Source organism: Bartonella rattimassiliensis 15908 (genome assembly GCF_000278215.1).
Classification (GTDB): Bacteria; Pseudomonadota; Alphaproteobacteria; order Rhizobiales; family Rhizobiaceae; genus Bartonella; species Bartonella rattimassiliensis.
Window position 1 is genome coordinate 1 of record NZ_JH725066.1, and the last position, 230,686, is coordinate 230,686.

The 230,686-nt window shown below is 36.4% G+C and carries 161 protein-coding genes, 4 tRNA genes and 8 pseudogenes (1 of these 173 cut by a window edge); 85 read left to right on the top strand and 88 right to left on the bottom strand.

Translation table 11 applies throughout. The annotated features are described in order from the left end of the window. The 3 genes and pseudogenes from MCY_RS04755 to MCY_RS04765 form a co-directional block, all read left to right on the top strand. Positions 1–243: pseudogene (locus tag MCY_RS04755) on the top strand (hypothetical protein); the annotation flags it as partial. Then, a pseudogene (locus MCY_RS04760) lies at positions 240–2,283 on the top strand (transposase domain-containing protein). The pseudogenes MCY_RS04755 and MCY_RS04760, both read left to right, overlap by 4 nt. Before the next feature lie 68 nt (positions 2,284–2,351). After that, on the top strand, positions 2,352–2,804 hold the full coding sequence (locus MCY_RS04765; protein WP_007347242.1) for a TniB family NTP-binding protein: 453 nt from the start codon (positions 2,352–2,354) through the stop codon (positions 2,802–2,804). Between the two features lie 720 nt (positions 2,805–3,524). Here MCY_RS04765 and lpdA read toward each other — a convergent pair. From lpdA to MCY_RS04805, 8 genes are all read right to left on the bottom strand, one after another. Next, positions 3,525–4,931 carry a dihydrolipoyl dehydrogenase gene (gene lpdA / locus MCY_RS04770; RefSeq protein ID WP_007347243.1) on the bottom strand — a complete coding sequence of 469 codons (1,407 nt, stop codon included), beginning with the start codon at positions 4,929–4,931 and terminating at the stop codon, positions 3,525–3,527. A gap of 31 nt (positions 4,932–4,962) precedes the next feature. Continuing rightward, positions 4,963–6,174 (bottom strand): 2-oxoglutarate dehydrogenase complex dihydrolipoyllysine-residue succinyltransferase, encoded by a 1,212-nt coding sequence (odhB, locus tag MCY_RS04775; protein ID WP_007347244.1) that lies wholly within the window; start codon positions 6,172–6,174, stop codon positions 4,963–4,965. A 32-nt stretch (positions 6,175–6,206) separates the two neighbouring features. Then, positions 6,207–9,206 carry a 2-oxoglutarate dehydrogenase E1 component gene (locus MCY_RS04780; protein WP_007347245.1) on the bottom strand — a complete coding sequence of 1,000 codons (3,000 nt, stop codon included), beginning with the start codon at positions 9,204–9,206 and terminating at the stop codon, positions 6,207–6,209. A gap of 163 nt (positions 9,207–9,369) precedes the next feature. Beyond that, complete coding sequence (gene sucD / locus MCY_RS04785; protein WP_007347246.1) at positions 9,370–10,272, bottom strand: succinate--CoA ligase subunit alpha; 903 nt, start codon at positions 10,270–10,272, stop codon at positions 9,370–9,372. Between the two features lie 3 nt (positions 10,273–10,275). Then, positions 10,276–11,472 (bottom strand): ADP-forming succinate--CoA ligase subunit beta, encoded by a 1,197-nt coding sequence (sucC, locus tag MCY_RS04790; RefSeq protein WP_007347247.1) that lies wholly within the window; start codon positions 11,470–11,472, stop codon positions 10,276–10,278. 89 nt (positions 11,473–11,561) lie between these two features. Continuing rightward, on the bottom strand, positions 11,562–12,524 hold the full coding sequence (gene mdh, locus MCY_RS04795; protein ID WP_007347248.1) for a malate dehydrogenase: 963 nt from the start codon (positions 12,522–12,524) through the stop codon (positions 11,562–11,564). Positions 12,525–12,803: 279 nt separating this feature from the next. Further along, the gene (gene zapE, locus MCY_RS04800; protein WP_007347249.1) at positions 12,804–14,000 is read right to left on the bottom strand and encodes a cell division protein ZapE; all 1,197 of its coding nucleotides are present in this window, start codon (positions 13,998–14,000) and stop codon (positions 12,804–12,806) included. 99 nt (positions 14,001–14,099) lie between these two features. Continuing rightward, entirely contained in the window at positions 14,100–14,633 is a 534-nt protein-coding gene (locus tag MCY_RS04805; RefSeq protein WP_007347250.1) for an AprI/Inh family metalloprotease inhibitor, read from the bottom strand. Between the two features lie 234 nt (positions 14,634–14,867). On the opposite strand from MCY_RS04805, the gene dapF reads away from it, so the two are divergent. The 6 genes from dapF to MCY_RS04835 all read left to right on the top strand — a co-directional run bounded on the left by dapF (position 14,868) and on the right by MCY_RS04835 (position 20,262). Then, complete coding sequence (gene dapF / locus MCY_RS04810; protein ID WP_007347251.1) at positions 14,868–15,719, top strand: diaminopimelate epimerase; 852 nt, start codon at positions 14,868–14,870, stop codon at positions 15,717–15,719. Next, positions 15,719–17,002: a tRNA (N(6)-L-threonylcarbamoyladenosine(37)-C(2))-methylthiotransferase MtaB gene (mtaB, locus tag MCY_RS04815; protein WP_007347252.1), complete on the top strand. Its 1,284-nt coding sequence runs from the start codon at positions 15,719–15,721 to the stop codon at positions 17,000–17,002. The genes dapF and mtaB overlap by 1 nt, the downstream gene beginning before the upstream one ends. A 14-nt stretch (positions 17,003–17,016) precedes the next feature. Beyond that, positions 17,017–18,267: a signal recognition particle-docking protein FtsY gene (ftsY, locus tag MCY_RS04820; RefSeq protein ID WP_007347253.1), complete on the top strand. Its 1,251-nt coding sequence runs from the start codon at positions 17,017–17,019 to the stop codon at positions 18,265–18,267. Then, on the top strand, positions 18,264–18,950 hold the full coding sequence (locus tag MCY_RS04825; protein WP_007347254.1) for a septation protein A: 687 nt from the start codon (positions 18,264–18,266) through the stop codon (positions 18,948–18,950). Before ftsY ends, MCY_RS04825 begins: the two co-directional genes overlap by 4 nt. 62 nt (positions 18,951–19,012) lie before the next feature. Next, positions 19,013–19,774, top strand: coding sequence for a hydroxyacylglutathione hydrolase (gene gloB / locus MCY_RS04830; protein ID WP_007347255.1), 762 nt, complete (start codon positions 19,013–19,015; stop codon positions 19,772–19,774). Beyond that, on the top strand, positions 19,774–20,262 hold the full coding sequence (locus MCY_RS04835) for a hypothetical protein (RefSeq protein WP_007347256.1): 489 nt from the start codon (positions 19,774–19,776) through the stop codon (positions 20,260–20,262). The genes gloB and MCY_RS04835 overlap by 1 nt, the downstream gene beginning before the upstream one ends. Before the next feature lie 1,024 nt (positions 20,263–21,286). Here the strand turns inward: MCY_RS04835 and MCY_RS04845 are convergent. The 6 genes from MCY_RS04845 to rho form a co-directional block, all read right to left on the bottom strand. Next, positions 21,287–22,183, bottom strand: a complete 897-nt coding sequence (locus MCY_RS04845; protein ID WP_007347257.1) for a ParB/RepB/Spo0J family partition protein — start codon at positions 22,181–22,183, stop codon at positions 21,287–21,289. A gap of 30 nt (positions 22,184–22,213) precedes the next feature. After that, positions 22,214–23,011, bottom strand: a complete 798-nt coding sequence (locus MCY_RS04850) for a ParA family protein (RefSeq protein WP_007347258.1) — start codon at positions 23,009–23,011, stop codon at positions 22,214–22,216. Between the two features lie 6 nt (positions 23,012–23,017). Further along, a complete protein-coding gene (gene rsmG, locus MCY_RS04855; RefSeq protein WP_007347259.1) occupies positions 23,018–23,665 on the bottom strand; it encodes a 16S rRNA (guanine(527)-N(7))-methyltransferase RsmG in 648 nt (215 codons plus the stop codon). Beyond that, complete coding sequence (gene mnmG, locus MCY_RS04860; protein WP_007347260.1) at positions 23,665–25,533, bottom strand: tRNA uridine-5-carboxymethylaminomethyl(34) synthesis enzyme MnmG; 1,869 nt, start codon at positions 25,531–25,533, stop codon at positions 23,665–23,667. Before mnmG ends, rsmG begins: the two co-directional genes overlap by 1 nt. Positions 25,534–25,639: 106 nt before the next feature. Beyond that, the gene (gene mnmE / locus MCY_RS04865; RefSeq protein ID WP_007347261.1) at positions 25,640–26,950 is read right to left on the bottom strand and encodes a tRNA uridine-5-carboxymethylaminomethyl(34) synthesis GTPase MnmE; all 1,311 of its coding nucleotides are present in this window, start codon (positions 26,948–26,950) and stop codon (positions 25,640–25,642) included. A gap of 32 nt (positions 26,951–26,982) precedes the next feature. Then, positions 26,983–28,248 (bottom strand): transcription termination factor Rho, encoded by a 1,266-nt coding sequence (gene rho / locus MCY_RS04870; protein WP_007347262.1) that lies wholly within the window; start codon positions 28,246–28,248, stop codon positions 26,983–26,985. A gap of 568 nt (positions 28,249–28,816) precedes the next feature. Between rho and MCY_RS04875 the strand changes: the two genes are divergently transcribed. From MCY_RS04875 to polA, 6 genes are all read left to right on the top strand, one after another. Further along, positions 28,817–29,641 carry a pyruvate, water dikinase regulatory protein gene (locus tag MCY_RS04875; RefSeq protein WP_007347263.1) on the top strand — a complete coding sequence of 275 codons (825 nt, stop codon included), beginning with the start codon at positions 28,817–28,819 and terminating at the stop codon, positions 29,639–29,641. 12 nt (positions 29,642–29,653) lie between these two features. Then, complete coding sequence (locus MCY_RS04880) at positions 29,654–30,250, top strand: Maf family nucleotide pyrophosphatase (protein ID WP_007347264.1); 597 nt, start codon at positions 29,654–29,656, stop codon at positions 30,248–30,250. Next, positions 30,243–31,121 carry a shikimate dehydrogenase gene (locus tag MCY_RS04885; RefSeq protein ID WP_007347265.1) on the top strand — a complete coding sequence of 293 codons (879 nt, stop codon included), beginning with the start codon at positions 30,243–30,245 and terminating at the stop codon, positions 31,119–31,121. Before MCY_RS04880 ends, MCY_RS04885 begins: the two co-directional genes overlap by 8 nt. After that, positions 31,118–31,705: a dephospho-CoA kinase gene (gene coaE, locus MCY_RS04890; protein ID WP_007347266.1), complete on the top strand. Its 588-nt coding sequence runs from the start codon at positions 31,118–31,120 to the stop codon at positions 31,703–31,705. Before MCY_RS04885 ends, coaE begins: the two co-directional genes overlap by 4 nt. 4 nt (positions 31,706–31,709) lie before the next feature. Next, positions 31,710–32,417 carry a DNA polymerase III subunit epsilon gene (gene dnaQ / locus MCY_RS04895; RefSeq protein WP_007347267.1) on the top strand — a complete coding sequence of 236 codons (708 nt, stop codon included), beginning with the start codon at positions 31,710–31,712 and terminating at the stop codon, positions 32,415–32,417. Between the two features lie 322 nt (positions 32,418–32,739). Further along, positions 32,740–35,643 (top strand): DNA polymerase I, encoded by a 2,904-nt coding sequence (polA, locus tag MCY_RS04900; RefSeq protein ID WP_007347268.1) that lies wholly within the window; start codon positions 32,740–32,742, stop codon positions 35,641–35,643. Here the strand turns inward: polA and MCY_RS04905 are convergent. From MCY_RS04905 to ihfB, 7 genes and pseudogenes are all read right to left on the bottom strand, one after another. Continuing rightward, entirely contained in the window at positions 35,640–36,518 is an 879-nt protein-coding gene (locus MCY_RS04905; RefSeq protein WP_007347269.1) for an endonuclease/exonuclease/phosphatase family protein, read from the bottom strand. The two genes, polA and MCY_RS04905, sit on opposite strands and share 4 nt — an antisense overlap. Positions 36,519–36,639: 121 nt before the next feature. Then, on the bottom strand, positions 36,640–37,413 hold the full coding sequence (locus MCY_RS04910; RefSeq protein WP_026087982.1) for a Bax inhibitor-1/YccA family protein: 774 nt from the start codon (positions 37,411–37,413) through the stop codon (positions 36,640–36,642). A 1,296-nt stretch (positions 37,414–38,709) separates the two neighbouring features. Further along, positions 38,710–39,213, bottom strand: coding sequence for a signal peptidase II (gene lspA, locus MCY_RS04920; protein ID WP_007347271.1), 504 nt, complete (start codon positions 39,211–39,213; stop codon positions 38,710–38,712). Further along, positions 39,210–40,058 carry a TrmH family RNA methyltransferase gene (locus MCY_RS04925; RefSeq protein WP_007347272.1) on the bottom strand — a complete coding sequence of 283 codons (849 nt, stop codon included), beginning with the start codon at positions 40,056–40,058 and terminating at the stop codon, positions 39,210–39,212. The genes lspA and MCY_RS04925 overlap by 4 nt, the downstream gene beginning before the upstream one ends. 2 nt (positions 40,059–40,060) lie before the next feature. Next, positions 40,061–40,990 (bottom strand): class I SAM-dependent methyltransferase, encoded by a 930-nt coding sequence (locus MCY_RS04930; protein ID WP_007347273.1) that lies wholly within the window; start codon positions 40,988–40,990, stop codon positions 40,061–40,063. 174 nt (positions 40,991–41,164) lie between these two features. Then, positions 41,165–41,458 (bottom strand): annotated as a pseudogene (locus MCY_RS10015) (DUF1049 domain-containing protein). A 10-nt stretch (positions 41,459–41,468) separates the two neighbouring features. Then, positions 41,469–41,924, bottom strand: a complete 456-nt coding sequence (gene ihfB / locus MCY_RS04940; RefSeq protein ID WP_483294748.1) for an integration host factor subunit beta — start codon at positions 41,922–41,924, stop codon at positions 41,469–41,471. Between the two features lie 19 nt (positions 41,925–41,943). Here ihfB and lptC point away from each other — a divergent pair, with 19 nt between their 5' ends. The 6 genes from lptC (at position 41,944) to rlmN (ending at position 48,289) form a co-directional block, all read left to right on the top strand. Beyond that, the gene (lptC, locus tag MCY_RS04945) at positions 41,944–42,588 is read left to right on the top strand and encodes an LPS export ABC transporter periplasmic protein LptC (protein WP_007347275.1); all 645 of its coding nucleotides are present in this window, start codon (positions 41,944–41,946) and stop codon (positions 42,586–42,588) included. Positions 42,589–42,664: 76 nt separating this feature from the next. Then, on the top strand, positions 42,665–43,249 hold the full coding sequence (locus MCY_RS04950) for an LptA/OstA family protein (RefSeq protein ID WP_007347276.1): 585 nt from the start codon (positions 42,665–42,667) through the stop codon (positions 43,247–43,249). A gap of 21 nt (positions 43,250–43,270) precedes the next feature. Beyond that, positions 43,271–44,065 (top strand): LPS export ABC transporter ATP-binding protein, encoded by a 795-nt coding sequence (lptB, locus tag MCY_RS04955; RefSeq protein WP_007347277.1) that lies wholly within the window; start codon positions 43,271–43,273, stop codon positions 44,063–44,065. A gap of 823 nt (positions 44,066–44,888) precedes the next feature. Then, positions 44,889–45,353, top strand: coding sequence for a PTS IIA-like nitrogen regulatory protein PtsN (ptsN, locus tag MCY_RS04960; protein WP_007347278.1), 465 nt, complete (start codon positions 44,889–44,891; stop codon positions 45,351–45,353). 1,164 nt (positions 45,354–46,517) lie between these two features. Next, complete coding sequence (locus MCY_RS04965; protein ID WP_007347279.1) at positions 46,518–47,021, top strand: invasion associated locus B family protein; 504 nt, start codon at positions 46,518–46,520, stop codon at positions 47,019–47,021. Between the two features lie 41 nt (positions 47,022–47,062). After that, complete coding sequence (gene rlmN / locus MCY_RS04970; protein WP_007347280.1) at positions 47,063–48,289, top strand: dual-specificity RNA methyltransferase RlmN; 1,227 nt, start codon at positions 47,063–47,065, stop codon at positions 48,287–48,289. 769 nt (positions 48,290–49,058) lie between these two features. Here rlmN and MCY_RS04975 read toward each other — a convergent pair. After that, on the bottom strand, positions 49,059–49,700 hold the full coding sequence (locus MCY_RS04975) for a LysE family translocator (RefSeq protein WP_007347281.1): 642 nt from the start codon (positions 49,698–49,700) through the stop codon (positions 49,059–49,061). A gap of 516 nt (positions 49,701–50,216) precedes the next feature. Between MCY_RS04975 and MCY_RS10240 the strand changes: the two genes are divergently transcribed. From MCY_RS10240 to trxA, 6 genes are all read left to right on the top strand, one after another. Continuing rightward, positions 50,217–50,315: an argininosuccinate synthase domain-containing protein gene (locus tag MCY_RS10240; RefSeq protein WP_342341421.1), complete on the top strand. Its 99-nt coding sequence runs from the start codon at positions 50,217–50,219 to the stop codon at positions 50,313–50,315. A 525-nt stretch (positions 50,316–50,840) separates the two neighbouring features. After that, a complete protein-coding gene (locus MCY_RS04980) occupies positions 50,841–52,499 on the top strand; it encodes a lysine--tRNA ligase (RefSeq protein ID WP_007347282.1) in 1,659 nt (552 codons plus the stop codon). Beyond that, complete coding sequence (locus MCY_RS04985) at positions 52,499–54,073, top strand: peptide chain release factor 3 (protein ID WP_007347283.1); 1,575 nt, start codon at positions 52,499–52,501, stop codon at positions 54,071–54,073. The genes MCY_RS04980 and MCY_RS04985 overlap by 1 nt, the downstream gene beginning before the upstream one ends. A 925-nt stretch (positions 54,074–54,998) precedes the next feature. Continuing rightward, on the top strand, positions 54,999–58,124 hold the full coding sequence (addB, locus tag MCY_RS04995) for a double-strand break repair protein AddB (protein ID WP_007347284.1): 3,126 nt from the start codon (positions 54,999–55,001) through the stop codon (positions 58,122–58,124). After that, positions 58,121–61,597, top strand: coding sequence for a double-strand break repair helicase AddA (addA, locus tag MCY_RS05000; protein ID WP_007347285.1), 3,477 nt, complete (start codon positions 58,121–58,123; stop codon positions 61,595–61,597). Before addB ends, addA begins: the two co-directional genes overlap by 4 nt. A 173-nt stretch (positions 61,598–61,770) precedes the next feature. Continuing rightward, a complete protein-coding gene (gene trxA / locus MCY_RS05005) occupies positions 61,771–62,094 on the top strand; it encodes a thioredoxin (protein ID WP_007347286.1) in 324 nt (107 codons plus the stop codon). 1,712 nt (positions 62,095–63,806) lie between these two features. On the opposite strand, the gene MCY_RS05010 is transcribed toward trxA, so the two are convergent. From MCY_RS05010 to MCY_RS05045, 7 genes are all read right to left on the bottom strand, one after another. Further along, positions 63,807–64,316 (bottom strand): bifunctional alanine racemase/tRNA (adenosine(37)-N6)-threonylcarbamoyltransferase complex ATPase subunit type 1 TsaE, encoded by a 510-nt coding sequence (locus tag MCY_RS05010; RefSeq protein WP_007347288.1) that lies wholly within the window; start codon positions 64,314–64,316, stop codon positions 63,807–63,809. Between the two features lie 51 nt (positions 64,317–64,367). Next, a complete protein-coding gene (locus MCY_RS05015; protein WP_007347289.1) occupies positions 64,368–66,833 on the bottom strand; it encodes a sensor histidine kinase in 2,466 nt (821 codons plus the stop codon). Positions 66,834–66,867: 34 nt separating this feature from the next. Beyond that, entirely contained in the window at positions 66,868–68,265 is a 1,398-nt protein-coding gene (gene ahcY / locus MCY_RS05020) for an adenosylhomocysteinase (protein ID WP_007347290.1), read from the bottom strand. 2,199 nt (positions 68,266–70,464) lie between these two features. After that, positions 70,465–71,463: a complex I NDUFA9 subunit family protein gene (locus MCY_RS05030; RefSeq protein WP_007347291.1), complete on the bottom strand. Its 999-nt coding sequence runs from the start codon at positions 71,461–71,463 to the stop codon at positions 70,465–70,467. Between the two features lie 43 nt (positions 71,464–71,506). Then, the gene (locus MCY_RS05035) at positions 71,507–72,826 is read right to left on the bottom strand and encodes a bifunctional folylpolyglutamate synthase/dihydrofolate synthase (RefSeq protein WP_007347292.1); all 1,320 of its coding nucleotides are present in this window, start codon (positions 72,824–72,826) and stop codon (positions 71,507–71,509) included. A gap of 4 nt (positions 72,827–72,830) precedes the next feature. Continuing rightward, positions 72,831–73,751, bottom strand: coding sequence for an acetyl-CoA carboxylase, carboxyltransferase subunit beta (accD, locus tag MCY_RS05040; RefSeq protein ID WP_007347293.1), 921 nt, complete (start codon positions 73,749–73,751; stop codon positions 72,831–72,833). Between the two features lie 724 nt (positions 73,752–74,475). Next, a complete protein-coding gene (locus MCY_RS05045) occupies positions 74,476–75,192 on the bottom strand; it encodes a sulfate transporter family protein (RefSeq protein ID WP_007347294.1) in 717 nt (238 codons plus the stop codon). Between the two features lie 1,806 nt (positions 75,193–76,998). Here MCY_RS05045 and MCY_RS10020 point away from each other — a divergent pair. Continuing rightward, positions 76,999–77,167: pseudogene (locus MCY_RS10020) on the top strand (integrase); the annotation flags it as partial. Between the two features lie 1,001 nt (positions 77,168–78,168). Here MCY_RS10020 and coaBC read toward each other — a convergent pair. The 4 genes from coaBC to gyrB form a co-directional block, all read right to left on the bottom strand. Then, positions 78,169–79,593 (bottom strand): bifunctional phosphopantothenoylcysteine decarboxylase/phosphopantothenate--cysteine ligase CoaBC, encoded by a 1,425-nt coding sequence (gene coaBC / locus MCY_RS05050; RefSeq protein WP_007347295.1) that lies wholly within the window; start codon positions 79,591–79,593, stop codon positions 78,169–78,171. A 68-nt stretch (positions 79,594–79,661) separates the two neighbouring features. Next, complete coding sequence (gene ubiB / locus MCY_RS05055; protein ID WP_007347296.1) at positions 79,662–81,248, bottom strand: 2-polyprenylphenol 6-hydroxylase; 1,587 nt, start codon at positions 81,246–81,248, stop codon at positions 79,662–79,664. A 2-nt stretch (positions 81,249–81,250) separates the two neighbouring features. Next, positions 81,251–82,033 carry a bifunctional demethylmenaquinone methyltransferase/2-methoxy-6-polyprenyl-1,4-benzoquinol methylase UbiE gene (gene ubiE / locus MCY_RS05060; RefSeq protein WP_007347297.1) on the bottom strand — a complete coding sequence of 261 codons (783 nt, stop codon included), beginning with the start codon at positions 82,031–82,033 and terminating at the stop codon, positions 81,251–81,253. 119 nt (positions 82,034–82,152) lie between these two features. Next, positions 82,153–84,585, bottom strand: coding sequence for a DNA topoisomerase (ATP-hydrolyzing) subunit B (gene gyrB, locus MCY_RS05065; protein ID WP_007347298.1), 2,433 nt, complete (start codon positions 84,583–84,585; stop codon positions 82,153–82,155). 763 nt (positions 84,586–85,348) lie between these two features. On the opposite strand from gyrB, the gene MCY_RS05070 reads away from it, so the two are divergent. Then, positions 85,349–86,263, top strand: coding sequence for an ABC transporter substrate-binding protein (locus MCY_RS05070; RefSeq protein WP_007347299.1), 915 nt, complete (start codon positions 85,349–85,351; stop codon positions 86,261–86,263). Between the two features lie 11 nt (positions 86,264–86,274). Here the strand turns inward: MCY_RS05070 and MCY_RS05075 are convergent, their stop codons facing one another. Next, entirely contained in the window at positions 86,275–87,807 is a 1,533-nt protein-coding gene (locus MCY_RS05075; RefSeq protein ID WP_007347300.1) for a YifB family Mg chelatase-like AAA ATPase, read from the bottom strand. A 407-nt stretch (positions 87,808–88,214) separates the two neighbouring features. Between MCY_RS05075 and MCY_RS05080 the strand changes: the two genes are divergently transcribed. Next, positions 88,215–90,179: an autotransporter assembly complex protein TamA gene (locus MCY_RS05080; protein ID WP_007347301.1), complete on the top strand. Its 1,965-nt coding sequence runs from the start codon at positions 88,215–88,217 to the stop codon at positions 90,177–90,179. After that, the gene (locus MCY_RS05085; protein ID WP_007347302.1) at positions 90,179–94,831 is read left to right on the top strand and encodes a translocation/assembly module TamB domain-containing protein; all 4,653 of its coding nucleotides are present in this window, start codon (positions 90,179–90,181) and stop codon (positions 94,829–94,831) included. The genes MCY_RS05080 and MCY_RS05085 overlap by 1 nt, the downstream gene beginning before the upstream one ends. A gap of 1,243 nt (positions 94,832–96,074) precedes the next feature. Here the strand turns inward: MCY_RS05085 and MCY_RS05090 are convergent. Both MCY_RS05090 and infC read right to left on the bottom strand, forming a co-directional pair. After that, the gene (locus MCY_RS05090; RefSeq protein WP_007347303.1) at positions 96,075–97,841 is read right to left on the bottom strand and encodes an ABC transporter ATP-binding protein; all 1,767 of its coding nucleotides are present in this window, start codon (positions 97,839–97,841) and stop codon (positions 96,075–96,077) included. 607 nt (positions 97,842–98,448) lie between these two features. Then, positions 98,449–98,967, bottom strand: coding sequence for a translation initiation factor IF-3 (gene infC, locus MCY_RS05095; RefSeq protein ID WP_007347304.1), 519 nt, complete (start codon positions 98,965–98,967; stop codon positions 98,449–98,451). Between the two features lie 186 nt (positions 98,968–99,153). On the opposite strand from infC, the gene MCY_RS05100 reads away from it, so the two are divergent. The 3 genes from MCY_RS05100 (at position 99,154) to dapE (ending at position 102,110) form a co-directional block, all read left to right on the top strand. Then, positions 99,154–99,972, top strand: coding sequence for an alpha/beta hydrolase (locus tag MCY_RS05100; protein ID WP_007347305.1), 819 nt, complete (start codon positions 99,154–99,156; stop codon positions 99,970–99,972). Continuing rightward, entirely contained in the window at positions 99,969–100,715 is a 747-nt protein-coding gene (locus tag MCY_RS05105; protein WP_007347306.1) for a M48 family metallopeptidase, read from the top strand. The genes MCY_RS05100 and MCY_RS05105 overlap by 4 nt, the downstream gene beginning before the upstream one ends. Positions 100,716–100,937: 222 nt before the next feature. Next, a complete protein-coding gene (dapE, locus tag MCY_RS05110; protein WP_007347307.1) occupies positions 100,938–102,110 on the top strand; it encodes a succinyl-diaminopimelate desuccinylase in 1,173 nt (390 codons plus the stop codon). A gap of 1,623 nt (positions 102,111–103,733) precedes the next feature. On the opposite strand, the gene hemW is transcribed toward dapE, so the two are convergent. Together hemW and rdgB are read right to left on the bottom strand one after the other, a co-directional pair. Then, the gene (gene hemW, locus MCY_RS05115) at positions 103,734–104,933 is read right to left on the bottom strand and encodes a radical SAM family heme chaperone HemW (protein ID WP_007347308.1); all 1,200 of its coding nucleotides are present in this window, start codon (positions 104,931–104,933) and stop codon (positions 103,734–103,736) included. Next, positions 104,930–105,577 (bottom strand): RdgB/HAM1 family non-canonical purine NTP pyrophosphatase, encoded by a 648-nt coding sequence (gene rdgB, locus MCY_RS05120; RefSeq protein ID WP_007347309.1) that lies wholly within the window; start codon positions 105,575–105,577, stop codon positions 104,930–104,932. Before rdgB ends, hemW begins: the two co-directional genes overlap by 4 nt. A gap of 904 nt (positions 105,578–106,481) precedes the next feature. Between rdgB and hrcA the strand changes: the two genes are divergently transcribed. Both hrcA and grpE read left to right on the top strand, forming a co-directional pair. After that, positions 106,482–107,552 (top strand): heat-inducible transcriptional repressor HrcA, encoded by a 1,071-nt coding sequence (gene hrcA / locus MCY_RS05125; protein ID WP_007347310.1) that lies wholly within the window; start codon positions 106,482–106,484, stop codon positions 107,550–107,552. Between the two features lie 125 nt (positions 107,553–107,677). Next, positions 107,678–108,349, top strand: a complete 672-nt coding sequence (gene grpE, locus MCY_RS05130) for a nucleotide exchange factor GrpE (RefSeq protein WP_007347311.1) — start codon at positions 107,678–107,680, stop codon at positions 108,347–108,349. Positions 108,350–108,442: 93 nt separating this feature from the next. Here grpE and thpR read toward each other — a convergent pair. The 6 genes and pseudogenes from thpR to MCY_RS05160 all read right to left on the bottom strand — a co-directional run bounded on the left by thpR (position 108,443) and on the right by MCY_RS05160 (position 113,492). Then, a pseudogene (gene thpR, locus MCY_RS05135) lies at positions 108,443–108,981 on the bottom strand (RNA 2',3'-cyclic phosphodiesterase). A gap of 617 nt (positions 108,982–109,598) precedes the next feature. Continuing rightward, positions 109,599–109,892, bottom strand: a complete 294-nt coding sequence (locus tag MCY_RS05140; RefSeq protein ID WP_007347314.1) for an HPr family phosphocarrier protein — start codon at positions 109,890–109,892, stop codon at positions 109,599–109,601. A 17-nt stretch (positions 109,893–109,909) separates the two neighbouring features. Continuing rightward, positions 109,910–110,308, bottom strand: a complete 399-nt coding sequence (locus MCY_RS05145; RefSeq protein WP_007347315.1) for a PTS sugar transporter subunit IIA — start codon at positions 110,306–110,308, stop codon at positions 109,910–109,912. A gap of 135 nt (positions 110,309–110,443) precedes the next feature. Continuing rightward, positions 110,444–110,908, bottom strand: a complete 465-nt coding sequence (locus MCY_RS05150; RefSeq protein ID WP_019224203.1) for an HPr kinase/phosphatase C-terminal domain-containing protein — start codon at positions 110,906–110,908, stop codon at positions 110,444–110,446. 23 nt (positions 110,909–110,931) lie between these two features. Then, a complete protein-coding gene (locus MCY_RS05155) occupies positions 110,932–112,731 on the bottom strand; it encodes a sensor histidine kinase (protein WP_007347317.1) in 1,800 nt (599 codons plus the stop codon). A gap of 38 nt (positions 112,732–112,769) precedes the next feature. Then, positions 112,770–113,492 carry a response regulator transcription factor gene (locus MCY_RS05160; protein ID WP_007347318.1) on the bottom strand — a complete coding sequence of 241 codons (723 nt, stop codon included), beginning with the start codon at positions 113,490–113,492 and terminating at the stop codon, positions 112,770–112,772. 385 nt (positions 113,493–113,877) lie between these two features. Between MCY_RS05160 and lysM the strand changes: the two genes are divergently transcribed. After that, positions 113,878–114,333, top strand: a complete 456-nt coding sequence (lysM, locus tag MCY_RS05165; protein ID WP_007347319.1) for a peptidoglycan-binding protein LysM — start codon at positions 113,878–113,880, stop codon at positions 114,331–114,333. Between the two features lie 113 nt (positions 114,334–114,446). On the opposite strand, the gene MCY_RS05170 is transcribed toward lysM, so the two are convergent. Continuing rightward, entirely contained in the window at positions 114,447–115,001 is a 555-nt protein-coding gene (locus tag MCY_RS05170) for a copper chaperone PCu(A)C (protein ID WP_007347320.1), read from the bottom strand. 1,018 nt (positions 115,002–116,019) lie between these two features. Between MCY_RS05170 and dnaK the strand changes: the two genes are divergently transcribed. From dnaK to lepA, 5 genes are all read left to right on the top strand, one after another. Further along, positions 116,020–117,912 (top strand): molecular chaperone DnaK, encoded by a 1,893-nt coding sequence (gene dnaK, locus MCY_RS05175; protein WP_007347322.1) that lies wholly within the window; start codon positions 116,020–116,022, stop codon positions 117,910–117,912. A gap of 156 nt (positions 117,913–118,068) precedes the next feature. After that, positions 118,069–119,211 carry a molecular chaperone DnaJ gene (dnaJ, locus tag MCY_RS05180; RefSeq protein WP_007347323.1) on the top strand — a complete coding sequence of 381 codons (1,143 nt, stop codon included), beginning with the start codon at positions 118,069–118,071 and terminating at the stop codon, positions 119,209–119,211. A gap of 903 nt (positions 119,212–120,114) precedes the next feature. Continuing rightward, positions 120,115–121,020 carry an acetylglutamate kinase gene (gene argB / locus MCY_RS05185; protein ID WP_007347324.1) on the top strand — a complete coding sequence of 302 codons (906 nt, stop codon included), beginning with the start codon at positions 120,115–120,117 and terminating at the stop codon, positions 121,018–121,020. 32 nt (positions 121,021–121,052) lie between these two features. Further along, positions 121,053–121,967, top strand: a complete 915-nt coding sequence (locus MCY_RS05190) for a DMT family transporter (protein WP_007347325.1) — start codon at positions 121,053–121,055, stop codon at positions 121,965–121,967. Between the two features lie 1,159 nt (positions 121,968–123,126). Beyond that, entirely contained in the window at positions 123,127–124,932 is a 1,806-nt protein-coding gene (gene lepA / locus MCY_RS05195; RefSeq protein WP_007347326.1) for a translation elongation factor 4, read from the top strand. Between the two features lie 487 nt (positions 124,933–125,419). Here the strand turns inward: lepA and dapD are convergent, their stop codons facing one another. After that, entirely contained in the window at positions 125,420–126,268 is an 849-nt protein-coding gene (gene dapD / locus MCY_RS05200; RefSeq protein WP_007347327.1) for a 2,3,4,5-tetrahydropyridine-2,6-dicarboxylate N-succinyltransferase, read from the bottom strand. A gap of 105 nt (positions 126,269–126,373) precedes the next feature. Here dapD and MCY_RS05205 point away from each other — a divergent pair, with 105 nt between their 5' ends. Next, positions 126,374–127,231, top strand: coding sequence for an LOG family protein (locus MCY_RS05205; protein WP_007347328.1), 858 nt, complete (start codon positions 126,374–126,376; stop codon positions 127,229–127,231). A gap of 32 nt (positions 127,232–127,263) precedes the next feature. On the opposite strand, the gene truA is transcribed toward MCY_RS05205, so the two are convergent. The 3 genes from truA to def are packed head-to-tail and all read right to left on the bottom strand — an operon-like array spanning position 127,264 to position 129,474. Beyond that, positions 127,264–128,007 carry a tRNA pseudouridine(38-40) synthase TruA gene (truA, locus tag MCY_RS05210; RefSeq protein WP_007347329.1) on the bottom strand — a complete coding sequence of 248 codons (744 nt, stop codon included), beginning with the start codon at positions 128,005–128,007 and terminating at the stop codon, positions 127,264–127,266. Between the two features lies 1 nt (position 128,008). Continuing rightward, positions 128,009–128,938 (bottom strand): methionyl-tRNA formyltransferase, encoded by a 930-nt coding sequence (gene fmt, locus MCY_RS05215; protein ID WP_007347330.1) that lies wholly within the window; start codon positions 128,936–128,938, stop codon positions 128,009–128,011. Further along, positions 128,938–129,474: a peptide deformylase gene (gene def / locus MCY_RS05220; protein ID WP_007347331.1), complete on the bottom strand. Its 537-nt coding sequence runs from the start codon at positions 129,472–129,474 to the stop codon at positions 128,938–128,940. Before def ends, fmt begins: the two co-directional genes overlap by 1 nt. Positions 129,475–129,566: 92 nt before the next feature. On the opposite strand from def, the gene MCY_RS05225 reads away from it, so the two are divergent. Both MCY_RS05225 and MCY_RS05230 read left to right on the top strand, forming a co-directional pair. Beyond that, positions 129,567–130,748: a DNA recombination protein RmuC gene (locus tag MCY_RS05225; protein ID WP_007347332.1), complete on the top strand. Its 1,182-nt coding sequence runs from the start codon at positions 129,567–129,569 to the stop codon at positions 130,746–130,748. A gap of 113 nt (positions 130,749–130,861) precedes the next feature. After that, positions 130,862–131,449, top strand: coding sequence for a transglycosylase SLT domain-containing protein (locus MCY_RS05230; RefSeq protein WP_007347333.1), 588 nt, complete (start codon positions 130,862–130,864; stop codon positions 131,447–131,449). Positions 131,450–133,560: 2,111 nt separating this feature from the next. On the opposite strand, the gene MCY_RS05235 is transcribed toward MCY_RS05230, so the two are convergent. Both MCY_RS05235 and MCY_RS05240 read right to left on the bottom strand, forming a co-directional pair. After that, positions 133,561–133,636 (bottom strand) — tRNA-Ala (locus MCY_RS05235). A gap of 117 nt (positions 133,637–133,753) precedes the next feature. Continuing rightward, entirely contained in the window at positions 133,754–134,134 is a 381-nt protein-coding gene (locus MCY_RS05240; RefSeq protein ID WP_007347334.1) for a TIGR02300 family protein, read from the bottom strand. Positions 134,135–134,322: 188 nt separating this feature from the next. Between MCY_RS05240 and aroA the strand changes: the two genes are divergently transcribed. From aroA to pncB, 5 genes and pseudogenes are all read left to right on the top strand, one after another. Further along, entirely contained in the window at positions 134,323–135,651 is a 1,329-nt protein-coding gene (gene aroA, locus MCY_RS05245; protein WP_007347335.1) for a 3-phosphoshikimate 1-carboxyvinyltransferase, read from the top strand. Continuing rightward, positions 135,648–136,296 (top strand): annotated as a pseudogene (cmk, locus tag MCY_RS05250) ((d)CMP kinase). The gene aroA and the pseudogene cmk overlap by 4 nt, the downstream one beginning before the upstream one ends. 132 nt (positions 136,297–136,428) lie before the next feature. Further along, the gene (rpsA, locus tag MCY_RS05255; RefSeq protein ID WP_007347337.1) at positions 136,429–138,129 is read left to right on the top strand and encodes a 30S ribosomal protein S1; all 1,701 of its coding nucleotides are present in this window, start codon (positions 136,429–136,431) and stop codon (positions 138,127–138,129) included. 215 nt (positions 138,130–138,344) lie between these two features. Continuing rightward, positions 138,345–146,915 carry a glycoside hydrolase family 94 protein gene (locus tag MCY_RS05260; protein WP_007347338.1) on the top strand — a complete coding sequence of 2,857 codons (8,571 nt, stop codon included), beginning with the start codon at positions 138,345–138,347 and terminating at the stop codon, positions 146,913–146,915. 131 nt (positions 146,916–147,046) lie between these two features. Then, positions 147,047–148,351, top strand: a complete 1,305-nt coding sequence (gene pncB / locus MCY_RS05265) for a nicotinate phosphoribosyltransferase (RefSeq protein WP_007347339.1) — start codon at positions 147,047–147,049, stop codon at positions 148,349–148,351. A gap of 1,292 nt (positions 148,352–149,643) precedes the next feature. Here pncB and MCY_RS05270 read toward each other — a convergent pair. From MCY_RS05270 to nth, 10 genes are all read right to left on the bottom strand, one after another. Further along, positions 149,644–150,030 (bottom strand): YbaN family protein, encoded by a 387-nt coding sequence (locus MCY_RS05270; protein ID WP_019224200.1) that lies wholly within the window; start codon positions 150,028–150,030, stop codon positions 149,644–149,646. Positions 150,031–150,442: 412 nt separating this feature from the next. Further along, a complete protein-coding gene (locus MCY_RS05275; RefSeq protein ID WP_007347341.1) occupies positions 150,443–151,348 on the bottom strand; it encodes a metal ABC transporter permease in 906 nt (301 codons plus the stop codon). Continuing rightward, positions 151,345–152,211: a metal ABC transporter permease gene (locus MCY_RS05280; protein ID WP_007347342.1), complete on the bottom strand. Its 867-nt coding sequence runs from the start codon at positions 152,209–152,211 to the stop codon at positions 151,345–151,347. Before MCY_RS05280 ends, MCY_RS05275 begins: the two co-directional genes overlap by 4 nt. Beyond that, complete coding sequence (locus MCY_RS05285) at positions 152,208–153,038, bottom strand: manganese/iron ABC transporter ATP-binding protein (protein ID WP_007347343.1); 831 nt, start codon at positions 153,036–153,038, stop codon at positions 152,208–152,210. The genes MCY_RS05280 and MCY_RS05285 overlap by 4 nt, the downstream gene beginning before the upstream one ends. Then, a complete protein-coding gene (locus MCY_RS05290; protein WP_007347344.1) occupies positions 153,035–153,943 on the bottom strand; it encodes a metal ABC transporter substrate-binding protein in 909 nt (302 codons plus the stop codon). Before MCY_RS05290 ends, MCY_RS05285 begins: the two co-directional genes overlap by 4 nt. 872 nt (positions 153,944–154,815) lie before the next feature. Then, entirely contained in the window at positions 154,816–157,230 is a 2,415-nt protein-coding gene (pheT, locus tag MCY_RS05295) for a phenylalanine--tRNA ligase subunit beta (protein WP_007347345.1), read from the bottom strand. Between the two features lie 31 nt (positions 157,231–157,261). Continuing rightward, positions 157,262–158,344, bottom strand: coding sequence for a phenylalanine--tRNA ligase subunit alpha (gene pheS / locus MCY_RS05300; protein WP_007347346.1), 1,083 nt, complete (start codon positions 158,342–158,344; stop codon positions 157,262–157,264). A gap of 94 nt (positions 158,345–158,438) precedes the next feature. Further along, on the bottom strand, positions 158,439–158,840 hold the full coding sequence (gene rplT / locus MCY_RS05305; protein ID WP_007347347.1) for a 50S ribosomal protein L20: 402 nt from the start codon (positions 158,838–158,840) through the stop codon (positions 158,439–158,441). 34 nt (positions 158,841–158,874) lie between these two features. Beyond that, the gene (gene rpmI / locus MCY_RS05310; RefSeq protein ID WP_007347348.1) at positions 158,875–159,078 is read right to left on the bottom strand and encodes a 50S ribosomal protein L35; all 204 of its coding nucleotides are present in this window, start codon (positions 159,076–159,078) and stop codon (positions 158,875–158,877) included. 157 nt (positions 159,079–159,235) lie between these two features. Further along, on the bottom strand, positions 159,236–159,976 hold the full coding sequence (gene nth, locus MCY_RS05315; RefSeq protein ID WP_007347349.1) for an endonuclease III: 741 nt from the start codon (positions 159,974–159,976) through the stop codon (positions 159,236–159,238). 122 nt (positions 159,977–160,098) lie between these two features. On the opposite strand from nth, the gene MCY_RS05320 reads away from it, so the two are divergent. The 3 genes from MCY_RS05320 (at position 160,099) to ilvD (ending at position 163,043) form a co-directional block, all read left to right on the top strand. Next, positions 160,099–160,530 (top strand): Hsp20 family protein, encoded by a 432-nt coding sequence (locus MCY_RS05320; RefSeq protein WP_007347350.1) that lies wholly within the window; start codon positions 160,099–160,101, stop codon positions 160,528–160,530. A 26-nt stretch (positions 160,531–160,556) separates the two neighbouring features. Further along, positions 160,557–160,808: a BQ00720 family protein gene (locus MCY_RS05325; protein ID WP_007347351.1), complete on the top strand. Its 252-nt coding sequence runs from the start codon at positions 160,557–160,559 to the stop codon at positions 160,806–160,808. Between the two features lie 396 nt (positions 160,809–161,204). Then, positions 161,205–163,043 (top strand): dihydroxy-acid dehydratase, encoded by a 1,839-nt coding sequence (gene ilvD / locus MCY_RS05330; RefSeq protein ID WP_007347352.1) that lies wholly within the window; start codon positions 161,205–161,207, stop codon positions 163,041–163,043. Positions 163,044–164,403: 1,360 nt separating this feature from the next. Here ilvD and mutS read toward each other — a convergent pair. Continuing rightward, on the bottom strand, positions 164,404–167,148 hold the full coding sequence (gene mutS / locus MCY_RS05335; RefSeq protein ID WP_007347353.1) for a DNA mismatch repair protein MutS: 2,745 nt from the start codon (positions 167,146–167,148) through the stop codon (positions 164,404–164,406). Between the two features lie 205 nt (positions 167,149–167,353). On the opposite strand from mutS, the gene MCY_RS05340 reads away from it, so the two are divergent. Next, positions 167,354–169,654: an NADP-dependent malic enzyme gene (locus tag MCY_RS05340; protein WP_007347354.1), complete on the top strand. Its 2,301-nt coding sequence runs from the start codon at positions 167,354–167,356 to the stop codon at positions 169,652–169,654. 75 nt (positions 169,655–169,729) lie between these two features. Here MCY_RS05340 and secB read toward each other — a convergent pair whose 3' ends face one another. Further along, a complete protein-coding gene (secB, locus tag MCY_RS05345; protein ID WP_007347355.1) occupies positions 169,730–170,206 on the bottom strand; it encodes a protein-export chaperone SecB in 477 nt (158 codons plus the stop codon). Positions 170,207–170,352: 146 nt separating this feature from the next. After that, the gene (locus tag MCY_RS05350) at positions 170,353–170,847 is read right to left on the bottom strand and encodes an FxsA family protein (RefSeq protein WP_007347356.1); all 495 of its coding nucleotides are present in this window, start codon (positions 170,845–170,847) and stop codon (positions 170,353–170,355) included. Positions 170,848–171,009: 162 nt separating this feature from the next. On the opposite strand from MCY_RS05350, the gene MCY_RS05355 reads away from it, so the two are divergent. Continuing rightward, positions 171,010–171,699 carry a Tim44/TimA family putative adaptor protein gene (locus tag MCY_RS05355; RefSeq protein WP_007347357.1) on the top strand — a complete coding sequence of 230 codons (690 nt, stop codon included), beginning with the start codon at positions 171,010–171,012 and terminating at the stop codon, positions 171,697–171,699. A gap of 52 nt (positions 171,700–171,751) precedes the next feature. Continuing rightward, positions 171,752–172,327 carry a Smr/MutS family protein gene (locus tag MCY_RS05360; protein ID WP_007347358.1) on the top strand — a complete coding sequence of 192 codons (576 nt, stop codon included), beginning with the start codon at positions 171,752–171,754 and terminating at the stop codon, positions 172,325–172,327. Between the two features lie 977 nt (positions 172,328–173,304). On the opposite strand, the gene MCY_RS05365 is transcribed toward MCY_RS05360, so the two are convergent. Then, complete coding sequence (locus tag MCY_RS05365; protein ID WP_007347359.1) at positions 173,305–173,838, bottom strand: GcrA family cell cycle regulator; 534 nt, start codon at positions 173,836–173,838, stop codon at positions 173,305–173,307. A gap of 482 nt (positions 173,839–174,320) precedes the next feature. On the opposite strand from MCY_RS05365, the gene MCY_RS05370 reads away from it, so the two are divergent. The 4 genes from MCY_RS05370 to MCY_RS08885 all read left to right on the top strand — a co-directional run bounded on the left by MCY_RS05370 (position 174,321) and on the right by MCY_RS08885 (position 178,957). Further along, the gene (locus tag MCY_RS05370) at positions 174,321–175,598 is read left to right on the top strand and encodes an aspartate aminotransferase family protein (RefSeq protein ID WP_007347360.1); all 1,278 of its coding nucleotides are present in this window, start codon (positions 174,321–174,323) and stop codon (positions 175,596–175,598) included. A 680-nt stretch (positions 175,599–176,278) separates the two neighbouring features. Then, entirely contained in the window at positions 176,279–176,464 is a 186-nt protein-coding gene (locus MCY_RS10025; protein WP_019224197.1) for a hypothetical protein, read from the top strand. A gap of 34 nt (positions 176,465–176,498) precedes the next feature. Further along, entirely contained in the window at positions 176,499–177,500 is a 1,002-nt protein-coding gene (locus MCY_RS05380) for an Hsp33 family molecular chaperone (RefSeq protein ID WP_026087977.1), read from the top strand. Positions 177,501–178,750: 1,250 nt separating this feature from the next. Beyond that, positions 178,751–178,957: a replication initiation protein gene (locus MCY_RS08885; RefSeq protein ID WP_026087976.1), complete on the top strand. Its 207-nt coding sequence runs from the start codon at positions 178,751–178,753 to the stop codon at positions 178,955–178,957. A 997-nt stretch (positions 178,958–179,954) separates the two neighbouring features. Here MCY_RS08885 and MCY_RS05390 read toward each other — a convergent pair. The 4 genes from MCY_RS05390 to ccmA form a co-directional block, all read right to left on the bottom strand. Beyond that, entirely contained in the window at positions 179,955–180,548 is a 594-nt protein-coding gene (locus MCY_RS05390) for a DsbE family thiol:disulfide interchange protein (RefSeq protein WP_007347365.1), read from the bottom strand. Between the two features lie 214 nt (positions 180,549–180,762). Next, positions 180,763–181,542, bottom strand: a complete 780-nt coding sequence (locus MCY_RS05400; RefSeq protein ID WP_007347367.1) for a heme ABC transporter permease — start codon at positions 181,540–181,542, stop codon at positions 180,763–180,765. A gap of 45 nt (positions 181,543–181,587) precedes the next feature. Continuing rightward, complete coding sequence (ccmB, locus tag MCY_RS05405) at positions 181,588–182,253, bottom strand: heme exporter protein CcmB (protein WP_007347368.1); 666 nt, start codon at positions 182,251–182,253, stop codon at positions 181,588–181,590. A gap of 11 nt (positions 182,254–182,264) precedes the next feature. Then, positions 182,265–182,876 (bottom strand): heme ABC exporter ATP-binding protein CcmA, encoded by a 612-nt coding sequence (gene ccmA, locus MCY_RS05410; protein ID WP_007347369.1) that lies wholly within the window; start codon positions 182,874–182,876, stop codon positions 182,265–182,267. 300 nt (positions 182,877–183,176) lie between these two features. Between ccmA and acnA the strand changes: the two genes are divergently transcribed. The 11 genes from acnA (at position 183,177) to gpsA (ending at position 197,225) form a co-directional block, all read left to right on the top strand. Beyond that, positions 183,177–185,864 (top strand): aconitate hydratase AcnA, encoded by a 2,688-nt coding sequence (gene acnA, locus MCY_RS05415; protein ID WP_007347370.1) that lies wholly within the window; start codon positions 183,177–183,179, stop codon positions 185,862–185,864. Positions 185,865–186,104: 240 nt separating this feature from the next. Further along, positions 186,105–186,371: a 30S ribosomal protein S20 gene (gene rpsT / locus MCY_RS05420; protein WP_007347371.1), complete on the top strand. Its 267-nt coding sequence runs from the start codon at positions 186,105–186,107 to the stop codon at positions 186,369–186,371. A gap of 700 nt (positions 186,372–187,071) precedes the next feature. Further along, the gene (gene dnaA / locus MCY_RS05425; RefSeq protein WP_007347372.1) at positions 187,072–188,643 is read left to right on the top strand and encodes a chromosomal replication initiator protein DnaA; all 1,572 of its coding nucleotides are present in this window, start codon (positions 187,072–187,074) and stop codon (positions 188,641–188,643) included. Positions 188,644–188,842: 199 nt separating this feature from the next. Next, complete coding sequence (gene dnaN / locus MCY_RS05430; protein WP_007347373.1) at positions 188,843–189,964, top strand: DNA polymerase III subunit beta; 1,122 nt, start codon at positions 188,843–188,845, stop codon at positions 189,962–189,964. A gap of 11 nt (positions 189,965–189,975) precedes the next feature. Then, a complete protein-coding gene (gene recF / locus MCY_RS05435; protein WP_019224193.1) occupies positions 189,976–191,118 on the top strand; it encodes a DNA replication/repair protein RecF in 1,143 nt (380 codons plus the stop codon). Between the two features lie 55 nt (positions 191,119–191,173). Beyond that, complete coding sequence (aroQ, locus tag MCY_RS05440) at positions 191,174–191,620, top strand: type II 3-dehydroquinate dehydratase (protein WP_007347375.1); 447 nt, start codon at positions 191,174–191,176, stop codon at positions 191,618–191,620. Positions 191,621–191,744: 124 nt separating this feature from the next. Beyond that, positions 191,745–192,719 (top strand): ubiquinol oxidase subunit II, encoded by a 975-nt coding sequence (cyoA, locus tag MCY_RS05445; protein WP_007347376.1) that lies wholly within the window; start codon positions 191,745–191,747, stop codon positions 192,717–192,719. 75 nt (positions 192,720–192,794) lie between these two features. After that, positions 192,795–194,813 carry a cytochrome o ubiquinol oxidase subunit I gene (cyoB, locus tag MCY_RS05450; protein WP_007347377.1) on the top strand — a complete coding sequence of 673 codons (2,019 nt, stop codon included), beginning with the start codon at positions 192,795–192,797 and terminating at the stop codon, positions 194,811–194,813. Further along, a complete protein-coding gene (locus tag MCY_RS05455; protein WP_007347378.1) occupies positions 194,810–195,478 on the top strand; it encodes a cytochrome (ubi)quinol oxidase subunit III in 669 nt (222 codons plus the stop codon). Before cyoB ends, MCY_RS05455 begins: the two co-directional genes overlap by 4 nt. Beyond that, positions 195,478–195,966 carry a cytochrome o ubiquinol oxidase subunit IV gene (gene cyoD / locus MCY_RS05460; RefSeq protein WP_007347379.1) on the top strand — a complete coding sequence of 163 codons (489 nt, stop codon included), beginning with the start codon at positions 195,478–195,480 and terminating at the stop codon, positions 195,964–195,966. The genes MCY_RS05455 and cyoD overlap by 1 nt, the downstream gene beginning before the upstream one ends. Positions 195,967–196,217: 251 nt before the next feature. Further along, positions 196,218–197,225, top strand: coding sequence for an NAD(P)H-dependent glycerol-3-phosphate dehydrogenase (gpsA, locus tag MCY_RS05465; protein ID WP_007347380.1), 1,008 nt, complete (start codon positions 196,218–196,220; stop codon positions 197,223–197,225). A 1,443-nt stretch (positions 197,226–198,668) separates the two neighbouring features. Here gpsA and fabI read toward each other — a convergent pair. From fabI to fabA, 3 genes are read right to left on the bottom strand one after another with little or no spacing between them, the layout of a single operon-like run. Beyond that, the gene (gene fabI / locus MCY_RS05470) at positions 198,669–199,487 is read right to left on the bottom strand and encodes an enoyl-ACP reductase FabI (RefSeq protein WP_007347381.1); all 819 of its coding nucleotides are present in this window, start codon (positions 199,485–199,487) and stop codon (positions 198,669–198,671) included. A gap of 48 nt (positions 199,488–199,535) precedes the next feature. Beyond that, on the bottom strand, positions 199,536–200,756 hold the full coding sequence (gene fabB, locus MCY_RS05475) for a beta-ketoacyl-ACP synthase I (protein ID WP_007347382.1): 1,221 nt from the start codon (positions 200,754–200,756) through the stop codon (positions 199,536–199,538). A gap of 47 nt (positions 200,757–200,803) precedes the next feature. Further along, positions 200,804–201,313 carry a 3-hydroxyacyl-[acyl-carrier-protein] dehydratase FabA gene (fabA, locus tag MCY_RS05480; RefSeq protein ID WP_007347383.1) on the bottom strand — a complete coding sequence of 170 codons (510 nt, stop codon included), beginning with the start codon at positions 201,311–201,313 and terminating at the stop codon, positions 200,804–200,806. A gap of 240 nt (positions 201,314–201,553) precedes the next feature. On the opposite strand from fabA, the gene irrA reads away from it, so the two are divergent. Further along, positions 201,554–202,066 (top strand): iron response transcriptional regulator IrrA, encoded by a 513-nt coding sequence (gene irrA, locus MCY_RS05485; protein ID WP_007347384.1) that lies wholly within the window; start codon positions 201,554–201,556, stop codon positions 202,064–202,066. A gap of 52 nt (positions 202,067–202,118) precedes the next feature. Here the strand turns inward: irrA and MCY_RS05490 are convergent, their stop codons facing one another. From MCY_RS05490 to MCY_RS05505, 4 genes are all read right to left on the bottom strand, one after another. Beyond that, positions 202,119–202,682: an SH3 domain-containing protein gene (locus tag MCY_RS05490; RefSeq protein WP_007347385.1), complete on the bottom strand. Its 564-nt coding sequence runs from the start codon at positions 202,680–202,682 to the stop codon at positions 202,119–202,121. Positions 202,683–203,924: 1,242 nt separating this feature from the next. After that, positions 203,925–204,158 carry a 30S ribosomal protein S21 gene (gene rpsU, locus MCY_RS05495; protein ID WP_007347386.1) on the bottom strand — a complete coding sequence of 78 codons (234 nt, stop codon included), beginning with the start codon at positions 204,156–204,158 and terminating at the stop codon, positions 203,925–203,927. A 186-nt stretch (positions 204,159–204,344) separates the two neighbouring features. Then, entirely contained in the window at positions 204,345–206,018 is a 1,674-nt protein-coding gene (locus MCY_RS05500; RefSeq protein ID WP_007347387.1) for a formate--tetrahydrofolate ligase, read from the bottom strand. Positions 206,019–207,061: 1,043 nt separating this feature from the next. Next, positions 207,062–207,138, bottom strand: a tRNA-Arg gene (locus tag MCY_RS05505). A gap of 358 nt (positions 207,139–207,496) precedes the next feature. On the opposite strand from MCY_RS05505, the gene MCY_RS05510 reads away from it, so the two are divergent. The 3 genes from MCY_RS05510 to pgi all read left to right on the top strand — a co-directional run bounded on the left by MCY_RS05510 (position 207,497) and on the right by pgi (position 213,620). Then, the gene (locus tag MCY_RS05510; RefSeq protein WP_007347388.1) at positions 207,497–208,636 is read left to right on the top strand and encodes an efflux RND transporter periplasmic adaptor subunit; all 1,140 of its coding nucleotides are present in this window, start codon (positions 207,497–207,499) and stop codon (positions 208,634–208,636) included. Then, entirely contained in the window at positions 208,633–211,767 is a 3,135-nt protein-coding gene (locus MCY_RS05515) for an efflux RND transporter permease subunit (protein WP_007347389.1), read from the top strand. Before MCY_RS05510 ends, MCY_RS05515 begins: the two co-directional genes overlap by 4 nt. A gap of 188 nt (positions 211,768–211,955) precedes the next feature. Beyond that, the gene (gene pgi / locus MCY_RS05520; protein WP_007347390.1) at positions 211,956–213,620 is read left to right on the top strand and encodes a glucose-6-phosphate isomerase; all 1,665 of its coding nucleotides are present in this window, start codon (positions 211,956–211,958) and stop codon (positions 213,618–213,620) included. 321 nt (positions 213,621–213,941) lie between these two features. Here the strand turns inward: pgi and MCY_RS05525 are convergent. Beyond that, a tRNA-Ser gene (locus MCY_RS05525) sits at positions 213,942–214,031 on the bottom strand. A 275-nt stretch (positions 214,032–214,306) separates the two neighbouring features. On the opposite strand from MCY_RS05525, the gene rplU reads away from it, so the two are divergent. The 4 genes from rplU (at position 214,307) to MCY_RS05550 (ending at position 219,298) form a co-directional block, all read left to right on the top strand. Further along, positions 214,307–214,786, top strand: coding sequence for a 50S ribosomal protein L21 (gene rplU / locus MCY_RS05530; RefSeq protein WP_007347391.1), 480 nt, complete (start codon positions 214,307–214,309; stop codon positions 214,784–214,786). A 12-nt stretch (positions 214,787–214,798) separates the two neighbouring features. Then, on the top strand, positions 214,799–215,068 hold the full coding sequence (gene rpmA / locus MCY_RS05535; RefSeq protein ID WP_007347392.1) for a 50S ribosomal protein L27: 270 nt from the start codon (positions 214,799–214,801) through the stop codon (positions 215,066–215,068). Between the two features lie 1,392 nt (positions 215,069–216,460). After that, positions 216,461–218,986: a phosphoenolpyruvate--protein phosphotransferase gene (gene ptsP, locus MCY_RS05545; RefSeq protein ID WP_007347394.1), complete on the top strand. Its 2,526-nt coding sequence runs from the start codon at positions 216,461–216,463 to the stop codon at positions 218,984–218,986. A 222-nt stretch (positions 218,987–219,208) separates the two neighbouring features. Beyond that, a tRNA-Ser gene (locus MCY_RS05550) sits at positions 219,209–219,298 on the top strand. A gap of 46 nt (positions 219,299–219,344) precedes the next feature. Here the strand turns inward: MCY_RS05550 and MCY_RS05555 are convergent. From MCY_RS05555 to MCY_RS05570, 4 genes and pseudogenes are all read right to left on the bottom strand, one after another. Further along, a pseudogene (locus MCY_RS05555) lies at positions 219,345–219,764 on the bottom strand (XRE family transcriptional regulator). Positions 219,765–220,010: 246 nt separating this feature from the next. Further along, entirely contained in the window at positions 220,011–220,223 is a 213-nt protein-coding gene (locus MCY_RS05560) for a hypothetical protein (RefSeq protein ID WP_007347396.1), read from the bottom strand. A 128-nt stretch (positions 220,224–220,351) separates the two neighbouring features. Beyond that, on the bottom strand, positions 220,352–220,579 hold the full coding sequence (locus MCY_RS05565) for a hypothetical protein (protein ID WP_007347397.1): 228 nt from the start codon (positions 220,577–220,579) through the stop codon (positions 220,352–220,354). Next, positions 220,576–221,238: a lysozyme gene (locus MCY_RS05570; RefSeq protein WP_007347398.1), complete on the bottom strand. Its 663-nt coding sequence runs from the start codon at positions 221,236–221,238 to the stop codon at positions 220,576–220,578. Before MCY_RS05570 ends, MCY_RS05565 begins: the two co-directional genes overlap by 4 nt. 158 nt (positions 221,239–221,396) lie before the next feature. Here MCY_RS05570 and MCY_RS05575 point away from each other — a divergent pair, with 158 nt between their 5' ends. Both MCY_RS05575 and MCY_RS05580 read left to right on the top strand, forming a co-directional pair. Next, a complete protein-coding gene (locus MCY_RS05575) occupies positions 221,397–221,699 on the top strand; it encodes a type II toxin-antitoxin system RelE/ParE family toxin (protein WP_026087975.1) in 303 nt (100 codons plus the stop codon). After that, positions 221,686–222,006, top strand: a complete 321-nt coding sequence (locus MCY_RS05580) for an addiction module antidote protein (protein WP_007347400.1) — start codon at positions 221,686–221,688, stop codon at positions 222,004–222,006. Before MCY_RS05575 ends, MCY_RS05580 begins: the two co-directional genes overlap by 14 nt. Before the next feature lie 41 nt (positions 222,007–222,047). Here the strand turns inward: MCY_RS05580 and MCY_RS05585 are convergent, their stop codons facing one another. The 4 genes and pseudogenes from MCY_RS05585 to MCY_RS05600 all read right to left on the bottom strand — a co-directional run bounded on the left by MCY_RS05585 (position 222,048) and on the right by MCY_RS05600 (position 224,514). Next, positions 222,048–222,326, bottom strand: coding sequence for a hypothetical protein (locus MCY_RS05585; RefSeq protein ID WP_007347401.1), 279 nt, complete (start codon positions 222,324–222,326; stop codon positions 222,048–222,050). After that, positions 222,323–223,081, bottom strand: a pseudogene (locus MCY_RS05590) (antA/AntB antirepressor family protein). The gene MCY_RS05585 and the pseudogene MCY_RS05590 overlap by 4 nt, the downstream one beginning before the upstream one ends. Positions 223,082–223,677: 596 nt before the next feature. Continuing rightward, entirely contained in the window at positions 223,678–224,256 is a 579-nt protein-coding gene (locus tag MCY_RS05595; protein WP_007347403.1) for a hypothetical protein, read from the bottom strand. Between the two features lie 3 nt (positions 224,257–224,259). Next, on the bottom strand, positions 224,260–224,514 hold the full coding sequence (locus tag MCY_RS05600) for a hypothetical protein (RefSeq protein WP_007347404.1): 255 nt from the start codon (positions 224,512–224,514) through the stop codon (positions 224,260–224,262). Positions 224,515–224,668: 154 nt separating this feature from the next. Here MCY_RS05600 and MCY_RS05605 point away from each other — a divergent pair, with 154 nt between their 5' ends. From MCY_RS05605 to MCY_RS05620, 4 genes are all read left to right on the top strand, one after another. Next, complete coding sequence (locus MCY_RS05605; protein WP_007347405.1) at positions 224,669–224,962, top strand: DUF6127 family protein; 294 nt, start codon at positions 224,669–224,671, stop codon at positions 224,960–224,962. A gap of 131 nt (positions 224,963–225,093) precedes the next feature. Then, entirely contained in the window at positions 225,094–225,435 is a 342-nt protein-coding gene (locus tag MCY_RS05610) for a hypothetical protein (RefSeq protein ID WP_007347406.1), read from the top strand. Positions 225,436–225,522: 87 nt separating this feature from the next. Then, on the top strand, positions 225,523–225,756 hold the full coding sequence (locus MCY_RS05615; protein ID WP_007347407.1) for a hypothetical protein: 234 nt from the start codon (positions 225,523–225,525) through the stop codon (positions 225,754–225,756). Positions 225,757–225,812: 56 nt separating this feature from the next. Continuing rightward, positions 225,813–226,250, top strand: coding sequence for a lysozyme (locus tag MCY_RS05620; protein ID WP_007347408.1), 438 nt, complete (start codon positions 225,813–225,815; stop codon positions 226,248–226,250). Here MCY_RS05620 and MCY_RS05625 read toward each other — a convergent pair. The 3 genes in view from MCY_RS05625 to MCY_RS05635 are tightly spaced (each overlapping or abutting the next) and all read right to left on the bottom strand, a layout consistent with a single transcriptional unit that may run on beyond the window. Continuing rightward, positions 226,247–227,620, bottom strand: a complete 1,374-nt coding sequence (locus MCY_RS05625) for a DNA methyltransferase (RefSeq protein ID WP_007347409.1) — start codon at positions 227,618–227,620, stop codon at positions 226,247–226,249. The two genes, MCY_RS05620 and MCY_RS05625, sit on opposite strands and share 4 nt — an antisense overlap. Further along, a complete protein-coding gene (locus tag MCY_RS05630; protein ID WP_007347410.1) occupies positions 227,604–229,511 on the bottom strand; it encodes a DNA methyltransferase in 1,908 nt (635 codons plus the stop codon). Before MCY_RS05630 ends, MCY_RS05625 begins: the two co-directional genes overlap by 17 nt. Continuing rightward, positions 229,499–230,686: the 3' end of a DEAD/DEAH box helicase family protein gene (locus MCY_RS05635; RefSeq protein WP_007347411.1), read on the bottom strand. It continues 1,596 nt past the right edge of the window; the window shows 1,188 of its 2,784 coding nt (coding positions 1,597–2,784); its start codon lies off the right edge, out of view — the gene reads right to left on this strand; its stop codon occupies positions 229,499–229,501. The genes MCY_RS05630 and MCY_RS05635 overlap by 13 nt, the downstream gene beginning before the upstream one ends.

Consider the following 230,686-nt stretch of genomic DNA (forward strand, 5'->3'; position numbering starts at 1 on the left):
GCTTATGTGGCAGAAAGTAAGCAGGTGGATATTTCTTTGCCGCGTTTTAAAGCCTTTGTGCGGGCAACAGAAGCCTATTGGCTTTGGGATGAGGTTGTGAGTGAAGATGGATTGTTGCTGTTGCAAGGAGATGAGGCGCGTTTAGCAGAGATTGCGCGCCTCCAGCAGGAACAGCGTGAGATTGCGGCGCACTTGAAAGCCATGCGTGCAACGCCGGTGCAAATTAAACGGGGGCAGTCATGAAGGAATGGTTTACTATTGCTGAATTGGCAGAGGCGGCTTTGCCAGGGTTGCCATCGACCTATAAAAGTCTTGAAAACCATGGACGGGCATATTGGAGAAAAAATGCTGAGCTTTCAAGGAAAATGGGAGGCAAAACGAAGCCGGTTTGGGAGTATCACATTTCCTTATTGCCGGAGGGTGCGCGGGCGGCATTGTTGGTGCGCTGTGGTGGGGCGTGTGTAAAAGAAGGCGATCAAAAGACAAGTGTTTGGGAACGTTATGAAGGGCTTTCAAAGGCGCATAAAAGACGTTGTGAAGAGCGTTTGAAGGCACTTTGTTCTATGGATGATTTGCTTCAAGCCGATATGGGTGTGCATGATGCGGCAAGTTTGTGTGCGGTGCAATTTGTTGTGAGTTGCAGATCGCTTTTTCATTGGCGGCAGATGGTGGAAGGGTATGAGCGCCCTGATTGGTTGGCAGCCTTAGCACCTTGTTATGGTGAGGAGAATGTTTCGCAATTTGCACCGTGTCATGAGGGGGCATGGGAGGTTTTGTGTTCGGATTATTTGCGTTCGTCCCGCCCTGCTTTTTCGGCCTGTTATCGATGCATGGTGATGGTGGCGCGTGAGAAAGGGTGGGCGCCCATTCCTTCAGAGCGGGCTTTGAGGCGCCGTTTTAACAGGCAAATTTCTAAGGCGGTTGTGGTGTTGGCGCGTGAGGGAGAAGAAAAGGCCAAGAAGCTTTATCCGGCCCAACGGCGTGATCGCTCGAGTTTGCATGCACTGCAAGCGGTGAATATGGACGGGCATAAGCTGGATGTTTTTGTGAGTGTTCCTTGGACAGAAAAGCCTGTGCGGCTTTATTTGATAGCGATACAGGATCTTTATTCGGGCAAGATTTTATCATGGCGTCTTTCGGATGCGGAGAGTTGGGAAATCGTGCGTTTGGTGATTGGTGATATGGTAGAGGCTTATGGGATACCGGAGCGCATGACCTTGGATAATGGGCGTTCTTTTACCAGCAAGTGGATTTCTGGGGGTGTACAAAATTGCTTTCGTTTTAAGATTAAACCGGATGATCCGCAGGGGCTTTTGACGAGTTTGGGTGTACAATTGCAATGGACAACCCCTTATAGTGGTCAGTCTAAACCGATTGAGCGGGCATGGCGTGATTTGGCAGAAGCAATTTCCAAACATCCTTTTTGTGCAGGGGCTTATACGGGCCATAAGCCGGATGCTAAGCCTGAAGATTATGGAAAACGTGCGATAGGATTTGAAGAATTCAAAGCCCATTTTGGCGCGCAGATTGTGGCGCATAATGGGCAAGCAGGGCGCAAGGCGCTTAATTGTGCGGGGCGAAGTTTTGATGAGACTTTTGTAGAAAGTTTGACAGCAGAGGGGACGATTATTCGGCAAGCAACGGCAGCACAGCGTGCTTTATGGCTTTTGACCTCAGAAGCATTGCGTACAAAAAAGAGCACGGGGGAGATCCATTTTTATGGCAATCGTTATTGGACGCGTGCGTTGAATGAGTATGCTGGGAAGAGGATGATTGTGCGCTTTGATCCGGATCATTTGCACCAAGATTTGCGGGTTTATGATTTGAACAATCGGTTGCTTTGTATGGCACCGTGTCTAGCGGATGTTGGTTTTTATGACCAGCAGGCAGCGCGTTTGAATGGGCGTTTGCGTAAAGAGTATGTGAAGGCAGTTAAAGTAGAAAAACGGTTGGCAGGCAAAGCTTGCGCCTGATCACTTGGCTGATGTTTATAGGCGCCTTGAACGAAAGGAAGATGGTTCAAAATCCAAGCCTATTGTTAAGCCAAAGGTTAGCCGCTTGATGCCAAACCATGCGGGGAATTTGGCTTTGAAAGCCAATAATTGTGAAGATTTAGGAAATGATGAAGCTTTGGGGGCTCGAGAATTTAGTCAACATTTGCACAAAGCTTTAAGACGGCTTTCTGTCTGTGATGAGAGGCGTGAAGTTAGCAAGTCTCCCGATGTGCGAGAACGGATTGGGGGATTTTTAAGGGAGCCGGTTTTGTATCGCGTACGGCTTTAGAGTAAAAAATGGGTAGGTTGGAGCCCTACCCATTCGATATCTAGATCAATACGAGAGGGAGATTATAGATGAAAAACGCGATAAATGCAACGGTCGATAAAAATCCTTGGGCGCGACCTAAAAACCAGCCCAGTGGAACAGCGCAAAACCGCAATAGTGATGATATTGCTTTATGGAATGAGCTTGTTGATTCGGTGAGAGCCTTGGCACAAATGAATGATTGGACGAAAGCAGAAGTGGCGCGGCGCATAGGGATGCCTGATGGGACGTTTTCGCAGTGGTATGCGGGCAGTTATGCAGGGCAGTTGGGTAAGCAAAATGCGAAGGTTCACCAATGGATTGAGGCTTTAAAAGAAACGGCGGGGCTTTTGAAGATGATCCCTGAGAAACCAGCCTTTCAGAGGAATCGTATAGCCAGTGAGATCATTGACACTTTAACGCTGGCACAAAGTACGGGGGACATGGTGATGATTACGCTTGATGCGGGCAATGGTAAGACAAAAACGTGTCGTCATACCTAAGAGCTAACAAAGTGTGGAATAGAGCCTATTTAACCTAAAGTTGAATAATAATTTATAGATTTTATATTATTCTTGAAGGCTTTATCATTATATCCTTCATGGGGGATACCATCGCAAAATATGGATGACGAACTTTAAGACACGTCTCTTTAAAAAAGCACGCGAACACGCAATTAAAATCTATTCTGTTTAGGGCATTTTATTTTGCATGAGTGATGTGATTCTATTAAATCGAGCATATAAACAAAAAATGATGAAAGAAAATTTTTCTTATGAAAACTCTCAGATAATAAAGAGCTTTAGCAATATTAAGAACTGAAAAAGTATATGATAGTGTATAAAAGATCTTATATATTTCACGAGAAACTTTACTCATAAAGGCCATAACGAAATAATTCTGCATACATCTAAGAGGTATTAAAAAAAACAAAGCGCGCAAATAGCCTCATACAAGCCATACTCTGAATATTTCACTATACTATAGAAAATACCTCTTATATAAATTTTTATGTAAAAATTAAATACCACCGCTCTCAATAATCAATTCTTATAGTATAACACAATAATCAATCACACCAGCACAATTGAGATCTAAAAAAACAATTATTGAAAAGCATACAACAGCTCACACTATTGATTACTCTTTCTAAAGTTTTGTTGCATGCTTCACAATTATTTACTACCTTATTATGCCTTCGAAATGTGCCTTTTAAAAGCTTTTTAAATATGAATCGGTTTAGCAAATGTTGCTAAAGCTGCTTCACGTACTGATTCTGATAAGGTAGGATGCGCATGACAACAACGTCCTAGATCTTCTGATGAACCACCAAATTCCATTAAAACTGCAATTTCATGGATCATTTCACCAGCACCAAATCCAAGAATATGCCCTCCCAGTACCCGATCTGTTTTTTTATCAGAAAGGATTTTAACAAACCCATCACTCTTTTGCATTGCGCGTGCACGACCATTGGCCATAAAAGGAAATTTGCCAACATTATATTCAATACCAGCAATTTTTAATTCTTCCTCTGTTTTTCCTACACTCGCAATTTCTGGCTGTGTATAAACGACACTAGGAATAACATCAAAATTAACATGACCTTTTTGCCCAGCCAAAATTTCTGCCACGGCAACGCCTTCTTCCTCTGCTTTATGAGCTAACATTGGTCCTTTTACAACATCACCAATCGCATAAATTCCTGGAATATTTGTCTGCCAATGTGCGTCAATTTCAACAAAACCACGTTCATCCAACTGGACGCCTGTCTCTTTTAAGCCAAGCCCTTCAGTATACGGAGAGCGTCCAGTAGCAATAAGCACAACATCTGCCTCTAAAGTTTCGGCCATACCATCTTTAATAGTTTCAAAGTTCACCTGAGCCGCTGAACCAGATTGTGTAATGGCTGTTACCTTTGCACCAGTTTTATATTCAATACCCTGTTTTTCCATTAATTTCTGAAATTGCCGTGAAACTTCACCATCCATTGAGCCCAAAACTTTATTAAGATACTCAATAATAGTAACTTTAGCACCTAAACGGCTCCAAACTGATCCAAGTTCTGAACCAATAACCCCAGCCCCCACGACAATCATACGCGCAGGTACTTTTTCAAGTGAAAGTGCTCCCGTAGAAGAGACGACAGTCTTTTCATCAATTTCAACATTCAGCCCTGGAATGCCTGAACTCTCTGAACCTGTAGCAATAATAATATTTTTCGTTTCAATCGTTTGTTTATTACCATCTTTGGCAACAAATTGCACACGCCTCGCACTTAAAATTTTAGCTGTCCCCCAAAAAGTATCAACTTTATTTTTTTTCATCAAAAAAGAAATACCACTTGTATTTGCTGTCACCACAGCTTTCTTATGAACCATCATTTGTTCAAGATTAAGTTTAGATTTTCCAATAGAAATACCAAGTGTTTCAAAACCATGTTGGGTTTCAGCAAACACTTCTGAAGCATGCAACAATGCTTTAGAAGGAATACAACCAATATTGAGACATGTTCCCCCTAATGTTGTACGCTTTTCAATAATTGCTACTTTAAGTCCCAATTGTGCGGCCTTTATTGCTGCTACATAACCACCTGGGCCCGCTCCGATCACAACCACATCATAAGACATCCGTTTCTCCTTTCATCCTGAAAACTGTATTTTACAAGTCAAGAACAAGGCGTTCCGGATCTTCTAAGCTTTCCTTAACACGCACAAGGAAAGTTACAGCTTCTTGACCATCTACAATACGGTGATCATAAGAAAGCGCTAAATACATCATGGGACGGATCACAACTTGGCCCTCAACAACCATTGCTCGCTCTTTAATTGCATGCATTCCTAAAATACCAGATTGTGGTACATTCAAAATCGGTGTTGACATCAACGATCCATATACACCACCATTTGTAATGGTAAAAGTTCCACCTTGCATATCAGAAACGGCTAATTTTCCATCACGCGCAAGACGTCCTAAACGGCCAATTTCCTTTTCAATTTCTGCCAAAGACATTTGATCTGCCTCACGCACCACTGGAACGACAAGTCCTTTATCTGTTCCAACGGCAATTCCAACATTGACATAGTTTTTGTAAACAATTTCTGTTCCATCAATTTCGGCATTAACAGCAGGAAGCTCTTTTAATGCATGACAAACAGCCTTGGTAAAAAAACCCATAAAACCAAGTTTAACACCATGTTTCTTTTCAAAAAGATCCTTATAACGTTTGCGCAAATCCATCACCGTTGACATATCAACCTCATTAAATGTGGTTAACATTGCTGCTACATTTTGCGCATCCTTAAGACGACGAGCAATTGTTTGACGCAATTTCGTCATACGAACCCGCTCTTCACGTGTTTCTTGAACAGATGTTGCCGAAAAACTGATTGCAGAAGAAGAAGGTGCTGGGATGTTTGTTCTTTTTTCTAACCCACCAAGAACATCTTCTTTAAGAATTTGTCCACGTTTTCCAGAACCTGAAATATCGCTTTTTGTAACATTATTTTCAGCCATCAATTTTGCTGCTGAAGGTGAAGGAGGCATTGTACTGCTCGAAGCAAGCTTCTCTGATTGCGATAAAGCCATTGGAACAGGTATAGCAGAAGGTGATGATGATTGGGAGGCACCAGCTTCGCCAGCTTTCACTGCTCCTAAAAGAGCATTCACTTCAACCGTATCGCCTTCTTTTGCGATGATTTCAGATAATTTCCCTGCAACAGGAGAAGGAACTTCAACTGTTACTTTATCAGTTTCTAATTCAACCAAAGGCTCATCTATCGCGACAGCTTCGCCAAGTTTTTTAAACCATTTACCAACTGTTGCTTCAGTAACCGATTCGCCCAAAGTAGGAACACGGATTTCAGTAGTCATAATATTTTTCCATACATCAGAGTAGTAACAAATTAAGAACCTAACGCGTCTTTAAGAAACGCAGCCAGTTGTTCAAGGTGTTTCACCATTAACCCAGAGGCCGGTGATGCACTCGCAGGACGCCCCGCATAACGAGCACGTGAATATTGCGCATTAATATGCGTCAAAACCCATTCCAAATAAGGCTCAATAAATGACCAAGCCCCCATGTTTTTTGGTTCTTCTTGGCACCAAAAAACTTCTGCCTGCAAAAAGCGCGACAACACATTCACTAAAACTTTTGCAGGAAAAGGATAAAGCTGTTCAACACGAAGGAGATAAACATCATCGATACCCTTTTTTTCACGTTCTTCATAAAGGTCGTAATAAACCTTGCCCGTACAAAGAACAACACGACGAATTTTATTATCTTTCTGCAACTTAATGACAGAATCTTTGAGATATTCTACATCATCAAGCAACACACGACAAAAACTTGTTTCTGGTCCCATTTCATTGAGAAAAGAAACAGCCCGCTTATGACGTAAAAGTGATTTGGGTGTCATCAAAATCAATGGCTTACGAAAATCACGCTTAATTTGCCGACGTAAAATATGAAAATAATTTGCAGGGGTTGTACAATTAGCAACCTGCATATTATCTTCCGCACAAAGTTGAAGAAAACGTTCTAAACGTGCAGAAGAATGCTCTGGTCCTTGCCCTTCAAAACCATGGGGTAATAAACACACAAGACCAGACATACGAAGCCACTTACGTTCTGCTGATGAAATAAATTGATCAAAAATGACCTGTGCACCATTAGAGAAATCACCAAATTGTGCTTCCCAAAGTGTTAATCCTCGTGGTTCAGCAAGAGAATATCCATATTCAAACCCAAGAACAGCTTCTTCAGAAAGCATAGAATTAACAACTTCATAAAGCGCTTGCCCTTTTTTTAAATGATTCAAAGGAATATAACGTGATTCATTTTCTTGATCATAAAGAACTGAATGACGTTGTGAAAAAGTTCCACGTTCAACATCTTCACCAGAAAGACGAACTGGCGCTCCTTCCAAACAAAGTGAACCAAAAGCTAAAGCTTCAGCAGTTGCCCAATCGATCCCCTCACCAGTTTCAAAAATTTTAGCACGATTGTTTAAAAAACGTTGAATGGTTTTATGAACATGAAAATCTTCTGGAACTTCGACAAGTTTCTGACCAATTTCCTTTAAAGTTTTTAACTCGACACCCGTTGTTCTAGAATTTTGCTCATCAGTATTATTACAAGCTTTGATTCCTGTCCAACTTCCATCAAGCCAATCAGCTTTATTAGGCTTATAAAAAGCACTTGCTTCAAGTTCACCTTCAAGCTTATCGCGCCATAACTTTTTTTGTTGCTCAATCTCTTCTGAAGTAACCACTCCTTCTTTTATCAATTGGTCACCATAAAGCTGAAGAGTTGTTTTATGATCACGAATTGCCTTATACATAAGCGGCTGTGTAAAGGAAGGTTCATCACCTTCATTATGTCCATAACGGCGATAACAAAACATATCAACGACCACCGGTTTATGAAAAATTTGACGAAACTCCGTTGCTATTTTAGCGACAAAAACAACAGCTTCAGGATCATCACCATTCACATGGAAAATTGGTGCATCAATCATTTTTGCGACATCTGATGGATAAGGCGAAGAACGTAAAAAACGTGGAACTGTTGTAAAACCAATCTGATTATTGATAATAACATGGATTGATCCTGCAACACGATAACCTTTAAGCCCTGAAAGACCAAAAGTTTCCTGAATAACACCTTGCCCTGCAAAAGCAGCATCACCGTGAATAAGCAACGGTAACACTTTTGCACGTTCACTTAATGGGAGTGAATCGGTACGTGTAGGCCCCACAAGTTGATCTTGTTTAGCACGTGCTTTACCCATCACAACCGGATCAACAATCTCAAGATGAGAGGGATTAGCCAAAAGTGACAAATGAACTTTATTCCCATCAAAATCCAAGTCAGCAGTAGTTCCTAAATGATATTTAACATCACCTGACCCTTCGACATCGTCTGGCTTATAAGATCCTCCTTTAAATTCATGAAAAATAGCTCTATGCGACTTAGCGAGGACTTGTGAAAGAACATTTAAACGACCACGATGCGCCATTCCTAAAATAACGTCTTGCACCCCTAAAGTGCTACCATATTTAATAATCTGTTCAAGAGCAGGAATCAGCGCTTCACCACCATCGAGTCCAAAGCGCTTTGTACCTTTATATTTAGTATCTAAAAACTGTTCGAATCCTTCTGCCTGAATAAGTTTATTCAGGATAGCTTTCTTATCTTGTTGTGTGAAAGAAATTCTCTTATCCCGTCCTTCAATGCGTTCTTGAAGCCATGCTTTTTGAACCGGATCAGAAACATGCATATATTCCACACCGATTGTTGAACAATAGGTACGATTGAGAATCTCCAGCATTTGCGGAATAGTTGCATATTCCAATCCTAAAACATTATCAATAAAAATGGGACGTTCGTAATCAGCCTGAGTAAAACCATAAGCCTCTGGAGAAAGTTCCTTATAATCTTCAAGTTTTTCTGCTAATTGAAGAGGATCAAGCTGTGCTCGAAGATGCCCACGTGCTCGAAACGCACGAATCATCATAATTGCATGAACAGAATCACGCGTTGCACGAATAATATCTTGTTCACTGGAAATTTTCCCCTTTTTTGCAGCACTAGTTACTGCTTTTTCCTTTAATTTATCGCCAAGATATCTTTCAAGAGAAGACCAATCACCATCAATAGCAGAAACCAACTCACCATTCGCCTTTAACGGCCAATGATCACGTTGCCATGTTGCTCCTTCAGCATTTTTGAGAACATCTTCTTTGTTATCATGAAGTCCCTCAAAAAAAGCACGCCACTGTGAATCAACGCTGGTAGGATCTTTTTCATATTGAGCATAAAGTTGATCTATATAATCTGCATTCCCACCATAAAGAAATGACGTTTGTGCAAAAAGACTATTTATCTCGTCCTGCCTTGCCATATACCTTTCCGGAACATCTATTCCGTCTCCTTATATCTTTTTTCAACCTTTTAATGCTTACAAAACAAATGAGGATTTGAATATTCAAAAAAGTTTTACTTTTTTCTACTCAAGTTTTTTACCTGAATTAAGAATATATTCTTACTTCAGGCAAAATTTTCTTTTAGCCTTTCAAAACTGACATTAAAGTTTTACCTATTTGTGATGGTGAAGGAGAAACCCGAATCCCTGCAGATTCCATTGCCGCAATTTTATCTTCTGCCCCACCTTTACCACCAGAAATAACAGCACCAGCATGTCCCATTGTACGTCCTGGAGGAGCCGTACGGCCAGCAATAAATCCAACAACTGGCTTTTTACGACCTTTTTTTGCTTCATCTTGCAAAAACTGTGCTGCGTCTTCTTCAGCAGAACCACCAATTTCACCAATCATAACAATAGATTGGGTTTCATCATCTGCTAAAAACATTTCCAACACATCAATAAATTCAATCCCCTTAACAGGATCTCCACCAATCCCTATAGCAGTTGTTTGTCCAAGACCTTCCTGACTCGTTTGAAAAACTGCTTCATAAGTTAAAGTTCCAGACCGCGAGACAATCCCAACAGAACCTTTTCTAAAAATAGAACCAGGCATAATACCAATTTTACATTCATTTGGTGTTAGAATACCAGGACAATTAGGGCCAACAAGACGAGACTTTGAGTTTTCTAATCGCGCCTTCACTTTAACCATATCCATAACGGGAATACCTTCCGTAATACAGATAATTAAACGAACTTCAGCTTCAATAGCTTCTATAATAGCTGCCGCAGCTCCTGCAGGAGGAACATAAATAACGGAAGCATCCGCGCCTGTTTTTTCTTTTGCCTCTGCAACACTAGCAAAAATAGGAAGAGTTTCACCTTTTGAACCTTCCCATGTTTCTCCACCCTTTTTAGGATTAACACCTCCAACCATTTGCGTACCATGATAAGCAAGCGCCTGTTCTGTATGAAATGTTCCTGTTTTTCCTGTAAGTCCTTGAACTAGAACTTTTGTCTCTTTATTCACAAGAATGGACATCGCTTAAGCTCCCTTCACGGCTGCAACAATTTTTTGAGCAGCATCATCTAAATCATTAGCAGGAATAACATTCAAATCACTGTCATTGATAATTGCTTTACCCTGCTCAACATTAGTACCTTCAAGACGAACAACCAAGGGAACCTTTAAACCAACCTCACGAACAGCAGCAACAACACCTTCAGCAATGACATCACAACGCATAATACCACCAAAAATGTTAACCAAAATACCCTTAACATTTGGATCAGCCGTAATAATCTTAAAAGCAGCTGTCACCTTTTCTTTTGAGGCTCCACCACCAACATCCAAAAAGTTTGCTGGCTCATCTCCATAAAGCTTAATGATATCCATTGTTGCCATAGCAAGACCCGCGCCATTTACCATACAACCAATTGTACCTTCAAGGGCAACATAAGCAAGATCATGCTTTGATGCTTCGATTTCTCTTGGATCTTCTTCTGAAAGATCACGCAATTCTAAAAGATCTGGATGACGAAACAGAGCATTATTATCAAAAGAAACTTTTGCATCAAGAACACGCAAATGACCATCTTTCATCACGATAAGCGGGTTGATTTCTAAAAGGCTCATATCTTTTTCACAAAACGCCTTATAGAGAATTGGAAAAAGCTTTTCACCATCTTCCCGTGCACTATCGCGCAATTCCAATGCATCGCAAAGTCTTTCACAATCAGCAGAAGTAATACCTTTTACAGCATCAATGGGCAGTGTTAATATTTTTTCTGGTGTCTTTTCAGCAACTATTTCAATATCCATTCCGCCTTCTGTTGAAACAACGAAAGCAATTTGACCAACACTGCGATCAACCAAAAGTGAAAGATAAAGTTCCCGCTCAATATTGGCACCATCTTCAATATAAATGCGATTAACCTGCTTACCCTCTGGACCAGTTTGTTTGGTTACCAAAGTTTTTCCAAGCATTTCTTGAACATTTGCAACAACTTCTTCAACAGAGTGTGCAAGCCGAACACCACCCTTTGCATCAGGACCAAGTTCTTTAAACTTACCCTTACCACGACCACCGGCGTGTATCTGACTTTTAACCACATAGAGAGATCCGGGTAATTTTTTTGCCCATTTTTCAGCTTGCTCTATAGAATAAACAGCAACACCATTTGCAATTGGCGCTCCATATTTATGAAGCAAACGTTTGGCCTGATACTCATGGATATTCATACATTTGTCCTTTTTTTTATGGATTATTATTAATCCTAAAGTTCTAATATTCTAAATACTTTCTTTTTATGAACTAAATCTTATTCTATTTACTTGAGACTAGACACAAGAGAAATACAAGCTTCACAAAGCTTTTTAACTGCATCTACTGAATGATCAAAAGCACTTCTTTCCTCTTTATTAAGATCAATCTCAATGACCCGCTCAACACCACCTGCACCAAGGACAACAGGAACACCAACATAGGTATCATTAACCCCATATTCTCCTGAAAGATAGGCTGCAACAGGCACAACACGCTTAGCATCCTTTAAATAAGCTTCAGCCATAGAAACAGCAGAAGCTGCTGGAGCATAATAAGCAGAACCTGTTTTTAACAAACCAACAATTTCTGCACCACCATCACGAGTACGTTGGATAATTTGATCAATTCTTTTCTGTGTTGTCCAACCCATTTTAACAAGATCAGGTAAAGGAATACCCGCAACTGTTGAATAACGCACCAAAGGCACCATTGAATCACCGTGACCTCCTAAAACAAATGCTGTTACATCTTTAACAGAGACTTTAAACTCCTCAGCCAAGAAACGACGAAAACGTGCTGAATCAAGAATACCTGCCATACCAACCACTTTATGAGTAGGAAGTCCTGAAAATTTTTGCAATGCCCATACCATTGCATCAAGAGGATTTGTAATGCAAATAACAAAAGCTGAAGGTGCATATTTTTTAATTCCAGCACCAACTTGTTCCATAACTTTTAGATTAATACTCAAAAGATCATCACGGCTCATACCAGGTTTGCGTGCAACCCCTGCTGTTACAATAACAACATCAACTCCTTCAATTGCTTCATAAGCATTTGCGCCTTTCAAATTGATATCAAAACCATCAATAGGTGAAGATTCAGCAATATCAAGAGCTTTACCTTGTGGTATATCTTCTACAATATCAAATAAAATAACATCACCAAGCTCTTTAAGCCCAATAATATGCGCTAAAGTACCACCAATCATTCCTGCACCAATCAGAGCTATTTTTTTTCGTGCCATTTTATTTTTTCCTAACTTTTAAATAATTCAACGCACACTGATCAGCGTCCGTATTTTTGACTTCAATCATATAAAAACAATATCATAAAAAGGAGTAAAGAAATGAAATTTAAAATTTTCTATTCTTAACAAAAACAACAACCCTCCGCAGAAATAACTATTAGAAAATTATTATGATGTATCGATAAAGTGAATTTAAAAAAAATACAACAGAATTATTCCATACCTTTAATTTCAAAGAGTTATTGTTTTTACAATTTACGTAAAGGTAAAGTATACTCAACACTTATTCTTCAAAAGAAAATATTTTTCCCAAAGTTTTAAATAATCGTGGCTTTGCATTTCAAAAAGACGCGACTGTGTTCTTTGAAACTCAAATGCTTCCGTAATTTGCGCCTGCCCCTTATACAAATCCTCTACACCTGCTGCTATCGACATAAACAACCGTATGTGGCGCTCATAAAGAATATCAATGAGTAAAATAAACCGTTTTGTTTCATTGCGGCATGTATCATCCATAACCGGTACATTATCGATAAAAATCGTATGATAATGCTCTCCTAATACTAAATACTCAACCGCTGCCAAAGGCTTTACACATAAGTCTCTATAATCAAAACGTGCACATCCTGCACCAACACGCGGAATAGAAATAACACGTCCTTTTATAGAAAGCTCATCAGATATCTCTCTATGCCCTTGCAATACACGGATCCATGCTTGCTCCATACATTCATCTGCTTTTTTCCCTAGAGGTGTTACATATACGGACTGTAGATTTGATTTTTCAAGCCGATAATCTGTTTTTGCATCAAGATTAACAACACAAACATATGCTTTCAAAATTCGAATAAAAGGCAAAAAGAGTTCACGATTTAAGCCATTATAATAAAGGTTATCCGGTGCTACATTTGAAGTTGCAATAAAGAAAATTTCTTTATCAAACAAAAAAGAAATAAGTCGCCCCAAAACCATAGCATCAGCAATATCTGTTACACTAAATTCGTCAAAGCAAAGTACCTTTGCTTCTCGTGCAAGATCTTCAGCAACAGCTAAAATAGGATTATCTTGTTTTGATTTTGCGTGTCCAGATTGACGATAAAAATTAATACGCTCATGCACATCAGCCATAAAATCATTAAAATGAGCGCGCTTTTTATGACCTTCTGGCAAACAAGAAAAGAACAAATCCATTAGCATAGTTTTGCCCCGTCCTACTTCACCATAAATATAGAGTCCTTGATAAGAATCATTTTCATCCCCTTGTTTCACAAGACAAGAAATATTTTGTTTTTTCTTTTTCAATATTCTTTGTAAAAAAGACCAAAATATCCAAAACCAAGGACGAGAAACATTTTGTTCCGTAATTTTTTTTAATAAATGATCAAAATGCTCTGTCACAGCTAACTGAACTGAATCAAAACAAACTTCCCCTTTAGAGACAAGCTCTTTATAGCGTGTTGACACAAGAAACATCTAAACAACCTTTTTAAAACCGCTCTCAATAAAAAATACAAATTCTTTTCATGAATCTGTCCATCTAGCTTATTTGTTTACAAGTGATCAAAAAACGATCTAACGGCTTAAAACAACTGAACGATCATCAAGCGTGCGCCCCTCAAAACGATCAACATTTGAAGAATAAAGAGAAATAATAACACGTCCAGAGTTATTATAAAAATATAATCTTTTTCCTTTAACAGCCCACGACGTTACTTGAGAAGCAATTCCTGGACAGTGTAAAGGACCAGCTCGGTACCCTTGTCCAAACTTTGTTTGTGGTGTTGCAATTCGACAAACTTTACCTCCCATAGAAAGATTCCATACCCCAGCAATACTTGCAGGAAATAAATCAATGGCATTGCTTGGCAATTCGAGACTAGCCATTCGTCCATCGCTCTGAGAATCTCCTTTCTCATACATCGAAGCGTTTGCGAATTCAGAAGTAGAAGAAAGATCAGACGCTTCCAATGTTGTTATTTGCTGAGTTGGATAAAAAATTTCTAATGAGTTACTATTATTATTACTATCAAACCGCGTTGTTGAACATCCCCCTAAAAGCATTACAGTTGACATTGCAACGAAAAATGAAATTTTTGAAAACGACATAACTTTACTCTCTCCCATGACAATAAATAAGTTCACAAAAAATTAAATGAATATTTATTACAAAGATAAATTAATAAATTAAAAAAACAGGATTAAAATCCCTTATTTTAAATGGAATAATTTATGTAGCCAGTTTTATATTTATTAAACACTAGAAATTTATAAGACTTTTAATCATATATCTCTTGATAAGTGATATTAAGTAATATTTAGAATGTAGAATAGAGAAGTTTCATGAAAACGCCATTTAGCAAAATGGACGGTCTTGGAAATCAGATTATTATTGCTGATATGCGCGAAAGCACACAAGCTCTTACACCACAAGCAATCCTTTCTTTATCGGCAGATGCAGAAATGCATTTTGATCAAATCATGGCTATTCACCCACCAATCCAGAAAGATGCCGACTTCCGCATCGAAATATGGAATGCTGATGGTTCAAAGGCTAAAGCCTGTGGTAATGGTACTCGCTGCGTCATTGCGTGGCTCACAGACCACAATCTTGGTGACAATTTTCGGTTAGAAACTCCTGCTGGAATTCTTGAAGGAAAACGCCAAGCTGGCAATCTCATCTCTGTTGATATGGGATGCCCAAATTTCAATGCAAAAGAGATGCCTGTTTCACGTGAAATAGTTGATACCAATCACGTAGAAATTACGGCTGGTCCCTTAAAAGATGCTTGTCTCATATCTATTGGTAATCTCCATGCTATTTTTTTTATTGAAAATGATATTCAACATATTCCATTGGAAAAATATGGACCAAAACTTGAACATGATCCCTTATTTCCAGAACGGTGTAATATTTCCATTGCTTGCATAACGTCAAAGAAAAGTCTAAATTTACGCACATGGGAACGAGGAGCAGGATTAACACAAGCATGTGGGAGTGCTGCTTGTGCAAGTGCGGTGGCTGCTTATCGACGTGGTCTTACACAACGCCATATCGATGTAAACTTACCAAGGGGAGCACTTAATATTTTTTACCGAGAAGACGATCACATTATTATGACAGGACCCATAAAATATCAATTTAGTGGTTTTTTAAACCCTTTAACAGGATGCTATAAAAAGGATCACTCTTGATGGCAATAGAAATTGTAACTTTTGGTTGTCGACTCAATAGCTACGAATCGGAAATCATTCGCAAAGAAAGCACTTCTTCAGGGCTAGACCAACTCAAAGATGGTGCTATTATTTTTAATACCTGCGCTGTCACTGCCGAAGCAGTGCGACAAGCAAAACAAGCCATCCGTAAAGCACGCCGTGAAAATCCTCACGCGCGCATCATTGTAACAGGATGTGCAGCCCAAACAGAAGCACAAAATTTTTCCTCAATGACAGAAGTTGATCTTATTTTAGGAAACGAAGATAAACTTCACGCTCATTCTTATCGTCAACTTCCTGATTTTGGTATTAACCATTCCGAAAAGGTGCGGATCAATGATATTATGGAAGTGAAAAAAATTGCTCCACATATGGTGAGTTCAATGCAAGAACGTACCCGGGCTTTTGTACAGGTACAAAACGGATGCGATCATCGCTGTACATTTTGCATTATTCCTTACGGGCGTGGACCATCTCGTTCAGTTCCCATGGGAGCTGTCATAGAACAAATTAAAAAGCTAATAGATGTGGGGATTCAAGAAGTGGTCCTTACAGGTGTCGACCTTACAAGTTATGGTCACGATCTTCCTGGAAAAGCTACTCTAGGAAAATTAACTTCAGCAATTTTACATCATGTCCCTGATTTGCCTCGATTACGCCTTTCATCTATTGACTCTATTGAAGCAGACGAAGAACTTATAAATCTTTTAGCTTATGAGAAAAGAATCATGCCACATTTGCATTTATCCTTACAAGCAGGTGATAATATGATTTTAAAACGTATGAAACGGCGGCATTTACGTGAACAAGCCATTCAATTTTGCCAAGAATTACGTGCCAAACGTCCTACAATGGTTTATGGTGCCGACTTAATTGCTGGTTTTCCTACGGAAACAGAAGAGATGTTTCAAAATAGTCTTGCTTTGATTAAAGATTGTAATTTAACTCATCTCCACATCTTCCCCTTTAGCCCAAGAGAAGGAACACCTGCCGCACGGATGCCACAAATCAACCGTAAAATAATTAAGCTGCGTGCTGAAAGATTGCGGAAAGCAGGTGATAAGGCTTACCAAAATCATCTTGCTCATTTACAAAATAGTCAACAAACAATTCTCGTTGAAAAAGATGAAATCGGACGAACAGAAGATTATACTCTTGTACAAATTAAAGGTGCAAAAGCAGGAACAATTGTTCAAGCCCTTATTGTTGACCATGATAACGATAAATTAATTGCTGTCCTTCCAAAATTAAATGCTGCTTGAGCAGGAAATTTCTTATGACAAAATCTTTTATAAAAAAAATATTCTCTTTCAGCAAATCTAAAGAGCAGGAGATGGAGGAAATTTCTATTCCTGATAAAAGTGATATAATAGAAAAAAACAAAGATAAAGATGAAAGGACAAAAAGCAACCCAACCTTTATAGATACAGGAAAAGAAGAACAAATAAAAAGTCAAAAGTCAACAACTACAAAATTTGATCAAAAAAAACCATCTTCAGAACCAAATTCTGATAAATTTTCCTTTTCTAGTAAAATTATTGTCGCAAATACCATCCATGAAAAAAAGAATGAAGAAATTTTACCTACTACCTCTATTGAACAAAAAAAGACAGCATGGTTAGGGCGCCTTAAAAAAGGGCTATCTCTTTCTTCACAACGCCTAAGTGGATCAATTAGCGACCTATTTGTTAAAAGAAAACTTGATGAAAGTACATTGCAAGAACTTGAAGATATTCTTATCCAAGCTGATCTTGGTATAGAAACAGTGACACGCATCACGAATACTTTAGCTTCCAATCGTTATGGAAAAGATCTCTCCACAGATGACATTCATACTATTGTCGCTGATGAGATCAAAAAAGTTCTAGAACCTGTTGCAGTACCATTAGAACTTGATCTCAGCTATAAACCTCATGTTATTTTGCTGGTAGGTGTAAATGGCACTGGAAAAACGACAACTATTGGAAAACTTACAGCCAAATTAACAGAAGGTGGATTAAAAGTTATGCTCGCAGCTGGTGATACTTTTCGAGCCGCAGCTATTGAGCAACTACATATTTGGGGTGAACGTACCAATTCTCCTGTTATTTCAACAAAATTGGGTGCAGATGCAGCAAGTTTAGCCTTTGATGCTTTTGAGAGAGCAACAAAAGCAAATAGTGATGTGTTAATTATTGATACAGCAGGGCGTTTACAAAATAAATCTGAATTAATGGATGAATTGGCAAAAATTATTCGTGTTTTAAGAAAACACAATCTTCAAGCGCCCCATACAATCCTTCAAACGCTTGATGCAACTACTGGACAAAATGCACTTAACCAAGTGGATATTTTCCGTGATATTGCTGGTGTTAATGGTTTAGTCATGACAAAGCTGGATGGAACCGCACGAGGAGGAATTCTTGTTGCTATCGCAGCAAAATATAAATTACCCGTTCATTTTATCGGTATAGGAGAGAATCTTGAAGACCTTCAACCTTTTTCTGCTTCTGACTTTGCCGAAACTATTGCAGGAAAACATACATGAAACAACCTTTATCTAACCCTAATTCACATAACAACTCTGAAAAAAATATGAATAATAATAAGAAATCCTCTCTTTCACCGACACTTAAATTTCTCTTGGAAATGGGTCCATTAGTTGCTTTCTTTTTTGCCAATTACAAGGGAGAGTGGTTGATAAAAAACATTGAATTTTTTCAGACTTTTAACAAACCTATTTTCCCAGCAACAGCTATTTTCATGGTAGCGATTATTATTTCTCTAAGCTTATCATGGATCATTGCAAGACAAATTCCTATTATGCCTCTTATTTCAGGAATATTTGTTTTAGTCTTTGGCTTTCTAACTCTCTGGCTTCATAATGAAACTTTCATAAAAATGAAACCAACAATAATTAATAGCTTATTTGCTTTTATACTTTTTAGTGGTATGCTCTTTAAAAAACCGCTTTTACGTTATGCTTTTGATTCTACTTTAAAACTTGATGATTTAGGTTGGCAAAAGCTTACCTATCGTTGGGCATTTTTTTTCGTTTTCCTTGCCATTTTAAACGAAATTATTTGGCGCAATTTTAGCGATAATTTTTGGACTAATTTCAAAGTATTTGGCGTTATGCCTATAACAGTTCTTTTCATGATTACCCAAATGCCTATTATTATAAAACATTCACAAGGGCTTTTTATAGAAGAGGACAAATCTGATTCTTAATAAAATTCACCATTACAAACTATTCTATAGTTTTATCATAAAATGCTGTTCAGGAGAAAACCATGTTAATTGAACAGTTCATCTGTCGAGAAGATAATTTTGGTGTACTTATTCATGATGAAAAAAGCGGCATAACAGCCGCAATAGATGCTCCTGAAAGCAAAGCTATTCATAATGCTTTAAAACGCCATAATTGGAGACTTAACATTATTTTTATAACTCACCACCATTACGACCACGTAGAAGCTATAGCAGAATTAAAACAAGTTTATAATGCTATGATTATCGGACCAGAAATAGAAAAAGAAAAGATTCATCATCTTGATCAAACACTACAACCTGATGAAAAACTTTTCTTTGGTTCTTATACGCTTTTAGCTCTCTCAACACCTGGTCACACACTAGGAGGACTATCCTACTATTTTCCTGAGAAAAAATTATTATTTGCTGGAGATACACTTTTTTCACTTGGTTGTGGACGTCTATTCGAGGGAACAGCTGTACAAATGCTAAATTCTTTAAAAAAACTTCGTAAACTTCCCGATGAAACACTCCTTTATTGTGGACATGAGTACACAAAAAATAATGCTCTTTTCGCACTAACAATTGATCCACATAATAAAAAACTTCATCAAAGAGTAGAAGATGTTTTTTTATTGCGCGCAAAAAATGCCATGACTTTACCCGTCACTTTAGGGCAAGAAAAAACAACAAATCCCTTTCTTCGTTGGGATAATAGCGCAATCAGAGAAAAACTTTCAATGAATGATGCTACAAATGAAGAAGTTTTTGCTGAAATTCGCAAAAGAAAGGATAATTTTTAATGTTTAAACTTGCATTGTGCCTTCTTTTCCTTGTTCCTTTTGTATCATACGCTCAAGAAAAAAAACAAGAAACAGATAGGGCTTCCCTTATATCTCTACTCACTAAAAATTATCTCTTAACAGAAAATTTTCTTTTAAAGTTAGAAAAAATTGAAAGAGAATGCAAAAATTTGCTTACAGAAATAGAAAATGATTCTTTCACTTATGACTCTAGTATTTTTTCTAGTATTGAAAATTACACTACCTATATTTCTAGTAAACCAAAATTCATGAATATTTTAAAAGAAAATAACCTAACACCAAAAGATTTTGCTGCTGGAACCTTAACACTTGAAGGAATATTAATGCTTCTTGTATTTACATACGAAAAGGAATATTCATCTGAAAAAAATATTATATTTTTAAAAAATCTTGAATTTGTTAAAAAACATTTTTACAAAGTAACAACTCTTCCAGGAAACTGTAAAGAACTCATTATGAAAGATTAATTAATTACGAAACATTGGAAAATATCATTCCATTTTTATAATAAGTTAATATATTGATTTATAATGGTAATTCACTCTTTTATACACTAAATCAATAAAAAATATCTACTTACACGTTACAAGTGGGAAAAGTTGTGTAAAGAAAAACTCTACAATAAAAATACCTTTTTAAGTATCAAAGACTTTATTGCACATTGAAAGCTGGCAAAATATATGTGATAATGTAACTACTCCTTTCTAAATGTAGAGAGAAGGGCTTTGTAATTTTATATTACTCATGGATTTTTCTCATTATACCATTTCAGGGTCACCGTCCGAAATGAACTTGGAAGCGTCGAAAAACTCATTTTTAAAACAAGTGCATAAATTAGCAATCCAATGGCGTCCTAATCTTTATTAAAGGCATTACTCTATTTTAAAATCATCATATTTTCAACATTCCGAATAATTACCTTATATTCACATTATATTTAGAAATAATTTTTCTAAATATAAAGAGCCACCGATGAAAAGTTTTTTTATTGAATATCGTAAAAGAAAGGATAACTTTTAATGTTTAAACTTGCATTATACTTTTTCTTCCTTTTTCCTTTTATATCATACGCTTAAAAAGAAAAACAGGAAACAGGTAAACCTTCTTTTACATTACCTCTTATTGCAAATTATCCCTTAACAGAAGATCTTCTTTTTAAATTAGAAAAAATTGAAAAAAAATGTGGAATTTTATCTCAAGATCCAGAAAAAATAAATACAAAAAGGAATCTCATCTCTGATAACGATAGTATTGAAAATGATATTGAATATATTTCTAAAAAAAAAGAACTCGTGAAAATTTTAGAAGAAAATAATCTTACACCTGAAAATTTTGTTATTGCTAAGCTAGCACTTCAAGCAATATTGAGTACACTTACAAATGAAAGAAACACTATACCTTCAAGCAATATAGAATTTGCTAGAAAAAATATGTATAGAATAATCAAAATTATGCAAGGAAATTGTTAAGAAAACTATTAAAAACAATGTATTAACTTTGCAAACGCCGACAAATTTCATCTAATTGTTCTAATGAAGAATAGTGTATTTTCAAATCTCCACCTTTTTTACCATGACGAATAATAACTTTCATCCCGATTACATCTGCAAGTAATTTTTCTAAAGATTTAGTTTCTGCATTTTTCTCCATAGTAGTACGTTTTTTAGTTTTAGGATTTGCCTGTTCATATGCAAGTATTTCTGTTTGACGTACAGAAAGTCCTTCACGGATAATTTTTTCAGCTAAATCTTGTGGATTATCAACGGTTATAAGACAACGTGCATGACCTGCAGAAAGTTGTCCATCCATTAAGAATTGTTGTACTTTTTCTGGAAGCTTTAATAAACGAAGCGTATTTGCAACATGACTACGACTTTTTCCAATAACTTGCGCTAAATCTACTTGTGTATAACCATGTTCATTCAGGAGCATCTCATATCCTTTTGCTTCTTCGATAGGATTAAGATCCGCTCTCTGAACATTTTCAATAATAGCCAATTCCAAAGCAGTTTTATCATCTACATCACGAACAATAACAGGCAATTGACTTAAATTTGCGCGTTGTGCAGCACGCCAACGCCGTTCACCCGCAATCAATTCAAAACGATTAGGATGATCTTTTAAAGGCCTAACAATAATCGGTTGAACTACACCATGCTGACGAATAGATTGCACCAAATTATCAAGCTCAGTTTCAGTAAAATGACGTCGTGGATTATGAGGATTACATGAAATAGATTCAAGAGGGATAAATTGTTCAGAAACTCTACCAGCTTCCGTCAATTTATCAAAACTTTGTGAACGTGCAAAATTATTGTTTAAATTGATATCTCCAATCAATGCTGCTAATCCACGTCCTAGTCTTTTTTTTGATAGATCATCATTCATAATCTTACTCTTTATATTATTTTTATATTTTTACGCAGCAGCGTATGCTTGTTTTTCACGTTGTATCATTTCAGATGCTAGCCGCAAATAAGCCTGGCTACCAGCACATTTTAGATCATAAAGCAATACAGGTTTACCAAAAGAGGGTGCTTCTGACACTCTTACATTTCGTGGAATAACAGTCCGATAAACTTTATCTCCCATAAAAGAACGTACATCTTCAACAACTTGATTTGAAAGATTATTACGTCCATCATACATTGTTAAAACGATACCTTGAATTTCTAAAGATGGATTAAGTACGGTTCGCACTTCTTTTACTGTTTCAAGTAATTGACTTAAACCTTCAAGTGCTAAAAATTCACATTGCATAGGTACCAAAACAGAATCTGCAGCCCCCATAGCATTAAGAGTAAGAAGATTAAGAGATGGCGGACAATCAATTAAAATATAATTAAATTTTTCTTCCATTTCCGGATCATCATAGAGAGCTTTACGTAAGCGTTGTATACGATCTTGTGATGAAGAAATTTCCATTTCTACACCTAAAAGATCAAGAGTAGAAGGAACGATATGAAGATTGGGTACTGCTGTTTTTAAAGCCGCTTGTGTAATTGAAACGCCTGAAACTAGAACATCATAAGACGATAAAGGACGACTATTACGATCAATTCCTAAGCCTGTGCTTGCATTACCTTGGGGATCAACATCCATAATAAGGACATTCTCACCAATAGCAGCTAAAGCTGTTGCAAGATTAATTGCCGTAGTTGTTTTTCCGACGCCACCTTTTTGGTTTGCAATAGCGATAATTCGCGCTTTGCTCATTGTGCTTTACCCTCTATATGACCGAATATGAGAAATTTCCAAAATAACAGAATTTTCATCAATTTTACTTTTATGTTTTAACAGATCAAAGTTCCAATTGGCAGAGGCATTTTTAATTTCTGCAGCATAATCCCGACCTTTTTGCAAAAGAGCTATTGTTTTTTCTGTTAATAAAGGAAAAATAAGCTGTAAAAGATTACTGAGCGGGGCTAATCCTCGCGCTGTTATAATATCAGATATAGGAATTTTTTGATATACATCTTCAATTCTAGCATGATAGATTGTTGCTGGAAGGTTAAGTTGAGCAACAACTGTTCGTAAAAAAGCAACTTTTTTCCCATTACTTTCAACAAGATTAATACGTCCTTCTTTTTTTTCTTTAAGAAAGATAGCAATTACAATAGCTGGAAATCCTCCTCCTGATCCTAAATCACACCACTGTAAAGAATGACTATACAAAGGAAAAATTTGCGCTGAATCTAAAATATGCCGTGTCCATATATCTGGTATTGTTGCATCAGATATCAAATTAATATGTGCATTCCATTGAATAATTAAAGATTCAAACTGAATTAAATTTTCCATCGTTTCACGTGAAACAGAAGGAACAATGTTTAACAGTTGTTGATATTTTTGTTCTACAGAAAAATTCATTAAGCTATTTTAGCCTTTTCACGTCGTTGACGTTGAATATATGTAATAATAAGCGATAACGCTGCGGGTGTCATTCCATCAATTTTTTGTGCATCAGCAATTGAACGCGGTGACACTTCTTGAATTTTTGATTTTAGCTCATTTGAAAGACCTGAAATTGATTGAATATCAAGAGAAGAAGGAATTTCTAAACGTTCATCTCTCTGAAGAGAGGCAATATCTTGTGCTTGTTTATCTAAATAAACTGCATATTGAGCTTCAATTTCTAAAGATTCTACTGTTTTAGCATCAATTGTTTGTAATTGCGGCCAAAAATGTGAAAGACGCTCTAAAGTCATATGAGGATAAGCAAGAAAATCATAAGCCGAACGCCGAATTCCATCATGATTAACATGTAATCCATGAGCAGAAGCTTCATTAGGTGTTAAAAAGAGATTTTGACATATTGATCGTGCTTGATCAAGACGCTGTTGTTTTTTTTGATAACGTTCCCAACGTATTTTACTCACAATACCCCATTTTTGTGCCAAAGGTGTTAAACGCGTATCAGCATTATCAGATCGTAAAGATAAACGAAACTCCGCACGTGATGTAAACATTCTATAAGGTTCACAAACACCACGTGAAACCAAATCATCAATCATAACACCAATATAAGCACTAGAACGGCTTATAAGTATTTCATCTAATTTACCTACTTTACGTGCAGCATTCAATCCAGCCAACAATCCTTGTGCTGCCGCTTCCTCATATCCCGTTGTACCATTAATTTGGCCTGCTAAAAACAACCCCGGTAAAGAACGTAATTCTAAGCCTCTCGTTAATTGTTGTGGATTAACAAAATCATATTCAATAGCATAACCAGGTTGCAAAACTGTAACATTTTCTAATCCTTCAATGGTTTTTAATAAAGAAATTTGTATATTTTCAGGCAGAGAAGTAGAAAGACCATTTGGATAAATAGTATCATCATTTAATCCTTCTGGTTCCAGAAAAATCTGATGTCCATCACGTTCTCCAAATTTAACAATTTTATCTTCAATTGAAGGACAATACCGTGGCCCTAGGCCTTCAATATTTCCAGAATATAAAGCAGAACTGTAGATATTTTCGCGAATAACTTTGTGTGTTTGTGCATTTGTACGTGTTATCGCACATTCAATTTGTGGCTGTTCAATTTTTTCTGTTAGAAGAGAAAAGGGAACCGGATTTTCATCTGCTTGTTGTTTAGGAAGTATTTCCCAAGCAATCGTTTTTTTACTCAAACGAGCAGGAGTTCCTGTTTTTAATCTCCCAAATTTTATATGATAATTTTTTAAACGATTTGCAAGTTGTACACTCGATTGATCTCCCATACGACCAGCAGCCCATGTCTTATCACCAATATGAATAAAACCATTTAAAAACGTACCTGTTGTTAAAACGACAGCACCAGAAAAAATTGTTCCTTGTTTATTTAAAATAACACCTGATACACAATTATTTTTAACAAACAAATCAATAACTTCATCTTCTATAATAGTAAGATTTTTTTGTTCTTTTAAGAGTTTTTGAATTGCTGCTTTATAGAGTTGTCGATCTGCTTGTGTTCGTGGACCTCTTACTGCCGGTCCTTTACGTCTATTAAGAAGTCGAAACTGAATTCCAGCAATATCTGCTGCTCTTCCCATGAGACCATCTAAAGCATCTATTTCACGAACCAGATGTCCTTTTCCAAGACCACCAATAGCAGGATTACACGACATTGTTCCTAGGTCTGATATTTTATGTGTAACAAGCACTGTTTTGGCTCCTACACGCGCTGAAACTGAAGCTGCTTCACAACCTGCATGACCACCACCAACAATGATAACATCGTACGATTGCATTTCATTCATTCCATAGAGAACATTACAAGGTTTCACGTGAAACTGAATATAAATTACATAATCTTTATAATCTGTCTATTAAATAATCAATGTTTCACGTGAATCATTATTTACCAATACAAAACTCTGAAAAGATGATATCAAGTAAATCTTCAACATCAATATCTCCCGTAATTTTTCCAAGAAAATCACTTGCACGACGGAGATGTTCTGCACGTAAACTGAGATCAAGAGAATTATAATCGAGAGAATATTCAATTTCTTTAACAGCTTCTTTTAACAATTGAAGTTGCCTTTTACGTGCCGGAACAAGATTTCCAATTTCAGAAACACGTTGATGGCAAAATGTTTCAAGTTTTTTAACAAAAGAATCAAAATTTAAACCAGTTAATGCAGAAAATTGTATAGACCAACGTTGATCATCTCTTTCATAAAGAAGATCAAGCTTATTACCAACATGCCATATTTCAGCCGATGTTTCTGGTAAATCAACTTGTTTAGGATTTCCTATATCATAAACCAAAATAACTAAATCAGCTTCTTTAACATGCTGCTTAGCAACTTCTATTCCCAATTGTTCTATTTTATTTTCTGTCTTTCTAAAACCAGCGGTATCTGTTAAAAAGATAGGCAATCCACCAAGAACAAGTCTCATTTCTAAAGCGTCACGTGTTGTCCCTGCTTCTTCTGTCACAATAGCAACAGTTTTTCCTGAAAGACGATTCATAATGCTTGATTTTCCAGAATTCGGAGCACCAGCAATAACAATTTTTAATCCATCACGTAAAATACTAGCACGTTCTCCTTCAAGAATATGTTCTCGAAGAGAAGTGCGAAGATCTTCCACATTTTTCCAAACTTTATCAGATACCGAATTGGGAATATCTGCTTCATCAACGAAATCAAGCTCTGCTTCAATAAAAGCACGAACTTTCATAAGCTTATGGCGCCAATCACGATAAAGCGTTGTTAAATGTCCACTTGTCCCCATAACAGCTAAACGACGCTGGCTTTCCGTTTCTGCCTCTATTAAATCAGCAAGACCCTCTGCTTGAACAAGATCTAACTTTCCCTCCATAAATGCACGACGTGAAAATTCACCTGCCTCTGCAATGCGGCATCCAGAAAATGTCGACAACTCATCAAGAAAACGATTAACAACAGCTTTTCCTCCATGCAAATGAAATTCTGCACAATCTTCCCCTGTAAAACTATGAGGAGCAGGAAAAAAAACAGTTAAAGCAGAGTCTAAAAAACTACCATCACGAGCAGTAAGATTTCCATAATGCATAAAGCGGGCTTTAGGTAAACAACCACAAAGTGTTTTGACTATATCCACAACACAAGGACCAGAAAGCCGAATGACCGCCACCCCTGACGGTAACAATCCACTCGAAACAGCAAAGATTGTATCCACAGGTTCTATCCTAATAAAAAATTTAATGACTCTTATGTATTCATTGAATCAAAAAATTCACTATTATTTTTCGTTTGTTTTAATTTATCAATTAGAAACTCAATTGCATCTGTTACATTCATAGGTGCCAAAATACGACGAAGAACAAAAATTTTGTGCAAATCTTGTCGTGCTACCAGAAGCTCTTCTTTACGTGTTCCTGACTTTAAAATATCCATAGCAGGAAAGATACGCTTATCGGCAACTTTTCGATCAAGAACAATTTCTGAATTTCCTGTTCCTTTAAATTCTTCAAAAATAACCTCATCCATACGACTTCCTGTATCAATCAAAGCCGTTGCAATAATAGTTAAAGATCCGCCTTCCTCAATATTACGTGCTGCACCAAAAAAACGTTTTGGACGCTGGAGAGCATTTGCATCCACACCACCTGTCAAAACTTTACCTGAAGAAGGAACAACCGTATTATATGCACGTCCAAGACGTGTAATTGAATCGAGAAGAATAACAACATCGCGTCCATATTCCACAAGGCGTTTAGCTTTTTCAATAACCATTTCAGCCACTTGTACGTGACGTATTGCAGGTTCATCAAAAGTAGAAGAGACTACTTCTCCCTTTACTGAACGTTGCATATCAGTAACTTCTTCTGGTCGTTCATCAATTAAAAGAACAATGAGATAACACTCAGGATGATTAGTAGTTATAGAATGAGCAATATTTTGAAGTAAAACTGTTTTTCCAGTCCGAGGTGGTGCAACAATTAACCCTCTTTGCCCTTTTCCCAATGGTGATATCAAATCAATCACACGTGATGACATATCTTTCTCTGTAGGGTCTTGTATTTCCATTTGGAAACGCTCATTTGAGTAAAGAGGAGTAAGATTATCAAAGTGAATTTTATAACGAATCTTTTCAGTTTTTTCAAAATTGATTGTATTAATTTTAAGGAGAGCAAAATAACGTTCTCCTTCTTTTGGACTACGTATAGGACCTTCAATGGTATCGCCTGTTTTTAGAGAAAATGATTGAATTTGTGCAGGCGAAAGATAGATATCATCAGGCCCAGGAAGATAGTTAGCATCAGCAGATCGTAAAAATCCAAATCCATCTTGCAAAACTTCAACAACGCCCTCTCCTATAATTTCCACGTCTTGTAGAGCAAGTTTTTTCAAGATCGCAAACATTAATTCTTGTTTGCGCATAAGGGAAGCATTTTCGACTTCTAATGTTTCAGCAAAAGAAACAAGCTCAACTGGATTTTTACTTTTAAGTTCTTGTAGTTTCATTTTTTGCATGAAATACGCTCTTTTAGTTAAGGAGAAGATTACCCTGAATAATTTATGGAGATTTTATGAATGAAATATTCTTTTAAGAAAAAATTATTTTACACTCAATTTTTTTAATCCGCAAGTACCATTTATACGAAATTTATTCGTTTAGTATTAAGTAATTATGTAGAAATTTTCTATAAAGCATAAAGTTTGAACAATGTTTAACTTTTTCATAAGAAATATCTGAATAAGATCTATAGCATTAATAAAATGCTATACAAAATTATTTTTTACAAAACTTTTTATTAATAAATTTATATTAAAGTAAGGGATTCTTCTTATTTAAAATTGTGTTTAGTGTGGATTATCGTTTATGCTTTATTTATCCTCAATTTCATCCACAAAAGAGAAGAAAAAAAGAATAAAGATAACACTATCTTAAAGAGCTTATCCTCTCTATTTTTTTATATAGATATTTGCTTATCATAAATGTTTAATTTGTGCATAATAAGAGAGAATTTTTCCTAAATTTTAGTTTTATAAAAATCAGTAAGGGTATGTACACATGTCTTAACAAGGAGTTAAATTTTTTGTGACAAAAGAAAAAAAATCCTTTCACTTACACATGCTTTCTGATGCAACAGGGGAAACATTAATCTCTGTTGGAAGAGCTGTAGCATCTCAATATACAATGAGTCAGGCAACAGAGCACATCTATCCTATGATTCGTAATAAAATGCAGTTACAAAAATCTCTTGATGAAATACAACAAGAGCCAGGTATTGTTCTTTACACAATGATTGATGAAGAACTTAAGCTTCTTCTTCAAAAAAAATGCAAAAGAATAAAAGTTCCCTGTATTGATATATTGCATCCTGTTTTAAATGCTTTTCAATCTTATCTTGGCATGCCAACGCATTTACGTGTTAGTGCACAACATGATCTTAATGCAGATTACTTTCGTCGTATTGAGGCACTGGACTTTACTATAGAGCATGATGATGGACAGTCTTCAAATAGCTTATTCGAAGCAGATGTTATCCTTATAGGAATTTCAAGGACCTCTAAAACACCAACAAGTATCTATTTAGCAAATCGCGGAATCAAAACGGCTAATGTCCCTCTTATTCCTAATATTGATTTGCCAGAATCTCTTTTAGAGGCAAAAAATTCTTTAATTGTTGGTTTAATTGCTTCAGCTGAAAGAATCTCACATATTCGCCAAAATAGAGATTTAGGAGAAGGCTTTGCTCTTGATAATTATACGAATCGCATCAATATAGCTGAAGAATTAATCTATGCAAAACGCATTTGTGAACGTTTTGGTTGGCCTATTATTGATGTCACAAGACGTTCTATTGAAGAAACTGCTGCTGCAATATTTGAGCTTTTATCACGATTTCGTGAAGGAAAATGAGAGGAAATCTTCATGGGTAAGGATACCTTAATATTAGCATCTCTTAGTTTTTATCGTGCACAATTGTTGAAAAAAGCAGGTTTAAATTTTTTTGTTGAAGGAGCTACTTTTGATGAAAGAGAGATAGAAAAAACAGCAAAAGAAAAAACATCTAAAGAACTTAGCTGTTTTCTTGCAAGTGCAAAAGCAAAAAATGTTTCAGATCGTTTTCCTAATGCTTTCGTTATTGGTTGTGATCAAGTACTTGATTTAGAAGGAAAAATTTTTCATAAAGTAAAAAATATTAAGGAAGCACACCAACGTTTATGTGAGTTATCAGGAAAAACCCATTCTCTTTATAGTGCGGTAGCTTTATTTAAAAATAGTCAAAAAATTTGGGTTGAGGTTTTTAGTGCTCGTATGTCAGTACGTTTACTTTCGTTAGAATTTATTGAACGTTATTTAGCACGCATAGGAAAAGATGTCCTAAATAGTGTGGGAGTATATCAAATTGAAGGGGAAGGAATTCACCTTTTTGAGAAAATTGATGGAGATTTTTTTACCATTGTTGGTTTACCTTTACTGCCTCTACTCATAAAATTACGTCATTTGGGCATTATTGATGGTTGATTTAATAATAAAAGAAGAAAAGACAAATTATCCTCGCGTTTTTGTTGTTGGTTTTCCTATTCATCATTCAAAATCGCCAAAAATTCATAATTTTTGGCTTAAACAATATAGTTTACAGGGAGAATATCTTGCACAAGAAGTAACATCTGAGAAATTCAGTCATTTTATTGTTTCTTTACAAAAAATGGGCTTTTGTGGAGGAAATGTTACTTTGCCTCATAAACAGGAAGCTTTTCGTTTAGCAGATTATAAAGATGATATAGCAACAATGGTGGGAGCTGCTAATACACTTTGGTATGAAGGAGATAAACTTTGTGCCACGAATACGGATGTTTACGGTTTTAGCGCTAACCTAGATGATTTTGCATCTGATTGGGGAGGGGGAACAGCGCTTGTTTTTGGGGCAGGTGGTGCTGCACGCGCTATCCTATATGCTTTAAAAAAACGCGGATTTGAACAGATTTATTTAGTTAACCGTACAAAACAACGCGCTGATAATTTAGCCCAGCATTTTGGCGAGCCCATTAAAGTCTACGATTGGCACAAAATCCATGAAATACTTCATCAAGCTGATTTAATTGTTAATACAACTTCCATTGGCATAAAAAAAGCAGAAGAAAAAACAGCTTCTTTTTTTTGTGATTTTCATAAGGCAAAAAAAACGGCATTAGTAACAGATATTGTTTATACACCATTGATAACCCCTTTTTTACAACAGGCAGAAGCTTGTGGTTTGAGGATTGTTGATGGATTTGGAATGCTTCTACATCAGGCTGTTATAGGATTTGAGCGGTGGTTTGGAGTAAGACCACAGGTAACAAAAGCGTTACGGACAGCTATTTTAGAGGATATGAGTGAAAAAAGAGAATGAAGATTATAGGGTTGACGGGATCGATAGCTATGGGAAAATCAACAGTTGCTGATTTTTTCAAAAAAGCGGGTATTTCTGTTTTTAGTGCTGATGAGGCGGTACAACAGCTTTATAAAAGTGAGCCAGCTTTATCACATATAGAAGGTGTTTTTCCTGGTGTTGTTGAAGATGGTGAAGTTAACCGTTTGAAACTTTCTAAAATTTTGATTAATGATAATGAAAAATTACAAACATTAGAAAAAATAATTCATCCTTTGGTGCAAGAAAAAGAAAGAGAATTTATTAATACAGCGCGCAAACAAGGGAAAAAATTAGTTATTCTTGATATTCCACTTCTTTTTGAAAAAAAATATGAAAGTCATATGGATAGCATTATTGTTGTTTCGGCTCCACCAGAAATACAAAAAGAACGTGTAATGATTCGCCAAGGTATGAATGAGAAAAAATTTGCCTTTATCAATACTCAACAAATGTCTGATGAAAAAAAACGAGAACGTGCTGATTTTATTATTGATACAGGGAAAAATTTAGAGAATACACGTCAACAGGTCTTTGATGTAATAAAAAAATTGCTAAAGAATTGAAGTCATGCGGGAAATTATTTTTGATACAGAAACAACAGGTTTGGATAAAGAGAAAGATCGTATAATCGAAATTGGTTGTGTAGAAATGGTTGATCGTTATCTTACAGGGCGCCAATTTCATGTTTATTTAAATCCACAAGGCGTTATTATTCCTGATGAAGTTGTAGCAATTCATGGCTTAACCAACGAACGTCTAAAAAATGAGAAAAGTTTTAGTGATATTGTTGATGAATTTTTAGAATTTATCAAGGATGCAACAATGATTGCGCATAATGCCAGTTTTGATATTGGTTTCATTAATGCAGAATTAAAACGCGTTAATAAGCCACTTATTAGCGTTGATAATATTCTTGATACATTGGCTATGGCAAGGCGTAAATTTCCTATGGGGCCCAATTCTCTTGATATTTTATGTAAACGTTTTGGAATTGATAACAGCCATCGTGTTCTTCATGGTGCTTTACTTGATGCAGAAATTTTAGCCGATGTTTATATTGAACTGATTGGTGGAAAACAGGGAGTATTGGGTTTTTATAACAGAAATAATCTTGATGAATACATCCAAAATAGAAAAGATATATCTTATGCAGTTAAATCTCGCCCACAGGCTTTACCTTCAAGATTGAGTGCACAAGAAAAAATTTTGCACGCTGATTTTATCAGTAAAATGGGTGAAAAGGCCTTGTGGAATAACTTCAAGGTTTATGAATAATATTTTAAATTTTTAAAAAATACTTAAAACCAATAATAAAAAACATGGATACTAAAAAAAACGGTCGTTGTGGGGAGGGGAACACCACAACGACCCTGTCGCTACATCGTACCTCAGCTATCATAGGAGGAGCAAAATGAAAGCTATTAATCCTGTAACAGCAAAGAAAAGCTCTAGGTACTCAATATAAAGTGCAGCGACTTCATGCTTTATGGAAAGAAAAAATGGCTTTTTAGAGGCAAAATTAAAAAAATAAAATAAAAGTGAAAAAAATATATAAATACAATTTGTTTTTTAGCTGAAATGGAGAGATAAAATTATCATGAAAGCAACAGATCATCTTTTGTTGGTTGACGGATCAGGTTACATTTTTCGTGCTTACTATGCTTTACCACCTTTAAAACGTAAAAAAGATGGACTTCCTGTAGGAGCAGTAGCTGGTTTTTGTAATATGTTATGGAAATTACTTTGTGATGCTCGTAATACAGCGATTGGTATTATCCCGACACATTTTGCTGTTATTTTTGATTATTCATCGGATACTTTTCGAAAACAAATTTATCCTCAATATAAAGCGAATCGCGCTGTTCCCCCCGAAGATCTAATTCCTCAATTTGCGTTAATACGCCAAGCAACAAAAGCTTTTAATTTGCCTTGTATTGAAAAGGAAGGTTTTGAAGCGGATGATTTGATAGCTACCTATGCACAATTGGCAACAAATGTTGGTGCAAAGACAACCATTATCTCTTCTGATAAGGATCTTATGCAACTCGTAAATACGCACGTTTCCTTGTATGATGGAATGAAAGATAAGCATATAGGTATCTCAGAAGTTATAGAAAAATGGGGTGTTGCGCCTGAAAGAATGATAGATTTACAAGCTTTGATTGGAGATTCAACGGATAACGTACCTGGTATTCCAGGCATTGGACCTAAAATTGCTGCTCAGTTGTTAAATCAGTTTGGTTCTCTTGATCTTTTGTTGCAACATGTAACTGAAATTAGACAAACAAAACGACGTGAAAATATACAAGCTTATAGTGAACAGGTTAAAATTTCTCGTAAACTTGTTAAGCTTAAAACAGATGTTCCTATAGATAGCGATTTAGATGATTTTATTTTGGAGCCACAAGATGGGCCACGCTTAATTGCTTTTTTGAAAGCAATGGAGTTTTCAACATTAACGCGTCGCGTGGCTGAGGTAACGACATGCGATGCGGCTGTTATTGATGCACTTGATATAGATGTTGAGTGGGAAAAACCTAGCTATGGTCATGATTCTGAAAACACTGGATATACCTCTCTTCATAATTTTTCTGAAAACTCTCCACAAGTTTTTGCGCAAAAACGTAAAGATCAAACCCTGAATCAAAAAATTACAAGAGATACTTATACAACAATTCTTGATGAGGAAATTTTAAAAGAGTGGTTATGGAAAGCGCAAGAGCAGGGTTTTTTTGCTTTTGATACTGAAACAACCTCTCTTGATCCAATGCAAGCAAAGCTTGTTGGTTTTTCACTCGCATTACAGCCAGAAAAAGCAGCTTATATACCTCTTGAACATTTTGATGAAGGAGAGGGGGACCTTTTGAGAGATGGACGCATTGCCTCGCAGATTGAGATCCAAAAAGCTTTAGCACTTTTAAAGCCGCTATTAGAAGATTCGGCAGTTTTAAAAATTGGTCAAAATATAAAATATGATTGGTTGGTGATGAAGCAATACGATATTGAGATACGTTCTTTTGATGATACTATGCTATTATCATATGTTTTGGATGCTGGAACTTTAACCCATAACATGGATGATTTGTCTGAACGTTGGCTTGGACATAAACCAATTGCCTATAAAGATTTAATGCATAAAGGAAAAAAAATTACTTCTTTTGCACAAGTAGATTTAAAACAAGCAACTCTTTATGCGGCGGAAGATGCCGATATAACCCTACGTCTTTGGCAAGTTTTGAAACCGCAACTTGTCGCTCAAGGAATGGTAAAAATTTATGAGCGTCTTGATCGACCCCTTGTAGAAGTTCTTGCAAGAATGGAAGAGCGAGGAATTCTTATTGATAGGCAGATCTTATTGCGTCTTTCAGGAGAATTAGCACAAGCTGCTTTAATTCTAGAAGAGGAAATTTACAAACAAGCTGATGAAAAGTTTAATCTTGCTTCACCAAAGCAGTTAGGAGATATCCTTTTTGATAAAATGGGATTGCCTGGAGGTACTAAGACCAAGGGTGGGCAATGGTCAACTTCTGCACAGGTCTTAGAAGAGTTGGCTGCTGAAGGTCATATTTTACCACGTAAAATTATTGAGTGGCGTCAACTTACAAAGCTAAAATCTACTTATGCCGATGCTTTGCCTTCTTATATTTTACCAAAAACAGGGCGTGTTCATACAAATTATTCTTTAGCAATAACATCAACAGGGCGATTATCATCATCAGAGCCAAATTTACAAAATATTCCAGTACGAACTGCTGAAGGACGTAAAATCCGAACAGCTTTCATTGCTCCTAAAGGGCATGTATTGCTTTCTGCTGATTATAGCCAGATTGAATTGCGCATTCTTGCACATATTGCGGATATAAAGGCATTAAAAGAAGCTTTTGCTAAAGGGCATGATATTCACGCTATAACAGCATCACAAATGTTTGGCATTGCAATAGAGGGAATGCATTCAGACATACGACGGCGTGCAAAAGCAATTAATTTTGGTATTATTTATGGTATTTCAGCTTTTGGTTTAGCCAATCAATTGGGAATTTCACGCCAAGAAGCAGGTCGTTATATTCAACTGTATTTTGAAAGATTTCCAGGAATTAAAGATTATATGGAAAAGACAAAAAATTTTGTACGTGAAAATGGTTATGTAGAAACAATTTTTGGGCGCCGTATTCATTATCCAGAAATAAAAACAAAGAATGTAAAAATTCGTTCTCTTAATGAGCGAGCAGCTATTAATGCTCCAATTCAAGGTTCTGCCGCAGATATTATTCGTCGTGCTATGATAAAGATGGAAGATGCTTTAAAAGGAGAAAGTTTGTCAGCAAAAATGTTATTACAAGTGCATGATGAACTGATTTTTGAAGTACCAAAAGAAGAGAGTAAAAAAACCATGGATGTTGTTAAAAATGTTATGGAAAACGCTACAATGCCAGTTTTATCTTTATCTGTACCACTTGAAGTGAAGGTTATGACGGCTCAAAATTGGGATGAGGCACATTAATTTTTTTCATTTATTTTGTTTTTAAGAACGTTTATTGCGTTGAAAAGATTAAGGTAGGCTTTGATAGGCAAATGATCTGAGGCAATACGTGCAAGCGGTGAAAGATGGTTTTCAATATTTGTTACCAATTGGTGAGGAAAAGCAAAAACTCTATCGAGAGCTAAAAAAGGAAAGCGAGAGGGAAAGCTTGGTACAGCTTCAAGTTTGCTATCAAAGTAGGGAGAAAAATGTTTTAAAGATGATTTTTTTCCCATTCTCCATTCATTAAAATCTCCAATGAGGAGTGTAGGCATAAGAGAGCGTTCTTGCAAAATTGCAAGGAGCATTTTTGTCTGTTTTTTACGAGAATAATGTAATAAGCCAAAATGAACCGCAATAATACGAATCGGGCCCGCAGCCATTTCCAACTCTACAATAATAGCTCCTCGTGGTTCAATGCCAGGGAGAGTTACTTGTAAAGTATCACGTACAGATCCTTTTCGTAAAAAAAGGGCATTTCCATGCCAACCATGACCATGAGGTGACATGGTATTGAGAGGCACAGGAGTCAAACCGGTTTCAGCTTTTAACAACTGAAGATTGATCAAACCAATACGTTCTCCAAAACGTTTATCCGCTTCTTGAAGAGCAAGGATATCAACTTTTAATTCGGCAATAACACGTACAATACGTGTAGGATTGAAAATTTTATCAACACCTACACATTTATGCACATTATAGGAAGCAATGGTCAAATCATAATGATTATTTTGGTTGATCATATTTGATTGATGGTGAGGGCGGCCATGGATTGCATTTAAAAGAGAGTTATGGAACTTCTGTTGGATAAAATCGCTAAACCAAGGAGATTTTTTTTTATAAGATATTTTTGTCATTTTGCAGAAAGAATAGCTCCTAAGAGGCAGAAGGTAAAAATTTACACTAAAAACAAAAGGACCTTGTTTAAAAGAAACAAAGCCCTTTTGTTCAAGTAAGATTTTTATATTCAATCACGATTCAATCACGATTTGATCCAAGAAACTGTAGCAAGAAAACAAACATATTGATGAAATCAAGATAAAGATTCAACGCACCCATAATAACTTTACGTCCTCTAGTGTCGCTTTCATCTCCTTCATAATACATCAACTTAATGTTTTGGGTATCATAAGCTGTTAAACCAGCAAAGATAAAAACACCAATTACAGAGATAGCAAATTGCAGAGCACTTGATGCAAGAAAAATGTTCACAATCATAGAAAGAAACAAACCAATCAATCCGATGAATAAGAATGAACCAATTGCTGTAAGATCACGCTTTGTTGTATATCCGTAAAGTGAAAGAGCTCCAAAAGTTGCAGCAGAAATAACAAAGGTTTGCACAACACTTTCTGTTGTATAACGCAAAACGATTGAAGACAATGAAAGCCCGATCAGAGCAGCATAACCAAAAAAGAGGCTACGAGCAGCACTTGTACTCAATGTATTAATTTTAAAACTGAGGAATAAAACTGCTATGAGTGGTGCAAACATAACAATATAAGCAAATGGTGATGTATAAAATGTTACTCCAAAAGATGTTAAATAAACACTGCTATTGATCTGAGCTGCTGCTTGGCTCATATCTGTTGTCGTTGCTAATGATACAATTGCATAAGCGGCAGCAGCTGTAATAAGCAAACCAATGGCCATTGTATTGTAGACACCTAACATGTAGTCGCGCAATCCCTGATCAATTGATGCATCGGCATGAGAAGCAGGCGCTGAACGTAAATCTTTAAAATTAGCCATAATATAAAATCCTTTAGCATATGTTTCGTCGGGTATAGGTTTTTTTTTAAATGCCTTTGTCACTACCGACATGAACTTCTATATAAGCCTTAAAATCAAGCTAATAGAAAATTCTCAGACTCACCGGCAAAATTCCAGCATATCTACTCTTATTATGGAGATTTATTTCAAAATTACAAGAGATTTATCTAAAGAAGGAACCTTACAAATTGGTAAGGAAATGGTTTGTTTTTATGGTATAAGATTTCTATTTTTTGCCATATTTTTGCAAGTATTACAGGAACGATGCTCAAAAGCATTTTTGTTTTTAATAGGAATTATGGGATGAAATCTTCTATAAGGCATGAATTATCTTTATGTTTATAAAGAGAGTTGTGAATGTTATCCTATTATTTTTCAACATTAAATATTGCGTCTCCTTTACATAATTAGAAGAGTTATTGAATTGGATTTATGTAATATATTAATTATCATGATAAATTATTTGGAATATGATAAAATTTTTTCACTAAAACCCTTCTCATATTGAATTAATTAAAATCACTTGCTTATGCTTATGACGTCATAAGAGGGCTGCGTGGGGATAAAACACTAGAAGAAAGGTGTACAAATGTTTCTTATGAATGCTCTTAAATGTCAGAGGCTGTTTTTCTCCACCCAAGCATGTTACATTACCCAAAAGTCGGCAAAATATATGATGGTGTTGGCTTGCTCTTTATATTAAGCGTAAAAACGGCAGCATTCTATAAACTTTATATATTTGACTTTATTTTATATCCTTCACGGGAAGGCTTGCGAAATAGGTACTGATGAGCTTTAATACATATCTCTTTAAAAAAGTACACGAATATGGGACCCGAATCTGTTCTGTTTAGAGTATTCTGTTTTGCATGAGGGATATGGATCCATTGAGAATCAGTATCTTTACATTTGTAAATTAACAAGTCAGTACTATCACACTATTTATCAGCTCTTTGATGCTATTACAACCCTTGCATTTGAGACCATTCATAAGAAGTATTTTTACGCATTTCTTCTAGTTTTTTACTCCATACAACCTCGTTTATAATGTGCAAGTCAATGTTTAATTTAAGAATGGTTGCAATAAAGGAATTTTACGATATTTGAAGCTTTGATTCAAGTTAAAAGCGATTATTTATCTTTATAAATCAAATAATTACTATTTCAAAGCATTTCCATTAACAGAGAAATTTATAAGATAATTAGTAAGAAAAATAAATTTGTAAACAAGTTTGTGATGATAAAAAATCTTTATTTTTTAAGGTGATAAGAACATCAATGAGAAGATGTACGGTTTGAATGACGTTTTGTTTTCACCCAAATACGTAATTCCTCAATAAGGATGGCGATAACACCAAGAGAGATAAAACTGTCTGCAAGGTTGAAAATAGCAAAATAAAAGACGTCATCAATATGAAAAAGTATATAATCAGTGACATGATGAAAGCGAATACGATCAATAAGATTGCCGATTGCTCCCCCAATAATAAGGATAAGACCAAAGCGCATAAAAGATTTATTATGTTCAGCATTTTTCCATAACCATAAAAGGAAGATAATTACGATGGTTGTAATGGCAATGATTGCCCAGTGAGAGAAGGAGGAAAAAAACGAAAATGCAATGCCTGAATTGCGCACATGATAAAATGAAAGAAAAGGAAGTAGTGATATTTCTGTTCCTAAAGGCATATTGTGCATAACCCAGTATTTGACAGCTTGATCAAGCCCGACTGTAAAAGCCAATCCAAGCAGAAAAAAAGGGAGTGATTTACAGATCATATTTTTTCCTCGTATGATTCCAGTGTTAAGTAAGGGCGGCGGATTTCATAAAGCATCACAGCTGTTGCTATTGCTAGATTAAGCGAATCGGCGCGTCCGCTTTGTGGAATACGTGCAAGTTTATCACACCGACTTGTAAGAATATCTGATAATCCCTGTTTTTCATTTCCCATTAAAAGAATAATAGGACCATTTTTGAAATCAAGTGTACGATAATCCTGAGATCCTTTGAGATGCGTTCCAACAATCATGCCTTTAAAATGAACAGACCAATTTAAAAATGCGCTTTCATCAAAACGATAAAGAGGTATAGAGAAAATTGATCCCATGGTTGCACGAACTGTTTCAGGTGAAAAAGGATCTGTTGTTTCTCCAATTAAAATAACACCTTTAGCACCTACGGCATCAGCAGTTCGAATAATGGTACCGAGATTTCCAGGATCACGTACACGATCAAGCGCAATATAAACATCTTTCACCTGTTCTGTTATTATTTCAAAAGGTTGCCATTTTTGTTTGAAAATACCAATAACTGTTTGTGGATTATCGCGTCTAGTAAGTGATTCCATCACCTTTTGTGAGGCTTTAATGACAAAAGCACCATTAGCTACAGCGCGTGCAGCAGTATTTTCTATAGCAGCGTTACCTATTTTGCTTTTAGAAAAAATAAGTGTCTGTATTGTCCAACCGAGATTGAGAGCATCAATAACCAATTTCAATCCTTCTGCCATGAAAAGGCCTTCTTTATTACGATTTTTCTTTTGGCTAAGTGCTTTAAGTTTTTTTATTATGGGGTTGCTAAGAGAAGTAATTTCTTTCACTCTACCAGTTTTAGGTCTACACATATTTAAGCAATCCAACGACTAAAAAGAGAAGTAGAAAGAGCACGTCCAGCAACTTCTTCACGCAAAATAAGTTCTCCTGATTCGACTGTGCCCCCAAGATTTACAAAAGTATCACGCACTAAAGTATGAAGTGCAAAGAAGGAAGCACGAATAGAATAAGCTGTAAGAACAATAGAGAGCGGTTTATCAGAGAGAAGTTTACGACAATTTATGATCATAGCCGGTAAATGATCAAACAGTTGCCAAATTTCACCATGAGGTCCACGCCCATAAGCAGGTGGATCAAGGAGGATCATATCGTAACTTTTTTTACGACGCAGTTCGCGTTCGACAAATTTCACAGCATCATCGCAAATCCAGCGAATAGAATGATCTGGTAATCCTGCTCTTTCCTGATTAGCTTTTGCCCATGCAATAGCCTTTTTAGAAGCATCAACATGGGTAACATTGGCACCTGCTCGTGCCCCAATCAAAGAGGCAACACCTGTATAACCAAAAAGATTCAACAATTTTATAGGACGTGCTGCTTTAACAATTTGTTCTTCCATAGAACGCCAATGGACGTCTTGTTCAGGAAAAACCCCCACATGACGAAAGGAAGTAAAACGACCTAGAAAAGATAGTCCATTCCAAGAAAGAGGCCATGTTTCATTAAGCGGCTTTTTAGGAAAATGCCAACGACCAATACCTTCTTCATCACGATTTCCTGTGAAAATAGCGTCTGCATCAGCCCATTGCTCTTTTGACAAAGCGGGTTTCCATAGTGCTTGACCTTCTGGTCGAATAATTTGATAAGCACCATAACGCTCTAATTTTTGTCCATGGCCAGAATCAATGAGAGCATAATCTTTACTTATACCCGTTTCTAAAATAAGAGGTAAATTTTCCTGCGGATATCTATGATTGTGGGAGGGGTGAAAGCATTCAGGCATATTTTGTATCACGGTACATGAAGTATAAAGAGCTGTATTATAAAGCTCTTAAATGTTTCGTAAAAGTGTAAAAATTTAAAGTCAATTAAAACATGTATAGAAAAAATAAAAAAACACTTTTAACTCTGTATTGAATACAAAATACAGAGAGAAAAGTATTTTATTAAACGATTATCACACCATATTTGCGATTGATATTTTTAGCTTTTCAAGCTCGGCCTTGCTTTTTTTGAGTTTTTTTTGCATTTTAGATAGGAAAAACAATGAATCATATTTCTTTAAAAAATAAAAAAAACAAAAGAAATTAAAGAGCCATACAAAGAGGAGCGCATGATAAGAAAAACTTTCAGAATTTGTTTGAAAAGGATCAAGCATTAACATAACCATTTAACGATTAGCTATGATAAAAACAATTAAAAATGCTGTGAGAATCACAAGAGTAGTTGTTAAAAAAATGCGTTTAATTATCGTAAGTTTCTCATTGATTAAGACGGTCGCGTAAATCCTTGCCAGTTTTAAAAAAAGGAATCCACTTTTCTTCAACAGCAACAGCTTCACCTGTTCGTGGGTTACGTCCATTACGGGCTGAACGGCTTTTTACAGAAAAAGCTCCAAATCCACGAAGTTCAACGCGATTGCCATTTGCAAGTGCTGTTGAAATTTCCTCAAAAATAGCGTTTACAATATTTTCCACATCTCTTTGAAAAAGATGCGGGTTACGACGAGCAATAATTTGCACAAGTTCTGATTTAACCATGATAGCCTCACTTTCACACAAATTTACACAAAAAACTTTTCTATAATTGTGCACTTCATGCATATTACAATATATAAATGGATAAAAGCAAAATAAAACCAAGAAAAAACAAATTGCAAGAAACAAAATTTGAAAATATCTCTTATAAAGGTTATACAGATTAAAAATGCGGAACATTTTAAGAGATTAGGAAAGTATGTCCGTCTACAATCATTATGAAGTCCTTTCAACGCGATCGTCTTTTGGAGATGTTTTTAAAAAAGCATCCCGTCATTCGCGTCGCATTAGCGTATTAAAAATTTTTTTACCATTTTTAGCGTTGGTTTTGGCGCTGGTTTTTTGTTGGTTTACGTTTTTTTTAGTTCCTGTTACTCCTGATCCTCTTCCTTTGAATAATGAAGAGAGCGAAGTGATGAATTTGACGATACTCAATCCAAAATTGGAATGGTATACGCGTGCTCATGAACCTTATTGGCTTAAAGCAGAAAAGGCATTTCAAGATCATATACGCTCTGGCATAATTGGGTTGAAAAACATTACAGCCAAAGCATTTATGGGCGAACAAAGACAAATTTTTATCGCAGCACAAGGGGGAGTTTACGATAACATTAATGGTTTTTTACAGTTAGATAAGCCCTTCACCATTACAACGAATGATGGGATGATGGCACAATTTATGTCGGCTAGTATTAATTTATCTGAGGGGCAGTTAAAAACAGATCAACGTGTTCATATTCAGCGAACCGGTTTGCATCTTTCCGCAAATGCCTTGCAAATTCGAGAAAAAGGAAAAAACATGTATTTTCATGGTGGTGTGCATTTAGTGTTTCAAAAGCAATGACGGAATATTAATACGAATCTTTAAATAATCTTTATAAAGAGAAGTATGTATCTAGATAAACAGAAGAATTGAAATAATGAGCTCATACAAAATATTGGTAGGTATGACGTTGGTTTTTAGCATGGGAATGTTAGAAGGAGGAACAGCTTTAGGACATGCTGAAGTGGCCCATTTGGGAATAAGTTTATCAAACAACAAAGAACCGGTAGAACTTCATGCAGATTCTTTAGAAATACGTGATAAAGAGGGGATAGCACTTTTTAAAGGTGATGTTTCAGTTGTGCAAGGTGAACGTCTTTTACGAACAGCGAAATTAGTCGTTTACTATGATAAAGCATATAAAGAAACTGATAAACACAAGGAGGATACAAAGGCATCATCTGTTTCTTTATTTGGCTCATCGAGCATAAAAAAAATGGAAGCTTTAGGAAAAGTCTATATAAAAATTGCTACACAAATTGCTACGGGAGATAAAGGCGTTTTTGATGGAAAGTCAAAAATGATGAGCTTGACAGGAAAGCATGTTATGTTAACAGATGGTGACAATATAGCAACGGGATGCAAACTAACGGCAAATATGGAAAACGGAAAGGCATTTTTAGAGGGTTGTGAAACATCTGAGAAAAAAGGCCGTGTTTCTATCATTATAAAACAAAATTAAAAGAATGACCATTGAGATTTCATGTTTGGAATCAAAAGAAAAAAACAAATTTATGAGTATGATCTTGCAAGTGAAGTTTTAAAAAATCGCTTAGAGGGGACCTTGATTGCTCGTCATTTGATTAAAGTTTATCGAGGAAGACGTACAGTCAATGGTGTTTCTTTTGGTATTCGTACGGGAGAAGCTGTTGGCATTTTAGGACCCAATGGAGCTGGTAAAACAACTTGTTTTTATATGGTTATGGGTCTCATAAAATCTGATGGAGGATCCATTAAAATTAATGGGTTTGATATTACGCATTTTCCGATGTATCGACGTGCGCGTTTAGGTATTGGATATCTTCCGCAAGAAGCCTCTATTTTCCGTGGTCTTTCAGTAGAAGATAATATTAAAGCTGTTTTAGAGATTGTCGAAAAAAACCGCCTTAAACAGCGTGAAGAGTTAGATAGCCTTTTACATGAATTTAAAATTGATCATTTACGTAAAATGCCAGCACTTTCTTTATCTGGGGGTGAACGACGAAGGCTTGAAATTGCGCGCGCTTTAGCTTCTCGTCCCAATTTTATGTTACTTGATGAACCATTTGCAGGCATTGATCCTATAGCTATTTCCGATATTCAACAACTTATTCGTCATTTAACACAACGTGGCATTGGTGTTTTAATAACAGATCATAATGTGCGTGAGACATTAGGACTTGTCGATCGGGCTTATATTATTTATACAGGTCAGGTGTTAGTTCACGGTCGCCCTAATGATATTATCAACAACGTTGATGTACGCAGAATTTATTTGGGAAATCAGTTTTCTCTTTGATTTTATAGCTTTCATAAGCTTCCATTTAATTTTAACTAAATATTATTACTGAAAATCTCCTTATTTATGCCAAAACTTCTTTTATGACTATAATCTTAAGATATTTTTATTGAGTGGTGCAAAAGGCTTCATTACTAAAAGATATCACTAGATTAACTTAATAATGAGTGATAAATGAAGCGGTGAGTTAATGCATGCGTTATTGAAAGGTAAGAGATATTTATCCTATTTTTCTCTATCGAATCAAATAATATATCGATAATGCTATTTCGGGTATTTTGATGGGAAAACCAGTTATATATTGCGGTTATCAAGAGGGATTGTCATATTTCATTGGTTTGTATGGCATATTTCAAAATAGGAGTTCGGCTATAGATATAAGACTAAATCTATAAATCTTTTAAAATAATCATTAAATAATTTCTAAAAATCTTTAGATTCTTTTTATAAGGCGGTATTTAATCTATGCGGTCATTGTCAAAATAAAGGTTCATTTTTTTTCACCATGCTTCTCATTCTATTAAGAACCCATTTTAAAAGAAATAAGAAATCTGATTGGGAATTATATATTAGCTCTTGTGGTAAGTTTAATAAATTTATGAATAAATTCATTTCTTTCTTTTCTCATGCTGTGAATGAGGAGATAAATATTGTTTATTGTTGTGTTAAAAATGATATGAGATTTATTAAATCATCACCCGTTATAAATTGAAAAATAAAAACGCATACGATGATGCACGAGAGTAAAAAGACTTTAAATATCTGGACCGTTTATAGGTTTATTTGATGAGCATTTAAGAGCGTGTAAAAGGAAAATTAAAGGATGAATTTGAGTGAATTAATAGCACCGGACGCAATCATTCCGGCTCTTAAGGCTAATTCGAAAAAACAAGTTCTGCAAATTTTAGCCGAAAAAGCCTCTAAGCTAACAGGTCTTAGTGAGCATGTAATTTTTGATGTTGTTTTGCAACGCGAAAAGCTTGGTTCAACAGGTTTGGGTGGTGGTATTGCGATTCCTCATGGGAAATTGCCTGATATTAATCGAATTATTGGTATATTTGCACGTCTTGAAAGTCCTGTTGATTTTGAAGCTCTCGACGATGAACCAATAGATCTCGTTTTTCTCCTTTTAGCACCTGAAAATGCTGGTGCAGATCACTTAAAAGCTTTATCACAGATTGCCCGTGTTTTACGTCACGCTGATGTTGTGCAAAAATTGCGCAATACGTGTAATGCCAATGCACTTTATGCTTTGTTGATTCAAACTTCAGAATCAAATGCAGCTTGAAAGCTATTATGAGTGTATAAACTGCGGGGATATACGCACAGAGCGTAGAGAATAATTTTAATTTTAAGATATTGATAACAAAAGGTTATGTCATTCAATTTTAAGAAATTATTTCTAAGCAAAACTTCTTAAAGAGTAAAAAACAAGAACAAAGTACTTATCCTTTCTTGTCTTCGCATATCTAAAGTATCTGATTATTATATTTGTGGATTCTTTGTATCCTATTATGCTGTAAATCACTATCATTTAAGGTGCGTTGAGATAAGGCATGTAAGTCTTCTTAATAGATTAAAATGTTTTTTTTTTTAATGATAATATTAAAACTGCTGTAGAAAAAAGTTTTATATTTTTGTTTATAACTTACTTAGTAGTAAGTTCAGAAAACTTATAAAAATAATTCTTGAGAAGTTTTTGGCAACAAGAAGAAAAATATTGTCGAATCTATTAAGTAATATGGTTAATCGTTTATAAGTAGTTAAAATCATTTTAGAAATTAACAATTAGAGATGAAATGTATAGGAAGAGTCATGGGGAAACAAAGTTATATATAGTCCATATAGTTGTTGAGAGAGGATCTAAACTTTTATAATTAATATAGTGGATAATATTTTATTATTTTTTACAAGATATTTTGAAGATTGTGAAAATATGATATCGGGCTGATTATTGAATACAAAGTATGAATGCACTATAATGCATGAAAGTTGAAGTGTTTTACGATTTTACGAATATAAATGTGTAAAGTCGGGAAATGATATTTACAAAGCTATGAATTTTTTTTGGGAATACATGGCGTGTTTTCAAAGTTTTTCAGCAAGTTTCTTGTATTATAAAGAGTGTGGTTTATTTCTTAACAGAATAGTGTTATATTTTCATCTCGTTTTGAAGTTTTGTTGCTTAAAGAAATTGTTTCTTATACAAAATGAAAAGAGTAACATAAAATGAAATGTTATTTTTTAATGTGATTATTGAAATAAGAAGTTTATATTTTTGTAAAGACTAAAATGTCATAATGATAAAGTAGAAACCTATTCTGAATTAGTATAAAAATATTTCCCTTATTGGAGAAATTAGGATAGTGATACATGCGTATCAAGGAGTTTTTGTTTGATTTTTCCAATGAATAGAATCTTGTTAGAGACTAAAGAAGTGAGCTAAATGAAGATGTTTGAGAAGCCTGTTATTGCTGCATCTGTAATGGTTTTGATTACAGCCGGCGCTGCATATGCGCAAACGCCGAACCGTTTAAATCAATTTGAAGCATGGGGAGCTTATTCTTATAAATCGCCCCAAAATACGATTTGCTATGTGTTATCAGTACCTTTGCAGTCTCTTCCAACGACAGTTAATCACGGTGATAACTTTTTCTTAGTTACGAAGCGTTCTCATTCACCTGTTTCGTTTGAACCGCAGTTCATGGCAGGTTATAAACTTCAAGAAGGATCGAGAGTGACAGTGACCGTTGGAGGTAAGGACTTTGATTTTTTCACGAAAGATTCTTCAGCTTGGTTGGCATCAGCAGAGTTGGAAAAGCAGCTTGTTTCTGCTATGCGTGCTGGAAACAATATGACAGTGAAAGCAATATCAAAACGGGGAACACATACCACCTATACTTATTCCTTAAAAGGAGTTACTGCTGCATTGAATGCAGCTCAAGAATGCCATTAATGTTTTTATGATTCTAAAATAGTGATATGAATTGGAAAACAATGACCATTTCCTATGACCTTAGACCAATTGGTTCATGTTCAGCACGAAAAACAGATAATGTGGTTGTGAAGGATGATTCTAAGCTCTCTTTAATTGGTTTATCGCAAGATGAAATGGTGCAAGCTTTAAAGACAATTGGTGTACCAGAGCGTCAAACGCGCATGCGTGCACGTCAGCTTTGGCATTGGCTTTATGTACGTGGCATTTCAAATTTTGATGAGATGCTGAATATTTCTAGAGCAATGCAAGAAACACTTAAGTGTTATTTTTCCATAGCGCGTCCGGAAATTGTTGGGGAACAAATATCAAAAGATGGTACGCGTAAATGGCTCTTACGTTTTCCTGCACGTGGTGCTGGAAAACCTGTTGAAATTGAAACGGTTTATATTCCTGAAGAAGGACGTGGTACTTTATGTCTTTCATCGCAAGTAGGGTGTACGTTAACTTGCTCTTTTTGCCATACGGGAACGCAGATGCTTGTTCGCAATCTGACAGTGGAAGAAATTTTGGCACAATTATTGGTTGCGCGTGATTGTTTGGGCGATTTTCCTGATAAAAATACACCTGATGGAGCAATTGTTCCTATTGAAGGGCGCAAAATTACCAATATTGTTATGATGGGAATGGGAGAACCTCTTTATAATTTTGAAGCTGTTAAAAAAGCTTTATTGATTGCTTCTGATGGTGATGGGCTTTCTTTATCAAAACGTCGGATTACGCTTTCAACCAGTGGGGTTGTTCCTGGAATTATCCGAACTGGAAAAGAAATTGGTGTTATGTTGGCGATTTCACTCCACGCAGTACACGATACACTAAGGGATATGCTTGTTCCTATTAATAAAAAATATCCGCTTGCTTTACTGATGGATGCTTGCCGTAATTATCCTGGTCTTTCCAATGCAAGACGAATCACATTTGAATATGTTATGCTGAAAGATATCAATGATAGTTTAGATGATGCTAAGCGATTGATTCAGTTATTGAAAGGGATACCTGCTAAGATCAATTTAATTCCTTTTAATCCGTGGCCAGGGAGTAATTATCAGTGTTCTGATTGGGAGCAAATCGAGCGTTTTGCTGATGTTGTTAATCAAGCGGGCTATGCTTCTCCTATTCGGATACCGCGTGGACGCGATATTTTAGCTGCATGTGGACAACTTAAATCTGCTTCAGAGCGTTTACGGAAATCTGAACGTTTGCGGCTTGAAAATACCATTTCTCATTAGTTAACGCAATTTTCAGCTGCGTAACAATATAAAATCTGTGCTTTTTGTTTATAAATTAATATTCATATTTTGTACGATAGTATAAGTGAGATAAAGATTAAGATGGATAAGTGTTAGATGAATAGTTCCAGCTTTTATGTGTTAAATAGAAGGAAAGTACTATATATAATCCGTTTACATGATCTCTGAAATAAGGAGACAACCTAGTTTCAAGAGTTGTCGCTAATGTTTATCTTATTACCATACTCTTTAATTCGCTTTTATGATTCTTAAAAGCATCTATGGTAATATTTTAAAAAGAGTGGAGGTTGCACATTATTTCATGCTTTATTTATTACGTTCTTTAATAAGATTATGCATCACATGCGAAACAGAGGATCTAAAATATAAAGACTATATGTATTGTCTATTATTTAAATATCTTTTAGTGTCCTCCCTATTTTACGACAATGTTCGTATAAATATAATATGAAATCCTTTGTGAAATATATGATGTTATTTCACTTTTACGTTTAATGGGGGTGTAAGTTGATCGAGTCATTTTATTTTTCAACTCCCAATGTTGTAGCAGCTTTTCAACTTAAGATTGTTCATAAGGGGCATTTTTATTTTTTTAGATAGTCTTTACCCACATGAAAATTCCAGCTTCGCTTTTGATGTGCAAGATAAAGGTCTTATTATGATTCGACATAGACAGGTCTGAAATAGCAGAATCTTACACTATTTTAGTTTTTTATTAAAATTAAAAACGATAAATTAAACTTATAAATTAATATCTTGTAACTATAAGGAGATGGAGTGCAAAACTGGTAAAAATCCCAGCAATAATCCAATCGAGAAAACGGATATAGAGAGGGTTTTTCTTGAGAGTTTTAGTAAGTTTATGCGCTGTAAAAACGACTGAAATTGTAATGGGAAAAGAAATAGGAATATAAGAGAGTCCTAAAAAGAGTAACTTTTGTGTTGCCATAGGATCATTCTCATTGATAAATTGTGGTAAGAATGTTGCATTAAAAAGTATAACTTTAGGATTTAAAAGATTAATTCCAATACCGGCAAGATAGTTACGTTTAGAGCTTTGAGACTTAGAAGATGTTGGCTCAAAGGAAAGTGTGGGTTTTCTACGTAACGCTTGAAAGGAAAACCATAAAAGATAAAAGGCGCCAACAATTTTCAGAAGAACAAAAGTGTGTGGCGCAGCAAAAATAAGTGCTGATAATCCAAGTGCTACAGCAGTAACCTGAATTACAAATCCTGTTGCACTTCCCAAAGCACACATAATTCCAGCTTTTTTGTTTTGTGTAATAGCTCGCCCCACGGAAAGCATCATATCAGGTCCTGGAATAAGCGCTAAAATCAACGATGCTAAAGCAAATTGCACAACGATAGACCACTCCGGTAGAAATGACACGTAAATCTCCTCTTATTTTTTTAAGTAAATTTCACTCTTTATACTTTGATGCATCCTTATTTACGCTTTTTACGTCTTTTTAATGTTACTTAAAGAGAATTTATTTTTGTATTTCTTGTATCGTTTTTATTTCTAATTGGAAATAAAAAACAGCCGATATAGGACTTTAAAATAAAAGATTGGCAAAATATTAGGAAAGTTATTTTAGCTTATTCAGTGGGTTAGATACGCCAATTATTCTCAAATGTTTGCAAAGCACACTAAGAGTTTAAGTTATAGTTTTTCAGTAGATATGAGGTAGATAAAAGAGTTATAATTTGCTTATAATAAAGCTGAAATACTAAATATTAAAGAGATCTACATTTAAGATTGCAAGAAACAATTGTGTGTGATTTTATTTTTCCGATGTTTTGAGCGAATACCATTTATGAGGGGATATCTTTTAGGAACGTCAATTGTACGTCCACTTATTTCAAAACGTTTTATCGAAATTTCTAAGAAACATGGATAATTTCAATTGTTTATGGAGCAACAGGAAAAGGCAGTGATCAGTTACGCTTTGAGCTTTCCGTTTATGCACTTAATCCTAATATAAAAAATTGCTCCATGGTATGATTGGGATTTTTATAGTAGGGCGAATTTTTTTGAATTTGCCCGTACACATTAAATTCTTGTAGAAAAGGATAAGCAAAGCGAAGCGTCTTCTTCACTGGATACAGATTTTTTGCATTCTTCATTAGGAAAGAGAGATTTTACAAGACTCAGCTATTCCTATTCTTGAATATGTTCATATATATTTTTTTATCGGAATCTGCTCCATATCAAGAAACCATAATTACTCTTGGTTTTTACAATTCTTTTGTTCAAGGTTAGAGATTTCACTTTTGTGTTAATAATATGATAAGCAGGCCCTAAGAAATAGCAATGGATGTGCCGATAATCAAAGCAATTAAATTTTGTTTTATAATGCCCAATGTTTTTATTTTTATCAGAATGAAATATGTTTACAGCGAGAGCAATTTTTGTATTGTGGTTAAAAGTATAAAAAACTTGTACCTTTTTGCTTTCTATTATTGACGAATAAATTCAAGAACCATACACCCTAATTTTGAAAGAGTGTGATTTTTAGGATAAATAATAATGCGTAATCCGTGTGATACCCTTAACCTTACGCCTGACTTAAAAGATGCAGCTATTCAATCGAGAACTTGGCCTTTTGAAGAAGCACGTAAGATTATAAGGCGGTATGAAAATGTCAGTTATCCAGATAGTGTAATATTTGAAACAGGTTATGGACCTTCTGGTTTGCCGCATATTGGAACTTTTGGGGAAGTAGCACGGACAACCATGGTGCGTCATGCATTTCATATTCTCACGGAGAATAAGGTAAAAACAAAACTGCTTTGTTTTTCTGATGATATGGATGGTTTGCGCAAGGTTCCTGAAAATGTGCCAGATCGTGAAAAGATGGAACATTATATTGGTCAACCATTGAGCCATGTACCCAATCCTTTTGAAGATGATTATCCTTCTTTTGGAGCAGCGAATAATGCACGTTTACGAGCTTTTCTTGATCGTTTTGGTTTTGATTATGAATTTGCAAGTGCGACGGATTATTACAATTCCGGTCGTTTTGATGAAACACTTTTAAAAATCCTTGCCTATTATGACAAGGTGATGGCAATTATTTTACCAACATTGGGTGAAGAGCGACAAGCAACCTATTCTCTTTTTTTACCGATTTCTCCATTTTCTGGAAAAGTATTACAGGTACCGATGATTTCACGTAATATTGAAAAAGGTACAGTTACTTATATCGAGCCAGAAACAGGAGAAACGATAGAAACGGAGGTCACAGGGGGCAAGGTTAAGTGTCAGTGGAAGGTTGATTGGGCAATGCGTTGGACAGCGCTTGGCATTGATTATGAAATGGCAGGAAAAGACCTTATTGATTCCACAAATCTTTCTTCTAAAATTTGTAAAGTATTGGGTGGAAAGCCTCCAGAAGGGTTTAACTATGAACTCTTTTTAGATGATAAAGGACAGAAAATTTCCAAATCCAAGGGAAATGGCTTAACCATTGATGAATGGTTAACATATGCCCCAACAGAGAGTTTAGGGCTTTATATGTTTTCAAAGCCCAAGTCAGCTAAACGGCTTTATTTTGATGTTATTCCTAAAGCTGTAGATGAATATTATGCACATCTTTCCGCTTATGGTCGTCAAAATTGGCAAGAACGGCTTAATAATCCTGTTTGGCATATTCATAATGGTTGTCCACCACAAGTTGATTTACCTGTATCCTTTGCAATGTTATTAAATTTGGTAAGTGCTTCAAATGCAGAGAATGCAGGGGTTCTTTGGGGTTTTATTTCTCGTTACGCTAAAGGAGCAAATGCACAAACTTATCCAGAACTTGATCAATTGGTAAAGTTTGCCATTAAATATTTTGATGTTTTTGTGAAACCAAACAAAAAATTTCGTATACCAGACAACAGTGAACGTGCAACGTTAGTACACATTGATGAAAAATTAGCCAATTTGCCTGAAACAGTTGATGGCAACACGCTACAAAATACACTTCTTGATGTTGCACGGCTAACGGAACGCTATCAAGATCATAGCAAAAAAAGCCCTGAAGGCGGTCCCGGTGTCTCCAATGTTTTTTTTCAAATGTTGTATGAAGTTCTTTTAGGACAAGAGCGAGGTCCACGATGGGGATCATTTATAGCACTTTATGGGATTAATGAAATGCGTGTACTGATTTCTGAAGCGCTTGCACGACCTATGGGGGAATAATGGAACGAAGAGTGCAAGAAGTAAAGCGACGTCGGACATTTGCAATTATTGCTCACCCTGATGCTGGGAAAACAACATTGACGGAAAAGCTTTTATTGTTTGGTGGTGCTATCCAACTTGCAGGAGAAGTAAAAGCCAAAAAAGATCGTATTCAGACCCGTTCTGATTGGATGAATATTGAGCGTGATCGTGGTATTTCTGTTGTAACTTCGGTGATGACGTTTGAATATGAAAATCATATTTTTAATCTCCTAGATACCCCAGGTCATGAAGATTTTGCAGACGATACCTATCGTACGCTTACAGCCGTTGATAGTACTGTCATGGTGTTGGATGGGGCCCGAGGAATTGAGCCTAGAACGCTGAAACTGTTTGAAGTGTGTCGAATGCGGGATATTCCTATTGTTACTTTTATCAATAAAATGGATCGTGAAGCACGTGATCCTATAGAGCTTTTAGATGAAATTGAAGAAAAACTTGCGCTTGATACCGCGCCTATAACATGGCCCATTGGGACGGGTAAAGATTTTGTTGGTACCTATGATCTTTATCATAATCGTTTTCGTCAAAAAGATGATGAGATAAAACAGCGGATAGTTTCAAGTCCCAGAGAGGTTGTCCATTTACTTCCTGAATATCAACGTTCAACTTTTATTGAAGGGGTAGAACTCGCTCAAAGTGTTTGCAAAAGTTTTGATCTTAAAGCTTTCCGTGAAGGTCATATGACGCCGGTTTATTTTGGTTCAGCTTTACGAAATTTTGGTGTTCGTGATTTAATCAATGCGCTTATTGATTTTGGTCAAAGCCCTCGTAATCAAAGTGCAGATCAGCGCAATATCATAGCAACCGAACCTAAAATGACAGGATTTGTTTTTAAAATTCAAGCGAATATGGATCCTAATCATCGTGATCGCATTGCATTTTTTCGAGTATGTTCAGGAATACTTGAACGTGGTATGAAGACAAAGTTAGTTCGAACAGGAAAGCCTATAACACTTTCGGCTCCACAGTTTTTCTTTGCGCGTTCACGCCAAATTGCTGATCAAGCCTATGCTGGTGATATCGTAGGGATTCCTAATCATGGAACATTGCGTATTGGTGATACTTTGACTGAAGGAGAAGATATTCTTTTTAAGGGAGTACCAAATTTTGCACCAGAGATTTTGCGTCGTGTCTGTTTGGGTGATCCAATGAAAGCAAAAAAGCTTAAAGAAGCTTTACAACAAATGGCTGAAGAAGGGGTTGTGCAATTGTTTATACCTGATGATGGAGCACCTTCTCTCATTGGGGTTATTGGAGCTTTGCAAATTGATGTTTTAAAAGAGCGATTGAAAATAGAATATTCTTTGCCAGTGAGTTTTGAGGCTGCGCGTTTTAATTTATGTCGTTGGATTTCAGCGCAAAGCAAGGATGAGTTGCAAAAGTTTCTCAGCAATCATCGATCTGCTATTGCGTATGATTTGGAAGGGGATCCTGTTTTTTTAGCAGAGAATCATTTTTCATTAAATTATGAGGCAGAAAGAGCTCCTAAAATAAAGTTTGCTACTTTTAAAGATTATCAAATGTATTCTTAAAATAGAGAAAAATATTTTATATGATTTATTGTTTTTTTGCATTGGATGAGGAATTTGAATATTATAAGTTTCTTATATTAAAACAATCGAAATCATTGATTTGTACATCATAAATAGAATTGGTATGCGTGTAAAAACACTTAAGGAAAAAATAAGATACTCCTTATAAATCCTCTCTATGGCTAAGAGCTTTTTAAATATTATGTGAGGGTAAAGAAAATGATGATGGTGGTTTGAAGTAAAAGTGGTGGGTATGTGATTAATCTCATCCGATGTACGGAATATTTTATGTTACATTATTCATTTTATTATGTGCAGGGTGGCATTATGAGATAGGCTCAAGTGCGAAGAAGGATGTTTCTTTGAAAACAAAAGCCTGTAAAATTAAAATATAATGATATTTTGTTTTGAAGATTCCATTTCGCATAAGGAATGTAACTCTAAACAGATAAAGGATTTCACGATAGTCTTTTGCAAAATTCTTTCCATCAAAGAGATCTATTTTCATTTTGAAATGGGGGATGTTGTTATTTTTTTCCAAGTTTTTTTATGAAAATTTGAAAATATTATTCACGAAACTGACTTTTTAAATTCTGCAATCTCATGAATCTATTTTTTTGAAAATAATGGGGTCTAATAAAAGATATTTTCAGGTCGCACTGTATAAAGAATTCGGTAAATTTAATTTTTATATTCAATAAGTTATAGTACACTTATTATACTTTTTGATGCCTTTTAAAATTTTAACATTTTTTCACGATGACTTAAGATACGGAATGTCTTTCAATATTTTTAAAAACTCTAAGCTAAAAAATCTTCTGTATAAATATGGTTTTTCAGTTTTTCCTTGTATAAATTTTGTATAAAGTCACAATTATGCAAATAATCAATAAAATGAAATTTATTATCCCAAATATGAGATCATATGGCCTATAAACCGCGTGTCTTTTCTATTTCTTCGGGAACTGCTTTTTTGCCTCATTTTGTTGATGCATTGCTCTCTGGTATCCTCATTGATAATTTTGCTTCAAATGGAGATATTCAAACTGCTCTTGCCGATAGCCTTATTTATGTTCCGACACGCCGTGCTGCTCGCGCTTTGCGTTCAGCCTTTTTTGAAAGAAGTGGTACACAATCAACTTTTTTGCCAACCATACATGCTTTAGGAGATGTCGATGAAGACAGTTCTCTTTTTATTGGAAATCATACCAATGCTTTGAATTCACCCATTGGAGAAATTGAGCGTCTTTTGCTTTTAGCGCGTCTTATTCGTCCATGGCGAGAAAATTTGCCTGCACATCTACGGGCCATGTTTGGTACAGAAGATGTGCTCATTCCAGCTCATAGTGCTGATGCAATTTGGCTTGCACAAGATTTAGCACATTTGATGGATGAAATTGAAACAGAAGGAGCAGATTGGTCGAAACTTAAAGATATTGCCCCTGATATGGTTGCTGAATGGTGGCAAATAACGCTTGATTTCCTGACTATTGTTACGCAAAATTGGCCACAAATTTTGAAAGAAAAGCAACGAAGTAATCCCGCTGAATGGCGTAATCAAGCACTCACAATACATGCAGAGACTTTACGACGCACACAACCTAATAAACCTATCATTGCAGCTGGTGTGTCAGGTTCTATTCCCGCAGTTTCTCATCTTTTAAAGGTTATAGCCTCTCTACCAAAAGGAGCTGTTGTTCTTCCTGGACTTGATTTTTATATGGATGAAGAACAATGGAATGCACTCAGCACCAGCAATAAGGAAAAAACGGCTTGTGATTTTTTTGATCTTGCAGAAAATTTTTTTAGCCATCCTCAATATCATTTAAAAAAACTTCTTTCTCTGATGGAGTGTCAACGTCGTCATGTTTGCGAAATTGGCCAACAGAATAGCACAAAGAAAAGGCGAATGGCTCTTTTATCGGAAGCATTCCGACCAGCTTCTACGACAGATAAATGGATACAAATTGTCCGTGATGATTATGAGGACCTTTGTGCGGATTGGTCATTTATTGAAGCTATAAATGAACGTGAAGAAGCTCTCGCTATAGCTGTTGCTTTACGCAATGCTATTGAAGAACCCCAAAAAACCGCAGCCCTTATTACAAATGACCGTAATTTAGCCCGCCGTGTTGCTGCGGAATTACAGCGATTTGGAATTGAAGCAAATGATTCAGGGGGAATACCACTTGCACAAACCTTGCCTGCAACGCTTTTGCGACTTATCTTAGAGAATGTGTTTCAACCTGATGATCCCATTGCTTTTCTTTCTCTTCTTAAGCATCCACTGACAACACTCCAACAAAATCGTCATCGCTTACGCGAAATGGCAGAAAATTTTGAACTTTTTGTTCTTCGAGGTAAAATCGGGCGTATTAATCTTTGCCAGTGTGATCAATTTCTTGAAAAATGGATTGAAACATATTCCCATAATCGTTCTGAAATCAACGCCCTTGATCAGCAGAAATTTGAAGAAGCACGTCTCCTTTGCCATCTTTTGAGAAAAGCTGTTGAACCTTTAATGTCTCTTATGAAACTAGAGAAAGAATGCACAATCAACGAGGCTGCAATAGCAACTGTTGAGGTTTTTGAGAGTTTTGGTCGCAATGAGGATAATTCTCTTGCGCATCTTTATCAACATGAAGCAGGACAAGCCTTATCAAATTTTTTACGTGAATTAGTCAGCGATCAATCAGGACTAACATTTCCTATTTACGAATGGCCGGCTATGTTTTCTGCTATAATAGCGACCCGTTCCGTCATACCTTCTCCTGGAGGACATTCGCGTTTATTTATCTGGGGTACTTTGGAATCACGTTTGCAAACAGTTGATACAGTGATCATTGGCGGTCTTAATGAAGGATCATGGCCGATCTCAACCCGAAACGATGCTTTTTTATCGCGACCAATGAAAATGATGTTAACTCTGGAACCGCCAGAAAAGCGTATTGGTCTTTCCGCACATGATTTTCAATGGGCTATGGGAATGGATAAAGTGGTGATGAGTCGCGCGTTGCGAGTTGATCATACGCCTTCCATTCCTTCACGCTGGTTACAACGTATAGAAACAGTTGTAGGAAAACAAGTTTGGAAACAGATCCGTGCACGAGGTGAAATACTACTTCATTGGACAAAGATGCTTGATCATACAAACCTCATTTCTGAGGTGGAACGTCCTTGCCCTGTACCCCCCCTTAATATGCGTCCACGTCATTTTACAGTCACTGAAATAAAAACATTACGGTGTGATCCTTATGCTATTTATGCAAAAAAAATCTTACGGCTCAAACCACTTAAAGCACTTATTCATGATCCTAGTTCTCCTGAACGCGGAATACTTTATCATGCTATTCTTGCAAATTTTTGTACACAAGTAAAAAATCCAAATGCTGAAAATGCATTAGATGTATTGCTTGCTATTGGACGTAAAGAATTTGATAAATTCAATTTTCCATCTGATATTGAATTAATTTGGTGGAATAGTTTTGAAAATCTTGCTCCACGCCTTATTCAATGGGAACAAAATTTAGGACCGCGAGAACGATATGCTGAAGTGGTATCACAAAAAATTTCTGTAGGAACAACAGGGGTAACCCTTTCAGGGCGTGCTGATCGTATTGATATTTTGCCAGATAAAACGGTTGAAATTTTAGATTTTAAAACTGGAACTCCTCCTTCATCAAAACAAGTTCGTGAATTATTATTTCCGCAATTGGCTTTAGAAACAGCTTTACTTATGGAAGGGGCCTTTCCAGATTTTCAAGATCTCACTCCTTCAAATTTATTTTACATTCCTCTTAATGGAAAAGGTGAAATTAAATCGCAATCAATTCTTTTAAATAAACAAAAAGAAAAAACGCATTTAACTGCTGTTAAACTTGGTGAAATTGCATGGGAAAAGATTATTGCACTCGTAACTTATTATCAAAATCCACAACAAGGCTATCTTTCACATGCCGTCCCTATATCAAAACCATATGAGGGTGATTACGATCATTTGGCACGATTATGGGAATGGTCAAGTGGTCTTCATAAAGCAGAACAATCATGACTTTTTTTCCTATACCTGAAGCAGCCCTTGATGCGCAAGCAACGGCAACACATCCGCAAAAAAACGTGTGGGTTTCTGCAAATGCTGGATCTGGAAAAACGCACGTTTTAAGTGAACGTGTTATTCGTTTGCTTTTAAATGGTACTCCTCCAGCACGTATTTTATGTCTTACTTATACAAGAGCTGCTGCTGCTGTTATGCAATCGCGAATTGTTCACACGCTTTCTAGCTGGAATGAACTCGATGATGCACAGCTACAAGAAACATTAGCACGGTTTGAAAAGAAACCCGTCAATGCACAAAAATTAACTTATGCACGACAACTTTTCGCTCGTGCTCTCGAAACACCTGGTGGTTTAAAGATCCAAACGATTCATGCTTTTTGTGAATCTCTTTTGCATCAATTTATGTTAGAAGCCAATATTGCAGGGCATTTCGAACTTCCCGATGATATTAGTCGAAAAAAATTGCTACAAGAAGCTCGTTGCCAACTTTTAGCACATCATGATGTACAACCTGCTTTAAAACATTTACTTAAAGTTATCAGCGAGCATACTTTTAACCAATTGCTCTATGAAGCAACAGAAAAGCAACATAAACTGTCTGATTTTTTATCTTCTCTCTTATCTGAAAATGGAGAAGACAAATTGCGTGCGCTTTTTAATTTAGCGCCCAATGAAACAAACCAATATCTACAGGAACAAATTCAACAGATTGCGCGCCTTCCTCTTTATGCTCTTAAGTATTGTGAAACCAATGGTAGTCAAAGCTTTAAGGATATGGTGGAAAAACTTTCTCAATTAGAAAAGGTGCGTGATGAGACAAATATTCTCAATATTATTTCTGATATTTATTTTACAACAAAAGGTGAGCCGCGTAATTTTTCGCATTTATCTCGTAAAGAATCAGATGAAATGTGGCCTTTTATTCAACAAATGCTTGAAGATAAACAAAGCAAGCTTTCTATTCTTTTAGAGAAATATCAATGCGCAAAAGTTGCGGCTCTCAATATGGCTGCTTTTCAGCTCTGTGCCGTTTATCTCAAAATCTATACGAATCTGAAAAAAGCCAATGGCTTCTTAGATTTTGATGACCTTATTGAGCGTACGCTTCATTTGTTACAACGTAAAGGTGCAAGCCAATGGGTGCATTATAAACTTGATCGTGGACTTGATCATATTTTACTTGATGAGGCACAAGATACCAACCCTGAGCAATGGCAAATTATTCAATTATTGGTACAAGAGTTTTTTTCCGGTTATAGCCAACGAACAAATATACGGACTCTTTTTGCTGTTGGAGATGAAAAGCAATCTATTTATTCTTTTCAAGGTGCTGCTCCAGAAAACTTTGCTGCAAATGGACGAATCATTCAAAAAAAAGTACGGCAAACAAATCAGCAATTTGAAAAGATACAACTGCATTATTCTTTTCGCTCTACAGCAGATGTTCTTAAAAGTGTTGATCTTGTTTTTGAAACACCAGAAAACTATAAAGGACTTTCAGCAGAAAATACAAAAACGGTGCATGAAGCTATTCGTGTTCAGAGTCCAGGTGAAGTTGTTATATGGGATGCCATTTCCAAAAAAACAAGTGAATTTCCTCAAGAGTGGCATAAAGTTGTTGATCATTTAGATACACCCGAAGTCCGTTTAGCAGAAAAAATTGCTGAAACTATTGCCGACTGGTTACAAAAAGGCGAAATGCTTCCAGCAAAAGGTCGCTTGATACGAGCAAGTGATATTATGATCTTGGTTCGTAAACGTGATCAATTTGTTTCAGCTCTTACGCGTGCTTTTAAATACCGCAATATTCCCGTAGCAGGAGCTGATCGTTTACAACTCATCAAACATATTAGTATCCGTGATTTAATGGCGCTTGCGCGTTTTGTTTTGCAGCCACAAGATGATCTTTCTCTTGCTTGTGTTTTAAAAAGTCCTCTTTTTTCTCTTAGTGAAGAGGAGCTCTATCAGCTTGCCGCATACCGCACCGGCTCTCTTTGGCAAAGTCTGTGTACCCATACATCATCGCATATATCTTTTAAATATGCTTTTGAAAAGCTGAGCTATTATCGTGCTTTAGTGGACCAAATACCGGTTTTCGAATTCTATAGCTATATTCTGAACAACGATAAGGGACGACAAAAAATTCTAGCCCGTTTAGGGTCTGAAGCAAATGACGTGCTCGATGCTTTTATGGATTATACGCTTACTATTCAAAAGAAAGGATTACCAGGGTTACAGGCTTTTTTAGAAACATTAAGTGCAAGCGAACCAGAAATTAAACGTGAATTTGAACAAAATAACGAAGAAATTCGTATTATGACTGTTCATGCCGCAAAAGGGCTAGAGGCTGCTGTTGTGTTTTTAGTTGATCCTGGTAGTGCGATTTGGCATCCTCAGCATGCTCCTCACTTACTTAAAGTTCCTTTAGACAAGGCACAGGGGAATGAAAAACAAGCCTTTATTTGGCGTCCCAACGAAAAGTTTGATACAAAGCTTTCTAAACAAGCAATTTCACATTTAAAAGAGCGCGCAGAAGAAGAATATAGGCGCCTTCTTTATGTAGGAATGACACGCGCTGAAGATCGCTTGTTTATTTGTGGATATAAAAGTCAAAAAGCGCCATCTCATACATGGTTGCAACTGGTAAAAAAAGCCCTCAAATCGCATGCGGTTGCTATAAAGGGGCCTGCGGAAGATATTGCGGCTTGGCGTTATTGCATTACATCTCCCTTTTCTGTTTCTACAAACCCAAAAAAAAGCAGTACTGAATGCCAAATCTTACCACCTTTGCCTGCTTTTTTCTCCCATAAAGTATCAGCAGAACCAGTGCTACCAAAACCGTTAAAACCCTCAATTGCAGGTCTTTTCATTGAAGCTGATACAGAATTTTCTTCAAGTTCAAAACAGCTTACTACATCACCCGTTTTAGGAGAAACAAACACCAATAAAGCTTTTTCTATTGAATATGGTAATCTCATTCATCGATTGTTACAATATTTACCCGATTACCCCCCACAAAAACGTCAAGATTACGCTCGGAATTATCTCAATATCAAAGCCTCTCATTGGTCTGAAAGCCAAAGAGAAGATGCTCTTCGCCATATTTGGAAAATGCTAGATCATGTTGACCTTAAACCTCTTTTCTCTGAGCATTCACGTGCTGAGGTTTCCTTAATGGGCATTGTAAAAATTCATGGAAAAGAGCAAGCAATCTCTGGTCAAATTGATCGTCTCTACGTCACGCAAGACAGCATTATCTTTGCCGATTTTAAAACAGGAACCCCACCAGAAAATGAAGCTGCTATTGCTTCCCATTATTGGTTGCAAATGGCTCTTTACCGAAAATTGTTACAAGCTATTCATCCTGATAAAGATGTTCAAGCTTTGCTTATCTACAGTAAAGAAGCAAAAATTTTTAAACTTCCTCCCAAAAAACTCGAAACATTTCTTGATGAAATAGCCTTATAAGTATCATATTTCCTTCAATACATCTTTACGCTTTTTTATATTCACAAAATCATCCATACAAATATAATGCGCAGTATCTGGTGTAAAAAAGCCCCTTAATAATTTATTTTGAAATAACTTGATATGAGTTGATATCATACCAATGTATAGAAATAAATATAAAGGATAAATCAATGACGTGTATAAAAGTTGATAAGGACAATTTCGAAAGTGAAGTTTTAACCTCTTCCACCCCTGTTGTGGTTGATTTCTGGGCAGAATGGTGTGGTCCTTGCAAAGTGATTGCTCCAATTTTGGATGAAATTTCAATAGAAATGCAAAATAAAGTTAAAATTACCAAAGTGAATATTGATGAAAATCCGGAATTGGCTACCCAATATGGAGTGCGCTCTATTCCTACATTATTAATGTTTAAAAATGGACATGTTTCATCGAATATGGTTGGCGCTGTCCCTAAAGGACGTCTTGATGAGTGGATAAAAGATGGGCTTAGTTAATTCCATACATAGTAACTATAAAGGAGAGAAATTTTATCTCTCCTTTTGATTTTTTTAAATATTCTTTCCTGCAATATATTTTAATAAAAAAAATGAATAAAATAAAAATGTTAATTGATTTTAAAAATCTACATTTTTATGCATAATTTAATCGAGCAACCTTTATTAAAAAATTTCCATATATGGACAAAACATAAAAAAACGATAATGCAAATAATGAAATGCAAAAACATTATTATCACCACGGCTCGTAAATTTTGCGCTGTGTTTTTTTATAATGTAGAAAAAAACATTAAAACATCGAATAATTTGAAGTTTCTGCTAAAATGAGTTGTATGTGTTTAAAGATTACGTTTTGTTTTAATGAGGTGGATCTTATATTAAAAAATAAAATTTACGATTTCTAAAATTAGAAACTGTAAAATATATACCTGTCGTCCCAACAAATAATAAAAATTGTAAAATTATATTTTATGAGATTGAAAATTTTCACTAACATACCAAATGTGTTTTGAGAATTATAGTTTAAAAATAGTGAAACAAATTTTGGTTAAGAAATGTCAGTTGTATAAAATTTTAGGAGATCTATTCAAGACAAATAGATAAAATTTAAGATTGCTATAGCCTCTTTCAATACAAATATTGGAAAAAGCATTCTCTTCAAAAGATCACTCAAAATTTAGATTAACCTCTTTTAGTAAAATAAAAATCAAAATCGCTCTAAAAATATGCTTCTAAAATTAAAGCATTGAATTTTTTCAACTTAAATATAAGCTTGTTTCTTGAAAAAGAAATTACGTTTCCTTATCAACTTTATAAATGGTGTCAAGAGTTTATTATGAAAGATTATGAATAAAATAATCCTATAGATGGAAGATAGATTTAAAATAAAGTGACTTTCCATTACGCTGGTGGGGACGTGTAAAAATTCTGAAAGTTTTCTAAATTCATTAGGCGCTTGCAAATGCATCAAGTGTATAGAATTCGCTTCATTGAAAGATGATGGCGGTTGATGCTGTGCATTGCAATAGGTATCGAGAACTTTTTCTTCAGATGTTGGTGGAATAAACACATAGGAATTTTGTGCTAAAGAAACAAGATCATAGATAACTGGGGTTCTTCAGCCATTTTAAAAGTTAATCAAACCAATGCAAACAATTCCTTACTTTTATGCGCGTCAAGAATATTGGGTGAATGATAATTTCACAAAGGTATTTTCTTCTTGGATAAGGCTATCGAGATAGATAGTATTTTCAACACATAAAAAGGCAAATATCAATCTAGCAATAAGGAAATTTTTGTTTGGTGTGCTTAGCAATTATACAAAGGAGATTTAAAACAAAAATTTTACGAATTACTTTTCTAAAGCTCACAATAAGTAGAAAGAAGCAAACAATTCTCTACAGGTCATATACTAAAGAGTTACTACTTTAATTTAAAATTTCTTTACACTATTCTAAAATCAAAAGACTTTTTTCGAAATCTTTCACAAAAATATGAGGGGTAAAATCAAAATTGCCGGTATCCAGATTTTCTAAAATAAATTGATTAATTTTTCCAAATTTATTGATGTCCTTTATAAGTTAAGCCATTCTTATATGCTGTTGTTCTATAAAAACGTTCATGTTTTATTTTCATTGTTGGTGCATCCATAAGGCACTTCTTGATGTTATTTATTATTTCAAATTTCATAGGTACATACTGAGATATCACTAACTAAAATAATTATGTCCATGATTCGCTTTTGTTTTTTTAAATGCGTGAATTGCAAAAGATTGTTGCAAACGTTCAATGGAATGTTGTGCTGATCTAAGTGTTATGTGACGCCCATGTACCTCATATTTTAAGGTGAGTGCAAAAGTAGCAAGCTCTAAAAAATCAGCGCTTCTTTCTGGCCATTCAACAAGTAAAATACTTTTCTCTTTTGCTTCATAAAGTCCTAATTCATCAATTTCTTCTGCTATAGAAAGACGATAAAGATCAGCATGAATAATTTCAAACTGTGGAAGTTGATAGCTTTGTACAAGAGTAAAAGTAGGGCTTGGGACATCTATTGTGTTATCATCAGCAAGTGTTTGGATGATTGTACGTGCAATGGTTGATTTTCCAGTTCCAAGATCTCCTTGCAGTGTTACAAGATCCCCTGGCTTTAAAGAAAGGGCTAAATTTCGTGCAAAAAGCTTTGTTGCTTCTTCATTTTCAAGAAAAAAACTAAAATTCATTAAGAGTTCCATGAAATGAATAAAAAATTTTTGTTATAATAGAGGGTATAGTTAAAAAATTTTATCTCCTTTGGGGAGTGGAAAAAAACATTTCACTGTTGTTCCTTTTCCAGAACCGGTAAGAATTTCAACATGTCCACCATGTAGTTCAACGAAACTTTTTACAAGTGAAAGACCAAGCCCCGCTCCTGCACGTCCACCATGGTGTGAATGGGAAGAAAAGCGTTTAAAAATACGATCAAGGATGTCTTCAGGGATATCAAAACCCTCATTGTGAACGCTAAAGACAATGTTATCGTCTTGTTCATCGACGCAAAACTCAATAGTACTTGCCTCTGTTGCAAAGTTAATGGCATTGCTCAGGACATTCACAAAAATTTGATGTAAACGTTTTTCATCAGCAGAAATAGAGCTTAAAGACGGAGAAATTTGTTGTAAAAGCGTAATATGACGTCCATTAAGGCGATCTTCTACACGTGCTACTGCTTGTATCATCGCATCAGCAATATTAACAGATTTTATGTCCAACTCCATAATGCCTGCATCAAGGGTGGCAAGATCAAGAATATCGTTAACAATATTTAAAAGAGTTCCTGATTCTGAATGAATATGCTCAAGATATTCTTGTTGACGTTCGTTGATAGAGCCGAAAATTTGATCACGTAAAATATCGGAAAATCCAATGATATTAGTGAGAGGTGTACGCAATTCATAGGAAACATGTTGAACAAATTCATTACGTAAACGATCAGCACTTTCTAATGCTTCATTTCTTTCTTGAAGAGCACGTGCAACATGGACAGTATCGGTAACATTCACAAAAGTAAGCATCGTTTGTCCATCAGGAAGAGGAACCAGAGTGTAGTCAATAATCATATCATTTTTAAGATCTATACGACCCGAAAATGTTTCGCGTTTTTCAGCAAAACCGGTAATAAATTTGGTGAATTTATTCCATTCTTGTCCCAAGGTTAAGGCGGAACAATGGTTTTGTAATTGTGTAATATGGGTTCCTTCTACCAGTAAATTATAAGGAAGCGACCACAGTTTCGACAAGGCAGGATTCGATAAACGAAGGCGTCCATCAGTGCCAAAAACAACCACGCCTTCAGAAAGTTTATCAAGTGTTTCACCTTGTATTTTAATCAGTGTATTATAACGGCGCTCAAGATCAATTTTTTCTGTAAGGTTTTCATAAAGCCACGTGACCCCTCCTTGTGGATGAGGGTTCGATACAACACGCACCGTACGCCCATCTGGAAGATTCCAAATTTGTTGGTTCGATTCTGTTTGCCGATAGGCTTTAAAAAGTTCTTCTTTCCAAGCACGCCAATCAGGGTGTTCAGCAATGAGCCCTTTTTCACGTAAACGTTCAAGAAACAATGTATGGCTTGGTTCACTTTCTAAAAAGGAACTCTCCAAGGGCCATAAAATTTTAAAAGCATGATTGCAAAATTTTAATTTTTGATTTTTATCAAAGATGGCTACAGCTGTTGAAATTTGATCAAGTGTTTCACAATGACTTTGAAGAACATATCTTAATTCATGAGCAAGATTTTCATATGCGCTATCATCACGTGCAAAGGCTGCCATCCCTTCGGTTGTTGTAATACGTGTGAGGTAAAAACGGTGTCGTTCTCCATCAATAACTGTGTGAACATGTTCTTGAAAAACTGTTTCTATTTCATCTGTTTTGCGTTGTGTGTTTTCATTGAAAAGATCTTCCACTTCCTCATTGCCTTCACGAAAGTTTGTCATCTCTCTAAAAGCACGATTGACAAAACAAATTTTTCCTTCACAATCTTTTATCCATACGGGTTCTGGAATAAGATCAAGAAGATTGCGCTGCATTCTGAGTTCAGTAATAAGGTGGGTGATATCTTTCTGTAAGCGAGCATTTTCACTTTGTTGTTTGGAGATATCCTGAAACCGAGCAATGGCGACTGTTCCAACAATAACCCCCGTCACTTGTAGCAACACGTTATTTATAGTGGTGATAAAAAATTCGAAAGGGTGACACTTACAACGTAGTTGAGCCAATGCATAATCAAGTTCTCGTAGAGAATTTTCTTCAACCCAGAGCTCAAAGCGCTGAAAATCTTTCTGATCAATACCTATTTTTTGCAATGCGGAAAGGGCACCAACGACATGGGGTAAAGTTGTTGGATTTTCCCAAATAAGAAGCAACTGCTCGGTTTCTTTAAAAATCCATTCATAATATTTTAATTTTTCAGAAAAATTTGCTTGAATTACCTTCAAAGATTTCTGTGCAGTTTTTTTTGCGTGCATGATAACAATCATACACGTAAGAAGTGAAGCGCAAGAAATTCCTCCACACAGTGCTAAAAGTAGCCATGGACCATTTAGCAAGGTGAAAGAGAATGGTAAATAACTTTCCAATGACTGAGCAACAGTACATGTCGGAGAAAAAAAGAAAAAAAGGCAAAATACAGATGTATAGATTCGAATCATTTTTTGAGCTTTTTCTTTGGGGGTATGGTCACCAAAGCTGAGCACGAAATTTTTCCCTTTTTAAAATCCAAGGAAACATTTAGTAACGGTAATGGCTTGGTTTATAAGGTCCTTGTGGTGTAACTCCAATATAAGCGGCTTGTTCTTCTGATAAAACAGTTAATTTTATTCCTAACCGATCAAGATGGAGACGTGCAACTTTTTCATCAAGATATTTAGGCAAAGTAGTAACTTTATTTGTATAGTGTTCTGCACGGGTAAAGAGTTCAATTTGCGCTAAAACTTGATTGGTAAACGAGGCTGACATGACAAAAGAAGGATGCCCCGTTGCATTACCGAGGTTTAATAAACGGCCTTCAGAGAGCAAAATGATGCGTTTTCCATCAGGAAAGGTGATCATATCAACTTGTGGCTTAATATTTGTCCACGGCAAATTTCTAAGAGCTGCAACTTGGATTTCGTTATCAAAATGACCAATATTTCCAAGAATACACATATCCTTTACTTGTCGCATATGGTCTAAACGGACAACATCTTTATTGCCTGTTGTTGTGATAATAATATCAGCACTGGAGGCAGCATCATCCAAATTAACAACTTCATAGCCATCCATAGCCGCTTGAAGAGCGCAAATAGGGTCGATTTCTGTTATTTTAACACGAGCTCCAGCACCTGAAAGAGATGCGGCTGAGCCTTTTCCTACATCACCATAACCACAGACAATGGCTGTTTTACCAGCAATCATTACATCTGTTGCACGTCGAATTCCGTCGATCAATGATTCTTTACATCCGTATTTATTATCAAACTTTGATTTAGTAACGCTATCATTGACATTAATAGCAGGAAAAGACAAAAGCCCTTCTTTTTGTAATTGATAAAGACGGTTTACACCTGTTGTGGTTTCTTCGCTTACACCTTTGATGGCTGCGCGCTGTCGTGTAAAAAAACCTGGCGCTGCATCCATACGCTTTTGGATTTGTTTGAAAAAACATTCTTCTTCTTCTGTTTTGGGATACGAGAGGATATTTTTATTTTGTTCTGCACGACTTCCCATCAAAATATAGTTTGTGGCATCAGCACCATCATCTAGGATCATATTGGAAGGATTACCATCAGGCCATTGAAAAATTGCATCTATATAAGTCCAATATTCTTCCAATGTTTCACCCTTAACAGCGAATATAGGAATACCAGTTGCGGCAATAGCTGCTGCTGCATGATCTTGCGTAGAAAAAATATTACTAGAGCTCCATCGTATATCTGCGCCAATTTCTTTTAATGTTTCAATTAAAACGGCTGTTTGAATTGTCATGTGCAATGAGCCTGAAATACGCGCCCCGCGTAAAGGTTGACTGGAGGAAAACTCTTTGCGACAAGCCATCAAACCAGGCATTTCAGTTTCAGCAATTTCAAGCTCTTTACGACCATAAGAGGCAAGTGCAATATCTTTGACAACAAAATCTTGAGCTGTCATTTTTTATTCCTTTAAAATCAATTTTTCCAAGACGGTAGGAGAAATTTAAAAAAAATGCAAGACAAGAAGCAGGACTTCTTTATGTGAAAAAGTCTTTTTAAAATCTCCATAAATTTGTGCAAAAAATATACATTTATGGACTTGAGTAATGATGATACCGACAGGGTAAAAAAAACTTCATGATAAGTGTGGTTATATAAACAAAACATATCAAAAAATTTTCAGTTTTCAAAATGTATGAAATGCTAATCAATAGCGACAATAAGAGCAAAATTTATAAAAATATACTTCAAGTTGAATTTTTTCATATAAACATTTATGAATTTTCCTTTAAAGGGCCTCATAATTGGCGAGAAAAAAATAATTACTTTGTAAGGATATAATGGAGTTTTTTAATAACTTGTGTTTTTTTGATAATAAAGGTACGTCAAAATCTATAATGTTATCATGTGACCGCTTCTTCATGAACTTTCCAGTTTTAATATTCTCTAGCCAAGAAATGTTTATATATTACCCTTAATGTGATCTTTATGAATATGACGCAAAAAATATATAGTCCTCTGTAAAGATAAGTAAATGCAAAGCCAGATGTTTTATAGTTATCATTTTATTCAGTGGCTGATAAAAGTTCAATATATCTTTCCAATCCATTGCCGGTATGTTTTATATTTTATGACGTTGATTTCCTAAGAAAACGCATACTTTTTTGTTACTTACTAACCAATATCTAATTCCAAGGCAGCTATATGTTTGAAACAAAGATTGAGATGGTTTAGTGCTTTACGGGCTGTATCAGTTTTTATATGCCAAATAGAAACAAGAGTATTGCATATCTTTGTTTGCGTAATCTCTGAAACAAGAATGCAGCTTAATTTAGGGGAAATATAAAAATGCAAAGGTTAAAGCTAGTTTTCATTTTTACCATCCTTCTTTAATTTGGTTTTACGATTTTCAAAAGTTTCTAGAGTAAAGTCTTTTAAATAATGAAGATTGATGCACTGCTTTACGCTTTTGTTTCTTGCGTTCTTTTATGGGATCCATGTCTCTTATGCAGAACAAAACGCCATAAACAAAATATATTTGTGCTACACATTCGTGTACTTTTTTTAAGAGACCTTTCAAGCTTATTTCGTAACGCTTCTCATGATTAACGGTAATCGTAACGCAATGGCTACCATGAAAGGTGTACGATAAAGCCCCCATGAATAAGATAAAACTTCATAAATAATATAAAATCTATAAAGCATCGCCATCTTTACGCTTAATATAAAGAGCAAGCTGATCCCATCACACAATTTTTCAGCTCTTAGATGTTACAACAATTTTGGAGGGGGGGAGACAGCCTTTGGCTCTTGAGATGATTCATTAGAAGCATTTTTACACTTTTTTATCATATTTTCACCTATATGAGTCTCCCACTTAATGATATGCAAGAAAGTAATTTTAATTGATTCAACGTAAAAGAAGTTTGGAATAAGAAAAACTAATGATATTTGGGAGAAATTCAACATGAAAAATGATAAATTATATTTAAAATCAATTTGTTGCTTATAAATAACTCCAACTTTTTATATGTCAGAGTAGGGCAGATAAATATCACTTATATCTTTTAAGTAATTTTTGAAGTTAAACACAAGCTAAGTTAAAAAATATGCAGGCATAAAGGTAAAAACAAAAATCTATCTTTTTCATCGATCTTTACAATTTTTAAAAATCTCTCAAGAAATACCTTTTAAATAATAAAAATTATGCATTACGTCACAGTTTTTATATCGATTTTTTAATGAGATAATATCAAGAATAGTATCTTTTATTCTACTCATTCATGCGATTATTGAAAAAGACATTGTTACTTTTCTCGAATATCATTATTAAGCTTTTTAACAAAATAATATAATGCAGAATCATAGATGATCATTTTTAGATTTATGAAAGGCAATCCAGGACTGGTTCTTTTTGATTTCAATGTTGCATCTGCTTTTATATAAAAACAGTTTATAATAAACGCTTTTTTCCTGTTTTTAATGGTTTTGTCAAAACACTATAAATGTACGAGAGAGCATTTTTTGTGGTACTGAATAGAGCATTTAAAAAGCAAAAACATCACTCTATTTAAATTTAACACTTTAATTTAAAGCAGCTAACAACAAGCTATTAATCACCAAGCAAATAATTAACTAAGTTCTAAAGGCATTTGTTTTAGACAAGTAAGTTTTGCGAAAATTGACCATGTGGACGAAATCTCCAGAGATAACTTGGCAAGAAAGCAGCCATTGCTCTAGGAGTAATACCCACCCCTTCTAAAGTATATCCATTTTCTATAGCTTCTTGAGAAACAATATTATCCACTTGTAAGAAACGTATCTGATTAGTTGTCACGAGTGTTGGTATAAAAGGCAATTTACCAATCGTTTCAAAAATCCCTCCAATCAATAGACCGACAGAAAGAGGTATGGATAGAATTGTTTTTTTACGATGAATGATTTTTAGTATATTTTCAAGAGCATTTTGGAAGGTGATAATCTGGGGTCCTCCAAGATCATAATTTTTCCCCCAAGCAATCTGCCCATCTAAAGCACGCGTGATAAATTCGGCAACGTCACCAACATACACGGGTTGTAATCTACTTTTTCCACTTCCAAAAAGAGGCATAATTGGTAAAAAGCGTGACAAATCTGCTAAGGTGTTAAAGAAACAATCCTCTGGTCCAAAGATAACGGATGGACGTATAATAAGTGCTTGAGGATGCTTGTTATGAATAATTTGTTCACCCATAAACTTAACACGTGCATAAAGACATGAAGCATTCTCATTAGCCACAAGAGTTGACATATAAATGAGTGGCAGACCAGCTTCTGCTGTTAATTCAGCAACATTGTAAGCACCATCAATTTGTGTATTTTTAAAATTCGATTGATTTGCTTGTTTTAAACTACCCGGTAAAAACACTGCAGCATCAGCTCCAAGCAATGCGCGTGCAACAGATGCACGATGCTTGATATCCGTTTTAAGCATTTGGGTTTGTCCTACATCTCCTATTTGGAGCATGTAATAAGCTTTTTGTGGACAACGAACAGCGACGCGAACGCGATACCCCCGCTTAGTTAAAGTTTCAACGACATATCGTCCTACAAAACCAGTGCCGCCAAAAACAGTAATGAGTTTAGGATGTTGATAAAGTGTATAATCAAGTTGCATGATTAAAAAGTTTATTTTTAAAAGATTTAAAAATAACTAATTTCTAGCACGGTGGTGTTTTATTGTCACGCAAAATATCACCCGCCAGATAAAGAGAGCCACCAATAAGGACAATAGCCTTTTTATATTCCGCTTTAATCTTATGCAAGGCATCTTGTAGGTGAGCTTGCGGGGTCGCAACGATTCCTGCTTTTTGAGCCGATTCAGCTAAATCTATTGGAGAGATACTGGCATTATTGTCAATCAGCGGTATCGTATATATTTTATCGATAAGGTTAGCTAAAGGACGAAAATAACCGACAGCATCTTTTGTATTGAGCATGCCAGCAATCATAATAATGGGACGATCTGTTTTTTTTCTCCATTGTGTAAGTTCTGCCGCAATAACTTTTCCAGCAGCAGGATTGTGACCACCATCGAGCCATAAATCAATATTGGGAGACAGTTGATCAACTAAATACCCTTGCGTAAGATGTTGCATTCGTGCGGGCCAATAAATATTTTTCAAAGCGTCATTTATTGTTTGTTCTGAAAGTTTAAATCCCGCTTGATAAACTGCTTCAAGAGATGCACCAGCATTGGCAATTTGGTGATCTCCGGTAAGATTAGGAAGTGAAAGATCCATGAGACCTTGATTGTTTTGAAAAACCATACGTCCATGTTCTTTATAGCTTTGATAATCTTGATCAAATAGAGAGTAAGATGCTTTATTTTTATCGGCAAGGGGTATTAAAGTAGCAAGAGTTTCTTGGTAATTTTGCTTTCCGATGACCACTGGAACGTTTGATTTGATAATCCCCCCTTTTTCAAAAGCGATTTGGGCAATTGTGCTTCCAAGAAAGAGTTCATGATCATAATCAATGGGCATAATAAGTGATACAGCTGGTTTTTTAATTACATTGGTGGCATCAAGACGTCCTCCCAATCCAACTTCTAAAATGATAACATCAGCTGGATATATATTAAACAGCATAAAAGCAGCAGCTGTAAAAATTTCAAAAATAGTAATTGGCTCTTGACGGTTTACTTTTATAATTTCACAGATTGTTTCTGCCAATTGGCTTTCTGTGACAAGTTTACCACTTCCTTTTTGACCTAACCGACAGCGTTCATTCCAGTTTACGAGATGAGGTGAGCTATAGACATGAACGCGATAGCCTGCACTTTCCAAAAGAGCACGGCAAATTGCTGAGGCAGATCCTTTTCCATTTGTTCCAGCGATGTGAATAACAGGTGCAAGTTTTAAATGTGGATTCCCAAGACGTTTTAGAAGGTGAACGATACGCTTTAAAGAAAGATCAAATTTTTTCGGATAGTTTTTCAGTAAACCATCTACTGCCTTTTGTACCTGGCTTTGTTGCATGAATTTAAGCTGCTTTTGTTGTAGAAAGCGATTTTTGAGAATCTGTAGGGGATGGATCGGAAGGATTAACAACAGCAGGGCGTTTCATCATTAAGCGTAAAAGACGTGCAACAGTTGTTTTCATTTCTAAACGTGATACAACCATATCAATCATACCATGTTCAAGAAGGTATTCACTACTTTGAAAACCTTCGGGTAAAGTTTCGCGTATCGTTTGTTGAATCACACGTGGACCAGCAAAACCAATCATAGCGCCAGGTTCAGCAATGTGAATATCGCCAAGCATAGCGTAAGAAGCAGTAACACCACCAGTGGTCGGATTCGTCAGCACAACAATATAGGGAAGTTTTGCTTCTTTCAACATTTCAATTGCTACTGTTGTACGGGGCATTTGCATTAATGAGAGCGTTCCTTCCTGCATGCGTGCACCACCAGAAGCTGTAAAAAGAACCAAAGGGCATCTTTCGGCAATAGCAGTATCAAAAGCTTTGATAATAGCTTCTCCTGAGGCCATACCGAGTGATCCTCCCATAAAGGCGAAATCTTGAACGGTTGCAATAATTGGTAATCCCTCAATCGTGCCGCGTGCACTTAAAATATTATCTTCAACACCGAGCTTAGAACGGTATTCTTTTAATCGGTCAATGTAACGTTTTTCATCGCGAAATCTTAAAGGATCTGTTACAACTTTTGGATTTTCAAGAGGAGTATAAAGGCCATCATCAAAAAAATGCATGAGACGATTTTTAGCACTGATACGCATATGATAACCAGAATTGGGAGCAACAAATTGATTAGCTTCCAGATCTTTATGGAAGACCATTTCACCACTTGTAGGGTCTTTAATCCACAGATTTTCTGGAATTTCACGACGTCCCAATATAGAATTAATTTTAGGACGGACATAATTTGTAATCCAGTTCATCTTTATAGCCTTCCTTTAAGAATATTACACATTTCTTGCATAATTTGCAAAGAGTATAGAACTTAAGCGGTTACATTTGTTTTGCTGGCTAAACAAACAAGTCTATTTAATACTTTTATTAGTATACGTACAACTGTAACTCTATTGTTTTTTAATGTTTCTAATGTCTAACAATCATATATATAAATAGTATTCTCCATAACAAGTTTCTTAGCAGTTTTAGGAATTTAACTGTTTTTATTCTTTGGCTTTGGTGTTAAAATTCACTCCTTGCACCCATTAACAAATGTCTTATTTTCTTTTAATGAAAATGAACATTCAATTAATCACTAATATCAACAATTTTTAAACAAATAAACCTTGTAATATAAAATTTTAAAAAGACTACCCCCATCCATTAAAGATAATGGATATGATAATGTTATGTTATTGAAACACCAATACCAGAACAATATTTTTTTAAGCGCGGGCTTTTCACATAAAATAAAATGTCTAAAATAAAATATTATTTTTATTGCGTATTCACACGTTATTAGATTTAATAGTCTCAATATTTCCAACGTTGTCTTAATAACTGTGCTTATGAAACGTATAAATCCATTTTCCATGAATGGTATAAAATCCTTTATGCTTTCTATTTTTACTGAAATAGAAGGTATAAACCAATCCCATTATGCTTTCTTTGACCGGCGGGTTTTGTTAGGTTTAAAATTAAGGAGCATTATTATTGTGTGATGCGTGCTATAGTTTTTGAGGAAAGCATTTTGTGTAAATGTGTCATAAAGGCGGCTGCAAAAAGTGGTGTGGTTAAATTAAGGATAGGAATCGAAACAAAAACCGCGATCAATAACCCTGCGCCAAAAACTGTTGTGTAATGCTTACGTAAAAAAGCACGTGCATCTTGCTCTGTTCGAAAACGGTAAGCAGCAAATAAGAAATATTCATGGCCAAGCAAATAGCCATTAATAATATAAAAAGCAATCAAATTGATACCTGGTATAAAGAATAAAATAAAAGCAATTCCATTACCAAGAAGACTTAACATAACAAATTTAAAGGAAATAATAAGAGAACGCCCAAATGGTATAGCTTGTCCAATAGGTTTATTTGGATAATCCTCTTTTTCAATGATTTCAGCGGCAGAGTCAATGAAAAAACCACCAATCATGGCTGTGATTGGTGCAATAAAAAAAGCCAACAAAAGAGCCAAACCAAGATTAAAGATGATAAGCATGCTAAATCCCAACCAGCCTGTCCAACTAGGGAGTCCAGGAAAAAACTGAGCAATCCAGGGCCAAAAGTAAGACACAAAAAGTTGGTGCACACATAACCATAAAATGGCGAGCACGAAAAAAGTAACTCCCAATACTTTTAGGATCATCATTCTGTATTGCGCAGTTAGAAGACGTTGTAAAGCACGATAGGCAGCAGTAAAAATCATAGCTTAATAAATTAAGGAAAGAAGTAAAAAAAACAAGAAATATATTTAAAGAATGGATTATATGATTTTTTCTTTATTGAAGTATAAGATCTATTTTCAATAACATTATAAAAAAACGACTAAAACTTCTTCATTTAAAATAAGGTTTGAATAAATAGAAATTTTGAGTTAAAAAAACTAAGAAGACTTTAAAAATCAGTTATTTTAAACAAGCTTTTAAATATTTTTGTACACGGTTTAGGGTATTGCGTTTAGTTTATATGATATGTGTGAAAACTTAAGATAACAGAAGCTATCTGGGAGGAAAGCTTTTCCTCCATTTAGCCATTAGAGCTGACTAATTTCGTTTATCTATTTCCTTACTTATTTTGTACAATCTCTCATGTGCTGTAATTTTTTACCATGTTTTGGCATGCCTTTGACTCTCACTTCTATGCAAAACAATATTGAGGTTAATGGAATAAGGATAACGTATTAGTTCTGTAGATATTCTTGTTTTAGGCAACAGGGTTACTCGTATGATATAGCAATAAAGAAAGAAGTTTCAATAATTTACTGTTCATCTTCTATGGGAGAGCAGTTTTTTGAGTAAAAGAAAAGAGAGGGAGATATCACTGATAATTAAAAATGATGAGATTTTTAATTTTAAGAAAGTGTAATAATTTTAAAAGTTATAAGTATAATAAAGTAAGCATTTATCGAAGCACTTTTCATGTCAGTGGTTTTTTCATGCAAATGATGTATTGTATCGAATAATTTTTAGATAATAACACTATTAATTTATGAAGGGAGTTTATCATTTTTAATTTGAATGAGAATCCCAAATATAGAAATGTTCTCTTAAATCTTTATCTCCAAAATCAAAATAGTTATTTATTTGCATAATATGGGCAGGATCAATGTATGAATAAAAACTTTTAATAAAGGGATAAAAACTCTTCAAAAATCGTCGCAGTGTAAGGGCATCATTAATAAAATTCTGGTTTCTGTAGTTTGGATAGGTTGAAGGGAGGGCACATACATATTTATAATCTTTAATACTTATCACTGAGGAAGAGAATATAAAGTGTGGAGTGCATAAATTTACAGACAGTGGTCCAACGAGTTTTATTTATACTTTTTACAAGCATCGTTGTGAGATATGCTTCGATATGGCGTTTAGATATTATAATCATAATATATTATTTTCACATAAAGTGAATGAGAGCATTTCAATAAATGTTGTCATATTTTCGAGCCAAAGGTGGTCCATATATTCCCATCAATCTAATTTTTATGAATATGACGCAAAGGGTATATGTATTCTCTCATAAGGATAAGTAAGCGTAAAGCCAGATGTGTTATAGTTATCGTTTTATTCAGTGTTTGATAAAAGTTCAGTATATCTTTCCAATTCATTGCTGGCATATTTTATATTCTATGACGTTAATTGCCTAAGAAAGCCTGTGCTTTTTTAATTGTTTCCTATAAAACAATATTCAATCCCAAGGCGGTGGCTACATGTTTGAAACAAAGATTGAGATGGTTTAGTATTTTATGGGCTGTATCAGTTTTTATATGCCAAATAAGAGCAAGAGTATTGCATATTTCTGTTTGCGTAATCTCTAAAACGGGGATGCAGACTAATTTAGGCAAAATATTGATTTATATAGATAGTCTAGCGTTGTTCATATTGAATGAGAGTCTCGAATAATGTAAGATTCTCTTATTTTAAACCTGCTTACCTTGAATCAATCAAAACTACTCACTTGCACACCACAAGCGGGATGTGTATGTAGATCAAATTTGTATATGAAAGGATTAAAAATGGCTCTTATGAACCGTCTTAATGCAAGGAATGTCGGCAGCATTGGGGGATGGCAAATATAATAATTGTGCCAGCTTACTTCTTCACAAATGTAAAGATAGTAGTGCTCAATGGATTTACTGTTATACCATTCATGGGCGCAGGCGTGAAATGGGCTTGGATGCCTTAGGATGAATTTAAAGATGCAACAGTTAAAATTGTTTTCTATTTTTATTATCCTCTTTTAATTCGGTTGCATGATTTTCAAAAGTTTCTATAGGAATGTCTTTTCAAGAGTAGAGATGGCGTATATTGCGTCATGCTTTTATTTCTGACGTTTTTGCATGAGATATATGTCCGTCATGTAAAACAGAACGCCCTAAAGAAAATAGATTCGTGCTGCGCATTCGTGTAATTTTTTAAAGAGACATGTCTCAACCTTTCCACACCCATTTCACAACAGTGCTCGTGATGCAATGATGTTCGTAACGCAATGGTCCCCGTGATAGGTATACAGTAAAGCTCTCATGAATAAGGTAATACTTTATAAATAATATAAAATTTATAAAGCACCGCTATCTTTACGCTTAATAAAAAAGCGAGTCTATACCATCACACACTTTGTTAACTCTTGAGTATTGCAATATCTTTGGGGATTGCGATAGATTTTGGCATTTAAGAGCGTTCATAAGAGGCATTTTTACACTTTTTTGTCGTGTTCTACTCTCCACACTATCCCCATTTTGACGTCACAAGAATGTGTTTTAATTGATTCAATATGAGAGGAATTGTAATGGGAAAATCTTATGATATTCGGGTGGGTCTCTTATTCAACATGTAAAACGATTAATTATCATTATAAATCAATATATTTTCCTTGTTATGAAATAATCAAAACCATTTACTTTGCATATCACAAATAAAACCAATATGGGGATAAAAATAAATTTAAGAAAGAACGTGCTTTTATGACTTTTTCTCCAGTACAAGAGCTTTCGCAAAATTGAAGACTGATAAAGTGAATGATGGTGCTGCTCTGCTTTTTTATAAGTTTAAGAGACAATCGTATAATAGATTCTACTCTTTATGAAGCCTACGATGAGATGAGATTTTTAATCTAGTTGTGATGGATAGACACCTATTGTTAGCCCTACTTTATGAGGTATTTTAATATCAAAGTATTTGAAGAGTTATTCTTTGAAATGGAGCGTCTTTTTCTTATGAGAAGTAGGTGTCTGGGAGATAAAAAATGATACGATCATGTTTGCTAATTTTTGCGCTAAATGTTGTTTACTCATATGTGGCCATTGTTCAACTTTTTCTCTACTCACGAGATAAATTTGATTTGTATCAGAGCCCATGACACTCGTGCCGTCAGAGTGAAGAGAAATATCATTAGCAAGAATGAAATCAACTCCTTTTTCGATCAGTTTTTTTTGCGCATTGGCAATAATATCACATGTTTCAGCAGCAAAACCAATGACCAATGAGGGACGGTTTGGAGCATGTCCAATTGTTGCTAAAATGTCAGGATTTTCAACCATATGAAGGGATGGTGGTGTTTTATGAGTATTTTTTTTAATTTTGTGTAAAGATTGTGTTTGACTGCGCCAGTCACAAACAGCGGCAACAAAGATAGCACCATCAGCCGGCAATGCGGTTTGAACGGCTTGTAACATCTGTTGTGCTGTTTCAACATGAATGGTTTTTACTTTTTGTGGGTCTGCAAGATTAACAGGTCCACAAATAAGTGTTACTTTTGCACCCAAATGCGCAAGAACGGTTGCAATGGCATGACCTTGTTTACCAGAAGATCGATTAGCAAGATAACGCACTGGATCAATTGGTTCATGGGTAGGGCCAGATGTAACGATGAAATGGCGGCCATAAAGAGGTTTTTCATGGACATTAAAAAGGCTCTCTATGGCAGCGACAATGGTTAAAGGTTCGCTCATGCGTCCATATCCTGTCTCATCACGTTCAGCCATATTTCCGATTTCTGGTCCGATGATATGAACGCCATCTGCGCGCAATTGCGCAACATTACGAATAGTTGCTGGATGCGCCCACATGGCTGGATTCATAGCGGGTGCAATTAAGAGGGGGCAGCGTGCTGCTAAAAGAACACAATCAGCCAGATCATCCCCTATGCCATTGGCTATTTTTGCAATTCTATTAGCTGTAGCGGGAGCTAAAATGATAAGGTCAGCATTACGTGCCAAACGGATATGTCCGATATCATGTTCTTCTTCGCGTGAAAATAAATCAGTATATACGGTACCACCGCTTAAAGCTTCAGCAGCTAAAGTGGTAATAAATTTTTGTGCTGCTTTTGTCATTATGACTTTTAAGTTTGCTCCACGTTCTTGTAAACGACGAATGAGATCAAGCGCTTTATAAGATGCAATACTTCCACCAATAATAAGAAGGAGAGATTTTGATTGCAATGATTGCACTTCAATAGCACTGGCATGAGAGGGTTGTATAGTGAGATTTGTGTGATTATTTAAGAGACGACGGGCTTCTTCTTCCATAGAAATACCATTTTGCGCGGCACGTATGCGCAAAGATTCTTTGGTCTCAGGAGACAGGTTACGAATAGTAATGCTAGCCATAAAATACCTTCAAGAAATAAAATGATTGCAATGATTTCATTATTGATATTTTTAGCATATTAAGAAGATTAGAAAAGATGAAAAAAGTAAAAAGTAAGACAAATGCAACAAAGTGCAATGATGAAGAGGTTATAACGACTATAACGGTTTCTACGACTTTGTTCGATAGCAAGTTGTTTGAGGGTAGCAGGAGAAAGATTAAAACCTGTTTTTTTCATTTGGTTGAAATTTTCTTCTATATGTTGGAGATTTTGGACAAGTTGTGGTGTTTTGCGTGCCAGCGCAAGGATAGCTTGTGCTCCTTCACTAAAGTCTTTTGCAAGGCCTATGGGACCTAAATTTTTATTAATCCATTCTCTGACAATGGGTTCAGAAGCTTTCCACATATTAAAATTGGGATCTAATATGCGGGCAACGCCTTCCACGACAACCATAGTTTTTTGTAGCAATAAAAGTTCAGGCCGCGTTTGCATATCAAACAATTCAGTGACTTCAAATAACAATGTGAGCAACTTAGCCATGGAAATACTTTGTGCTGATTGTCCGTGAATTGGTTCACCAATAGCGCGATTGGCTTGCGCAAAGCTTTCAATATTGTGGTATGGAGGGACATAGCCTGCTTCAAAATGCGCGCGTGCTACTCTGTGGTAATCCCGGGTAATAAAGCCGTAAAGGATTTCAGCAAGGAAATGCTTTTCTTTTTTTCCAAGTCGTCCTGTAATGCCTAGATCAACAGCTACAATACATCCTTGTGAGTCTACAAATAAATTACCAGGATGCATATCGGCATGAAAAAAACCATCACGTAATGTGTGGCGTAGAAAAGATTGAATAAGTGTAATGGCAAGTGCCTGTAAATCAAATCCTGCTTCTTTGAGTTTGGAAACTTCAGATATCCTTATACCATCAATCCATTCCATTGTGAGAACATTACGTCCTGTCCGTTCCCAATTAATACTTGGAACCCGAAAGCCTGTATCATGTTGAATATTTTCAGCCATTTCAGATATAGCTGCTGCTTCTAAGCGTAAATCCATTTCAAGGCGTGTAGTTTGTGCTAAAGTATCCACTACACGAACAGGACGTAGTCTTCGAGAGGCAGGGATATAACGCTCTTGTAAATGAGCAATGAGATAGAATCCTCTAAGATCTTTAGAAAAACGTGCTCTAATATTAGGACGAATGACTTTTACAGCGCATTTTTTCTTATGACCGGTTTCATTAATATATTCAGCAGGATGAACCTGAGCAATAGAAGCAGCGGCAATGGGGGGATAAAAATTTACGAATAAATCATCAATAGAGCGACCAAGAGAACTTTCAATTTGAGCAATAGCAGCGGTACAAGAAAATGTTTGGACATGATCTTGTAGTTGTGACAAGTCATCTGCAACATTACGTCCAACAATATCAGGTCTTGTAGCAAGAAATTGACCAAGTTTTATGTAAGAGGGTCCAAGCTTATTGATGGCATACGAAATATTTTCAGATCGCTGTTTCTTTTTCGTTTTGCGTCGTGCTAATACACGCGCTATACGATGGCACAATGCTGGAAATCCTTGAAGATCATCGTGAGGAAGAGCACTTAAAACACCTTCACGTGTTAAAATCCACCCGGCCCGCATCAATTGAAAGTAAGGAGAAATTTGCACCATTTTTAAATTTTCCAACCTGAATGCAGTGTTGCAATCGCGCCGGTGAGATTACGGTACGATACGCGCGAAAATCCCGCTTTCTTGATCATATGGGCAAAATCATCTTGTTTAGGAAATTTTCGAATAGATTCAACTAAATAACGATAAGCATCGCCATCATTTGCAATAAATTGCCCTATCTTAGGGATAGCATGGAAAGACCAAAGATCATAAATTTTATCCAGTAGAGGCATCTCGACATTTGAAAATTCTAAACATAAGAAACGTCCACCGAGCTTTAAAACACGAAAAGCTTCTTTAAGGGCTTGATCAATATGAGGGACATTACGAATTCCAAAAGCAATCGTGTAAGCGTCAAAGCTTTGATCTTCAAAGGGGAGGTATTCTGCATTGGCTTCAACAAAATCAATCAAGGAGGCAAGACCATTTTTTTGTGCGCGTTGTTTGCCAACGTTGAGCATAGATTCATTGATATCAAGTACTGTAGCATGGGCTTTTTGACGTGAAGCATTAAGGATGCGAAAAGCAATATCACCTGTACCACCAGCGACATCAAGAACTTTCCAATGAGAAAATGCCGGTGGAGAAAGCCATGCAACCATAGAATTTTTCCACACACGGTGTATCCCTAAGGATAAAATATCATTCATCTTGTCATAATTTTCAGCAACAGAATGAAACACACCATTCACCATAGATTGTTTTTGTGTTTCATCAACTTTTGTAAAACCAAAGGAGTGTTCCATACCACCTTTGGCTCCTACACGTTCTGTTTCAGTTGCCATGTATTATGACCTTCCTTATTTTTCTTTTATCGTAAATGAAATAGAGAGGTAATGTTCAAATACGAAAAAACAACGTCTAAAACTATGACGTTTATACAACCAAAAACAGAAGAGTACCTTTAGATATCAAGATTGGCAACGCTTAAAGCATTGTCTTGAATAAAAATACGTCTAGGTTCAACTTCATCACCCATTAGACGAGAAAAGAGTGAATCTGCATCGGTTGCATCATTAATTTTTACTTGCAAAAGAGAACGCGCATTGGGATCAAGCGTTGTTTCCCAAAGCTGTTCAGCATTCATTTCCCCAAGACCTTTATAACGCTGAAGAGTAATACCCTTTTTACCGTTTGTAAAAATGCTCTCTAAAAGGCTTATAGGTCCAAAAATATGCTCCGTTTTATCTTTGCGGTGTAAAAGAAGAGGAGGATGATATAGGTCGCTAAAATTTTGGGACATGCGATCAATTTGACGTGCATCCGTTGAGTTTATAAGCCCTGCATCAAGTGTGATAACATCTTTAACGCCTCGCAAAATACGCTCAAAACATAAACTTCCATCTTTTATATATTGACCACTCCACCCCTGTTCTATCTCATCAGCAATCAGATTAAGGCGGTGTGCTATAGCATCTGCTATTTTTTGCGCTTTTTCTTGTGTTGCAAAGGCTTTAGGGTTAAAAGCACCAACAATGGCTGCTTGCTCAACAATATTGCGATCATAACGTGTATGAAGACCATTTAAAAGTTGACGTAATATACGAGCATCTTTAGCAAGTTGATATAAATCAGCTCCGGCACGAACTTCTCCTGTTGAAAGTTCAAGCGTTGTTTCTTCTAGTCCAGTATCGATCAAGAATTCTTCAAAAGCGGCTTCATTTTTAATATATTGAGAAGATTTTCCACGCGATACTTTATAAAGAGGTGGTTGAGCAATATAAAGATGTCCCCGTTCAATCAACTCGGGCATTTGTCTAAAAAAGAAAGTAAGCAGCAAAGTACGAATATGGGCTCCATCAACGTCCGCATCTGTCATGATAATAATCTTATGATAACGTAATTTATCGGGTGAAAATTCATCTTTACCGATAGAGGTTCCAAGAGCTGTAATCAATGTTCCAATCATCTCAGATGAGAGCATACGATCGAATCGCGCTCGTTCAACATTGAGGATTTTACCACGGAGGGGTAAAATTGCTTGATTTTGACGTGAGCGTCCACTTTTTGCTGAACCACCTGCCGAATCTCCCTCGACGATAAAGATTTCTGATTTTTCAGGATCACGTTCTTGGCAATCGGCAAGTTTTCCTGGAAGAGAAGTAATATCAAGCGCTCCTTTTCGCCTTGTGAGTTCACGTGCTTTGCGTGCTGCTTCACGTGCGGTTGCAGCTTCCACTACTTTACTAATGAGAAGCTTTGCTTCATTGGGGTGTTCTTCCAGCCATATTGAAAGACCTTCGTTGACCAAATTTTCAACAACAGGGCGCACTTCAGAAGAAACCAATTTGTCCTTTGTTTGTGAAGAAAATTTGGGATCAGGAACTTTGACAGAAAGAATAGCTGTTAATCCTTCACGACAATCATCACCGGTTAAATTTACTTTTTCTTTTTTGGCAATACCTGAAGATTCAGCATAACCATTAATTTGACGTGTAAGAGCACTTCTAAAACCGATTAAATGTGTTCCACCATCACGCTGAGGAATATTATTGGTAAAACACAAGACTTTTTCATGGTAAGAATCATTCCACCATAGGGCAACATCAACGCTCATACCATCTTTTTCATTTGCAATGTAAATAGGGGTGTCTAGGAGCGCTTTTTTTGATTGATCAATATATTTAACAAACTCTGTTAATCCTCCTTCATAATGTAATTCAACAGATTGAATATCAGCATGACGCTCGTCAACAAGGAGAATATGAACTCCAGAATTTAGAAAGGCCAATTCCCGTAGCCGACGCTCTAAAGTTTCAAAATCAAACTCAACCATAGTAAATGTTTCAGAGCTTGGTAAAAATCTAATTTCTGTTCCACTTTCTTGATCACAGTCGCCTACCACTTTTAATGGAGCATCAGCCACCCCATGAGTAAATGATATTGCATGAATTTTACCATTTCTTCTGATTTGCAATTTAAGCCAAACAGAGAGTGCATTCACAACAGAGACACCAACACCGTGTAATCCACCTGAAACTTTATAAGAGTTTTGGTCAAATTTTCCGCCGGCATGAAGCTGTGTCATGATAACTTCAGCGGCAGAAATACCTTCTGTTGGATGGATATCTGTTGGAATTCCACGTCCATTGTCACGAACAGAACAGGAACCATCAGCATGGAGTGTTACGTTTATAAGAGTCGCATGACCAGCTAAAGCCTCATCGATAGCATTGTCTACAACTTCATAGACCATATGATGTAATCCTGATCCATCATCAGTATCACCGATATACATACCAGGACGTTTGCGTACAGCATCAAGACCTTTGAGAACTTTTATAGAAGCGGCTCCATAGTCATTACTTTGTGTCAGTGAGGTTATTTCATCACTCATAAGTTAGTCCATTCCTGTGTTCAATTTACAATATCTTAATCGCTTTTTTACGCTCAATGTTCTGATCAGTTATTTATGGAATAACTACGCTAAACATTTACCGTATATCAGCTCTAGATTCAATATCTGTCGATATATAATGGGGCAAATGATGAAACGATATTAAATGATTATACAGTAAAACATCGTAATTTAGAGCGGTAATATATAACAAGTAAGCGCATCTTTGATATATTTAAGTATTTTTACAGTTCGTGATAAATATTCAAAGCAGAGCTTATCCGTATAGATTTTTGTTAAGTGAATCGCATACATGGGAAGACAAAAGAAATTAAAAGCGTAATAATTTCTCAAGAGAAGTCAACTGTTTACAGGACAAAGTTGGTATAAACTCTTTTTCTTTAAACTTTTTGGACGAGATCAATTAATCTTTAAACGTAAATTTTAAAATTGTGTAAAGTGTGATACCATTATTTATTTTTAATATTTCAAACTTAGAAGTATTTCTCGATGTTTTCAGATTTATTTTACGAGAGCATAACATCAAATAATTATGAATGCTATAAGGTTCATTTTTTCAATGAGATCAGAAGTTTAAGCATTTTAAAACCTATTTCAAAAAAATATACGAAAACTGTTGAAATTTTTAACAGTTAAAAAAAAGCAAGAATTTTAGTTATTAAGCGGGAGATATTTTAGTGAAATGCATTAGATAATAGTTAAGCAGAATTATATCTTATCTTTGAAAAATAGGGGAGAGATTTTGAAAATAAGAAAACCTATATATGTAAAACATCTTCAATGGCGTTTACAGTATTTTTTACTTCATAATCTATACGCTATTTTTATTCGTATTTTATTTGTAGCAGGGGGATTTCTATTTTTCTCTTACGCAAAAGCTGAAATAGCTGAAAGGTTACCTTTTTTTTTTGGTGCACGTGAACATTTGGTACAACCTGATACCAGGGATATTACTCGTTTGCGTTTTGTGACAACTTTTGATTTTCCTCCTTTTAATTTTCTTGATCAAACGGGCCGTATTGCAGGTTATAATATCGATTTATTGCGTGCTATTTGCTCAAAATTAAAATTAGAGAAATTTTGTGAAGTAGAAGTGGTTCCTTGGAAAGAGCTTGTAGAACATGTCAAAAATGGTGGTGCAGAAGTCATTATTGCGGGTTTAAAAGAAACAAGTCAAACCCAGCAAGATCTTGTTTTTACAAAGCCATATTTGCGCTTTCCTGCGCGATTTGTTGCTTCTCGCAAATTAAATCTCGATGAATCAATAAACGAACAATTGGTCCATTTAACCAGTGGTGTTTTATCTAAAAGCGTTCACGAAAAGCTCTTTCATTCCTATTTTCCTAAAGCAAAACTGCAAAGATTTAAAGAGAGGGAAGAGCTCTATAAAGCCTTACAGGAGCATAAAATTGACCTTATTTTTGATGATGGATTTGCTTTATCGTTGTGGTTCAAAAATCAAAAATCTTTTAATTGCTACCATTTTGTTGGGGGGGCATATATAGCACCACAGTTATTAGGGCAAGGAATGCAGCTTGCTGTTGCAAAAAAGAACGAAAAATTGATTGATATCCTCAATTATGCCCTAAAATCTTTAGAAGAAGATGGTAAACTTACAGAGCTTTATTTACGTTATTTTCCAATAAGTTTTTACTGATGAACAGTTTTTTAGTTAAGAGCTGTTAATCTTTCTGTACCGAGTCGATAGGAGATGGCTTCTGCAAGATGATGGCGTGAAAGTTTATCGGATCCATCAAGATCAGCAATTGTACGTGCAACTTTGAGAATACGATGATAAGCACGTGCAGAAAGGTGCATTTTTTCACTCACATTTCGTAAGAGTGTGGCTGCATTTTTATCAGGAATGGCAATTTGTTCTATAATTTTGGCAGGGCAATCGCCATTGGTTCGGATATGATCCAACCCTAGTGTTGCAAAACGTTTAACTTGAATGGTACGGCACCGTGTGACGCGTTTAGCAACATCACAGCTTTTTTCTGAATGCTCTGGTTCCATAAGGTCCATAGCTGTCAAAGCAGGAACATCAATCCGTAAATCAATTCGATCGAGAAGCGGACCAGAAATACGGGATTGATAATCGATTTGACAGCGTGTTCCTTTAGCACAAACATAGCCTTTTTCTCCTGCCATACCACATCGGCAAGGATTCATTGCGGCAATGAGTTGAAAATGAGCAGGATAGCTGATACGATGATTAGCCCTAGCGATAACCGCTTCCCCATTTTCTAAAGGTTGACGAAGAGAATCAAGAACTTGCGGAGAAAATTCAGGCAATTCATCAAGAAATAACACGCCATTATGGGCAAGTGAAACTTCTCCCGGTCGTCCTTTAAGCCCCCCACCAATCATTGCGGCCATAGAAGCAGAGTGATGTGGAGAACGAAAGGGGCAATGAAGTGAAATGGTTTTGTGAATTGTTTCTCCTGTAATAGATGCAATCAGACAAACATCTAAAAGCTCGCGACTATCAAGCGGGGGTAAAATAGAAGGTAAGCGTTGGGCTAACATGGATTTTCCAGCACCAGGAGGACCGACAAACAAAAGGTTATGGCGTCCAGCAGCACAAACTTCTAAGGCACGTTTGGCTGTTTTTTGTCCTTTGATTTCGCAAAGATCTGGAAGTTCAGTTTCGATAGTATATTGGCGCGGTTGTGGACGCCTTTGAATTTGGGTTCCTTTAAAGTGATTGACGATAGTGAGAAGAGTTTCAGGGGCAAGAATATTTATTTCTGCATTTACCCATGCAGCTTCAGGTCCACATTGAAAGGGACAAATCAGTCCTTTATTAAGTGATACAGCTGTCATGGTCGCTGGTAAAACGCCATTGACAGCGGTCAGTGAACCATCCAATGACAGTTCACCTAAAATGATATAGTCTTGGGCTACTTCGGGAGGAAGGATTCCCATAGCAAGCATTAATCCTACGGCAATTGGCAAATCATAATGTGATCCCTCTTTAGGCAAATCAGCTGGTGCCAGGTTAATTGTAATACGCTTGGTTGGCATAGAAAGTCCACAAGCATGGAGAGCTGCTTGTATGCGTTCACGGCTTTCCGCGACTGCCTTATCGGCTAATCCCACAATAGCCATTCCTATTTTACCAGATGAAATCATAACCTGTACATCGACAGGGATTGCTTCTAGACCGCGAAAAGCAACAGTTGTAATGCGTGCGATCATTTATTTATTTTCCCCCTTAGATTTAACAAAGACAATCATATCTATAGATAAAAATCAAGAAGCATTTCTATGGTTTTTTTAATGGAGAGATTTATATACATATAGTAGGTTTTTATAGCGTTTTCATAGTCAAGTTATTTATACAAATTTAACCATGATAATATGTTGCGTAATAATTTATAATAAGCTAAATAAATATGTTAAAAAACAAAGAACAAGACTGTTCGTATTACGCAACAGTGCAAGATTTTGTGAAGATATAGGGGACGGGTGACGTTATATATCGCAGAGTGTTATTTGATGTGATAAAACGTGTAAAATATTCAACGTAGTTATATTTATTGTTCTTATTTTTATATTATTTAAAGCGTAGTAAATGCAAAGTGTATTAGAAGGTATCTGATTTTATGGTATACCAGATAAGAATTTTATTAAAATCAGGAACTATGCGCTGTGTATTTATAGGCTTGAGTTTTGCTTTTGCTTTTCCACAGCCGCTTGCTGCTTTTGATTTTTTCGGTCTCTCTTTTGGGGGTCAAAAGGAAACAAGTTCTCCTTCACATCCTGTTAAAAGTACAGAGAGATTTTATAAAGTTGATATTGTTTCCCCGCCAGGGGCACCCTTAGAAGGTATAAAAATAGTTAAATCTGTCTCTTCTCTTGTTGCTGATAAAGAGAAAACATCTGCTAGTTCTTCCGGTTTATTAGCTAAAGCACGTTCAGATTATCGAGCAATTCTTTCTGCTCTTTATGCTGATGGACGTTACGGTGGTGTTATTAGTATTAAAATTAATGGTTTAGAAGTCGCTGATTTAAGTCCGGTCACTCAACTTCCAGCACAATCCAATATCGTTATTACGATTAATGCCGGCCCACAATATGTTTTTAGTTTTGCGAATATTGATAAAGTTGCTCCGCTTGCAAAACATAAAAAGCATAAAATATCCACAATGGAAGAATTGGGTTATAAAGTTGGAGCGATTGCCAAATCTGAAACCGTTTTGAAAGCAGAAAAATGGGTGGTAGAAGGGTGGCGTCAACAAGGTTATCCTAAAGCTAAAATTATGAGGAGTGAGGTCGTCGCTGATCATGCTGCGTTGCATGTTGAAGGACGAATTGTTGTTGATCCTGGACAAAAGGCTTATTATGGTCCTGTAGGTGTTCGTAATATAAGTCAGAAACCGCGTGTAGATTCAGCTTATATTGCATGGATGACTGGATTGCAGACAGGTGAGAAATATAATTCCGATGCGCTAGCTAAGGCAAATGAGCGTCTTGCGCGTCTTGGTGTTTTTCGTGCTATCAATATACGTGAAGCTGATACCATTAATCCAGATGGTCATTTACCAATTACGCTTGTTGTACAAGAACGTAAACCGCGTCGTTTCGGTATAGGTGGCAGCTATTCAACATTAGATGGTGCTGGTTTTGAAGCTTATTGGATGCATAACAATCTTTTTGGTCACGCAGAAACCCTTAAACTTGAGACAAGGATAAATGGTGTTGGGAGTGATAAAAAGCAATTGTATAATTTTAAAAAATTTGATTATCTTTTCGGTGGTACATTTATAAAGCCTGGTGTATTCACGCCTGATACAGACTTCAGGTCAGAATTCAAAATACAACAAGATATTCTAGAAAATTACACGACAAAAGCGATAAAAGGGAAATTAGGTATTACGCATATTTTCAATGGTAATTTATCGGGACAAGCTGCTGTAGAAGTCTCGAATAGTTATTCACGTGATATCTATTTGGGGAATCGTAACTTTACAACAATAGGGTTTCCTAGTGGTTTGATTTACGATAGTCGTAATAATAAGTTTAATGCAACAAAAGGTTTGTATGGTGAAGTTCTAATTGAGCCTTTTTATGAAATGCGTTTTAGCAATTTTGTAGCAAAAATAACGGCAGAAGGTCGTTCTTATCGAGCGCTAGATGAGGGAAATCGTTTTGTTTTTGCAGTGCGGGCAAAGTTTGGTACAATTCTTGGGAGTGATACAGCCCAGGTTCCTGCGGATACGCTATTTTTTGCTGGTGGCGGTGGATCTGTTCGTGGTTATGCTTACCGTAATATTGGTGTCAAAACAAAAAATGATGCTATTGTGGGTGGAAAGGCGCTTGTTGAGGTTTCGACAGAATTACGTGTTTCTCTAAATGATAAAATAGGACTTGTCAGTTTTCTTGATGGAGGTTTTGTCGGGGAAAAGGCGAATTTTGATTTTTCTCAAAAAATTAAATGGGGAGCCGGTATAGGAGGTCGTTATATGACGGGTCTTGGTCCTTTACGCGTTGATTTAGCCTTTCCTTTAAAGAGAGAGCAGGGAGATCCTCGCATTGGTTTTTATGTGGGTATAGGACAAGCATTTTAATGAAAAAAGGTGTACATTTATCAGCTTTCTTCTTTGGATTTTTGTTTTTTGGGATAAGCAGTTTTGTTTTTGCTCAAAGAGGAGACAAGCTTTCCTCTAGCGAAATGAAAACAGATGATCGTTCATGGTTTGTTTCTTTCATTGAACGCAAGCTTTCAGGGCCCAATCGTCAAGTTCATTTACACAATATACAAGGGACATTATCTTCTCAAACATCAATTGATACTATTACGATCAGTGATAAAAAAGGGGTTTGGCTTAAAATTACCAATGCTAAAATGAATTGGAACCGTCTGGCGTTGCTAAGAGGGCGGCTGGATATTAATCAGCTTTCAGCAGAACAGGTTACGTTTTTACGCAAACCGCAAGGGACTTCTTCTCTTGTTTCTTCCTTTAAGACTGGTGAGTTTTCTCTCTCAAAATTGCCGTTTGCTCTTTCGATCGATACGCTTACAGCTCAGCATGTGGTGTTTGACCAGAATCTTTTTGGTTTTGCTGCTGATATATCCTTAAAAGGCAATTTTACTTTGGCGAGTGGTAATTTTGATGTTGGTATAGCGGCACATCGTTTAGATACACCAGGTTCTTTTTCTATATTTACCAAGATATCTGAGAGTAATCGTACAGCTCAAATTGATATTTCTGCTAATGAGCCACAAAATGGTATTTTGGCAAACATTTTTAACATTGAAGAACGTCCAGCATTAAATTTTTCTATGAAAGGTGATGGTACTTTTGATGATTTGGTTATCAAACTTTCTTTAGAAGCCGATCATCACTCTATTTTAGCTGGTAATGTTATTTTTGCAAGTGTTTCAGAAGGATACAGTTTTTCTACGAAACTAGAGGGTACACTGAGTCCTTTAATGCCTTCTCAATATCGTGAAGTTTTTGAATCTGATGTAACGTTGAAAGCAGCAGCCAGAAGGACAAAAGAGGGTGTGACACATCTTGATCAAGTAGTTCTTGAGGGCAAAGCAATGAATGTTATAGCTAATGCTGAAATAACAGCCGATGGATTTTTGCGACGGCTTTTTGTTGATGGCAAAATGGCTCTTGATAATGAAAAGAAGTCTGTTCATTTATCTGTATCAGAAGCGCCAAAATCTGCCAATACTGTTGCTTTGACCATTGACTATGGTCGCGAAGGGCAACAATCTTGGAATGGGCGATTGGTTGTACATCATTTAAGCAATAAAAATATTTATATTCGTGATGCAGTTTTTGATATGGGAGGAGTAAGCGAAAATCTTGATAATGCAGCTTCTCGTCATGTTGGTGTTCAAGTTAATGGAACGCTTCAAGGAGTTAAAAAGGTTAAGGGATCATTAGTCGAAAACTTAAGTCAAGCGGTACATGTGCATCTAGATACTGATATTATTTCTAAAAAACCAGTTTTGATTCATGATTTTAGTGTTACGGCTCAGGGTTTTTCTTCTTGGTTGAAGGGAACAATGGAGCATTTTGTTTTTAAAGGTGATCTTGGTTTAAAAGCTCAAAGCTTAGCTCTTTTAGAAATATTCAGTAAACAATCGCTCTCTGGTAGTGCAGATATTAAAGCCAAGGGAACGATCAGTTTGTTGAGTGGCGTTTTTGATCTCAAATTATCAGGAATGGCTGATAATATGAAAATAGGCGTGCAGCCTTTTGATCGTTTATTCAAAGGAAATATCACTCTTTCAGGTGGTGCTGCTCGAAATACGATGGGTGTTATTTTACGTCATTTAAATTTGAAAAATCAATATGCAAACATAAAGGCTGATGGTTATTTTTCAGATGAAAGCGCTAAAATGGATTTGTCTGCTCAAATATTTGATTTGACCCAATTAGATCCGAAGATAAGCGGTACACTTACAATTCAAGGTATGGCGAGAGGACACAATGGTCATATAAAACTCAATACACGTACCCATGTGTCTGAAGCGCTTGTTTTAGGGAAGACACTTCAAAACACAACGTTTAACATAGAGGCACTTATGGATAATACAACGCCAATTACTTCTTTAAAAGGTGTTGTAAAAGGTGAAGGAACTTTTGCTAAAAAACCTTTGCATTTATCTGCTTCTTTTCAAAACTCTCAGAAAATGAGAAAACTTGAAGATATCGATATTCGAGGGGGAAATGCAAAAATAACGGGATCTCTTTCTCAACAACTTGGAGGTTTTGTGAGAGGAGCGTTGCATATTGATGCCGATGATATTTCAGTGCTTTCAGCATTATTTTTGCAGGATGGTAGTGGAAAAGTAAAAGGAGATTTTATTTTTGATGAACGAAATGGCAGACAAGTAGCCAATATGAAGGCATCTGTTAATCATTTAAGTTTTGCTAAGAATACAATAAAAAAATTGGCAATAGATGGTGATATATTCGATCCTTTTGGCATGATTCAATTTGAAGGAGTTATTAATGCAGAACATATTCAAACACCATTGATGATCGTTAATCGTTTAAATGCTCAGGCTAATAGAAGTAATGGACAAACGGTTTTTACTGTTCAAGCGATGTTACCTGATACTCTCAATGCTCATTTTTCTGGTCGTGTAATGGTTATGGAACTTCCAGAAGGCATAAAAAAAGAAGTGCAGATTGAAACTATAAATTTAAATCAACACAGTCTTCATGCAACATTGCCGAAACCATCGATAATTGTTTTTGATAAAGATGGGGTGACAATTAATGAATTAGAAATTGCAATAAATGGAGGCAACATCGTTCTTGCAGGGAATATTCAAGATACCCTGAATTTGCAACTTACGATGAATTCTCTTCCTGTTACTTTAGCCAATTTGTGGAAACCCGATCTTGGAGCATCAGGGAGTGTAACAGGGCAGGTTATGATTCATGGTTATTTAAAAAAACCAAATATAACCTATGACATAAAAGGTGAGGGACTAACAACAGTTGCTCTTCAAGATAAAAAAATTATGCCTTTTTCGCTTTCTGCTGCGGGGAAAACCTTAGATCAGAATCTTACTTTGGATGCAAATTTGACAGGAGAAGGAGTACAAGCTCAAGCTCAGGGGCGTGTGTCTTTAGAAAAAGACAAGCTTGATCTCCATATTAATTTGCAAAATTTATCTGCACGTTTAGCGAATAGTTTTATTGCAGGACAAGCGCTTGATGGAACGGTAATAGGTAAAATTGATATTGGAGGAACAATAAAAGATCCATTTGCCCATTTTGAGTTTTCTAGTCAAAGTTTAACCGCTATGACGCCTAAAGGGCCGATGTCAGTCAATATAAATGCTCTTGGTTCTTATAAAAAATCGACATTGCATATTGAAAATATGATAGCGACCGGAGATAAAGGATTAGATCTTTCCATCCATGGGCCTGTTTCTCTTAATGGTTCAGAAGCGAAATTAAACGCTAAAGGTATCATGCCTCTTGATTTTTTTAATCTCTTATTAGCTAAGCGTGGTGCACATATAACGGGTATAGCAAGAATTGATACAGCTATTAATGGTGCGTTATCAAAGCCACAATTGATAGGAAATATTTCGATAGGCGACGGTAGTTTTTTTGATTCACAAACAAATATAGGATTGAATAATATAACGCTTGAAGGCAAATTAAGTGGAGATCATATTCTTATAGAGAAAGCTTCAGCTTCTTCATTTGAGGAGGGAGGAATTTCTGCTTCAGGTCGTATCTCTAATGATCTAGAGACAGATTTAGTATTTTATCTTGATAATGTTAATTATAATGATGGTTCTATGGTTCTTGCAACATTGTCAGGTAAAATGACAATGATGGGACATTTTTTGAGTAATCTTGCTATTGGTGGTGATATCATTGTTGAAAAAGCTGAAATTTTTGTTCCTGATCATTTTCAAAATGCCAAGTTTCTTGATGTAAGAAATAAGAATTTAACCAAACCGATTCAAACAACACTTGAGCGTGCTGATGTTAAGAATACGAACAAAAGCCGTATTGTCACACAAGAATCTTCATCTGTTGTGTTCTCAAATATGCGTATTACAGCACGTAATCAATTTTTTGTACGTGGAAGAGGGTTAGATGCTGAATTGGGAGGACGCATTAATCTAGCGGGTTCATTGAATGATGTGCATCCAGTTGGTGAATTTAAAATGATTCGTGGACGTTTTGATATTCTTTCGCAACATCTTAATTTTGACCAAGGCCAAGCAAGTTTTAGCGGTAATCTTAATCCTACAGTTTATTTTTTAACCAACAATAACAGTGGTGATATTCGCGTCACTGTAACTGTAAGTGGGACGATTGATAATCTTGATATTAATTTTTCTTCACAACCGAATTTGCCTCAAGATGAAATTTTGGCACGTTTGATTTTTAATCGCTCTCTTAATGAACTATCACCATTTCAGATCGCTCAACTTGCGGCAGCAGCAGCTAATCTTGCGGGGTCTTCTAATACATCTTTGTTGAATACTTTACGAACTAAAATTGGGCTTGATGATCTTGATGTTATCGTTAATGAAAAGGGTAATACAGGTTTACGTATTGGACGCTACATACACAATAATATTTACTTAGGCTTCGAAGCAGGATCTGATGGAATGACGAAAGGTACGATTAATTTAGATATTTCACGTCATTTCAAAGCTAAAGGTGCTATAAGCAATGAACAAAATTCTAGTATTGGTCTCTTTTATGAAAGAGATTATTAAAGATTGAATTTTTAAAAAGGCAATTTTTTGTTTCTCATTTCTAAGCTTGATGAAAGAATCCTAGACTAGGAATACACTCAAAGGAGAAGTGTTTTATTGCGGTGTGAAGAGAATGTCTAAAATATTTGATTTTTTCTTTATGACATACTCTAAAAAGACAAAATCTACACGAAAGAGAGTATATTATTTTTTTTATTGTATATTTATTTTAGAGAAATATCCTACATTAATAATATATTGATTTATATATATAAATCATTTTTACTCGTTGAATGAGAACTACGAATATCATAAAATTCTCTCATTTCAAATCTGTGTATGCTGAAGCAATAAAAATTACTCACTTGCACGTTATAAGCAGAAGAGGGACGACCGCATGGGTAAAAAAATATGAAAGAAAAGCATAAAAATGCTTTTTATGAATCGTTCTAAGTACCAAGAGTTGTTTGCAACATCGTGTTCAGTCCCATTTCATACGGCTCTTTGAAGTGTATAATTTAGACTTCATAAGGTACCGATTTTATTTTCAAAAGCATTTGAAGCAATATTTTTTAATAACGAAAATGATCTATTATTTCACATTTTTATTTATTGTGTTCTTTGATGTGATCACTTTTCTTGTGGAATATCCTCTCTTATAATGAATAGTTTCCCAAAATAAAATGCTATTGCGTTGTAAATTCATATGCACACTCTAATGAGATATGTCTTAAATCTCCAAAGCCTATTTTGTGCTGGTAATCCGTGAATGGTATAAAAAGCTATTGAGTACCCCCATCTTTACGTTGGTGAAGGAGTGAGTCGGTGATCATCTTATTATTTTTGTTATCACCCAATGTAACTCCATCTCTTGGCATTTGAGGCGATACATGAGAGGCATGTTTACACTTTTCTTATACGGTTTTATCCATTAGGCTGATTCTTCGTGTTATGTGCCAGGATATAATTTTTATTGCTTCAGTACACACAGCTTTGAAGTGAGAGAATTTTGCAATATCCAGATTTTTTTTCAACATGGTAAAAAGTGAATTATTTTTATAAATAAATATATTGTCATTTTTAAATTAATTGAATTCGCTAAAATAGTGAGTAAAGTTTTCATCTAAATCCAAGAAATTTATTCTTAATAAATTGTAAATTATTTACCAATTCTTGATTGAAGTAATACTTTTCCTTGGTAATATTTTTGTTCTATAAATAGAGTATTACTTTCTATTAAATTTTAAAATATTATTTAAAATCATTAAGATGTATGTTTTTTGAACTGAATATTATGCAGTTTTTTATAAAAGCTATGTTCTTTTGCGAGCAATTCTTTCTGAGTACCTTGTTCAATCAGTTGTCCATTCTGGATGACAACAATTTTGTGAGCACGAGCAATCGTTGAAAGGCGATGAGCAATGATGATCGTTGTGCGTCCTTTGGTAAGGTGATGAAGTGCTTCATTAATTTGTGCTTCGGTATGTGAATCAAGCGCGCTTGTCGCTTCATCAAGAATCAAAATTTCACTATCGTGAATCATTGCTCTAGCGATCGCGAGTCGTTGTTTTTGTCCTCCTGAAAGATTACAACCATTATCGCCTATTTGTGTCTCATAACCATTTGGCAAACTCATAATAAAGTCATGAGCATTTGCTGCTTTTGCTGCATTGATAATTTCGTCATCATGAGCACCTTCTTTTCCCAGCCCGATATTATATTTAATAGTTCCTTGAAAGAGAAAAGTATCTTGGCCTACATAGGCCATCAGATTTCTCAAAGAGCGAAATGTCGTATAGCGGATATCTTGATCATTGATCAATATGCGCCCTTCTGAAGGGTCATAGAGACGCATAATAAGGTTAATAAGGGTTGACTTTCCAGAGCCCGATGGTCCTACCAATGCTGTTATTTTTCCAGCTTCTATTTCCAGATTAATGTCTTTCAATACCATTTTGTTATCAGTGTATGCAAAAGAAACATGTTCGAAATGAATAGCTCCTTGCATTTTATTCAGATCTTTAGCTTCTTTATGTTCTATAACTGTAAGGGGACGATCGAGTATTTCAAACATTGTACGGATATTGACCAAGCCAGATTCAATTTTGACACGGACATTTGCTAATCTTTTTGCTGGCTCATAAGCTAAAAGTAAAGCAACAATAAAAGACATAAATTCACCTTGAACCCCTGTGCGTTGGGTTGCCAGGTAACCGGAAAAACAAATAATACCTGCTATTGAGACACCTATGAGTGTTTCCATAATCGGATTTGTCATAGCTTCAAGTGTTGCAATATTGTTTGTTTGTTTTTCAACATCACAAATAGCTTTGTCCATCCTTTTTTTCATGATTTCTTCTAATGAAAAAGCTTTGATGACTCGAATGCCAACAGCTGTTTCCTGTACGATTTTGATAATTTCACCAAGTGAAAGAAGTTCTTTTTCCATAAGGTGGCGAATGCGTTTCAAAGCAATTCGAACCCCTAAAAAAGCCAGTGGTCCTATGATTAAAGTAATAGCTATTAACACAAAGTTTTGAATGAACATGACAAGCAACAGACCACTAACGGAAAGCAAATCACGTACAAAAGTTGTTATAATAGTATCAATGATATTACGCACGGCTGTCGCATTATGGGTTACACGAACAAGCAGATCAGATGACGTGTTATTATGATAAAAAGAGACACCTTGTTCCATAAGGCGCGCATAAATTTTGCGCTGTTGTTCAGCAATGATACTGTTGCCTGCTTTACTTAAAAAGTAAGTTTGGGAAAAAGTTGCAATCCCTTTGAGGATAAAGATAAAAGCAACAATGCCAGAAATTAAAGCGATCATAGAAAAATTTTGCGCATCAATAATATTATTAACAACATCACGCATCATCCATGCACTCGTTGCAGTTGTGCAAGAAATGATGATCATTGAGAAAATGGCCGCACTGTACCAACACGCATGTTTATGGAAATTTTCTCGTAAAAGACGGATAATAAGACGTTTATCAAGAGAGGAAATTTGTTTTTTAGCCATGAAGTGCTTCTATATTTTCTTGTTATTTTATGCAAGATTGAAGCACTCTTAATAAAAAAAACCTCTTAATTTTTTTACCAAAAGAGTCTTCTCTTTTAAGGTTAATTACATCTATTTCATGCCAGCGAGCATGAAGAATATAGTGCAAAATTTCTGTACAAATTCTAATGAAAATTCGTTGTTTGTCCCTATCTTTAGTTCAATAAAAGGTGGAGACGAATCCCATCATTCTATTTTAGAAATCTTATAGTGTAATAGCTTTTGGTACTTCAAATAGCTTACAAAGGTATTTTTGCTTTTTTAACAGTTTTATGTATTATCCCTTTTGTTACGTACAAGTTATGATGTACAAGAAAATTATTTTTCCTAATTTCACTATTAAGAGACCTTAAGATATTTAGGTCCTCTCCTTATGAAAATAACGGATTTTCCTTATAAACTGAAAAAATAGTATTAAACTAAAGCAGTATTAAACTCTTATGAGGATTTGGGCACATTTACAAAACTCTAAAAGCACCACAACAAATTTTTTGTAGTGTGGTGCTTCTAAATCATACCCATACGTTCATTTTGATGAATTGCACACAGATATTATTCTAATGAAAAACTATTTAGGTGCTATCACCATCATCATTTGCCGCCCTTCAAGTTTTGGCTCCAACTCGATTTTGGCAATTTCACTTGTATCTTCTTTCACACGCTGAAGAAGTTTTAATCCAAGATCTTGGTGAGCCATCTCACGACCACGAAAACGCAAAGTAATCTTTACTTTATCACCATGATCAATAAAGCGATGAACGGCCTTGAGTTTGACACCATAATCATGGACATCAACATTTGGGCGCATCTTAATCTCTTTGATTTCGATAACTTTTTGTTTTTTACGTGTTTCAGAGGCTTTTTTTTGGGTTTGATATTTTAATTTTCCCAAATCGATTATTTTACATACAGGCGGTTCCGCATTTGGCACAATTTCAACCAAATCAAGCCCTGCATTTGCAGCCATAGCAAGAGCTTCTTGTATCGTAACAACTCCCTGATGTTGTCCTTCATCATTGATAAGCTGAACATGAGGTACTCGAATATCCTGATTTGAACGTGGTCCGTCTTTTTGGGTAGATGTCATTTTAAACGGTCTACGAATGGTTTATGCTCCTTAAATTTTGATTCAACTACGATTAATTTAATATACAATTATACGCATAAAAACAACTAAAATTCGTGTCTTTATTCATTTTATGATCTTGAGGTTTAGTTTGGAAAATAAAAATTTTTCTTTTATAATAGGAATGTTTTATAAAGGAAAAATATAATGGATCAAAATGTTTCTCTCCAGTTTTTTTCGTTTGAAGATACTGCTCTTGCAGTACGTTATCGTAAAGGAAAACGTTTTCCTGGTTTAGTTTGGCTTCCTGGTTATCTATCTGATATGTTAGGAGATAAGGCGGCATTCGTTGATAATTTTGCTCAAAAGCATGATTTGTCCTGCTTACGTTTTGATTATTCTGGGAATGGAGAATCAGGAGGTGATTTTTTTCAAGGAACGATTTCACGTTGGGTTCAGGAAAGTTTAGCGATTTTTGAAGCTTATTGTGTAGGACCACAGATTTTGATTGGTACCTCTATGGGGGGATGGATAGCTTTAAAGCTTGCTAGGTTGTTAGCGCAGAGAAATGAGAGTCTTGCGGGTATGGTTTTGATTGCCCCTGCTCCTGATTTTACAAAAACATTAATAGAATCAGGAGCAGGTGTGAAGAAGTGGAAAATTCTAGATGAAACAGAGAATATTGACCGATCTGAAATTAGTTATACAGAGCCAGTTCCTTTTACAAAAATATTTATTGAAGATGGCAGAGACAACTGTGTTATGAAGGGATGCATTGATACTGGATGTCCAGTCCATATTTTACAAGGTATGGAAGATGTGGAGATACCCTATCAGCATACATTAACTTTACTAAATCATTTGCCGTTACATGATGTGACATTGACGCTTGTTCGTGATGCAGACCATCGTTTTTCTCGTCCACAAGATTTAGATTGCCTTGGAACAGTATTGAGATCTTTTATTAATCAAATTAATGCAAAATCAAGGGGTGCATTTATTGATGATGAAGATAAAGATATATGAGTATTTTTGAACAGCATTTTATTTTTTCTGATCGCACTGTGCCTTTACGGGTGAGGGAGGATAAGTGTGCGCGCCGTCTTACTTTACGTATAGATTCTAGCAGTCAAGAGATTTGTGTAACGACACCGCTAGCAATAAGCTTCTGTACGGTTCAAAGTTTTATTGAAAAACATCGGTCCTGGATTGAGGCACGTCTTACTCGTTTGCAAACCTGTCATGGGAATGCTTATCTCAAAGAGGGAGCGACGATTCCTTTTTTGGGTATTTCTCATACCATAAAGCATAGAGAAGGCCGTGGGGTAACAGAAATTGTTGCAGCAGATGCGGATCAAGGGCCTAAAATTATTGTTTATGGTCAATTAGAATATCTTCCAAGACGTATTGCTGATGTTCTGAAAAAACAAGCAGCCCTTATTATAACACCTTTGGTGGCATATTATGCCCATAAGGTGGAGCGTAAAGTCAAATCAATTTGCTATAAAGATACGAGAAGTCGTTGGGGGTCTTGTTCAATAGATAAGCGTCTTTCTTTTTCTTGGCGCCTTGTTATGGCACCAAAAGAAGTTGTTGAATATGTTGTTGCCCATGAGGTTGCTCATCTTGTTGAAATGAATCACGGACCAAGGTTTTGGGCTCTTTGTGAAGAGCTATATCCTGATAGTAAAACGCATCGTGCTTGGTTGAAGGAAAATGCTCACAGATTGCATTCCATTAATTTTGATTCCTATAAATTAGAGGCGTAAAAAACTTTCAAATAAAAGCAATATTTAACGGAACTTTTTGTTGTGTATTTCATTGTGTGTGTGCTTTGTCATGCATGATGAGGAAGCCATTGAAGCTCTCAGCACTATTGTTCTCCCCTGCTTGGTTTGCTGAGTGTCTTCAATGTTTTTGCTTTATCTTTTTTGTCATTCAGCGTAATGGCTTTAAGTTCCGATGACTTATAATAAATGGGGATAGTTCTCATGCTTGTTCTTACAGATCCGCTTCAGCTATTACAGGCACTTATCCGTTGTCCTTCTATTACACCTCATGAAGCAGGGGCTTTATCCACTTTGGAACAATTTTTGAAAAAAATGGGATTTCATGTCGAGCGCCCTATTTTTATGGATAAAGATACGGATAAAGTTGAAAATCTTTATGCAAAAATGGGAAATGAAGGGCCCCATCTTATGTATGCGGGGCATACGGATGTTGTACCGCCAGGTGCACTAGATGAATGGACTTATCCGCCTTTTGAAGCTGTTCTCGATCAGGGGAAGTTATATGGGCGGGGTGCTGTTGATATGAAGGGGGGAATCGCTTGTTTTATTGCAGCGTTAGCACGAGTTTTTGAGAAACAATCCATTAAAGGAACGGTAAGCCTTTTGATTACTGGTGATGAAGAGGGGCCTGCTGTTAATGGTACGGTCAAACTTCTTAAATGGGCAGAAAAAAAAGGCGAAAAATGGACTGCGGCTCTTGTCGGAGAACCAACAAGTGTAAAAACTGTTGGTGATGTCATTAAAATTGGTCGCCGCGGATCGATTTCCGGTATCATTACCGTGAAAGGTCGTCAAGGGCATGTTGCTTTTCCAGAGCGGGCTGCCAATCCTTTGCCTTTGGCAAGTAAGCTTATCCAAGCATTGATACAAACTGCTTTAGATAAAGGGACAGAGAATTTTCAACCCAGTAATTTAGAGATAACAACTGTCGATACTGGTAATTTGGCGGTCAATGTTATTCCAGCGCAGACAACAGTTCGCTTTAATATACGCTACAATGATCTTTGGACAAAAGAAACACTGATGGAGGAAATTGAAAAGCGTCTTGCTTTGGCGCAATTAAAAAACAATAGTGATCGATATCCTTATTATCAACTTGAATGGATTCCAAGTTTAGGGGATGTTTTTTTGACCAAACATGAGAAACTCATTCAAACTTTATCCAATGCTATTAAGGCTATAACAGGGAGTATACCAGAATGTTCCACTTCTGGTGGCACTTCAGATGCGCGATTTATTAAGGATTATTGCCCAGTGGTTGAATTTGGCTTACCAGGGCAAACGATGCATATGGTAGATGAGTGTGTAGCCCTTGATGCATTGGAAACACTCACTGCTATTTATGAGCGTTTTATTGTTGATTTTTTTGCATAAAGAAAAGATTGTTGGTTCAAAAATATCTTTATCTTGTTGTGCCATAAAACATTGTCATTTGAGATGTCATGATATAAGGTACATAAGATCTTTAATATATTAAGTGGTTTTAAAGTATGTGGTGAGTATTCTTAAGTTGGGTTCTTGCTAGGAAAGTCTTTATTTAAGCAAAAGAGATGAATGGAAAGCCAAGTTGAATCTACTTAAAAAACAGAACTGTTTACAGATTGATTGGGTTAAGAAGATTTGTCCTTTAAGATGTAGGGCGAAAGTCTATGCGCAATCATACATGGAAAACAATACACATTATGTTACAGTTGTGTGATGACAGGGGAGCCATAAAGACACACAAAAACACTCTGCTGTTGTAAAAAGTTTGTATAATATGAATGTATTCATTCACACCACATTTCTTAAGGTGGTTTTTGCATACTCATAAAAAGGTCTTCTTCATTTCAATCAGTTTCTCTTAAAGTAAATTCTGTAGAGATGTGCTTCAGGTCTACTTTATCTCATATATTTTGCCGTGTTTTTTTCTCTAAAGAACCTCTGTTGCAAAAAAATCATTACGAGATAGAGGGTAAATTTATTCAATCAGCTTTAATATTTTTATGATAAAGATACCCTCAAATTTTTCTGTAGCATCATGTTGATCTTTTTAGCTAAGGGGTGTCCTATATTATTCTTATTTTTTTAATAACTTAGAGGATAGATACCTATAAGACATATATGCATGCAAGTAAGATGATAGATGATTGAATCTATCTCACTCGCTAACAAAGCAATCTTAGTTCATGGCTGCTATATTTGTGATTTTATGACAATGTTTGCTGAATAAAACTCATAATTTTACTATCATCTATAAATCAATATCAGTTGTACAGCAGCATATCTGAAATAAATATTGATTCAGTATTTTCTTTGCGACAAGAGCTTTTATATGCCAGTATAGGATGAAATATTGTATATATATCTATTTTTTGTAATCTCTGAAACAGACATACAGCTTCATTGAGGGAAAGGATAAAGACATAAAGGTGAAAATCAGCGTGCCTTTTTATTATCCTTTTTATTTGGCTTTATGGTTTTCAAAAATATCTAGGATAATATCTTTGAAATAATAGAGATTGATGCATTATTTCATGATTACTTCTCTTGTTCTTTAATTATGCCACCATCTCATAAAGAATAATCCATCGTTATGTTATGTATTCACGTGGTTGTTTTAAATAAATACACTCAATTTTTGTCACATTCGTACCACGATGGTGCTTATGAATAGTACAATATAAAAATTTTCTGTGAAGTGTATAAAATCTATAGTGCTTCATTGTTTTTACGCGTATGAAAAAGCAAGTTAGATTGCCATATACTTTCTAATTAAAAATTCAGCTCGAAATATTGCAATAGTTTTTAGCATTTTAGAATGTTCATAAAAGGCATTTTGCCTCTTTTATAGCTTTAATTCACACGCTTCTTTTACTTTTAAGGGGTAAGCGAGGTTGTAATTAATTTACTATAAATAGTTTTGAAATGAGAGAATCTTACAGTATTTTATTCTCTCTATTTGCTATAAAAGAAGATAATAATAATGATTACAATCAATATGTTACTATAAAAACTTTAGTTTGCGAGTTGACTGATGATGTGATCAAGAACAATACGTCCTTTGGTTGTAGCTTTTAAACGTTGGTTATCCACCATTTCTATCAATTCTTGGTGCTGTAAATCGATCAGTTTTTCCAGTGGAATGCGTTTGGGGCTTAAGGTTTCGTAGCGTATAAGTTCTAATCCTTCGCATAGACGTAATCCCATGAGGAGCATTTCATTTGCCTGCTGCTCGATGGTTAAATGTTCTGTTTCAATACAGCCATGTCCTGTTGCTTCTACCAAATTAAGCCACTGTTCAGGATGTTTTTCATTTATTGTGACATAGCGTTCACGGTTTTCAAGGTGTGATAACGATGTTTTTGAACAGGTAGAGGAATTATTTGGTACGTGCTCAATGAAACGTCCATGCGCTCCTGGACCAAAGCCTGCATATTGATGATAACGCCAATAAAGAAGATTATGTGCTGATTCCGCACCGGGCATTGCATGGTTTGAGATTTCATAGGCAGGAAGTCCATGTTGTTCCGTTATTTCTTGGGTAAGGTTATACAGATCTGCTGCTAGCTCTGATGGGGGAAGGATAAGCCTTCCTGCATCATGAAGCCGTTTAAAGGCTGTTCCTTCTTCAATCGTCAATTGATAAAGAGAAAGATGGTCTGCTGCCAAATCAATTGCTTGTATGAGTTCAGATTTCCATTCTTCTAGAGTTTGTTTGGGGCGGGCATAAATAAGATCAAAAGATAAACGTGGAAAAATTTGCCGCGCTAAAGCAATGGCATAAAGAGCTTGTTCCACGTTATGAAGTCGGCCAAGTTTGCGCAATGCCCTATCATTGAGCGCTTGTATACCTAGAGATAAGCGATTAACACCTGCTGAACGGTATCCACGAAAACGTTCTGCTTCCACACTGGATGGATTAGCTTCTAATGTGATTTCAACTTTATCATCAACGATCCATTTTTTTGCAAGGGCCTGTAATAGGGCATCAACAGTTTGTGGCTCCATAAGCGAGGGAGTTCCTCCCCCGATAAAAATACTTGTAATATGGCGTGGACCTATTTTGTGGTATTGCGTTTCTATTTCACGTTCAAAGGCGGTGACAAAACGTGGTTGATCGACACCATGGATGCGAACATGTGAATTAAAATCACAATAGGGACACTTTGCTGCGCAAAAGGGCCAATGAATGTAAATACCAAAAGGTTCATTCATGAGAATGCCAAAAGGTTTTCTGCCAAAAGTTTGAAAGCACGTGCACGGTGTGAAAGAGGGAGAATATCATTGTTTTTCCAGCCGTGTTTTTGCTCTGTTGACATTTCTCCAAAGGTATTTTCATATCCATCTGGTAAAAAAATAGGGTCAAAGCCAAAACCTTTGTCTCCCCGTGGGGGCCAAATAACTGTTCCTTCAACGCATCCGCGGAAGTAATCTGCATGCGTATCAGGCCATGCAATGCAAATGATGGATATAAAACGGCATTTTCGTTGGTTTTTTTTTCGTGCTCCGACTTTTTGGAGTTCATTTTCTATTTTTTCCATAGCTTTTGGAAAATTACGTGTGCCATCGGCTTGAATCGCCCAATCAGCGGTATAAACGCCTGGTGCACCATCCAATGCATCCACTTCTAAGCCTGAATCATCAGAAAGAGCAGGAAGTCCTATTTTTTTTGCTGCTGAAAAAGCTTTGATATAAGCATTTTCTTCAAATGTTGTTCCTGTTTCTTTAGGTTCTGGCAAGCCAAGCTCTTTTGCCGATTGTATTATTAAACCGAAAGGTGCAACCAAGGTATTGATTTCATGAAATTTTCCGGTGTTATGTGTAGCAATGACAAGTTTTTTATCTACAATGTTTCTCATCTAGATTTCTCCAAAAATGGAAGAGGAACTATTTTTATGCTAAAAATCAGCTTAAATGCTTATATGCGCATATTCTGCTTGATTTTGTATGATATAATCTCCTTACATGTTTTATAATATTTTATTCAAATAAAATTTTTATATTTTGTTTTGGGAAGATAATGATTGAGAAAATATGAAAGCTAGACTTTTTAAAAGAGACATGCCTTAAAATTCATTACTCCCATTTCACGACGGAGCTCATGAAAAGAGCAACGAGAAAGCCCCCATAAATAATATAAAACTTCATGAATAAGATAAAATTTTATAGAGTTTCCATCTTTACGTTAATATAAAGAGCATGCTGGCATCATCGCACACTTTACCAGATTTTGGATGTTGCGATACTCTTGGGTTATTGCTACTCTTGGCACTTGAAAGCGTTCGTAAGAGGCATTTTTATGCCTTTCTTGTCATGTTTTTACCCCTATGCCAGTTTCGCTTGTGATGTTACAAGCAAATAATTTAAATTGCTTCAACATGAAATGGGTTTGCAATAAGAGAATCTTACGATTTTCGGGGGCTTTAATTCAATAGGGAAATGATTAATCATCGTTATAAATCAATGAATTGATTTTATCATAGCATTTTTATGGTAAGTATTCCATTTTCTGCTTTTTCTAAAGGATAAAAATTCTACTCATATCAGTTTATAAATAAACTACCTTTCCTTGCAAGTCCCTATCGCAGATTTACTTTACCAACTTCCATTGCATCATTATACGCTTTATATCATCACTCTAAAAGATGGTATTTTACGGCTCAATAGTATAATATATCTTTATACTACTTTAATTTATTTGACCAAACTTTGGCAAAACTTATATAAGAGAAGAGTGTTTTTTTTAGTAGTGAAACAATTACAATGAAGCACAAGTCTATTGATAATGAACTAAAATATCTTGATGAACGTTCGCGTGATATTTTTCGCCATATTGTTGAAGCTTATCTTAATGATGGCGAACCTGTAGGGTCACGCAATCTTTCGCGACTTTTACGACAGACATTATCACCAGCGACGATTCGCAATGTGATGAGTGACCTTGAACATCTTGGTTTGATTTATGCACCGCATGTCTCTGCAGGTCGAATGCCGACACAATCAGGTTTACGCTTTTTTGTTGATGTATTTATGGAAGCAGGTGATTTGCCAAACGAAGAGCGAGAAAATATTGAAATGCAAATCAAAGAGGCTGGTCATGCGCAATCGGTTGAGCATTTTTTTGTTCAAGCAAGCCGAGTTCTTTCAGATCTTTCACGTGGAGCAGGGCTTGTTCTAGCAACGAAACAAGAAGGAACATTGAAACATATTGAGTTTGTGCGCCTTGATAGGGAGTGCGCTCTTGCCGTTTTAGTGACTCAACAAGGTGAAGTTGAAAATCGTATTGTTCATTTGCCAGAAGGGGTTACCCATGCACAATTGACGGAAGCAACGAATTTTCTCAATGCCCATATTCAAGGGCGTACATTGAATGAAGCTAAAGGAGAAATTGCTCGCCTATGCGCAGAAACACGGGCAGCACTTGATGATTTATCGAATCATCTTGTTGAAACAGGATTAGCTCTTTGGGGAGGAGAAGATGCGGATCATAAAATACACCTCATTGTTCGTGGGCGTAGCAATTTGCTTGAAGATGTGAAAGCGGAAGAGGATTTAGAAAGACTGCGCCATTTGTTTGATGATCTTGAAACGCGTGAGAGTATGGCACAGCTTCTTGATTTAACGGATGAAGGTTCGGGGGTTCGAATTTTTATTGGTTCAGAAAATAAGTTATTTTCACTTTCTGGCTCTTCTTTAGTTGTAGCGCCTTATCGTGATTCACAACAAAGAGTCATTGGTGCTTTAGGGGTTATTGGTCCTACACGGCTTAATTATGCAAGGATTGTGCCCATGGTTGATTATACAGCTCAACTTGTATCACAGTTATTGCGTTAAAACGATGCAGGTAAATATTTGCACTATAAAAGCTCATTGTATTAATATACATCAATACCCCTTGATTTTTGTCTGTAAAATTTCGATATCGATAATAACAAATCTTATGAAGGAATAAAATTTTTATGTCTGATGAAAAAAACAAATTTACTGACGCTTCATTTGAAAATTGCGATTTAAAAAATCAAGCTGATCGTAATACACTTAAACAAGCGGCCGATGAATTTTTAAAAACACATAAAACAGAATCACCCGCAGACGTTGAAGAAGAAGGCAATGAAGTTAGTGATCCTTTAGCATCTTTGCAGGATGAAAATAAAGAACTGAGAGATCAGATTTTACGTCTTGCTGCAGATATGGAAAATCTTCGACGCCGTACTGCGCGTGATGTGGCGGATGCAAGGGCTTATTCTATTGCTAATTTTGCACGGGATATGTTATCTGTCTCTGATAATCTTAATCGTGCTTTAGAAGCTATTCCAGAAGGAGCAAGGGAGAGTGATGCTGGTTTGAAATCATTGGCAGAAGGCGTTGAAATGACTGAACGTGCCATGATGGCAGCATTAGAGCGTCATGGGGTACAGAAAATTCATCCAGAGGGGCAAAAATTTGATCCTCACTTTCATCAAGCGATGTTTGAAGTTTCTAACGCTGATGTTCCAGAGAATACTGTTCAACAAGTTGTTCAGGCGGGTTATATTATCGGAGAAAGGGTATTACGTCCAGCTATAGTAGGAGTGGCCAAAGGAGGCACAAAAGAAGCTTCTGTTGAAACTGATACGGCTTCACATCAATAAAAAGCCTCCAATGTAAAATGCAACATTCTCTGTAATTTTGCATGTATGAGATCTTTTCTCAAAAAGCTTTAAAGGGTGTTTGTAAACACCCTTTTATTTTTGAAGAGTCCAACTTCCTTTTCAATGTATGGGGTATCATTTAAGGGAGATGGCAATAACAATAAAACAAAATGATTGACCTCAAAAGGAGAGAACAAAAAATTATCTCGAGAAGAGAGATAAGAAGAAAGATCTTTAGGAATAATATCGACTATTCGTGCAAGAGTAATATGCGGAGTGAATAGCTTTTCATCAGGCTTTAACTCTAATTTATTTCGGATACATTGCATCTTTTCATGTAAAAGATTAAGACCTTTACAAGGTTCAATGTGAACCACAAGAGAATGGGGAATATTTTCTGAATCAAAAACTCAAAAACCCTTTATTTGTAGCGTAAAAGAGGGAGGTTCTATCGTATTAAAGGCATGTATAATTTCATTTTCTGTAGTACTTTCAATTTCGCCAAAAAAAGACAAAGTGACGTGAAAATTTTGCGGGTTAATCCACTGCGCATTTGGTAAGCCATTTTGCAATGATATAAGGGCTTTTGTTGTTTGTTGAGGAATCTGAAGCGCATTAAATAGACGGTCCATAATATAATAAAAAGATGTCATCTCAAGCGCAATAATAGAGAATGATTGTGAGGCGCACATTACAAAAGATAAGGCAATAATATAGAAAAAGAATGCCTAAAAATACCTATCATAATTATGAGTGTAACAAAGCTTATTTGTTTGAAAATGATTATAATAACGATAAAAATAAAAACGGTATTTTCATGAGTTGCATTACAATAATGGGCAGTTGTAAATTATTTGTGTATTATGAAAGAATACGAAGTTCACAGAAAATAAGGAAAATTGATTGATTTCTGATTTATAAAATTATCTTGATATTTTTCTCTCACTTAAAAGAGAATACCTTCAGTGCAAGTAAGCATTCTCTTTTCTGTAAAGATGTAAATTATGCGGTTAAGTTGGGGAACAGCCCATAATACGCAACAACTATTTAAATTGGCCCAATAATGTTAAGAAAGAAAAAAACTTTGTATAACAAAATTCCGACAAGTATTTGCGTCTATAATGATTCTACCAATCCATAGTGGATATAAATATTGCTATGAAAATAGAAAAAGCAATCAGAATTCATAAAGAGTGATGAGAAATTTCTTATTCTTTAAGAATCATCATTCTTTTTATGGTAAGAAGCACTAGTTTTCCTCTCCAAAGTTGTTATTGATGAGCTTTTCAAGAGCATTAAGGGCATCCATTGCTTCTGGCCCTGAAACACGAATGGTGAGATTGCAACCGGACGAAGCTGCTAACATCATAAGTCCCATAATTGATGATCCACCGACGATTTTTCCATCCTTTTCAACTTCAACAGTAGCATTAAAGTTATCAACAGTTTGCACAAATTTTGCAGAAGCACGAGCGTGCAATCCGCGTTTATTACAGATATTGAAATGACGACTTATATATGGGAGGGTATCTTTGGAAAGCATTGTTATTTTATTATCCACTATAAAATCATACTTGGTACATTAATATATTTACGCCCTGCTTCTTGTGCTATTCTTAACGCATCTGCTAATGAAATATCAGGGCATTGGCGAATAGAAATCAGTTTAATAAGCATGGGCAAATTAACTCCTGCAATCATTTCAACACGTCCTTTTTCAATAGCAGGAATAGCTATATTTGATGGTGTTCCACCGAACACATCTGTTAGTATGATAACGCCGTGATCTGTATCTGTATCGGTTACTGCGGCTATGATATCACCTCGGCGCTGATCTATATCGTCATCGGGATAAACGCACACCGTTGCGAACTTTTCTTGAGTTCCGACAACATGTTCCACAGCATGTAAAAATTCAACAGCTAGCTCACCGTGCGTTACAAGCACGAGTCCAATCATTTACACAAACTCCTGTTAACTAATAAGATCCGACCATATTGGTTGGGAAGGATATTTTACAAGGCTTTATCTTGCTGCCAAGAAAAATTTGCAAAAAAAAGGCAAAAATTGTGATTTTTTTATTTTTAGAAAAAATTAGACAATTTTATGCCATATTTTTCTAAATAAAAATGCTTCAATAGCTTGACAAATAGCTGTACAATCGGTTTCACGAAGAGAGGGGAGCTTTAAAAGAGGAATGTGTAAATCTTCAAATTGAAAAGCTTTATTTGTGGAAAAACGTTCATATTCAAGACCGAGAAAAATAACGCAATCGATAATTGTATGCTTTTCAAATTCTATCATATAGAGACCAGCACCACGAATCTCTATACCGCCTTCTAAGCTGTCAGGAGTGTATCCATGAAGTTTTCCATTTTTTGCACGCAGCATTGTATAATCATCACTGATAAGTTTTGCTTTACGTTTTGACCACTCAGCACGGTCAAGCAAGGAAAGGGTAATGGTTGATTTTCCTGATCCCGATGGCCCCATAATTAACAGGCCTTTTCCACCTATTTGAAGGCAATTTGCGTGGAGTGTTTCACAATTTGTTTTCATGCCTTTTACTTTGACTCAAAGCTTTATTTCGCGAGGGGAAGCATAATAATAAAACGTGCACCAGTTTTACATTTTCCAAGTACGGGATCAATAATATTTTCAGCTGTTATTGTTCCATTATGGACTTCGATGATTTGTCGACTAATAGAAAGACCAAGTCCAGAGTTTTGTCCAAAAGCATCTTCATTTGGTCGATCAGTATAAAAACGCTCAAAAATTCGTTCAATATTTTCTGAACGAATACCTGGTCCATTATCTTCAATGGTTAAAATAAGAGTTGAAGCATGACTTTTCATTGTTATGCAAATTTTTCCACGGTTACGAGGAATAAAGGAACGTGCATTTTCCAGAAGATTTGAAATCACTTGCCCTAACCGGAGTTCATGTCCCAACACAAGATAGGCTTTTCCATTAGGACGTGGGATAATATTAAGGCTTACATCAATAGTTTGTGTATTACGGTATACTTCCTTAACAGCATGAACAAGATTTTCCAAAAGAGGTGTCATATCAACGATTTCTGCGGTTTCCCGTGCAAGCTCTGCATCGAGCCGTGATGCATCAGAAATATCTGTAATCAATCGATCAAGACGACGCACATCATGTTGAATAATTTCAAGTAGTTTTTCTTGCGCTTCTTCATTTTTAGCGAGGGGAAGCGTTTCAACAGCACTACGTAGAGAAGTGAGGGGATTTTTTAATTCGTGGCTTACATCAGCAGCAAAGCGTTCAATGGCTTCAATACGCATATAAAGGGCATTTGTCATGTCACGAATAGAGGTTGAAAGGTGACCAATTTCATCTTCACGCATTGAAAAATCAGGGATTTCTACACGCTGATTATTGCCATTACGCACTCGGTTAGCGGAAGCAGATAATTTGCTTAATGGATGGGCAATGGTATGGGCTAAAAAGAGAGAAAGGACCAAAAGCACGCTGCCTACAACGGCAAAAACTTTAAATATAACCAGTCTTTCACCCTTTACAATGTTATCAATATCGGAACCAGTGGTTGAAAGAAGGAGAGCGCCAACGACTGCACGATAACGTTGAACAGGAACGGCAACAGAAACAATTAATTGACCTTGTTTGTTACGTCTTTTGGCGGTAGCAAGAGATCCATTTAATGCTCGATACACTTCTGGATAAGCGATACCACTGGTTTTTATTTGTTCTCTGTCAAGAGCAATACCTTTTCCATATAATGCGCTTGAATACCATGAGATGAGGCGATCCCACATATTTTGTTCTGTTTTAAGTGGGGGTAAATCATAGCTAAAAACTTCTCCGCTAGAGTAAAGAACGCGCGAATCAAGAAGTAAAGTAGCATCGCGATCATAGATACGTGCTCTTGTTGTTTTAGGTGTGATAAGACGTCGCAAAAGAGGGGCAACTTGCTCAGGGTTAATGGGGAAATCCCAAGAGTCAGTTGATTGGGGTGCAGGTGTAATGCTTTCTCCAGCCTGTAATTCTAAGAGCTTTTGCGGATCAATGAGGATAGAGTTTGTATCTACTGTTGCAGAAGCAGCAATAGCCCCAGCGATAATTTTTCCTTGGGTACATAGACTTTTAATTTTTGCTTCAATTAAACCGTCGCGAAATTGGTTAAGATATAAAATTCCTGTAACTAGAACAGCAAGGGCAGCAATGTTTAATATAACAATGCGGCGTGTGAGACTGGAAAAAAGCAATTGTCTTAAAAGACGTTGTGTTCGAATATGCAAACGAGAAAACATGAGAAATGATGTTGAAGATATATCTTTAGGAGCTGTTTCGTTATGGACTGTTTTCTGTATAAGTTCCAGTTGAAAATTGTTTGTCATCGATTTGTTTGCTGTTCAAATTTTGCGACAAAGTTATTTTATACCTCATGAAAACGATAACCTACACCATAAAGTGTTTCAATCATTGCAAAATCATCATCCACTTGTTTAAACTTTTTACGCAGACGTTTAATGTGACTATCAATCGTGCGATCATCTACATAGACTTGATCACTATAGGCAGCATCCATTAAAGCATCACGACTTTTTACAACTCCTGGTCTTTGTGCTAAGGTTTGCAAAATCAAAAACTCTGTAACAGTTAAAATAACAGGTTTATCTTTCCATGTACAGGTGTGCCGTTCTTGATCCATCACAAGATCTCCACGCTTGAGAGAAGAGGTGGAAGAAGTTCCTGTAGAAAGCGGTTGGTTCCGTGTATTGGAGCGGCGTAAAATAGCTTTTACGCGTTCAATGAGAAGACGTTGAGAGAAAGGTTTAGTAATAAAATCATCAGCACCCATTTTGAGGCCAAATAATTCATCAATTTCATCATCTTTCGAGGTAAGAAAAATAACTGGTAGATCAGATTTCTGACGCAAACGGCGCAAGAGCTCCATTCCATCCATTCGGGGCATTTTAATATCAAAAATAGCTAAGTGTGGGGGGTGAAGTGTGAGACCCTTGAGTGCAGATGCTCCGTCTGTATAACTTTCAACCCGATATCCTTCTGTCTCAAGCGCAAAAGATAGAGATGTTAAAATATTGCGGTCGTCATCAACAAGTACAATCGTTTGTGTGATTGTTGGTGTATCTTTCATGGTTTCTTAGACCTTTCTATTGCTATGGTAGCAAATTACCCACACTTATTTATATGGGAGTTCACATTTTTTTTGCAAAACAAATATGATACAAATTGTAGCAAAGAAAAAACTCTTTTGTCATTACTGTAAAATCTTGTTTTGCTTTCATAATTTATAATGTTTTTATGTTTATTAAGATCCTTTCATTTGAAAGAAAATTTGCATAAAGGCTTTTTTTATCAAAATTTATTACAAAGTTTATTATCGTCGTTGTTTCAAAATTGAACATGTGTCGTTTTGCTTGTTGAAGTTTAGAAAATCCGCTTATGTGTTTTAAGAGCAAAGAGAAGAATGTGGCAATATATGCACAAAAATTTGTTTCTGTTATACGGAAGGGATCATAATGGTTTTTTTTAATTTTATTAAAACTGCAGGCGAAAAATTAGGTCTTGGAGATCATAAACCAAAAGAAAAAGACTTTAAGGCAGCATTTGATCATCTTCGACTTGGCACAGAAAAAGTAAATATTCAAGTTGAAGATGATAAAGCTATTTTAAGCGGTGAGGTTCCAGATAGGGAAACACTTGAAAAAACACTTTTGGTTGTTGGCAATTCCCAAGGTATCTCTTCTGTAGATATTGACCAATTAAAAGTTACAAGTAATACGCTTGGAAAAACTTCTCGCTTTTATGAGGTTAAATCTGATGATAATCTTTGGAAAATTGCTGAAGCATTTTATGGAAAAGGACAAGGTGATAAAAATACATTTATTTTTGAAGCGAACAAACCAATGCTGAAATCTCCCGATAAAATTTATCCTGGACAAATTTTGCGTATTTCTGAAATTGATCATACTTAAATTTATAAAAGGGGATGTTTTTCTTACTGATAGCTTTAAACAAAAAAAACAAGAAGCGTGGAAAAATTTCACGCTTCTTCATTTTTTTAATATGTGTTTATAATAAAAGGGTTTTAATGAGCATGAATGGATTTAGAAGGTGATGTTGCTTTCATAGCGTTTACAGAGAAATCAACATGAATGGTTCCTGCTTTTTCAAATGTCAATTTTGCACTAATTTTATCACCTAGTTTGAATGGTTTTGAAAGTCCCATAAACATAATATGATCACCGCCAGGTTTAAGCGTAATTTCACCATTTCCTGGAATTTCAATGCCATTGTGCATTTTTTCCATTTTCATAATATCATTAACAACAGCCATAGAGTGGATCTCTGTTGTTTTTACGCCGTTTGTGGAAATAGAAACCAAACGATCTGGAGTATTACTATGATTAATAATGTAAAGATAACCGCTACCAACTCTTATACCTCTAGGTGTTTCACGTGTCCAAGGATTAAGAATTTCTATATCGCCAAGTGTATATTGCTGAGCATCTGCTGGCAGGATCATACCAACAAAGAAAAGAGCACATACGATATTTGTGACAATCTTTTTGTATGGATCTTGCGCATGTATTGTATTCTTAAAGGCGAGATTGATTATTTTCTTAATAATAGCTGTCAACATTTATTTACCCTCCTTCATAAGATTCACACTTTGAATATTTTTCTACTTAGCAGAGTTTTTATTTAAAATAAAAGAAAGAATTTCTAAACTGAAATTGATTTGAATATGAGAATAGAAATCATAAAGTTCTTGGGCTTTTAAACGAAGTCTGTAAAGCTTATAGCGATAAAACATTTCTCAGCGCTTCTGTGTTCATCTCATAATAGCATTTGTAAATGATATAAAATCTATAATGAATCACTATGTTTATTTAATAATAAAGGTATAGTGCAGAAAGATCATATCCTTTACAAAATCTTAATGCTACGATAGCTTTTGGCACTTCAAAGCAATTTATAAAGAGGAATTTTTATATATTTTTCAATTTACGGAACTATTCTTTACAGAATTATACAAGTAAAAAAGCTTTTTAGATGATTTTAAAGCACAACTTTCAAATAGCGGTGAACAATGATTCGGTTGGAAGGGGAGTTTTTGAGAGGAGATCGATAGATAATGCCTTTATTGATATGAGCATTTAGAAAAGTGGAGTTTAATCCCATGAAGAAATCTCATAAAAATAGTATTATAAGATATGATGGCTATTTTAGTCTAGGGAAAGTTTTATGATATTTTAAGCGATATTTTTAAAAAGCTTTTATGCGCGTATCTTCATATTAATATGAGAGATTAAGAATGCGTGTGCAATCACTTTTTTATATTTTATAGCCAGATATATTTTTTGAGAATTGCAAGAAAAATATATTATGATCTCAAGTCTTTCATAAATATGGTATTTATGGGTTATTAGAGTGGCTGTTTTAAAAGAAATTTTTTATTTTAGAGATGTTTCTTTCATTATTCTCTTGTAGCAATAAAATCCTGTTCTTATATACGAGACAGCAAGGCTTGTTGCAACTTGCAGTTTATTATTATTTTATGTTGCTTAAAGTAGTATAAGGGCTTTAAGTGTGATGAGGAGCTGTCTTAAAAGATGCTTTATGAAGGTTGAGGTAGCTTGCTGAATGGAGATTATAATATGGCAAAAGTAATTGGTATTGATTTGGGGACAACGAACTCTTGTGTGGCTGTTATGGATGGCAAAAATGCAAAGGTTATCGAAAACTCAGAAGGAGCGCGAACAACACCTTCCATCGTTGCTTTTACTGATGGAGGAGAGCGGCTTGTTGGACAGCCTGCTAAACGGCAGGCAGTAACAAATCCTGAAGGCACAGTTTTTGCGGTTAAACGTTTGATAGGGCGTCGTTTTGATGATCCTATGGTTGAAAAAGATAAAGCACTTGTGCCTTATAAAATTGTTAAAGGCGACAATGGTGATGCATGGGTTGAAGAAGCGGGTAAGAAATATTCTCCATCGCAAATTTCAGCTATGATTTTGCAAAAGATGAAGGAAACAGCTGAATCTTATCTTGGTGAAAAAGTTGAACAGGCGGTTATTACTGTTCCTGCTTATTTTAATGATGCGCAACGTCAAGCAACTAAAGATGCGGGTAAAATTGCTGGACTTGAAGTTTTACGGATTATTAATGAGCCAACCGCTGCTGCTTTAGCTTATGGTTTGGACAAAAAAGATGGAAAAACCATTGCTGTTTACGACCTTGGTGGTGGTACATTTGATATTTCAGTACTTGAAATTGGAGATGGCGTCTTTGAAGTTAAATCAACCAATGGAGATACATTTTTAGGTGGTGAAGACTTTGATATGCGTTTGGTTGGTTATTTTGCAGATGAATTCAAAAAAGACCAAGGAATTGATCTGAAAAATGACAAACTGGCTTTACAGCGCTTAAAAGAGGCAGCAGAAAAAGCGAAGATTGAGCTTTCTTCTTCACAGCAAACAGAAATCAATTTACCCTTTATTACGGCAGATCAATCCGGTCCAAAGCACTTAACAATGAAATTGACTCGGGCAAAATTTGAATCTCTCGTTGATGATTTAGTGCAACGTACCATTGAGCCTTGTAAAGCTGCGTTGAAAGATGCTGGATTAAAGGCTGGTGAGATTGACGAAGTTGTTTTAGTGGGTGGTATGACACGTATGCCTAAGATTCAGCAAGTTGTGCAAAGCTTTTTTGGCAAGGATCCACACAAAGGCGTTAATCCTGATGAAGTGGTTGCAATGGGGGCTGCAATTCAAGGAGGTGTACTGCAAGGCGATGTCAAAGATGTGTTGCTGCTAGATGTAACACCTTTATCGTTGGGTATTGAAACTTTAGGTGGGGTTTTCACACGCCTTATTGAGCGCAACACCACTATCCCAACGAAAAAATCACAAGTTTTTTCGACAGCTGATGATAACCAGAGTGCAGTGACGATTCGCGTTTTCCAAGGTGAACGGGAAATGGCGAGTGATAATAAGTTATTGGCGCAATTTGATCTTGTTGGTATTCCTCCGGCACCGCGTGGTATACCTCAAATTGAAGTTACTTTTGATATTGATGCAAATGGTATTGTTAATGTTTCAGCTAAGGATAAGGGAACAGGTAAAGAGCATCAAATTCGTATTCAGGCATCAGGTGGTTTAAGTGATGCTGATATTGAAAAAATGGTACAGGATGCAGAAGCGCATGCAGCTGAGGATAAAAAACGCCGTGAAGGTGTTGAAGTTAGAAATCAAGCTGAAGCTCTTATTCATTCAACTGGAAAGTCGCTCAATGAATATGGTGATAAAGTATCAGCTGAAGAAAAGGGACAGATTGAGACAGCAATATCTGATTTGAAGTCTGCACTTGAAGGCAGTGATACTGAAGAAATAACAGTAAAAATGCAAAAATTAGCAGAAGTCAGTATGAAGCTTGGACAGGCTATGTATGAAGCTTCACAAGCAGCGACTTCTGACACCGAAACAGAGACAAAGAATGATGATGTTGTTGATGCTGATTTTGAAGAAATTCATGATAAGAAGAAATAGTATCAGCCTATGTGTTGATTAATTTATAACCCCGGCCTTTGAAATATAAGGCTGGGCTTTATTATTTGAGTGAGTTGCAACTTTGTTGCTAAAATATAAATTAAAAGCAATATTATCCATAAAAATGGATGATAGAAAAATTATCAGGAATACATGATGAAGGTTGATTATTATGAAGTTCTTGGCGTGACTCGTGAATGTGATGATAAAAAGTTGAAATCTGCATTTCGTAAGCTAGCAATGCAGTATCATCCTGATCGCAACGCGGGGAATAAAGAGGCAGAGAGAAAATTCAAAGAAATTGGCGAAGCCTATGAAGTTCTTAAAGATCCTCAAAAGCGTGCTGCTTATGATCGATTTGGTCATGCGGCCTTTGAAAATAGCGGCAGTCAAGGGGGAGGAAATCCCTTTGGTGGTTTTTCTGCTAGTGGTGGATTTGCTGATATTTTTGAAGATTTTTTTGGCGAAATTATAGGCGGTGCGCACCGTAAGCGTGGTGATAGTCGCGAACGTGGAGCTGATTTGAGTTATAATATGGAAGTGACTTTAGAAGAGGCATTTTCAGGAAAAACTGCAGAGATTAATATTCCCAGTTCTGTCACATGCGATGTTTGTGAAGGATCAGGCGCGAAAAAGGGTTCTAAACCACAAGTTTGTGGGACATGCCATGGATCTGGTCGTGTACGTGCAGCACAAGGTTTTTTTTCTATTGAGCGAACATGTCCAACATGTCATGGACGTGGTGAAACTATTAAGGATCCATGCTTCAAATGTCAGGGGACGCGACGCATAGAGAAAAAGCGTTCGTTGAGTGTAAATATTCCAGCTGGTATTGAAGATGGGACGCGTATTCGTCTTTCTGGTGAGGGTGATGCTGGTATGCGTGGTGGTCCTAATGGAGATCTTTATATTTTCCTTTCCGTTAAGCCGCATGAATTTTTTCAGCGAGAAGGAGCGGATCTTCACTGTCGCGTTCCTATTTCAATGGTAACAGCTGCTTTAGGGGGGGAGTTTGAAGTTTCCGATCTTGATGGTGTTAAAGCACGTGTTAAGATTCCAGAAGGGACACAAAATGGACGTCAATTTCGCCTTAAAGGCAAAGGTATGCCCATGTTGCGTCGTCAACAAGCAAGGGGTGACCTTTACATTCATATCACGATTGAAACACCACAGAAGCTAACGCAAGAGCAACGTGAATTGTTGCAAAAATTTGAAAAGCTCTCAAGCCATGAAAATTCACCGCAGTCACATGGATTTTTTTCACGTATGAAAGAATTTTTTGAAAATATTTCTAGTTAAAATATATGAATGTTCTCAAAATAAATTAGAAAGAGCTTTGGGAAGGTCATTTTCATTTTGCTTTCTATTGTCTCATCATATATGAAAAGCACTCTTTTTTTGAGAAGAAAAAAGAGAGGCGGGCTAGTTTAAGGCAGGCTTCTGCGGCTTGATAGTTTTTTTACATTTCATGAGTTTTATGGATAAGTCTTATTTTTGAGTGTCTATGATATTTTAAAAAGGGCTTATCCATATGAGAATGCAATTGAGTGACTGATAAGAAATATTTCCAGTTTCGTGGTAATTGCTTTTATGCGTTTAAAATTTTTTGTACTTATCTTTTTTACTCAAGATTTCTTTTTAAAATCTTTATAATAAAACAGTAAAATAGGCAGCAGTTTACCAAGCAAGGTTAAATAAGCTGTTAGGAATCCACATTTTTAAAACCAAAATTATAGTTTCCGGATGAACTGCGTTGGAAAATTTCTTTAAAGAAAAATTGAGATAGGCTATAAAACAGTTGAATGATTTCTTAGCTTGGTGATATGTTAATTTTATTATTGTAAGAAAACTTTGTTTTTATTTTACAAAATCAATGGTTGTCTATATCCTTATTCATTGTTAAGTATCCATAGGGATAAATTAATGAGTTAAATGTGCGGCGTAGCTTAAAAATTCTGCTTTTCAATTTTGTACATAAGATCATAAAATAATGGTGTTTTTTTACGCCTATTTTGTTTAATTTTTTTCTGTCAGTGTTTAAAGGGAAGCTGTTTAGTGTTTCATCTCGTTGTTACTTTTTCATAATTTAAAGGGAAATTGACGATTTTCAGAGGGATGGGTAGGGTAAAACTTTGTTTTATTGTTTTCACTTTTCCTAAATTTTACTAGGAGATGGTAAAAAGTGATGAGGAGGCTCTATTAATGGATGATGCTAAAAACGGTGCTGTAGATGTTTTGGAAACACAAGCAGCATTTTTATCGGCTGCTTTACCCTATATGCAAAAATACGAAAATGAAACAGTTGTAGTAAAATATGGCGGTCATGTTATGGGTGATCCTGCCTTGGGGCAAGCGTTTGCGCGTGATATTGCTCTCTTAAAGCAATCGGGGATTAATCCTGTTGTTGTTCATGGTGGTGGGCCTCAAATTGCTGAAATTTTGATGAAAATGGGTATTGAATCACGATTTGAAAACGGTTTACGGGTAACTGATGAGCGGATCGTTGAAGTAGTTGAAATGGTTTTAGCGGGTTCCATAAACAAAGAAATTGTTGCTCTCATCAATGCTGAGGGTGAATGGGCAATAGGACTGTGCGGCAAGGACGGCAATATGGTTTTTGCCGAAAAGGCTTATAAAACTGTCATTGATCCTGATTCAAATATTGAACGTGTTTTAGATTTGGGGTTTGTTGGTGAGCCTATTGAAGTTGATCGCACATTGCTGGATCTTTTAGCATGTTCTGAAATGATACCAGTTCTTGCTCCTGTCGCTCCAGGACGCGATGGTAAAACTTATAATATTAATGCTGATATTTTTGCTGGAGCGATTGCTGGTGCATTAGAGGCTAAACGCCTTTTATTTCTCACTGATGTTCCTGGTGTTTTGGATAAACAGGGTAAACTTTTAAAAAAATTGACAATTTCTGAAGCTGAGAAACTTATCAAAAATGGAACAATTTCAGGAGGCATGATTCCAAAAGTAGAGACTTGTATGAAAGCTCTTCAAAGTGGGGTAGAAGGTGTTGTCATTTTAAATGGTAAGACCCCTCATTCTGTTTTACTAGAACTGTTCACCGAACAGGGAGTTGGATCGCTTATCGTTTCGTAAATTGTGCGGGAAATTGGAGGAGAAGGCTTTTCATGACGAATATAAAACAGTTTAAATATCCTTTATTAAGTAAGCCAGAATTAGCAATATTTACTGCGACAATATTTTGGGGCATTACATTTTTAGTAATTCACATTGCAGTACGTTATAGTGGTCCTCTATTTTTTGTTGGGTTTCGTTTTATTGCTGCATCTCTTATATGTGGTACAATTTTTTGGCGCTCTATAAAAGGTATAACTGTTTATGAAGTTTTTGCTGGAATGACGATTGGTTTAACCATGTTTTTGGGTTATACTTTTCAGGCAGCTGGACTTCAAACAATTATTAGTAGTCAGTCAGCTTTTATCACAGCGCTTTATGTACCGATGGTTCCAATTTTGCAATGGATTGTTTTTAAAAAAACTCCTCGTTTAGCTTGTTGGATTGGTATTGTTTTTGCTTTTATTGGGCTCGTACTTGTTTCAGGACAAAAGCCGGGAAGTTTTGATTTTTCAAAAGGCGAAATTTTGACTTTATTCGGTGCTTTAGCGATAGCTGGAGAAGTCATACTTATCGGAATTTTTGCCAATAAGGTTGATAGTCGGCGTGTGACCATTATCCAGTTATTTTTTAGTGGTTTTTTTTCATTTGCTTGTATGCCTTTGGTGGATGAAAGCATTCCTGAATTTTCGTGGATATGGTTTAGCATTGGTATAGGATTGGCATTCATGAGTGCTGTCATTCAATTGGCTATGAATTGGGCACAAAAGTTTATTTCTCCTACGCGTGCAACACTTATTTACGCAGGTGAACCGGTATGGGCTGGTATCGTTGGACGTTTGGCTGGAGAGCATTTATCTCCCTTAGCTTTATTAGGTGGTTTGCTTATTCTGATTGGAATCATTGTGGCTGAATTACAGCCTTCACAATGGTGTAAAAAAAATAAAGCAATTGAAAAAGTTGTTTAGTTATGCACTCTTTTTATTGTGATTTTATTACATGAGATTTTGGTTTTTAGAGTTTTATTTTTTAAGGATTTTTTTAATCTTAACATGATTAAGAAGGTCTACAAGCTATCCAGCTTTTGGATACCAGATTAGAGCAAGAGTATGTATCTATTTGTATGCCTAACTTCTGAGAAGGCAAGGCAACCTTTATTGGGCCAAAGAACGAAATGGTACAGATAAAAATAAACGCTATAATTTTCAAAACATTCATAGGAATGTTTTTGAATAATGAATTATGCACGTGTCACGCGTTATTCCTTTTGTTCTTGAATCGAGTTATGCTCTTCCTGCAAAATAAAATACCCAAAACAGCCTCCATAATGTTATACATTAACGTGCTTTTTAAAAATGCACATTTTCGCAATGTATTTTATACTCATGTTTGCATGATAATGTATAAAAACCATAGAACATCAGCATTTTTGTTGAAAATATAAAGATTAAAATTCGTATGATTGTTTTCTTTATCAATTCCTAATATTACGCAGCCTTTGGTATTTGAAGGAGTGTATAAGAAGCATTCTTATCCATATACTAGCCTTATTTGTCTATCCCTATTTTTAATGTGTAAGGAAAAAATTTGATTGATTCACTATGAACAAGTTTAAGCTGAGAAATGCTCGCGATATTCAGGATATTCCTTTAAATTGCAAAGCAATTATTATAAATCAATGTATTATCCAATAAATCGAAGAGATTTGATGTTTTTTACTTTTAATGGAAGAAGCAAGGAGTTGTATAAAAAGTACATAAAAACTCCACTTAACAGGGCATATTTTTAAAATTTTAAACATTAAGAAGAAAATTATCTCTATCGAGATCTATTTTATTTTTATATAAGATTACTAAAAAACCAGATTATTGTGTACAAGTTAAGAAAATATCTCTTGCGAACTTTATTGAACATTGAAGTGATGTGGACATTCATCATATTGGATCTGCGTATAAGTCATCAAATAAGATGTGAACAGATTTTTTTAATTTAGCAAACAAAAGCCTCATTTTTTAGGCTATGAGAAAGTTGTGTTTTGAGGAGTTTTGTTGGTTTATATTCTTTCGAAAGGAGCTGAAGCATAATTGATCTTTGCGTTTTGTATTATTCTTTGCTAAATCGCCTTATATGACAATAGATCGTAATTATATTCGTAATTTTTCCATCGTGGCACATATTGATCACGGCAAGTCGACTTTAGCTGATCGTTTAATTCAGATGACAGGGGGACTTGAAACACGTGAGATGAAAGAACAAGTGCTCGATTCCATGGATATTGAGCGTGAACGTGGAATTACTATTAAAGCACAAACAGTACGTTTGCACTATAAAGCAACAGATGGTGAGACTTATATTTTAAATCTTATGGATACACCTGGCCATGTGGATTTTGCTTATGAGGTTTCGCGTTCATTGGCAGCTTGTGAAGGTTCTTTGTTGGTGGTGGATGCAAGCCAAGGTGTAGAGGCGCAGACGTTGGCAAATGTTTATCAAGCTATTGATAATTCTCATGAGTTAGTTGTTGTGCTTAATAAAGTTGATCTTCCAGCAGCAGAACCTGAGCGTGTTAAAGAACAAATTGAAGATGTGATCGGCATTGATACATCGCAAGCAGTGGAAATATCAGCCAAAACAGGTTTGGGGGTTCCTGATGTTTTGGAGGCAATTGTTACACAATTACCCCCTCCACGCACAGGCGATGTTGCAAATCCCTTGAAAGCAATGTTGGTTGATAGCTGGTATGATGCATATCTTGGCGTCATTGTTTTGGTACGGGTGATAGATGGTATTTTAAAAAAAGGCCAAATTATTCGCATGATGGGTACAGGGGCAAAATATCCAGTTGAGCGCGTTGGTGTGTTTACACCTAAAATGGTACAGATAGATGCGTTAGGACCAGGCGAGATCGGTTTTATCACTGCTTCTATCAAAGAGGTATCAGATACACGGGTTGGAGATACGATTACTGAAGAGCGTCGTCCTTGTGAAAATGCTTTACCTGGTTTTAAGCCTGCGCAACCAGTTGTCTTTTGTGGACTATTTCCAATTGATGCTGCCGATTTTGATGATTTGCGTGCAGCTATGGGTAAATTACGCTTAAATGATGCGAGTTTTTCTTTTGAAATGGAAACATCAGCAGCTTTAGGATTTGGGTTTCGTTGTGGTTTTTTAGGGCTTCTTCATCTTGAAATTATTCAAGAGCGGTTAGAGCGTGAGTTTAATTTGGATTTAATTGCAACAGCACCTTCGGTTGTTTATCGCATGAATATGAATGATGGTTGTGTTAAAGAATTGCATAATCCAGCAGATATGCCTGATGTTGTTAAAATTTCCTCCATTGAAGAACCATGGATCCGAGCGACAATCATGACTCCTGATAATTATCTTGGGTCAATTTTAGAATTGTGCCAAGAGCGACGGGGGGTACAGGTTAGTTTATCCTATGTTGGAACGCGTGCTATGGTGACGTATGATTTGCCACTCAATGAAGTCGTTTTTGATTTTTATGATCGCTTAAAATCGATCTCAAAGGGGTATGCTTCTTTTGATTATCAAATGACGGATTACGCAGAAGGGGATTTAGTTAAAATGTCTATTTTGGTGAATGGAGAGCCTATTGATGCATTGTCGATGCTTGTGCACCGCACGATTGCGGAAAAGCGTGGGCGTTTAATGTGCGAAAAACTGAAAGATCTTATTCCCCAGCATATGTTTCAGATTCCAGTTCAAGCTGCTATTGGTGGTAAAGTTATAGCGCGCGAAACAATTCGTGCTTTGCGTAAAGATGTAACAGCCAAATGTTATGGAGGCGATGTAACACGTAAACGAAAACTTTTGGAAAAGCAAAAAGAAGGTAAAAAACGAATGCGCCAATTTGGAAAGGTAGAAATTCCTCAATCGGCTTTTATTCAAGCGCTTAAAATGAATAAATAATAAAAAAAGGAGTGTTTTTCTCCATTAATTGTGCTTTTATTTCTTATGTCCTTTAATAGGATCCATGTATTTCATGCAAAATAGAAAGTCCTAAAAAATAGATTTTGTGTTGCGCATTTGCGTGCTTTTTTAAGAGCTGTGTCTCAAAGCTCGTCACATTCGTTGCAAGACGGCATCCGTAAAGGGTATAACAATAAAGCTTTCCATAGATAATATAAAAATTCATGAAGAAGATAAAATTTATAGAAACTACTATCTTTATGCTGAATAAAAGAGTAAACTAACGCATTATATTTGCTAGCTCTTGGAGATTGCTACCGTCTTTTTATATTTTTCTTGTCGTGTTTCCACCCCTACTTCGTTTATGGTATATAGGAAAGGATAGTGATTGATTCAATATGAAGGTATATCACATAAGAGAATCTTTTTATTAGAGCGTATTATTTAAGTTAAAGACAAAAATTATCATTATAAATTAATATATTATTTAATCACGTAAAAGGTCATTAATGGATGTTTTCTCTCGTGTTTTTTGATCAACGCGTTTTACTATAACAGCACAATAAAGGCTTGGACCTACTTTACCATTTGGTAATGGTTTTCCAGGGAAAGAACCTGGCACAACCACTGAATAAGCTGGCACTTCACCGATAAAGATTTCACCTGTTGTACGATCAATAATTTTTGTAGATTTTCCAATAAAGACTCCCATTCCTAAAACAGCGCCTTCACGAATAATACAGCCTTCAACAATTTCAGAGCGTGCACCGATAAAGCAATGATCCTCAATAATTGTTGGATTTGCTTGCAGGGGTTCCAAAACACCTCCAATACCAACTCCCCCAGAAAGATGAACATGTTTACCAATTTGTGCACAAGAACCAACGGTGGTCCATGTATCAATCATTGTTCCTTCATCGATAAATGCACCGAGATTTACAAAGGATGGCATCAATACAACATGAGGCGCAATATAGGCAGAATGGCGCACAATGGCTCCAGGAACCGAACGGAAATTAGCACTTTTAAAATTCGCCTCTTGCCAACCAGAGAATTTTGAAGAAACTTTATCCCACCAATACGTTCCATTTACACCACCAGCAATAATTTGCATAGGGTTAAGCCGAAAAGAGAGTAAAACAGCTTTTTTCAACCATTGATGAACATGCCATTGCCCATTTTTTTGTCGTTCTGCGACACGAATTTCACCTTTATCAAGAAGATTCAATGTGTATTCGACACTCTCACGGATTTCGCCTTTTGTAGTAGTATCAAGAGAATCGCGTTCATTAAATGCTTTTTCAATAATGATTTCAAGTTGTGTGAGATTGGTCATGAACATAGTTCCATTAAACAAGTTGAAAGCTTCAAGGTTTACTCTCTAATGATCTACGCGAAGAAATGTTTTCAGTCAATAAAACGATGAGGAGAGGACAGGCGCATGAAAAAAAGCTGTAAAGAAAAAAGAAAAGGGAAGCAAGAAAACTGGATACCACTTCTTCGTAAGAAGGATGCTCTACAGCAAATACATAAAGTCTCTGCACAAATGCGTTCATCTACTTATCGTTTAGCATATATCGATCAAGAGTTTATGATGCGTCCAGAGCTGCGTTCACAACGTCTTGGTCTTGAATTTTTAAAGCCGGAAATGACACTTAAAGAATATAATATTCAATCAACAGTTGTTTTGTTTGGTGGTGCACGTATTCCGGAACCTGGGCAAGCAGCGTGGGCTGCAAAAAATGAAACACAAAAGAAAAATTTGCGTGCTATGTCACATTATTATGATGAAGCAAGAGAATTTGCGCGTTTGTGTTCACTTTATTCTGCTACGATGGAATATCGAGAATTTGTAGTTGTTACAGGGGGTGGGCCAGGGATCATGGAGGCCGGAAATCGTGGTGCTTGTGATGTTGGAGCTCCAACGATTGGCTTGAATATTATTTTACCGCATGAGCAAGAGCCTAATTCGTATGTGTCGCCGCATTTGTGTTTTAATTTTCACTATTTGGGGATGCGAAAAATGCATTTTTTATTACGAGCGAAAGCATTAGCCATTTTTCCTGGAGGATTTGGGACGTTGGATGAACTGTTTGAGACATTAACTTTAGTCCAGACAGGGCGCATGCAACAGGTACCAATTTTATTATTTGGCAGAGAATTTTGGAGTAATACTATCAATTTTGAGTATCTGTCTGCACAAGGTACAATCTCTCCTACTGATGTTAATTTTATGAAATTTGTTAATACAGCAGCAGAAGCTTTTGAAGAAATTCGTTCTTTTTATAAGCTACCTTAACGGCTTTTAAGACGTTAAATCTTAAAGGACAATTAATACTCGACTTTGGTTAAATAAAGTCCTGAAGGGGGAGCAACAACACCACAACGTTTACGATCTTTAGCATGAAGAGCTGCTTCAAGATCTTGAGTTGTCCAACGTCCAGTTCCCACTTCCATGAGGCTTCCTGCGAATGAACGGATTTGATGATGAAGAAAAGAACGCGCTTGCGCATAAAGGAAGATTTCCTCTCCTTCTCTTCGAACATCGAGGCGTTCAAGAGTACGAATCGGGCTTTTGGCTTGGCAATGTGCTGAGCGAAAAGTTGTAAAATCATGTTTTCCGACAAGCTTTTGTGCAGCTTCATGCATGGCTTCAGCATTAAGAGGCTTTGGTATCCACCATACGTGTTTAGCACTTAGAGTTGGTGGAGAGCGGCGATTAAGAATTTTAAAAAGATAATAGCGCTTTACAGCGGAAAATCGTGCATCAAAGTCATCAGGGACATTTTGTACGTTTAAGATTGAAATCGCTTCTCCCTGTTTACGTAAAAGAGCATTAAGCGCATCACGTACAGTATGGAGGTGCCAATTTTTTTCAAAATCAACATGGGCCACTTGTCCCGTAGCATGCACCCCTGCATCCGTTCGTCCTGCTGTTGTTATAGTCAATTGTTGTCCACTAAAGGCAAAGATAACTTGTTCAAGAGTTCCTTGTATGGTCGGAAGTTTTTCTTGGCGCTGCCAACCAGCATAATTTGATCCATCATATTCAAGAGTGATTTTAAAACGTGGCATCTTAAAAAACAGCAGAAATATGAGCGCCTCGCAAAAATATCGCGCTCTCAAGAATTTTACCACCAGATCTTTGGAGAGAGGTTATTTCTATTCGCCCTTGTCCGCAATGAATAATCAAAGAATCTGGTTCTGTTCGCCCAATTTCAAGAGAAGGCCCTGTTACTAAGCGACTATCAAGAATTTTTACACGTTCTTCTCGTCCACCGATATTCATTTTGCACCAGCAACCAGGAGAGGGAGAAAGCGCACGGATATGCCTATGAATAAACTCTGCAGGTTTTGTCCAATCAATGCGAGTCTCTTCCTTTTTAATTTTTTCGGCATAAGTTATGCCTTCCTCTGATTGTGGGCTCAGCTTAAGTTGGCCTTTTTCAAGAGTTGAAAGAGTTTCTATCATAAGTTTTGCGGCTATATGTGAAAGTTTATTTGAGAGTTCAGTAGCGGTGGTGTTATCAGCAATGGGAATGGAGCGAGAAAGAGCGATAGGTCCCGTATCAAGTCCCTCATCCATTTTCATGATCATTATCCCTGTTTCCTTGTCACCAGCCATAATTGCTCTCTGAATAGGCGCAGCACCGCGCCAACGTGGTAAGAGTGACGCGTGGGCATTAAAACAACCAAAACGCGGTGTTTCGAGAACAGCTTTGGGTAACAGGAGTCCATAAGCTACGACAATTGCAGCATCAACAGAAAGCGCGGCAAATTTCTCTTGCTGTTCAGCTGTTTTGAGTGTTTGAGGGGTAAAAATAGGAATAGACTTTTCTTTTGCTGCGTTATGAACAGCTGATGGAATGAGTTTAAGCCCCCGACGTCCTGCTGGACGAGGTGGTTGACTATAAACAGCGACAACATCATGACCAGCATCCAATAAAGCATGTAAAATGGGAACAGAAAAATCTGGTGTTCCCATAAAACTTAATCGTAATGCCATTACAAAATTGCTTCCTGTGTGTTTTTATTTTTTGCGCGTTTTTTAAATTTTCGTATCACTATATCGCGTTTGATTTTTGAAAGGTAATCAATAAAAAGGTGCCCATTTAAATGATCAATTTCATGCTGTAAGCAAGTTGCTAAGAGATCATCTGCTTCAATTTCTGTGTGTTTTCCTTCGCGATCCTGATAGCGAATACAAAGGCGTTTTGGACGTTCTACTTCTGCAAAATAGTCAGGAATAGAAAGACAACCTTCTTGGTAAATATTACGCTCATCTGAAAGCCATAAAATTTCAGGGTTGATAATAACAAGCGGTTTTTTCTGATTATCTTCAGAATTCCCAGAGACATCCATAACTAACATACGAAGTGGTATACCAATCTGAATAGCAGCCAAACCAACACCTTTAGCATTATACATAGTCCTCAACATGTCATCCGCAAGCTCTTTGAGAGCTGAATCAAACTGTTCAACGGGTTTGGACACTTCTCGTAAAATCGGATCAGGTAAAGTAACTAAAGATCTTACTGGCATAATTAAAGAGATTAAACAATGGTTTTTTATTGGTCAATATTGAATAACAGATTATTGCATTTTTTTATGATAAGAGCGTTATATTACTATTTATGTTTGATTCGTTTTTTTCTATACTTGCAGATGAGTTTTTTTCTAAATTAATGATTTTACTTTTATCGATACTTATCTGTTTAGTATTTTTTATGCAGATACAATCTCATCGAAAAAAAACATTTTTAGAAAATGAAACTGCTGAACGTGCGCGTGAGGCGCAAATGCAGTTGGCTAATTTGCTGAAGGCACAAGCTGAAATGCAAGGGCGAATGCAAACGATGGCGGAAATTTTTGGTCAACGGCAGGCTGAATTGAATAAATCACTCAGTGAGCAGCTCAATGGAATGACAACAAGCTTAGGTCAAACACTTCAGGTACAAACTAAATCCACTTATGAAAATTTGAATCGTTTGCAAGAGCGTTTAGCCGTAATTGATGCGGCACAGAATAATATTCAATCGCTTACTGGACAGGTTGTTCAATTGCAATCCATTTTAAGCAATAAGCAGACACGTGGTACCTTTGGTCAGGGGCGGATGGAAGCAATTATTGCTGATGCTTTACCAGTAAATTCCTATGCTTTTCAGGCGGTTCTCTCTAATGGAAAGCGCCCAGATTGTCTTATTCATATGCCCAATAAAGCACCTTCTCTTGTTGTTGATGCTAAATTTCCTCTGGAGTCTTGGAATGCAATGCGTAAAGCAGCATCAGCGCAAGAGCGTCAAGAAGCAGAACGCCAATTTCGTACTAATATGGAAGTCCATATCCGTGATATTGCGCAAAAATATTTGATTCCTGGAGAAACCCATGACACCGCTTTTCTTTTTGTGCCATCGGAATCAATTTTTGCAACAATTTATGAGGATTTTGAGCCATTGGTCCAAAAAGCTAATAGAGCTCATGTAATAATTGTTTCGCCGTCTTTGTTGATGTTATCTGTCCAAGTTGTACAAACTATTATGAAAGATGCACGGATGCGTGAACAAGCGCATTTAATTCAATCAGAAGTAGCAAAATTGATGGAAGATTTTGGACGAATGGATATGCGTGTTCGTGCGTTACAGAAGCACTTTTACAAAGCAGGTGAAGATATAGAGGGAATTTTAATATCGTCTTCCAAAATTATGAAACGGGCAAATCGTATTGAAACTTTCGAATTAAAGGAAAATTATTCTAAACCAACAAAAATGACAACATCTGCTTCGTTGCAAACATTGCATTTGGTTGATGAAGAATGAAATAAAACAAGCTTTTTAAATGTCATAAGTTAGATCATGCTCTTTATTGATTGGTAATAATTTTTTAGTATTTCTATCTTGTTTTATTTCTTATAATGAGAGGAATAGAGAATATGCGACACCTTTTGTTTTTAGGGGCATTGGTGTTTCTGCTGGGGGGGTGTGTAACAACTACTCCCATCCACACAAACAATGCTTGCGCTATTTTAGCGCAAAAAAATGGTTTTTTTGATAATTGGGGAAAGGCGGCTCAAAGAGCAGAAATGCGCTATGGGATTCCTATGCCTATTATTCTCGCAACCATTAATATGGAATCGAGCTTTCGTCACAATGCACGTCCTCCACGCAAAAAATTACTTGGTTTTATTCCATGGAAGCGTCGATCGACAGCCTATGGTTATTCTCAAGCGCTTGACAGCACATGGGCAATGTATGTTCGCTCCACAGGAAGGTCTTTTGCATGGCGTACGAATTTTGCAGATTCTGCTGATTTTGTTGCTTGGTACCATCGCCAAAGTGTTCAACGCAATGGTGTAAGGTTTGATGATGCATATAGTCTTTATTTAAATTATCATATGGGACATGGTGCTTATGCGCGTAATGGTGGGCATGTCACTGCTACGCTTTCACAAGCAGCGCAGCGTATGGCGAGGATATCAAAGCTATATGAACAGCAATTAAAGAGATGTGGATGGCGTTAGCGAAGATTCTCAAAATCTCAATCAGAGAATTGATGGGGTAAGGTTATTTAAGAGAAAAATTTCTTATTGTGTGATAAGATAGTGTTGCTTTTCCGATTATCCAGTGACATAAATTGTTATTGAATAGAATAAACTTAAGCGATAGAAAGTTTTTGCAATACAAATACATTTAAGCGCATTCTCGATATTTTTAACTCCTTTGTTCATAGAATTTACAATGAATCAAAGAATTTATAATGGAAATGGTCTTCCGGTGAGCGTTGGCATTTAGCACTGGACTAAATATCAGTGATTGTTAAAGAAAAACTTTTAAAGATAATCTCTTTTTTATTTTCATTATGCATATTATTGGCTGATTATTATATAAATATTCTTCTTATGAAGCGTAGAAAGTAATGACAAAACAAATGCAATTCTAGCATCATAAAAAGGTAAAAAGTTCAATATAAAAAACGAAAAATGCATTAAACTAAAGAGCATCGTTTCACAAAAACTTTGCTTTATATAAAGGGATGGTTATATCCTTCCAAAAGATTCATAATATTTAATATTGTATAGAATGGAGCATGTTTATCCATTTTGTCTGTTCATCTTACGTGAAAAAAGTTATCTTAAAAAGCTATCTTATTATGTTGTAAAACACTATCGTTTATAGGATGGTAAGATACTATACAACTTTGCATTTAAGAATATTCAGAGCGGGATTTTTCTGTAACACTTATGAATTAACAAGCCAATCTCCAATGTTGTGATAGCTTTTATATTTAAGGCTATTTATGAGAAACATTTTTATTCTTTTCTTAAACAGTTCTTTGCTTCCTATCATTGATTTATAATGATAATGTATCGCTATTCATATCGAATTAAGAGTTTCGTATACTTAGGATTTTATCATTTTAAACCTCTTGATGTTGAAGAAAGGAAACTATTGGTTTGTACATAATACGCACGATTAGTATGTGGATAAAATACAGAAAGAAAGGAATCAAAATGCCTCTTATGAACATTCTCAAATGTAAGAATTTTTGCAATATTGGGATCTGACAAATATAATGAGTGTTCCGCTTGGCTCCTACATCTCAATTTTGCTTTTGACGCATGAAAAAACAAATTTTATTGATTCAAGAGATAAGGGCTTATGATGAGAGAAACTCACTTTGTTTGGAGTTATGATTTAATGTATAAATAATTTATTATGACAAGTCAGTCTGTGATTTAGTGGTTAACATTTCTCAGTATTTAGCAGGTGAATGCCACTTAAGGAGGAATTTTTTAATTGGTAGGATATCTGATAAGGCTAAAAACACTCCTAAAAATCTTGATTCACAGCAATTAAGAAATATATCTTAAATATTCTATTTTTGAACCTTTGTTTAATTACTTCATGCCTTTTAATAAAGGTATCGATAATCGACAGATTATGATTTTATGGAAATATTGAAATATTATTATGAAAGGGGGCAAATTTTGTCCTTTAAAACAAGGTATAAGTTAAATAATTCACTTTTTATTTTTGTACAAAACATAAAAAATATTGCCGTTCATTGCTAGACAATAAAATTTTACAATCCAACAAATGCTGAAGAATATATTATGATAGCATTACGATGCCAGAAGAGCGTTACTATTGAAATGATAATTACAGAGCACATAAATTTTTTCAATTGATACAAACGTTCTCTGTTAAATTGATTCTTTTGCTAGAAGAATTGGTCCTTTTTTAAGAGACATATCTTAAAACCTATCACCCCCATTTTACAATAGCACCTGTAAAGGATAGTATAATGATAAAAATTGCATGAATAAGATAAAATTTGTAGAGTACCCCCGTATTTACGCTTTAATAGAGCAAGCCAGCGCTCACATACACACTTTGCTAGCTTTTAGTTGAACAGCCTTTAGCATTTGAGAACGTTCGTAAGAGGTATTTTTATTCCTGTTTTGTCATGTTTAGATCCCTCACGCCTAGCTTCGCTTGTGACGTGTAAGAAAATAAATTTAATTGTATCAATATGAAACAGGTTTTGAATAAGAGAATCTTACAAGATTCAGAATTTTCAATTTAACATGCAAAACGATGAATAATCGTTATAAAATAATCCATTGCCTTTTGGTGGAGCTAAGCGGGATTGAACCGCTGACCTCTTGCATGCCATGCAAGCGCTCTCCCAGCTGAGCTATAGCCCCTATAAAAACAAATTTTTCCAAAAGTACAGTATATAATTTCAACTTTTTTAAAGTGAGAAAAGTGGAAGATCAAGAAGAATTTGCATTCAATAGGCAAGATACCCTCTTTTATTTCTCTTAAGCATCGTCATCATTAGAAACACCACCTCCCAGAATATCAGTAACGTCATCATCTTCATCTTCATCCTCATGAGCTAAAAATGTATCATCATCATCACCGAGATCTACATCACTATCTTCCAAATCAGGAAGATCGTCATCTTTAGAATCCTCATCATCCTCTTCAAGAAGCATAAAGGCTGACTTTTCAAGTGCTGTATCAAGCTCTTCAGTATCAACTTCTTCTTCATTGTTTGCTTCAGCTGCCGCAACTTCAAAATAAGAACGCGGATAAGAAATTCCTGTATAGGGCGATATAATAGGATCGCGATTTAGATCGTAAAATTTTTTTCCTGTTTCTGGATCAACACGTTTAGTTCCAAGTTCTTGTTTTGCCATAAACCGTGCCTCTTTGATTAACTATTATTCCATTAGAAGATAAATCTCATAGTGCTTAATCGAAAAATAATGTCTTTGTCAAAGATAAATATACTATTCTACAGTGATTTTCTCATGACGTCCTTTAAAGCATATGCTAAAGGATACATAATTTCATAAAAATTAGAGAGAATTAATATAGAATTTTCATGAAAAAAGCAATTCCTATAACCGCCTATAAATCGAGTAATCTTTCTGGAAAAATTCGAATACCAGGAGATAAATCAATTTCGCATCGCTCTCTTATATTGGGGGGATTAGCAAGTGGTAAGACATATATCTATGGATTACTTGAAAGCGCTGATGTACTCAATACAGCTGCTGCTATGCAAGCTATGGGTGCTTGTATTATTAAGAAAGATAATTTCTGGATCATACGAGGAACAGGGAATGGTTGCCTCTTAGCCGCGCAAGAACCATTAGACTTTGGAAACGCTGGAACAGGTGCTCGTTTAGTTATGGGAATGGTTGGTCCCTATCATATGAAAACAACCTTTATTGGTGATATTTCTCTCTCTAAACGTCCAATGGGACGTATTCTCGATCCACTGCGTCTCATGGGGGTCGAAATTGAGGCCACACAAGGTGATCACCTTCCTTTAACGCTTTATGGTCCGAAAATGGCTAATCCGATTCGCTATCGTGTTCCAATAGCTTCCGCCCAAATTAAATCAGCCGTCCTGCTCGCAGGGCTCAATACTGCGGGCATTACAACTGTTATTGAGCCGGTTTTGACGCGAGATCATACGGAAAAAATGTTAAAAGCATTTGGTGCTAAACTTGAAATAGAAAGAGATAAAGAAGGTGCACGTTTGATTCATCTTCATGGTCATCCTCATCTTACTGGACAAACGATTCATATTCCGGGTGATCCTTCTTCTGCTGCTTTTCTCATTATTGCAGCCCTTCTTGTAGAAGATTCTGATATTACTATTGAAAATGTTTTGATAAATAATTCTCGAATAGGACTTATTGAAACATTGTGGGAAATGGGGGCTCACATTGAGTTTTTGAATCAGCGCCAAACAGGTGGAGAGGATGTTGCCGATCTACGGATAAAATCATCGATCCTTAAAGGTATTATTGTGCCTAAAGAACGTGTACCATCGATGATTGATGAATATCCTGCTTTGGCAATAGCAGCAGCCTTTGCCGAAGGCAAAACAGTTATGCTAGGAATTGAAGAATTGCGTGTTAAAGAATCAGATCGACTATCTGCTGTTGCTCAAGGATTAAAAATTAATTGCGTAGACTGTGAAGAGGGTCAAGATTTTCTTATTGTTTATGGGAAAGGTTCCGCCAAAGATTTGGGTGGTGGAGAGGTTACCACATATCTTGATCATAGAATTGCTATGTGCTTTCTCATCTTTGGGCTTGTATCAGAAAAACCTGTTACCATTGATGATCAACGAATGATCGCTACGAGCTTTCCGGAATTTATTCCTTTTATACAACGACTTGGGGGAAAGATCGCTTGAAGCCTTTTGTTATTGCCATTGATGGACCAGCAGCTTCAGGCAAAGGAACCTTAGCACGCAAAATTGCTGCACATTATCATCTTCATCATCTTGATACAGGGCTTACTTATCGTGGTGTTGCTCATGCGCTTTTACAACAAAGTTTAGCTCTTACTGATGAAAATAATGCTCTTATTTATGCTAAAGAGCTTGATTTTAATAGCTTAAATCCAGCGCTTCTCTCTTCTCATGAACTTGGTGAAGCGGCTTCAAAAATAGCACTTAACCCTGCAGTGCGCAAAATTCTTATCGACAAACAGCGAAATTTTGCTAAAACCTTACCTGGAAGTGTGCTTGATGGGCGGGATATTGGCACGATCGTTTGCCCTGATGCCGATATCAAGTTTTATGTTCTCGCCGATGTTCAAACGCGCGCCAGACGTCGTTATCAGGAGATTTTGAAAAAAGGTGTTCAGGTAAATTATCATGAAATCCTCGCTCAATTGGAACAGCGAGACAGTCGTGATATAAAGCGCAAAAAAAGCCCACTAAAACCAGCAAAAAACGCCCACTTGCTTGATACGTCAGAATTGAGTATAGAAGCAACATTTGCGATTGCATGTACCTTTATTGATCCGATCATATAAAGTGCATATAATTGGATAAATTCGTCAAGGTGACTTCCGGCCTAAGCGCTAATTTTTTTCCTGTATTCAAGGAAAAAGGCAGGGAGTTGCTTATATTAACACTAACCTAGCGCTTGTACCTTATGATGAAGGTATATATTTAGGAGTTCTTATGTCACAATATAATCCCACAACAGCGGATTTTGAAGCCCTTTTAACAGAATCTTTTCAAACCAACGATCTAAATGAAGGATCTGTCGTTAAAGGTCGTGTTATTGCAATCGAAAAAGACATGGCCATTATTGATGCTGGACTTAAAGTTGAAGGACGTATTCCTCTCAAAGAATTTGGAGCTAAAGCAAAAGGTGGTTCTTTGCAAGTTGGTGATGAAGTTGAAGTTTACATTGAACGCATTGAAAATGCAATGGGTGAAGCTGTTTTATCGCGTGAAAAAGCACGGCGCGAAGAAAGTTGGGTCCGTTTGGAGGAAAAATTCAATTCTGGTGCTCGCGTTGATGGTGTTATTTTTAGCCAAGTAAAAGGTGGTTTTACAGTTGATCTTGATGGGGCTGTTGCTTTTTTGCCTCGCAGCCAAGTTGATATTCGTCCCATTCGTGATGTGACACCTCTCATGCATAATTCCCAGTCTTTTGAAATTTTGAAGATGGATCGTCGTCGTGGCAATATTGTGGTTTCACGTCGCACTGTCTTAGAAGAAAGTCGCGCTGAACAACGTTCAGAAATTGTACAAAATCTTGAAGAAAACCAAATCGTTGAAGGTGTGGTGAAAAATATCACAGATTATGGTGCCTTTGTTGATCTTGGTGGGATTGATGGTCTTTTACACGTTACAGATATGGCGTGGCGTCGTGTTAACCACCCATCTGAAGTTCTCACCATTGGTCAAACGATTAAAGTTCAGATTATTCGCATCAATCAAGATACGCACCGTATTTCTCTTGGAATGAAACAGCTTGAAAGTGATCCTTGGGAAAGCATCTGTGTCCGATACCCTATCGGTAAAAAAATTACGGGTGCTGTTACCAATATTACGGATTACGGTGGTTTTGTTGAAATTGAACCAGGAATAGAAGGGTTGATCCATGTTTCTGAAATGAGTTGGACAAAGAAAAATGTTCATCCGGGAAAAATTCTGTCTACGTCACAAGAAGTAGAAGTGGTTGTTCTTGAAATTGATCCTTCCAAACGTCGTATTTCTCTTGGCTTAAAGCAAACATTTGAAAATCCGTGGGAAGCTTTTGCCAATAAATTTCCTGTCAATTCGCAAATTGAAGGAGAGGTTAAAAATAAAACGGAATTTGGTCTCTTTATTGGGCTTGAAGGCGATGTTGATGGTATGGTTCATCTGTCTGATCTTGATTGGAATCGTCCTGGTGAGCAAGTCATTGATACTTACAATAAAGGCGATATCGTTAAAGCTGTTGTCCTTGATGTGGACATTGAAAAAGAGCGTATTTCTCTCGGAATTAAGCAACTTTCCAGCGATAAAGTTGGAGAAGCAGCCGCTTCTGGCGAATTACGAAAAGGTGCTGTTGTAACATGTGAAGTTACTGCTGTGAACGACAATGATATTGAGGTAAAATTAGTTGATCACAATCTTGCGACAACCATTCGACGCGTTGACTTAGCACGTGATCGTGATGAACAGCGTCCTGAGCGTTTTGCAATTGGGCAAAAAGTTGATGCTCGCATCACAGCATTTGATAAAAAAACACGTAAAATTTCAGTATCGATTAAAGCTTTAGAAATTGCAGAAGAAAAAGAAGCTGTTGCACAATATGGCTCTACAGACTCAGGTGCTTCTCTTGGTGATATTCTTGGTGCTGCTTTGAAAAAACAAGGACAAGATTAATCATCAATTATTAAAATTGATATTGTCATTAAGGCCACTCCTAAAATGAGTGGCTTTTTTTAAAGAAATTATCTGCTTATTTTTTTTAATTATTGCGTAAAAAATTGTAAATGCTTGCGAATAAAAAAGTTTTTTGTCTATCAACTGTTCACTATTCAGATAAAATGCTTACAATTTAAATAAAAAACGATGTAATTAAATAACAATAGGACATTATGGCGTGTATAATACCTTTCATAAAATACTTTTTTTCTCAGAAAGAGAAAAAAGATCATTTTATTAATACAGACTTTCCTCTTCGCGCAATTTATAAAGTACAGGAAGACCTTTATAATTTAGGGCATGATATAGCTTCTGGTAAAGAAATTTTACTCCCTGAATATGAAGGAGTAAGAGATTTTCACAAGAGATTAAATGAAAATGCTAAACTTATTCTTCATGCTTTTCATACCAGTTATTTTGCTGCCCGAAATGATGAGACCATCGCTCCTTCTGCTCAATGGCTTATTGATAATCATTACACTATTGATAAAACCATACAACAGCTATGCCGTAATCTCCCCAAGTCCTTCATACAGCAGCTTCCTCTTTCTACACAAAAAGCGGAAATACCACGCATTTTTGCTTTAACTTGGCTTTATATTGCGCATACCGATAGCAGTTTTTCACAAGAAACACTCACGGCTATGATCAATGGATTTCAGGAAGTTTGTGCACTAAAAATTGGTGAATTGTGGGCTCTTCCTTCTGTTATGCAAATGCTGTTAATCGAAAATGTTCGCCGTCTTTCAGTACGTATCGAAAAAGCGCGGTTTATGCGCCATCTTGCTAGTCAAGTTGCTGATAAAATTTCTCTTGTAGAAAATAAAACAAAATTACATTCTATTTTTACGCAGTATAAATCATTTATTGTTGATTCAACTTTTTCGGCACATTTATTTTATCGTTTGCGCAGTGCATCTATTAATTCAACGATAGCATTAACTTGGCTTGAAAAGCAGTTAGAAAGCGAAGGTAGGAGCTTCGAGATTGCAACCGCCGATGAGCATACCCGACAAGCAGCAGATGGTGTAACCATGGGCAATATTATCCGTACTCTTAAAGTTATGGATGATGTTGATTGGACAGTATGGTTTGAAACAGTAAGTTGTGTTGATGCTATTTTGCGTAAAAGTAGTGATTTTTCTGAAATTGATTCTCACTCACGCAATATTTATCGACAAGTTATTGAAAAAATTGCACGTTTTTCGCCTCTTAGCGAGCTGGAAATTGCAAATAAAGCTATAGAAATAACCAATTCCACTTTTGAAGGTATGCCTCTTCATTCTTCTGTCGGGTGGTATCTTGTCGATGATGGTCGTAGCATCTTTGAAAAGGCTTGTGAATATACTCCACCTCCTCTCATAAAATGGGTACGTGCTTTTTATTGCTTAAAATTGAGAATCATCGCCATCCCTGTTTCTTTTCTGACATTTGCTCTTTTGCTTGCAGTTTACATCTTTTTACAAGTATCTGGCATGCCACCATGGAAGTCCCTTTGCTTTACTCTATTGGCTCTTTTTCCTGCTATGGATGCATCTTGTGCTTTATTTAATACGGTTATTTCGTGGTTTGTTCCATCAAGACAGCTCATTGGTTATGAATATAAAGAAGGTATTCCGAGACATGCACGTACAATAGTTGTTGTGCCTACTTTGATAACCTCACGCGATGATATTGATGAACAAGTGCATAATCTTGAAGTGCACTATCTTTCCAATCCCAAAGGTGCCATTCATTTTGCACTTATTACAGATTGGGTAGATTCTCCGTTAAGAGAAACGCAAGCTGATCTTGATTTGTTGCACTATGCGCAAAGGAGTATTGATAAACTCAATGGTCGTTATCATCGTGATGAATTTCCTATTTTTTTCCTTTTACATCGCCGACGTCTTTATAATAGTGGCGAAAAATGTTGGATGGGATGGGAACGAAAGCGGGGAAAACTTCATGAACTCAATCGGCTTTTAAGAGGCGATAGAAATACAAGTTTTTACCCCGCCAATTCACATCTTCCTATGGATTGCCGTTTTGTTATGACGCTGGATTGTGATACACGTCTTATCCCTGAGAGCGTCACAAAACTTGTTGGAAAGCTTAACCATCCACTCAATCATCCCATTTTTGATCCGCAAAGTGGAAAAGTTGTAAAAGGCTATAGCGTTTTGCAACCAGGCATTATTCCTTCTCTGACAACAGGAAAAAAAACATCAATTTTCCAACGGGTTTTTTCTACCAACCGTGGTATTGATCCTTATGTTTTTGCTGTTTCTGATACTTATCAAGATCTTTTGGGAGAAGGCACCTTTATCGGTAAAGGTCTTTATAATATTGATGCATTTGAACAAGCGCTTGACGGTAAAGTTAAAGAAAATACGGTTCTCAGTCATGATCTCTTAGAAGGAGGATATGCTCGTACTGCTTTAGTAAGTAGCGTAGCAGTCATTGAGGACTATCCAACAGCTTATAATATTGATGTTATGCGTTATCATCGCTGGATTCGCGGTGATTGGCAACTTTTACCTTATCTTTTTTTCTCTCGTCAAATAAGTTTCGTGACGCGTTGGAAAATACAGGATAATTTACGTCGTTCTCTCACTCCACTTATGTGGTTAATCGCAGCATTTGCAGGATGGGCCCTTTTACCATTAAAGAGTGCAATCGTTTGGCAAATATTTTTGTTGTTTAGCATTTTTATTTCACCCATTTTATGTGTATTAAAAACACTTGTTTCATCTAATATAGATCATTCTTTGCGTGGACATTTTCAATTAATTTGGAATAAAACTGTTCTGACAAGCGCTGATATATTTCTTAAGACGACTTTTCTTGCTCATTCGGCGTATTTTATGACTGATGCAATTATTCGTACACTCTATCGTATGACGATTTCAAAACAGCATCTTCTTGAATGGAAAACCTTTGCCACAACAAAATCAATACCTAATAGTTTGCGTTTCTATGTTTTGATAATGGCACCAGCATCGCTTATTGGTGCTCTTGCTATAGCGCTATCTCTCTTTTCTGATATTTTTGTCAGCTTTATTACTTTACCTTTTGGAATAGCGTGGTTTTTTTCACCCCTCATTGCTTGGATTGTAAGTCAACCTTCAACATTTCAAGATAATCTTAATATTTCTTCAAAAGATGAAAAAAAACTTCGTTCTATTGCGCGGCGGACATGGCTTTATTATGCAACCTTTGTTAATGCACAAAATAATTATTTGCCTCCTGATAATTTTCAAGAAGATCCTGAACCTCTTGTTGCTCAACGTACATCTCCTACGAATATCGGGGTTTATCTGCTTTCTATTATTGCTGCACGTGATTTTGGCTGGATTGGTTTTGAAGAGACCCTTAGCCGTATTGAATGCACATTACGTTCCCTTGCAAAAATGGAAAAGTTCCATGGTCATTTTTATAATTGGTATGCAACGGATACTCTCAGACCTCTTTTACCTACTTATGTATCAACTGTTGATTCAGGAAATCTTGCCGGTCATTTGGTAACACTCTCTTCTGCTTTAAGAGAATGGGCTGAAAAACCGCATCTTCTTTTTCAAAGTAATCGAAACGGTTTATCGGATGTTCTTGCTATTCTTGAAGAAACGGTTAAAGAAATTCCAGATAATCAACCCAGTTTACATCCCTTACGCCGAAGAATCGAAGAAAATATCACTCATTTTCATCACGTTGTTCGTACTGTTGTAGAACAAGAAAAGACAATCTCTTCTGACCTCAGGGATTTTTCACGTGCAGCCCACGATATTGTACACTTAGTCGATGAATTCGACAAAAAAATTCAAACGATAGAATCTGCTCGTGCGCTTTCTTGGGTTAAATGCTTTATCGAAACTTGCGACGCTCATCATCGTGATGCAACATCTCATTGTGATACTAAAAAATTATGCAAAAAATTAAACAGATTAGCTATAGCAGCACGGCAAATAGCCTTTGACATGAAATTTGACTTTTTAGAACAACCTAAACGGCACCTCTTATCTATTGGATATCGTGTGCAAGAAAACAAACTCGATGAAAATTGTTATGATTTACTTGCTTCAGAAGCACGCCTTGCAAGCTTTTTTGCCATCGCGAAAGGAGATATAAAACTTAAACATTGGTTTCACCTTGGTCGACTCCTCGTACCCATAGGTTGTAAGGGTGCGCTCCTATCATGGTCTGGTTCCATGTTCGAATATCTTATGCCATCTCTTGTAATGTATGAACCTTTAGGTTCTTTACTAGATCAAACAAATCGATTGATTATTCGTTGTCAAATACAATATGCCCATAAACGGAAATTGCCATGGGGTATTTCAGAGGCTGCATTTAATGCTCGCGATCATTTAATGAATTACCAATATTCTCATTTTGGTGTTCCAAATCTCGGACTCCAACGAGGACTCTCACGCAATGCTGTCATTGCTCCCTATGCCAGCATTCTAGCGGCACAATACGCACCTGCTTGTGCTGTTGCCAATTTAAAACGACTCCGTGATCTTGGAGCTTTAGGAACATACGGTTATTATGACTCTATTGATTTTACCCCTTTACGCGTAAAAAAAGGGGAAAAATATGCTATTGTACGCAATTATTATGCGCACCATCATGGTATGTCTATCCTTGCTCTTAACAATGTCATTTTTCAAGGGCGAATGCGTGACCGTTTTCATCGTGATCCCGTTATTGAAGCAACGCAATTGCTTTTACAAGAGCGCGCTCCGCATCTTATTCCTATTATTCATACCAAAGCTATTAATCGTATGCGCAATAAATCTCAAGTATTGGATGCCGCTCCTTCACGCATTATTACAAACCCGCTGCTTAAACCACGGGAAACTTTGCTTTTGTCTAATGGCTTTTATTCGATCATGTTAACAGCCAATGGTTCTGGCTATAGCCGTTGGCACGATTATGCGATTACGCGTTTTATTCCTGATGCAACAGAAGATCAACAAGGGATTTTATTCTTTCTACGCGATACATGTAGTGGACGGTGGTGGTCTGTGACCAGTGAACCGACACGCGTTATTGAAGAAGAAGCTGTCAGCATTTTTACGGATGAAAAGGCTGAATATATGAAAATGGTTGATGGTATCAAATCAACACTTGAATGTCTTATTACATCTGAAGGATGTGGCGAAGGTAGACGTATTCAACTGATGAATACAACAAACAAAGACTGTTTTATTGAAGTTACCTCGTATGGTGAATTAGCGCTTGCAACAATGGATATGGATTGTGCTCATCCTGTTTTTTCACGGATGTTTATAGAAACGGAAATTGCTGAGGAAGGTAAAACAATTTTTGCAAAAAGGCGCAAACGCTCACCTAACGACTGCGAGATTTATATTGCTCATTTTGTATCCAGTACAACAGATACTCTCCAAGAAACAGAAGCAGAAACGGATCGCTCGTTATTTATTGGTCGAGGGCGATCTATCCGTCGCCCCGCTGCATTTGACCAAAATGCTCGTTTCAGTAACAGTCAAGGTTGTGTTCTTGACCCTATTATGTCATTGCGATGCCGTATAAAAATTCCAGCCCATGGAAAAGCAGAACTTATTTTTTGGACTTTTGCTGCTCATACAAAAGAAGCGCTACATAATCATATTAAACATTATCGACAACCTGATATATTTCAAAAAGAACTTTCAATGGCATGGACGCGCTCACAAGTCGCACTGTATCAGAACGACATCCAGCTTAAAGAAGCTATTGTCTATCAAAAATATGCTACACCACTTATCTATCTTGATCAAACATGGCGTCTTTCTTCTGAAATATTAGCAAAAACGCTTGGAAAACAATCTGATCTTTGGCCCATGTCTATTTCAGGCGACAATCCACTTTGTCTTCTTAGATTAAATAATGAGGGAAATATAACTGTGCTGCATGAGCTTCTTAAAGCACATGAATATTGGCGTATGCGCGGACTTATTGTTGATTTAGTTATTCTCAATGAACAAGCATTTTCTTATATACAAAATACACAATGTGCTCTTGAGTGGGTCTGTGAAGCTTATCGTCACCACATGCAAAAAGGAGATGAACACCAACATATTTTTATGCTTCGACGTGATCAAATAAGTGAACAAAGTTTTAAAACGCTTCTTGCCTCAGCGCGCCTCATTCTTGATGCCCAAAACGGCTCTTTATCTGAACAGCTTAAACGATTTGATGAGAATAGTTTTGATTTCACAATCCGTAAAAATTATCAAGGATCTGCTAATCAATTAGACTTGCCAAAATATGATAAGGGAAGGCAAGTTACAAGACAAACTGAACAGAATCTTTTTACTTCCATTGGTCTTGTTAGCCAACAGAAACCATCCTCTTTCTACACAAATAGAGAAGATCTAAGATATTGGAATGGTTATGGTGGTTTTAATCAGCATAATCATTATGTGATACGTCTTCATGGATATACTACCACACCGCATCCGTGGATTAACGTCATCGCTAATCATGGATTTGGTTTTCATGTTTCTGCTGAAGGTGCAATTTTTACTTGGGTTAACAATAGTCGCGATTATCAATTAACTCCTTGGACGAATGATCCAACGTCTAATCGACCAGGCGAAGCGCTTTATCTGGTTGATCAGCAGTCTTTAAAACGTTTTTCACCTGTTTCTTCTGTAGAACGTGATAAAAATATCGTCTATGAGGCTTGTCATGGTTTTGGCTTCTCAACTTTTAAATCGATACATTCACAAATCGCATTAGAACTGACCCATACACTCGATCCTGAAAAGCCTATTCGCTTTTCACGTCTTATCCTCACGAATGAAGGGGACAAACCACGCAGTTTACGCCTTTATAATTATATTGAATGGGTTTTGGGAAATGTCCGTACAAAATATGCTCCCTTTATTGTTCCCTCTTACGAGGCAAGATGGGGAGCACATTTTATTCAAAACCCCTACCACATCGAAAAATCTCAACAAGTTACATTTTTATCAGCATCCGAAATGCCTACCAGCATGACGACCAATCGCACTGAATTTATCGGAGCAACGGGGACCGTAACACACCCAAATGCGATCTGTAAAGCTGGTGCTCTTTCGAATACGATTGAAGCCGGATGTGATCCTTGTTCAGCATTCGCTTATGATATTGATCTTCAACCAGGGCAAACAAAAGAAATCATCTTTTATCTTGGTAGCGCTAAAAATAGTCAAGAAGCTAAAAAATTACTCGATCAGGCACATGCAAGTAATTTTGAAATTCTGCTCACAAAACAAAAACAGCAATGGAGTGATTTTGTTTCTCCTTTCCAAGTAAAAACACCTGACTCTTCTTTTAATCTTCTGGTCAATCATTGGCTTCCCTATCAGATTTACGCGTGTCGTATCATGGCACGCGCAGGATTTTACCAAGCCAGTGGTGCGTTTGGCTTTCGTGACCAATTACAAGATAGCTTATCTTTGTTATTGCTAAAGCCACAATTGGCACGTGAACAATTGTTAAATGCAGCATCGCACCAATTTCTTGAAGGGGATGTGCAACATTGGTGGTTGCCTGAAACGAATGCTGGTGTTCGTACGCGCATTTCTGATGATATTGTTTGGCTTGCATATGCGACAGCTCTTTATGTCAAAACCACTGGAGATCATGCCTTTCTTGATACGCTCATTCCTTTTATTGAAGGCGATGTCCTCAAAAATGGGCAACAAGATGCTTATTTTCAACCCACTCGATCTTCAAAGGTTGCAACAATATATGAACATTGTGCTTTAGCTTTAGACCTTGCCATTAAACGCTGTGGACCCCATGGTCTCCCTCTTATTTTAGGTGGTGATTGGAATGATGGCATGAATTTGGTAGGTGTGGAAGGAAAAGGCGAAAGCACTTGGTTAGGATGGTTTCTTGGTAGTACACTACAAGCATTTATCCCTTTGGCCCAAAAACGTGGTGATGACAGCCATATGCAAATATGGAGTACATATCTTAAACACTTAAAAAAATCCCTAGAGGAAAATGGTTGGGATGGTGCTTGGTATCGACGTGGTTATTTTGATGATGGAACACCTCTTGGCTCTAAAACCAATGATGAATGCCAAATTGATACCATTGCTCAATCTTGGGCAGTGATTTCTCAAATGGCATCACTTGAACGTCAAAAGCAAGCAATGACATCAATGCTAGAACATCTCTATGATAAAAAAGGCGGACTCATTCGTTTGTTTTGGCCGCCTTTTAATAAAAGTACACTCGAACCAGGTTATATAAAAGGTTATCCTCCGGGAATTCGGGAAAATGGTGGTCAATACACGCATGGTGCTATTTGGAGTATTTTAGCATTAGCTGAAATGGAACAAAACAATAAAGCTTATGCTTTATTTTCTATGATTAACCCAATTACTCATGGACAAAATCCTGAAACTTATCTTGTTGAACCTTATGTAATGGCTGCAGATATTTATGCTGTTGAACCCCGATGTGGTCAAGGTGGTTGGACATGGTATACAGGCTCAGCGGGTTGGTTTTATCGCGCTGCAACAGAAGCAATTCTTGGAATACAACGTCAGGGAGATCTATTATTTTTACAACCACATTTACCTTCTATTTGGCCAAAATATGAAGCAAAAATGAAATTTTATGATGCTGTTTATACCATTAAAGTAAAATGGGGATCTAAAAATATACTCTATATTAATAACAAAAAATATACCGAAGTTCATACAGGGATAAAGTTACAAAAAGCAGGTCAACATGAAATTATACGTATTGTTAAGTCTTAAAAATGGAAAAAAAGAGAAAAATTTTTATTCTTTGCCCAAAATTGTAGAATTGTTATAGTTCTTATAGCGCCTATATTGACCGTATTGGTGGATAATAATTTTAGATTCTATGAGACTGAAAGAAAAAGTTTATGAATCATCCGGATATTGCTAAACGTGTTTACAATCATACTTGGAAACTTGATCCTATTATTCGTTCACTTCTCGATACGGATTTTTATAAGCTTCTTATGGTACAGATGATTTGGGGGCTTTATCCTACTGTCAATGTTACTTTTTCCCTCATAAACCGCTCTAAAACAATACGTCTTGCTGATGATATTGACGAGAGTGAATTGCGTGCCCAACTTGATCATACTCTTAGTTTGCGCTTTACGAAAAAAGAAATGATCTGGCTTGCTGGTAATACGTTTTATGGACGCAAACAAATTTTTGAGCCGGATTTTCTTCAGTGGCTTGAGAATTTTCAACTTCCAGAATATGAGCTAACCAGTAAAGATGGCCAATATATTCTTCATTTTCATGGTTCGTGGGCCCATAGCTCTATGTGGGAAATTCCAGCTCTTGCTATTATCAGTGAATTACGTTCACGTGCTGCTATGAAAAAATTAGATCGTTTTGCTCTTGATGTGCTTTATGCACGTGCTAAAGCAAAAATGTGGAGTAAAGTTGAGCGCCTCAAAAAATTATCTGATATTAAAATATCTGACTTTGGTACAAGGCGCCGCCATTCTTTTTTATGGCAGTGTTGGTGTGTGGAGGCATTAAAAGAAGGCATTGGTAATTCTTTTACTGGAACTTCTAATGTCCTTCTCGCTATGGATACAGATTTAGAAGCTCTTGGAACCAATGCGCATGAATTGCCCATGGTCATTGCAGCTCTCAGCAACAGCGATGATGAATTACGTAGGGCTCCATATCAAGTCTTACAAGATTGGAATCGTTATTATGGTGGAAATCTTCTCATTGTTTTACCTGATACCTTTGGTACAGAAGCATTTTTATGCGATGCTCCAGGTTGGGTAGCAGATTGGACGGGGTTTAGACCTGATAGTGCGCCTCCTATCGAAGGTGGCGAACGTATTATTCAGTGGTGGAAAGAAAAAGGAAAAGATCCACGCGAAAAACTCTTAATTTTTTCTGATGCTCTTGATGTCGATACGATTGAAAAAACTTATCACCACTTCCATGGAAAAGTGCGTATGAGTTTTGGATGGGGCACTGATCTTACCAATGACTTTACAGGCTGTGCACCTCAAAAAGTTGCAAATCTTGATGCTATTTCTCTTGTTTGTAAGGTTACCCATGCCAATGGGCGATCAGCCGTAAAACTTTCAGATAATCCTGAAAAAACAATCGGTGATTCAAAGGAAGTACAACGTTATCTCAATTTTTTTGGTCATAAAAAGCGCGTTTCTAGACCTATAAAGATGTAATTTCCAGCTATTTAAATCGAAAATATTGATCGCCATACTAAAAACGAGGGTTGTTCGTTCTTGCTGGCCTATAAAAATTTCTGCTTGTTGTTGAGCGGATTCCACTTGTTTTTTTGCGCATGCGATTCACCGATATAAAGCTCGATAAGTAAGACTTAAAAATATTCACTACATATTAAAAGAATACTTAACATACCAAGAATCTTTACATGTCTTATATCATTGTCATAAATAACATTGTTTTCCTGCATGATATGATACTATTGGTTTGCATGTTGAATGAGCGCACATAAACATTATAAGTTCTTTTTATTTAAAACCTACTTTTGAATCAAACACAATCATCTCTTTGTATGTCACAAGCAGCTTCTGGTGTGTCACAAACGGAAAGGTTTATGTGGATAAAGAATGCTTTTAAGTGTGAAGTGCTATTGCACATTCTGAGAATTGGTAAGGCTACATTGGAGAATGGCAAATAGCATGGTGACTATCGGTTTACATTATGCAAGGTAAGGATGATGGTGTTCAAATAGATTTTATATACTTACAGGAAATTTTACTTTACTATATATAGGCTGTCATCATAAAATAAGTAAAGCATTTAGAAATGTTTCGTTAAAATTAAGTGTGTAAACAACATGATGTGAGGGGGCTTTTATTTTACGTAAAGAACATGATTTCATAAAAAACAAAGAATGCAATAATATTTTTATTTTGAATAAGCTTTATGCAAAATCGGAAAATTTATTTATTCGTATATCTTAACGAGAATATTTGTATACATAAAGCTCTATTATTTCTTATGAATTATCCTTAAACTAAGAACAGATGTAATCTTAAAGATTAGTATCGTGGATTGCCTTCTTAATTGTATAATAGGTATCAAAAAATAGTATTTTGTAAGCTTTATATTATATCAAGTTCTCATCAAGAGGTATAAAAACAAACAAGACGCTTTGTTAGAAAAAAATAGCTATAACATTAATGGCTTCTTGATATGAATATATATAGAGAGATTCGTACCAGAATTTTTTATAAGATAAGACCTCTCTTTATAGATATAATCTATAATTACTTACAAAGCGGCTTTTTATGAGCGTTTGATATCCATCCACAGTTTTTTGTTCAAAAATTATTTCACAAATATATCATTAATCAATTGTTTTCAAAAAGCTTGTTATTTCATGTGCATTTGGGATATAGAGAGGTTATATCTAAAACTTAAAAGTTCCTATCTCAATAGTTTTTACAAATCAGCCAAAGTTTAAAAGAACATCTAGCTTTTTCTATCATTACGAAGATGGACGCGTTACAATATAAATGGCAATCAACAATAATATAATTGCAACGAATAAAGCAATCCATAAAGGAGGATGGATCATCATGAAAAAAGATAAAAATCCTCCTATTATACTCATCATTGCAAAAATTTTAACAAATGGAGAGATAGCTTTTCTTTCTTCCCATCGTTTAATAGGAGGACCCAAAATACGATGATTATTCAACCACTGATGAAAACGTGGAGAAGAACGTGTAAAGCACCATGAGGCAACCAACAGAAAAGGTACTGTTGGCATAATAGGTAATACCACACCGATAATACCTAATATAACCATTGTCCAACCTGCTATAGAATAGCAGATACGCAGAGGATGTGATATATTAAAATCCTTTTTCATTCTCTTGTATTATTTCCCTTCACGTCAAATTCTACACGAAAAACATTGTATCTATTTTCTTACTGTTAATATATTTGAGCGTACCATCATTCTCTATCATTTCATGTGCAAGTATTTTTGCTATCATAAGTTCCTTGAAACGATCGAATAGTTTACGCAATCTGGTAATCATTTTAAATGATTTTAAAGAATGAGAAGGGATTTTTAAAAAGTAAAAAAATAAAAAGGCTGCAAAATAAACCAATGCAGCCTATTAATTAAGAATGCAGTGTTGGGGGGGGGGAGAATATGTACTGCATCCACTTGCTAGACATTAGGAGGAAAGTAACCTAGCAACTTAATTTCTAATTAAAATAAGCCTAAGAAACAATATATAAAAATGCATGACTGATATGCACGAACTTTACCACCGTCAAGTTTCTTGAACTGTATTTCGGCGAAAGAAGATAGTCATAAAAATAGCAATAAAAATCAATGTCAAAATCAACACAATTGTGGAAGCAGAATCAGATCCGATAAATAAACTGAGATAAATTCCTAAAAAACCAGAAAAAGCTGCAACAAATATTGCGATTATTAACATAAAAGAAAACCGTTTCGTAACAAGATAAGCAATTGCTCCCGGAGCTATCAGTAAAGAAATAACAAGTACAATTCCAACAGCTTTTAAGGCCGCAACAATTGTAAGAGAAATCATCGTTAGAAGGGTATAATGAAGGAGAGATATTGGTAATCCCATTGCACGACCTTGAATTGAATCAAAAATATACAACATAAAGTCACGCCATTTTATTCCTAAAATAAGAGTGACAACAGCAGAAATAATCGCTGTCTGCGTAATATCAATCCAGTTAACACCCAAGAGGTTACCAAATAAAATATGATTTAAATCTAAACTACTATAAATAGATGTAGCTAAAACAAGCCCCAAACCAAACATTGAAGAAAAAACCACGCCCATCACTGTATCTTGTTTTATACGGCTATTGCTTCCTAAAAAACCCGTTAATAGTGCACACACCATTCCTGCAACAAAAGCGCCGAACGTAAGCAAAGTTATTGTAATATTTGCTGGACGCATATGCTGAAACCAAGCAAATGGCAAAGAAGTTAAAAATGCTATCACCCATGGTGTTGTCATATAACCAACAACAACACCTGGAAAAACTGCATGGGAAATAGCATCACCTAACAGTGCCCATCCTTTCAAAATAAGAAAGCAGGAAAGCATTGCCATTGGAACAGAAAGAATTATGACAATAAGCATGCCCTTGAGCATAAAAGAAAATTGAAATGGAAGCAGTAATTGATCAATCATGATAATATCACCCCCTTTTTTGCCGCATTTATACGTAAGCGTGCTGCAATATACCCATGTTTAGGAGCAAAAAGAAAAGCTAATATAAATAGAAATGCTTGAAAAAGTACAACAACACCACCTGTTTGCGCATTCAAGAAATAACTTACATAAACACCTAATATGCTTGTGAATGTTCCAATTATAACAGCAATGATCAAAACATTTACAAAACGGTCACTTAAAAGATAAGCTGTTGCTCCAGGTGTCACAACAAGACAAATGACCAAGAATGCTCCAACTGTTTGCATTGCAGCAACAGTACAAGCAGCAAGCAATGTGAAAAAGAGAATCTTTAAAAACTTTGCGTTTAATCCAATGGCACGCGCATGCGTTTCATCAAATAACGAAACAAGAAGATCTTTCCATTTCAATAGCAATATAAGCAAAGAAAAAAATCCGATAAAAGCCAATTGTAGAATATCTGATGAACTGACAGCTAAAATATTTCCCAAAACAATCGTATCAATATTAACAGCCATTGGTTTTAATGATTTAAGAAACAACCCAAAAGCAAAAAAGGAAGAAAAAATGAGACCAATAATGGTATCTTCTTTCAGTTTTGTTCGTTGATTAAAAAAAAGCATTGCGGCGGCGGCAAGACCACCAGAAAAGAAAGCACCAACTGAAAAAGGTAAGCCTAGAAGGTAAGCTCCTGCTACACCAGGAACAATAGAATGAGACAGTGCATCGCCAATGAGCGACCAGCCTTTTAACATTAAAAAAGCAGAAAGGAAAGCGCAAACACAGCCAACCAATCCCGAAACCCATATCGCATTCACCATATATTGATAGTTTAGTGGCTCAAGCAACCAAGAAATCATGCAACGTTCTCCACTCTTTCAATATTCCCAGAGATTTTAGATTGTTTTCCTTCCATGCCTCTCCCATTTTTTCGCGTACCTTGAAGATCAAAAATATGGTGGTGCAAAGATCCTCCAAAGGTTTTTTCCAGATTTTCCTTTGTAAATATTTTTTCTGTTAATCCAGAAGCTAAAACGGTTCCTTTTATTAAAACCGTATGATCACAAAATTCACGAACAGAACCTAAATTGTGGGTTGAAACCAAGACCACTGCTCCTTCTTTACGAAGATCTTGTAATAGAGCAATGATTTTATCTTCTGTTGTAACATCCACTCCTGTAAATGGCTCATCTAATAAAATAGCTTTTGCTTGTTGTGCTAGGGCACGCGCCAGAAAAACACGCTTTTTCTGGCCACCAGAAAGTTCTCCAATTTGGCGTTTGGCAAAAGCCAACATATCAACGCGTTCTAAGGCAACACGAACGGCTTCATAATCTCGTGCACGGGCATAGCGAAAGAAATTCATATGACCGTATCGTCCCATCAATACAACATCTTCAACCAGAACAGGAAAATTCCAATCTACATCTTCACTTTGAGGAACGTAAGCAATCAGGTTTTTTTTCAAAGCTATATCCACGGGCAAATCAAACATGCGAATTTTTCCTTTTGAGGGGCATACAAATCCCATAATCGCTTTAAATAACGTTGATTTACCGGATCCATTAACGCCAACCAATGCCGTAATAGATCCCTTTGGACTTTCAAAATTCACTTCACGTAAAGCTGTGTGTCCATTACGATAAGTTACCGTTACCCCTTGGGCAAATATTCCACATTCCGTCATTGGCTTTTTACTCCTTCTAATAAAGCATTGCTAATTCGTTCACTTGTGACACGTAATAAATCAATATAGGTTGGTACTTCACCATTTTTCTCACTCAGAGAATCAACATAGAGAACACCACCATATTTAGCTCCTGTTTCTCTCGCGACTTGTTTAGCAGGTGCTGGAGAAATTGTGCTTTCAGAAAAAATGACTTGGATATTGTGTTTGCGAACCATATCAATAACATGCTTAACCTGCTGTGGTGTTCCTTGCTGATCAGCATTAATCGGCCATAAATAAAGTTCTTTCAGATCAAAATCGCGCGCTAAATAGCTGAATGCACCTTCACTGGTTACAAGCCAACGCTTCTCTTTAGGCACTATTTCCAATGCTGCTCTGATTGGATCAATTGTTGCACGAATTTTTTGTTTATAAATTTCAGCATTCTGTTTATAAGTTTCTGCATTTTCAGGATCATATTTTACAAAAGCGTCGCAAATATTATCAACATAAATCAAAGCAGCAATCGGTGACATCCATGCATGAGGATTGGGTTTACCACTGAAAGGACCCTCACCAATTTTAATTGGCACAACGCCTTGTGAAACAACAACACTTGGAATATCTTGGATATTCTGAAAAAACTTTTCAAACCAAAGTTCTAATTCTAACCCGTTCCATAAGATCAGATTTGCACCTTGCGCACGCATGAGATCGCGTGGTGTAGGTTGATATTCGTGAATTTCAGCACCTGGTTTCGTAATTGATTCAACATCAGCAGCATCACCTGCTACATTTCGCGCCATATCAGCAATGATGGTAAATGTTGTAACAGCTTTAAATTTACCAGCATATACCGTTAAATTGGGAGTAAAAAAAATAAAGCTTCCTAGAATCAGAGTAAAAATCTTTTTTATATTCATTAATTATCTCTTTATTGCGAATGATTTGCATTATCATTTAGCAATAACAGTTATCATTTACATTTGCAATGAAGGATTCTGCTAAAAAGTAAATTTTCAAGATCTTTAAAAACAATTCTTTTTTTGCCTTGAATTGGCTTTACGTAAAATGAATTTTGAAAACCTAAAGGGGATTAGTGTGGCATTGGTGACTTTAATAGATCAATCAAGTTATTTAAAGCTATTCTTGGAGGCGATTTTTCAAAGTGTTTCTCAAGTAATGTTTTTTAATTCATGGAATGCATATTATCTCGTGTTTTTAGGAACATTTTTTAATGAGGGAAGGCTATTCACAAAAAAGAACACTCAAAATAGATCATCTATCATGTCATTCATACGCTTATTTTAATAAAAAATCTCTCTTATTAGATCTATTTTACTGCAATATCTATAAGCCATATAACAGGCTATCAAGGGTCTAAGATCCATTGGATACCATCAATTTACTTTATAAAATACCAGCAGCCTGCAGCATCATTTTATTTATCAACGTCTAATACTATCTTATCAATTCCTAATATTATGACAGCCTTCGGCGTTTGAAAACTTTTATAAGAAACATTTTTACTCCTTTTTTATGATTCCTACACAGCCATTCTGCTTGTGATACGAAAATAAAAGGTTTTGATTCATTCAAAAAGAATTTGAAATGGTAAATCTTTCGATACTTTGGACTCTTATTTAATACGCAAGATAATAAATTAATCATTATGAATTAATATATCGTGGCAATATCTTTATTTTAATAAACTCTGTAGATTTCGAGTGTCTAAAAAAATAAAGGAGCACTTTTAAGCGCTCCTATTTTATCAAGTAATCTGACAAAAATATACTCAACGACGAAGACAAGCGCCTGTTGTTTTGGTGACATTGTCTACCACCTTTGCAGCAATTTCCTCTAAGTCTTTATCTGTAAAAGTGCGTTCAATTGGTTGAATAGTAATTTCAATGGCAACAGATTTTTTATCTTCGCCAAGGCTTTGGTCTTCAAAAAGGTCAAAAACCTGCACTGAATGAATAAATTCTTTATCCGCTTCACTAGCGGCACGAACAATGAGAGAAGAAGTAATCGTTTTATCAACGATAAATGCAAAATCACGCCGGACCATTTGAAAAGGTGATAATTTCAAAGGAGAACGACTTTTCGTTATTTTTTTCTTTGGTTCTGGAATTCGCTCTAGAAAAATTTCAAAGCCGCATAAAGGACCACTGACATCTAACTTTTCTAATGTAGCAGGATGAAGCACCCCAAAAAAACCAAGAATAATTTTTGAGCCAAGTTTTATGATTCCCGAACGACCTGGATGATACCAATCGGGTGCTCCAACTTCAACCTGCACTTTCCCAATATCCATATTGCATGCTTCTAAAACAGCCAAAGCATCTGCTTTGGCATCAAAAACATCAACTGCGGTTGCATTTCCATTCCAAAACCGTCCGGCTCCTTCAAATTTCTCTGTTCCGCGGCGAAGTCCACTAGCAACACGTTGTTGTTTATCAGGGGTATCGCCTTCATAAATGCTGGAAACTTCAAACAAAGCAAGATCAGAAAAACCACGATCAGCATTTCGCTGCGCTGCTATTATTAAACCAGGTAAAAGAGAAGGACGCATCACTGACATATCAGCAGCAATAGGATTTACCAATTTAAGCTCTGCTTGACCTCCTCCAAAAGCAAGCGCTTGATTTTCAGAAATAAAAGACCATGTTACCGCTTCTTTCATACCACGATGTGCTAAAGCTAAACGTGTTGCTCGTGAACGAATTTGCACGCACGTTAAAACTTGATTTTTTTCTTCTGCAAAGTTTTCCAAAGGAATAGGTTTAATTTTATCTAATCCATAAATCCTCATTACCTCTTCTACCAAATCCGCTTTACCTATAATATCAGGGCGCCATGATGGTACTTTCACCGCAACGACTTCTCCTTTTCCTTGAATGCGAAATCCAAGTTTTGTTAAAATAGTGATAACTTGTGCAGGCTCTATTTTCAAAGATGTTAAACGTTTGATTTCAGAAAAAGGAAAAGCGATTTGCTTGAGTTCTTGTTGCTGATAACCAATTACTTTTGTCTTGGATATTTCACCGCCACAAAGACGCAAGACCAGCTCTGTTGCAATCTCAAGACCTGTTTCCATAAAAGTCGGATCAACACCTCGTTCAAACCGATAACGTGCGTCACTGATAAGATTTAACGATCGCCCTGTTTGTGCAATGCTTTGCGCGTCCCAAAGCGCTGATTCAATAATAACGCGCTGTGTTGTCTCATCACAACTTGTTCTTTCACCGCCCATGATACCGGCAATCGAAACAACACCTTCTTCATCTGCAATGACACAATCCTGAACGTTCAAATGATAGGTTTTTCCGTTAAGTGCTTGAAGTTTTTCCCCTTCATAAGCACAACGTATACACAAATTACCTTTAATTTTGTCTGCATCAAAAACATGAAGTGGACGACCGAGGTCAAAACTTATATAATTTGTCATATCAACAAGTGCATTAACCGGTCTTAAACCAATTGCACTTAAACGCTGTTGCATCCATTGTGGTGCTTCGCCATTTTGAACATTGCGTACTTCACGCCAAGCAAAGCCTAAGCATAACGATGAATCTCGCGAAAAATCTAATGTAACGCCGAGAGGTGTGTCAAAGGAAGCTTCAAATTTTGGTAAAGACAGTTCTTTTAATTGTCCGATCCCAGTAGCGGCAAGATCACGTGCAATACCACGAACACCTGTACAATCAGAGCGATTGGGGGTTAAACCAATATCAATAATTGGATCATCTAAACCAGCATAAGCTGCAAATAGACCTCCAATAGGACTATCTTCTGGAAGTTCGATAATTCCATCATGCTCACTTGATAACTCAAGCTCTGCTTGCGAACACATCATTCCAAAACTTTCAATACCGCGGATTTTTCCTACAGATAATGTTACATCGAGTCCTGGAACGTAAGTGCCTGGTAAAGCAAGAACACCAACAAGGCCTTCCCGCGCATTTGGTGCTCCACAGACAACTTGAATAGGTGTATCGGTTCCCGTATCAACTGATAGAATCTGGAGTTTATCGGCATCAGGATGTTTTATTGCTGTTAAAACTTTTGCAATTACAAAACCATTTAAAGAAGATCGATTATCAATGTGATCAACCTCAAGACCTATAGCTGTTAGTTTCTCACAAATTTCATCTAAAGATGCATTTGTCTCTAAGTGATCTTTTAACCACGACAATGTAAATTTCATTTTAAAACCTCACATGAAAGCGATGATAAGATCACACATTTCTATTCGGAAAAAAAGCAGGCATATCAAAGCAACGAAAGCCATAATGGTCTAACCAACGCAAATCAGCGTCAAAAAAAGCCCGCAAATCAGGCATACCGTATTTCAACATGGCAATACGATCAATGCCCATTCCCCATGCAAAGCCTTGATATTCATCCGGATCTAAACCAACATTTTTCAATACATGAGGATGCACCATTCCGCATCCTAAAATTTCCAACCAATCCTGTCCTTCGCCAAACTTTACTTCTGAACCAGAACGATCACATTGAATATCCACTTCCATAGATGGTTCAGTAAAAGGGAAAAAAGAAGGACGAAAACGCATTTTTACAGAGGGAACTTCAAAAAATTCTTTACAAAAGGTCTCATGTAGCCACATCATATGGGCAATGGTGGAGGTTTTATCAATGACAAGACCTTCAACCTGATGAAACATGGGAGAATGCGTTGCATCCGAATCCATACGATAAGTTTTTCCAGGAATAATGATACGGATCGGTGCTTGTTGTTTTTCTAGTGTACGAATTTGTACAGGTGATGTATGAGTCCGCAATAATTTTCGCTCTCCCATTTTATCACCATCAAAAAAGAAGGTATCATGCATTTCACGTGCTGGATGCCCTTCAGGAAAATTCAAAGCCGTAAAATTGTAATAATCTGTTTCAATATCAGGTCCTTCTGCAAGAGAAAAACCTAACTTTGTATAAATAGCAATAATTTCCTCAATCACCTGCGAAATAGGATGAATACGACCCCGTTCTATAGGTGAAGAACGAACAGGTAAGGTAACATCGACTGTTTCATGAAAGAGACGAGCATCCATTGCTTGTCTTTTCAAAAGATCACGCTTTCGTGCCCATAACTCTAAAATACGATTTTTTAGTCCATTGAGAACTGGTCCAACTTTATGACGTTCGTTAGCATCCATTTTTCCTAATTCTTTTAATTTTTCAGAGATGCTCCCTTTTTTGCCTAATGCTGTGATACGTACTGCTTCAAGTGCCTGTTCATCACCCGCTGCTTCTATTGCTAAACAAATTTCTTGTTCCAGACGTTCAATATCATTCATATTTTTGCCTATTTTTTAATAAAGAAAAACCCGCACTTGCAATAGCCAGCACGGGACCTCGGATAAATGAATGCTTTAAGAGAACACGACTGGCTTATTTTACAGCGCCTTCAAAAGCATTAGGTGTTGTATCTTTCAAATATTCCAAAGCCTTTTTTGCTGCAGCTACTAAAGTAGAAAATACTTCCGTTTCGTGGATTGCTATATCTGAAAGAATTTTACGATCAACTTCAATACCCGCTTTCGATAAACCATCAATAAAGCGTCCATAAGTTAAACCCTCTGCACGGACAGCAGCATTAATTCTCTGAATCCATAAAGCACGGAAAGTACGTTTCCTATTTTTACGGTCACGATAAGCATATTGCTTTGAACGATCAACTGCTGCCTTAGCGGCACGAATGGTATTTTTACGTCGACCGTAAAAACCTTCAGCCTGTTTAAGAACTTTTTTGTGTTTAGCGTGTGCTGTCACACCTCTTTTCACACGTGCCATGTTATAATCTCCTCAAAAATCAAAAGCGTAAGGTTTAAATACCATTCGGCAAGTAATGCTGAACGACTTTTTTAGCATCTTGCTCACATAGAACCATTGTTCCACGGGCATCACGAATAAACTTATTCGAACGCTTAATCATGCCGTGGCGCTTACCTGCAGCTGTTACTTTAACTTTTCCTGACGCAGTGATTTTAAACCGCTTTTTAGCGGATGATTTGGTCTTCATCTTGGGCATTTTGCTACTCCATACATTAATTTATTCAATCAAAAACTTCATTGAATCAAGCGGACCAACACTTGAACAAGCATTTAAACAGCCACGGCATGCCCTGCCGGGCGGTTTCATTTAAAATGCTCTCATAAGCCAGTATACACAAAATAGCAAGACCGTATTACAAAAAAGTTGGAGCTCCATTTCCTTGAATCTCGACCAAAGGTGCTGGAATAGAATTTGTTTTGCTTGCGGCTTTACATAAATCAGCAATAATGCATTGTGTACATTGTGCTTTACGTGCCTGACAAATATAGCGTCCATGTAAAATCAGCCAATGATGCGCATGCCGAAGATAATGGATTGGTATAATTTTTAATAATTTTTTTTCTACAATCTCTGGTGTTTTTCCGGGCGCTAAGCCAAGACGATTGCTTAAGCGGAAAATATGTGTATCTACTGCCAAGGTAGGTTGAGCAAAAGCAACATTCAAGACAACATTGGCTGTTTTTCGTCCTACGCCAGGAAGAGCCATAAGTGCTTCACGCGTATCAGGGACTTGACCGCCATATTGATCAATTAAGCAGTTGCAAAGTGCATAAACATTGCGTGCTTTTGCACGCCAAAGACCAATTGAACGAATATGATGCGCTATTTCTTCTTCCCCTAATGCAACCATTTTTTCCGGTTGATCAGCAAGGCGAAATAATTCTTTTGTCGCTTTATTAACGCTTACATCTGTTGCTTGAGCCGAAAGTACAACGGCAATCAAAAGCGTAAAAGTGTTTGTATAGATAAGATCACTTTTAGGCGTCGGACGCTGCACAGAAAAACGGCGAAATATTTCTGTAATTTCATCTTCATTATATAACGTACCAGATAAATTTCGCGTTTTTGACAATTTTATGGTACTTTGAGACATTGAACTCTCTTAATTTTCTCTCTTGAAGTTATCATTCACGCTTGCCATATGAGAGGAATGCAGTGAATATTTTTTATAGAATTTGGTCAAGTAAAGCCGCTTTTTAAAGAGGATACTCATGAATGACACATGTGACACCTTTCTCCAATCCTTTTCTTTTAGGATTTGAAACCGTAGAAAAAACATTGCAACGTATCGGTAAAGCTGATGAAGCTTATCCAGCCTATAACATTGAACGTTTGCATAAAAATGATGATGCAAATCATATCCGGATAACTTTGGCTGTTGCTGGATTTAAAGTTAATCATCTCAATATTTTGCTCGATGATAATCAATTGGTTATTCATGGTAAACAAAAAGACAGCCAAAATCATCAATATTTATATCGCGGTATAGCAGCGCGACAATTCCAGCGAACGTTTGTGCTTGCGGAAGGGATGCACGTTACAAATGCCGAGTTGAAAAATGGCCTTTTATCCATTAACCTGTACCAACCAAAATTAAAAAGAGAAATAAAACAGATTCCAATTAAAGTGAGTAGCAGTGAGTCATAAAAGTTAAAGCATAAAGGAATAGCGAAATGGGAGAGTATAAACAAAACTTGTCGTTTCAGAATACATCTTACTCTGATGCGGGACAGATTGCCTATTTAAAGAAAGTTTGTACAGATGATCTGGCTAGAAACTTCCCAGATCTTCCGCCCATGACTCCAGGCATTACCATATGGGCTCTTTTTGGTGAAACAGGTTATCCTATCATTTTATCCGATGAGCGCTCTATTGCTCTTGCTGGAGCCAATGAGCATGAACTACAAATTGTAACTCTGCACTAGATTACCTTATGAGAAAAAACTCTGTTTTTTTTATAAAGGTGAAGAGGCTGCCTATAAATTTATATGATTCACGGGGCCGTTATATTATTCACGGGCACTGTTGTGAAATGGGTCCGAGCGCATTGAGAGCATTAAAAGATATTTCTTTAAAAAGAGTGCATGAATTGGCAATAAAGATTAGGTGTATTTTCTTTGGGATGTTTTGTTCTTTCTGAGGAGCGTGGCCTCATTAAAGAGTATGAAAAACAAAAGCACGAGATATGCCTCATCATTTAATTTTGTGCTTCAACTGCTTCAATACAAGATATTTTTCTCTTTTGAAGATTAAAGTTCTTGTTTTTATAATAAAGTTAAAGCACAACAAGAATAATGAAGTTATTTGAGGGGAGAAAAATAATGCCTTCTTATCGTTCAAGAATATCGACACACGGGCGTAATATGGCAGGAGCCCGCGGTCTTTGGCGTGCAACAGGGATGCAAGATGCGGATTTTGGTAAACCCATTATTGCGATTGCAAATTCTTTTACACAATTTGTACCAGGTCATGTCCATTTAAAAGATCTTGGACAATTGGTTGCACAACAGATAGAAGTTGCCGGTGGCGTTGCGAAAGAGTTTAACACTATTGCTGTAGATGATGGAATTGCGATGGGGCACGATGGAATGCTCTATTCTTTACCTTCACGTGAAATTATTGCTGATTCCGTAGAATATATGGTCAATGCCCATTGTGCGGATGCGCTTGTCTGTATTTCTAATTGTGACAAAATTACACCTGGAATGTTAATGGCTGCTTTACGGTTGAATATTCCGACAATCTTTGTTTCAGGTGGTCCTATGGAAGCCGGTAAGATTAAATGGAAAGATCAAAATCTAATGGTTGATTTGGTTGATGCCATGGTTGCAGCTGCTTCAGAACAGAATTCAGAAGAAGAAGTTGCTAAAATGGAGCGTGCTGCTTGTCCTACATGTGGTTCTTGTTCAGGAATGTTTACGGCCAATTCCATGAATTGCTTAACGGAAGCCTTGGGGCTTTCGCTTCCCGGAAATGGATCAATGCTAGCGACTCATGCAGATCGACGGATGCTTTTCGAAGAAGCTGGAAGACGGATTGTTGAATTGGTCAAGCGTTATTATGAAAAAGATGATGCAACAGTTTTGCCACGCTCTATTGCTTCACGTAAGGCTTTTGAAAATGCAATGACCGTCGATATTGCCATGGGAGGATCAACCAATACAGTACTGCATCTGTTAGCAGCAGCGCAAGAAGGTGGGATAGATTTTACCATGGCGGATATTGATCATCTTTCACGTCGTGTTCCTGTTTTATGCCAGGTTGCTCCTGCTGTTGCAAATATACATATGGAAGATGTTCATCGTGCTGGTGGTATTATGGGGCTTTTAGGCGAATTAGATGCGGCAGGACTCATTGATACGTCAACTTATACGGTTCACGCAAAAACGATGAAAGAAGCTCTTTACTATTGGGATGTAAAACAAACCAATGAACCAACAGTTTGTGCATTTTATCGTGCCGCTCCAGGTGGTATTCTAACACAGACAGCTTTTAGCCAGTCTTCTCGCTATGAGACTCTTGATCTTGACCGTGAAAAAGGTGTGATTCGCAATAGGGAACATGCCTATTCACAAGACGGAGGATTAGCAGTTCTTTATGGAAATCTTGCAAAAGATGGCTGTATTGTAAAAACAGCAGGTGTTGATCAATCGATTTTAACCTTTAAAGGTCCGGCAAGAATTTTTGAAAGCCAAAATTCAGCTGTCTCAGCTATATTAACGGACAAAATTAAAACAGGTGAAATTGTTTTAATCCGTTATGAAGGTCCACGTGGTGGACCTGGAATGCAAGAAATGCTTTATCCCACGAGTTATCTCAAATCTAAAGGATTGGGCAAGGTTTGTGCACTTGTTACGGATGGACGTTTTTCAGGGGGAAGCTCAGGGCTTTCGATAGGGCATATTTCTCCAGAAGCTGCTGAAGGAGGAGAAATTGCGTTGGTGGAAGAGGGAGATATCATAGAAATTGATATTCCAAACCGTAGTATTCATATGTTGGTTGATGATATTCAGATAAAGCAACGTCGTATGAAGATGGAAGCAAAGGGAAAATCTGCTTGGAAACCAGTTGAGAAGCGTCAGCGTAAAGTTTCAAAAGCCCTCAAAGCCTATGCAGCGATGACTACATCTGCTGCAAAGGGTGCAGTTCGTAATATTTGATGAGATGAAGGACGCTTCTATTGAGTACCACCAGTTCTTTACGTTTGTGAAGTAACAAGTTGGTACCATCATTATATTTACTAGCTCTTGAGTATTGCGACAGCCTTTGCATTTGAGAGCATTCATAAGAGGTGTTTTTACTCCTTTCTTCTAGTGCTTTTATCCCAACACCAGCTCCGCTTGTGATATGAAAGTAAGTAATTTAAAATGATTCAACATGAATTAACTTTAAGATGAAAGAACTTTAGGATATTTGTGGCTCTCATTCAATATGCAAAACAGTAAATTATCATTATAAATCAATTTGTTGCTTATAGAAAGAGAGATGGTACTCTGAGAAGTTTTTTGCATATTTTTCCCAATATTCTCAGCAAATTATTTTATGAATTTATGAGCTAATCAGAATATTTTGAGTCATTATGAGTACGATCAAAAATCTATGAACAGGCTTTAAAAACAGCTTCGGATCTTTTTAGCAACTCTATAAGATAGAAAAAGATATATCGCATTTATTATTTTTCGCATTATATTCTAGGTTTATACGATATTACAACTTCCTGATTTGTATAATGAAAGATATTTATTATACTGGTGATATTATCTCGTTGCACCATAAATACCTTCATTGAGATGCGGTAATATAAGACAGCCTTTAACATTTAAGTGTTTTTAATGTGTGTGGTGAATATTTTTAGATCTGCTTTTCAGGTTTTGTGTAATTTAATCTCATGATTGGTAGGTCTAGGGAAGCCGCTAGAAGTTGGATTATTTGCAACGGGATTCGAGTAAAAATTTCAGTCTTTTGAGGAGTGAGAAGGAATTTAAAGGCTTTTTAGGAAAATAAAATGCAGCTCTTGCTATATTTGATTATATATTTCATGGAAAATGGCAAAAGAATCCTTTATCATTTAAAATGTAAAGAAAACGTGTGCCGCCATTATTTATGAATTTATCATGCAAAGTTTTGTGGCATTCCAATATAGACAGCTTTAAATCCAAAGTCATTGCGATGATAACAGTACCATTGGTCGTGAAAAACATAATTCATTAAATATGGGTATTTGTAAAATATGCCTATTTGTAAAATAGAGGAAATTTCATGACAAGCTTTGCAAAGAATGATTATTTTGTAAAAATAGTCAATGTTAATTAATTTTTTGTATAAGAGCCAATATTAATCTAAGGAAATATGAAATATAATGCATAGAAACTTTATTTCTCTATACGTTCTACTTATCAAAACATATTATGTAGAAAAGCGATGTAAATGCAGTAAGCAACTATTTTGCGCTAAAACATATCAAAAAAGGACGCTTTCTTCCCTATTAAGAAAGATTTTTAGTAAAAAAACATCTTTTTTCTATAGGGGGTTACTCTTTTCAAGTTGTTTAAGGTAGTAAATTGTTTCTAAAGCTTGCTTAGGAGAGAGTTCATCGGGCTGAATATTTTTTAAAGTCTCAAGAAGGATACAATGTCTGTTTGTGTCTTCATTGATAGGAGATGTTGCTTTAAGAGAAAAGAGTGGTAACTCATCAATGAGTTTGGGTCCTTTACCAGCCATTTCTCCTTGTTCTAATTGATGGAGGACATCTGTTGCTCGTGTAATTACAGCTGGAGGAAGACCAGCAAGCTTTGCAACTTGTACACCATAGGAACGATCAGCTGCTCCTGGTGTGACTTCATGAAGAAAAACCACATCACCATCCCAATTTTTGACTTTCATGGTTACATTATGCAGTCTGTCAAGTTTTTCGGTAAGTGCAGTCATTTCATGAAAGTGGGTAGCGAGAATAGCACGACAATGATTAACTTCATGAAGATATTCAACGGCGGCCCAAGCAATAGAAAGCCCATCAAAGGTTGATGTACCACGTCCTATTTCATCAAGAATAACAAGGGAATGGTGACTAGCATGATTGAGAATCGTTGCTGTTTCAACCATTTCCATCATAAAGGTTGAGCGCCCTCGTGCAAGATCATCGGAAGCACCAACACGACTAAAGAGGCGATCAACGATGCCAATATGTGCTGAGGTTGCTGGAACAAATGATCCCATTTGCGCCATAATAGCAATAAGAGCATTTTGCCGCAAAAAAGTTGATTTTCCTCCCATATTAGGCCCTGTCAAAAGCCAAATTGCTGCATACTGTTGATTTTCTTGCACAGAAAGATCACAATTATTAGCAACAAAGGGTTCTGCTGCTTGTTTTCGGAGTGCTTGCTCGACGACGGGATGACGTCCTGCCGTGATATGAAAAGTAAGTGAATGATCAATTTTAGGGCGGCAATATCCTTGTTCTTCAGCAAGGTGTGCTAAAGCGACAGAGACATCTAAAATGGCAAGTGCTTCTGCGGCTTTACGAATAAAATCAACTTGTTCGGTAATTTCCTGAACAAGAATATCAAAGATTTCTAGTTCAAGCATTAATGTATGATTGGCAGCATGGGCAATACGGCTTTCAAGATCAGCAAGTTCTGTTGTCGTAAAACGCATAGCGTTTGCCATTGTCTGCCGATGAATAAAACGTGCTTTAGCTTGTGGATTATTTGTGAGGGCAGATGCTTGCGTACTGGTCACTTCAATGAAATAGCCCAGAATATTATTATGCTTTATTTTAAGTGTCTTAATATCTGTTTCTTGAGCATATTGCGCTTGAAGTTCAGCAATAACACGGCGAGATTCATCACGTAAAGCACGCATTTCATCGAGCTCTTTATGATAATTGGACCGAATAAAACCACCATCACGTTTAAGCAGTGGGAGATCATCAGCTAATGCTTTTTCTAAATGAAAGTATAAAGCAGTGGGTAAGTTTGAGAATATCTGTTGTACATCACTTATTTCTTGAGGCAGCATTTCATTATTAAGAAGTTGATTCAATTCACGAATGATTTCAAATCCGCGCTGGATTGTCGCCATATCACGAGGACCTCCTCGTCCAAGAGCTAAACGTGAAACAGCGCGGGGCATATCTGGTCCCCCCTTTAAAATGAGCTTTATTGCTTCAGCAAGAGAAGACTGACGGAGGAAAAAATCGATAGAATCCAAACGTGTATCCACAGCTGAAGGGGTAGTGAGGGGAGAAATAAGGCGATCGATGAGAAGGCGTGATCCTCCTCCTGTTACAGTGCGGTCAATAGCTTTTAATAAGCTTCCATCCCGTTGACCTGATGTCGTTCGAATAAGTTCAAGACTGAATCTGGTTGCGGCGTCAATAAAAAGAGTAGCACTTTCATTTTGGCGCTCCGGTTGCATGAGGGGAGGACGATGCGTGATTTGTGTTTTTTCGATATAACGAATAGCGGCCACAATTGCAGAGAGTTCAGAACGTGAATAATCGGCAACACCTTCAAGAGTTGAGAGTTTAAAATAATTGCAAATATCGCGTTCAGCGGTGAGTGCATCAAAGAGACAAGCAGGTTGAGGTGAAACGATACGATCAAGAACATTAAAAAGGGATTTATGAGATTTATCATGAAAAAAGGAATCAGCAACAATGATTTCTTGTGGATCCACACGCATAATATCTGCCAAAAGTTTTTCTTTGTTACTTTCTGTTACACGAAATATACCTGTTGAGATATCAATCCAAGAAAGAGCAAATTCCTCTCCATCACTGGTTTTTATACGAGAAAGTGTCATCAAATAATTTGCACGTGTTGGATCAAGAAGTTTTTCTTCTGTTATCGTTCCTGGTGTTACAAGACGAACAACATCACGCCGAACAACAGATTTTGAGCCACGTTTTTTTGCTTCAGCAGGATCTTCTATTTGTTCACAAACAGCGACACGATAACCACAAGCAATCAGTTTTTGCAAATAATCGTCTGCAGCATGAACTGGAACACCACACATAGGAATATCTTGTCCTAAATGTTTTCCACGTGCTGTGAGTGTGATTCCTAAAGCTTGAGCAGCTTCAATTGCATCATTAAAAAATAATTCATAGAAATCACCCATTCGGTAAAAGAGAAGGGAATCCTGATTAACAGCTTTGATTTCTATGTACTGCTCCATCATAGGTGTAAGACGTTCTTGAGGAGAAGAAGATGAGGAGGTAGGCTGTGGAATGAAACTATTTTTATGGTTGTCTTTTTTATCCATTTGTACGCGGTCTATTCCCTTTAACTAAAGCTTTTACTCTTTTTTTGTTTACTTCAATATTGATTTATCTCTAAATTAAAACGTATCATCAGATTTACTAAGGTAAGAATAGCGATTTTTGAAATATGAATCAAATTTTAAACATTGAAAGACTATACGCATTATCAAGAAAAATTTACACTGTTTTTGGAGAAAATAAAGTGAGATGAAAAAGAGCGAGAAAGATCAGAAAATGTCTCAGACAGTTTACAATTCAAGTGAACGAGAAGCTCTTGATTTTCATAGTCGTGGTCGGCCAGGAAAGCTTGAGATTGTTGCAACAAAGTCTATGGCAACACAGCATGATTTATCCCTTGCTTATTCACCAGGTGTTGCGGTTCCAGTTAAGGCAATTGCTCAAAATCCAGCCCTAGCTTATGATTATACAGCAAAAGGCAATCTTGTTGCTGTTATTTCAAATGGTACAGCGATTTTAGGGTTAGGCAATTTAGGTGCACTTGCCTCTAAGCCGGTCATGGAAGGTAAAGCAGTGCTGTTTAAGCGTTTTGCGGACATTGATTCCATTGATTTAGAAATTAACATAAACGATACGGAAAGTTTTATCGATTTGGTTCGTTATTTAGAGCCTTCTTTTGGTGGAATCAATCTTGAAGATATTAAGGCGCCTGAGTGCTTTATGATTGAAAGCCGTCTACGTGAGGTTATGAATATTCCTGTTTTTCACGACGATCAACACGGTACAGCAATTATTGTGGCAGCTGGTGTTCTCAATGCTTTGACTTTAACAGGGCGCGATATGCAAAATACGCGGTTAGTCTGTAATGGTGCTGGTTCTGCTGGGATTGCTTGTATTGAACTGATTAAAGCAATGGGCTTTCGTTCTGAAAATATCATCTTATGTGATACAAAGGGTGTGGTCTATGAAGGTCGTGAAGAAGGAATGAATCAGTGGAAATCTGCGCATGCTATTCGAACGGATAAACGGACCCTCGCTGAAGCAATGGAAGATGCAGATATATTTTTCGGTGTTTCTGCTAAAGGTGCTCTTACCCCTGAAATGGTAAAATCTATGGCGCCACAGCCGATAATTTTTGCTATGGCTAATCCGGATCCAGAAATTACACCGGAAGAAGTTATCCAAGTGCGTCATGATGCTATTGTTGCAACAGGGCGTTCCGATTATCCAAATCAGATTAATAATGTTCTCTGTTTTCCTTATATATTTCGTGGTGCGCTTGATGTGCGTGCAACAGTTATTAATGAAGATATGAAGATTGCTGCGGCAAGGGCTATTGCTGATTTAGCACATGAGGAAGTGCCTGACAGCGTTGCGGAAGCCTATTGTGGAAAGCGATTAAAGTTTGGTCCTAATTATATCATTCCTGTTCCTTTTGATCCGCGTTTGTTCACGGTTGTTTCAATAGCGGTAGCAAAAGCAGCAATGGAAAGTGGTGTTGCACAAAAGAATATAGATGATTTAGAGGCCTATGAACGGGATTTGAATGCGAGACGTGATCCTACTTCTTCGGTGATGCGTGGGGTTTGTAACCATGTTCGTCAAGCACCAAAGAAGATTGTCTTTGCAGAAGGTGAAGAAGAGCAAGTTATGCGGGCAGCGGTTTCCTATGTTCATCAAAAATTAGGACAAGCAATTTTGGTTGGTCGTGAAGAGCAAGTAAGAGAAGCGGCTTTTATCGCTGGAATTGATTTGGAGCGCGAAGGTATTTCACTTATGAATGCCAAACTTTCTTGCCGTACAGATGCATATGCGAATTATCTTTATAAAAAGATGCAGCGTCAAGGTTGGCTGTTGCGCGATTGTTATCGTCGTATCAATAATGATCGCAATTATTTTGCTGCATGTATGGTGGCACTAGGAGATGCTGATGCAATGGTTACAGGGGTGACACGCAATTATGAAACAGCGTTAGTCGATATACGTCGGGCAATTGATGAAAAACCAAAAGAACGATTGATTGGTATTTCAATGGCTATTTGCCGTGGACGAACTGTGTTTATTGCGGATACAGCTGTTTATGAGAATCCTAATGCTGAAGAACTTGCGGATGTAGCAGAGCAAACCGCTTCGTTTGTGCGTGGGTTTGGATATCAGCCACGGGTTGCATTTTTGGCATTTTCTACATTTGGCTATATGAAAGGGCAGACAACACAGCAAATTCAGGATGCCATTAATATTTTGTATGAACGCAAGGTTGATTTTGAATTTGATGGAGAAATGAGTGCAGATGTGGCACTAAATTCCAAATTGATGCAGCAATATCCATTTATGGGATTAACAGAGACCGCTAACATTTTAGTTATGCCTGGATATCACGCCTCTTCCATTGCAAGCAAAATGTTACAAGAGCTTGGTGAAGCAACCATCATTGGTCCTATTTTAATTGGATTGAAAAAATCTGTCCAAATTGTACCGTTTAATGGAAACGATACAGATGTTGTCAATATTGCAATGCTTGCGGCTTATCATGCGGCAAAAGCTGTCTAAAGGAAACAAAGCCCTTAATATATAAAAAGCCTCTAACATATTAAGGGGTTTTATGATAGAATAAAGAGTAAATTCTTAAGACAGCTGTGTTTGGCTGTTGTTTTGTTCTTCAGCGAGACGCTTTTGGAAAAGTGCTGCGAAATCAATAGGATCAATCCATAAGGGTGGAAAACCGCCGTTTTGAGTAGCATCAGATATAATTTGGCGAGCAAATGGAAATAAAAGACGTGGACATTCAATAAAAACCAGTGGCATGACATGTTCTTGTGGAATGTTTTTAAGATGGAAAACACCACCGTAAATCAGTTCTACATGAAATAATGTTTCAGTATCATCATTAGCTTTGACGGAGAGAGACAAAACGACATCATAATTGTCATCACCAATTGGGTTAGCATTGACATTAATGTTGATATCAATTTGTGGTGATTTTTCACGTGCACGCAATGAATTAGGAGCACCTGGGTTCTCGAATGAGAAATCTTTTAAATACTGAGTTAATACAGCAAAAATTGCCTCTCCACCACTGTTCTTCATTTCGTCTTCTGCCATACTACGAACCTCTCTTATTATAATAATTATGTATATTTGTTTTAGATCTAAAGAGCGAACTGGTTATCATGCCTTGCAAAAGGTTGCAAGGAATGCGCTCTTTTATCTTGAATATTTTTTAGTTCGTTACAGGTCTTTTAGGCATTTCAATGGTTATCATCATTTTTGCGCCATGGAGATTCTGTTAGATCATAAATTTTGTAATCTTCTGCGTTAAGGTCAATTATTTTTTCAGAGTCATTTTTGCTTTTAGTGTTTGGATTTATTTTGTTTTTTAATGATGAAAAAAAATGCCAAGCAACAGAGCGAATTGGTTTAATAAGAAGTAATAGTCCCAAAAGGTCACTTACAAAGCCGGGAAGAATAAGTAAAATCGCACTAAACATGATGAAAGCATCATTAATAATATTATTTTTTAACGTGCGTTTTTGGATAAGTTCAGTTTGTATATTTTTTAAAAAACTACCCCCTTGAATTCGCAATAGAACGATCCCAACTATAGCTGTGAGAATAACCAAACTCAACGTTGCTAGAATACCAATTTCTTGACCAACAAAGATAAAACTAGCGATTTCAGTTAAAAGCATGCAGAGAAAAATAACGACAAAAAAACGAGATTTTATAGAATAAAGTTTTATCACATGAAAATTTCCTTCTAGCTAGTTTAAGGGGAGAAATTCTTATAAATATAAAATCTATAAAAATATTTGAATGGTAGGATTCCTTATTTTACATATTTATTGATAAATGATATTGACTGCAATGTTTATGACAAACTTAAGCTTTGGAGATTGACAACGCCCATGGAATTTGACGTTATACTTGTCATCGCTCTTGTTGTTATGGTTGTTATTTTTGTGCAACTCCGTAATGTATTAGGGAAACGAATTGGTTTTGAAAAGCCTCCCTTTGACCCTTATTCACGTCGTTCTAAAAGTGCTGATATAGAAACGGCTGATAATATTGCTTCGTTCCCACATCAGAAAAATTCACAAAAAAGCGACTTTAGTGAAATTGATGAAATTTCACCACAAGGAACTATTTTGAATGAAGATTTGCGGGCACTGCGTAGAATCGATCCTCATTTTTCTCCTCAGCGTTTTATAAAAGGTGCACAACTTGCTTATGAAATGATTGTCACAGCTTTTGCCAGAGGTGATCGCAGTCAACTTAAAAGCTTGCTTTGTAATGATGTTTTTGAAAGCTTTTGTACTGCTATTGAGCAACGAGAAAAACACAAAGAAAGAATAGAGTTTACTTTTATTGGGATTAATAAGATCGAGTTTGTCGCGGCGGCAATACAAGAAAAGGACGAATTTTTAACGATACGTATTGTCAGTGAGATAATTTCTGTTACTTATAATGAACAGGACGAGCGTATAGATGGTGATCCTGAGGCCATTGTAGAAATTAGAGATATTTGGACTTTTGTTCGCAATAGTTTATCATCGGATCCAAACTGGAAGCTTTTTGCCACAGAAGATGAGAATTAAAGTACTTTTTATTTTTCTTCCATAAGCACTCAATGATTTACGAGAAATTAAAATGTCCTCAAGTGAATGGCGACAAAAAAGTGGTTTATTGACTTCACAAGATCGCTTTTTATGGGAGATGGTTTGTCGTACGACAATGCCGCTTCATGATAAGATGTCCTATTCTGTATTAGAAAATATCCCAAATATTAATGATAAAAAACCGCACGTAATTCAAAGTTCCTCAGTATTTCATGAAACTCAACAAAACTCCACAATTGTTAAAAGAAAAAAGAGAAGCGTTATACAAGAACATAAGATTCATTTCTTTGATCATGTTGCATATCGTAAAATTTCCCAAGGTCGCTATCCTCTTGAGGCGCGTCTTGATCTTCACGGTTATATGCAGGAAGAAGCTTATTTTTTATTAAAAAAATTTCTACAGTCCTCTCAGCAGAGTGGATTACGTTATGTCCTTGTGATTACAGGAAAAGGCCAATCAGTTGGGAGTGAGGGGGCTTTGTATAAATTTGTTCCCTATTGGTTATCGACACCAGTTTTTCGATATTATATTCATGCATTTAAGCAAGCCGCACGTCAGCATGGTGGTGAAGGCGCACTTTATGTTTGGTTGCGCCGTTTTGTATAAGAAAAGGAATGTGATGTTATTGTGATCATTTTAGGCTGAACATTGGTTTCACGAGATCTCGTATGCTATGTGATAAGTTATAGAAGAGATATGATAACATACTCACTGATAATGACCGTTAGCTCTTTTCATCTATTGCCCAAGAACCTTTAATACAATACTCTCTTATTTTTTAATTTTCTTATAAATACTATCGTCTGATACTTTACGCATTGCCTCATGCTTTTGTTTTTTACAGGTTTAGTGTGATAATACTACTTATGAAAAACAGAATGTTTCCAGTAAAATACACTGATATTACATAATTCATGCGCTTATTTAAAAAAATATTTCTTAATTCATTTTATGGCATTCTTTGTGAATAACAATCCTATAAAGCGTATAAAATTTATTGTTATCATCTTTACACTTAATGAATATTTTTACGCTTCATAAAAGTACAAGGTTAGATATTATGATAGGCTTAGCCAGTTCTCAATATTATGAAATCTTTGGAGCTCTTGATGCTAGAGAAGTTTTATAAGCTGCATTGCTTTCTTTAAGTGTTACTCTACACAGGTAACTTCTCATTTGTGATGTGCAAACGAATTCTTTTGATTAATTCATTATAAGAAGGTTTAAAATGAGAGAGTCTTATAATATTCGCGGATCTCATTCAGGTTTCAAAATGATAAGTTACTTTATACGTCAATGCATTAATCTACTAAATCCACGAAGAATAAAAAGATGAGAAATTGAGCAACTGCGTTATTCAGAAAATATTACTATAAATAGTTTTAAAAGTTATACAACTCAATTAAAGAGAACAGTGAAATAAAACAATAGCATATATTCTACAATATATAGCTACACAATATTACGATAAATGAATACTTTCATGAAGAAACTTTTTCATTCATTAAAGGCTTCCTTTTCATAATAATTCGATAATTGAAATTTAATTATGAAGGGGATCATATGAGATTCTACTGTAGGTATTATACTCTTATTCGCCGTCTTTCAGATATCGGTTGAAATGCTAGCTTAGCATGAAAGGCACAATAGGGACTATTTTCATCAGAATCGGCACCACAAAAATGAAAATCTGCTGATAATGGATCACCAACCGGCCATCTACACGTATTTTCACTCAATTGTAGAAGATTAAGTTGACGTGATATGGGCACAACGACATTGGATTTTGTGGATATATCAACTTCTTTTACATCTTCCTCTATAAGTTCTGTCTTTAAAGTCGTTTCTTCAATACTTACAGATGATGTGTTCATTGGCGATACTGTGGAAGTGTTGCGACGCACACGTGGAGATGATGGATTGTTTCCAACAGGAGTTTTTTGTGCACGTGCATTTGCTTGTGCTGTCTTACCGCGTCCTGGCAACTTTAATCGATGCACTTTTCCAATTACTGCATTTCTGCTGACCCCACCTAATTGAGCAGCAATTTGACTTGCACTTAATCCTTCACTCCAAAGCTTCTTAAGAAGCTCAACGCGTTCACATGTCCAACCCATACCAGCACTCCATTTCTATTATCTCATTGAGATGCCCCCCTTTACATCTTCAAATGTTTCAATAATGTTTTCATTGCACTGAATGAAAGAATTTCAAACTCTAAGCGAGCATAAGAAAATCAACCAACCTGTGAAATTTACAAATCAAAACACATCATTTTGCTTACTATATTACAAATTACAATATGCACTCATTCTATGACAAGAGTCTTTACCTCTTTAAGGGGTTATTTAGAATGTTTTCCCCAACTTGCCAATCAATCATAAGTTAAACTTTCACTTTTATTTAGGGTTTTTCTTCAAAATGTTTATTGTAGAATCTTCATTGACTTTTTTTCGTTGATGTAATGATCTATTATATAGGCGTAATTATTAATTGTAATAAAATGTTGAAAGCATTGTAACGAAATGGATCATATTGTTTCATTTGTAATATTACCTTGTATATATATTGAAAAGATTAAGATATAAAGGAAATTATGATGAATGCCATCTCTATACAACCACTTTATGAATGCTTTGCACGACGAAATTTGCATTTTGAACAGGGATATGGTGTATGGCTTATTTCCGATAAAGGAGACCATTATCTTGATTTCACATCAGGCATTGCTGTTAATGCATTAGGGTATTCACATCCCAAATTGGTTGATACGCTTAAAGTACAAGCTGAAAAACTTTGGCATGTTTCCAATCTTTTTCAATCTCCTGAACAAGTAGCTCTTGCTACGCGGCTTTGTGCAAATAGTTTTGCAGATAAGGTTTTTTTCTGCAATTCAGGCACTGAAGCATTGGAATGCGCGTTCAAAACGGCACGTCATTATTACTATGTTGCAGGTCATTCAGAGCGCATTGAAATAATTACTTTTGAAGGGGCATTTCATGGACGTACACTCGCAGCACTTGCTGCGACTGGGCATGAAAAGTATCTTGAAGGCTTTGGACCTAAAGCTGGTGGATTTATTCAAATACCTTTTTGTGATGAAATCGCTTTGCGTAATACTATTAATAAAAATACTGCTGCTATTCTTATTGAACCTATTCAAGGAGAAGGAGGAATACGAACGGTTTCTCATGACTATTTAAAATTTTTGCGTAAAATATGCGATGATAATGATCTGTTGTTGATCTTTGATGAAGTCCAAACGGGGATGGGACGAACAGGAAAGCTTTTTGCTTATGAATGGAGTAATGTTACGCCTGATATTCTTACTCTCGCAAAAGGCCTAGGAGGTGGCTTTCCATTGGGGGCTTGCCTTGCAACGAATAAAGTTGCAAAAAGTATGACATCTGGAACCCATGGATCAACCTTTGGAGGAAATTTGCTTGGAATGGCTGTTGGAAATAGTATTCTTGATATTTTATTAGATCCCGATTTTCTCAACCATGTTCAGCGAATGGGGGATAAACTAAAAAGTGGACTTTTACACATTCTCAATATCTATCCTGATATTATTTGCGCAGTTCAAGGGGTGGGGCTTATGATGGGCATTCAATGTGTTGTGCCTTCAAATCTTGTCGTTACTGCTTTGGAAGATGAATATCTCTTAAGTGTTGCTGCCAACAACAACGTCGTGCGCTTATTGCCTCCTCTTATCATTAATGAAGAGGAAATAGATGAAAGCTTGCGTCGTATTGAAAAAGCACTTTCTTATCTTTCGCAAGTAAATAAAAAAAATATTCACACACATAACGAGTGCTCTTCATCATTTCGCAGACTAATCGATTTTAATGCTAGCAATAGCATGCGCACAGGTTAATTATGCGAAAATCTTTAAAGCATTTTTTTAAGCAGGGAAAAGTTCAAAATATTTTATAAGTAAATACTCGCGATGGTTTTTGAAAAACCATACACATGCTTCTCCTATTTCATTCGATATCAGTATGCGCTAGTTTGGGGAAGATACAATCATGCTTACGAGTTCATAGATATAGCTGGTCATAGTGAAATCGTAGCTGACACGGTATATGTTTTATCCCATTTTTTCGTATCGTGATATCGCGACAATAAAACATCAACGTGTATTAAAATTGGCACAATATGCATAAATACCTATCATTAATGCCCTTATAGATGATGCACAATCCTTGCTAAATTTTAGCAGACAATCTTTAACCGATGAAGAACATTGAGAGCTAATTACTGGCAAAATATTGGCATGGATGAGGGGAAAATAATATGCCCCATTCCTGAATTGAAGCTGCAGCTCTTTTGGGTTTTCATTTGCGAGTTGCTATGCCAAAGAGAAATAAATCACAAGAACAATTTATATATTAGGCTCGTGAACGGGGATCACATCTCACGCTCACTCATAATCTCCCCCCAAAGTGGCACAAGATGCTGATTGTCTTATGACCGATTTATAGGGATCCATGGAACAAGAATTTCGTGCTCGCAGTCATTCTATTTTTCAGGCTTAGTCAAATCAATGAAACTTTCATGAAATTAATAAAGCCTGATTCCATTTTTATGCATTGTCTTCCTGCTTATCATGGTGAAAAGGTTGTCGATACAGTGATTAATAGATTGCATTCAATTGTTTTCGATGAGGCTGAAAATCGTATTCATACTCAAAAAACAATTCTTTCTTGGTGTTTACAAGATGCGTTTTTCTCTTCAAAATAATCCACCTACAACGAATTATATAAAAGGCAAAGCCATGAGTGAACAAGCTAAAGATGAAGCCTCTCTCAACAACATCTACACACATGAAGACGATACCGTTATTCCCTTTCAAGTCGAAAAACTTGATATCCGTGGACGTGCTGTACAACTTGGGAAAACTTTAAATTCTATTCTCACAAGACATCAGTACCCTGAACCTGTTTCTTATCTTTTGGCAGAAGCTTTACTTTTAACCGTTCTGCTTGGAACTTCTCTAAAGCTTACAGGAAAATTTATTTTACAAACCCATTCTGATGGACCGGTTAATATGTTGGTGTGCGATTTTTTGCCCCCTTCCGGTTTACGTGGATACGCTCGTTTTGATAAAGAACGGCTTAAGCAAGCAATAGACAATGATCAAGCTTCTTCAGAAACACTTTTAGGAAAAGGCACTTTAGCTTTCACGATTGATCAAGGATCCCATATGCAATCTTATCAAGGGATTGTTGCATTAGATGGATCAAATTTACAAGAAGCTTCTCGTGCTTATTTTGATCAATCGGAGCAAATTCTTACCGATATTCGTTTGGCTGTTGCTATATTAATTAATCAAGATCAAAAAGGAAAATCGCAAAAAAGCTGGCGAGCTGGAGGTATTTTGACCCAACTTTTGCCTCAGGCATCGTCTCATCATAAAGTATATGATCCTCATCAAAAGCGAGAACAAACGAAAACCCACACCCAATTGGAGAACCAATGGCAAGAAGCTAAAATACTCATGGCAACGATTGAAAGTGCAGAATTAACAGATCCTCAAGTCGGTAGTAAACAGTTATTGTTTCGTCTTTTTCATGAGCAAGGCGTTAGAGTTTTTAATTCTGTTTCTCTTGTTGATCAATGTTCTTGCTCACGCGAAAAAATTAAAGGAATCCTAGAAGGTTTTCCTCTTGATGAGCGCAATAAAATGGTTAAAAATAAATATATTTCAGTTACATGTGAATTTTGCTCAAAAACATATCGCTTTATAACGCAAGAATTTTTAGAAGAAAAAACATAATCAGATATTTTTCATAAAAAAGGATGATTGCAAAAAAATCCCATTTTATTCACCTCTTAAAAATTTAAGCACAGCTAGTATGAGTCTTTAGCATATTTTTTCCTTAGCTTTTTTTGATGTATTCCCATGATCCTTCTGTTGCAATCAGTATTAATATCATACAGTACCTTCAATATATCAATAAATTGATTTATAATGATAATTTATTGTTTTGCATATTGAATTAGAGCCCTGAATATTGCAAATCTCTTTTATGTTGCATCAATTAAAATCACTTGCTTGCACATTACAAGAAGGGCTGTGGTGTGGGGATAAAAACACGAAAAAAGGCGTAAAGAATGCCTCTTATGAATTGTCTCAAGTGCTACGACTATGTCGTAATACCCAAGAGCTGGCAAAGTATGTGATGATAATGGTTCGCCATTTATATTAAGCGTAAAGATGGTGGTGCTCTGTAAAAATGGCATGCATAGCATGGTAAAACTGGGTATTCTTACTTATAAGTCTACATTATTATATTTTTTTCAACTTAAAATATTGCCAATTATTTTCATGTTTAGACGATTCATAAAAGGCGTTTTTCTAGCTTTTTCTTACTTTAAATTCAATGTAAATGAATTTGAAAAAATCTCATAGTATTAGGTGTTTTCATTTAATAGATAAAAATGGTAAATTTTATTTAAAATCAAAATATTATAAAGATTAAAAAGACGCATTCATACAAAACATAGAAAGAAAAAATACTTAAATTAAAAAAAGATAAGTATGAAATTGCTAATCTATAACGCACCAGTGGTAATCGATGGATTACAATGGGAAACGCATTAATCTATTGCTAGATACGGACTAATTCTATCTAAAAAAGAATTGTGATGATAGCCATTTATAAACTTGATAGTGCTATCATCGCTCAAATGATGTGCTAACACACATCTAACAGCTGCTAAATATGCAGAATTAGCTGAAGGCGAAATGCACACTGCTATGAAGCACTTCAAAGTGCTTCTAAAAAATTATATCAACGATCTATTACGTTTTATGAATTCGCTTTCACTCGCAATGATAAATCTACCTTTCCAAGAGAAATTAAAATGAGGTGGATTGGTTAAACGCATTATCAATAATGGAAGATGGGGGAAGTTTCATTGGTAGCCAAAATTAGAACTTTATTTAGCAAACGTCAAAAAGCAATTTACTAGCTATCAACTTAAATAGGTATCAGCGTTCTGTTCTGTTTGTGCATGGCATTTATGAGATTATTAACGTGCTTTAAAAACTCAGGTACTGCAAGGTATACAGTTGATGATTTTTATGATGCAATGGATTGCACAGAAAAACAACGTAAAAATTTTGATAACATTAAACATCGTATTATCGAACCAGCCATTACAGAATTAGCTCAAAAAGGTGGAGGGAAATTGACTGGAAGCCCATCAAGACTGGGAAGAAAGTTATAGAAATTGAGTTTAAATTTGAAAAAGATATGCAAGGGAAATCGTTCTAATCAACAAAAAATATATCTAAAATCATAATATTTTAAGAAGTTTCTTATAGCGCTAAAATCGAGCAAATATCGTTTTTTTGATATAGATTTTACATACCAAAATTACATTTTAAAATAAAACGTATAATTGCACTTTTAAAGATCTTTCAAAGAAAAACATTTTTAGGAGCGCATAACATAAAATGTTCTTTTTTAGGTTGTAACGTTTTTTGAAAATAATCTTTAGAAACAAAAACTGTCTTTTGGGCTTAAAAAAAGCTTTATAAAAGCTTTTCAATTTAAAAAAACGTAAGAATTTTCGTTTTATTTCATTGAACGCATTGTAGGATGAAATTTAATGCCAACATAGATGTTTTTCATCTGATCATGATTTTGGAGCTGCATGAGAAGGACAAAACAATCCGTTTGGTCTTGGATCAAAGAAACCATTAGGTGCCCTGTAGGCGTTCTCTTGATCCTAAAAATCTAGAATTGTTGTCTCTTCGATAAACATGGATCTGAGTTCATGATTTTTGTGAGCGTACAAAAAGTTTGAGAGGTGTTAATCTCTCACTTTATTGATGTATGCACACACGAAGAGAATTCTACTTATTCTCTCAATCGAAATTTGAATTACATTAATATATTGAGTATTTATGCAAATAAATTAAATAATTTTAGTTTCACAGCACTACATTACACATCTTACCATTTTTTTAAATAAACTTTTTCCAGAACTCCTCTTTAATTGATAATTAGGTCATTTTTTTGAAAGATTTTGAAAAATACTGTAAGTTTTAAACATACTTTGAAATCAGATTTTGTTAAATTACTTCCTTTTATGGATGCTTTTATTCTAGTTGAAGTTTGTTTTCTAAAAAGGAACGGTTTTTCAGTTAAAAAACTCATAAGTTTTCAACACGATTTTCACTTTTTCTTGTTTTTGTATTTAAAATTCATATGTCGATATTTTATTTTTCTTCTGTCATGATCGCTTGTTCAATTTTGGGTAGAAATTTTTTTTGATAAATTTGCCATGTTAAGGGACCAATGTGTTTGGCAATAATAATGTTCTCTTTATTCAAGAGAAAGGTTTCTGGTGGTCCATATACACCCCAGTCAATGGCTGTATATCCGGAAACATCAAAGCCAATAAATTTAAAAGGATTACCAAAACTGTTTAAAAAGCGCAGAGCATTTGCTTTGTTATCCTTATAATTAATACCAATCAGATCAAAACGTTTATCGTGTGCAATTTTCATAAGAAGAGGATGTTCTTCACGACAAGGTAAACACCAAGAACTCCAAAAATTGACTAATGTGACACGTCCTTTAAACTGTTTTGAATCGAGATAGCTTTTCTGATCAAGGAGAGGAAGATGTGTATTAGGGACAGGTTTTTCAGCCAAGGTGTTTGGGATAAGAGAAGGATCTTGAGGATATTTTTGACCTATAAAATTGAAAAAAAGCACTGTGAGGAGAAGAAAAAGCACAAATGGTCCCAAAAGGATCAACAAAACAGGCAAAGATCTATTTTTTTTAAGTTTTGGTGTGGTGTTTTTCATTATACTTTGTCTTTTTGTGATAGTTCTTTTTTGTTCAGGCGTTGGAGAATTTTTCTTTGATATAGGGCTTTGCAAAGAATATATCCAATAAGACATAAAAGGGATATCGCAGATAGCATATAGCTTAAAACAACAATTTGCTCGTGTTTAAGGGTTTTGAGGAAAAAATCAATTTTCTGAGATAGATTTCCTAAAAGTCCGTTGTGGATACCATTTAGGTCGAGCATGATGAGGAGTCCTGTTGTTGTACACGACGGGATTTTTTAATTTGAAGTATTTGGATATAACGATGATTGATTTCATTTCGCATCGCCATTAAATAGAGCGTGATGAACATAAAGATGAAACAAAATAGCATTGTAATAAGGGGCCATAACATAGCATTGTCGATTGTGGGGCCTCCAGCACGTAACAGTGATGCTGGTTGATGCAATGTATTCCACCAATTAACGGAAAATTTAATAATAGGAATATTAACAAATCCAACAAGTGTAAGAATTGCAGTAGCGCGAGCAGCTTTTCCTTGGTTATCAAAAGAACGTCCAAGTAGGATAATAGCAAGATAGATAAAAAGCAGAATTAAAACTGATGTCAACCGTGCATCCCATACCCACCATGTTCCCCATGTAGGTTGCCCCCAAAGTGCTCCTGTCATGAGAGCCAAGGCGGTAAAAGTTGCCCCAATGGGTGCACCACATTTGAGTGCTACATCAGCAAGATGATATTTCCAAATCAAATTTCCTAATGCTGCTGCACTCATTGTTATATAACAGAGTGTAGACAACCATGCAAAGGGTACATGAAGGTACATAATTTTAACAGTAATGCCCTGTTGATAGTCATCAGGGGAATGCATCACAAGAATAAGTCCTAGGGTAAGGAAACACAATGTTATTCCGGCTAACCAAAGTAAAATCATTTTGCTTATTTTCATGAAACGAGTAAAGCTTATAGGGAGTGACCTTATTTTGTATGTGCGAGATATTTCATTCATGTAATTATAATAGGCTTAGTTTTGCTATACGGCAATCATCTTTTATTATTCATATAAAAGCTTGAGCGTTATAGCAGCAACAAAAGAGCTAAAAAGACTCAACAAAAGTGAAAAAGCGCTAAGAAGAGCTAAGGAAGCGAGAAAAGAGGCATTTGGATTTGTTGGAGCTGTAGCAGCGGAAACGCCAAAAATCATAATTGGAATGATCCATGGCAAGATAATGATGAAAATAAGAAGAGTGCTGTGCAACAATGAAGTTGCGAGTGCTGCTCCTATAGCACCAATAAAAATAATGGCAGGTGTTCCGCATAAAAGGGTTAGCATTGTTGTAAAAGTTATTGTTACATCTAAATGGAGCATGAGAGCTAAAATGGGCGTAGCAAAAATGAGAGGAAGCATTGTTCCTACCCAATGAGCAAGGCATTTAGTAAAGACAATTAGTGTAAAACTTTGTCTTTGTCCTGAAAGGATAAATTGGTCGAGATTTCCATCATTGCGATCAATTTGGAAAAGTTTATTCAGATTGAGGAGTCCTGCGAGAAGGGCTCCCAACCACAATATACCTGGCCCTATTTGTGCGAGAATTTTGGGATCTGGTCCAATAGCAAAGGGGGTTATGACAACAATAGCGATAAAAAACAATAGTCCTGTTAGTGAAGATGCTTGTGGCGCTAATAATAGTTTAAGATCACGCCAGAATAGTGCTTTCATTTTATTCTTTCCTAGAGAGGTAAAAATTTTTCTAGAGCGATTTTATGGTTTTCTGGAATACCTAGGGAATTGTGAGTCGCGGCGATAATCATACCACCTTGATTGAGATGACGCTGAAAAATATGAGTAAGGAGTTTCTGAGCATGGTTATCAAGACCAGATATTGGTTCATCTAAAATCCAAATAGGCCGATAGGCAAGCAAAAGGCGGGCAATAGCTACACGTCTTTGTTGCCCAGTTGACAGAGCGTTAAAGGGTAAATGTTTAAGGTCAGAAAGACCAATGTCTGCAAGGGCTTCATGCACAAAGCGTACATGTTGACCATAAAACTCTCCCCAAAATTGCAAATTATCAATGACAGATAAGAGAGATTTCATAGCATTGTGAGGCCCAAGATAATGGCATACTGTTGCAACAGGGTATGTTTGTTCATGGTCTTTAAGGATTATATGACCTTCAGCGGCTTCAAGAAGACCAGCAATGATTCGTAACAATGTAGATTTTCCAATACCATTTGGTCCAGTGATTGTCATAAGTTGCTGTGGAAATAAACAAAAAGAAAGATCCTTGAACAGAATTTCTTCGTTTCTGTAAGCGGCTAAATCTTTACCTGATAATACCATATGATTGCCTATTTTTCTTTAATTTTCATATTCTTTATTGCATTATAGAATAAAAAAACGCGTTTTTTATGCAATTGTACCTAGAATAGTTCTAGAAATAGCTCTATAAGAGACACCTTACATCAATATTTGGTGTAGAATGGTTTCTGGCGCTGATTTCCGCATTTGCCTATGAGAAGGTGGAAGGGGGGAAATGGATAGTGGAGGTATTGCGTCTGCGCTCAAGCTGCGACCTTGACTCGTAGTTTGTGTTGTTCATTCCTGGAAATTAGGTTGTTTGTAGTATGAGGGTGGACAGTCATGACTCAAATTGATAGCTTTAATTGTCGCAGAACGTTAAATGTTGGTGGCAAAGAATATACTTATTATAGCTTGATCGAAGCGGAGAAGAATGGACTTAAAGGTATTTCCCATTTGCCGTTTTCGATGAAAGTTATTCTCGAAAATTTATTGCGATTTGAAGATGGTCGCACAGTTAAAAAAGAAGATATCCTGAATGTTTCGAAGTGGTTAAGCGACAAAGGAAGAGCGGGAGCAGAAATTGCCTATCGTCCTGCACGTGTTCTTATGCAGGATTTTACAGGTGTTCCTGCAGTTGTTGATCTTTCTGCAATGCGTGATGCTATGGTTAAACTTGGGGGTAACGCTGAAAAAATCAATCCTCTCATACCCGTTGATCTCATTATTGATCACTCAGTTATTGTTGATGACTTTGGCAATCCCATGGCTTTTAAGGAAAACGTTGAACATGAATATGAACGCAATGGTGAGCGCTATCGTTTCCTTAAATGGGGTCAGCAAGCCTTTCAAAATTTTCGCGTTGTTCCTCCAGGAACAGGAATTTGTCATCAGGTTAACCTAGAATATTTAGCACAGTGCGTGTGGATGAAGAATGAAGATGGGTGTGAGACGGTTTATCCTGATACCTGTGTTGGAACTGATTCGCATACGACGATGGTGAATGGTCTGGGTGTTTTAGGTTGGGGGGTTGGTGGTATTGAAGCAGAAGCAGCCATGCTAGGCCAACCTGTTTCTATGTTATTACCTGAAGTGATTGGTTTTCGTTTAACAGGTAGGCTTAAAGAAGGGGTAACAGCTACCGATCTCGTATTGACTGTAACCCAAATGTTACGCCAGAAGGGTGTTGTGGGTAAATTTGTCGAGTTTTTTGGTCCTGGTTTGGAGCATATGACGCTTGCTGATAGGGCAACGATTGGCAATATGGCTCCTGAATATGGAGCAACGTGTGGTTTTTTTCCAATTGATAGGGAAACAGTACGTTATCTCAATATGACGGGGCGTGATGAAAATCGGGTTGCCTTAGTAGAAGCTTACTCTAAAGCACAAGGGATGTGGCATAACGAAATAGTAGCTCATACCATTTTTAGTGATACAATTGAATTAGATATGGGAACCGTTGTACCTTCTATGGCTGGTCCTAAACGTCCAGAAGGACGTATTGCATTGGAAAATGTTGGTCAAGGTTTTGAGAAGGCATTAGTTGAAGATTATAAGAAAACTTCTGGGCAAGATGACCGCTATCAGGTTGAAGGTGAAGAATATACGCTTGGTCATGGTGATGTGGTAATTGCTGCGATTACTTCCTGTACGAATACATCGAATCCAAATGTTCTTATTGCAGCAGGTCTTTTGGCACGAAATGCTGTGGCCAAAGGTCTCAAGAGTAAACCATGGGTAAAAACTTCTCTTGCACCTGGTTCACAAGTTGTTGAGGCTTACCTTCAAAATTCTGGTCTGCAAAAAGATTTAGATGCGTTAGGATTTAACTTAGTAGGGTTTGGGTGCACAACATGTATTGGAAATTCTGGTCCTTTGCATTCAGCTATTTCCAAAACAATTAATGACAATGGTATCATTGCGGCTGCAGTTCTTTCAGGAAATCGTAATTTTGAAGGGCGTGTTTCTCCTGATGTGCAAGCGAATTATTTAGCTTCGCCACCGTTAGTGGTTGCCCATGCGCTCATTGGAACGGTATGTAAAGATTTAACCAAGGAACCTCTTGGTGAAGACTCAGATGGTCAACCAATTTATTTGAGAGATATTTGGCCAACTTCTCAGGAAATACAGGAGTTTATCGAAGAAAATGTTACGCGTCAGATTTTTGCTGAAAAGTATGCAGATGTCTTTAAGGGAGATGAAAATTGGCAAAAAGTTCAGATCCCTACGGGTTCTACTTATTCTTGGGATGAACAATCTACATACGTACGCAATCCACCTTATTTTGATGATATGCAGAAAACGCCTGATGTTTTACCAGATATTAAGGATGCACGGATTTTAGGTTTGTTTGGTGATAAAATCACGACGGATCATATTTCTCCTGCTGGTTCTATTAAGGCCGCTTCTCCTGCTGGACAATATTTAATGGATCACGGTATTAAGGTGGTTGATTTTAATCAGTATGGAACGCGCCGTGGGAATCATGAAGTTATGGTTCGTGGAACCTTTGCCAATATTCGCATTCGTAATTTCATGTTAGGTGAAAATAGCCGAGAAGGGGGATATACGATTCATTATCCGTCAAAGAAAGAACAAGCTATTTACGACGCTGCAATGGCGTATAAACAAGAAGGTGTTCCGCTCGTTGTTTTTGCTGGTATTGAATATGGCAATGGCTCATCCCGCGATTGGGCTGCCAAAGGGACTAATCTTCTTGGTATCAAAGCAGTGATTGTGCAATCTTTTGAAAGGATTCATCGTTCTAATCTTGTTGGTATGGGCATTGTTCCCTTTGTTTTTGAAGAGGATGTCAGTTGGAAATCTTTAGGCTTAAAGGGAGATGAAAAGGTAACAATTGAAGGGATTCATGATTTGAAACCTCGTCAAAAGACTGTAGCGATAATTACTTTTTCTGATGGTACAGTAAAAACCGTTTCATTATTATGCCGTATTGATACTGAAGATGAGCTAGATTATTTGCATCATGGTGGAATTTTGCAATATGTCTTGCGTAAACTAGCTATTTAAATGCCTTTGTTTATTGAGGAATATCTTTGAATTATTGAGCTATAAAGTTGTGCACAAAGAGTTTGGCTTCGTTTTTTAGTTTGTCTTTGAAAATTTAATTGACGTTGGCTTTGAGATTACGCTATAAGCCAGATGGGTTTTAAGCAGCTTTATAGTTTTGCTTGTGTTAGGTTTGTTTTTATTGGTAGAGTTGTTTATTAAGACTCATTTTACCAAGATATTGAAAGAAAGATTATATTTATGGCGAATACACCTTCTGCTCGAAAAGCGGTGCGCAAGGTTGCAGTACGCACACAGGTTAATAGGGCCCGCCGTTCACGTGTTCGTACTTTTATGCGTAAGTTTGATGATGCTTTAGCTGGTGGCGATAAAGCATCTGCAGAAATTGCATTTAAGAATTTTGAACCTGAGATTATGCGTGCGGTTTCTAAAGGGGTTTTTCATAAAAATGCTGCTGCGAGGAAAGTGTCTCGTTTAGCTAAACGTTTGAAGGTTTTTAGCGTTTAAGCTTTTTCTTTTTTATTGGGAATCAGGCTGGTATCCGCAAGGATACTGGCTTTTTGTTTATTGTTTCAAAAAAATTATTGAAAATAAGAATCGATAATGATTCTCCTCTTGAAAAAGGAGAGAAAGTTTATAGGGGAAGTATGGTTATCCACAAGCTTTGTGGATTTTTACAGAGTCTTTTTTGTCAAGCATTTTATTTTTTTTTTTAAAATCTGAAGTGATTCTTTAATTATTAGTAATAATAAGAGAAAAAACTGAATTGAATCAATAATTTTTCTCGTTCCTCATTGATCTACGCATTATTTCCATTTTTTTTGATCTTGTTTTGGCCTCTTGCATTTTACCTCTGCTGTTTTGTATGGTTTTCATGAGAGCTAAAAAACGTGAAGGGATTACATCAGCATGTTATTAGATATTTTGTTGAGTGCGAGGTGCTTTGATTGAGGCTTTTTAAAGCTTTAGTGTTGAGTAGGTTTTCTGATGGTTTTTTGGTTTTTTTGATTGGTATGTTTACCGTTTTAGAAGGATTGATCATATCATGAGTGCAAATAAATCTTACTGGTCATCTTTGTTAGTGGGGTTGTAATGAGGCTATCCTAGGGGAGGGTAAGTGATCTTATTTGGGGTAGGGCGTTTTGCTTTTGCTAGATTCATTTTAGCTGTTGGGCAGGACAGAAATTTATTTTTATCAGGATGAAAGATGGTGGATAAATTGAACTCTAAAGCTAGTTCCTTTAAAAGGGTCTCGGTGAATATTCTGCCGGCAGAGAACATAATAAAGAATAGGATTACGGATTGTGATAGGGCTGTTTTTAGAAATTCTTCTATAGAGCCTTCTCTTGTTTCAGAGGAGGAAAGTGCAGCGGCTTTTGTCCGTGTTATGGCGCAATTAAAGGCGCAAGTTGGTGTTGAGGCTTATACCAGTTGGTTTGGTCGTGTGAAGCTTGCTGAATATAGTCATACTCTTATAAAGCTTTCTGTTCCTACCGCTTTTTTACGTTCATGGATTAACAATCACTATGGTTCTCTTTTAACTCATTTATGGAAACAAGAGAATTCGGCGATTCTTCGTGTTGAAGTTGTCGTTCGCGGTATGGAGCGTGTTTCAAGAGATGTTGTTTGTAAAACCAGTGCGCCTTCTGTTGTGCTGGAAGAGCAGGCGGCTTCATCTTTTGTGGAGAGTTGTGTAGAGCATTCAGTCAAGAATTCTCAGACTGGAGTTTTTGGATCTCCCCTTGATTCTCGTTATACTTTTGAAAGTTTTGTTGAAGGAGCTTCTAATCGGGTTGCTTTAGCGGCTGCGCGTTCAATTGCGGAGGGCCACAAAAGTGCTTTGCGTTTTAATCCTCTTTTTATTCATGCATCTGTTGGTTTGGGAAAAACACATTTGCTTCAAGCAATTGCTTCTTCTGCATTGAAGCGTTTAACGTCTGCACGTGTTATTTATTTAACTGCTGAATATTTTATGTGGCGTTTTGCAACGGCTATTCGTGATAATGATGCTCTTTCTTTTAAAGAACAGCTTCGTGATATCGACCTTTTGATTATTGATGATATGCAGTTTTTGCAGGGTAAGTCGATACAACATGAGTTTTGCCATTTGCTTAATATGCTGCTTGATAGTGCAAAACAAGTTGTTGTCGCTGCAGATCGCCCACCAGCGGAATTAGAATCGCTTGATCTTCGCGTTCGTTCTCGTCTTCAGGGAGGGGTTGCACTTGAAATTGAAGCGCCAGATTATGAAATGCGTTTGCAAATGTTGCGCCAGCGGTTGAAGGTGGCACGACAAGATGATGGCATGATATCAATTTCTGATGATATCTTGGAATATATCGCGAAAACGGTTTTAGGGTCAGGGCGTGATATTGAAGGAGCATTTAATCAGCTCTTATTTCGTCAATCTTTTGAGTCTGATTTATCTTTAGAACGGATTGATGAGTTATTAGGTCACTTGACACGTCCTGGTGAACCTAAGCGAATTCGGATTGAAGAAATTCAACGTACAGTGGCGCGCCATTATAATGTTTCTAAACAGGATTTGTTGTCTAATCGTCGAACACGTACGGTTGTTAAGCCGCGGCAAGTTGCGATGTATTTAGCAAAAGTATTAACACCCCGTTCATTGCCAGAAATTGGACGTCGTTTTGGTGGGCGTGATCATACAACAGTTTTACACGCAGTGCGTAAAATTGAGGATTTGGTTTGTGGTGATCAGACATTGGCCAAGGAACTTGAGTTGCTTAAGCGGTTGATTGGGGAGCAGGCTGTATAGTTTTTATCATTTCTTTCTTTGAAGGCCCTTTAAAGGGTTTAATGAAAAGATTTTTTCTTATGCAGTAGTGACTTGCCATTTTAAAAGAGGTTTAATAGACTCCATCAAGAGATTCGTTAAAAAGAATCTATTATTTTGGTTATAAATCATTTGATTCTAAATAATTCTTATATTTTTTAGTAAATCGTACGAGGCTTTTATGCGTATTACAGTTGATCGCAGTCAATTTCTCAAGTCTCTTGGTCGTGTTCACCGTGTGGTAGAGCGCCGTAATACTGTTCCTATTTTATCGAATGTGCTGATTAATGCAGAAAATGGTCGTGTGCAGTTAAAAGCAACAGATCTTGATTTAGAGGTTACAGAATCTTTTGTAGTAGATGTTGAGCAAGCTGGGGCGATAACTGTTCCGGCACATTTGCTCTATGATATTATTCGGAAGCTTCCTGATGGCAATGATATTGTGTTATCCGTTGATGAAAATCAAGCAAGTTCAGTGTCTGTTGTTTCTGGTTGTGCGCATTTTCAGCTTCAATGTCTTCCCAAGACAGATTTTCCAGAATCGCTTCCTGGACAGTTTAGTTATCGCTTTTCTCTATTAGCATCGGGGTTAAAACATTTACTTAATTGTACGCAATTTGCTATTTCGACTGAGGAAACTCGTTATTATCTGAATGGTATTTACTTTCATGTTGTTAATGATGGTGTTTTGAAATTGCGTTTGGTTGCAACTGATGGTCATCGTTTGGCACAAGTTGAGATGGATGCTCCTTCAGGAGTTGAGGGAATGCCTGGTGTTATTGTTCCCCGTAAAACTGTAGGAGAATTACAAAAACTCCTTTCGGAAGAAAATGATAGTGATGTATGTATAGAGCTTTCAGAAACAAAGATTCGTTTTTCTATAGGTTCTGTAGTTTTTACATCAAAGTTAATTGATGGGACATTTCCAGACTATCAACGTGTTATCCCGCTTGGAAATGATAAAGAGTTAATTGTTAATAGACAGAATTTTTCTTCTGCAGTTGATCGTGTTTCTACGATTTCAAGTGATCGGGGGCGTGCAGTTAAGCTGACAATTGAGCATGGGCGGTTAAAACTTGTTGTTAATAGCCCTGATTCGGGCAGTGCAGAAGATCAATTATCAGTAACTTATACATCTGAACCACTTGAGATAGGGTTTAATTCGCGTTATCTTTTGGATATTGCTGGACAGCTTTCAAGTGATGAAATAGTTTTTATGTTAGCTGAGGCTGGAGCACCAGCTCTGATTCGTGATAATAATGATGCGGCTGTACTCTATGTGCTGATGCCTATTCGCGTTTAGGGGCAAATGTTTTGCAATGCTTAGCAGATCATGTGCACAAAGTGGCAGTGAGGCAGCTGAAGCTTTTACGTTATCGTAATTATTCTTTTTTAAATATTCATTTTTCGGGTCAGCGTGTGGTTTTTACAGGCCATAACGGTGCTGGTAAGACAAATCTTTTAGAAGCATTATCTTTTCTTTCTCCTGGTCGTGGTTTGCGACGTGCTGCTTATTCTGACATTAGCTTTGTAGATGGTGGAGGAGAAGGGTTTGTTGTATTTGCACGTCTTGAGTGTGCTCTTTATGGTGAAGTAAAGATTGGTACAGCTTTGGAGGTTAGCGATAACAGTCGAAAGGTTCATATTAATGGTGTGAGTGAACCAAATGATTGCTTAACAAATTACTGCCATATTAGTATATTAACACCATCTATGGATGGTCTTTTTACAGGTTCTTCGCTTGAGCGCCGTCGTTTTTTGGATCGTATGGTGTTGGCCATTGATCCTTTGCATAGTCGCCGTATAGCTGATTATGAGAAGGTTATGCGCGCGCGTAATCGTTTGTTTTTTGATGGAAGTGAAGATTATTCATGGTTTGATGCTTTAGAAAAGCAGATGGCAGAATTGGCAACAGCTATTTCAGCGGCGCGTATTGATGTTATTCGGCTTTTAAATGATATGTTTATACAAATGCCATCACAGATACTTTTCCCACGGGCTTTTTTGCAAGTCGATGGTTTTTTAGAAACAGCTCTTAGTGAAATATCAGCAACTGAAGTTGAAGAGCAATTTTTTGATCGGTTGCGGCGTAATCGCGCAGCTGATCGTGCTGCTGGGCGGACATTAGAAGGACCACATCGTACAGATTTGCAGGTTTTTTATGCTGATAAAAATAGAGCAGCAACATCTTGTTCAACAGGTGAGCAAAAAGCACTGCTGATAGGTTTGGTTTTGTGTCATGCGCGTCTAACAGGAATGATGTCAGAAAGGGCTCCTATTCTTCTTCTTGATGAAATGGTAGCTCATCTTGATTCTCATCGACGTTCTGCTTTATTTGATATTCTTGATGATTTAGCTGTACAAACATTTATGACCGGAACAGATCGTATTTTCTTTGATGACTTAAAAGGACAGGCAGAATTTTTTGAAATTAAGAATGGAGCTTTATTGCTGTAAAAAATATGCTAAATATTTTTCTAATAAGTGGTGACTCTGCAAGAAAAGGCTTTCTATGTCTGTAATGATAACGATTTTAAATGGTCCTAACTTAAACTTTCTAGGTCAACGTGAGCCAGAAATTTATGGAACTGAAACTTTAGAAGATATTGAAAATTTTTGTAGAGAATGGGCAAAAAAAGCTAATGTTATCATAAATTTTTATCAAAGCAACAGTGAGAGTCAACTAATCGAATGGATACAGGAGGCAATAGAAGTCAGTTCTGGATTAATCATCAATCCAGCTGCTTACAGCCATACATCAATTGCACTTCTTGATGCACTAAAAATGTTTTCAGGGCCGAAGGTAGAAGTTCATTTATCTCATATTTATCAGCGTGAAGCTTTTCGCCACCATTCTTATACATCTGCAGGTGTAGATGCTATCATAGCTGGCTGTGGTAGTGATGGATATAAGTTTGCACTTGAATATATTGCAAAACAATTAAATTATAATAGGTAAAGATCAAGCGTTGGGTAAGAGTGATATAGGCATTGAATTTACTTGATAATTATTTTCAAATTTGTACAATGTGAGGTATTATATTGATGACAGTTTTTAGTGCGTATGACGGGGGTAAATAGAGATGAAAAGCTTTATTAGACAATTAGAAATGTTTGTAATTTTAGGGGGAGTGGCACTACTTTTATCTGGTTGTAAAATTGATGTTCTACAACCATCGGGTTATGTTGCACGTCAACAGCTCATTTTAATTGTTGTCTGTGTTCTTGTTATGCTTTGCGTTGTCATTCCAGTTATGGTGAGTGTGGTATTTTTAGCTGTAAAATATCGTGCATCAAATATTAAAGCAGATTATTCTCCTGATTGGGCACATTCAAATAAAATTGAAGCATTGATGTGGGGTATTCCAATTGTAATCATAATGGTTTTGGGTTCATTAGCAGCTTATTATACCTATAAATTGGAACCTGCAAATCCTCTTCCAGTGGAAGTTGTAGGTGAAGAAAAGCCATTGCAGATTGATGCTATAGCTCTTGATTGGAAATGGCTCTTTATTTATCCTGAATATGGTATTGCATCAATTAATGAAATTTATGCACCTGAAGGACGTCAAGTTTTATTACAAGTGACGGCGGAAAATTCTCTCAATGCTTTTTGGGTCCCTAAATTGGGTACAGTTCTTTATGCTATGCCGCAGATGAATGCTAAGTTGCATTTGGTCGCTGAAGAACAAGGAGTATTCAACGGAACCTCAGCAAATTATAGTGGTGATGGTTTTTCAGGGATGCGGTTTAAATGGCATTCTGTGTCTTCGCAGGATTTTGAGGATTGGATTGGGAAAGCTCGGGCTAATGGTCGGGCACTTGATCGTACATCTTATCGTCAACTTTCTATTGCGCCTCGTATGGGTGATATTGCTGCGAAGGAAAAAGATGCTGAAGTTCGTTATTTTGCACCTGTTGAGAAGCGGCTTTACTATCGTGTTGTTAATCGGTGTGTTGATGAAAATACGGTATGTAATGAAGATTTAATGAAACGTGCTGCTGCTCAGACGCTATGGGGTGCACTGTGTTCAATATTTGATCCTGATGTTATTTAAAGGATCAATAAAGAAAGAGCCCTTTTAATATAAGGTTTCTTTTAAACTTAAATTTCTTTTGAAATGGGTTAAGAAATGTTTGGAAGACTTACAGATCCTACGGCAGGTGCTTTTCATGCGCTTGCACATGAACCGATCGTTTTGTATACGTGTATTGCGATTGTTGTGATTGGTTTACTTGCTGTTATTGCTTTAACAGTGCTTGGGTGGTGGGGGATTTTATGGCGAAATTGGATTACAACTGTTGATCATAAACGCATTGGTATTATGTATATAATTCTTGGAATTATTATGCTTGTTCGCGGTTTTGCGGATGCGCTTATGATGCGAACGCATCAAGCTTTAGCTCTTGGGAGTGAAACAGCAGGTTATTTACCCCCTGACCATTTTGATCAAATTTTTTCGGCGCATGGCACGATAATGATCTTTTTCATGGCGACACCTATTTTATTTGGTCTTTTTAATTATCTTATACCACTCCAAATTGGTGCACGTGATGTTGCTTTCCCTTTTGCAAATAATCTAGGTTTTTGGATTACGGCAGCTGGGGCGATTTTGATTAACATATCATTGGCTATTGGTAATTTTGGTCGTGGGGGTTGGCTAATGTATCCACCTTTTACAGAATTGCAAATGAGCCCAGATACAGGGGTAGATTATTATTTATGGTCACTTCAGCTTTCTGGTATTGCAACAACAATGGGATCAGTGAATTTTATTGCAACGATGATTAAAATGCGGGCTCCTGGAATGACAATGATGAGAATGCCTGTTTTTTGTTGGAGTGCTTTTGTCAGCAATGTTCTTATTGTAGTTATTTATCCTGTTTTGACTGTAGCATTTGCACTTTTGGCTTGTGATCGTTATTTGAGCATGAATTTCTTTACCAATGTTGGTGGTGGCAATCCAATGGTATGGATTAATTACGTTTGGGTTTTTGGTCATCCTGAGGTTTATGTTTTGGTTGTTCCTGCTTTTGGAATTGTTTCTGAGGTTGTATCAACTTTTTCTTCAAAACGTCTCTTTGGTTATACTTCCATGATATGGGCCATGTTAGTTATTTTGATTCTTTCACTTCTTGTTTGGGGACATCATTTCTTCACAATGGGTGGCGGTGAAGCTGTAAATACCTTCTTTAGTATTGCAACGATGATTATCGCAGTTCCAACAGGTGTAAAAGTCTTTAATTGGTTGCTCACAATGTATAAAGGTCGGATTCGCTTTGAGCCTCCAATGCTTTGGTGTATGGGAATGATCTTTACATTTGTTGGTGGTGGATTAACAGGTGTTTTATTATCTATTGTCCCTGCTGATTGGCAGTTTCATAATTCGCTCTTTTTGATAGCGCATTTCCATCATACAATTATTGGGGGTGTAGTTTTTGCTTATTTAGCAGGGCTTGCTTTTTGGTTTCCGAAAGTTTTTGGTTATAAACCAAATCGTATATTAGGTATTGCATCTTTCTGGTGCTGGTTTCTTGGTTTTTATCTTGCCTTTTTTCCTATTTATGGCCTCGGTTTAATGGGGGCAACGCGTCGTCTTCAACATTACATGGAACCTAGTTGGCAGCCAATGTTTATTATTGCTGCTTTAGGTGCTTTTATTATCTTACTTGGTATCCTTTGTTTTGTGTTACAGGTTGTTTTGGCAATTTGGTATGGTATTAAGCATAAAGGGCGTTTACCGGTAACGTTAAATGATTCTTGGGGTGATGCACGTACACTTGAATGGTTTACCTCTTCACCGCCTCCTTCATATAACTTTGCCATCCTTCCGAAGATACAGTCTGATGATGCTTATTGGAATATGAAGAAAGGTGGTTATCAGCGTCCTACTAGTGGATTTACAAAAATTCATATGCCATCGAATACATCGGCTGGAATTATTACGGGGTTCTTCTCATTAGTTGTTGGTTTTGCGCTTGTTTGGCATATTTGGTGGCTTGTTGCGGTCGGACTAATTGGTTTTGTTGCAACGCTTGTGTGTCATTCATTAATCGGTGACCATCATGGTTATTATATTCCAGCTGAAGAAGTACAAAAAACTGAAGATGCCTTTACAGCTGTTCTTAAAGAACAAGGAGTGACAGTATGAGTGCAGTAGCAATGAATAATACGAGTGCTGTGGATGAACATCACCACGATAATAGTTCAGTAATGATATTTGGTTTTTGGGTCTATATTCTTTCAGATTTGATCCTGTTCTCGACGCTTTTTTCAAGTTTTGCTGTTTTTTCTGCTTCTTATGGTGGTGGTAAAGCGGGTAATGAATTTATTGATTTAAAATTTGTTTTGGTTGAAACTGCTTTTTTATTGTTTTCATCTGTTACTTATGGCTTTGCAATGGTACAAGCGCATAAAAATAACATCAGTGGTGTGCGTTTATGGATGGCTATTACCTTTGCATTAGGGTGTTGCTTCATTGGTATGGAATTTTACGAATTCCATGAGCTTCTCAATGAAGTATTTTATTATGATCCAAATGCTTATGCTGGTATTGATCCTTCAACAGGTTTACAACTTTTTGGACGGGAGATACTCTCTGCTTATTGGTCAGCATTTTTTGCTTTGGTTGGCACTCATGGTATTCACGTAAGTGTTGGTCTTCTTTGGATGGTTGTGATGTTTTTTCATCTTCGTCGTAATGGATTGGATCAGGATAATAAAACGCGTTTGGCATGCCTTTCCATTTTTTGGCATTTACTTGATATTGTATGGGTTGGTGTTTTCACCATGGTTTATCTATTAGGAGCGTTGTGATGAACATGCAAAATGAGACACATAGTCCCAGTACTGGTTCCTATTTGGTTGGTTTTATTCTAGCTGTATTTTTTACCTTGGGTTCTTTTATTCCTGTGATGTATGGAATGATGGAAAGTTGGGCAATTAGTACAAAGGTTGTATATCTTATTGGGATGGCGCTTATTCAAATTATAGTACAAATTGTTTTCTTTTTACATTTGAATTCTGGTCCAGATGCCAAGTGGAATTTAAGTGCTTTATGGTTTTCTGCTATTTGCGTTTTTATTATTGTTGGGGGTACGTGGTGGGCGATTTCTCATTTGAATTATAATATGATGGGTGGTTCAGGTCGTGTTATTGAACCAGAAATATCAAGTAGAGATGATTCTTCAGTATCTGAACAATTATTAAATAGAGGTATATCCGTAAGAAAACAGTCAGAAAAGATATTAGGCTCAGAAATGTCTATGGAGCCAGTACCAAATACGCAGTCTCCTGTAGAATAATTATTAGAAATATCTGTGGAGCTGATCCTGCATGTATCAGCTCTTACAGATGTTATCGCAAGAATTTGTAAAAAATGAGGGGGAACTAAGTACAAGATATCAATGAAATGGATCTCATGGTTTTGAATGTATTTTTATTTTAAACAAAGACCATCGCGTATTGAGTCAAAATCTACTTTGTGAGACAAATAGCTATTTGCAAAATAATGTGCAATTTAAATTGAAAATTTAGAGAATAATTAGAAAACTTAATGAAAACAGTTGCAATGACAGTTATTGGTGCTGGTTCTTTTGGTACTGCATTAGCGATTGCTCTTGCTCGTAATGGCCATCGTGTCTTGCTTTGGGGATATGATTCTATACATATCAAAAAATTACAGGAACAACGTTGTAATCAAGCATATTTACCCGATATTCGATTTCCTGAAAATTTATTACTTGAAGCTTCGCTTGAAATTGCAATAACAGCAAGTCACAATATATTAATTGCTGTTCCAAGCCATGTATTTCGTCAAGTTTTGTATAATATTCAGCCTTATTTGGATCAGTATTCACGCGTTATTTGGGCAACGAAGGGGTTAGAACATGGTACAGGACGTTTCTTACAAGAAGTTGTTCGTGAGATTTTAGGTGAAAAAATCCCTTTAGCTGTTTTTTCTGGACCAACTTTTGCTAAAGAACTGGCTATTGGTTGGCCTACTGCAATGACGATAGCAGCTACTGATGATGCATTTGGTAAAGAATTGCAGCAACTTTTTTATTGTGACAAAAGTTTTAGAGTTTATAAAAGCTCAGATATGATTGGTATTCAATTAGGGGGAGCTGTTAAAAATGTTATTGCTATCGGTGCAGGAATATCAGACGGTATGGGATTTGGGGCAAATGCACGAATAGCTCTCATCACACGAGGATTAGCTGAAATCAGTCGTTTAGGGAGGGCTATGGGGGCTGAGCTTTCCACATTTATGGGAATGACAGGTTTAGGTGATTTGGTTTTGACATGTACTGATAATCAGTCACGGAATCGCCGTTTTGGAATACTTCTTGGTAAAGGAATAGATATAAAAGAAGCAGAAAAACAAATTGGTCAGGTTGTGGAAGGATACTTAAATACCAAGGAAGTGTATATGTTGGCACAACGTATTGGGGTGGAAATGCCAATTGTAGAAAAAATTTATCAAATTCTCTATTGTGGTAAAAATATAACTGAAGCGGTTAATTTGTTACTAAGCCGCGCTCTCAAGAATGAAATATATTGATATTCTGTGTTTTTAGATAATTTCGGTCGTAGAAAATAGAAACATACTATGATAGAATATAAAATAGATTATCTTGATGATTGTATAAGACAGTTATATTTCAGTAAATCACAAATTCATATAATTCAATTATTTATAAAATATAACTGAAATATAAAAGTTTTGGCTCTTATTTAAGCCATTTTTTTGAAAATGAATTATTGTTTTCACTTACACATGTTTTTGTAATTTTTCTTAAAGAGATATTTTTATCTTAAATTCATTTCACAATGATATTTGCAAACAAAATAATAGAAGATTCATTGGGTAGTAGTATCTTATTTATGGTAGGTATAAGCGGGAGATATCATTGCTATTATACAATATTATTTGCTGCTTTTAGCACTTGAGACTGTTCAGTAAAGATATTTACACTTTTCCTTTTTTCATATGTCAAATTTGTTTTTTTATGGGCAAGAAATAATTTTTTGCTTCCAAAGGTGAACATCTTAAATTAAAAGAGTATTTATTATATTCGTGGCTCTCATTGAAATTGAAAAATGAGGTGATTATAAAGATAAGAGCTTAATTTATATCAATAATTTATTATCTAATTATATTGACTTAATCAAAGTCATTTATTTGTCACAAATGGGATGGTACGTGGATAAAAGTTATTTAAGAAAGAAATCAAAATCTCTTTTTAATGAAACATTCAAAGTGTTAAAAGGGTTTTGCGAACTTCACAGAGGTTTTAATTGCACTATTCATGAAATATCATTGTAAAATGAAATTGTGTGCATTAAAAGATACCTTTTTTAAAAGTATATGAATGAGCAACAGAAATAGTATTTTGGTAGCATTCCATTTTCCCTGATACATCAGGTGATGCCTTCATTAAAGAACCAGCAAAATAATGGTATAAGTTAAGTCGTGATCTCCATTCTTAAAAAATATTGATGTGGATGTTTTTAAAAATCGTAAAGTTTCATGCAAGAATGGTGGTAAGATTAATGATTGATTTTTTTACGTCTTCATATTCTCCTCAAATTAGATTGTATTCATGTTTCAAGATAAATCAAAGGATAGACAGTATTTTTCTCCAATCTGATATACCAATATTAAAGCCAAGGATTTTAATAGTTTCCTCTCTGTCTCAAACTGAGATTGCATTAGGGTAGGCTATTGATTTACAGGCAACAGCAAAAGCACATGTTTTAAAGAGAAAATAGTGTCATAAAACACAAAATTTATCAATAATGAATTGAAGAACTATTGTAACTTTTTACAAAACAATATGCATCATACATTTTGTTTTGTGTTCACTTACCCTTACAAATACTTATACGCGTTTTACGTCATATTTTTTAAACCAAGACAATTACTATATAACAAATAAAGTACTTAATATGTGACTAGAGAACTGTGCACGTGATTAATTTTCTTTTTTAAGTATGATGATTTTTATCCTTCTTGAGCATCATCGCTTTTTTTCAGTTCTTCAAGTATTGGCATAGACATGATGTTATAGCCTGAATCAACATAATGGATTTCACCTGTAACACCTGATGATAAGTCAGAGAGTAGATAAAGAGCAGACTTTCCAATTTCCTGAATATTTACGGTACGACGCAATGGGGAATTACGTCGTTGATGTGAAAATATTGCACGCGCAGCTGCAATACCATTACCTGCTAAAGTTCTAACAGGTCCAGCTGAAATTGCATTGACGCGGATATTTTGAGGACCAAAGTCCGCTGCTAAATAACGGACCATAGCTTCTAAAGCAGCTTTAGCAATACCCATGATGTTATAATTAGGGACAACCTGCTGTGAAGCACCATAGGTAAGAGTTAAAAGTGCTCCTCCGTTGGGCATAAGTTTACCTGCACGCTGAGCAATTTCAGTAAAGGAATAAGCTGAAATAACCATAGTGCGTTTAAAATTTTCACGTGTTGTAACATCAACGTAACGCCCTTTTAGCTGAGTTTTATCTGAAAAACCAATGGCATGGACGATAAAATCAATCGTTTTCCATTCTTTTTCAAGTTGCTCAAAGACGTAGTCAACATTTTCAATTTTTTCAACATCACATTCTAGCACTAATTTGCAGCCAAGTTTATCTGCTAGAGGCTGAACACGTTTTCCGAAAGCATCTCCTTGATAAGTTAATGCTAATTCAGCTCCTGCTTGTGCAAGTTGACAGGCAATTCCCCAAGCAATTGAATGGTCATTTGCAATTCCCATTATAAGGCCACGTTTGCCCTCCATCAAACTCTTCATATTATTCTCCGTAAGACCGTACTTTTTTCAATTACTAAGAACTTTTGTTTATACATAACGTTGGAAAATAAGCGTTGCATTAGTACCGCCAAAGCCAAAAGTATTTGACAATACGGTATTCAATTGTTGATTATCAAGTCGTTCACGAACGATTGGCATATCAGCAAAAGCTGGATCAAGTTCTTCAATATGGGCACTTTCACAAATAAAATTATGATTCATCATTAACAAAGTATAGATGGCTTCATGAACGCCAGCTGCTCCTAAGGAATGTCCTGTTAGAGATTTGGTAGCGGAAATAGGAGGACATTGATCACCCATTCCAAAGACACGACGGATAGCTTCTATTTCAGGAGGATCACCAACAGGGGTTGCTGTTGCATGGGGATTGATATAATCAATTTTATTATTTACAGTTGCAAGAGCCATCCGCATACACCGTTCTGCTCCCTCTCCTGATGGGGAAACCATATCATGTCCATCGGATGTAGCGCCGTATCCAACGATTTCTCCGTAGATTTTTGCACCACGTGCTTTAGCTAGTTCTAAATCTTCAAGGACTAAAACACCCGCTCCGCCAGCAATGACAAAACCATCACGATTAACATCATAGGCACGGGAAGCTTTGTGAGGAATGTCATTATATTTGCTAGACATAGCACCCATCGCATCGAATAAAACAGAGAGTGTCCAATCCAAATCTTCGCAACCACCAGCAAAGATGCGCTTCTGTTTACCATATTTAATCATTTCATAAGCATTACCAATACAATGATTGGAGGTAGCGCAAGCTGAAGAGATTGAATAATTTATTCCTTTTATTTTAAAGAAAGTTGCTAGTGTTGCAGATGCTGTAGAACTCATTGCTTTAGGAACAACAAAAGGTCCAACACGTTTTGGACCTTTTTGGCGTGTAATGTCAGCAGCTTCTACAATTGATTGAGTTGAAGCCCCTCCGGAGCCCATAATAATACCCGTGTGTTCGTTTGATACTTCATGAGGTTCTAGACCGGCATCTAAGATTGCTTGATCCATAGCGATGTGATTCCATGCTGTTCCACGTCCATGAAAACGTAGAGCGCGTCGATCCACAAGTTCTTCTATATTAATATCAGGTTTGCCGTAAACTCTGCTACGAAAGCCTAATTCAGCATATTGAGGTGCGTAAGAAATTCCGGACTTCGCTTCACGTAAACTGGTTAAAACGGCTTGAGGTCCATTTCCAATCGCGGAGACAATTCCCATTCCGGTTACAACAACTCGACGCATTCATACCTCCTTGTTTCATACAGAGTAGTAAAAAATAGAAATAACGTTCAATTTTCTTTGAATAAAGCAACACGCAAATCATTTGCCTTATAAATAGTCTCTCCATCTGCTTTTAGCCACCCATCAGCTATTCCTAAGACTAAATTTCCACGCCGGATACGTTTAAAATCTATTCCATATTCAAGAAGTTTTGTTTGTGGAGTTACCATACCTGACAATTTAACATCACCTATTGATATCGCTCTCCCTTTCCCTGGTTCTCCCAACCAACCAAGAAAAAAACCTGTTAATTGCCACATACCATCCAATCCAAGACATCCCGGCATGACCGGATCACCTATAAAATGACAATTAAAGAACCACAGGTCTGGTGTAATGTCAAATTCAGCACGAACTGTTCCTTTATCATATTGACCCCCTGTTTCATTAATTTGAGTGATTCGATGAATCATTAACATTGGCGGTGCAGGCAATTGCGCATTACCTCTACCAAACATTTCGCCGCGAGCGCAGCTTAGAAGCTCTTCATAAGTGTAGCGAGACTTTTGTTCAGCCATTGTTACTCCATTTATTTGTATGTATTTTTATTTCTGCGCTTTTCCCCAACCTACTTTTAGAGCAAATTTTCAAGAGAGGGAAATGATTTTATATCATTTTTAATGACAAAGGCCCTTTTTTATGTATCTTACATAGGTAATTATTTAAAAATGGAATACAAGATTATACCATATTATTCCCATTTTTTTGTATTTTGATCTTATTTGAGCAGAATATATTTTGGTTTATAAGTTTATAATATGTCAGTGAATGCAGAAAATTTAGATAGAAATGAAGAGCAACAGTCCACAAAAGAGTGTGGAAATGTTGTGCAATATTATTCCATTTCTATGTTAGAGAAGCGTTTGCGTCAAAATGGCTTGCGTCCAACGCGTCAGAGGTTAGAACTTGCATCTATGATTTTTTCTCAAGGAAATCGTCATATTACTGCTGAAGATCTCTATGAGGAAGCAGTGAAGGCAGATGTGCCTGTATCTTTAGCAACGGTTTATAATACGCTTCATCAATTTACGGAAGCGGGGTTGTTACGGATTATTGCCGTAGAAGGCTCGAAAACTTGGTTTGATACCAATACCTCTGATCACTATCATTTTTATATAGAAGGCGAAAATCGTATTTTTGATATTCCATGTGATTTGGAAAAAGCTTCCATTATTAGAAATTTGCCTAAGCCACCAGCAGGTATGGAAATTTCACATGTTGATTTGATCGTGCGGTTGAAACCAAAAAATCAATCTTGTGATAGGGAGTGAGAGGGGGAGGCTATGAGGAATAAAATAAATTAAGTTTGATGAGTTTGAGTATTCACCAGCTTTTTATTTTTTCATCAGGATAGATTCCCCATAACTGAGGTTGGTGAAGCCATCCATGAATATTATTATTAATAGTGATTTCGCACCATTGCCCATCGCATTGGTGGATATTGCCAATAACATTAGGCTCTACTTCTGCTACAAGTTCTGCATTATCAGTGGGTTTTTTTCGGAGCATCAGTCTTTTTGTTTTATCTTTTTGCCATGGAAGAGTGATAGCAGTTCGCTTTCCTGATAAAAGCGATTGATACACCCACCCCTCATCGCCTTCTGCATCACGAATTTTGCGCCATTGATCATATTCTTGTATGATTTCAATAGGTAATCCCTTCTTGTTGTAAGTAAAAATAATAGAATAGTTGCTTCCTGGTCCGACGCGTACATTAACACGGGTAGGTTTAATTGAAGCAAATCGAGGAAGTGGTAGACCACTAGGCCCTAAATTTTGATTAAATGTTTGTGCATGCAACAAATGAGTTGAACCCAATACAATGATTTTTGCTATTAAGATACATGATGCGAGCCTTGAAACGCGAAACCAACGAGAATTTTGCACATTTAACTCCTTTATTTCATCATATATTAAAAGTTTGCAATTTAGAAAATAAGATTGGAAATTAATAAGAATTATGACATATCGCTTGTTAAAGAGATCTAAACGATGAAAAAAATTGTTACGAGGATAGCAAAGTAAGGAAAACAAAAGTTTGAATTTCTTAATGTTTATTTTACTTATAAGAAGATGGATAAATATTGGATTTTTATGGAGCCATATGCATGATAAAACAGTAAAGTATATTATAACCGTAGTAGTTTTTGTACGGTAGATTAAGGCTAAAGTATCATATCTCTTTTTTGAATTTGTTTTTCGAAATGAAAGTACAGGCGAGCAAATGGATTTGATTGATCCAATTATGAGAGGGAGTATTATGAGAGATTTGACTGTCTTCAGCGTTATTACTTAATATGAAATAACGGTTAATTATAGCAATAAATCAATACGTTATAAATTTTAATTGTTAGTTGAATATAAAAATATTTTCATCAAAAAGTAGAAATATAATGTATATTTACACGTATTAAAATACAATGTTTTCTCTATTTTTTGCCGATTTTTTTATTTTAACTCTATATAAAAGTTAAATGAAATATTCAGCAGCAAATTTGCTCGATATCTCTCTGTGAGGTGAATTACATAAGTGATTAGCAGAAGAAACAAGAAAAAACAATCTGTAATGTAGAGATTAAAACGCCTCATTTTTTAGAAGTGAGAGTGTTAAAAGATATAAAAAGTTACGGCTTTAAATCACTTTGTTACATAATTGCAGGAAAAGAGGATTATGTATTTGATAGCATACCTTATAAATACATAATCACATTGCAATAATAATTTGTATTTTGCAATTTGATCTAGGATTTTCGAAAGATGCATAATATTAGTTAACACCAAAAGAAAAACATCAAGAGATCTGTCTACCAGAAAGAGTTATTTGGCATAAGAAAAACTGTAGCAAGAGATTATAACAAAATAATCCACTCCCTTGCTTATTTTACACAACAATAGATAAATTTAAAGAATCAGAGTGTTATATGCAATGCAATGCTTAAAATACTGAACAGTGAAGTAAGAATCACCACTTTATAATCCCATAATGTCCATTACGCTCAGATAATTCTACACACCAAAAAATACATATTATGAGAAAAACTCATTTTAGATATTCTATAAATATAAAATTTCTGCTGACTTATTTATACTATTAAGCACGTAACATTATAGCGCATACATAAAAATATATTACTTCATTGCAACAGGTCGTCCATTACTAACAAGACCTTCTCTTTGCGCACGCTTACGAGCAAGCTTACGTGTACGACGGATAGCTTCAGCTTTCTCACGAGCACGCCTCTCGGAAGGTTTCTCATAATAACTACGCATTTTCATTTCACGGAAGATACCTTCACGCTGCATCTTTTTTTTCAGCGCACGGAGCGCTTGGTCAACATTATTATCACGAACGAGTACTTGCACTATTTATCCTGCTTTTTTCAGTGTCATAAATGATAAGAAAAATCCACGTCCTTTTAAAAGCATATTCAAAAAGACAGAATCTTTTATCACATAAATAAGATATTTGTCTATATTGCTTTTTAAGATTCTATTCTTTTTGTTATAAAACGCTTTTGATAATGAATGATAGAGTTTACGATTATCAACTTATGAAAGTCCTTGGATCTGATCATTTTCGTCAAGATGAATTTTTTCAGCGGCAGGGTAATGGGGTAATCCAGGCATCGTCATAACATCTCCACAAATGACAACAATAAAGCCGGCACCTGCAGAGAGACGAACTTCTCGTACAGGAACTTCAAAATCAACAGGAGCACCATATTTCTTGGGATCAGCAGAAAAAGAATAGGGTGTTTTTGCCATGCAAATAGGGTAGGTACCAAACCCTTCTTTTTCCCAAAATTCAAGTTGTTTGAGAATTGGGGTTGGGATGATGGCACCACGCCCGCCGTATAGCTTTGTTATAATACAATTAATTTTTTGAACGAGTGGAATATTATCTTGATATAGAACTTTAAAGTGAGAATCTTGTTTTTTAATCAAGGTGACGAGTTCTTGTGCAAGTTCTATAGCGCCTTTTCCACCTTGCTCCCAATGTTTACAGATAATAGCTTTGTGTCCAGTTGTTGCTACTATTTTTTGTAATACTCTTATTTCAGCATCGCTATCGCTGTAAAAATGATTGATAGCTACAACCGAAGGGATACTGTAATGCTCCATATTTTTGATATGTCGTAAAAGATTAGCTGCTCCCTTTTCTAAAGCGGTGATATTTTCTTCTGTCAGATTATTTTTATCCACACCGCCATTCATTTTTAATGCACGAATAGTTGCGACAATCACTGTAGCATTTGGTATAATGCCTGCTTGCCGACATTTAATGTTGAAGAATTTTTCTGCTCCAAGATCTGCTCCAAATCCTGCTTCTGTGACAACATAATCAGCGAGTTTTAAAGCGGTTTTTGTTGCTATAACTGAGTTGCAACCATGAGCAATGTTGGCAAAAGGTCCTCCATGAACGAGAACAGGATTATTTTCAATTGTTTGTACGAGATTGGGTTGTATGGCATCTTTGAGAAGAACTGCCATTGCACCTTCTGCATTGAGATCAGCAACGGTGATGGGCGTTTTATCATAACGATAAGCAACAATAACTTTTTTGAGTCTTTCTGTAAGGTTTTCTAAATTTTCAGAAAGACAAAGAATTGCCATAATTTCTGATGCAACAGTGATATCAAAACCTGTTTGGCGTGGAAAACCATTTGTTACGCCTCCTAATGAAATCACGATGTCGCGCAATGCACGGTCATTCATATCAAGAACGCGTCTCCAAACAATACGACGTGGATCAATGTTTAGAGTATTTCCCCAATAAAGATGATTATCGATCATTGCGGCAAGAAGATTATGAGCAGCTGTAATAGCATGAAAATCACCGGTAAAATGTAAATTAAGGTCATCCATTGGAACGACTTGTGCATAACCACCACCAGCAGCACCGCCTTTTATACCGAAACAGGGACCTAAAGATGGTTCTCTCAGGGTAGCTATTGTTTTTTTCCCAATGAGATTAAGAGCATCGTTGAGTCCAACTGTTGTTGTTGTTTTGCCTTCTCCGGCAGGTGTGGGATTGATCGCCGTGACGAGGATAAGTTTACCATCTGGATTTTTATCGAGCGACTTTATGTATGCAGAAGAAATTTTAGCTTTATCATGACCATAGGGAATAAGATTTTCATGTGAGATACCAATTTTTTGTGCAATTTCAGTAATATGTTGCTTTTTAGCAGTGCGAGCAATTTCAATATCTGTTTTAAGCATGGAAAAATTCTTTAAATTGAGTTTTTATTGACACCAGGGATCTATTCTCTTACGGATTAATGAGAAGAGTCTATAGAGAATATAAGATATCATAGAGGGCGATGATGTGTTGTGCAAGAAATAATACGAAAGGAACACAAGAAGATTTTTATTATTTTTTAGAAAGCATAAACTCTATATTCTAAGTTTTGATATATTTTTAGCCAGCCAATATCATTCTCAACATCAGCTGATGAAGAATATCAGGAAAAAGGCTTTTTTAAAACTTTCGATGCAGGGGAATTATTTCACTTTTTATTCTCAAATTTTTATATCTTTAAGAATATGGTATTCTTAAAAGTTTTGTTAAAAAGGATTTTGTTAAAATGGAAAAGTTTCTTCCAAAGGTGATATAGAATATTTGATTTTTAATCTTAAATTATGTTGATGAAGAAGAGACTTTAAAGCTATTTGCTTTTTAGCAATGCAAATACATTTAATGTTTAGTTCAATTAAAAAATTCTCGAAAAGAAGCTTTGGTTTTCGACAAAATGCTGATGATATTCATAAATACCATAAGTGTTTTTACGACGATCTGTTTGAGAAGTAGTTTATTTATTATTCCAAGAATTCACTAAAAAAAGCTGTATATGGTGGTAAACCTGAATTTATGGTTTCAGATCTAAAGTTCCTTTTAAGATGGGGCTGGCAGAAATGAAATATTTAACAACATCCATTTATGGAAAAGCTAGAAATAAGCACGTAAAAATTATCCAACAGATTGAAGAAAGTATAATCCGGAAGGGCTTAAAAACAAGCGTATAGATCGAGAAAAGAAAACAATAACACACGCTACTCATGAAACCGTTATGATTGTTGCTAATAAAAGCGCTTTAGGGTTAGATTGAAGGCCATAATATTTCATTTTATCAAAATAGCTAAACAAACTATTCATAATGGAATAGAGCGATGAATCATAAGCAACCTACGGACAGGTAAAAAATAAATCACATAGAAAACCACAGATCCTAAAATGCGAGCAAGATACTAAATTTATTGGTAATTGGCGCACCCGAAGAGATTCGAACTCCTGACCCCCAGATTCGTAGTCTGGTGCTCTATCCAGCTGAGCTACGGGTGCCCATATTTCAATTTCCTACATTGACTAGGATAAAGGGTTCCTAATCGTTTCGTTAAAGAAATGCAAGTGAAACTTGGAATAGCAATAAAAAAAATCTCTCTTTTATGAGATATTGTAAAAAAGAATATAAGATATTATGGTCTCAGTTGGTTTTGATATGATTATTTTCTTATAAAGTAATATGAATGATAGTTAATTTGACGTTTTAGTCTATGAAAGATAGTTAGGGGGAGATGAGATATGTTTTTCGCGGTAGGGGGGTAAGAGATATACGCCTGCTGTTTGGTTTTTCTATAAAATGCTGATATTACTGTTGAATAACTGTTTCAGATAAACATAACACAGCAAGGGTGGATGTATGGCGTTATTAAAAAAGATTTTTGCATTCGTATTTTTAATTGTCATTTTAATGGTTACTTATTTGGCTGGAAAACAGAGTGCAGAACAACCCATTTCTATGGTGGATAAAACACGAGTATCGTCTAACCCTTCAAAGGGAAAAATGGGAAGACCACCGATGAATGTTGTCGTTGATCTTGTAAAAATTAAAGATTTTTATGAGCGCCTTAATGTTTTAGGAAATGGGCAGGCACTCGCAGAAGTTGAGCTTACCCCTTTATCTCCAGGTATTGTTGATAAGCTTTTTGTATCAGCTGGTACAAAAGTACAAGTAGGTGATGCGATTGCAAAGCTTGATTCTAAAAAAGAGGAAATAGCGGCTGCAAAAGCAAAAGTACAGCGTGACAATAATTCATTAACGCTTTCGCGCATTCTTAAATTACGTGCCAGCAATACAGCGACGGAAGTTCAAGAACTTACGGCACGTTTAGAGTTAGATAACGCAAATTTAGTTTTGCGTAATGCTGAATTAGATCTGGAACGGCGAATAATTCGAGCACCTATTCCTGGAGTTATTGGTATTTTACCCGTTGATGCGGGGAATAACGTGACCATTAATACTGTAATAGGCCGTATTGAAAATAGAGAACGAATTTTGGTCGATATATGGGCTCCTGAACGATACGTTTCGCGCCTTCATAAAGGAGATGAGGTAACGGCCACATTAACCGCGCAGCCAGATAAATCTTTTGTTGGTCATATTTATGCGATTGATAATATCGTTGATTCAGACAGTCGCACACTTCATGTTCAGGTTGAAATCAATAATGAAAAAGATACACTCATGTCTGGTATGTCTTTTTCTGTTGCTTTGCAATTTCATGGCGGTTCTTTCCCTGTCGTTAATCCTCTTGCTGTTCAATGGAACAGTAAAGGGTCATTTGTTTGGCGTGTGAGAGAAGGAAAAGTAGAGGCTATTCCTGTATCGATTATTCAGCATGAAGCAGATAAAGTTTTCGTAAAAGCTCCCTTAGAAAATGGTGATCAAGTTGTCATTCAAGGGGTACAAATGCTTTATCCAGGAAGTAAAGTAACCATTGTTGATCCAAAGTTCCATCAGCAGCAATTATCAACAGTTTATGGAACAGATATACAATGAACCAAGAATTGAATACAAAACAGTCTATGTCACAGGTGGAACAAGGTGGTCTCATTACCTTATTTATTCGCAGGCCGGTTTTTACTTTTGTTTTAAATGCTATGATCATCATTGCAGGATTTGCAGCATGGTTGAATGTTGATGTGAGAGAATTACCCGATGTTGATACGCCAGTCACAACGATTGTGACGATATTTTCTGGTGCATCAGCGGAAACAATTGATCGTGAAGTAACAAAAGTTATAGAAGATGCTGTTTCTCGTGTTTCAGGTGTTAAGGCGATTTCTTCAACATCTTCTTTTGGACGCTCCCGTGTGCAGATTGATTTTAATGTTGGTGTTGATTTGAATGTAGCGGCATCTGATATCCGTGATGCTCTGTCTCGCATTGCTTATTCTTTACCCAAAAATGCAGATTCACCTTTGATTATTAAAGCAGATTCGAATGCTGCTGCCATGATGTATTTAGTTGTAACATCACCAACAATGAGTATTGATGATTTAACAACAGTTGTAGATGATCAGATTGTTGATGCAATTTCTGCTGTTGAAGGTGTTGGGGATGTACAGGTCGATAGTGCTCGTACAAAGATTTTTCAGATTGATATAGATCAAGATAAACTTGCAAGTTATGGATTAACAGTAGCAGATATTTCACGTGTTCTTGCTGATATGACAACGGATGTGCCAGTAGGATCATTACGCAATTCTAGGCAAACTTTAGTTGTACGTGCTACTGCACGTTTAACAACACCGGAATCTTTTGAACAAGTTGTTTTAAAGCCTCATGTGCATCTCGGTGACGTTGCACATGTTACTTTATCACCGGATCTAGAAACGGTTATTCTTCGTATCAATGGGAAGACAGGGATTGGATTAGGGATTGTGCGAAAAGCACAATCCAACACCCTTAATATTTCTGCAGGCGTGAGAGCTGTTGTTGATAATCTTAAAAGTGTCGTTCCTCCTTCTGTACATATAGACGTTATTAGTGACGATGCAATTTTTATTAAAAGTGCCCTTCATGAGGTTGAGATTGCGTTGGTCATTGCTATTTTGAGCGTTATTTTTGTCATTTTTCTTTTTCTCAGAGATTTTCGTGTAACGCTAATACCTGCTTTATCTCTTCCTGTCGCTTTGATTGGTACCATTGCCGCTATTTATCTTGTAGGATTTTCCTTAAATATTTTTACATTTTTAGGACTTGTTTTAGCAACAGGGCTTGTTGTGGATGATGCCATTGTTGTTCTTGAGAATATTGTTCGGTGGCGCACTATGGGGGTAGGTTCTAGAGCTGCAGCGGTGTTAGGAACACATGAAGTATTTTTTGCTGTTTTAGCAACAACATTGACTTTAGTGGCTGTGTTTGTTCCTATATCTTTTCTTCCCGGGCAAGTTGGAGGACTTTTTAGAGAATTTGGTTTTGTCTTGGCAATTTCTATTTTGCTTTCTTCCATTATTGCCTTAACACTTTGTCCCATGTTAGCTTCACGTTTTCTCAAAGAAAATATTGAGGAGAATGAGAAGAAAGTCCATCATTTTACTTTTTTATACAAATTAGGCGCTTTGTTTCATAAGACATATACTTACAGTTTGCATAAGTGTTTAGAAAAGCCTTGGGCTGTTGTTTTTGCTTCACTTATTTTTACAGGTCTTTGTGTGGGATGCTATACGAAGCTACAACAGGAATTAACACCAGAAGAAGATAGAGCTCTTATCTTTTTGGTCATTAATGGACCACAAGGTATTTCAACACAATATTTGAACGAGCAAGTAGAGCAAATTGAAGCCAGTCTACAGCCATTGCGTGATGCAGGCGAGATTGCGAACAGTTACTCTATAGCAGGTATTGGTGGTTCATCCAATACTGCTTTTTTGGTTTTATTGCTGTCACCTTGGGATGAACGTTTACGGAGTCAGCAAGAAATCGTGAAAGATGTTAATGCAAGGGTTAGACGGTTTCCCGCAGTTTTTGTGTTTGCTGCACAGGGAAATTCTCTAGGTGTGAGAGGAACTGGGCAAGGGTTACAATTTGCAGTTCTTGGCAATGATTATGCAACATTACAACCCATTGCTGATAGGTTGGTGCGTGCTTTACAAGATGATCCGCATTTTATTCGCCCACGTCTTACTGTTGATGCAACACAACCGCAATTTTTCATTGAAATCAATCGCAAAAAAGCTTCCGATTTAGGGATTGATATCACCAATTTAGGCGATACATTACAAGCAATGTTGGATGGTAAAAAGATTGGAGCCATTAACATAGATAATCATTCTTATGATGTTAAACTGATATCGCGTAAAAATTCTATGAAGAGTCCTACTGATTTAGAAAATATTTTTTTAAAGACCAAAAACGATCGTTACATCCCTTTATCAGTTATTGCCCATTTACATGAAAAAGCTATCGCCCCCCAATTAAAACGGGAAAAACGCATGAGTGCTATTGTTTTAAGTACAAATCTTGCTCCAGGTATGGCTTTAGGGGATGCTTACCAAACTGTAGAGAAAATTGCTTCTCCTTTGTTATCGAAAGGAACCTATGTGGTTCCTTTAGGAGAAGCTGAAACGCTTAATGAAACTTCTTCCAGTTTTATGATTGTTTTTGGTATTGCTTTTTTGATTATTTTATTGATTTTGGCTGCTCAGTTTGAAAGCTTTATTTCAGGATTCATTATCATAGCTACTGTCCCATTAGGGATTGGTTGTGCTGTAGTTGCTATGCTATTAAGCGGTGTAAGTCTTAATATTTACAGTCAAATTGGATTAATTTTATTAATTGGCGTTATGGCTAAAAATGGTATTCTTATTGTTGAATTTGCAGATCAATTACGTGATAAAGGAAGAAGCGTGCGTGAAGCCATAGAAGAAGCAGCAAATATTCGCCTTCGTCCAGTTTGTATGACAATGATTTGTGCCATTTTAGGGGGTATTCCTTTGGTTTTAGCTAAAGGTGCTGGCGCAGAAGCTCGTATAGCTTTAGGTTGGGTTATCGTTGGTGGTTTAGGTTTAGCAACTATTTTTACACTGTATGTTACGCCGGTCGTTTATCTTTTTTTGGGGCGTTTTATAAGCTCAAAAGTAGAAGAAAATATACGATTAGCAAAAGAACTCAATCAAGTTAAATGATGCATCTAGTAGAAAAGCTTTAAAAGTTTATTTTTGTAAAAATATTATTTGGGATTTTTACTTTTTTACTTTGATATCCCTTAAATTTTTATGTGAGCAATGAAAATAGCGCGAAATAGAAGATATTCTTTTTACTTTGTGATTATTTGTCATAGATTTCATTATCAATAACCGTGTAGGATAAGCTTATGGGAGATAGCTTTTCGATTCGAAATGAAAAGGCTTTTGAAGCCGCATTAAAAGCTTTAAGGAGCCATGCTGCAAAGGATGGGGTCGATGATATTCGTCGGCATTTTTTAGAAGATGAACAGCGTTTTTCCCATTTTTCTCTCAGACTTGATGATTTTCTTTTCGATTTTTCAAAATGTGGTGTAACATTTAAAACATTGCAGCTTCTAGATGATTTAGCTGTCGCATCAGATGTGTTAGGCCGGCGTGATGCAATGTTTTCTGGTCAGGCGATTAATACAACTGAAAAACGCTCAGTGCTTCATATCGCATTACGTTTGCCTTCTGATGAAATTTTTATGTTAGATGGTCATGATCTTATTCGCGATATTCAAGATGTCCTTGGAGATATGGAAAGATTTGCTGAAAAGGTACGTGATGGCAGCTATAAGGGAAGCAGTGGAGAGAGAATAAGTGATATTGTAAATATTGGTATTGGTGGTTCTGATCTTGGTCCTGCAATGGTCACGTATGCTTTAAAACCCTATCATGATGGTCCACGTTGTCATTTTGTTTCTAATGCTGACAGTGCTCATATTTCTGATACTCTCTCTATTTTGAATCCAGCGACAACGCTGTTTGTCATTGCTTCTAAAACTTTTACAACGGCTGAAACAATGGAAAATGCTGAAGTTGCACGTCAGTGGATTTGTTCGTATTTAGGAAAAGAAGCCGTTTGTACGCATTTTGTTGCTGTTTCGAGTGCTCTTGATAAAGTGGCAGGATTTGGCATAGATTCCACAAAAGTGTTTAAATTTTGGAATTGGGTTGGAGGGCGTTATTCAATTTGGTCAGCTATTGGACTTGTTGTTATGTTTGCAATAGGGGGGCAGAATTTTCGCCAATTTCTCAATGGTGCTTTGCAAATGGACCAACATTTTAAGACCATGCCTTTGCATACAAATATTCCTATTCGCTTTGCTCTTTTAGGGTTCTGGCATCGTGTTATTTGTGGTTATTCATCACGTTCTGTTATTCCCTACGCACAGCGTTTAATACATTTCCCAGCTTATTTACAACAGCTTGATATGGAATCAAATGGGAAGCAAGTTTCTTTGGATGGAAAACCCTTAGGTTTCTCAAGTGGTCCGATTGTTTGGGGTGATGCAGGAACAAATAGTCAACATGCTTTTTTTCAGCTTCTGCATCAAGGAACAGATGTTATTCCTGTAGAATTTATTTTATTTATAAAAGGGCATGAGAAAAATTTACATTCTATGTATGAGAGGTTGCTAGCAAACTGTTTAGCACAATCAAAAGCTTTGATGAAAGGGCGTAGTATTGAAGATGCACAGCATATCTTGAGAAAAAATGGAGTTGATGAGCGTGAAGCAGATCATTTAGCACTTCATAGAAGTTTTAAAGGAAACCGTCCCAGCATTACGTTGGTTCAGGATTTATTAACGCCTTTTGCACTTGGACGTCTCATTGCGCTTTATGAACATCGTGTTTTTGTTGAAGGGATTTTAATGAATATTAATTCATTTGATCAATGGGGTGTTGAACTCGGTAAAGAATTAGCGGATGAGTTACTACCAATTCTTCGTGGAGAAAGTAAAGCGGATAATCGCGATAGTTCAACATTAGGGTTACTCGCACATATTCAAGCAAGACGCGCAAAATAAATATAATTTGATAGGAGATGCTATACTAACTTGAAGTAAAAATAGAATGAGAGAAAAATATGAAATAATTTTTTATTTTGACTAGGCTTTCCCTTATTGTTTGAATTAGATTTTTTTGACAGGAAATCAAAAAAGAGCAAAGATTGTAAGAGAATTTATTAACAAAAACGATAAAGAGGCTTTGCAAGATCTTAAAGATCTTTTGTAACTTCCTTTAAGATCTTTTGAAAGATGAATTGGTAGAAATTTAGACCAAAATATACAAAACTCACTAGCAAGCATGATTAAAGACACTTTAATACTGTCACGGGAGTTAAACTTTGGCGGAGAGAGAGGGATTTGAACCCCCGATAGAGTCACCTCTATGCCGCATTTCGAGTGCGGTGCTTTCAACCACTCAGCCATCTCTCCATATTAAAGTGAAATAATATTTGAGTGTATGAAGGGTAGATAACCTTCAATTGTTTTTGGTACAACCTTTTTTTCTTTTTTATAGGACTTTATTGACAGAGAATAGAAATTCCTTCATATATAAAATATAAGCGTGGGGAAATCTGCGCTCGTTTGTGTTGAGGAAGATTTATACCTTTCTTTAAGATCTATTACGACTGATAAAAAGCAGCCTATTTTCCCTTATTTCAAGGCAGAAATTAAAATAAGAGCTGGAGTGAACGGAAGGATAAAAAATGTTCGCAGTCATCAAGACCGGTGGTAAGCAATACCGTATTGTTGCTAACCAAGTGGTAAGAGTTGAAAAAGTTAGTGGAAATACGGGTGATGTTGTTGAATTCAATGATATATTGATGGTTGGGCAAGAAGGTAATGCGGTTATTGGTACACCTGTTGTTGCTGATGCATTGGTGACGGCTGAGATTATAGAACAGGCGCGTGGACGCAAAATTATCGCATTTAAAAAGCGCCGCCGCCAAAATTCTAAACGCACGCGTGGTCATCGTCAAGGGTTTACAATACTTCGTATTTTAAAAATTTTAATGGGTGGTTCACAGCCTAAAAAAGTAACTGCGAAACCCATCAAAGAAGAAAAAATTGCATCAAAGGAAACAAAAGCACCTACTTCTGTTGAAAATACAGCTAAAAAAGCAACTGAAAAAAAGATTACATCGCAAAAGCAAACAGTTGTAGTATCAAAGAGTAAGAAAGATTAAAGGAGAGCGTCTATGGCACATAAAAAAGCTGGAGGTTCCTCGCGTAATGGTCGCGATTCAGAATCGAAACGTCTAGGCGTTAAAAAATTTGGTGGTGAAAGCGTTATTGCTGGAAATATTATTGTCCGTCAACGCGGTACACGTTGGCATCCTGGTCACAATGTTGGCATTGGAAAAGACCATACACTTTTTGCACTATCAAATGGAAAGGTTTCTTTTCAACGCAAAGCGGGTAACCGTTCCTATGTTTCAGTCATTCCTATGGTGGATAGAGCAGAGTAATCTGCAGCACTCTCTAGCAATCAACTGTAATTTCGTTGAATTGTAGTTGTAGTTTTATAAGCATTAAAAGGGAAAGATAGAATATTATCTTTCCCTTTTTGTGTTGGTACTATAATAAATGTAGAAGGTATATGGAAAACAAAAAAGGTAGAATTGAGGAAATGATTTTTCACAAGGAGGAAAGTTTTGTCGGGTGTTGTGTTTGTACTGAAGATATTGATATTATAATGGAATTTGTTGATAAATTTGTGTATAATAATAGAGAGTTTACTTTTTTTATGCATGGAGAAGCGTTTAGTAATTTCTTTATCAAAAGGGTGTTTTGTTTTCGGGAGATTATAAGAAATTTGATGACAGTACTATTTATGCGATTATTTTGATAAAGACAAATCTTTTTATTGATATGTATGATTTTGATAAGTTGTCATATTGTTTTTTTAGATGGTGATGTGGAAAGGCACAGAAATGAAAAATCCACAAGATGGCAGTCAAAACTACTTTGAAAGTGATATTCATGCAGGGAAGCAGTAAATTGGGAGCAAAATTACCATTTTAAAAGGAACGGTATTTCAAAGATATAAAAAAAATAATCAATGTGAAATCAGTTACCTTTAAAAGTATTTTTTCTGATTTTACTATTATTGTGCATTGTTAAAAATAAACCAGCATAAGAGCGAGGATGAAGGCAATGATTGCTTTTTATTTTTATGCTTTAGTTATCTCATGTGTCGAAATATCTAGAGAATAAGATTATTTGTAAAGTTTTGCTTGGCTTTAGTGGTTAAGAATGGCGTTGGAGGAATGTGCGAAGGGCATGGTATGTTTGCGATATTGATTGAGGCATAGGAGTAGCTTAAAATATATCAATGCTATATATTTAAGGGGGAATATTATAGGATATTCTGCACAGGATTTTAAAGATGGTAAGTTGCATGAAGCAATTTTAACTATGGAATGAATTGAGAAGAAGGACAGGGGATTAAATCAATTTGGAGGGGTAAGTTAGAATGTTAGCTAACGTTACAGATGATCGGAGAAGGATTATTTCTTGTAAAGGGAAATAATGATAAGTTATGTTAAATAACTTGGGACAATGAGAGCGTTTTAAAACATAGTTTTTCAAGCTATTGGGGCTTTTAAAAGCGAGGTTTTGTCTTTGTAGAGTAAAGAGTAAGAGTCAAATTTGCGTATGTTAGTTTTAAGCAATCCGCTGGATGATCATATCCAAATTGTTTTATCGTTTATATTGAGGTGTTTAGGTACCTCACTTGGCTATATTCCGCAAAATAAAAGAGAATCATTATATTGTTTATAGCTTGTATTTTTGTAAATGCAGCTTTGAAAAGGGATTTATCAGAGTATTCGTGTTCAAATGTGAGGCAATTTGAATTCATGATGAGATGTGAGAAAGCAGAAGCAATGAATGTGGATTTTACCGAAAGTGAAATCTTGTCTATAAGATCTGTCCAACTTGCAGCTACTTTTGATCATAAAAATGATGCGATCTATGCTGCTGCTGAATTACTTATGCAGGTTGGTGCAGTTGACAAATGCTATTTGGCAAGCATGCTTGCACGTGAAGAAATGACCAATACTTGGCTTGGGAATGGTATAGCTATCCCTCATGGCATGGTTGAGAATCGTGATTTAATTATCAAGGACGCTGTTGCTGTTATACAGGTCCCTGCTGGTGTTGAGTGGCAGGATGGAAAGAAAGCACATTTGGTTATTGCTATTGCAGCGTGTCCAGAACGCTATAGAGAAATTTGCAAAAAATTGACCTCTCTTTTACTTGATAAAAAACAGCTTGAAGTACTTGCAACAACGACAGATAAACAGCAAATTGTTACAACTCTGTTTGATCAAGATATGAAGATAGAAAAAACTTTAATTGGTGATCTTTCTGTGTGTCAAGAATGGACTTTAGATTATCCAAGTGGTCTTCATGCACGACCAGCTTCTCTTTGGGCTGATTTTGCGAAAAAGGTTCAAAGCTCTATCAGGGTTCGCCATGGCCAATACGCCGTTGAAATGAAAAATTTAGTTGGGTTATTGCAATTGGGAGCAAAAAACGGTGATGTTTTAATTTTTTCTACAGATGCTGCAGAAGGAACACAACTTCTTAAGGATGCGATTTCTATTGTAAAAAAGGTGAGCGTTAGTGAAAAATGCGTGATGAGAGCAATAGAATCTCAAACAAAGACTTTTCATGGTTGGTATCCACGTTCTATGCAAAAAGGCATTTCTGGTGTTGGAGCAAGTTCAGGATTAGCGTTTGGTAAGATTTTTGTTTTAAAGCAAAATGATATTTCCATAATAGACCAGCCAATTGATTTTGCTATTGGTACAGCGTGTCTTGAAGATGCTCTTACAAAAACAAAACAAAAAATGGCATCGTTGATTTCTGATATTACAGTGCGCATAGGGGCGGATTCTGCTGCGATTTTTTCTGCGCAAATGGTTTTACTTGAAGATGAAAACTTAATATCTCAAGCTTATCGCTTTATAGCAGAAGGTCACGGTGTAGCTTGGTCTTGGGATAAAGCAGTTCGGCAATTTTCAGATATGTTTTCTAAGGTAGATAATCCTTTGTTAGCCGCACGTGCTGTTAATTTACTTGATATTGGTCGTCGTGTTTTAGGTGAAATAAATCCATCTTATAGGTCATTCTTTTTAAATGATATTCCACGTGGTGTAATTCTGGTTACAAATGATCTTTCTCCTTCTGATATAGCACAACTCGATTGTACAAAGATAAAAGGATTAGCAACAGCATGGGGAGGTCCATTATCTCATACGGCTATTTTGGCGCGTAGTCTTGATATTCCGATGGTTGTTGCTGCAGGCTCTGATATTTTATCGGTTCAGTCCGATATTCAAGCTATTATTGATGGCGATAATGGGTTCATTTACCTTGATCCTACCTTTGAAGATGTTGAAGATGTTCAAAGGCAAATTAATATTGCTGCACAGAAACGTGTCAGTGAGATAAATGCGTGTAGATCCCCAGCGCAAACGATAGATGGTCAAAGAATTCGTATCATGGCTAATGTCAACTACGCAAATCAAGTTCCTGTTGCATTTGATTTAGGGGCTGAAGGTGTGGGACTCATGCGTACGGAATTTTTGTTTTTAGAGAATCCACATATTCCGGATGAAGAGGTACAATTTGATATATATCGTGCGATGATTAGAGCTGTAGGAGATAAGCCATTAATTATTCGTGCGCTTGATATTGGTGGGGATAAACAGGCTACGCATTTATCTAAAGAAGACAATCCTTTTTTAGGTGTTCGAGGAACACGGCTTTTGTTACGTCGACGTGATCTTTTGATTCCTCAGTTACATGCTTTGTATAGAGCAGCAAAAGAGGGAGGAGATCTATGGATTGTGTTTCCAATGGTAATGTCTGTTTCAGAGATTGTTGCTATAAAAAAGATTGCAGAAGAAATCCGTAACGATATTGATGCACCAAAATTAAAACTTGGTATTATGATCGAAGTTCCAGCAGCGGCCATTATGGCGGATGTGTTGAGCGTCCATGTTGATTTTTTCTCTATTGGAACCAATGATTTAACACAGTATACGATGGCTGTTGATCGGCAAAATCCGTATCTTGTGTCTGAAGCTGATAGTCTTGATCCAGCAGTTTTACGTCTGATTTATCAGACTATTCAGGGGGCAATCCAACATAACTGTTGGGTTAGTGTATGTGGTGGTATGGCTGGAGATCCTTTTGGTGCGATGATTTTGACTGGGTTGGGAATTAATGAGCTTTCTATGCTATCTTGCGATATTTCTCCAGTAAAGACATGTTTGCAGACACATAGTTTTGAAGAGATGAAAATTTTAGCGCAAAAAGCGTTACAATGTGAAACAGCACGAGCTGTACGTGCTCTAAGAAAGGATATAAGGTGATAAGGAAGAACATTAAAGAGAAAGAACTAATTCATTGTACAAAGTAATCAGAATTGCATTGTACGATATCTATCCACGGAAAAGTTTTCTCTTAAAAAGAAAGGATGTGCTTGTTATTCAACAATATCATCTCTTACTTTAATAAAAGAATTTGTTTTTTTAATTTTGAATGTATAGTTTAGACTTGCGCGTTATTTCTTTCTGGGTATAGTGCGAATTTCTGGAGAGGTGGCCGAGTGGTTGAAGGCGCACGCCTGGAACGCGTGTATATGGGAAACCATATCGAGGGTTCGAATCCCTCTCTCTCCGCCACGGAGCTTTTATCGTGCTATAATTTTTTGATTTTGCGTGTCTTTTTTTAAGGTTCGGGATAAATAAAGGTTCGGGAATAGGATTTTCCAATGTACCTCTCCAAAGTACTTCCTTTTTTCCTAACTTTCTCCAACAATTTTTTAAATTCTGCCGAATCCTGTTATGAAAAATTTTCTAAAGTTTTAACAAACATGTCCATAGCTTCATGTCCAAATGAGTCAGAAGGTTTGACTGTAAAATTCTTACGACAGATATCAGCCTCTTTTCTTAAGAGAGAAGCCATATTTCTATCTAAATCATAAAGCTCTATGATCTTGTCTTCCATGCCTACTGGAATAGATTTCTTGTCAATCTCGACAGAAGATAAAAATGCTACAGATATGCCTACTTTATCAGCCATATCTAAGAGTCGTTCGAAGCGATCAAGGCGAATTTTGCGTAAAATTTTGCCAAATGATGTAAGCATCTAAAAAATCCTGCTAGAAAAAAATCTTCTCATGATTCTAGCAAATATTTTTGAGACTTTCTCAATTATTACGAATCAAAACTTCTTTTCGAGGTGTTTTTTGAGAGCTTTTATGAAAGATTTTTGGGGAGCTAATCTTTTGAACCCCACTGTTTGAGATGTGCAAAGATATTATTGATTGCCTCCACAAGGCGTGCGAAATTGATAATTCATTTGCTAAACAGTTTCGCACATCTCAGAATGTATTTAGAGTCGGATATTTGGTTTTTGTGTAAAAATATTTACCAATGCATCTATAAGGCGTGAAAAATCAAGCGCTAGTAAGAGTATAATGAGTACAATCCATCTCGTATAACGTGACATCACTTTTATACTTTTGTAGGTCATAATAATTTCTTGAAGGATTTCTTTTTCTGCTTCTGTAAGCTCTGTATCGTCTTGTGGTTTTTTTCTAGCCATGTTGCCACCCGCACATGCGTTCGCCTTGCTTGTTATGCTTTAAGATCTCTCTTGCTAAATTGGACCTGATAGCGTTGACATCTTGTCTCTCTAAATAAATGGGCAACCAACCAATACAAGAGACATGCTTATTTGTCCCGCAACCAACGAGAGAGAGCAGCACGCACATCAGTATCACTTTTCTTATTAACTTCATTTTCCATCTCCAGCCGTGTTGTTGCTGCCTTTAAGTTTTTTTCTGTTTGCTTTTGCCGTTCTGCCTTTTTTCCAAGGGTAAAAGCTTTTGCCAAAGCCATAAAAAAAGCGGCTAGAGCCGCGCCTATTAACAGCAGATTTCTTTTCATCCATAAGATCATAGGCGGTGTTCCTGAAAACGTTTAGCAACAAAGAAAATGCCAGCACATGCAGCTAAAACCATGATAGTGGCGAGCGCCCATTGCACTGGACCATTGCCTGCTAATAAGCCTCCAAGCCCAGAAAAAGAACCAATGACTGGTGCAAGGGCTTCGGCTTTGAAAAGCCCTGTTTGTGCTTGCATTTCTACGGTTTGATAGTTAGAGGAAACAAAAGCACCTTTCGCCCATAAGCCTGCTTCTGCTGCACGCCGGTGTACAAGACCTTGCAAGCGTTTTCCACCGGCTTTGGTCCATTTCTGTAATTCGGTTGGGATTGCTTCATAATCGCCACTATTGAGTTTTTTTAATAGGATCGAATTGCAAAAAGCTGTTGTTCCTACATTATAGCAAAAGGAGACCAATGCCGCGAGTTGTTCATCGGTTAAAGAAACTTGAACGGCTTGTTCAACGGCATTTTCAAATTGTCTTAAATCTTGGCAAAGAAGTTCTTCAGCTTGTTTTTCAGTGATTGCCATGCCTTTATGAACAAAAGGTTTTCCAGCATTGTTTGTATGTCCATAACCAATGGTCCATACCCCGATGGCATCTTTATAGGCATTCAAACGCAAGCCTTCCCATTGTTTAATCAGTGCTAGCCCTTCTGGTGATATTTTTCGCATATGTTTCTCCATAAAAAAGCCCTGCAAAAAGCAGAGCTGGATTAAAAAATTGACCTCTTTCCCATTCGGAAGGTTGGCTTGTTAAAACCTATGTAGCTTTTTCATTGGAACAAAAGAATGTATTTGACATTGTAGAAATTGTATCTTATAAATTACAGATATTTACAGTATACAAAACAGAGAATTTTATAAAATGGCTAGATTCTTTAAAAGATGAGATTGCGCAAGCACATATTGTTAAACGGATAGCAAGAATAGAAACGGGATTTCTTGGAAATGTAAAATTTTTTCGTGGAATTGGAGAATTAAAAATGCATCATGGTCCTGGCTATCGAATTTATTTTGTAAAACAAGGTAAACAAATCATTTTGTTATTAAATGCTGGTGATAAATCCACACAACAAAAGGATATCGAAAAAGCTCTTCAATTAGTAAAGGAAATGAAACATGGAAATTACTAAATTTGACACAAGTGAATATTTCAAGACACCTGAGACACAAAGGATTCTTTTAGAAGATGCTCTTGAAAGCAAAGATAGTAAGTATCTTGCTCATGCTCTTGGTATAATAGCAAAAAACCAAGGAATGAGTAAAATCGCTCAAAATACAGGACTATCAAGAGAGTCTCTTTATCGTTCTTTAAGCGATAAAGGTGATCCACGCCTTTCTACTTTTCTTAGTGTTTTAAGTGCATTAGATTTGCAAATAAGTTTGACGCCTATTCAAAAGAATTGTAAGGAGCAGACAGCTTTAGAAGAAGCATCTTAAACCCTCCCCATTTTGAGAACGGGGAGGGATATATTTTTTACTTAAGCAACCTTTTTAATAGGGCTCTCGAAATTTGGTTCATAAGCGCGCAACAAAGAATCCATGCTATGCGGTAGCTCTGAAGAACCAAAGTCTGTAAGAATTGCTAAAATCTTTGTAATATTAGGCACGTCATTTTGAAGTTTTAAAACTAGAACCTTTTCTATTGTATTCATAGTTTGAACCAGAGCACTACAATCTTTGTCGCTCACATTTTCATCATTAGAAAATTTAAACAGTGCCATCCATAAATCGCATAAGAAGTTGGTATCTATCTTCATTGTACATCTCCATGGATTTGTTCTCTTAAACATGCCAATCCTCTCGATGTGATTTTTGTTGAAGGGAGTACCTTCTCTATACCATCCGGTATTTGAATAGTGATAGCAGGCCAATCCATGAAGCCTTTCTTGATTTTATCCTGATAAGGTAATAGAGGTGCCCCTGGAGCCGGCGCCGATAGACCCAATCATTTTTACGTAAGTAATCGGTTAAATCTTTTGGTCGTATCTCTAACATTTTTGCAGCTTCGGATAAGACCAAACAGACCATCAGAACGTTTTAAGCCTTCCAGAACCTCTGCTTTTGGAGTCAATTCAGCAATGGTATTATCCTTTTGCTTGATTTGACTTTGTAGGTGGTTCAAGACACCAAGCAATGCTTCGGGTTTGGAATAATCAACTTGTGGAGCGGTTATCTGTGGAGTAATTGCCTGTTTTAACCGTCTTTCACATTCGATAAAATATAAACGAGCTTCTCTGCCTTTCTTATTATTCTCAAGCATCGAAAGTTCTTTCGCTACACTTAAGATCAGGTGATAGTCTTTACGATTGTGACCCCCCCTACCTTTGCTCGCCAAATTTGGCGAGCAAACAAAGTCTTGATTTTCTAGCAAATTATATTTTTTGATACGATCAGTAATCCAATCTGAAAAGTCTTTACCTACCTCCAAAAAGGCATGCAAATCACGAGCGTTAACAGTTTGAACAGTTTCCTGATCAATTGTTTGTTCCAATATTGGAATAAGTGTGTTCATGTGAACTTCTTATCGTTAGATGTTTTTCATTGACACTCTAAAGAGAGTGTCGGGCGCTGAAAAACACGGCGATAAGTCCATCGTTACACTTTCCCCGCAAGGGTATTGTATAGTGTAACCACACCTGACAAAATCACTATATGCTACAAAGCATGTGATGAGTCAAAGTTTTTAAATCTCGGCGGGAAGAGATTATTTCGGTAATCCATCCGCTAGTTGCTTTAAGGTGTTTCTTAGGCACCTGATTTAGTTATTCATATTGTTGCCACATTATCAAGTAGCAATATAATCTTTTTATAAAAACAATCATAGATTGTACAAGGTGTATATTAATGCACATTAAATTTGTTATTTATCAATGCGCTATGTGTACAATGTACAGTCAATTTGAAAATTCTGTCGCTAGCGATAATTCGCGCTAGCCTGCCCCGCAACGAAGCCAACCCGCTGGGAAGTGCCTTTTATATTGATTTTATTGACTTTTTTATGAAAAAACAAAGCATAAATGATGATCTTTTTTTAAAATTGCAATAGGAATATGTAATGCTTAAACTCATAAGGATATGTCAGATATAGATAAAGCTTGATAACATGATCTAGCCTTTCTTGTTGGCAGCATATTCTTGACGTTTAAGTTGTCTCTGTATGTTTTCAGTTAATCTTTCATTGGCATATTGTGCAATAGCACTTGCAATTTCTGGCTTGGACATCACTTTAGCAATTGAAGGTCCTTCTTGTTTTGCAATGGGGAATTGGTCTCCATCATCTCTTTGAAACATATTCCCTCCCATTTTTAATTCAACACGCTTTGGAAAACTGCCTCCCTTGATAAAACCATAGGGTAAGATTTCTTTCTTTCCAAACAGTGTGTAAGTTACGCCGCGTTTTGTTTCGTTTACTTTAAAAAATTTAAGAGGTATTGGTGTTCCAGAACCAATGATATCTGTCTCAAGAAACCTTGCTGTAGCCTTTTCTTTAATATAAACACCTCTTCTTATACGCTTTATTTGGGTTGATGAGATGTCAGCAACTTGCTTTTCAGTAAAGCGTTCAACTTGTTTTGCTGCGGTGTTTAGAGCATTACGCAGAGCCCAATGAAGGCGAGGGGCTTGAAGGCTTGTGAAGGTATCTTTTACCTGTTGAAGATACCATTTTTGGTGGATAATTAATTTCAACTTTTAAGCCTTTTTGGGGGTAGATGTTGATGGCTTGGAAGCTTTAGGTGCTTTTGGTTTTTCGAACGAGGGTTCCTCTGTTACTGTTTCAGATGATGTTTGGTTGGCTTCTTGTTTTATCTGCTTAATTTGTTCAACTACCTTGTCAGGCTTTATTTTTGTTTTAACATCAACAAAGGGTTTAGCAGCATTTGCACGCTTGAGACGTGCGTAGACTTGATGAGAAATCTCAACAACTCGAGAGCTGCAGGAGCGCACACATATTGCCTTTGGTGCTGGTGAGAAATGAAGCACGCTGGCCCGCGTAACGGCTGTTCGGCTTCGCGGTGAGCTGTTTTAAATCAGTGCCGTTGCTGAAAATCCGGTCGTACATACCGCCGACCAATAACCCTTAAAAACAGGAAGAGTAATCATGACCGCTGATAACCATCAGCGGCAGGACGATATGGTGTGTCTGCCGCGTACAGAATTTGAGTCTCTGCTGGAGCAAGCTGCCTGCCGAGGAGCCAGAAAAGCCTTAAAGGAAGTGGGCTTGGCAGATGAAGAGGCTGCCAACGACATCCGCACGCTGCGCGATTTGGCAGGCTCAATCAAAACCATGCAACGCACCTTTCTGCAAACCGTTGTGCGCTGGATCACCATTGGTGTTCTGGCGCTCTTAGTCGCGGGTGTGGCTGCAAAACTTGGACCCTTTACCCCTAAATAAACAGGAGAAAAACTCTGCTGATATTACTTGGAAGCCTTCTGAGCTTTTTATCATCTGCGTTTCCGGATTTTTTGAAACTCTGGCGTGATCATGCCGACTGTAAACATGAACTCGCCATTCTGGATCGACAAATGGAGGCGCAACGCCAAGGCCATACGCAGCGCCTTGAAGAAATACAGGTGCAGGCAGATGTGGCAGAAAGCGAAGCGCTCTATGCTCATGCCAGCCAGCCCAGTGGGGTGAAATGGGTTGAGGCTCTGCGTGCATCTGTTCGCCCGCTTATCACCTATGCGTTTTTCATTCTGTTCGCCACCGTCAAAACCGCTGCACTGTTCAAGTTATTGGATCAGGATGTCGGAATTACCGACGGACTAATCGCCGTGTGGGATGCTGAAACACAGGCATTATTTGCCGCTGTCATGTCCTTCTGGTTTGGTCAACGTGCCTTAGCCAAGTTCCGCTCAAATCCTTGAAAAGCAAAATCTTATTCACTTGATAAGTGCCCGGAATGAAGCGTTACTGTAAGTGTAAAAAGTAATTGAAAATAGGGAGATAACACCATGAGCAAACTATTTTATAAGGCCGTGATTGAAGATGTTCAAAATAAGAAGTACACCGATGCAGAGCTTGAAGCACTGCTCGATGCTTTTGAATACACGGTCAAGAAAATAGCCACCACACTGGCCCGTAAAGCTTGGTACGCACTGGAAGATTACGCCACGGCCAAGCAATACGACATTGATCGCTTTACGCTGATGATTGAGCGCAAAGAAATCCTCGGGCAATGGCAATGACATGGCGCTTTTGAATATGGGAGCAAAAACCTTAAAGTTATAGGAACACTGGAAAAATGAGACATATAACACAAAACGGATTTGACCTGATCAAACAGTTCGAGGGCTTCTCTCGGACCGTTTATTTTTGCCCGGCTGGCTATCCCACAATCGGTTATGGCTATGTTGTGAAAAACGACGAGGACTTTTCGGCAGGCATTGATGAAACACAGGCTGAGGAACTCTTGCGCCAAGATGCCCAGATCGCAGAGCGTGCCGTCCTGCGCCTAATCAATGTGCCGCTGACAGATGGCCAATTCGATGTGCTAGTGTCATTCATCTACAATCTTGGCAGCGGGGCACTCCAGGGTTCAATACTGCGCTGTAAAAACAATCGTGAGGAACACGCCGAAGTACCAGAACAGTTCATGAGCTGGGTTTGGGCGGGCAGACGTAAGCTCAAAGGGCTAGTTCGGGGTAGATATGCCGAATGCTTGCTTTATCAAATACACTAGAGTGGTTTTTCTAGTACAATTATTGTTTCTCTAAGCAGCTCTTTGAGTCTTTGGTTCATTTTCAGCTGCTGGCCAGATGTGCTAGCTCTTCGGCAAACAATCATTTCCCTTACTTTGAAACCTGTATCTTCTGCTATCTTAGCTAGGAGTGTATCTGTGGGTATGGGTATTCCTACATAAGCACTTTGGTCGACAACGATGTGCATAAATCCGCCTTTTAATAAAACATCGTAGCAGTTTTCAATAATTGTTCGCATATCATAAAAATATGATCGAAGCATACCCGGCACGAGACGTGTACGACTGTCACGCTTGCCAGTCATTCTCTCTTTTTCAGGAATCTTTTTTTCGATTTCAACACACAGCATATCAACTAAATCAATATCAGTTGTTTTTTCAGCAGACTTGTTAATTCTATAGTTTCGTACAAGCCTTTCCCTGTATTTGCCAAGTTTGCTTAGTAGAGAATATTCTCCAAAAACAATTTCCAGCTTATATGATTCAAAATAATCGAATGAATTTGCATAGGGCGGAGAAAATATAATAGAGCCAGCGTGATCGCCAGATATGGCACTTAAACTCAACTTTCTTGCATCAAGTTCTACGCCACGTGCTAAACTGTCCTCATTGTGTGGGTTCTCTTCATAATCAATCAGTATTAGTTGCAGCTGGTCCAAGAAACGCTTTTTAATGTCGCCTACAGGTGAAGGTCTTGTTGCCAGCCCATTACCATCACGTTTTCGATTAGAACAGTCCTCCAAAATTGCTAATAAACAAAAATTCAAAATGTTGAATATGCGTTTATTTGATTCTTCGTGAATGCGGCGCTTTATTTTAACAAGTTCAGTAAAGTTGCCTTGATCAAAATATTTACTAATTTGATCCTCATACTCGTTGTATTCATATTTTTCATGGTCAGTACATTTATTCCAATTATTTATTATCTTATGAAGTTTCTGCAGTTCACCTGTAGATAAAGCGTAAGATTTGACTTCTGTAGATAATATTGCGAAAGGATTAACGTCTAGGCCGACAGACGAAATGCTTAGCTCTGACGCTGCTACAGAGGTTGAACCTGAGCCGCACATGGGATCAAGAACAATACCGCCAGAAACGTTTGGGTATCTGGATAAAATTTCTTTAACAAGATCTCCTGCATAACCTTCGCGGTATCTAACCCACCTGTGGTATGGCTGTAATTTTGAAACAGAAGTGTTAACTAGTTTTTTAAAGAAAGATTCTTCATTTGAAACATTATATTTTTCTTCTAGATCTTCTAAAGATTTACAGAGTTCTGTAGATGAAAATGTATCTTCCAGATCCGACCATATCAAACGTGGTTGATTTTCTGATTTAGCAAGCTGCAACATCCGCTAAGCTCTCCGTTTCTTGATTAGTTCTTAGATCTATCCGCGCATAGGCTTTTTCTAGCAACATCGAATTAAATTCGTTTTCGATATCCTCAATATTTGCTCCATCTTTAATCTGACGTATTAGGCAAAGGGCCGAGTTAGCATAAAGCTCAACTAAAAATTCCCCGAATGACACACTGCAGTCTTTTTCTTGAAGCTTTAACATCGTATCATTGAGACATTCATTGAAACTGCCATTATAGTCTTTCTCATTAGGCAGACTTTTCTTGCTGAATGTATAAATAAAATCACCCTGTGGAGTTCCATCGTGACGGAGGTGCGCCGTATCTCGATAAGCATGAATGGCTTCTTGGTAAAAAATCCCTTCCGGTTCAATATGAAATCCTGCATCCAAGGTTGCTTTGATAACGGCATACCATGCTCTAATATCTTTATTGTTAAAGGTGTAAACCAAGCAACCGTCTGATTTTAATACACTATTACATTTTTGAAAAACGCCGAGTAAAAGTTCATAGTAATCGGAAAAATCTTTCTGGTAGGTTTTATTTTTTGTTTTTCTGTGAACAACGGCTTCAGAGGCAAGCTTATGCTCTGGAAGTGGAAACTTAGTTCTGCCTTCTAACCAGACCTGCCAAAAAGCACACAATTCACCATATTGGACATTACTTCCATATGGTGGATCAGTTATAATCATGTCGATAGAACCATCTGGGATATCGACCTGTTTTGAATCCACGCATTGCACCATGAAGTCTGCAGAACCCTTTTCAAGGTTTGAGAAGTTCAGAGTACTTTTCTTTGAATTAAATCTAGAATCTCGATCTTTTAGGCCAGACTTGATCGCCTTTAATCTATTGTCAAAATATTCAAATGGATTGGCTTCAATAAATTGATTTGGTATCCAAAACGCATGCTTTGCCCACGCAACAGGTCTTCCATCCATCCAAGATGAAGTTGAGAAGTTCATGTTGTTGGTGTACCTGATTAATGAACTCAATATAAATATTAAAAAATCATACTCGGGATCACTCATATCTTTTTGAATTTTAAGCTTCTTGGCCATTTCAAAAAAGCTCGCCGAAATCAAAAGGTTTCTAGGGGTGAAAAAATCTGTAAATTTCATAAAGCCTTTTCTATGAAGACAGTCTTCCTGTTGTCGGTCCCATTCAGCCGGAATTTCAAAATCAGGAAAATGAAGTCCTAAACTAGTTTTTAATTTCTCTAGGTTTTCACTATATTGTTTATGTTTCTCAATATCGTCTCTAGATGGTTCCTTTGCATCATGTGCTCCGCATTTCTTGCATCGATATCTTAAGCTAATTATTTCACTGGAAATTCTGGGAGCGTCTGCTGCCTTAATATTTGAGCTGCAATGGTCGCAGACATATATGCCATTCTTTGGTTTTCCAGCATCGTTAAGCGCTTTATTGTCATTACGAAAGGATGTGTTTTTGCTACAATGTGGACACTTTATTAAATATGCATGCTCTATCCAACGAACATGTGCCTTGTTGTTTTTGCAGTCTCCGCATTCTGTTGTAAAAGAATCTTCAAAATGACCTTTAACCATTTTCTTAAGGTCAAGTGCATAAGAAAGAATTTTAGCGGCATCAACGTCACAAACTTGGCAATACTGGATAAAAGAGGCTACCGGATTAACATCGGTCGAAACAATTTTTCGATTAAGAGTTAGCCCTTCAATTAAGGTGACGCCCCCTCCACCAAATGGATCAAAAATTATTTGACCTTCCTTCGTATAAAAGTCGATGAGTTCACGAAATATATTGTGAGGTCTTCTCGCGAAATATTTATGCATTTTATAAATCGGAGTGTGACCAAGTGACTTTACATGTTTGCTAAAATATTTTTTTTGATTTATTTCACCCAAAGCGTATCTCCATAATCTTTATTTATGTGTTTTTCTGACTCCGCAAGGAGTGACGCTAGGAACGCTTCTTTTTCCTTTATTATTAAAAAGATATTTTTATTTGAGGTAAAGCACTCATCAAAGATTTCTATGTGCCGCATAAGGTATCGATACTGGTTTCCAGCTGTAGTACGATCTGTCCATACATTATTGTACGAAAAAGCCTTTTCGTATCTTGAATTTAAGTCTTTAAGTATCTCATTCTTATTTGCTTCGTTTGTAAGCAAAATATTAGGGTATGCAGCTTCTATTTCCTTGGCAACCGATATTGCAAGTTCTAAATCAGGCTTTCCATCATTGAATTGAATTGAAAATAAGCTGTACAAAAACTGGACGTAGTTCAGACTCTTTATTTCAAGCATGAAGCTAATCGCCTCCCTATATGGAAAGAGAATACCGTCTTTATGTTCTTCCCTGTACAAAAGAAACTGGTTTCTAAGAGCGTCTAAAAAGCTTATATGGCCTTGCTTGTACAAAAGGCCTAGTTTACTTAATTGGTATTTGTTTCTCTCTACTTCATGAAGGAAGCCGACCCTTTTACAGTGAGATACATTGTTATTGTTTATTCTGATCTCTTTTGACGTGTATATTGCATCAGGGTTATCAGTGATAATTTCAAATGTCGGAGCTATTAAGCTTTCTTCTAATTTTATCGGTGTATAGTCACAAAGTGTCTTAAAAATACGTGTGAAGTCGCCTTTTCTTTCATTTTTTCCAAGTTTACTACCGACACCTATGGTACCCGTTGGGTTTTTATTTACGTTTGCAATTCGTAGCAAAAGCGCATCTTCAAAGTCCGAAGTGTTCAATTCCGTTGGCAGATTTATAACTACTTTTCCCGGAACAGAACTACTACCTTTTATTCGACCTTTTGCAGCAGCCAAATTGATTGAATCGATCCATTCTGCAAGAGCTTCATCTTGATCTCGCATAGCTTGAATGAGATTAAATAAAGCTTCAAATCCAGCTCCAGAAAGTACATCTTCATCTTCTTGATCGAGTAACACAGGAATGATTATATACGAAAGCCTGCCTGTTTCTCCAAATTTCTGTCTTACAGCACGACCGACAGCCTGCACAATGTCAATCATTGAACCTTTAGGGTCAGCAAAGAAGACAGCATCAATTAGAGGAAT

Coding starts and splice junctions, on each gene's coding strand:
- MCY_RS04905 (WP_007347269.1), bottom strand. CDS start 36,518: ATGACAAAAATATCTTATAAAAAAAAATCTCCTTGGTTTAGCGATTTT.
- ubiB (WP_007347296.1), bottom strand. CDS start 81,248: ATGGTGCAAATTTCTCCTTACTTTCAATTGATGCGGGCCGGGTGGATT.
- lptB (WP_007347277.1), top strand. CDS start 43,271: ATGTTTGGAATCAAAAGAAAAAAACAAATTTATGAGTATGATCTTGCA.
- acnA (WP_007347370.1), top strand. CDS start 183,177: ATGACTCAAATTGATAGCTTTAATTGTCGCAGAACGTTAAATGTTGGT.
- MCY_RS04845 (WP_007347257.1), bottom strand. CDS start 22,183: ATGAATGATGATCTATCAAAAAAAAGACTAGGACGTGGATTAGCAGCA.
- MCY_RS04910 (WP_026087982.1), bottom strand. CDS start 37,413: ATGGCTAATTTTAAAGATTTACGTTCAGCGCCTGCTTCTCATGCCGAT.
- odhB (WP_007347244.1), bottom strand. CDS start 6,174: ATGACTACTGAAATCCGTGTTCCTACTTTGGGCGAATCGGTTACTGAA.
- rpmA (WP_007347392.1), top strand. CDS start 214,799: ATGGCACATAAAAAAGCTGGAGGTTCCTCGCGTAATGGTCGCGATTCA.
- nth (WP_007347349.1), bottom strand. CDS start 159,976: ATGTCTCAAAGTACCATAAAATTGTCAAAAACGCGAAATTTATCTGGT.
- lspA (WP_007347271.1), bottom strand. CDS start 39,213: ATGATCTGTAAATCACTCCCTTTTTTTCTGCTTGGATTGGCTTTTACA.
- MCY_RS04985 (WP_007347283.1), top strand. CDS start 52,499: ATGGAACGAAGAGTGCAAGAAGTAAAGCGACGTCGGACATTTGCAATT.
- rpsT (WP_007347371.1), top strand. CDS start 186,105: ATGGCGAATACACCTTCTGCTCGAAAAGCGGTGCGCAAGGTTGCAGTA.
- MCY_RS05150 (WP_019224203.1), bottom strand. CDS start 110,908: ATGAAAACAAATTGTGAAACACTCCACGCAAATTGCCTTCAAATAGGT.
- MCY_RS05275 (WP_007347341.1), bottom strand. CDS start 151,348: ATGATTGATCAATTACTGCTTCCATTTCAATTTTCTTTTATGCTCAAG.
- MCY_RS08885 (WP_026087976.1), top strand. CDS start 178,751: ATGAGATTATTAACGTGCTTTAAAAACTCAGGTACTGCAAGGTATACA.
- MCY_RS05570 (WP_007347398.1), bottom strand. CDS start 221,238: ATGCGAAAAATATCACCAGAAGGGCTAGCACTGATTAAACAATGGGAA.
- sucD (WP_007347246.1), bottom strand. CDS start 10,272: ATGTCCATTCTTGTGAATAAAGAGACAAAAGTTCTAGTTCAAGGACTT.
- MCY_RS05090 (WP_007347303.1), bottom strand. CDS start 97,841: ATGGCTAAAAAACAAATTTCCTCTCTTGATAAACGTCTTATTATCCGT.
- MCY_RS05260 (WP_007347338.1), top strand. CDS start 138,345: ATGGCGTGTATAATACCTTTCATAAAATACTTTTTTTCTCAGAAAGAG.
- MCY_RS04850 (WP_007347258.1), bottom strand. CDS start 23,011: ATGAGCAAAGCGCGAATTATCGCTATTGCAAACCAAAAAGGTGGCGTC.
- argB (WP_007347324.1), top strand. CDS start 120,115: ATGGATGATGCTAAAAACGGTGCTGTAGATGTTTTGGAAACACAAGCA.
- MCY_RS05585 (WP_007347401.1), bottom strand. CDS start 222,326: ATGAAGATAGATACCAACTTCTTATGCGATTTATGGATGGCACTGTTT.
- MCY_RS05560 (WP_007347396.1), bottom strand. CDS start 220,223: ATGGCTAGAAAAAAACCACAAGACGATACAGAGCTTACAGAAGCAGAA.
- sucC (WP_007347247.1), bottom strand. CDS start 11,472: ATGAATATCCATGAGTATCAGGCCAAACGTTTGCTTCATAAATATGGA.
- MCY_RS04930 (WP_007347273.1), bottom strand. CDS start 40,990: ATGCCTGAATGCTTTCACCCCTCCCACAATCATAGATATCCGCAGGAA.
- ihfB (WP_483294748.1), bottom strand. CDS start 41,924: ATGTTCCGCATTTTTAATCTGTATAACCTTTATAAGAGATATTTTCAA.
- dapE (WP_007347307.1), top strand. CDS start 100,938: ATGCTTGTTCTTACAGATCCGCTTCAGCTATTACAGGCACTTATCCGT.
- gyrB (WP_007347298.1), bottom strand. CDS start 84,585: ATGAGTGATGAAATAACCTCACTGACACAAAGTAATGACTATGGAGCC.
- MCY_RS05370 (WP_007347360.1), top strand. CDS start 174,321: ATGAATGCCATCTCTATACAACCACTTTATGAATGCTTTGCACGACGA.
- MCY_RS05285 (WP_007347343.1), bottom strand. CDS start 153,038: ATGACGGAATGTGGAATATTTGCCCAAGGGGTAACGGTAACTTATCGT.
- MCY_RS04765 (WP_007347242.1), top strand. CDS start 2,352: ATGAAAAACGCGATAAATGCAACGGTCGATAAAAATCCTTGGGCGCGA.
- MCY_RS05610 (WP_007347406.1), top strand. CDS start 225,094: ATGGAGGCGCAACGCCAAGGCCATACGCAGCGCCTTGAAGAAATACAG.
- MCY_RS05160 (WP_007347318.1), bottom strand. CDS start 113,492: ATGAAAGATACACCAACAATCACACAAACGATTGTACTTGTTGATGAC.
- rlmN (WP_007347280.1), top strand. CDS start 47,063: ATGACCATTTCCTATGACCTTAGACCAATTGGTTCATGTTCAGCACGA.
- MCY_RS05320 (WP_007347350.1), top strand. CDS start 160,099: ATGACACATGTGACACCTTTCTCCAATCCTTTTCTTTTAGGATTTGAA.
- dnaK (WP_007347322.1), top strand. CDS start 116,020: ATGGCAAAAGTAATTGGTATTGATTTGGGGACAACGAACTCTTGTGTG.
- aroA (WP_007347335.1), top strand. CDS start 134,323: ATGAAAAAAGCAATTCCTATAACCGCCTATAAATCGAGTAATCTTTCT.
- MCY_RS04805 (WP_007347250.1), bottom strand. CDS start 14,633: ATGTCGTTTTCAAAAATTTCATTTTTCGTTGCAATGTCAACTGTAATG.
- def (WP_007347331.1), bottom strand. CDS start 129,474: ATGCCAGTAAGATCTTTAGTTACTTTACCTGATCCGATTTTACGAGAA.
- MCY_RS05515 (WP_007347389.1), top strand. CDS start 208,633: ATGAACCAAGAATTGAATACAAAACAGTCTATGTCACAGGTGGAACAA.
- MCY_RS05030 (WP_007347291.1), bottom strand. CDS start 71,463: ATGCAACTTGATTATACACTTTATCAACATCCTAAACTCATTACTGTT.
- MCY_RS04980 (WP_007347282.1), top strand. CDS start 50,841: ATGCGTAATCCGTGTGATACCCTTAACCTTACGCCTGACTTAAAAGAT.
- lysM (WP_007347319.1), top strand. CDS start 113,878: ATGGTTTTTTTTAATTTTATTAAAACTGCAGGCGAAAAATTAGGTCTT.
- aroQ (WP_007347375.1), top strand. CDS start 191,174: ATGTCTGTAATGATAACGATTTTAAATGGTCCTAACTTAAACTTTCTA.
- MCY_RS05240 (WP_007347334.1), bottom strand. CDS start 134,134: ATGGCAAAACAAGAACTTGGAACTAAACGTGTTGATCCAGAAACAGGA.
- MCY_RS04885 (WP_007347265.1), top strand. CDS start 30,243: ATGGTTGATTTAATAATAAAAGAAGAAAAGACAAATTATCCTCGCGTT.
- rplT (WP_007347347.1), bottom strand. CDS start 158,840: ATGGCACGTGTGAAAAGAGGTGTGACAGCACACGCTAAACACAAAAAA.
- ahcY (WP_007347290.1), bottom strand. CDS start 68,265: ATGACAGCTCAAGATTTTGTTGTCAAAGATATTGCACTTGCCTCTTAT.
- MCY_RS05010 (WP_007347288.1), bottom strand. CDS start 64,316: ATGAATTTTAGTTTTTTTCTTGAAAATGAAGAAGCAACAAAGCTTTTT.
- cyoB (WP_007347377.1), top strand. CDS start 192,795: ATGTTTGGAAGACTTACAGATCCTACGGCAGGTGCTTTTCATGCGCTT.
- grpE (WP_007347311.1), top strand. CDS start 107,678: ATGTCTGATGAAAAAAACAAATTTACTGACGCTTCATTTGAAAATTGC.
- MCY_RS05360 (WP_007347358.1), top strand. CDS start 171,752: ATGTCCTCAAGTGAATGGCGACAAAAAAGTGGTTTATTGACTTCACAA.
- lepA (WP_007347326.1), top strand. CDS start 123,127: ATGACAATAGATCGTAATTATATTCGTAATTTTTCCATCGTGGCACAT.
- fmt (WP_007347330.1), bottom strand. CDS start 128,938: ATGGCATTACGATTAAGTTTTATGGGAACACCAGATTTTTCTGTTCCC.
- cyoD (WP_007347379.1), top strand. CDS start 195,478: ATGAACATGCAAAATGAGACACATAGTCCCAGTACTGGTTCCTATTTG.
- MCY_RS10025 (WP_019224197.1), top strand. CDS start 176,279: ATGAAATTAATAAAGCCTGATTCCATTTTTATGCATTGTCTTCCTGCT.
- rpmI (WP_007347348.1), bottom strand. CDS start 159,078: ATGCCCAAGATGAAGACCAAATCATCCGCTAAAAAGCGGTTTAAAATC.
- rsmG (WP_007347259.1), bottom strand. CDS start 23,665: ATGAATTTTTCTGTAGAACAAAAATATCAACAACTGTTAAACATTGTT.
- MCY_RS04965 (WP_007347279.1), top strand. CDS start 46,518: ATGTTTGAGAAGCCTGTTATTGCTGCATCTGTAATGGTTTTGATTACA.
- MCY_RS05340 (WP_007347354.1), top strand. CDS start 167,354: ATGAAAAAGAGCGAGAAAGATCAGAAAATGTCTCAGACAGTTTACAAT.
- irrA (WP_007347384.1), top strand. CDS start 201,554: ATGTCAGTGAATGCAGAAAATTTAGATAGAAATGAAGAGCAACAGTCC.
- pncB (WP_007347339.1), top strand. CDS start 147,047: ATGAATCATCCGGATATTGCTAAACGTGTTTACAATCATACTTGGAAA.
- MCY_RS05035 (WP_007347292.1), bottom strand. CDS start 72,826: ATGCAACAAAGCCAGGTACAAAAGGCAGTAGATGGTTTACTGAAAAAC.
- MCY_RS05510 (WP_007347388.1), top strand. CDS start 207,497: ATGGCGTTATTAAAAAAGATTTTTGCATTCGTATTTTTAATTGTCATT.
- coaBC (WP_007347295.1), bottom strand. CDS start 79,593: ATGGCTAGCATTACTATTCGTAACCTGTCTCCTGAGACCAAAGAATCT.
- pgi (WP_007347390.1), top strand. CDS start 211,956: ATGGGAGATAGCTTTTCGATTCGAAATGAAAAGGCTTTTGAAGCCGCA.
- rpsA (WP_007347337.1), top strand. CDS start 136,429: ATGTCACAATATAATCCCACAACAGCGGATTTTGAAGCCCTTTTAACA.
- MCY_RS05105 (WP_007347306.1), top strand. CDS start 99,969: ATGAGTATTTTTGAACAGCATTTTATTTTTTCTGATCGCACTGTGCCT.
- MCY_RS05400 (WP_007347367.1), bottom strand. CDS start 181,542: ATGAATGAAATATCTCGCACATACAAAATAAGGTCACTCCCTATAAGC.
- truA (WP_007347329.1), bottom strand. CDS start 128,007: ATGCCACGTTTTAAAATCACTCTTGAATATGATGGATCAAATTATGCT.
- MCY_RS05080 (WP_007347301.1), top strand. CDS start 88,215: ATGGTATACCAGATAAGAATTTTATTAAAATCAGGAACTATGCGCTGT.
- dnaQ (WP_007347267.1), top strand. CDS start 31,710: ATGCGGGAAATTATTTTTGATACAGAAACAACAGGTTTGGATAAAGAG.
- ccmB (WP_007347368.1), bottom strand. CDS start 182,253: ATGAAAGCACTATTCTGGCGTGATCTTAAACTATTATTAGCGCCACAA.
- dapF (WP_007347251.1), top strand. CDS start 14,868: ATGAAAACGCCATTTAGCAAAATGGACGGTCTTGGAAATCAGATTATT.
- dnaA (WP_007347372.1), top strand. CDS start 187,072: ATGGTGGATAAATTGAACTCTAAAGCTAGTTCCTTTAAAAGGGTCTCG.
- lptC (WP_007347275.1), top strand. CDS start 41,944: ATGTCCGTCTACAATCATTATGAAGTCCTTTCAACGCGATCGTCTTTT.
- MCY_RS05100 (WP_007347305.1), top strand. CDS start 99,154: ATGGATCAAAATGTTTCTCTCCAGTTTTTTTCGTTTGAAGATACTGCT.
- polA (WP_007347268.1), top strand. CDS start 32,740: ATGAAAGCAACAGATCATCTTTTGTTGGTTGACGGATCAGGTTACATT.
- trxA (WP_007347286.1), top strand. CDS start 61,771: ATGACGTGTATAAAAGTTGATAAGGACAATTTCGAAAGTGAAGTTTTA.
- gpsA (WP_007347380.1), top strand. CDS start 196,218: ATGAAAACAGTTGCAATGACAGTTATTGGTGCTGGTTCTTTTGGTACT.
- MCY_RS05580 (WP_007347400.1), top strand. CDS start 221,686: ATGGAAATTACTAAATTTGACACAAGTGAATATTTCAAGACACCTGAG.
- MCY_RS05620 (WP_007347408.1), top strand. CDS start 225,813: ATGAGACATATAACACAAAACGGATTTGACCTGATCAAACAGTTCGAG.
- dnaN (WP_007347373.1), top strand. CDS start 188,843: ATGCGTATTACAGTTGATCGCAGTCAATTTCTCAAGTCTCTTGGTCGT.
- MCY_RS05355 (WP_007347357.1), top strand. CDS start 171,010: ATGGAATTTGACGTTATACTTGTCATCGCTCTTGTTGTTATGGTTGTT.
- mutS (WP_007347353.1), bottom strand. CDS start 167,148: ATGGATAAAAAAGACAACCATAAAAATAGTTTCATTCCACAGCCTACC.
- pheS (WP_007347346.1), bottom strand. CDS start 158,344: ATGAATGATATTGAACGTCTGGAACAAGAAATTTGTTTAGCAATAGAA.
- MCY_RS05455 (WP_007347378.1), top strand. CDS start 194,810: ATGAGTGCAGTAGCAATGAATAATACGAGTGCTGTGGATGAACATCAC.
- hrcA (WP_007347310.1), top strand. CDS start 106,482: ATGAAGCACAAGTCTATTGATAATGAACTAAAATATCTTGATGAACGT.
- MCY_RS05325 (WP_007347351.1), top strand. CDS start 160,557: ATGGGAGAGTATAAACAAAACTTGTCGTTTCAGAATACATCTTACTCT.
- ptsP (WP_007347394.1), top strand. CDS start 216,461: ATGATGAGATGTGAGAAAGCAGAAGCAATGAATGTGGATTTTACCGAA.
- cyoA (WP_007347376.1), top strand. CDS start 191,745: ATGAAAAGCTTTATTAGACAATTAGAAATGTTTGTAATTTTAGGGGGA.
- rho (WP_007347262.1), bottom strand. CDS start 28,248: ATGCAAAAAATGAAACTACAAGAACTTAAAAGTAAAAATCCAGTTGAG.
- MCY_RS05365 (WP_007347359.1), bottom strand. CDS start 173,838: ATGGGTTGGACATGTGAACGCGTTGAGCTTCTTAAGAAGCTTTGGAGT.
- mtaB (WP_007347252.1), top strand. CDS start 15,719: ATGGCAATAGAAATTGTAACTTTTGGTTGTCGACTCAATAGCTACGAA.
- MCY_RS05605 (WP_007347405.1), top strand. CDS start 224,669: ATGACCGCTGATAACCATCAGCGGCAGGACGATATGGTGTGTCTGCCG.
- MCY_RS05280 (WP_007347342.1), bottom strand. CDS start 152,211: ATGATTTCTTGGTTGCTTGAGCCACTAAACTATCAATATATGGTGAAT.
- MCY_RS05045 (WP_007347294.1), bottom strand. CDS start 75,192: ATGATTTTTACTGCTGCCTATCGTGCTTTACAACGTCTTCTAACTGCG.
- MCY_RS05500 (WP_007347387.1), bottom strand. CDS start 206,018: ATGCTTAAAACAGATATTGAAATTGCTCGCACTGCTAAAAAGCAACAT.
- fabA (WP_007347383.1), bottom strand. CDS start 201,313: ATGGCTGAACAAAAGTCTCGCTACACTTATGAAGAGCTTCTAAGCTGC.
- MCY_RS04880 (WP_007347264.1), top strand. CDS start 29,654: ATGGGTAAGGATACCTTAATATTAGCATCTCTTAGTTTTTATCGTGCA.
- MCY_RS04925 (WP_007347272.1), bottom strand. CDS start 40,058: ATGTGTAGACCTAAAACTGGTAGAGTGAAAGAAATTACTTCTCTTAGC.
- accD (WP_007347293.1), bottom strand. CDS start 73,751: ATGAACTGGATTACAAATTATGTCCGTCCTAAAATTAATTCTATATTG.
- ubiE (WP_007347297.1), bottom strand. CDS start 82,033: ATGGCAACTGAAACAGAACGTGTAGGAGCCAAAGGTGGTATGGAACAC.
- MCY_RS05625 (WP_007347409.1), bottom strand. CDS start 227,620: ATGTTGCAGCTTGCTAAATCAGAAAATCAACCACGTTTGATATGGTCG.
- mnmG (WP_007347260.1), bottom strand. CDS start 25,533: ATGCAATCGTACGATGTTATCATTGTTGGTGGTGGTCATGCAGGTTGT.
- MCY_RS04825 (WP_007347254.1), top strand. CDS start 18,264: ATGAAACAACCTTTATCTAACCCTAATTCACATAACAACTCTGAAAAA.
- MCY_RS05205 (WP_007347328.1), top strand. CDS start 126,374: ATGAAAAAAAGCTGTAAAGAAAAAAGAAAAGGGAAGCAAGAAAACTGG.
- fabI (WP_007347381.1), bottom strand. CDS start 199,487: ATGAAGAGTTTGATGGAGGGCAAACGTGGCCTTATAATGGGAATTGCA.
- MCY_RS05615 (WP_007347407.1), top strand. CDS start 225,523: ATGAGCAAACTATTTTATAAGGCCGTGATTGAAGATGTTCAAAATAAG.
- hemW (WP_007347308.1), bottom strand. CDS start 104,933: ATGAATGAACCTTTTGGTATTTACATTCATTGGCCCTTTTGCGCAGCA.
- lpdA (WP_007347243.1), bottom strand. CDS start 4,931: ATGTCTTATGATGTGGTTGTGATCGGAGCGGGCCCAGGTGGTTATGTA.
- addB (WP_007347284.1), top strand. CDS start 54,999: ATGGCCTATAAACCGCGTGTCTTTTCTATTTCTTCGGGAACTGCTTTT.
- secB (WP_007347355.1), bottom strand. CDS start 170,206: ATGGCAGAAGACGAAATGAAGAACAGTGGTGGAGAGGCAATTTTTGCT.
- MCY_RS05380 (WP_026087977.1), top strand. CDS start 176,499: ATGAGTGAACAAGCTAAAGATGAAGCCTCTCTCAACAACATCTACACA.
- ilvD (WP_007347352.1), top strand. CDS start 161,205: ATGCCTTCTTATCGTTCAAGAATATCGACACACGGGCGTAATATGGCA.
- gloB (WP_007347255.1), top strand. CDS start 19,013: ATGTTAATTGAACAGTTCATCTGTCGAGAAGATAATTTTGGTGTACTT.
- mdh (WP_007347248.1), bottom strand. CDS start 12,524: ATGGCACGAAAAAAAATAGCTCTGATTGGTGCAGGAATGATTGGTGGT.
- ptsN (WP_007347278.1), top strand. CDS start 44,889: ATGAATTTGAGTGAATTAATAGCACCGGACGCAATCATTCCGGCTCTT.
- MCY_RS05155 (WP_007347317.1), bottom strand. CDS start 112,731: ATGACAAACAATTTTCAACTGGAACTTATACAGAAAACAGTCCATAAC.
- infC (WP_007347304.1), bottom strand. CDS start 98,967: ATGACATCTACCCAAAAAGACGGACCACGTTCAAATCAGGATATTCGA.
- addA (WP_007347285.1), top strand. CDS start 58,121: ATGACTTTTTTTCCTATACCTGAAGCAGCCCTTGATGCGCAAGCAACG.
- MCY_RS05230 (WP_007347333.1), top strand. CDS start 130,862: ATGCGACACCTTTTGTTTTTAGGGGCATTGGTGTTTCTGCTGGGGGGG.
- MCY_RS05270 (WP_019224200.1), bottom strand. CDS start 150,030: ATGAAAAAGGATTTTAATATATCACATCCTCTGCGTATCTGCTATTCT.
- pheT (WP_007347345.1), bottom strand. CDS start 157,230: ATGAAATTTACATTGTCGTGGTTAAAAGATCACTTAGAGACAAATGCA.
- rplU (WP_007347391.1), top strand. CDS start 214,307: ATGTTCGCAGTCATCAAGACCGGTGGTAAGCAATACCGTATTGTTGCT.
- ftsY (WP_007347253.1), top strand. CDS start 17,017: ATGACAAAATCTTTTATAAAAAAAATATTCTCTTTCAGCAAATCTAAA.
- MCY_RS05075 (WP_007347300.1), bottom strand. CDS start 87,807: ATGATCGCACGCATTACAACTGTTGCTTTTCGCGGTCTAGAAGCAATC.
- MCY_RS05140 (WP_007347314.1), bottom strand. CDS start 109,892: ATGCTTTCCAAAGATACCCTCCCATATATAAGTCGTCATTTCAATATC.
- ccmA (WP_007347369.1), bottom strand. CDS start 182,876: ATGGTATTATCAGGTAAAGATTTAGCCGCTTACAGAAACGAAGAAATT.
- MCY_RS05085 (WP_007347302.1), top strand. CDS start 90,179: ATGAAAAAAGGTGTACATTTATCAGCTTTCTTCTTTGGATTTTTGTTT.
- dnaJ (WP_007347323.1), top strand. CDS start 118,069: ATGAAGGTTGATTATTATGAAGTTCTTGGCGTGACTCGTGAATGTGAT.
- MCY_RS05290 (WP_007347344.1), bottom strand. CDS start 153,943: ATGAATATAAAAAAGATTTTTACTCTGATTCTAGGAAGCTTTATTTTT.
- MCY_RS05190 (WP_007347325.1), top strand. CDS start 121,053: ATGACGAATATAAAACAGTTTAAATATCCTTTATTAAGTAAGCCAGAA.
- rdgB (WP_007347309.1), bottom strand. CDS start 105,577: ATGAGAAACATTGTAGATAAAAAACTTGTCATTGCTACACATAACACC.
- MCY_RS04835 (WP_007347256.1), top strand. CDS start 19,774: ATGTTTAAACTTGCATTGTGCCTTCTTTTCCTTGTTCCTTTTGTATCA.
- MCY_RS04950 (WP_007347276.1), top strand. CDS start 42,665: ATGAGCTCATACAAAATATTGGTAGGTATGACGTTGGTTTTTAGCATG.
- zapE (WP_007347249.1), bottom strand. CDS start 14,000: ATGTTTCTTGTGTCAACACGCTATAAAGAGCTTGTCTCTAAAGGGGAA.
- dapD (WP_007347327.1), bottom strand. CDS start 126,268: ATGACCAATCTCACACAACTTGAAATCATTATTGAAAAAGCATTTAAT.
- MCY_RS05565 (WP_007347397.1), bottom strand. CDS start 220,579: ATGATCTTATGGATGAAAAGAAATCTGCTGTTAATAGGCGCGGCTCTA.
- coaE (WP_007347266.1), top strand. CDS start 31,118: ATGAAGATTATAGGGTTGACGGGATCGATAGCTATGGGAAAATCAACA.
- MCY_RS05170 (WP_007347320.1), bottom strand. CDS start 115,001: ATGTTGACAGCTATTATTAAGAAAATAATCAATCTCGCCTTTAAGAAT.
- MCY_RS05390 (WP_007347365.1), bottom strand. CDS start 180,548: ATGAAAAACACCACACCAAAACTTAAAAAAAATAGATCTTTGCCTGTT.
- fabB (WP_007347382.1), bottom strand. CDS start 200,756: ATGCGTCGAGTTGTTGTAACCGGAATGGGAATTGTCTCCGCGATTGGA.
- MCY_RS04780 (WP_007347245.1), bottom strand. CDS start 9,206: ATGGCAAGGCAGGACGAGATAAATAGTCTTTTTGCACAAACGTCATTT.
- MCY_RS05225 (WP_007347332.1), top strand. CDS start 129,567: ATGTTTGATTCGTTTTTTTCTATACTTGCAGATGAGTTTTTTTCTAAA.
- MCY_RS05145 (WP_007347315.1), bottom strand. CDS start 110,308: ATGATTGGACTCGTGCTTGTAACGCACGGTGAGCTAGCTGTTGAATTT.